Source organism: Ruegeria sp. (genome assembly GCF_965199275.1).
GTDB lineage: Bacteria > Pseudomonadota > Alphaproteobacteria > Rhodobacterales > Rhodobacteraceae > Ruegeria.
Map to the genome: position 1 here is coordinate 223,585 of NZ_CBDAQX010000024.1, position 192,382 is coordinate 415,966.

185 protein-coding genes, 1 tRNA gene, 8 pseudogenes and 2 riboswitches (1 of these 196 cut by a window edge) are annotated in these 192,382 nt (G+C 58.2%); of the genes and pseudogenes, 79 read left to right on the forward strand and 115 right to left on the reverse strand.

Annotated features, from left to right (window positions below; all coding sequences use genetic code 11):
- The 7 genes from ACOERD_RS26000 to ACOERD_RS26030 all read right to left on the reverse strand — a co-directional run.
- Nucleotides 1-626 carry the 5' portion of an MBL fold metallo-hydrolase gene (locus tag ACOERD_RS26000; RefSeq protein WP_419740944.1) on the reverse strand. Its footprint begins 211 nt before the window's first position, so 626 of the gene's 837 nt are visible here — the first part of the coding sequence; the start codon lies at nucleotides 624-626; the stop codon falls past the left edge of the window.
- 84 nt (nucleotides 627-710) lie between these two features.
- Complete coding sequence (locus ACOERD_RS26005; protein ID WP_170701608.1) at nucleotides 711-1,295, reverse strand: GNAT family N-acetyltransferase; 585 nt, start codon at nucleotides 1,293-1,295, stop codon at nucleotides 711-713.
- Entirely contained in the window at nucleotides 1,295-2,557 is a 1,263-nt protein-coding gene (locus ACOERD_RS26010; RefSeq protein ID WP_419740945.1) for a M16 family metallopeptidase, read from the reverse strand. Before ACOERD_RS26010 ends, ACOERD_RS26005 begins: the two co-directional genes overlap by 1 nt.
- Complete coding sequence (gene thrC, locus ACOERD_RS26015; RefSeq protein ID WP_419740946.1) at nucleotides 2,554-3,942, reverse strand: threonine synthase; 1,389 nt, start codon at nucleotides 3,940-3,942, stop codon at nucleotides 2,554-2,556. Before thrC ends, ACOERD_RS26010 begins: the two co-directional genes overlap by 4 nt.
- A complete protein-coding gene (locus tag ACOERD_RS26020; protein WP_419740947.1) occupies nucleotides 3,939-4,616 on the reverse strand; it encodes an SURF1 family protein in 678 nt (225 codons plus the stop codon). The genes thrC and ACOERD_RS26020 overlap by 4 nt, the downstream gene beginning before the upstream one ends.
- Before the next feature lie 154 nt (nucleotides 4,617-4,770).
- On the reverse strand, nucleotides 4,771-5,586 hold the full coding sequence (locus ACOERD_RS26025; protein WP_170377876.1) for a cytochrome c oxidase subunit 3: 816 nt from the start codon (nucleotides 5,584-5,586) through the stop codon (nucleotides 4,771-4,773).
- A gap of 22 nt (nucleotides 5,587-5,608) precedes the next feature.
- On the reverse strand, nucleotides 5,609-5,800 hold the full coding sequence (locus ACOERD_RS26030; protein WP_419740948.1) for a hypothetical protein: 192 nt from the start codon (nucleotides 5,798-5,800) through the stop codon (nucleotides 5,609-5,611).
- Between ACOERD_RS26030 and ACOERD_RS26035 the strand changes: the two genes are divergently transcribed.
- Nucleotides 5,793-7,535 carry an IS1634 family transposase gene (locus ACOERD_RS26035; protein WP_419737624.1) on the forward strand — a complete coding sequence of 581 codons (1,743 nt, stop codon included), beginning with the start codon at nucleotides 5,793-5,795 and terminating at the stop codon, nucleotides 7,533-7,535. The two genes, ACOERD_RS26030 and ACOERD_RS26035, sit on opposite strands and share 8 nt — an antisense overlap.
- A 284-nt stretch (nucleotides 7,536-7,819) precedes the next feature.
- On the opposite strand, the gene ACOERD_RS26040 is transcribed toward ACOERD_RS26035, so the two are convergent.
- From ACOERD_RS26040 to coxB, 5 genes are all read right to left on the reverse strand, one after another.
- A complete protein-coding gene (locus tag ACOERD_RS26040; RefSeq protein WP_170377876.1) occupies nucleotides 7,820-8,635 on the reverse strand; it encodes a cytochrome c oxidase subunit 3 in 816 nt (271 codons plus the stop codon).
- A gap of 22 nt (nucleotides 8,636-8,657) precedes the next feature.
- Nucleotides 8,658-9,233, reverse strand: a complete 576-nt coding sequence (locus tag ACOERD_RS26045; protein ID WP_170377874.1) for a cytochrome c oxidase assembly protein — start codon at nucleotides 9,231-9,233, stop codon at nucleotides 8,658-8,660.
- Nucleotides 9,233-9,394 carry a hypothetical protein gene (locus ACOERD_RS26050; protein WP_170377873.1) on the reverse strand — a complete coding sequence of 54 codons (162 nt, stop codon included), beginning with the start codon at nucleotides 9,392-9,394 and terminating at the stop codon, nucleotides 9,233-9,235. Before ACOERD_RS26050 ends, ACOERD_RS26045 begins: the two co-directional genes overlap by 1 nt.
- Nucleotides 9,391-10,347 carry a heme o synthase gene (gene cyoE, locus ACOERD_RS26055; RefSeq protein ID WP_419740949.1) on the reverse strand — a complete coding sequence of 319 codons (957 nt, stop codon included), beginning with the start codon at nucleotides 10,345-10,347 and terminating at the stop codon, nucleotides 9,391-9,393. The genes ACOERD_RS26050 and cyoE overlap by 4 nt, the downstream gene beginning before the upstream one ends.
- Before the next feature lie 81 nt (nucleotides 10,348-10,428).
- Complete coding sequence (gene coxB / locus ACOERD_RS26060) at nucleotides 10,429-11,340, reverse strand: cytochrome c oxidase subunit II (protein WP_419740950.1); 912 nt, start codon at nucleotides 11,338-11,340, stop codon at nucleotides 10,429-10,431.
- A 176-nt stretch (nucleotides 11,341-11,516) separates the two neighbouring features.
- Here coxB and tldD point away from each other — a divergent pair, with 176 nt between their 5' ends.
- The 5 genes from tldD to ACOERD_RS26085 all read left to right on the forward strand — a co-directional run bounded on the left by tldD (nucleotide 11,517) and on the right by ACOERD_RS26085 (nucleotide 18,565).
- Complete coding sequence (gene tldD, locus ACOERD_RS26065; protein ID WP_419740951.1) at nucleotides 11,517-12,938, forward strand: metalloprotease TldD; 1,422 nt, start codon at nucleotides 11,517-11,519, stop codon at nucleotides 12,936-12,938.
- Nucleotides 12,939-13,177: 239 nt separating this feature from the next.
- Nucleotides 13,178-14,302, forward strand: coding sequence for a DNA-processing protein DprA (gene dprA, locus ACOERD_RS26070; RefSeq protein ID WP_419740952.1), 1,125 nt, complete (start codon nucleotides 13,178-13,180; stop codon nucleotides 14,300-14,302).
- Nucleotides 14,303-14,481: 179 nt separating this feature from the next.
- Nucleotides 14,482-17,133 (forward strand): type I DNA topoisomerase, encoded by a 2,652-nt coding sequence (topA, locus tag ACOERD_RS26075; RefSeq protein WP_419740953.1) that lies wholly within the window; start codon nucleotides 14,482-14,484, stop codon nucleotides 17,131-17,133.
- Between the two features lie 101 nt (nucleotides 17,134-17,234).
- A complete protein-coding gene (locus ACOERD_RS26080) occupies nucleotides 17,235-17,939 on the forward strand; it encodes a CoA transferase subunit A (RefSeq protein WP_419740954.1) in 705 nt (234 codons plus the stop codon).
- Nucleotides 17,939-18,565, forward strand: coding sequence for a CoA transferase subunit B (locus tag ACOERD_RS26085; protein WP_419740955.1), 627 nt, complete (start codon nucleotides 17,939-17,941; stop codon nucleotides 18,563-18,565). The genes ACOERD_RS26080 and ACOERD_RS26085 overlap by 1 nt, the downstream gene beginning before the upstream one ends.
- 33 nt (nucleotides 18,566-18,598) lie before the next feature.
- On the opposite strand, the gene ACOERD_RS26090 is transcribed toward ACOERD_RS26085, so the two are convergent.
- Complete coding sequence (locus tag ACOERD_RS26090) at nucleotides 18,599-19,468, reverse strand: lytic transglycosylase domain-containing protein (RefSeq protein WP_419740956.1); 870 nt, start codon at nucleotides 19,466-19,468, stop codon at nucleotides 18,599-18,601.
- A 353-nt stretch (nucleotides 19,469-19,821) separates the two neighbouring features.
- On the opposite strand from ACOERD_RS26090, the gene ACOERD_RS26095 reads away from it, so the two are divergent.
- The 16 genes and pseudogenes from ACOERD_RS26095 to ACOERD_RS26170 all read left to right on the forward strand — a co-directional run.
- A complete protein-coding gene (locus tag ACOERD_RS26095; protein WP_170639318.1) occupies nucleotides 19,822-20,064 on the forward strand; it encodes a hypothetical protein in 243 nt (80 codons plus the stop codon).
- Between the two features lie 288 nt (nucleotides 20,065-20,352).
- Complete coding sequence (locus tag ACOERD_RS26100; protein WP_170471962.1) at nucleotides 20,353-20,589, forward strand: hypothetical protein; 237 nt, start codon at nucleotides 20,353-20,355, stop codon at nucleotides 20,587-20,589.
- Between the two features lie 299 nt (nucleotides 20,590-20,888).
- Nucleotides 20,889-21,140, forward strand: coding sequence for a hypothetical protein (locus ACOERD_RS26105; protein WP_419740957.1), 252 nt, complete (start codon nucleotides 20,889-20,891; stop codon nucleotides 21,138-21,140).
- A 59-nt stretch (nucleotides 21,141-21,199) separates the two neighbouring features.
- Nucleotides 21,200-22,707 (forward strand): annotated as a pseudogene (gene istA, locus ACOERD_RS26110) (IS21 family transposase).
- Nucleotides 22,694-23,425, forward strand: coding sequence for an IS21-like element helper ATPase IstB (gene istB / locus ACOERD_RS26115; RefSeq protein WP_419737606.1), 732 nt, complete (start codon nucleotides 22,694-22,696; stop codon nucleotides 23,423-23,425). The pseudogene istA (ACOERD_RS26110) and the gene istB (ACOERD_RS26115) overlap by 14 nt, the downstream one beginning before the upstream one ends.
- A gap of 189 nt (nucleotides 23,426-23,614) precedes the next feature.
- Entirely contained in the window at nucleotides 23,615-24,280 is a 666-nt protein-coding gene (cpaB, locus tag ACOERD_RS26120) for a Flp pilus assembly protein CpaB (RefSeq protein ID WP_419740958.1), read from the forward strand.
- A gap of 193 nt (nucleotides 24,281-24,473) precedes the next feature.
- The gene (locus ACOERD_RS26125; protein WP_170471966.1) at nucleotides 24,474-25,880 is read left to right on the forward strand and encodes a type II and III secretion system protein family protein; all 1,407 of its coding nucleotides are present in this window, start codon (nucleotides 24,474-24,476) and stop codon (nucleotides 25,878-25,880) included.
- A gap of 17 nt (nucleotides 25,881-25,897) precedes the next feature.
- Nucleotides 25,898-26,524 (forward strand): OmpA family protein, encoded by a 627-nt coding sequence (locus ACOERD_RS26130; RefSeq protein WP_419740959.1) that lies wholly within the window; start codon nucleotides 25,898-25,900, stop codon nucleotides 26,522-26,524.
- A gap of 199 nt (nucleotides 26,525-26,723) precedes the next feature.
- Nucleotides 26,724-27,959, forward strand: a complete 1,236-nt coding sequence (locus ACOERD_RS26135; protein ID WP_170471969.1) for an AAA family ATPase — start codon at nucleotides 26,724-26,726, stop codon at nucleotides 27,957-27,959.
- A 24-nt stretch (nucleotides 27,960-27,983) separates the two neighbouring features.
- Nucleotides 27,984-29,003 (forward strand): annotated as a pseudogene (locus ACOERD_RS26140) (CpaF family protein); the annotation flags it as partial.
- A 136-nt stretch (nucleotides 29,004-29,139) separates the two neighbouring features.
- Entirely contained in the window at nucleotides 29,140-30,882 is a 1,743-nt protein-coding gene (locus ACOERD_RS26145; RefSeq protein WP_419737624.1) for an IS1634 family transposase, read from the forward strand.
- A gap of 112 nt (nucleotides 30,883-30,994) precedes the next feature.
- Nucleotides 30,995-31,471 (forward strand): annotated as a pseudogene (locus tag ACOERD_RS26150) (ATPase, T2SS/T4P/T4SS family); the annotation flags it as partial.
- An 11-nt stretch (nucleotides 31,472-31,482) separates the two neighbouring features.
- The gene (locus tag ACOERD_RS26155) at nucleotides 31,483-32,451 is read left to right on the forward strand and encodes a type II secretion system F family protein (RefSeq protein WP_170471973.1); all 969 of its coding nucleotides are present in this window, start codon (nucleotides 31,483-31,485) and stop codon (nucleotides 32,449-32,451) included.
- 10 nt (nucleotides 32,452-32,461) lie between these two features.
- The gene (locus ACOERD_RS26160) at nucleotides 32,462-33,436 is read left to right on the forward strand and encodes a type II secretion system F family protein (RefSeq protein WP_170554677.1); all 975 of its coding nucleotides are present in this window, start codon (nucleotides 32,462-32,464) and stop codon (nucleotides 33,434-33,436) included.
- Nucleotides 33,437-33,662: 226 nt separating this feature from the next.
- Nucleotides 33,663-34,844, forward strand: coding sequence for an ISNCY family transposase (locus ACOERD_RS26165; RefSeq protein ID WP_419737631.1), 1,182 nt, complete (start codon nucleotides 33,663-33,665; stop codon nucleotides 34,842-34,844).
- Between the two features lie 120 nt (nucleotides 34,845-34,964).
- Nucleotides 34,965-35,147: pseudogene (locus ACOERD_RS26170) on the forward strand (hypothetical protein); the annotation flags it as partial.
- Between the two features lie 197 nt (nucleotides 35,148-35,344).
- On the opposite strand, the gene istB (ACOERD_RS26175) reads toward ACOERD_RS26170, so the two are convergent.
- The gene (istB, locus tag ACOERD_RS26175; protein WP_419737606.1) at nucleotides 35,345-36,076 is read right to left on the reverse strand and encodes an IS21-like element helper ATPase IstB; all 732 of its coding nucleotides are present in this window, start codon (nucleotides 36,074-36,076) and stop codon (nucleotides 35,345-35,347) included.
- A complete protein-coding gene (gene istA, locus ACOERD_RS26180) occupies nucleotides 36,063-37,571 on the reverse strand; it encodes an IS21 family transposase (RefSeq protein ID WP_419737605.1) in 1,509 nt (502 codons plus the stop codon). Before istA (ACOERD_RS26180) ends, istB (ACOERD_RS26175) begins: the two co-directional genes overlap by 14 nt.
- Nucleotides 37,572-37,714: 143 nt before the next feature.
- Here istA (ACOERD_RS26180) and ACOERD_RS26185 point away from each other — a divergent pair, with 143 nt between their 5' ends.
- Together ACOERD_RS26185 and pdeM are read left to right on the forward strand one after the other, a co-directional pair.
- Entirely contained in the window at nucleotides 37,715-40,126 is a 2,412-nt protein-coding gene (locus ACOERD_RS26185) for a ligase-associated DNA damage response DEXH box helicase (protein WP_419740960.1), read from the forward strand.
- A gap of 41 nt (nucleotides 40,127-40,167) precedes the next feature.
- Nucleotides 40,168-40,830: a ligase-associated DNA damage response endonuclease PdeM gene (gene pdeM, locus ACOERD_RS26190; RefSeq protein ID WP_419740961.1), complete on the forward strand. Its 663-nt coding sequence runs from the start codon at nucleotides 40,168-40,170 to the stop codon at nucleotides 40,828-40,830.
- A gap of 3 nt (nucleotides 40,831-40,833) precedes the next feature.
- Here pdeM and ACOERD_RS26195 read toward each other — a convergent pair whose 3' ends face one another.
- The 18 genes from ACOERD_RS26195 to ruvC form a co-directional block, all read right to left on the reverse strand.
- Entirely contained in the window at nucleotides 40,834-41,511 is a 678-nt protein-coding gene (locus ACOERD_RS26195) for a LytTR family transcriptional regulator DNA-binding domain-containing protein (protein WP_419740962.1), read from the reverse strand.
- Nucleotides 41,512-41,789: 278 nt separating this feature from the next.
- Nucleotides 41,790-42,680 carry a bifunctional methylenetetrahydrofolate dehydrogenase/methenyltetrahydrofolate cyclohydrolase FolD gene (gene folD / locus ACOERD_RS26200; protein ID WP_419740963.1) on the reverse strand — a complete coding sequence of 297 codons (891 nt, stop codon included), beginning with the start codon at nucleotides 42,678-42,680 and terminating at the stop codon, nucleotides 41,790-41,792.
- Nucleotides 42,681-42,731: 51 nt separating this feature from the next.
- Entirely contained in the window at nucleotides 42,732-43,037 is a 306-nt protein-coding gene (locus ACOERD_RS26205) for a chorismate mutase (protein WP_170377821.1), read from the reverse strand.
- Nucleotides 43,038-43,097: 60 nt separating this feature from the next.
- Complete coding sequence (locus tag ACOERD_RS26210; protein WP_419740964.1) at nucleotides 43,098-44,774, reverse strand: formate--tetrahydrofolate ligase; 1,677 nt, start codon at nucleotides 44,772-44,774, stop codon at nucleotides 43,098-43,100.
- A 165-nt stretch (nucleotides 44,775-44,939) separates the two neighbouring features.
- Nucleotides 44,940-45,515, reverse strand: a complete 576-nt coding sequence (locus tag ACOERD_RS26215) for an MOSC domain-containing protein (RefSeq protein WP_419740965.1) — start codon at nucleotides 45,513-45,515, stop codon at nucleotides 44,940-44,942.
- Between the two features lie 95 nt (nucleotides 45,516-45,610).
- Nucleotides 45,611-47,527, reverse strand: coding sequence for an ATP-dependent zinc metalloprotease FtsH (gene ftsH / locus ACOERD_RS26220; protein WP_170639309.1), 1,917 nt, complete (start codon nucleotides 47,525-47,527; stop codon nucleotides 45,611-45,613).
- A 76-nt stretch (nucleotides 47,528-47,603) separates the two neighbouring features.
- Nucleotides 47,604-48,863, reverse strand: a complete 1,260-nt coding sequence (gene tilS / locus ACOERD_RS26225) for a tRNA lysidine(34) synthetase TilS (protein ID WP_419740966.1) — start codon at nucleotides 48,861-48,863, stop codon at nucleotides 47,604-47,606.
- Nucleotides 48,854-49,678, reverse strand: a complete 825-nt coding sequence (ybgF, locus tag ACOERD_RS26230; RefSeq protein ID WP_419740967.1) for a tol-pal system protein YbgF — start codon at nucleotides 49,676-49,678, stop codon at nucleotides 48,854-48,856. Before ybgF ends, tilS begins: the two co-directional genes overlap by 10 nt.
- Before the next feature lie 4 nt (nucleotides 49,679-49,682).
- A complete protein-coding gene (gene pal / locus ACOERD_RS26235) occupies nucleotides 49,683-50,189 on the reverse strand; it encodes a peptidoglycan-associated lipoprotein Pal (RefSeq protein ID WP_170462258.1) in 507 nt (168 codons plus the stop codon).
- 84 nt (nucleotides 50,190-50,273) lie between these two features.
- Nucleotides 50,274-51,593: a Tol-Pal system beta propeller repeat protein TolB gene (tolB, locus tag ACOERD_RS26240; RefSeq protein WP_419740968.1), complete on the reverse strand. Its 1,320-nt coding sequence runs from the start codon at nucleotides 51,591-51,593 to the stop codon at nucleotides 50,274-50,276.
- Nucleotides 51,590-52,693, reverse strand: a complete 1,104-nt coding sequence (locus ACOERD_RS26245) for an energy transducer TonB (RefSeq protein WP_419740969.1) — start codon at nucleotides 52,691-52,693, stop codon at nucleotides 51,590-51,592. The genes tolB and ACOERD_RS26245 overlap by 4 nt, the downstream gene beginning before the upstream one ends.
- A gap of 15 nt (nucleotides 52,694-52,708) precedes the next feature.
- A complete protein-coding gene (gene tolR / locus ACOERD_RS26250) occupies nucleotides 52,709-53,179 on the reverse strand; it encodes a protein TolR (RefSeq protein ID WP_170462265.1) in 471 nt (156 codons plus the stop codon).
- A gap of 2 nt (nucleotides 53,180-53,181) precedes the next feature.
- Nucleotides 53,182-53,877 carry a protein TolQ gene (gene tolQ, locus ACOERD_RS26255; protein WP_419740970.1) on the reverse strand — a complete coding sequence of 232 codons (696 nt, stop codon included), beginning with the start codon at nucleotides 53,875-53,877 and terminating at the stop codon, nucleotides 53,182-53,184.
- Nucleotides 53,878-53,984: 107 nt separating this feature from the next.
- Nucleotides 53,985-54,368, reverse strand: a complete 384-nt coding sequence (gene ybgC, locus ACOERD_RS26260; RefSeq protein WP_419740971.1) for a tol-pal system-associated acyl-CoA thioesterase — start codon at nucleotides 54,366-54,368, stop codon at nucleotides 53,985-53,987.
- Nucleotides 54,365-54,988 carry a hypothetical protein gene (locus tag ACOERD_RS26265; protein WP_419740972.1) on the reverse strand — a complete coding sequence of 208 codons (624 nt, stop codon included), beginning with the start codon at nucleotides 54,986-54,988 and terminating at the stop codon, nucleotides 54,365-54,367. Before ACOERD_RS26265 ends, ybgC begins: the two co-directional genes overlap by 4 nt.
- Before the next feature lie 63 nt (nucleotides 54,989-55,051).
- Entirely contained in the window at nucleotides 55,052-56,071 is a 1,020-nt protein-coding gene (gene ruvB / locus ACOERD_RS26270; RefSeq protein ID WP_419740973.1) for a Holliday junction branch migration DNA helicase RuvB, read from the reverse strand.
- A 4-nt stretch (nucleotides 56,072-56,075) separates the two neighbouring features.
- Complete coding sequence (gene ruvA / locus ACOERD_RS26275) at nucleotides 56,076-56,753, reverse strand: Holliday junction branch migration protein RuvA (protein ID WP_419740974.1); 678 nt, start codon at nucleotides 56,751-56,753, stop codon at nucleotides 56,076-56,078.
- The gene (ruvC, locus tag ACOERD_RS26280; RefSeq protein ID WP_419740975.1) at nucleotides 56,750-57,247 is read right to left on the reverse strand and encodes a crossover junction endodeoxyribonuclease RuvC; all 498 of its coding nucleotides are present in this window, start codon (nucleotides 57,245-57,247) and stop codon (nucleotides 56,750-56,752) included. The genes ruvA and ruvC overlap by 4 nt, the downstream gene beginning before the upstream one ends.
- A gap of 332 nt (nucleotides 57,248-57,579) precedes the next feature.
- Between ruvC and ACOERD_RS26285 the strand changes: the two genes are divergently transcribed.
- Entirely contained in the window at nucleotides 57,580-57,795 is a 216-nt protein-coding gene (locus ACOERD_RS26285; protein WP_170527607.1) for a DUF1127 domain-containing protein, read from the forward strand.
- Nucleotides 57,796-57,886: 91 nt separating this feature from the next.
- Here ACOERD_RS26285 and ACOERD_RS26290 read toward each other — a convergent pair whose 3' ends face one another.
- The 4 genes from ACOERD_RS26290 to ACOERD_RS26305 all read right to left on the reverse strand — a co-directional run bounded on the left by ACOERD_RS26290 (nucleotide 57,887) and on the right by ACOERD_RS26305 (nucleotide 62,787).
- Complete coding sequence (locus ACOERD_RS26290; protein WP_170489464.1) at nucleotides 57,887-58,231, reverse strand: hypothetical protein; 345 nt, start codon at nucleotides 58,229-58,231, stop codon at nucleotides 57,887-57,889.
- Nucleotides 58,232-58,339: 108 nt separating this feature from the next.
- Entirely contained in the window at nucleotides 58,340-59,212 is an 873-nt protein-coding gene (locus tag ACOERD_RS26295; protein WP_419740976.1) for a 50S ribosomal protein L11 methyltransferase, read from the reverse strand.
- A gap of 66 nt (nucleotides 59,213-59,278) precedes the next feature.
- Complete coding sequence (locus ACOERD_RS26300; RefSeq protein WP_170477551.1) at nucleotides 59,279-60,511, reverse strand: MFS transporter; 1,233 nt, start codon at nucleotides 60,509-60,511, stop codon at nucleotides 59,279-59,281.
- Between the two features lie 80 nt (nucleotides 60,512-60,591).
- On the reverse strand, nucleotides 60,592-62,787 hold the full coding sequence (locus ACOERD_RS26305) for a primosomal protein N' (protein WP_419740977.1): 2,196 nt from the start codon (nucleotides 62,785-62,787) through the stop codon (nucleotides 60,592-60,594).
- 88 nt (nucleotides 62,788-62,875) lie between these two features.
- Between ACOERD_RS26305 and fsa the strand changes: the two genes are divergently transcribed.
- From fsa to ACOERD_RS26320, 3 genes are all read left to right on the forward strand, one after another.
- Nucleotides 62,876-63,529: a fructose-6-phosphate aldolase gene (gene fsa / locus ACOERD_RS26310; protein ID WP_050603155.1), complete on the forward strand. Its 654-nt coding sequence runs from the start codon at nucleotides 62,876-62,878 to the stop codon at nucleotides 63,527-63,529.
- Between the two features lie 198 nt (nucleotides 63,530-63,727).
- Nucleotides 63,728-64,435: a DUF484 family protein gene (locus tag ACOERD_RS26315; RefSeq protein WP_419740978.1), complete on the forward strand. Its 708-nt coding sequence runs from the start codon at nucleotides 63,728-63,730 to the stop codon at nucleotides 64,433-64,435.
- Nucleotides 64,432-65,352, forward strand: a complete 921-nt coding sequence (locus ACOERD_RS26320; RefSeq protein WP_419740979.1) for a tyrosine recombinase XerC — start codon at nucleotides 64,432-64,434, stop codon at nucleotides 65,350-65,352. Before ACOERD_RS26315 ends, ACOERD_RS26320 begins: the two co-directional genes overlap by 4 nt.
- Here the strand turns inward: ACOERD_RS26320 and ACOERD_RS26325 are convergent.
- Entirely contained in the window at nucleotides 65,243-65,623 is a 381-nt protein-coding gene (locus tag ACOERD_RS26325; RefSeq protein ID WP_419740980.1) for a hypothetical protein, read from the reverse strand. The two genes, ACOERD_RS26320 and ACOERD_RS26325, sit on opposite strands and share 110 nt — an antisense overlap.
- Here ACOERD_RS26325 and ACOERD_RS26330 point away from each other — a divergent pair.
- The 3 genes and pseudogenes from ACOERD_RS26330 (at nucleotide 65,616) to ACOERD_RS26340 (ending at nucleotide 68,631) form a co-directional block, all read left to right on the forward strand.
- Nucleotides 65,616-67,358 carry an IS1634 family transposase gene (locus tag ACOERD_RS26330; protein ID WP_419737624.1) on the forward strand — a complete coding sequence of 581 codons (1,743 nt, stop codon included), beginning with the start codon at nucleotides 65,616-65,618 and terminating at the stop codon, nucleotides 67,356-67,358. The genes ACOERD_RS26325 and ACOERD_RS26330 overlap by 8 nt on opposite strands.
- Before the next feature lie 102 nt (nucleotides 67,359-67,460).
- A pseudogene (locus tag ACOERD_RS26335) lies at nucleotides 67,461-67,829 on the forward strand (tyrosine-type recombinase/integrase); the annotation flags it as partial.
- An 88-nt stretch (nucleotides 67,830-67,917) separates the two neighbouring features.
- Complete coding sequence (locus ACOERD_RS26340; protein WP_170377777.1) at nucleotides 67,918-68,631, forward strand: CDP-alcohol phosphatidyltransferase family protein; 714 nt, start codon at nucleotides 67,918-67,920, stop codon at nucleotides 68,629-68,631.
- Here the strand turns inward: ACOERD_RS26340 and ACOERD_RS26345 are convergent.
- From ACOERD_RS26345 to ACOERD_RS26375, 7 genes are all read right to left on the reverse strand, one after another.
- The gene (locus tag ACOERD_RS26345; RefSeq protein ID WP_170377775.1) at nucleotides 68,616-69,083 is read right to left on the reverse strand and encodes a hypothetical protein; all 468 of its coding nucleotides are present in this window, start codon (nucleotides 69,081-69,083) and stop codon (nucleotides 68,616-68,618) included. The genes ACOERD_RS26340 and ACOERD_RS26345 overlap by 16 nt on opposite strands.
- 76 nt (nucleotides 69,084-69,159) lie before the next feature.
- Complete coding sequence (locus ACOERD_RS26350; protein ID WP_170527598.1) at nucleotides 69,160-69,615, reverse strand: methylated-DNA--[protein]-cysteine S-methyltransferase; 456 nt, start codon at nucleotides 69,613-69,615, stop codon at nucleotides 69,160-69,162.
- A gap of 138 nt (nucleotides 69,616-69,753) precedes the next feature.
- Nucleotides 69,754-72,666, reverse strand: a complete 2,913-nt coding sequence (gene ileS, locus ACOERD_RS26355; protein ID WP_419740981.1) for an isoleucine--tRNA ligase — start codon at nucleotides 72,664-72,666, stop codon at nucleotides 69,754-69,756.
- 216 nt (nucleotides 72,667-72,882) lie between these two features.
- Nucleotides 72,883-73,593, reverse strand: a complete 711-nt coding sequence (locus ACOERD_RS26360; RefSeq protein WP_419740982.1) for a VIT1/CCC1 transporter family protein — start codon at nucleotides 73,591-73,593, stop codon at nucleotides 72,883-72,885.
- A 59-nt stretch (nucleotides 73,594-73,652) separates the two neighbouring features.
- Nucleotides 73,653-74,642, reverse strand: a complete 990-nt coding sequence (locus ACOERD_RS26365; RefSeq protein WP_419740983.1) for a YcjF family protein — start codon at nucleotides 74,640-74,642, stop codon at nucleotides 73,653-73,655.
- Complete coding sequence (locus ACOERD_RS26370) at nucleotides 74,635-75,090, reverse strand: N-acetyltransferase family protein (protein ID WP_419740984.1); 456 nt, start codon at nucleotides 75,088-75,090, stop codon at nucleotides 74,635-74,637. The genes ACOERD_RS26365 and ACOERD_RS26370 overlap by 8 nt, the downstream gene beginning before the upstream one ends.
- Nucleotides 75,087-76,502, reverse strand: coding sequence for a YcjX family protein (locus ACOERD_RS26375; RefSeq protein WP_419740985.1), 1,416 nt, complete (start codon nucleotides 76,500-76,502; stop codon nucleotides 75,087-75,089). Before ACOERD_RS26375 ends, ACOERD_RS26370 begins: the two co-directional genes overlap by 4 nt.
- A gap of 107 nt (nucleotides 76,503-76,609) precedes the next feature.
- On the opposite strand from ACOERD_RS26375, the gene truA reads away from it, so the two are divergent.
- Entirely contained in the window at nucleotides 76,610-77,374 is a 765-nt protein-coding gene (gene truA, locus ACOERD_RS26380) for a tRNA pseudouridine(38-40) synthase TruA (RefSeq protein ID WP_419740986.1), read from the forward strand.
- 6 nt (nucleotides 77,375-77,380) lie between these two features.
- On the opposite strand, the gene ACOERD_RS26385 is transcribed toward truA, so the two are convergent.
- Genes ACOERD_RS26385 through ACOERD_RS26400 form a run of 4 tightly spaced genes read right to left on the reverse strand, consistent with a single transcriptional unit; the run spans nucleotide 77,381 to nucleotide 81,096 of the window.
- A complete protein-coding gene (locus ACOERD_RS26385) occupies nucleotides 77,381-78,343 on the reverse strand; it encodes a nickel/cobalt transporter (RefSeq protein ID WP_419740987.1) in 963 nt (320 codons plus the stop codon).
- The gene (locus ACOERD_RS26390; RefSeq protein WP_419740988.1) at nucleotides 78,328-79,026 is read right to left on the reverse strand and encodes a DUF1007 family protein; all 699 of its coding nucleotides are present in this window, start codon (nucleotides 79,024-79,026) and stop codon (nucleotides 78,328-78,330) included. Before ACOERD_RS26390 ends, ACOERD_RS26385 begins: the two co-directional genes overlap by 16 nt.
- Before the next feature lie 22 nt (nucleotides 79,027-79,048).
- Nucleotides 79,049-79,852 carry a thioesterase family protein gene (locus tag ACOERD_RS26395; RefSeq protein ID WP_419740989.1) on the reverse strand — a complete coding sequence of 268 codons (804 nt, stop codon included), beginning with the start codon at nucleotides 79,850-79,852 and terminating at the stop codon, nucleotides 79,049-79,051.
- Between the two features lie 8 nt (nucleotides 79,853-79,860).
- Nucleotides 79,861-81,096 carry an acyl-CoA dehydrogenase family protein gene (locus ACOERD_RS26400; RefSeq protein WP_419740990.1) on the reverse strand — a complete coding sequence of 412 codons (1,236 nt, stop codon included), beginning with the start codon at nucleotides 81,094-81,096 and terminating at the stop codon, nucleotides 79,861-79,863.
- 139 nt (nucleotides 81,097-81,235) lie between these two features.
- On the opposite strand from ACOERD_RS26400, the gene ACOERD_RS26405 reads away from it, so the two are divergent.
- Nucleotides 81,236-82,171 (forward strand): 2-hydroxyacid dehydrogenase, encoded by a 936-nt coding sequence (locus ACOERD_RS26405; RefSeq protein ID WP_419740991.1) that lies wholly within the window; start codon nucleotides 81,236-81,238, stop codon nucleotides 82,169-82,171.
- Nucleotides 82,172-82,177: 6 nt separating this feature from the next.
- Here ACOERD_RS26405 and ACOERD_RS26410 read toward each other — a convergent pair whose 3' ends face one another.
- Nucleotides 82,178-82,528 (reverse strand): hypothetical protein, encoded by a 351-nt coding sequence (locus ACOERD_RS26410; RefSeq protein WP_419740992.1) that lies wholly within the window; start codon nucleotides 82,526-82,528, stop codon nucleotides 82,178-82,180.
- Between the two features lie 159 nt (nucleotides 82,529-82,687).
- Between ACOERD_RS26410 and ACOERD_RS26415 the strand changes: the two genes are divergently transcribed.
- The 5 genes from ACOERD_RS26415 to ACOERD_RS26435 all read left to right on the forward strand — a co-directional run bounded on the left by ACOERD_RS26415 (nucleotide 82,688) and on the right by ACOERD_RS26435 (nucleotide 91,654).
- Entirely contained in the window at nucleotides 82,688-83,869 is a 1,182-nt protein-coding gene (locus tag ACOERD_RS26415) for an ISNCY family transposase (RefSeq protein WP_419737600.1), read from the forward strand.
- A 285-nt stretch (nucleotides 83,870-84,154) separates the two neighbouring features.
- Entirely contained in the window at nucleotides 84,155-84,478 is a 324-nt protein-coding gene (locus ACOERD_RS26420) for a hypothetical protein (RefSeq protein ID WP_419740993.1), read from the forward strand.
- 54 nt (nucleotides 84,479-84,532) lie between these two features.
- Nucleotides 84,533-85,519, forward strand: coding sequence for a type I glyceraldehyde-3-phosphate dehydrogenase (locus ACOERD_RS26425; protein WP_419740994.1), 987 nt, complete (start codon nucleotides 84,533-84,535; stop codon nucleotides 85,517-85,519).
- 253 nt (nucleotides 85,520-85,772) lie between these two features.
- A complete protein-coding gene (locus ACOERD_RS26430; RefSeq protein WP_419740995.1) occupies nucleotides 85,773-87,578 on the forward strand; it encodes an autotransporter assembly complex protein TamA in 1,806 nt (601 codons plus the stop codon).
- Nucleotides 87,575-91,654 (forward strand): translocation/assembly module TamB domain-containing protein, encoded by a 4,080-nt coding sequence (locus ACOERD_RS26435; protein ID WP_419740996.1) that lies wholly within the window; start codon nucleotides 87,575-87,577, stop codon nucleotides 91,652-91,654. Before ACOERD_RS26430 ends, ACOERD_RS26435 begins: the two co-directional genes overlap by 4 nt.
- A 4-nt stretch (nucleotides 91,655-91,658) precedes the next feature.
- Here the strand turns inward: ACOERD_RS26435 and ACOERD_RS26440 are convergent, their stop codons facing one another.
- The 9 genes from ACOERD_RS26440 to ACOERD_RS26480 all read right to left on the reverse strand — a co-directional run bounded on the left by ACOERD_RS26440 (nucleotide 91,659) and on the right by ACOERD_RS26480 (nucleotide 103,221).
- Nucleotides 91,659-92,180 carry a thioesterase family protein gene (locus ACOERD_RS26440; RefSeq protein ID WP_419740997.1) on the reverse strand — a complete coding sequence of 174 codons (522 nt, stop codon included), beginning with the start codon at nucleotides 92,178-92,180 and terminating at the stop codon, nucleotides 91,659-91,661.
- An 11-nt stretch (nucleotides 92,181-92,191) separates the two neighbouring features.
- Nucleotides 92,192-92,977, reverse strand: coding sequence for a cyclase family protein (locus tag ACOERD_RS26445; protein ID WP_419740998.1), 786 nt, complete (start codon nucleotides 92,975-92,977; stop codon nucleotides 92,192-92,194).
- Between the two features lie 111 nt (nucleotides 92,978-93,088).
- Nucleotides 93,089-95,875: a formate dehydrogenase subunit alpha gene (fdhF, locus tag ACOERD_RS26450; RefSeq protein ID WP_419740999.1), complete on the reverse strand. Its 2,787-nt coding sequence runs from the start codon at nucleotides 95,873-95,875 to the stop codon at nucleotides 93,089-93,091.
- Nucleotides 95,876-95,889: 14 nt separating this feature from the next.
- A complete protein-coding gene (locus ACOERD_RS26455; RefSeq protein WP_419741000.1) occupies nucleotides 95,890-97,593 on the reverse strand; it encodes an NAD(P)H-dependent oxidoreductase subunit E in 1,704 nt (567 codons plus the stop codon).
- An 85-nt stretch (nucleotides 97,594-97,678) separates the two neighbouring features.
- Nucleotides 97,679-98,560: a LysR family transcriptional regulator gene (locus ACOERD_RS26460; RefSeq protein WP_419741001.1), complete on the reverse strand. Its 882-nt coding sequence runs from the start codon at nucleotides 98,558-98,560 to the stop codon at nucleotides 97,679-97,681.
- Between the two features lie 537 nt (nucleotides 98,561-99,097).
- A complete protein-coding gene (locus ACOERD_RS26465; protein WP_419741002.1) occupies nucleotides 99,098-99,877 on the reverse strand; it encodes an IclR family transcriptional regulator in 780 nt (259 codons plus the stop codon).
- Nucleotides 99,878-99,888: 11 nt separating this feature from the next.
- The gene (locus ACOERD_RS26470) at nucleotides 99,889-101,247 is read right to left on the reverse strand and encodes a TRAP transporter large permease (RefSeq protein WP_170380872.1); all 1,359 of its coding nucleotides are present in this window, start codon (nucleotides 101,245-101,247) and stop codon (nucleotides 99,889-99,891) included.
- Nucleotides 101,247-101,912 (reverse strand): TRAP transporter small permease, encoded by a 666-nt coding sequence (locus tag ACOERD_RS26475; RefSeq protein ID WP_419741003.1) that lies wholly within the window; start codon nucleotides 101,910-101,912, stop codon nucleotides 101,247-101,249. Before ACOERD_RS26475 ends, ACOERD_RS26470 begins: the two co-directional genes overlap by 1 nt.
- A 70-nt stretch (nucleotides 101,913-101,982) precedes the next feature.
- Nucleotides 101,983-103,221 (reverse strand): TRAP transporter substrate-binding protein, encoded by a 1,239-nt coding sequence (locus ACOERD_RS26480; protein WP_170380876.1) that lies wholly within the window; start codon nucleotides 103,219-103,221, stop codon nucleotides 101,983-101,985.
- Between the two features lie 108 nt (nucleotides 103,222-103,329).
- Here ACOERD_RS26480 and ACOERD_RS26485 point away from each other — a divergent pair, with 108 nt between their 5' ends.
- Nucleotides 103,330-104,925 carry a GMC family oxidoreductase gene (locus ACOERD_RS26485; RefSeq protein ID WP_419741004.1) on the forward strand — a complete coding sequence of 532 codons (1,596 nt, stop codon included), beginning with the start codon at nucleotides 103,330-103,332 and terminating at the stop codon, nucleotides 104,923-104,925.
- A 953-nt stretch (nucleotides 104,926-105,878) separates the two neighbouring features.
- Here the strand turns inward: ACOERD_RS26485 and istB (ACOERD_RS26490) are convergent.
- Both istB (ACOERD_RS26490) and istA (ACOERD_RS26495) read right to left on the reverse strand, forming a co-directional pair.
- Nucleotides 105,879-106,610 carry an IS21-like element helper ATPase IstB gene (istB, locus tag ACOERD_RS26490; RefSeq protein WP_419737606.1) on the reverse strand — a complete coding sequence of 244 codons (732 nt, stop codon included), beginning with the start codon at nucleotides 106,608-106,610 and terminating at the stop codon, nucleotides 105,879-105,881.
- The gene (istA, locus tag ACOERD_RS26495) at nucleotides 106,597-108,105 is read right to left on the reverse strand and encodes an IS21 family transposase (RefSeq protein ID WP_419737605.1); all 1,509 of its coding nucleotides are present in this window, start codon (nucleotides 108,103-108,105) and stop codon (nucleotides 106,597-106,599) included. The genes istB (ACOERD_RS26490) and istA (ACOERD_RS26495) overlap by 14 nt, the downstream gene beginning before the upstream one ends.
- Before the next feature lie 99 nt (nucleotides 108,106-108,204).
- On the opposite strand from istA (ACOERD_RS26495), the gene ACOERD_RS26500 reads away from it, so the two are divergent.
- Nucleotides 108,205-108,909, forward strand: a complete 705-nt coding sequence (locus ACOERD_RS26500) for a hypothetical protein (protein ID WP_419741005.1) — start codon at nucleotides 108,205-108,207, stop codon at nucleotides 108,907-108,909.
- 188 nt (nucleotides 108,910-109,097) lie between these two features.
- Here ACOERD_RS26500 and ychF read toward each other — a convergent pair whose 3' ends face one another.
- Nucleotides 109,098-110,195 (reverse strand): redox-regulated ATPase YchF, encoded by a 1,098-nt coding sequence (ychF, locus tag ACOERD_RS26505; protein WP_419741006.1) that lies wholly within the window; start codon nucleotides 110,193-110,195, stop codon nucleotides 109,098-109,100.
- 124 nt (nucleotides 110,196-110,319) lie between these two features.
- Nucleotides 110,320-111,351: an IS110 family transposase gene (locus ACOERD_RS26510; RefSeq protein ID WP_419737763.1), complete on the reverse strand. Its 1,032-nt coding sequence runs from the start codon at nucleotides 111,349-111,351 to the stop codon at nucleotides 110,320-110,322.
- A gap of 332 nt (nucleotides 111,352-111,683) precedes the next feature.
- On the opposite strand from ACOERD_RS26510, the gene ACOERD_RS26515 reads away from it, so the two are divergent.
- The 8 genes from ACOERD_RS26515 to ACOERD_RS26550 all read left to right on the forward strand — a co-directional run bounded on the left by ACOERD_RS26515 (nucleotide 111,684) and on the right by ACOERD_RS26550 (nucleotide 118,092).
- Nucleotides 111,684-112,172: an acyloxyacyl hydrolase gene (locus ACOERD_RS26515; protein WP_419741007.1), complete on the forward strand. Its 489-nt coding sequence runs from the start codon at nucleotides 111,684-111,686 to the stop codon at nucleotides 112,170-112,172.
- A 79-nt stretch (nucleotides 112,173-112,251) separates the two neighbouring features.
- On the forward strand, nucleotides 112,252-113,043 hold the full coding sequence (gene trpA / locus ACOERD_RS26520) for a tryptophan synthase subunit alpha (RefSeq protein WP_170719482.1): 792 nt from the start codon (nucleotides 112,252-112,254) through the stop codon (nucleotides 113,041-113,043).
- 134 nt (nucleotides 113,044-113,177) lie between these two features.
- Entirely contained in the window at nucleotides 113,178-114,344 is a 1,167-nt protein-coding gene (locus ACOERD_RS26525; protein WP_419741053.1) for an alpha-hydroxy acid oxidase, read from the forward strand.
- 236 nt (nucleotides 114,345-114,580) lie between these two features.
- Complete coding sequence (locus ACOERD_RS26530; protein WP_170472082.1) at nucleotides 114,581-115,234, forward strand: 50S ribosomal protein L25/general stress protein Ctc; 654 nt, start codon at nucleotides 114,581-114,583, stop codon at nucleotides 115,232-115,234.
- Between the two features lie 137 nt (nucleotides 115,235-115,371).
- Complete coding sequence (gene pth / locus ACOERD_RS26535; protein WP_170472084.1) at nucleotides 115,372-116,055, forward strand: aminoacyl-tRNA hydrolase; 684 nt, start codon at nucleotides 115,372-115,374, stop codon at nucleotides 116,053-116,055.
- An 81-nt stretch (nucleotides 116,056-116,136) separates the two neighbouring features.
- Nucleotides 116,137-117,300 (forward strand): serine hydrolase domain-containing protein, encoded by a 1,164-nt coding sequence (locus ACOERD_RS26540; RefSeq protein WP_419741008.1) that lies wholly within the window; start codon nucleotides 116,137-116,139, stop codon nucleotides 117,298-117,300.
- A 10-nt stretch (nucleotides 117,301-117,310) separates the two neighbouring features.
- On the forward strand, nucleotides 117,311-117,688 hold the full coding sequence (locus ACOERD_RS26545) for a DUF2237 domain-containing protein (RefSeq protein ID WP_170676960.1): 378 nt from the start codon (nucleotides 117,311-117,313) through the stop codon (nucleotides 117,686-117,688).
- Nucleotides 117,689-117,771: 83 nt separating this feature from the next.
- On the forward strand, nucleotides 117,772-118,092 hold the full coding sequence (locus ACOERD_RS26550) for an antibiotic biosynthesis monooxygenase family protein (protein WP_419741009.1): 321 nt from the start codon (nucleotides 117,772-117,774) through the stop codon (nucleotides 118,090-118,092).
- Nucleotides 118,093-118,141: 49 nt separating this feature from the next.
- Here the strand turns inward: ACOERD_RS26550 and trpB are convergent, their stop codons facing one another.
- From trpB to ACOERD_RS26585, 7 genes are all read right to left on the reverse strand, one after another.
- On the reverse strand, nucleotides 118,142-119,389 hold the full coding sequence (trpB, locus tag ACOERD_RS26555) for a tryptophan synthase subunit beta (RefSeq protein ID WP_419741010.1): 1,248 nt from the start codon (nucleotides 119,387-119,389) through the stop codon (nucleotides 118,142-118,144).
- Between the two features lie 68 nt (nucleotides 119,390-119,457).
- Entirely contained in the window at nucleotides 119,458-119,793 is a 336-nt protein-coding gene (locus ACOERD_RS26560) for a hypothetical protein (RefSeq protein WP_419741011.1), read from the reverse strand.
- A gap of 47 nt (nucleotides 119,794-119,840) precedes the next feature.
- Nucleotides 119,841-120,482, reverse strand: a complete 642-nt coding sequence (locus tag ACOERD_RS26565) for a phosphoribosylanthranilate isomerase (RefSeq protein WP_419741012.1) — start codon at nucleotides 120,480-120,482, stop codon at nucleotides 119,841-119,843.
- 9 nt (nucleotides 120,483-120,491) lie between these two features.
- Nucleotides 120,492-120,842 carry a LapA family protein gene (locus ACOERD_RS26570; protein ID WP_170378121.1) on the reverse strand — a complete coding sequence of 117 codons (351 nt, stop codon included), beginning with the start codon at nucleotides 120,840-120,842 and terminating at the stop codon, nucleotides 120,492-120,494.
- A gap of 7 nt (nucleotides 120,843-120,849) precedes the next feature.
- Nucleotides 120,850-121,134 carry an integration host factor subunit beta gene (gene ihfB / locus ACOERD_RS26575; protein ID WP_008758048.1) on the reverse strand — a complete coding sequence of 95 codons (285 nt, stop codon included), beginning with the start codon at nucleotides 121,132-121,134 and terminating at the stop codon, nucleotides 120,850-120,852.
- Nucleotides 121,135-121,403: 269 nt separating this feature from the next.
- Nucleotides 121,404-123,080 (reverse strand): 30S ribosomal protein S1, encoded by a 1,677-nt coding sequence (gene rpsA, locus ACOERD_RS26580; RefSeq protein ID WP_170377709.1) that lies wholly within the window; start codon nucleotides 123,078-123,080, stop codon nucleotides 121,404-121,406.
- A gap of 222 nt (nucleotides 123,081-123,302) precedes the next feature.
- Nucleotides 123,303-125,033 carry a tryptophan halogenase family protein gene (locus ACOERD_RS26585; RefSeq protein WP_419741013.1) on the reverse strand — a complete coding sequence of 577 codons (1,731 nt, stop codon included), beginning with the start codon at nucleotides 125,031-125,033 and terminating at the stop codon, nucleotides 123,303-123,305.
- A gap of 217 nt (nucleotides 125,034-125,250) precedes the next feature.
- On the opposite strand from ACOERD_RS26585, the gene ACOERD_RS26590 reads away from it, so the two are divergent.
- A complete protein-coding gene (locus tag ACOERD_RS26590) occupies nucleotides 125,251-126,432 on the forward strand; it encodes an ISNCY family transposase (RefSeq protein ID WP_419737631.1) in 1,182 nt (393 codons plus the stop codon).
- Nucleotides 126,433-126,712: 280 nt separating this feature from the next.
- On the opposite strand, the gene ACOERD_RS26595 is transcribed toward ACOERD_RS26590, so the two are convergent.
- Nucleotides 126,713-127,249: a hypothetical protein gene (locus tag ACOERD_RS26595; RefSeq protein ID WP_419741014.1), complete on the reverse strand. Its 537-nt coding sequence runs from the start codon at nucleotides 127,247-127,249 to the stop codon at nucleotides 126,713-126,715.
- Between the two features lie 218 nt (nucleotides 127,250-127,467).
- Between ACOERD_RS26595 and ACOERD_RS26600 the strand changes: the two genes are divergently transcribed.
- Nucleotides 127,468-127,944: a YHS domain-containing (seleno)protein gene (locus tag ACOERD_RS26600; RefSeq protein ID WP_170639257.1), complete on the forward strand. Its 477-nt coding sequence runs from the start codon at nucleotides 127,468-127,470 to the stop codon at nucleotides 127,942-127,944.
- A 23-nt stretch (nucleotides 127,945-127,967) separates the two neighbouring features.
- Here ACOERD_RS26600 and ACOERD_RS26605 read toward each other — a convergent pair.
- Nucleotides 127,968-128,357, reverse strand: a pseudogene (locus tag ACOERD_RS26605) ((d)CMP kinase); the annotation flags it as partial.
- On the reverse strand, nucleotides 128,243-128,497 hold the full coding sequence (locus tag ACOERD_RS26610; RefSeq protein WP_419741015.1) for a hypothetical protein: 255 nt from the start codon (nucleotides 128,495-128,497) through the stop codon (nucleotides 128,243-128,245). The gene ACOERD_RS26610 and the pseudogene ACOERD_RS26605, both read right to left, overlap by 115 nt.
- On the opposite strand from ACOERD_RS26610, the gene ACOERD_RS26615 reads away from it, so the two are divergent.
- Nucleotides 128,490-130,232 (forward strand): IS1634 family transposase, encoded by a 1,743-nt coding sequence (locus ACOERD_RS26615; RefSeq protein WP_419737624.1) that lies wholly within the window; start codon nucleotides 128,490-128,492, stop codon nucleotides 130,230-130,232. The genes ACOERD_RS26610 and ACOERD_RS26615 overlap by 8 nt on opposite strands.
- A 124-nt stretch (nucleotides 130,233-130,356) precedes the next feature.
- Nucleotides 130,357-130,833 (forward strand): YHS domain-containing (seleno)protein, encoded by a 477-nt coding sequence (locus ACOERD_RS26620; RefSeq protein WP_170639257.1) that lies wholly within the window; start codon nucleotides 130,357-130,359, stop codon nucleotides 130,831-130,833.
- A gap of 23 nt (nucleotides 130,834-130,856) precedes the next feature.
- Here ACOERD_RS26620 and cmk read toward each other — a convergent pair whose 3' ends face one another.
- The 11 genes from cmk to miaB form a co-directional block, all read right to left on the reverse strand.
- Nucleotides 130,857-131,471 (reverse strand): (d)CMP kinase, encoded by a 615-nt coding sequence (gene cmk, locus ACOERD_RS26625; protein ID WP_419741016.1) that lies wholly within the window; start codon nucleotides 131,469-131,471, stop codon nucleotides 130,857-130,859.
- Nucleotides 131,468-132,814, reverse strand: a complete 1,347-nt coding sequence (gene aroA / locus ACOERD_RS26630; protein WP_170665817.1) for a 3-phosphoshikimate 1-carboxyvinyltransferase — start codon at nucleotides 132,812-132,814, stop codon at nucleotides 131,468-131,470. The genes cmk and aroA overlap by 4 nt, the downstream gene beginning before the upstream one ends.
- Nucleotides 132,815-132,899: 85 nt before the next feature.
- Complete coding sequence (locus ACOERD_RS26635) at nucleotides 132,900-133,973, reverse strand: amidohydrolase family protein (protein WP_419741017.1); 1,074 nt, start codon at nucleotides 133,971-133,973, stop codon at nucleotides 132,900-132,902.
- Nucleotides 133,974-134,058: 85 nt separating this feature from the next.
- Complete coding sequence (gene trmB, locus ACOERD_RS26640; RefSeq protein ID WP_419741018.1) at nucleotides 134,059-134,772, reverse strand: tRNA (guanine(46)-N(7))-methyltransferase TrmB; 714 nt, start codon at nucleotides 134,770-134,772, stop codon at nucleotides 134,059-134,061.
- 108 nt (nucleotides 134,773-134,880) lie between these two features.
- Nucleotides 134,881-136,062, reverse strand: a complete 1,182-nt coding sequence (gene metK / locus ACOERD_RS26645) for a methionine adenosyltransferase (protein WP_419741019.1) — start codon at nucleotides 136,060-136,062, stop codon at nucleotides 134,881-134,883.
- Between the two features lie 5 nt (nucleotides 136,063-136,067).
- Nucleotides 136,068-136,116: riboswitch (SAM-SAH riboswitch) on the reverse strand.
- Between the two features lie 41 nt (nucleotides 136,117-136,157).
- Complete coding sequence (gene lnt, locus ACOERD_RS26650; RefSeq protein ID WP_419741020.1) at nucleotides 136,158-137,663, reverse strand: apolipoprotein N-acyltransferase; 1,506 nt, start codon at nucleotides 137,661-137,663, stop codon at nucleotides 136,158-136,160.
- Entirely contained in the window at nucleotides 137,660-138,541 is an 882-nt protein-coding gene (locus ACOERD_RS26655) for a hemolysin family protein (protein WP_209254308.1), read from the reverse strand. Before ACOERD_RS26655 ends, lnt begins: the two co-directional genes overlap by 4 nt.
- A 36-nt stretch (nucleotides 138,542-138,577) precedes the next feature.
- Nucleotides 138,578-139,072, reverse strand: coding sequence for an rRNA maturation RNase YbeY (gene ybeY / locus ACOERD_RS26660; RefSeq protein WP_419741021.1), 495 nt, complete (start codon nucleotides 139,070-139,072; stop codon nucleotides 138,578-138,580).
- A gap of 34 nt (nucleotides 139,073-139,106) precedes the next feature.
- Nucleotides 139,107-140,129 (reverse strand): PhoH family protein, encoded by a 1,023-nt coding sequence (locus ACOERD_RS26665; RefSeq protein ID WP_170555647.1) that lies wholly within the window; start codon nucleotides 140,127-140,129, stop codon nucleotides 139,107-139,109.
- 122 nt (nucleotides 140,130-140,251) lie between these two features.
- Entirely contained in the window at nucleotides 140,252-141,004 is a 753-nt protein-coding gene (locus ACOERD_RS26670) for an outer membrane beta-barrel protein (protein WP_170377673.1), read from the reverse strand.
- 170 nt (nucleotides 141,005-141,174) lie between these two features.
- Nucleotides 141,175-142,497 (reverse strand): tRNA (N6-isopentenyl adenosine(37)-C2)-methylthiotransferase MiaB, encoded by a 1,323-nt coding sequence (miaB, locus tag ACOERD_RS26675; RefSeq protein WP_419741022.1) that lies wholly within the window; start codon nucleotides 142,495-142,497, stop codon nucleotides 141,175-141,177.
- A 122-nt stretch (nucleotides 142,498-142,619) separates the two neighbouring features.
- On the opposite strand from miaB, the gene ACOERD_RS26680 reads away from it, so the two are divergent.
- Nucleotides 142,620-143,483 (forward strand): hypothetical protein, encoded by an 864-nt coding sequence (locus ACOERD_RS26680; protein ID WP_419741023.1) that lies wholly within the window; start codon nucleotides 142,620-142,622, stop codon nucleotides 143,481-143,483.
- Nucleotides 143,484-143,547: 64 nt separating this feature from the next.
- Here the strand turns inward: ACOERD_RS26680 and ACOERD_RS26685 are convergent, their stop codons facing one another.
- Nucleotides 143,548-144,345, reverse strand: a complete 798-nt coding sequence (locus ACOERD_RS26685) for a phytanoyl-CoA dioxygenase family protein (protein ID WP_419741024.1) — start codon at nucleotides 144,343-144,345, stop codon at nucleotides 143,548-143,550.
- 83 nt (nucleotides 144,346-144,428) lie between these two features.
- Between ACOERD_RS26685 and ACOERD_RS26690 the strand changes: the two genes are divergently transcribed.
- Nucleotides 144,429-145,352, forward strand: coding sequence for a LysR family transcriptional regulator (locus tag ACOERD_RS26690; RefSeq protein WP_419741025.1), 924 nt, complete (start codon nucleotides 144,429-144,431; stop codon nucleotides 145,350-145,352).
- Here the strand turns inward: ACOERD_RS26690 and irrA are convergent.
- Nucleotides 145,321-145,746 carry an iron response transcriptional regulator IrrA gene (irrA, locus tag ACOERD_RS26695; RefSeq protein ID WP_170378119.1) on the reverse strand — a complete coding sequence of 142 codons (426 nt, stop codon included), beginning with the start codon at nucleotides 145,744-145,746 and terminating at the stop codon, nucleotides 145,321-145,323. The genes ACOERD_RS26690 and irrA overlap by 32 nt on opposite strands.
- A gap of 187 nt (nucleotides 145,747-145,933) precedes the next feature.
- On the opposite strand from irrA, the gene fabA reads away from it, so the two are divergent.
- From fabA to ACOERD_RS26715, 4 genes are read left to right on the forward strand one after another with little or no spacing between them, the layout of a single operon-like run.
- Nucleotides 145,934-146,443 (forward strand): bifunctional 3-hydroxydecanoyl-ACP dehydratase/trans-2-decenoyl-ACP isomerase, encoded by a 510-nt coding sequence (gene fabA, locus ACOERD_RS26700; RefSeq protein WP_170378117.1) that lies wholly within the window; start codon nucleotides 145,934-145,936, stop codon nucleotides 146,441-146,443.
- A 47-nt stretch (nucleotides 146,444-146,490) separates the two neighbouring features.
- Nucleotides 146,491-147,720, forward strand: a complete 1,230-nt coding sequence (gene fabB, locus ACOERD_RS26705) for a beta-ketoacyl-ACP synthase I (protein ID WP_419741026.1) — start codon at nucleotides 146,491-146,493, stop codon at nucleotides 147,718-147,720.
- A 5-nt stretch (nucleotides 147,721-147,725) separates the two neighbouring features.
- The gene (locus ACOERD_RS26710) at nucleotides 147,726-148,517 is read left to right on the forward strand and encodes an enoyl-ACP reductase FabI (RefSeq protein ID WP_170377661.1); all 792 of its coding nucleotides are present in this window, start codon (nucleotides 147,726-147,728) and stop codon (nucleotides 148,515-148,517) included.
- Between the two features lie 59 nt (nucleotides 148,518-148,576).
- Nucleotides 148,577-148,756: a hypothetical protein gene (locus ACOERD_RS26715; protein WP_170377659.1), complete on the forward strand. Its 180-nt coding sequence runs from the start codon at nucleotides 148,577-148,579 to the stop codon at nucleotides 148,754-148,756.
- Between the two features lie 12 nt (nucleotides 148,757-148,768).
- Here the strand turns inward: ACOERD_RS26715 and ACOERD_RS26720 are convergent, their stop codons facing one another.
- On the reverse strand, nucleotides 148,769-149,197 hold the full coding sequence (locus tag ACOERD_RS26720; RefSeq protein WP_170377657.1) for an FKBP-type peptidyl-prolyl cis-trans isomerase: 429 nt from the start codon (nucleotides 149,195-149,197) through the stop codon (nucleotides 148,769-148,771).
- A 249-nt stretch (nucleotides 149,198-149,446) separates the two neighbouring features.
- Nucleotides 149,447-149,649: riboswitch (cobalamin riboswitch) on the forward strand.
- Between the two features lie 128 nt (nucleotides 149,650-149,777).
- On the opposite strand from ACOERD_RS26720, the gene ACOERD_RS26725 reads away from it, so the two are divergent.
- From ACOERD_RS26725 to ACOERD_RS26745, 5 genes are read left to right on the forward strand one after another with little or no spacing between them, the layout of a single operon-like run.
- Complete coding sequence (locus ACOERD_RS26725; protein ID WP_419741027.1) at nucleotides 149,778-150,563, forward strand: DUF4198 domain-containing protein; 786 nt, start codon at nucleotides 149,778-149,780, stop codon at nucleotides 150,561-150,563.
- Between the two features lie 6 nt (nucleotides 150,564-150,569).
- Nucleotides 150,570-151,181, forward strand: a complete 612-nt coding sequence (cbiM, locus tag ACOERD_RS26730) for a cobalt transporter CbiM (protein ID WP_419741028.1) — start codon at nucleotides 150,570-150,572, stop codon at nucleotides 151,179-151,181.
- Nucleotides 151,178-151,756, forward strand: a complete 579-nt coding sequence (locus tag ACOERD_RS26735; RefSeq protein WP_419741029.1) for a cobalt ABC transporter permease — start codon at nucleotides 151,178-151,180, stop codon at nucleotides 151,754-151,756. Before cbiM ends, ACOERD_RS26735 begins: the two co-directional genes overlap by 4 nt.
- Nucleotides 151,756-152,538: a cobalt ECF transporter T component CbiQ gene (gene cbiQ / locus ACOERD_RS26740; RefSeq protein WP_419741030.1), complete on the forward strand. Its 783-nt coding sequence runs from the start codon at nucleotides 151,756-151,758 to the stop codon at nucleotides 152,536-152,538. The genes ACOERD_RS26735 and cbiQ overlap by 1 nt, the downstream gene beginning before the upstream one ends.
- Entirely contained in the window at nucleotides 152,535-153,185 is a 651-nt protein-coding gene (locus tag ACOERD_RS26745; RefSeq protein ID WP_419741031.1) for an energy-coupling factor ABC transporter ATP-binding protein, read from the forward strand. The genes cbiQ and ACOERD_RS26745 overlap by 4 nt, the downstream gene beginning before the upstream one ends.
- A gap of 104 nt (nucleotides 153,186-153,289) precedes the next feature.
- Here the strand turns inward: ACOERD_RS26745 and ACOERD_RS26750 are convergent, their stop codons facing one another.
- On the reverse strand, nucleotides 153,290-153,439 hold the full coding sequence (locus tag ACOERD_RS26750; protein ID WP_419737963.1) for a hypothetical protein: 150 nt from the start codon (nucleotides 153,437-153,439) through the stop codon (nucleotides 153,290-153,292).
- On the opposite strand from ACOERD_RS26750, the gene ACOERD_RS26755 reads away from it, so the two are divergent.
- Nucleotides 153,432-155,174, forward strand: coding sequence for an IS1634 family transposase (locus tag ACOERD_RS26755; RefSeq protein ID WP_419737624.1), 1,743 nt, complete (start codon nucleotides 153,432-153,434; stop codon nucleotides 155,172-155,174). The genes ACOERD_RS26750 and ACOERD_RS26755 overlap by 8 nt on opposite strands.
- A 183-nt stretch (nucleotides 155,175-155,357) precedes the next feature.
- Here the strand turns inward: ACOERD_RS26755 and rplQ are convergent, their stop codons facing one another.
- From rplQ to ACOERD_RS26805, 10 genes are all read right to left on the reverse strand, one after another.
- Nucleotides 155,358-155,777: a 50S ribosomal protein L17 gene (rplQ, locus tag ACOERD_RS26760; RefSeq protein WP_170334079.1), complete on the reverse strand. Its 420-nt coding sequence runs from the start codon at nucleotides 155,775-155,777 to the stop codon at nucleotides 155,358-155,360.
- 117 nt (nucleotides 155,778-155,894) lie between these two features.
- The gene (locus ACOERD_RS26765) at nucleotides 155,895-156,911 is read right to left on the reverse strand and encodes a DNA-directed RNA polymerase subunit alpha (RefSeq protein ID WP_170377644.1); all 1,017 of its coding nucleotides are present in this window, start codon (nucleotides 156,909-156,911) and stop codon (nucleotides 155,895-155,897) included.
- Between the two features lie 114 nt (nucleotides 156,912-157,025).
- A complete protein-coding gene (rpsK, locus tag ACOERD_RS26770) occupies nucleotides 157,026-157,415 on the reverse strand; it encodes a 30S ribosomal protein S11 (RefSeq protein WP_008757289.1) in 390 nt (129 codons plus the stop codon).
- A gap of 15 nt (nucleotides 157,416-157,430) precedes the next feature.
- On the reverse strand, nucleotides 157,431-157,799 hold the full coding sequence (gene rpsM / locus ACOERD_RS26775; RefSeq protein WP_170377641.1) for a 30S ribosomal protein S13: 369 nt from the start codon (nucleotides 157,797-157,799) through the stop codon (nucleotides 157,431-157,433).
- Nucleotides 157,800-158,007: 208 nt separating this feature from the next.
- A complete protein-coding gene (locus tag ACOERD_RS26780) occupies nucleotides 158,008-159,024 on the reverse strand; it encodes a DUF1254 domain-containing protein (protein WP_419741032.1) in 1,017 nt (338 codons plus the stop codon).
- A 79-nt stretch (nucleotides 159,025-159,103) separates the two neighbouring features.
- Complete coding sequence (locus tag ACOERD_RS26785; RefSeq protein WP_170377639.1) at nucleotides 159,104-159,748, reverse strand: adenylate kinase; 645 nt, start codon at nucleotides 159,746-159,748, stop codon at nucleotides 159,104-159,106.
- Nucleotides 159,745-161,109, reverse strand: coding sequence for a preprotein translocase subunit SecY (gene secY, locus ACOERD_RS26790; RefSeq protein ID WP_419741033.1), 1,365 nt, complete (start codon nucleotides 161,107-161,109; stop codon nucleotides 159,745-159,747). The genes ACOERD_RS26785 and secY overlap by 4 nt, the downstream gene beginning before the upstream one ends.
- 109 nt (nucleotides 161,110-161,218) lie before the next feature.
- Entirely contained in the window at nucleotides 161,219-161,692 is a 474-nt protein-coding gene (gene rplO / locus ACOERD_RS26795; protein ID WP_170377635.1) for a 50S ribosomal protein L15, read from the reverse strand.
- 205 nt (nucleotides 161,693-161,897) lie between these two features.
- Nucleotides 161,898-162,113, reverse strand: a complete 216-nt coding sequence (locus ACOERD_RS26800; protein WP_170472137.1) for a DUF1127 domain-containing protein — start codon at nucleotides 162,111-162,113, stop codon at nucleotides 161,898-161,900.
- Nucleotides 162,114-162,327: 214 nt separating this feature from the next.
- The gene (locus tag ACOERD_RS26805; protein WP_419741034.1) at nucleotides 162,328-162,537 is read right to left on the reverse strand and encodes a hypothetical protein; all 210 of its coding nucleotides are present in this window, start codon (nucleotides 162,535-162,537) and stop codon (nucleotides 162,328-162,330) included.
- Between ACOERD_RS26805 and ACOERD_RS26810 the strand changes: the two genes are divergently transcribed.
- Nucleotides 162,530-164,272: an IS1634 family transposase gene (locus tag ACOERD_RS26810; protein WP_419737624.1), complete on the forward strand. Its 1,743-nt coding sequence runs from the start codon at nucleotides 162,530-162,532 to the stop codon at nucleotides 164,270-164,272. The two genes, ACOERD_RS26805 and ACOERD_RS26810, sit on opposite strands and share 8 nt — an antisense overlap.
- A gap of 567 nt (nucleotides 164,273-164,839) precedes the next feature.
- Here ACOERD_RS26810 and ACOERD_RS26815 read toward each other — a convergent pair.
- From ACOERD_RS26815 to dgcN, 3 genes are all read right to left on the reverse strand, one after another.
- The gene (locus ACOERD_RS26815; RefSeq protein WP_419741035.1) at nucleotides 164,840-165,700 is read right to left on the reverse strand and encodes a D-amino-acid transaminase; all 861 of its coding nucleotides are present in this window, start codon (nucleotides 165,698-165,700) and stop codon (nucleotides 164,840-164,842) included.
- Nucleotides 165,701-165,710: 10 nt separating this feature from the next.
- Complete coding sequence (gene dgcA, locus ACOERD_RS26820; RefSeq protein ID WP_419741036.1) at nucleotides 165,711-166,676, reverse strand: N-acetyl-D-Glu racemase DgcA; 966 nt, start codon at nucleotides 166,674-166,676, stop codon at nucleotides 165,711-165,713.
- 66 nt (nucleotides 166,677-166,742) lie between these two features.
- The gene (gene dgcN / locus ACOERD_RS26825) at nucleotides 166,743-167,744 is read right to left on the reverse strand and encodes an N-acetyltransferase DgcN (RefSeq protein ID WP_170691032.1); all 1,002 of its coding nucleotides are present in this window, start codon (nucleotides 167,742-167,744) and stop codon (nucleotides 166,743-166,745) included.
- A gap of 296 nt (nucleotides 167,745-168,040) precedes the next feature.
- Between dgcN and ACOERD_RS26830 the strand changes: the two genes are divergently transcribed.
- Nucleotides 168,041-169,003 (forward strand): L-malyl-CoA/beta-methylmalyl-CoA lyase, encoded by a 963-nt coding sequence (locus tag ACOERD_RS26830; protein ID WP_419741037.1) that lies wholly within the window; start codon nucleotides 168,041-168,043, stop codon nucleotides 169,001-169,003.
- A gap of 42 nt (nucleotides 169,004-169,045) precedes the next feature.
- Here ACOERD_RS26830 and ACOERD_RS26835 read toward each other — a convergent pair whose 3' ends face one another.
- Together ACOERD_RS26835 and ACOERD_RS26840 are read right to left on the reverse strand one after the other, a co-directional pair.
- A complete protein-coding gene (locus ACOERD_RS26835) occupies nucleotides 169,046-169,528 on the reverse strand; it encodes a PA14 domain-containing protein (protein ID WP_419741038.1) in 483 nt (160 codons plus the stop codon).
- 178 nt (nucleotides 169,529-169,706) lie between these two features.
- Complete coding sequence (locus ACOERD_RS26840) at nucleotides 169,707-170,159, reverse strand: Lrp/AsnC family transcriptional regulator (RefSeq protein WP_419741039.1); 453 nt, start codon at nucleotides 170,157-170,159, stop codon at nucleotides 169,707-169,709.
- Between the two features lie 73 nt (nucleotides 170,160-170,232).
- Here ACOERD_RS26840 and ACOERD_RS26845 point away from each other — a divergent pair, with 73 nt between their 5' ends.
- Complete coding sequence (locus ACOERD_RS26845) at nucleotides 170,233-170,829, forward strand: LysE family translocator (RefSeq protein WP_419741040.1); 597 nt, start codon at nucleotides 170,233-170,235, stop codon at nucleotides 170,827-170,829.
- Here ACOERD_RS26845 and ACOERD_RS26850 read toward each other — a convergent pair whose 3' ends face one another.
- Nucleotides 170,830-171,663: an AraC family transcriptional regulator gene (locus ACOERD_RS26850; RefSeq protein WP_419741041.1), complete on the reverse strand. Its 834-nt coding sequence runs from the start codon at nucleotides 171,661-171,663 to the stop codon at nucleotides 170,830-170,832.
- Between the two features lie 123 nt (nucleotides 171,664-171,786).
- On the opposite strand from ACOERD_RS26850, the gene ACOERD_RS26855 reads away from it, so the two are divergent.
- Nucleotides 171,787-172,749, forward strand: a complete 963-nt coding sequence (locus ACOERD_RS26855) for an acetyl-CoA carboxylase carboxyltransferase subunit alpha (RefSeq protein WP_419741042.1) — start codon at nucleotides 171,787-171,789, stop codon at nucleotides 172,747-172,749.
- 4 nt (nucleotides 172,750-172,753) lie between these two features.
- Here ACOERD_RS26855 and ACOERD_RS26860 read toward each other — a convergent pair whose 3' ends face one another.
- From ACOERD_RS26860 to ACOERD_RS26870, 3 genes are all read right to left on the reverse strand, one after another.
- Nucleotides 172,754-173,884, reverse strand: a complete 1,131-nt coding sequence (locus ACOERD_RS26860) for a lytic murein transglycosylase (protein ID WP_419741043.1) — start codon at nucleotides 173,882-173,884, stop codon at nucleotides 172,754-172,756.
- 112 nt (nucleotides 173,885-173,996) lie between these two features.
- Entirely contained in the window at nucleotides 173,997-174,644 is a 648-nt protein-coding gene (locus ACOERD_RS26865; RefSeq protein ID WP_170377611.1) for a GntR family transcriptional regulator, read from the reverse strand.
- Nucleotides 174,645-174,674: 30 nt separating this feature from the next.
- Complete coding sequence (locus ACOERD_RS26870) at nucleotides 174,675-175,370, reverse strand: SprT family zinc-dependent metalloprotease (RefSeq protein ID WP_170719544.1); 696 nt, start codon at nucleotides 175,368-175,370, stop codon at nucleotides 174,675-174,677.
- 100 nt (nucleotides 175,371-175,470) lie between these two features.
- Here ACOERD_RS26870 and ACOERD_RS26875 point away from each other — a divergent pair, with 100 nt between their 5' ends.
- Nucleotides 175,471-175,797, forward strand: coding sequence for a TIGR02300 family protein (locus tag ACOERD_RS26875; protein WP_419741044.1), 327 nt, complete (start codon nucleotides 175,471-175,473; stop codon nucleotides 175,795-175,797).
- Between the two features lie 140 nt (nucleotides 175,798-175,937).
- Nucleotides 175,938-176,013 (forward strand) — tRNA-Ala (locus ACOERD_RS26880).
- Between the two features lie 840 nt (nucleotides 176,014-176,853).
- Here ACOERD_RS26880 and istB (ACOERD_RS26885) read toward each other — a convergent pair.
- Nucleotides 176,854-177,585: an IS21-like element helper ATPase IstB gene (istB, locus tag ACOERD_RS26885; protein WP_419737606.1), complete on the reverse strand. Its 732-nt coding sequence runs from the start codon at nucleotides 177,583-177,585 to the stop codon at nucleotides 176,854-176,856.
- Complete coding sequence (gene istA / locus ACOERD_RS26890; RefSeq protein WP_419737605.1) at nucleotides 177,572-179,080, reverse strand: IS21 family transposase; 1,509 nt, start codon at nucleotides 179,078-179,080, stop codon at nucleotides 177,572-177,574. Before istA (ACOERD_RS26890) ends, istB (ACOERD_RS26885) begins: the two co-directional genes overlap by 14 nt.
- A gap of 223 nt (nucleotides 179,081-179,303) precedes the next feature.
- Between istA (ACOERD_RS26890) and ACOERD_RS26895 the strand changes: the two genes are divergently transcribed.
- From ACOERD_RS26895 to ACOERD_RS26905, 3 genes are all read left to right on the forward strand, one after another.
- Nucleotides 179,304-179,573: a hypothetical protein gene (locus ACOERD_RS26895; RefSeq protein ID WP_419741045.1), complete on the forward strand. Its 270-nt coding sequence runs from the start codon at nucleotides 179,304-179,306 to the stop codon at nucleotides 179,571-179,573.
- Between the two features lie 449 nt (nucleotides 179,574-180,022).
- Nucleotides 180,023-181,165 carry an alpha/beta hydrolase gene (locus ACOERD_RS26900; protein WP_419741046.1) on the forward strand — a complete coding sequence of 381 codons (1,143 nt, stop codon included), beginning with the start codon at nucleotides 180,023-180,025 and terminating at the stop codon, nucleotides 181,163-181,165.
- 186 nt (nucleotides 181,166-181,351) lie between these two features.
- Entirely contained in the window at nucleotides 181,352-181,564 is a 213-nt protein-coding gene (locus ACOERD_RS26905; RefSeq protein WP_419741047.1) for a hypothetical protein, read from the forward strand.
- Here the strand turns inward: ACOERD_RS26905 and ACOERD_RS26910 are convergent.
- The 4 genes and pseudogenes from ACOERD_RS26910 to ACOERD_RS26925 form a co-directional block, all read right to left on the reverse strand.
- On the reverse strand, nucleotides 181,539-182,570 hold the full coding sequence (locus ACOERD_RS26910) for an IS110 family transposase (RefSeq protein ID WP_419737763.1): 1,032 nt from the start codon (nucleotides 182,568-182,570) through the stop codon (nucleotides 181,539-181,541). The two genes, ACOERD_RS26905 and ACOERD_RS26910, sit on opposite strands and share 26 nt — an antisense overlap.
- Nucleotides 182,571-182,995: 425 nt before the next feature.
- Nucleotides 182,996-183,151, reverse strand: a pseudogene (locus ACOERD_RS26915) (IS6 family transposase); the annotation flags it as partial.
- 139 nt (nucleotides 183,152-183,290) lie between these two features.
- On the reverse strand, nucleotides 183,291-184,472 hold the full coding sequence (locus ACOERD_RS26920; protein WP_419737631.1) for an ISNCY family transposase: 1,182 nt from the start codon (nucleotides 184,470-184,472) through the stop codon (nucleotides 183,291-183,293).
- Nucleotides 184,473-184,549: 77 nt separating this feature from the next.
- A pseudogene (locus ACOERD_RS26925) lies at nucleotides 184,550-185,119 on the reverse strand (IS6 family transposase); the annotation flags it as partial.
- Between the two features lie 255 nt (nucleotides 185,120-185,374).
- On the opposite strand from ACOERD_RS26925, the gene ACOERD_RS26930 reads away from it, so the two are divergent.
- The 4 genes from ACOERD_RS26930 (at nucleotide 185,375) to ACOERD_RS26945 (ending at nucleotide 187,943) form a co-directional block, all read left to right on the forward strand.
- Nucleotides 185,375-185,590, forward strand: coding sequence for a glycine zipper 2TM domain-containing protein (locus tag ACOERD_RS26930; protein ID WP_419741054.1), 216 nt, complete (start codon nucleotides 185,375-185,377; stop codon nucleotides 185,588-185,590).
- A 76-nt stretch (nucleotides 185,591-185,666) separates the two neighbouring features.
- Entirely contained in the window at nucleotides 185,667-185,942 is a 276-nt protein-coding gene (locus tag ACOERD_RS26935) for an EF-hand domain-containing protein (protein ID WP_419741055.1), read from the forward strand.
- 417 nt (nucleotides 185,943-186,359) lie between these two features.
- Nucleotides 186,360-186,890 (forward strand): hypothetical protein, encoded by a 531-nt coding sequence (locus tag ACOERD_RS26940; protein ID WP_419741048.1) that lies wholly within the window; start codon nucleotides 186,360-186,362, stop codon nucleotides 186,888-186,890.
- Between the two features lie 474 nt (nucleotides 186,891-187,364).
- Entirely contained in the window at nucleotides 187,365-187,943 is a 579-nt protein-coding gene (locus ACOERD_RS26945; RefSeq protein WP_419741049.1) for a hypothetical protein, read from the forward strand.
- Nucleotides 187,944-187,949: 6 nt separating this feature from the next.
- On the opposite strand, the gene ACOERD_RS26950 is transcribed toward ACOERD_RS26945, so the two are convergent.
- The gene (locus tag ACOERD_RS26950; RefSeq protein WP_419737624.1) at nucleotides 187,950-189,692 is read right to left on the reverse strand and encodes an IS1634 family transposase; all 1,743 of its coding nucleotides are present in this window, start codon (nucleotides 189,690-189,692) and stop codon (nucleotides 187,950-187,952) included.
- Between ACOERD_RS26950 and ACOERD_RS26955 the strand changes: the two genes are divergently transcribed.
- A complete protein-coding gene (locus ACOERD_RS26955; protein WP_419741050.1) occupies nucleotides 189,685-189,870 on the forward strand; it encodes a hypothetical protein in 186 nt (61 codons plus the stop codon). The two genes, ACOERD_RS26950 and ACOERD_RS26955, sit on opposite strands and share 8 nt — an antisense overlap.
- Before the next feature lie 387 nt (nucleotides 189,871-190,257).
- Nucleotides 190,258-191,229, forward strand: a complete 972-nt coding sequence (gene istA / locus ACOERD_RS26960) for an IS21 family transposase (protein ID WP_419741051.1) — start codon at nucleotides 190,258-190,260, stop codon at nucleotides 191,227-191,229.
- Between the two features lie 132 nt (nucleotides 191,230-191,361).
- On the opposite strand, the gene istB (ACOERD_RS26965) is transcribed toward istA (ACOERD_RS26960), so the two are convergent.
- Entirely contained in the window at nucleotides 191,362-192,093 is a 732-nt protein-coding gene (gene istB / locus ACOERD_RS26965; RefSeq protein ID WP_419737606.1) for an IS21-like element helper ATPase IstB, read from the reverse strand.
- Between the last annotated feature and the right edge of the window lie 289 nt (nucleotides 192,094-192,382).

Genomic DNA, 192,382 nt, shown 5'->3' on the forward strand with positions numbered 1-192,382 from the left:
ATCTCGGGCAGAGGCATGGTTGTCCCGCCATCAACGGCCGCCATCACAACATCCAACCGCCCCAGCGCGGCAAACTGCTCGTCAGAGGGCACGTGATGCAAATGCCCCAAGTGACCGATGCACAGCCCTTCGACCTCGAACACGAAAATCGAGTTTCCCTTCTCCTCGACCCCACCATAGGACGACCGGATATCGGTCGAGACATTGCGCACCAGCATCTCGCCCAGATCCAGATGATGGTCGATCCCCTGCCCGAACTCACCCCACCCCGGCAGCACATGCGGAATGGCTGGGTCCGGGTGCGCCGTCCAATGGGTGCTGTGCGCATGGTTCATCGTCACGACATCGGGGATCAGATCAGCGCTGCCGATGAACCCGGTGAAATCCGTGACCGCGTTCAGCCCACCCGCAGTCTGAATCAGAAAGGAGGCATGCGCGATATAGCTGATCCGCACCGAAAACTCCGGCACCGGATCCTGCCACGCTGCCTTGTGCAGATATTCAATCCCAGGTGCTGCATCAGCTATGGCTATGCAATGGCTCGGCCGCCGCTCCTGCGCCGCAGCCGCACCCGAGAGAAATATCAATACAGCCACAATCCAGCGCATAGGAAGAGTGTAGCGCATCCCTCCGCCAAGTCATGCCCCTTGTTCATCTGGCCAAAAATATCCCGGGGGAGGCGCGGCTTGCCGCGACGGGGGCAGAGCCCCCTACCCCGCGTCCGTCCTGCCCCGCCGGTCCGACCGCAAGCTGGCATAAAGAACATGCGTCCGCCACCGCCCGTTGATCTGCAGATAGGACTGCGCCACGCCTTCGTACTTAAAACCCGAGCGTTCCAACAACCCGCGTGAGGGTTTGTTTTCAGGTAAACAAGCCGCCTCAATCCGGCTCAGGTCCAGACGGGTGAAGGCGTGATGAACGACCGCGCCTATGGCCTCGCGCATGTAGCCGTTGCGCGCAAAGCTCTGCCCGGTCCAATAGCCCAGCGTTCCAGCCTGCGCAGGACCGCGGCGGATGTTGTCCAGTGTGATCGCCCCCACCAGCACGTCGTCTGAGCGGCGGAACAGAAACAACGGGATCGCGGTTCCGCTGGCGACTGAGCGCTGCGCCCAATAGACCCGGTTGGTGAAAGACTTGCGGCTCAAATGATCCTGCGCCCAGATCGGCTCCCAGGGGGTCAGATACTCCTCTGAGGCGCGGCGCAGAGCGGCCCATTCGTTGAAGTCGGAATGCACAGGCGGGCGCAGCCTTAGCCGCGCGGTTTCAAGTTTCAGCTTGCGCCTGCCTAACAGCATCACGCCGCACGCCTCTCCTGCATTTCTGCCAAGGATGGCGCACCCGAGACCGGACCATAGAGCGCCAAGGCCGCCGGGGCCTGAACGGCCATACGTTCGGCGAAGGCCCGGACATCCTCGGTACTGACGGCATCAATCTTGGCGACGGTATCTTCCAACGAAGGCACCCGCCCCCAGATCTGCACCAGACGCGCCAGACGCTCAGCCCGGTTCGAGGGGCTTTCCAGACCCATCAGCATCCCGGCTTTCATCTGCGCACGGGCACGGGCGACCTCTTCTTCGCTCATGTCATCAGCAGCGCGCTTCATCTCGTCTATCGTGATGGTTGCAAGCTCGGCGACCTGATCGGCAGACGTGCCCGCGTAAATCGTGGTTGTCCCGGTATCCGCGTAGGCCCCGGTCTGCGCAAATATGGTATAGCACAGCCCGCGCGACTCGCGGACTTCCTGGAACAGGCGCGAGGACATGCCGCCGCCCAACGCCGTCGAATAGATCTGAGCGGTATAGATCCCGTCGTCGCGATAGCCCGGGCTTTCCAGCGCCAGTGCAAAATGCGCCTGCTCCAGATCTTTCTCCTGCCGAGCTTCACCACCGGTGAACCGAGCGGCCTCGGGGATCAAACCTTTGCGCGGTTGCAGATGACCGAACATCTCTTCGGCCATTTTCATCAGCGCGTCGTGATCGACAGCACCCGCCGCAGATAGGATCATTTGTTCGGGGCCATAATGTTCGGCCACGAAGCCTGAAAGATCCTCTCGCGAGAAAGAGCTGACCCGTTCAGTCGGCCCAAGAATGGTGCGGCCAAGAGGCTGGTCGTGATAGCTTTGTTCCTGCAGCCAGTCGAAAATCACATCGTCGGGCGTGTCATAGGCCTGACCGATTTCCTGCAGGATCACGCCACGTTCAACCTCGATCTCGCGCGGATCAAAGACCGGGTTCAGAACGATGTCACCGATCACGTCCATCGCCAGCGCCACGTCATCCTTCAGAACACGGGCGTAGTAGGCCGTCACCTCGCGCGAGGTATAGGCGTTGATGTACCCACCCACATCCTCGATCGCCTCAGCGATTTGCAGCGAAGAACGCCGCTCGGTTCCCTTGAACGCCATATGCTCAAGGAAATGCGCAATCCCGTTCTGCTCGATCCGCTCATGCCGCCCGCCGGCGGTCACCCAGATGCCGATGGCTGCCGATTGCAGCCCCGGCATATGTTCACTGACGATACGAAAACCGTTCTTCAGCTGGTCTTGTCTGACTGTCACTCAGCGATATGCCTTCTGATATGATCCTCAAGGGCACCCAGATCATTGGCAATCCGCGTCACCCGTTCCGGACGTTCATACAGATCAGACATGCGGGATGGAAGAGGCAGATGTTCCCCGCTCGCCTTCTCGACCGCTGCCGGGAATTTCGCGGGGTGCGCGGTGGCCAGAGTGATCATAGGCACATCCGCTGCGCGGTGATCCTCGGCCACTTTGATGCCAATGGCCGAATGCGGGCAGACCAGCTCGGCACTATGGGCCAGAGTGTGTTTGATCGTCTCAAGCGTCTCATCCTCGGACACGCGGCCCGAATCAAAGCTCTCACGCAGCGATTCCATCGCGCCTTGGCTGACGTTGAAGCCGCCGGATTTCAGCTCATCCATCAACTGAGCGACCGCGCTGCCATCCTCGCCATAGGCATAGTACAGGGCGCGTTCAAAATTTGAGCTGACCTGAATATCCATCGACGGGCTGATCGAGGGGATGGTCTCGCCCTTGAAATATCCCTCACCCGACAGGCAGCGGTGCAGAATGTCGTTCTGGTTGGTCGCGACGACCAGACGGTCGATGGGCAGGCCCATGCGTTTGGCCAGATAGCCTGCGAAGATGTCCCCGAAATTACCGGTTGGCACGGTGAAGCTGACCTTGCGATGCGGCGCGCCAAGGCTGACAGCAGCCGAGAAGTAGTAGACGATCTGCGCCAGAACGCGGGCAAAGTTGATCGAGTTCACGCCCGCCAGTTTGACCTCATCCCGGAAATCGAAATCGTTGAACATATCCTTCAGAGCGGCCTGGCAATCGTCAAAATCGCCATCCACGGCGAGCGCATGGACATTGCTATCCGCTGGCGTCGTCATTTGGCGGCGCTGCACCTCGGACACCCGACCATGAGGATAGAGGATGAACACATCCACCGCATCCAGCCCCCGGAATGCCTCAATCGCGGCCGAGCCGGTGTCGCCACTGGTCGCACCCACGATGGTCACGCGGTCATTGCGGCGTTTCAGGGCCACCTGGAACAGCTGACCGATCAACTGCATGGCAAAGTCCTTGAAGGCCAGAGTGGGCCCGTGGAACAGCTCCAACAAGAAGTGGTTTTCGTTCAGCTGCTTTAGCGGCGCGCGGGCGTCGTGGCCGAAGCCTTCATAGGCGCGGGCGATGATCTGTTTGAACTCATCCTCTGCGAAGGAGCCGCTGACATAGGGCCACATCACGCAAAACGCGATCTCTTCGTAGGACGGACCAGCCATTGCGGCGATCTCATCATGGCTGAGTGTCGGGATTTCGGCGGGCAGGTACAGGCCACCATCACGGGCCAGCCCGGTCAGCATCGCCTCTTCAAAGCTCAGTTCAGGCGCCTGGCCACGGGTCGAGATGTATTTCATTGCGAGTCACTCTCAGAAGGGGCGCGATTGCGCCACAGGAAGTATCCGGTCATCACGGCCCAGACGAGGGCCAGTCCAAACCATGTGATTGCATATTGCAGGTGATCATTGGGAATTCCTGCCGTGTCGACAGGCAGCGGCGTCACGCCCAGATCGGTCTGAGACCGGGCGATCAGCAAGATCGGCTCGGTCCCCAGCGCGGCGGCCAGATTGGGCACGTCGCGGGCGAACCAGATGTTGCTGTCGATATCGGCATCGGGCGTGTAACTGTCGATCTCATCGGGCCAATGCAGGTTGCCTGTCACCTCCATCGGGCCGGTCAAACGATCAGTCTGCTTGGCCGTGGTGGGCACAAAACCGCGGTCAACCAGAATGGTGCGATCTTGGGTACTGAATGACTGGATGATGCGATACCCGGCACCGACCTGCTTGACTGAGACCAGAACGTGGATCTCGCCTGGCTCCATATCACCAGAGACCGTCACAGGCAGATATTTGTCTTCATCCTCTGACACCTGTTGCGGCAGCGGAACTGGTTCGGCGGCGATGCGGCTGTCAATCTCGGACAGGATCTCTTGCTTCCACGCCAGACGCTGGACCTGCCAAGTACCAAGCCACAGCAATACGCCCAAACCGGCGAGACTGAAGATCAGCAGAAACAGAGTGCGGCGCATGGAAGGACTATCGCTCGTTGCAGGAACCGGCGTCTTGTTAAGGGGGGCAGGCACGAGAATGCAACCACGCAATTGTATGGGGCGCAATCTTGCCTTCGAAAATGCGAAAAAGCCGCCCCGAAGAGCGGCTTTTACAGTTCAAAACCAGTATCGCTTAGAACAGCGGCGCCTGTCCCCAGATGTAGACTGCGAAGAACAGGAACAGCCAGACAACGTCAACGAAGTGCCAGTACCAGGCTGCGGCCTCGAAACCGACGTGCTTCTCGGGGGTAAAGTCCCCTTTCAGTGCGCGGATCAGACAGACTGTCAGGAAGATCGTACCGATGACTACGTGGAAGCCGTGGAAGCCGGTTGCCATGAAGAAGTTCGAGTAGAACTGGTCACCGCCAAACTGCCAGTCCTCATGGGCCAGCAGCTCGTAGTATTCAAACGCCTGGAGTGCCGTAAACAGGATACCCAGCACGATACCGATGGCCAGACCGTTGATCAACGCCTTGCGGTCGTTGTCGTGAACCAGAGCGTGGTGCGCCCAGGTGATCGCACAGCCCGACAGCAGCAGGACCAAAGTGTTGATCAGCGGCAGGTGGAACGGATCAACCGCATGGATATCCGGCTGGATGTATTCGGTGCCCGCATAGTCGTACATCGGGTACATGCGATGTTTGAAGAACGACCAGAACCAGGCGAAGAAGAACATCACCTCGGACATCACAAACAGGATGAAGCCATAGCGCAGGCCGATGCGCACGACCGGCGTATGGTCGCCCTGACGACTTTCCACCACAACTTCGGACCACCAGGCGAACATGGTGTACAGCACGGCGACGAGACCGGCCCAGAACAGCCACGGCGTCACACCGTGCATCCAAAGGACGGCTCCGAACAGCATCACAAAGCCACCGACAGCGCCGATCAGCGGCCAGATCGACGGGGCCAGAATGTGATAATCATGGTTTTTTGCGTGTGCCATCAGCGTCCCTCACCTAAAGGCGTTAGTTCGTGTTTGTGTCTTCCTGCGTTTCAAGGGCGGCATAGCCCTCCTGACTTCCGACCTTTTTGTTGATCTGACTGGGTTTTTGGTTTGTTTTCAGGTGTGGTTGCTCAGAGGCGCGTTGTAGTGCCCCATTATTATAAAAAGTATTGACATGGGCCTTCAGATGGCTAACCTCTTCGCCCATGTTCATCCGCACCAAACATGACGCAAAGCTCAACCGCACACGGATCCAGATCGTTGAATCCGTCCGCACCGGCTCCAAGGTACGCCAGAAGATCCTGCGCCATGTGGGTGTGGCCCATAACGACAGCGAGATTGAGGATATCAAGCGTCTGGCGGGCCGCTTGATGGAGCAATTACGCATTGATCGCTCGCCGCAAATGGAACTGTTCACGCCCACGGAATATGCCGATCTGCAGGCGCTGGTGCGCCGCGCTCCGCGGCCGGACAAGCTTGGCGTTGATCTTGCCGAGTGCCGTGAGGAGGCGCGGGTCTCTCTGGGTCTGCGGGATGTCATGGGGACGATGTATGACCAACTGGGTTGGGGGGCCCTTCTGGGGGCGGCGCGTAAAAGTGCCAATCGCATTGTGAAAGAGCTGGTTATGGCGCGGATCGCACAGCCCGAGAGCAAGCGCGCGACCGTGGAGGCGTTGGAGAACCAGGCAGGCATCACGCTCAATCTGGACGTGGTCTATCGGAGCATGGATTACATCAATACGCCGGTGATAGACGGGATTTGCAAAACCTCTCACGCGGCGGCAGAGAAGTTGCTGGGCGGGCCAGTGACCGTGCTGTTCTACGATTGCACGACCCTGGCCTTTGACACCGAGCGCGAGGACCCGGCCGAGGATGCGGACGGGGTCGAGCAGGATCATCTTCTGGCCAAGGGCTTCAGCAAGGATGGCAAGCATCACCGCGCTCAGGTCATGCTGGCGCTGATCGTCACCTCCGATGGGCTGCCTGTGGGCTATGAACTCTTCCCGGGAAACACCTGGGAAGGTCATACGCTGGAAGCTGCGCTGAAGGCGTTGGAGGGACGCTTCGACGTGGCCAGGGTCACGTTCGTGGCCGATGCCGCCATGCTCAGCAAGGACAACCAGCAGATGTTGCAGAACAAGGGTCTGCCCTACATCCTCGGCTATCGCATGAAGTCCGCCCCGGCCGCCGTGAAGGCGAACATTTTGAGCCCGGAGGGACGCCAGCCTTGGGCTGGACACGGTTCTGAAGAGGCAACCGAGAAGGGCTGGTACAAGGTGATCGACCAGGAGGGAGCGCGGGTCATTGTGACCTGGTCACCCACCCGGGCACGCAATGATGCCCACAAGCGCGACAAGGCAATCGAAAAGCTGCACAAGAAGCTCAAGCGCTCTCGCAAACCCGGCAGCTTCAGCAGCCGGGGATATGGCCGCTTCCTGGCCTTCCCCGACAGCGGGGACGTCACGCTGGATGATGCAAAGATCAAGGCAGCGGCACAATGGGACGGGCTGCATGCCATTGTTGTTCATGGTGCGGACGAACTGGAGGCACAGGACGTCATTGCCCGCTATCACCAGTTGTGGGAGATCGAAGCCTGCTTCCGCACCAACAAGCACGATCTGAAAATCCGGCCCATCTATCACTGGTCGCCGCGTCGGGTCCGGGCCCATATCGCCATCTGCTACATGGCCTTCTGCTGCCTGCAGCACCTGCGCAAGCATCTGGACCTGCTCGGACACCCGATGAGCCCGGCTCGTATCCGCAACGAGTTGAACGCATTGCAGCTCTCGATCCTGCGCCACAAAGGCACCCCTGACCGCTACGGCATGCCAAGCCATGCCACGGTCGATGCCAGACGCATCCTCACCTGCGTCGGCCTGACCTGGAACGAAGCCCCTTTCAAGATACCCCCCGGGCGCACCCGAAAAACTGGCCAGACCAAAGCCTGAGCTCCCTCAACACTCCGAAACAATCGCTGGCGAAAAAAGTCCGTGTAGTGCCTTTTGGCAACCAAGGCATAATAATATCAATGACTTATACGAAAAAATGTCGGAAGTCAGGAAACAGAGTGCGGCGCATGGAAGGACTATCGCTCGTTGCAGGAACCGGCGTCTTGTTAAGGGGGGCAGGCACGAGAATGCAACCACGCAATTGTATGGGGCGCAATCTTGCCTTCGAAAATGCGAAAAAGCCGCCCCGAAGAGCGGCTTTTACAGTTCAAAACCAGTATCGCTTAGAACAGCGGCGCCTGTCCCCAGATGTAGACTGCGAAGAACAGGAACAGCCAGACAACGTCAACGAAGTGCCAGTACCAGGCTGCGGCCTCGAAACCGACGTGCTTCTCGGGGGTAAAGTCCCCTTTCAGTGCGCGGATCAGACAGACTGTCAGGAAGATCGTACCGATGACTACGTGGAAGCCGTGGAAGCCGGTTGCCATGAAGAAGTTCGAGTAGAACTGGTCACCGCCAAACTGCCAGTCCTCATGGGCCAGCAGCTCGTAGTATTCAAACGCCTGGAGTGCCGTAAACAGGATACCCAGCACGATACCGATGGCCAGACCGTTGATCAACGCCTTGCGGTCGTTGTCGTGAACCAGAGCGTGGTGCGCCCAGGTGATCGCACAGCCCGACAGCAGCAGGACCAAAGTGTTGATCAGCGGCAGGTGGAACGGATCAACCGCATGGATATCCGGCTGGATGTATTCGGTGCCCGCATAGTCGTACATCGGGTACATGCGATGTTTGAAGAACGACCAGAACCAGGCGAAGAAGAACATCACCTCGGACATCACAAACAGGATGAAGCCATAGCGCAGGCCGATGCGCACGACCGGCGTATGGTCGCCCTGACGACTTTCCACCACAACTTCGGACCACCAGGCGAACATGGTGTACAGCACGGCGACGAGACCGGCCCAGAACAGCCACGGCGTCACACCGTGCATCCAAAGGACGGCTCCGAACAGCATCACAAAGCCACCGACAGCGCCGATCAGCGGCCAGATCGACGGGGCCAGAATGTGATAATCATGGTTTTTTGCGTGTGCCATCAGCGTCCCTCACCTAAAGGCGTTAGTTCGTGTTTGTGTCTTCCTGCGTTTCAAGGGCGGCATAGCCCTCGGGCAGGTCAATTTCGTAAAATGTATACGACAGAGTAATCGTATGCACATATTTCGCTTCAAGGTCTTCGACCATTTCCGGGTCAACAAAGAAGCTGACCGGCATCTCTACCCGCTCACCGGGTTGCAGAACCTGCTCTTCAAAGCAGAAACAGGCGATCTTCTGGAAATACCCACCTGCCGAATACGGCGCGACGTTGTAGGACGCCTGTCCGGCAATCGGGCGATCAGTCGGGTTGTAGGCCTCATAGAAGGCCAGCCCGGTTTCACCGATGCGCACCTCCATCTCACGCTCGACGGGCTTGAACTCCCACGCCATGTCCTTGGCTTTGGATGCGTCGAAACGGACCGTCACTTTACGGTCGAGGATATCATCAGGCGCGGCTTCGGCGACGCCGGTGGTGCCTCCGAATCCGGTAACACGGCAGAACCAGTCGTAAAACGGCACAGCCGCCCAGGCGAGGCTGCCCATCAGGACAACCACACCCACGGTTTGCACAACAGTTTTCTGAGGACCGGACAGAGCCATCAGTTTTGCACCTCCTGCACGGGTTGCCCCAGGCTGGTGCCCGAGACCTTGACGATTGTGAGGCCGAAGATGATCACGATGAAGGCCGCAAGTGTCAGGCCAACACCCAGGTTTCGGCTGAAACGACGTTCGTGAATTTCGTGGCTTTTGCGCAGGCTCATGACCAGCCCCCCATGCCGTAGGGTTTCAGCAGCGCCTCAACCAGAATCGCGCCAAAATGCAGGAACAGGTAAAGCAGAGACAGCTTGAAGAAGCTCCGCTCGACCTTGAAATTGTCCGCTTCCGCGTCGTCTTCGGTACGGCGCGATATCTGCCATGCGCCGCGCAGGAACAGGGCGTTCAGCACCAGAGCAACCGCTAGATAGATCGGCCCGCCGATGTCTGAGAACGCGGTCCCAACGGCCAGAACAGCCAGAAGGCCGGTGTAAACGAGAATATGCTTACGGGTCGCGCGACGACCATGGGTCACGGTCAACATAGGCACGCCAGCATCGTCATAGTCCGAGCGCATGAACAGCGCCAGCGCCCAAAAATGCGGAGGCGTCCACATGAAGGTCAGGGCAAACATCAACCAAGGCTCAAGCGTCATCGACCCTGTTGCGGCAACCCAGCCGATCACCGGAGGGAACGCCCCTGCCGCGCCGCCAATCACGATGTTCTGCGGCGTCGAGCGCTTCAGCCACATCGTGTAGACCACAACGTAGAAGAAAATGGTGAAGCCAAGAAACGCGCCGGCGAACCAGTTGGTCGCAAGGCCCAGCATGATCACCGACAGGCCGGACAGCGCCAGACCCAGCGATAGCGCCTCGCCTTCCTGTACCTTACCAGCGGGAATCGGGCGTCCCTTGGTCCGCTTCATCACCCGGTCGATATCCGCATCCCACCACATGTTCAGCGCGCCTGACGCACCGCCACCGATGGCGATAAACAGGATGGCGCAGAATCCCACGAAAGGATGTACCGACACCGGAGCCGCCAGCAAACCGACCAGAGCCGTAAACACGACCAGAGACATCACCCGCGGCTTCAGCAGGGCGAAATAATCGCCAAAGCTGGCCTCATCCGCGTATGCCTTGGCGGTCGATGTGCTGGCATTGATGCTTGCGTCGGTCATCTTGGGTCCTTTTGGGGCGAAAGCTGCGCGCTCTAGCGCGCAGCCAACGAGTATTCTAAGGCGCGAACGCCCAGTCTACGCTCAGTTCGAGGCCACCTGGAAGTTTTGCGGCGTGCCCGCATATTCCTCGATCGCGCCGTTCAGCCATTGTTCGTAGGCCTCTTCGCTGACCACTTTTACGGTGATCGGCATATACGCGTGGTCCTTACCGCAAAGCTCGGAGCACTGGCCGAAATATACGCCCTCTTTGTCAGCTTCGAACCATAGTTCAGCCAGACGACCGGGAACGCCATCCTGCTTCACGCCGAAGGACGGGATCGTCCACGAGTGGATCACGTCAGACGCGGTAACCTGCATCACGATGACCTTGCCGACCGGAACCACGACAGCGGTATCAGTAGCCAGCAGCCATTCATCATCGCTGTAGCCCGCATCAGCCAGTTTGGCGCGCATGGCGTCATCCAGAACGAAGGGGGTCACATCCGCATCTGCGGGGCGCGCACCCTCATCCAGCGTGGCAGGGTGGCCAAGCAGGTAGCTGTCGAACGCGAAATCTTGATCAACATATTCGTAGGTCCAGTACCACTGGTTGCCGACCACTTTGATGACCACGTCACCTTCGGGAATTTCCTGCTGCTTGAACAGAACCGGCAGAGAGAAGGCGCCGATGAACACCAGAATCAGGATCGGGCCCAAAGTCCAGGCGATCTCAACCGGGGTATAGTGCGAGAACCGCGCCGGTGTCGGGTTGGCGCGCTGGTTGTAGCGCACGATGCAGTAAACCAGCAGCGCAGCAACAAACAGGCAGATCACGGTGATGATCACCAGAATCATCGCGTCCAGCCTGTGAATCCCGTCTGCAAGGCTGGTCGCTGCGGGTTGAAAGCCCATTCCACCGTCAACCGGCTTGCCAATTATCTCAAGCTCCTGAGCCATGGCGGGAAGGCTGGAGAGGGCCGTAGCAAGCCCGGAAAGCATCAAAGCATTCTTCATGTCTTGTCCTGATCGTTTGATCTTTGCGTCTCTGGCGAAAAGGTATGAATCGGTGAAACCACACCCGTTGTCTTTGGCCGCGTTAAAAACCATATTCCTGCGGGTAGATAAAGCAAAATGCTTGCGTCAAACAGACGCTATTTTTGATCTGGATCAAACCGGAAAGGTCACAACCCATGACTCAGGCCCCGTTTCGCCCTTTTGAAAGCGCTCTTCCGCATGATGAAGCGCTCTCCATTTTGCAATCGGCGACCTCCGGGGCCGAGGACGGAGAACTGTTTGTCGAACGGCGGAAGTCCGAGTCTCTGGTCTTTGACGATGGTCGGTTGAAGACCGCCTCATACGATGCGTCCGAGGGATTCGGGCTACGCGCCGTACAGGGCGAAGTTGCAGGCTACGCCCATTCGACGGAGGTTTCGATTCCCGCGTTGAAACGCGCTTCCGAGACCGCTCGGCTGGCCATTGGTGAGGGAGGCGGCACCCTGGCCGAGGCCCCGAAGGCGACCAACAAACGCCTTTATGCCGATGAAGATCCCATTGAAACCGCCAGCTTTCCGGTCAAAGTCGAGACCCTACGCGAGATCGACGCCTTCGCTCGTGATCTGGACCCCCGCGTCGTGCAAGTCAGCGCGACCATCGCCGCCGCGGTGCAAGAGGTCGAGATCCTGCGCCCCGACGGTGTGCTGGTGCGCGACGTGCGCCCGATGACTCGGGTGAATGTCTCAGTCATCGTCGAGCAGAATGGCCGCCGTGAAACCGGCTCGGCGGGCGGTGGTGGCCGTATGGGTCTGAGCGGGCTGATTGATCCCGCCGACTGGCAGAACAAGGCGCGTGAGGCCTTACGGATCGCATTGGTCAACCTCGAAGCTGTCCCTGCCCCAGCCGGAGTGATGGAGGTCGCCTTAGGCCCCGGTTGGCCCGGTATTCTGTTGCACGAAGCCATCGGGCACGGGCTGGAAGGGGATTTCAATCGCAAGGGCAGCTCGGCCTTTGCAGGTCTGATGGGGCAGCAAATTGCCTCCAAGGGCGTGACCGTAGTGGATGATGGCACGATTGCTGACCGGCGCGGCTCGATCACTGTGGATGACGAGGGAACGCCAAGCTCTCGGACTGTCCTGATTGAGGACGGAATCCTGACTGGGTACATGCAGGACCGCCAGAACGCGCGCCTGATGGGTGTCGCCCCTACCGGCAATGGACGGCGGCAGAGCTACGCGCACAAACCGATGCCGCGCATGACCAATACGGTGATGCTGGGCGGCGATGCCGACCCGGCCGCTCTAGTTGCTGATATCAAGGACGGTATTTGGGCCGTGGGTTTCGGTGGTGGTCAGGTCGACATCACCAACGGCAAATTCGTCTTTTCCTGTACCGAGGCCTACCGGGTCGAAAACGGCAAGATCGGCGCTCCGGTCAAAGGCGCGACGCTGATCGGGGATGGACCTTCTGCGCTGAACCGCATCCGTGGGTTGGGCAACGACATGGCGCTGGATCCGGGAATGGGAACCTGCGGCAAGGATGGTCAATGGGTGCCCGTAGGTGTCGGCCAGCCAACGGTTCTGATGGACGGACTGACCGTCGGAGGCTCCGCCGCCTGAGTCGGAATCACCTGAAATAGGAAAGGCGCAGGGTTAACATTGCGCCTTTTCGCCAAAGTGGCTGAAGTCAATTGGAATTGCGGTTCATTCACCTTGGTAGAAGTTTTATACTTACAATACAATTGCTTAACAGCATTCCCTGGAGAACACGCCCAAAAAATTGCATCTAATTTTCAACGATTTACAGGCTGTTAACCCCGACACACGTAAACCAGTTCTGCAATCAGGCGGAGCATCGGATGACCGAAGAGCAGCATTCTTCCAATCACCCCCCACTCCCACCCACCACGGAAGAGGATCGGTTTTCGTGGCTCCGCCTGTTGCGCTCACGCAAGGTTGGTCCGGCGACGTTTCGTCGGCTGCTAAGCGAACATGGCTCAGCGCAGAACGCGCTGGCCGCGCTGCCTGAAATGGCACGCGCTGCCGGAATAAACGGGTATGAAATCTGCCCCCCCGGCGTGATTGAGGCGGAACTCAAGGCCGCACAAGCCGCCAAAGCGCGGCTTGTGTGCCTTGGGTCCGCTGATTTTCCAAAAGCTCTGCAGGATGTATCTGACGCGCCGCCGCTTCTATGGGCTGTTGGCGATCTTACGATGCTGCAGAAACCCGCAATCGCAATGGTGGGCGCGCGCAATTGTTCCTCGCTCGGCGCGCGCATGGCCCGTGGTCTGGCGAAAGAACTAGGTGATCTCGGTCACGTCATTGTCTCTGGCCTTGCCCGAGGGATCGACACTTCGGCCCATCTGGCCGCGCTGGACACTGGCACCATCGCCGTGATGGCCGGAGGGATTGATGTCATCTACCCGGCCGAGAACAGCGAACTGGCGTATAAGATCGGTGAGGCCGGTCTACGCCTGTCAGAGCAACCTATGGGGCTGACACCACAAGCCCGCCACTTTCCGCGCCGCAACCGGATTATATCGGGGCTGGCGCAAGCCGTCGTGGTGGTTGAGGCCGCAGCTAAATCAGGCAGCCTGATCACTGCAAGGGACGCGCTAGACCAAGGGCGCGAGGTCCTCGCCGTGCCCGGTCATCCGTTCGATGCACGGGCCTCTGGATGCAATTTGTTGATTCGGGACGGCGCGACCTTGATCCGGTCTGCAGAAGATGTGATCGAAGCCCTGCCCAAGGGAGAAGACCTCTTCCAAACGCGCAGTGAGCCCTCTGCTCCGCCAACACCCACACCTGCAGTAGCGCTACACGATCAAATCCTGGAACGACTCGGCCCATCGCCCATCGCCGAAGACCAACTGCTGCGCGATATCGCCGCTTCGGCCGGCGATCTTGGTCCCGCTTTGGTAGATCTGGAACTTGAGGGCCGAATCCAGCGCCAACCTGGTGGGCTTTTGTCGCTAGCAAGCTGAACTGGGCATGCCGCCACGCGGCACCCTTTAAGGCTTCGCCTGCCCCAAAGGCGTATAGAACGCTGAAATCTTGGGTTTTTTCACACTGCAAAAGGAACGCATTGACATTCCGGCCTTGCCCCACACATTTTGCACGACCATAACAGGCGCCCTATTCGTCGAGCGAGGTTTCCCCTTAAATGCCCGTAGTTGTTGTAGAATCTCCGGCCAAAGCGAAAACAATCAATAAATATCTCGGCCCCGACTACACGGTTCTGGCCTCCTACGGCCATGTTCGGGACTTGCCGCCCAAGGACGGATCAGTCGATACCGACCACGAATTCGAGATGAAGTGGGAGGTCGGCAATGACAGCAAGAAGCACGTCAAAGCAATTGCCGATGCGCTGAAAGAAGACAACGCCCTGATCCTCGCAACCGACCCTGATCGCGAGGGAGAAGCGATCAGTTGGCACTTGCAGGAAGCGCTGACCAAGCGGCGCTCGATCAAGAAAGATACGCCGGTCAGCCGCGTGACCTTCAACGCGATCACCAAAGAGGCCGTCACCCAGGCGATGCAAAACCCGCGCGAGGTCGACATGCCGCTGGTTGAGGCCTACCTGGCCCGTCGCGCGCTGGACTATCTGGTGGGCTTCAACCTATCGCCGGTTCTGTGGCGTAAATTGCCCGGCGCGAAATCGGCAGGTCGGGTGCAATCTGTCTGCCTGCGGCTGATCGTCGAACGCGAGATGGAGATCGAAGCGTTCAAGCCGGTCGAATACTGGTCGGTCAAGGCCCTGTTCGAAACACCGCGCGGCCAGACCTACGAGGCGCGCCTGGTCACCTATGCCGGCAAAAAGCTGGACAAGCACGATCTGAAAGACGCGACACAGGCGGAGCTGGCTGTTCAGGCCATCACCAGCCGCGCACTAAGCGTGACCTCGGTCGAGGCGAAACCTGCGGCACGCAACCCCAGCGCGCCCTTCATGACCTCGACCCTGCAACAGGAGGCTAGCCGCAAGTTCGGCATGGGTGCGCGGCACGCGATGCAGGTGGCGCAACGCCTCTATGAGGCAGGCTACATCACCTATATGCGAACTGACGGCATCGACATGGCCCCCGAAGCGGTCGCCGCCACGCGCGACGCGATTTCGGATCGCTATGGCGCCGAATATGTGCCGGACAGCCCGCGCATCTACAAGAACAAGGCCAAGAACGCGCAGGAAGCGCACGAGTGTATCCGCCCGACGGACATGACGCGCGATGCAAAAGAGCTAAAGGTGACTGATGAAGATCAGCGCAAGCTCTACGATCTGATCTGGAAGCGCACGATTGCTTGCCAGATGGCTGCTGCGCGCCTAGAACGCACAACCGTTGAAATCGGCAGCGACGATGCTCAGGTCGGCCTGCGCGCGACCGGTCAGGTGGTGCTGTTTGACGGCTTTATGCGGGTCTACGAAGAGGGCCGCGACGATGTGGCAGATGACGACGAAAAGCGCCTGCCTCAGATCATGCAGGGCGATCCTGCGCGGTTTGCCAAGGACTCTCTGATTGGCCAATTCGAAAAGGCGACAGGTGAGGCTCAGGTCACAGAAGGCGCAAAAACCGCGAAAGAAGCAATTCTGTCCGAAAACGAATCCGTTCTGGCGCTGCAGCACCACACGCAGCCGCCTCCGCGCTATACCGAGGCCACATTGGTCAAGCGGATGGAAGAACTGGGGATCGGCCGTCCTTCGACCTACGCCTCGATCGTGACCACGATTCAGGACCGCGAATATGTACGCAAGGACAAGAACCGCCTGATCCCCGAGGAAAAAGGCCGGATCGTTACGATCTTTCTGCTGAACTTCTTCCGCCAATACGTGGGCTATGAGTTCACGGCGAATCTGGAAGAAGAGTTGGACGACGTCAGCGCCGGCGATCGCGACTACAAGGATCTGCTGGGCAAGTTCTGGCGCGATTTCTCAGCCGCGATTGGCGAAACGTCTGAGCTGCGAATCTCGGAAGTGCTGGACAAGCTCGACGAAGCACTGGCCCCGCAATTATATCCGCCTCGTGAGGACGGATCGGACCCGCGCATTTGCCCGAAATGTGGGACGGGGCAACTGCATCTTAAAACTTCTCGTACCGGCGGGTTCGTTGGCTGCGGCAACTATCCCGAATGCACCTATACTCGCCCCATCGCGGGCGAGGGGGCCGAAGGAGATGAACGTCTTCTCGGTGAGGATGCAGGCGATGAGATCTGGCTGAAATCCGGCCGGTTCGGTCCCTATGTCCAGCGCGGAGAGCCGACGCCAGAGAACAAGAAACCGCCGCGCGCCTCTCTGCCGCGTGGGTGGAGCAAGGATGACATAGATCTGGAGAAGGCCCTGACCCTGCTGTCCCTGCCCCGCCAGATTGGTGAACATCCTGAAGGCGGTATGATCAGCTCGAACTTCGGACGGTTCGGGCCGTATATCATGCACCAACTGCCGGAAGAGGCGAAACCGGTCTACGTCAATGTCAAGGACCCCAATGACGTGTTCGAAATCGGCATGAACCGCGCGGTTGAGATGCTGGCCGAAAAGCGTGCCAATCCCGGTCGCGGGCGGAGCGCCGCTGCGAAGCCATTGAAAGAGCTGGGCGAGCATCCCGACGGGGGTGCGATGCAAGTTCTGGATGGGCGCTATGGGCCTTATGTGAAGTGGGAAAAGGTCAACGCCACCATTCCCAAAGACATCAAACCCGAGGATGTGACGCAGGAAATGGCCATCGAACTGGTCAATGAACGCGCCGCTAAGAAAGGTACGAAGAAAAAGGCTGCTCCAAAGAAGAAGGCCGCTGCCAAGAAAACAACTAAGAAAACGGCAAGCTAGGGTTGGATAGGTAGAAATACCACCAGCCCTTTGGATTCGTTGACTTCCCCCTGACGCGACGGCACAACCTGCCCATCACCATGTCATTGGGGGAGTTTTCCATGAAGAAAATCTATGCCAATGCCTCTGACGCGCTCGACGGAGTGCTGTCGGATGGCATGATGATCGCGGCGGGCGGTTTCGGCCTGTGCGGCATCCCGGAACTGCTGCTTGAGGCGATCAAGGACTCGGGTGCTCAGGACCTGACCTTTGCGTCGAACAACGCAGGCGTCGACGATTTCGGTATCGGCATCCTGCTGCAGACCAAGCAGGTCAAGAAAATGATCAGCTCATACGTCGGCGAAAACGCGGAATTCATGCGTCAGTACCTGGCCGGAGAGCTTGAGCTGGAATTCAATCCGCAGGGCACTCTGGCCGAACGGATGCGCGCAGGTGGCGCAGGCATCCCTGGTTTCTACACCAAAACCGGCGTGGGCACTGTGATCGCCGAGGGCAAAGAACACAAAGACTTCAACGGCGAGACCTACATTCTGGAAGAAGGCATCTTTGCCGATCTGGCCATTGTCAAAGCCTGGAAGGCCGATGACACCGGCAACCTGATCTTCCGCAAGACCGCCCGAAACTTCAACGTGCCTGCCGCAACCTGCGGCAAGATCTGCATCGCCGAGGTCGAAGAGATCGTTCCCCGCGGCTCATTGGACCCGGATGCGATCCACCTACCGGGCATCTATGTGCATCGGATCATTCAGGGCGATCACGAAAAGCGCATTGAACAGCGCACCACCCGTAAGAAGGAGGAAGCATAATGCCTTGGGATCGGAACCAGATGGCCGCCCGTGCGGCGCAAGAGCTTGAAGACGGCATGTATGTGAACCTCGGCATCGGTATTCCGACGCTGGTGGCAAACTATGTGGGCGACAAGGACATCACCCTGCAATCCGAGAATGGTATGCTGGGTATGGGCCCCTTCCCGTTCGAAGGCGAAGAAGACCCCGACCTGATCAACGCGGGTAAGCAAACCATCACTGAGCTGTCGCGCACCGCATATTTCGACAGCGCGACCTCGTTCGCGATGATCCGGGGCGGCAAGATCGCTGCGGCGGTACTGGGCGCGATGGAAGTGGATGAAGAAGGCGACCTGGCCAACTGGATGATTCCCGGCGTTCTAGTCAAAGGCATGGGCGGCGCGATGGATCTTGTAGCCGGTGTCGGCCGTGTAATTGTGGTGATGGATCACACCAACAAACACGGCAAATCCAAGCTGCTGAAAAAGTGCACCCTCCCACTGACCGGGAAAAAGGTTGTGAATCGCATCATTACCAACCTCGGGGTTCTGGATGTGGTTCAAGGCGGTCTGAAGATCGTCGAGATCGCAGAAGGCGTCACCGAAGACGAGATCCGCGCCGCAACTGAGGCGAACATCGTCAACTAAACAAAGATCAGGGCCTGCTGCGACAGGCAGGCCCTAGTTCAGCGTCTGGAATACGCACCCATCTGAGGCATAGACCGGCGGCGTAGCGCAGAGCGCACGCGCGACTTGAAAAGCCGCGAGCACCTTGGGCACGTAGTCCCGCGTCTCTGCATATGGCGGCACACCGCTGTGTTTGCGAACGGCCCCCTCACCGGCGTTGTACCCGGCAAGCGCCAATATCGGGTCATTGTCGAACTCACCCATCAGCCAATCCAGGTATCTGACCCCACCAGAGATATTCTGAGAGGGCTGAAAGCTGTCCTGCACGCCAAACCGCTCGGCCGTTGCAGGCATCAGCTGCATCAATCCTTGTGCCCCGGCTGAGCTGACCGCGTCGGCCCGTCCAGCCGATTCCACCGAGATAACCGCCAGCACCAGTGCAGGCGAAACATTGGTGCCAATGGTCGAGCGTAGGATATCGCGGCCCTGATTGTTCACGATGCCCTGCAGGGTCTGCAAACGGGGTGTCGAGACGCTTGTCGCGGCCAGAGCGTCGATGGCAGAATCCAGCCGTCCTGGCCCGGCTTGTGCCAGTTCGGGCGAGATCTTCTCCCAAAAGGCTTTATAGGCGCCTTTCGGCGGCGTTTTGGTCGCGATTACGGGGGCGTCCTCCGCCGGCGGCACTTTGGCGCGTTTGATGACCTCGGGGACCGCAAGCTCAGATCCAGTACTAGGCGCTGAGGGGCGGGCTGCATGTTCTTCGGAGGTAATCCGAATGTTAACCTTGGGCCGCTGACCCGGCAGAGGCGCCTTGATCCTTTTATAGACACCACGCGGTTCGACCTCATCCGAGCGCACGGTGTCTGGCGTGCATACCAGAAACGCCAATACGCCGGCGCATGTAACTGCGTCCCGGAGATTCATTTGCCTGCCTCATGTTTTCGTTTTGATTGATTTGAACCTCGAATCTTCGCGTAAAGCCAGAAAAACCAAGCAAATTGGGGCAGTTTCGCCTCATTTGCCGCAAATTTGCATCGCTAAAAGACGACCCCAAACAACCGAATTTGTTTTTTTATATTTACTTTCAATATCTTATAAAAAAAGTGACCAGAAAGTTAAGCATCGGGCGAATTTTTCCCTGTTTGGCCCAATTCCTGCCACGCACAACAGGCAAACATAGATGCATACCGAGACGATCGGGAGCGGACTGAGAGAGGAAGCTCTGAAAGACGCCGAGGTTTAGAAGACTTTTTTAGATCCTTTAGGAGGGACGTAACATGATCAAGTTCATCAAGAACTTCCGCAAAGACGAAGACGGCGCAGTAACAGTTGACTGGGTTGTTCTGACCGCAGCAGTCATCGGACTGGCAGCCGTTGCATACCAGCAAATCGAAGGCGGCGCGACCAGCCTGGCGGACGACGTAGACACCGCGCTGAGCACCGCTACTGTTTCGACTGGTGACAACACCAACGCAGGCGGCATCACCACAGCAGGCTCTGCGACCGGCACCGACGAATAATTTAGCTTACAGCTAAGTTGCTAGGCCGCACCAAGATCTTGGTGCGGCTTTTCTTTTTGAGGTAAATACACCCAAAGTCTACAAGGCGCTATTTTAACAAGCGCTTTTTGTCACCGTCAAAAATGAGTTTTTGTTCCGTGACCAATGCGAAAGCAGTGGCAATTTGGCATGACCTCCTTTTTCTGGCCCAATTTCCGCCATCCACGTCAGCTAAAACTGTATAGATCGAATTATCTGCACTTGGGCTGGCAATGGCTTGGGTAGAAGAGGCTCTTGGAAGGACGACACATGAAACAGTTTCAAAATCGCTTTGTGAAAAGCGAAGAGGGCGCAATCACGGTTGATTGGGTCGTCTTGGTCGCTTTGATAATCGGACTCAGCTCTGCACTCATACTTGTGATGAGGACCGGAATGGACAATTTCGGCGGAAACGTGGACCAAGCCTTGTCAACGGCGACAGTCAGCACTGGTGACAATGACAACGCTGGCGGAATCACTTCAGCCGGAACCGTAAACGGCGAATGATATCTTTGCCCTGAAGATCGTGCGACTGTGACAGTTTGCAACGAGTTTTCTGTCCGGCGCGCGATTGCTTTGACGTCAGTGATTTGTGCGCGCGCGTCGCAGATGAACAAAAAAGTTTTTGTATCGAAAAACGCTTTTGCCCCAGATTTCGACACAATTCCCCGTTAAACAGGTCGCTGTTTCAGAACTTCTTGTTGGGCGCTATTTGCCCAACTAGCACAGAAAGAGGTGGATGTATGCGAGCGATATTCGGACTTGTCCTAATTGTCGGACTAGCTCTGGCCGGTGGTGCAGTCTACATGGCGCAGAACTATATCTCTGCTTATCAACAGGAACTCGCACGCGAACGGCAAGCAGCAGCAGCCGCGTTAGAGGCCGCCGCAGCAGAAAACGCTGCGATAGAAGTGATTCCAACCGTAGGTGTTATTGTATCAAATCGGACCCTGAAATACGGAGAACGGCTGGCAGAAGACGACGTGCGTGTTGTTGATTGGTGTAGAAAAGCGTGCAATTTTGACCCCCTAAGCGGGGAAATCGGCGTCCAAATTTGACCCCTCCCTATGGTTGTAGACATCCTTTTCATTGAGCAGTCGATGGAGAGGCAAGCGGGATGATTTGCGTGGAAACTATTAGAAAAGTGCGTCGCTTACACCTGATCGAAAAAAGAGCATCAAGGAAATTTGCCGTTCGCTCAATTTGAGCCGTGCAACGGTTCGAAAGATAATCCGATCGGGAGTGACGGAGTTCAAATATGAGCGCAAATCGCAGCCATACCCGGTGCTCGGGCCTTGGCGCGCGCGTCTGGATGAAACGCTTGAGGAGAACGAGGCGCTTCCGAAGAAACACCGCAAGCGGATGACCAAAATCTGGAAGGAACTCTCCGATGATGGTTTTGGCGGCGGGTATGACAGTGTTCGACGCTACACAAAGAATTGGCGCATTGCGCACGGCCGACAACAGGCGCAGGCGTTCATCCCGCTGATCTTTGATCCTGGGGAGGCGTACCAGTTCGACTGGAGTGTGGAGACGGTTTTGATGGACGGTGCACTCACGACCGTGAAGGTTGCCCATTTCAAACTTTGCCATAGCCGCATGCCATTCTCCATTGCCTATCCGCGCGAGACGCAGGAGATGGTCTTTGATGCCCACGACGAGGCCTTCAAATTCTTTGGTGGAGGCTGCATCAACGGGATCTACGATAACATGACGACCGCCGTCGATGCGATCCTGTCGGGCAAGGAAAGAAAGTTCAACAAGGCATTCTCCCGGATGTGTTCTCATCATCTGGTGAACCCGATCGCCTGTACGCGCGCGGCCGGTTGGGAGAAGGGTCAGGTTGAGAATCTGGTCAAGGAGAGCCGCGCCTATAGTTTTACACCGCGTCTGGAGGTGGCCGACTTCGATGAATTGAATGCCCGGCTGCAAAAAGACGCGATCAAACGCGCAAAAGAACTGCGGCATCCGGAAAACCTGGAGGTGACGGTCTGGGAGGAGTTCCAGCAGGAAAAGCCGCTGCTGACGCATCTGCAGAAGCCCTTCGTCGGGTTCCGTGAAAAGACGGTCGCCGTGAGCCGAACCTGCCTGATCAACTTCGAAAGAAACAAATACAGCGTTGAGGCAAGAGCTGTTGGACGTCAGGTCCAGTTGCAGGTCTACGCCACGCGGATTGTCCTGCGCCAAGACGGTGAGATTGTCGGAGAGCACGAACGGTGCTTCGGCCGAGGAAAAACGATCTTCAACCCTTGGCACTATGTGCCCGTCCTCAAGCGCAAGCCTGGCGCTCTGCGCAATGGAGCACCGTTCCGTGACTGGGACCTACCACCGGCAATGACGCAGATCTGGACCCATCTGCGGGGCACATCCGACGGAGACCGGCAACTTGCCGATATTCTTTTCGCTGCTTACCAGCACGACATTGATGTGGTCGAGGCTGCCTGCGAAGAAGCTCTAAAATCTGGCCTGCGCAAGGCCGATGCGATCCTGAACATTGTCTCTCGGCGCACCAATCCCCCGCCGCCAAAGGCGATTGAGCCGCCTGCCCACCTGCAGCTGAAAATGGCACCGATCGCGGATTGCGCTCGCTATGACAGGCTTGGAGGCTCCCATGCAACTGCGTAAGGAAATTCTCGAACTTGCCCGTCAACTGAAGTTGCCAGGCATCGTCAACTGCTTTGACGAAGTGATGCAGGCCGCAGCCAAAAACAACTGGCGGCCCCAACAGGTCGTGGCCGAACTCCTCACGGCCGAACTGGCCGAAAAGACTGCGCGCTCGATCCGGTATCAGATGGGTGCCGCAAAGTTCCCGGTCTGCAAGTCCTTACCTGAGTTCGACTTCACGGTCAGCCCCGTCAACGAGGAAGTCGTGCGCAATCTTCATGACGGCGATTTTATGGACCAGGCCAGGAATGGCGTGCTGGTCGGTGGAACCGGATCGGGCAAAACGCATCTCGCAACAGCGATCGGGGGCCACGCGGTCAATAACCGCCGGCGGGTCAGGTTCTTCAGCGCTGTGGATCTCGCGAACAAGCTGGAGGCTGAACATCGCGAAGGCAACGCCGGGCGGCTCAGCGAGCAGCTGATCCGCGTCGACCTCGTGATTATAGACGAACTCGGTTATCTGCCGTTCGCAGAGTCTGGTGGACGATTACTCTTCCATCTCATCAGCAAACTGTACGAGCGAACGTCTATTCTGCTAACAACCAACCTCGCATTTGCTGAATGGCCGAGTGTGTTCACAGATGCCAAAATGACCACTGCTCTCCTGGATCGACTGACACACCATTGCGATATCATCGAAACCGGGAACGAAAGCTGGCGAATTAACCACCGCGACTAACCTCGAAATCGGGGAATAAATTCAAAACAGACAGCAGGTCAAACCTTCAGTCGAGCTACGCTCTCTTTTCGGTTTGACCTGCTGTCCACCCCCTCCTGAATCAACCTAAACACGACCCCCTCAACGCCCCTCTTAGCTCCAAGGGGGGTCAAATTTGGACGCCGATGGGGGGTCATTATTCAATGCCGATTGACAGTTGATTGGCCAGAAAACGCGATCCCTGAAGGCAGCTTTACAGACCTTGCGGTTCTTTTCCCCGAGTCAGGCAGCAAAGATCGTTTCGTTCTTCGCACAATGGAAAAAGACGAAGCGCTGATGGAGGTCAAAATCACTCAGCCCGGCGAAGGGGCGGGTCTAACGTCTCAGCTGGACAAAGGTATGCGCGCTTTTGCCATTCGCGTTGATGTGGCTTCGGGCGTTTCTGGTTTCTTGCGCCCCGGAGATTTTGTGGACGTATACTGGACCGGTTCGCGTCGCGGAACAACCGCCGAAGCGGATGGCGAGATCACCCGCCTGATCCAGCCCCGGGTCGAACTTATCGCCGTTGACCAGATCGCCGGAACGGACGTGACTGGAACAACCATCGCGCGAACGATCACCGTTGCAGTCACACGTGAACAGGTTGCTGTACTTACGCAAGCGCAAAACACGGGCAGACTGACCCTGGCGCTTGTTGGGATTGAAGACGAAACGGTGTCGTCAGAAGTCATTGAAATCGATCAGCGCGCGTTGCTGGGTGTCGTCGAGGAAGAAGCCGCCCCCGTCCCTGAACGTGTGGAGCAACAAGTTTGCAAGACGCGCATTCGTCGCGGTAACAGCGAAGTTGCCGATAGTGTGATCGCCTGCACAAACTGACGCCTATTCAGGACGTTACACCTGCCGAGCCGCGCAATTTGCGCGGCTCATTTGATTCCTATGTTGCCAATTGCCCACATAAGGAAACTTCCGGAAACCCTTGATTATTGCAATAAATTCCGTTTTCGCGCAGAGTTTCGCCTATAGGGCATAAGACCCAAAAAAACGAGGCGTGATCGGAGAGGCAGGTCACATGAAAATACGTTCCTGGATCAGCGCAACCCTGCTGGGGTTGTCGCTCGTTGTTAGCCCAGTCGGCGATGCCGCTTGGGCCGAAACTCTTCGCGTGGTGAAGAAGGGCACAGTGGAAACGCTGGAAGTACCTGTAAACCGCGCGATCGTTGTTGAAAGTGAAGAGCCGTTTGCCGAACTTAGTATCGCGAATGCCGGTATTGCCGACATCTCGTCGCTTTCAGAGCGAACGATCTATGTCTTGGGCAGAGCACCCGGCCTAACTACTCTTACACTGTTCGATGGGGCCGGTATGCTTTTAGCGAATGTCCGCGTACGCGTGTCCCCTGACGTGACTGAATTTAAAGAGCGTCTGAGGCAGATCTTGCCAAACGAACAAATCGAAGTGCGCACTGCGAACGACGGCATCGTCTTGTCCGGCACGGTTTCAGGAGCGGCCAAACTAGCCCGCGCATTGGAACTAGCCGAACGCTATGCCCCCGACCGGGTCTCGAACCTGATGTCGGTCGGCGGTGTGCAGCAGGTCATGCTGAAGGTTCGCTTTGCCGAGATGAACCGCTCGGTCGCAAAGAACCTGTCGACATCTCTTGGCTTTGGAGGCGGCGACGTCACAGCCGGTTTCAACACCTTAAATACACAAGGTGCGTTGAACAATGCGCTGGCCAACAACATTCCGATCGCGCAAGCAAATACAGGCGCAATTCTGTTCGGTTTTGGCGCTGGTTCGACCCAAGTTAGGCTACTGCTTGAAGCACTCGAAACCAAAGGTCTTGCGCGTACGCTCGCCGAACCGAACCTATCCGCTCTGTCCGGTCAGCAGGCAACGTTCCTCGCCGGTGGTGAAGTCCCGATTCCTGTGCCCGCAGATGACGGTGTTGTCGCAATCGAATACCGCGCGTTCGGTGTTGAGATCGACTTCATTCCGCGCGTCGTCGACGGTGATCTTATCAACTTGGAACTTGGTACAGCGGTATCGAGTATTGATACGTCTTCGGACTTTACGATCAACGGCGATTCGGTCCCAAGTTTCATTACCCGCCAGACCTCAACCACGATCGAATTGCGCGACGGCGAAAGTTTTGCGATTGCAGGCCTGATTCAAGATGACTTCACGGATCTGAGCAACCAGGTTCCATGGTTGGGCGACGTTCCTGTTCTGGGCACCCTATTCAGGAGCGCTCAATACCAGCGTGAACAGAGTGAGTTGGTTATCATCATCACCGCGCACTTGGTCTCACCGACTCGTGGGGAAACGCTTGCTTTGCCGACAGATCGAGTAAAACCCCCCAGTGAGTTTGATCTGTTTATCAACGGTCGCGTTGCTCGGACCGAGCGCGCAGGCGCAGGTGGCGCATCGGAAGTCGCCAAGCAAGATTTTGGCAGTTCTTACGGCTATATTCTGGATTGATGAGGAGGTTAGGACCAATGAAAACGTTGATACTCACCTTAGGTCTTTCGGTCGCAGTTACCGCATGTACACGCGAAGCCGGGTATGAAATTGATGCGGGAACCTTTGGCAACGCGACGCTGAACAACTCGCAGGTCATGAACGGTGAACTGACATACGCTCAGATTCTAAGCCGCCGGTTCGCCGCTGAAGTCCCTAGCCAAGTGAACTTTGCCTTCAACAGTTCGCAGCTCGATGCGTCGGCCCAACGTATTCTGTTGCAGCAGGCGGATTGGATCAAACAATTCCCTGAAGCACGGTTCCGTGTGTATGGCCACACGGACGCAGTGGGCTCAACCAGCTACAACAAGAGCCTTGGCTTGCGTCGGGCACAGGCTGTTGTGTCCTTCTTTGCCCAACAGGGAATCTCGCGGTCTCGATTAGAGGCGGTGGTTTCTTTCGGCAAAACGCGCCCGTTGGTTGCTACAACGAATCGCGATCGCCGGAATCGCCGGACAGTGACCGAGGTTTCGGGCTTTGTGGATCGCGCACCACAAACGCTGGACGGCAAGTATGCTGATGTCATCTATCGCGAATACGTCGAAAGCGCAGCTTCCGGTTCTACAGTCGAACAAGTCGACGCAACTGGCGGCGGCGGTGGATAATCCCATCTGAACGGGCGACATCGTCGCCCGTTTCCCTACAATTGGTTCTTTTGCGCCAAATTCTCGCCCAAGTTCCAAGCGACATTGTGAACAATAGGGTGACCTGCGGCCAAAATTGACCGCATTGGGGCGACAGCAAATCTACCCGAGCGTACTCGTTCGCAAGAAATGCCAAGCCCTCTCTACGAGGATTGTGTATATGAGTAGCGCGACGCCACAAGACAACGACTCGGGAATTCTGGCCTGCACGATCAGCCGGGACGTCCAGAACTTCGATCTGCTAATCGAAGACATGGAAACCATTCTGGGTGAGCGTTGGGGCGATCTTGGCTTTGCCGAAGCTCTCGCGTTTTTCAGCCAACCCGAAGCGGAAACACTGGAATTCGTTGCCCTGGCCATTGACGGTGAGGATGAAGACAACCTCTCGCTGATGGGCGAGATCATCACTCAGGCAAAAGACAAGAAGATCAAAGTGGTGCTTATTGCCGAGGACGTGACCCCCGCCTCGCTGCACCAGCTTTTGCGCAAAGGCGCGGATGAATTTGTCCCCTACCCGCTTCCCGAAGGCGAACTGAACGAAGCGATCGAGCGAATGAACAAGCCCGATCCCGTGGTTGCAGCGCAAGCAGCCGCTGCCACTCTGACCAGTGGCGAATCAAAAGAAGGCGCTCTGTTCGTTGTACAAGGTCTGGCGGGCGGCGTTGGTTCCACGACACTGGCTGTGAACCTGGCCTGGGAACTAGCCACGATCTCGGACAAAGATGCGCCTTCTGTCTGTCTGATCGACCTGGATCTGCAATACGGCACGGTCTCGACCTATTTGGACCTGCCACGCCGTGAAACCGTTTTCGAGATGCTGTCCGATACAGCGTCAATGGATGATGAGGTCTTCTCGCAAGCCCTTCAAAGCTATGAAGAAAAAATGCAGGTTTTGACTGCTCCATCCGACATGGTGCCGTTGGATCTGATCACGCCCGAAGACATCCAGCGCGTGATAGATACGGCGCGCAAACATTTCGACTATGTGATCGTGGACATGCCCAAGACATTGGTTTTGTGGTCAGAAACCGTTCTTCAAGCTGCACATGTCTATTTCGCCATGATCGAGTTGGACATGCGCTCGGCTCAGAACGCATTGCGTCTGAAACGCGCCTTGCAGGCCGAAGAGTTGCCGTTCAACAAATTGCGCTTCGCCCTAAATCGGGCCCCCAAGTTCACCGATCTAAACGGCAAGGGGCGCATCAAACGTATGGGCGAAAGCCTCGGAATTTCAATCGACCTGCAATTGCCCGATGGGGGCAAGCCGGTGATGCAAAGCGGCGATCATGGCCTGCCATTGGCCAGTTCAGCCGCCAAAAACCCGCTGCGCCGCGAAATTGCAAAGCTAGCAAAATCGCTCCACAGCCTCGGCAGCAACGACGCCGAGGCCGCATAACACAACCCCAAGGGAAGAGCCGCCATGTTTTCCAGATATAAGAAAGCGTCTGATGCGCAGCCGGTCGAGACTCCGGCCAAAGCGCCCGAAGCGGCCCCTGCAGCGCCAACAGCAACGGCAGTTGCACGCAAGCCCGTTCAGAAGAAAGCTGGCGAGGTCACGAGCGCCGACCGCGACCGCAAACGAAAAGAGCGCCTGAGTGAGATCAAGATTGAGCTTCACCGGGAACTACTGGAAAACCTGAACCTCGCAGCCCTTGAAAACGCAGGAGAGGCCGAGCTTCGCACCGAGATCAGCGCAATTGCCAGCGAAGTTTTGGAAGCCAAAAGCATCGTGCTCAACCGCGACGACCGCGCGCAGCTGAACAAGGAGCTTTACGACGAGGTCACGGGCCTCGGACCACTTGAGGCTCTTCTACGCGACGATACGGTCAACGATATTCTAGTGAACGGCCCGCAACAGATTTTTGTCGAACGTGCGGGTAAGCTGGAAATCAGCGATATTACGTTCAAGGATGAAAAACACCTGATGCGGATCATCGACAAGATCGTGTCCGCAGTGGGTCGTCGTGTTGACGAATCCAACCCTTATGTTGACGCCCGGCTGGCTGACGGCTCGCGTTTCAACGCGATGGTCCCTCCGATCGCTGTTGACGGCTCGCTGGTCTCGATTCGTAAGTTCAAAAAGGACAAGTTGGGCATCGACGATCTGGTCAATTTCGGCGCGTTCACCGAAGAAATGGCCGCCTATCTTCAAGCCGCCGTTTCGACACGCCTGAATATCATCGTCTCGGGCGGTACGGGTTCCGGTAAAACGACCACTCTGAACGCGCTTTCGAGCTTTATTGACGACGCTGAACGTATCTTGACCATCGAGGATACGGCGGAACTTCAACTTCAGCAGACCCATGTAGGCCGGATGGAAAGCCGCCCACCAAACGTTGAAGGAAAAGGTGAGGTCAGCCCTCGCGATTGTCTGAAAAACGCTCTGCGGATGCGTCCCGACCGCATCATCGTGGGTGAGACTCGTGGCGCCGAGGTGATCCTGACTTCCGACCTTTTTGTTGATCTGACTGGGTTTTTGGTTTGTTTTCAGGTGTGGTTGCTCAGAGGCGCGTTGTAGTGCCCCATTATTATAAAAAGTATTGACATGGGCCTTCAGATGGCTAACCTCTTCGCCCATGTTCATCCGCACCAAACATGACGCAAAGCTCAACCGCACACGGATCCAGATCGTTGAATCCGTCCGCACCGGCTCCAAGGTACGCCAGAAGATCCTGCGCCATGTGGGTGTGGCCCATAACGACAGCGAGATTGAGGATATCAAGCGTCTGGCGGGCCGCTTGATGGAGCAATTACGCATTGATCGCTCGCCGCAAATGGAACTGTTCACGCCCACGGAATATGCCGATCTGCAGGCGCTGGTGCGCCGCGCTCCGCGGCCGGACAAGCTTGGCGTTGATCTTGCCGAGTGCCGTGAGGAGGCGCGGGTCTCTCTGGGTCTGCGGGATGTCATGGGGACGATGTATGACCAACTGGGTTGGGGGGCCCTTCTGGGGGCGGCGCGTAAAAGTGCCAATCGCATTGTGAAAGAGCTGGTTATGGCGCGGATCGCACAGCCCGAGAGCAAGCGCGCGACCGTGGAGGCGTTGGAGAACCAGGCAGGCATCACGCTCAATCTGGACGTGGTCTATCGGAGCATGGATTACATCAATACGCCGGTGATAGACGGGATTTGCAAAACCTCTCACGCGGCGGCAGAGAAGTTGCTGGGCGGGCCAGTGACCGTGCTGTTCTACGATTGCACGACCCTGGCCTTTGACACCGAGCGCGAGGACCCGGCCGAGGATGCGGACGGGGTCGAGCAGGATCATCTTCTGGCCAAGGGCTTCAGCAAGGATGGCAAGCATCACCGCGCTCAGGTCATGCTGGCGCTGATCGTCACCTCCGATGGGCTGCCTGTGGGCTATGAACTCTTCCCGGGAAACACCTGGGAAGGTCATACGCTGGAAGCTGCGCTGAAGGCGTTGGAGGGACGCTTCGACGTGGCCAGGGTCACGTTCGTGGCCGATGCCGCCATGCTCAGCAAGGACAACCAGCAGATGTTGCAGAACAAGGGTCTGCCCTACATCCTCGGCTATCGCATGAAGTCCGCCCCGGCCGCCGTGAAGGCGAACATTTTGAGCCCGGAGGGACGCCAGCCTTGGGCTGGACACGGTTCTGAAGAGGCAACCGAGAAGGGCTGGTACAAGGTGATCGACCAGGAGGGAGCGCGGGTCATTGTGACCTGGTCACCCACCCGGGCACGCAATGATGCCCACAAGCGCGACAAGGCAATCGAAAAGCTGCACAAGAAGCTCAAGCGCTCTCGCAAACCCGGCAGCTTCAGCAGCCGGGGATATGGCCGCTTCCTGGCCTTCCCCGACAGCGGGGACGTCACGCTGGATGATGCAAAGATCAAGGCAGCGGCACAATGGGACGGGCTGCATGCCATTGTTGTTCATGGTGCGGACGAACTGGAGGCACAGGACGTCATTGCCCGCTATCACCAGTTGTGGGAGATCGAAGCCTGCTTCCGCACCAACAAGCACGATCTGAAAATCCGGCCCATCTATCACTGGTCGCCGCGTCGGGTCCGGGCCCATATCGCCATCTGCTACATGGCCTTCTGCTGCCTGCAGCACCTGCGCAAGCATCTGGACCTGCTCGGACACCCGATGAGCCCGGCTCGTATCCGCAACGAGTTGAACGCATTGCAGCTCTCGATCCTGCGCCACAAAGGCACCCCTGACCGCTACGGCATGCCAAGCCATGCCACGGTCGATGCCAGACGCATCCTCACCTGCGTCGGCCTGACCTGGAACGAAGCCCCTTTCAAGATACCCCCCGGGCGCACCCGAAAAACTGGCCAGACCAAAGCCTGAGCTCCCTCAACACTCCGAAACAATCGCTGGCGAAAAAAGTCCGTGTAGTGCCTTTTGGCAACCAAGGCATAATAATATCAATGACTTATACGAAAAAATGTCGGAAGTCAGGAAAAACGCTCTGCGGATGCGTCCCGACCGCATCATCGTGGGTGAGACTCGTGGCGCCGAGGTGATCGACATGCTCCAGGCGATGAACACCGGCCACGACGGCTCGATGACCACAATCCACGCGAACTCGGCGCGGGATGGTATCTCGCGTCTCGAGAACATGATCGCGATGGCGGGGATCGAAATGCCGATCAAGGCGGTTCGCAGCCAGATCTCAAGCGCTGTAAACCTGATCGTTCAGGCCAGCCGTTTGCAGGATGGCTCGCGCCGCATGACCTCTATTACCGAAATTACCGGGATGGAAGGCGATGTGATTTCGATGCAAGAAATCTTTCGTTTCCAACGCGTTGGCCTGACACCCGATAACAAAATCATCGGTCACTTCACCGCCACCGGCGTGCGCAGCCACTATTCTGAGCGCTTCCGCCTGTGGGGCTTTGACCTGCCCTCATCCATCTACGACCCAACCACAATGTAGGAGATTACGACATGCAATTGCCTATGGAGGCTCTCATCTATGTCGCCATCTTCGTGGGTGTCCTCGCCCTGGTGGAAGGCATCTATCTTGTGGCGTTCGGCAAATCCATCAGCCTGAACAGTCGGGTCAATCGACGGCTCGACATGCTCGACAAGGGCGCGGGCCGCGAGCAAGTTCTGGAACAGCTGCGCAAGGAAATGCAGCAGCATATGAAAACGCAGAGCATCCCTCTGTATTCGTTGCTTGCAGACAAGGCCCAAAAGGCCGCCATCGCGTTTACGCCAAGACAACTGATCATGATCATGGGTCTTGTTTCGGCCTTCGCCTTTGTTGGCCTGAGTATTGGCACGGCAACCGAAACTGTGCTGCGCGCCGCTATTTCGATCGCCATCGGTGTTGGTGGCGTCTTCATGTGGGTCAGTAGCAAGGCCAAAAAACGCATGAGCATGATCGAAGAACAACTGCCCGACGCAGTCGAGTTGATGGTGCGTTCACTGCGCGTCGGTAACCCTTTCGTATCTTCGATTCAGATCGCTGCAAACGAAGTTCAAGATCCACTTGGAACCGAATTTGGCGTCATTGCAGATGAGTGTGCCTATGGTCGTGACGTGGGCGAGGCCCTCAAAGACATGGCCGAGCGGTTGGACATGCAGGATTTGCGCTTTCTTGCGGTTGCGGTTGGCATTCAGCAGCAATCCGGTGGCAACCTAGCCGAAATTCTAGCCGGTCTGGCCCAGGTGATCCGCGCCCGTTTCCGCCTGTTCCGCCGCGTCAAAGCAATCACCGCCGAGGCGCAATGGTCCGGCAAATTCCTTTCGGGTTTCCCGTTGTTCTGTCTGGTCTTTATTTTGGTAAAATCGCCAGACTACTATGACGAAGTTCTTGACCACCCCTGGTTTATCCCATGCTGTTTCATCGTTGGCATCATGCTGACACTTAACCTGATCGTTATGAAAATGATCACCAACATTAAGGTTTGAGGTCTGTGTCATGGAATTTCTAGCCTCCATCAATGATACTTTGACGCAGCAGCTGGGAGAGTTTGGCCCCCTGATCGTGGTCGGTGTTCTCGGCGTGGTTTTGGTGGCAGTGGCGGTTCTGCTAATGCTGAACCAGCCTGAAGATCCTCTGAAAAAACTTCAACGTTCGAACGCGGCACCAAAAACGCCAAAGAAATCAAAAAAGGATCAACTGCGTCAAAGCGGTCGAAACGAACAGCTGGAAAAGTTTGCGACTTTCCTTGAGCCCAAAAGCGAAGAAGAGCTGTCGGCCATTCAGCTAACAATGCGTCAAGCGGGGTATCAATCCAAGGACGCGGTCCGGTTCTTTCACTTCGCACAGTTCGCTCTGGGTATCTTGGGTATCCTCCTCGGAGTTGTATGGGTCACGGTATTTGCTGGCGATCAGGAGTTCACTGGAACCCAATTGTTGATCCGCGTTCTGGTTCCGGGCGGGATTGGGTATTTCATACCGAAATACTGGATTACTCGCCGCGTTGAAGAGCGACGTGAAGCCATTACATCTGCCTTTCCGGACACGTTGGATTTGATGCTTGTCTGCGTCGAAGCCGGTCAGTCCCTCGACCAGGCGATCGTGCGCGTCGCGTCGGAAATGAAAAGCTCTTACCCGGAGATTGCGCAGGAATTCGAAGTCGTAGCCTATGAAATGAAAGCTGGTAAGGACAAGGATACGGTCTTGCGTGACTTCGGAACGCGCTGCGGCGTTCAGGATGTAAGAGCTTTTGTGACCGTGATGATCCAATCAGCCACGTTCGGTACCTCTATTGCCGAAGCTCTTCGGGTTTATGCTGCCGAAATGCGTGACAAACGCGTGATGCGTGCAGAAGAAGCCGCAAACAAGTTGCCTACCAAGATGACTCTGGTCACAATGACCTTAACGGTACCGCCACTATTGATCATTCTGGTAGGGCCTTCTGCAAGCGTCATTTCGAACTTCGGAGGATAATTTAACTTCGATGCAACCAGAAAAAGGCTGTGCCTTGCGTAGGCTTCGCCGAAGTTTTCAGGCCATCATGGTTTTCGCCATGGTGGCCTCTTGCACGGAAGGGAGCCTGTCGGATGACCTCGATGCGCCGGGTATAGATCCGACGGGATGTCGCTAACACGCGATATGTCCGGTGTATGTAACATGCGATCTGTCCGGTTCTATTCTGTCTCTGAGAGGAGGCGTTATGAACCGAGCAGAAGTGTTACAGGAAGTTCGACTGATGAAGTTTGAAGATGTGTATTCGCGGCGAAGCGCGAACAAGCTGACGCAAGAACAGGCGGCTGAGATACTGGGTGTATCCGTGCGCACCGTCAGGCGTTGGGAGGATCGATTTGAGGCGGATGGTGCAGAAGGTCTGTACGACCGTCGGCTTGGCAAACTGGCCAACAATCGTGTTGCCACGGATAAGGTCATGGAGATGCTTGAACTGTTTGATACCAAGTACTGGGATTACACGCCGAAGCATTTCCACGAGAAGCTGGTGGCCCACCATGGTTTCACACAGAGCTACAACTGGGTGCGGCTTACACTGCAGCGCCACGGCCGGGTTCAGGCAGCACCCCGACGAGGTGCCCATCGGCGCAAGCGGCCCCGCCGTCCGATGGTTGGCATGATGTTGCATCAGGACGGCTCCAGCCATGAATGGGTTCCGGGTCAGTGGTGGGATCTGATCGTCACCATGGACGATGCCACCAACCGGGTTTATTCGGCATTCTTTGTCGAGGAAGAAGGGACGATGAGCAGTTTTCAGGGGCTGACAGAGGTGATCGAGGCGCAAGGTCTGTTTTGCTCGCTCTATGCCGATCGGGGCTCTCATTACTGGCATACGCCCGAAGCGGGCGGCAAAGTGGACAAGGACAATCTGACCCAGGTCGGGCGCGCCTTGCAGCAACTCGGCATTGAGCTGATCCCGGCCTATTCACCGCAGGCCCGTGGACGGTCTGAACGCATGTTTGGCACGTTCCAGAACCGATTGCCGCAGGAACTGCGGTCCCATGGGATCACAACCATTGAAGAGGCCAATCAGTTCCTGAAAGAGGTCTATCTTCCCGAACACAATGCCCTGTTTGCAAAGGAGCCGGAGGATACGACCTCGGCCTTCGTGCCGTTTACAGGCAATGTGCGCGACACCCTGTGTGTGCAGGAAGACCGCGTCGTCGGCAACGACAATACGGTGCGCTACAAGGGCCTGGTCATGCAGATCGCGGCAGACAGGCACCGTCATCATTTCGTCAAGGCGAAGGTCAGGGTCCACGAATACCCCGATGGTCAACTGGTCATCTTCCACGGCCCGAGATGCATTGGCCGCTACCAGCCTGACGGATCACCCATCACACAGGAGGATAGCAAACACAAAGTCGCGTGACCCGCTTCGACGTGGCGCGAACGCGGTGGCCCAAATCTACGGTCGCCTACGGCTCCCTCCGAATTGGGCCACCGCGCAATCAACTGAAGCGGACAATTGGCATGTTACCTACACCGGACAATTCAGAATGTTCTCGACAGTATAGATCCGACGGGACAGGCCGAAGACAACATCACCGTAGGAAACCGCCTGATGGCCGCCGGAGAATATGAGCTGGCCCTCGACAGCTTTACCCGCGCCGCGCTGGAGCAGGGGATGACGCCGCAGGTTCTGACCTCATTGGGGACCGCAAATCTGGGGCTGCGTGTCAATCGGCATTGAATAATGACCCCCCATCGGCGTCCAAATTTGACCCCCCTTGGAGCTAAGAGGGGCGTTGAGGGGGTCGTGTTTAGGTTGATTCAGGAGGGGGTGGACAGCAGGTCAAACCGAAAAGAGAGCGTAGCTCGACTGAAGGTTTGACCTGCTGTCTGTTTTGAATTTATTCCCCGATTTCGAGGTTAGTCGCGGTGGTTAATTCGCCAGCTTTCGTTCCCGGTTTCGATGATATCGCAATGGTGTGTCAGTCGATCCAGGAGAGCAGTGGTCATTTTGGCATCTGTGAACACACTCGGCCATTCAGCAAATGCGAGGTTGGTTGTTAGCAGAATAGACGTTCGCTCGTACAGTTTGCTGATGAGATGGAAGAGTAATCGTCCACCAGACTCTGCGAACGGCAGATAACCGAGTTCGTCTATAATCACGAGGTCGACGCGGATCAGCTGCTCGCTGAGCCGCCCGGCGTTGCCTTCGCGATGTTCAGCCTCCAGCTTGTTCGCGAGATCCACAGCGCTGAAGAACCTGACCCGCCGGCGGTTATTGACCGCGTGGCCCCCGATCGCTGTTGCGAGATGCGTTTTGCCCGATCCGGTTCCACCGACCAGCACGCCATTCCTGGCCTGGTCCATAAAATCGCCGTCATGAAGATTGCGCACGACTTCCTCGTTGACGGGGCTGACCGTGAAGTCGAACTCAGGTAAGGACTTGCAGACCGGGAACTTTGCGGCACCCATCTGATACCGGATCGAGCGCGCAGTCTTTTCGGCCAGTTCGGCCGTGAGGAGTTCGGCCACGACCTGTTGGGGCCGCCAGTTGTTTTTGGCTGCGGCCTGCATCACTTCGTCAAAGCAGTTGACGATGCCTGGCAACTTCAGTTGACGGGCAAGTTCGAGAATTTCCTTACGCAGTTGCATGGGAGCCTCCAAGCCTGTCATAGCGAGCGCAATCCGCGATCGGTGCCATTTTCAGCTGCAGGTGGGCAGGCGGCTCAATCGCCTTTGGCGGCGGGGGATTGGTGCGCCGAGAGACAATGTTCAGGATCGCATCGGCCTTGCGCAGGCCAGATTTTAGAGCTTCTTCGCAGGCAGCCTCGACCACATCAATGTCGTGCTGGTAAGCAGCGAAAAGAATATCGGCAAGTTGCCGGTCTCCGTCGGATGTGCCCCGCAGATGGGTCCAGATCTGCGTCATTGCCGGTGGTAGGTCCCAGTCACGGAACGGTGCTCCATTGCGCAGAGCGCCAGGCTTGCGCTTGAGGACGGGCACATAGTGCCAAGGGTTGAAGATCGTTTTTCCTCGGCCGAAGCACCGTTCGTGCTCTCCGACAATCTCACCGTCTTGGCGCAGGACAATCCGCGTGGCGTAGACCTGCAACTGGACCTGACGTCCAACAGCTCTTGCCTCAACGCTGTATTTGTTTCTTTCGAAGTTGATCAGGCAGGTTCGGCTCACGGCGACCGTCTTTTCACGGAACCCGACGAAGGGCTTCTGCAGATGCGTCAGCAGCGGCTTTTCCTGCTGGAACTCCTCCCAGACCGTCACCTCCAGGTTTTCCGGATGCCGCAGTTCTTTTGCGCGTTTGATCGCGTCTTTTTGCAGCCGGGCATTCAATTCATCGAAGTCGGCCACCTCCAGACGCGGTGTAAAACTATAGGCGCGGCTCTCCTTGACCAGATTCTCAACCTGACCCTTCTCCCAACCGGCCGCGCGCGTACAGGCGATCGGGTTCACCAGATGATGAGAACACATCCGGGAGAATGCCTTGTTGAACTTTCTTTCCTTGCCCGACAGGATCGCATCGACGGCGGTCGTCATGTTATCGTAGATCCCGTTGATGCAGCCTCCACCAAAGAATTTGAAGGCCTCGTCGTGGGCATCAAAGACCATCTCCTGCGTCTCGCGCGGATAGGCAATGGAGAATGGCATGCGGCTATGGCAAAGTTTGAAATGGGCAACCTTCACGGTCGTGAGTGCACCGTCCATCAAAACCGTCTCCACACTCCAGTCGAACTGGTACGCCTCCCCAGGATCAAAGATCAGCGGGATGAACGCCTGCGCCTGTTGTCGGCCGTGCGCAATGCGCCAATTCTTTGTGTAGCGTCGAACACTGTCATACCCGCCGCCAAAACCATCATCGGAGAGTTCCTTCCAGATTTTGGTCATCCGCTTGCGGTGTTTCTTCGGAAGCGCCTCGTTCTCCTCAAGCGTTTCATCCAGACGCGCGCGCCAAGGCCCGAGCACCGGGTATGGCTGCGATTTGCGCTCATATTTGAACTCCGTCACTCCCGATCGGATTATCTTTCGAACCGTTGCACGGCTCAAATTGAGCGAACGGCAAATTTCCTTGATGCTCTTTTTTTCGATCAGGTGTAAGCGACGCACTTTTCTAATAGTTTCCACGCAAATCATCCCGCTTGCCTCTCCATCGACTGCTCAATGAAAAGGATGTCTACAACCATAGGGAGGGGTCAAATTTGGACGCCGATTTCCCCGCTTAGGGGGTCAAAATTGCACGCTTTTCTACACCGGGATGACAGGGGTAGTCTGCGCACATGACGCAGATTCCCGCCCGGATCGGCACTTGGTTCAGCACCAAGGGCTGGACCATCCACGCTCATCAGCAGGACATGTTCGACCGGGCACAAGATCCGGCCATTTTGCTGATTGCACCCACGGGTGGCGGCAAAACGATGGCAGGGTTTCTGCCCTCACTAGCCGAGCTTTCGGATGGCGCGCATAGCGGGTTGCACACGATCTACGTGTCGCCTCTCAAGGCCCTTGCAGCAGACATCAAACGGAACCTGCGCACGCCCGTGGAAGAGATTGGCTTGCCCATCCGCATCGAGGACCGCACCGGCGATACCTCGGCCACGCGGAAAAAACGCCAACGCGCTGACCCGCCGCATATCCTGCTCACCACGCCCGAGAGTCTTGCTCTGCTGACCTCATATGAGGACGCTCCGCGCATGTTTGATGGGGTGCAGCGTGTGATCGTCGATGAGATCCATGCTTTGGACGAAAGCAAACGCGGGGATCAACTGATGCTGGCGCTGGCGCGGCTTCAGACTCTGTGCCCGAACATGCGCCGCGTGGGCTTGTCAGCCACGGTCGAGGACCCCGTGGCCATTGCCCGCTTTCTGGCCCGTCACCCCGACCCGTGTCAGATCATTCAGGCCGACCCCGGCCCTGATCCCGACATCGCGATGCTGGAAACTGCCGAGATGCCGCCATGGTCGGGCGGAGGCGCGGCCTATGCGATCCCGGCAGTGCTGGACCAAATCCGCCAACACAAGACGACACTGATCTTCCACAACACCCGCGCGCAGGCCGAAATTTTCTTTCACAATCTGTGGCTTGCAAACGAGGACAGCTTGCCCATCGGCATCCATCACGGCAGTCTGGATCGCCAGCAGCGCGAAAGGGTCGAGGCCGCCATGGTCCGAGGTGATCTGCGCGCAATCGTCTGCACCGGCTCTCTCGATCTGGGCATCGACTGGGGTGACGTTGATCTGGTCATCCAGATCGGCGCGCCCAAGAACGTCAAGCGGCTGGTTCAGCGAATCGGACGGGCAAATCACCGCTACAACGCGCCGTCCAAAGCCTTGCTGGTCCCTGCCAATAGGTTTGAAGTGGTCGAATGCGTGGCCGCCCTTGAGGCCGCAAAAGCCCATGATCTGGACGGAGAGCCGCGCGGCGCAGGCCCCCGAGACGTGCTGTGCCAACATATCCTGATCGCGGCATCTGCAGGACCGTTCAATCCGGATGCACTGTTTACCGAGATGACCTCGGCCGGGCCGTTCGCGCAACTGACACGGTCCGAGTTTGACGACTGCCTCGATTTCTGCGCGACCGGCGGCTATTCCCTGCGCGCCTATGATCGGTGGCAACGTTTGCAGCAACGCGCCGATGGTTTGTGGCAGCTAAGAGACCCACGCGCCGCGGCCCGAATTCGGATGAACCTCGGCACTATTCAGGACAGCGATACCCTGAAAGTCCGTCTTAAACGCAGCCGGGGCGGCAAGCCGCTGGGCGAGGTTGAGGAGGGTTTTGCAGCCACTCTGACCCCCGGCGACACCTTCCTGATCGGCGGTCAGATCGTGCGCTACGAGGGCTTGCGCGAGCTTGTTGTCGAAGTCAGCCGCCGTGCCGACAAGAAGCCCAAAATCGCCACTTTTGCAGGGACCAAGTTCGCCACCTCAACGCAGCTGAGCGACCGTATCCTGCGCATGTTCGCGCAGTCCGATTGGCCTCAGCTGCCGCAACACACAGCCGACTGGTTGAAGTTGCAGAGGCATGTCTCTCGCCTGCCGCAACGCGATCGCCTGCTGGTCGAGAGCTTTCCCAGCGACGGGCGCGAGCATATTTGTGTCTACGGCTTCGCCGGACGCAACGCGCAACAAACCCTGGGCCTGCTCCTCACCAAACGCATGGAGGAAACCGGCCTTGCCCCTCTTGGCTTTGTTGCAACCGACTACGCGACCCTGATCTGGGGATTGGACGCAGTAACCGATCCAACGCCTCTGTTTCGGCTTGATGCGCTGCGCGACGGGTTGGACACATGGCTGGCGGGCAATGCCGTCATGAAGCGCACCTTTCGCGCCTCAGCCACCATTGCTGGCCTGATCGAGCGCAACACCGGCGGGCAACGCAAAAGCGGACGGCAGGCGACATTTTCTTCAGATATCCTCTACGATACACTGCTGAAATACGACCCCGACCACCTTTTGATGCAGATCACCCGAGAAGAGGCGATGCGCGGCCTCGTCGATTTCGGCCGGATCGAGGCCATGGTGGAGCGGATTGGCGACCGTATTGATCTGGTTCGGCTGGGTCGCGTGTCACCTCTGGCCGCGCCCTTGTTCCTTGAAGTTGGCAAAGTCCCGGTCAAAGGGGCCGCCGAAGAACGCTTGCTGGCAGAAGAAAGCGCGCGATTGCTGCAGGCGGCCGGGCTGGATACGCTCTGATCCACCTTGCGCGGGCGCGCAAAACGCGCGAAGAACGTTCCATGAACAACGTTGAATTTTCCTTTGCCGGGCAGAACCTGATCGCCCTACCCTCGGGCGCATTGTGGTGGCCCGCGCAACAATTGCTGTGCGCCTCCGACCTACATCTTGGCAAGTCCGAGCGTATGGCCCGGCGCAGTGGCGCGATCCTGCCGCCTTATGAGAGTCGGGACACGTTGGACAGGCTGGCCAAAGATCTGGAGCATACGCGCGCTGCAACCGTAATCTGCGTGGGCGACAGCTTTGATGATCTGGATGCCTCCCTGTCGCTGCCCGGCCCCGAGAGGCTGCGCATTGCCACCCTACAAGCCGGGCGTCGCTGGATATGGATAGAGGGCAATCACGACCCCGGCCCGGTAGTGCTCGGCGGTACGCATCTGGCCGAGTGGACCTGCGACACGCTCACCTTTCGCCATATTGCGCAGTCCGGGGCACAAGGCGAGATTTCAGGTCACTATCACCCAAAGGCCACGCTACGCGCGGGTGGCCGAAGCATTACCCGCCCGGCTTTTCTGTTCGATTCAAATCGTCTGATCCTGCCGGCCTTTGGCACCTATACCGGCGGGTTGCGCAGTTCTGATCAGGTTTTAACTGATCTGATGGAACCGAAGGCGTTGGCGATCATGACGGGACCTAAACCGCAGATGATCCCGATGCCGCGCTAAGCCTCAGATCAGGCCGTCCTTTTCCAGCATCGGCCGATACTTACGGCTGATCGGAACAAGATCACTATTGACCAGACGCAGGAAGACTTTGCCCTCGGACCGCTCAACACCTACCACTGCCTCATCGCACACCCAATGTGACCGGTGCGAGCAATGGCCCGCAACGGGCTCCATCTCGTCTATTGCATCGGTAAAGCGAGAGCGGATCGTAAAGGTACCCTCAGACGTAACGACGTCCACATTGTGGTCGCGCACGGTCAGGCGGTAGAACTCACCCTGAAAACTCTCGGGCAGACGGCGCGCAAGCCGTGGCATAGTCTTTGGCTCAGGCTCGGCTTCGACCTTGCCATCATGCCATTCGGCCCGGCGCACCAGCAACAGGCCGGTTGCAAATAATATGCCGTAGCTGGCAACAGTCGCCATCTCAGGCGCCATATGACCACCCCAAGTGAACAGCAACCACGCCAAAAGCCAGAGGGTCGGAGTAAACATCGCAAGAATCACGACCGCATATGCCAGATCACGCGCGGGCAGTTGCTCCAAAACCTGATGTCGTTCAATCACGTTCCGAGCAGCCCAAATGGCGGCCAAAGCCAACACCATAACGCCAGCCCAGAACAGCAAACGCAGGGAAAAAGACAGCTCTGCGGCCAGAAAAGGGGGGAATACGTAGGCAAGCAAGGGTAGGAAAACAACGCCTGCTACCACCCGCTGTGGGGCACAAAGAGAACGCAATAGCCCGATGTTTAACGTCATACCTACAGAACAACGGCCCAAGACCCAGTCAGAACGTCTTGGACAGTCACAATGTTTACTCGCCAACTGACTGGAAAATAACGGATATCATGAATTGAGGTCCTGTAAAACACAATTCATGCATAGGTTTGGGCGCAGGCCGCTGACCCGGCCTGCGTGACGTTAGACTCGGACCGCACAGCGCGGTCCGACGAAGTCGTGGATCAGGCTGTGAGGCCTTCGGGCTCTGGCAGGCCGTTGGCGCGGCAGCACGCGGTCAGAGTGTTGGCCAGAAGGCAGGCGATGGTCATCGGACCCACACCACCCGGAACCGGAGTGATCGCGCCCGCACGTTCAGCGGCGCTGGCGTAGTCGACGTCTCCAACCAGCTTGTTTTTACCATCACGCTCGATGCGGTTGATGCCCACGTCGATCACGGTCGCGCCTTCTTTGATCCAATCGCCCGGAACCATCTCGGGGCGGCCTACGGCTGCGACAACGATGTCAGCGCGGCGCACGACGTCCGGCAGGTCCTTGGTGCGCGAATGCGCGATGGTCACGGTGCAACTGTCACCCAGCAGCAGTTGCGCCATCGGCTTGCCCACGATGTTCGAGCGGCCAATCACAACCGCATCCATGCCCGAAAGCGAGCCGTGGTAGTCGCGCAGCATCATCAGGCAGCCCAGAGGGGTACAGGGCACCATCGACTTCTGACCGGTACCCAAAAGGCCCACATTCGAGATGTGGAAGCCATCAACGTCTTTAGCCGGATCAATCGAGTTGATCACCAGGTCTTCGTTCAGGTGCTTGGGCAGAGGCAGCTGCACCAGAATACCGTGAACCGCCGGATCGTTGTTCAGCTTGCCGATCAGCGCCAAAAGGTCCTCTTCCGAGGTGTCGGTGTCCAGCTTGTGCTCATAGGAGTTCATGCCGACCTCGACGGTCTGCTTACCCTTTGAGCGCACATAAACCTGGCTTGCCGGGTCTTCACCCACCAGAACCACTGCCAGACCGGGCGTGATGCCGTTTTCTTCTTTCAGCTTTGCAACCTGATCGGCCACTTGCGCGCGCACTTTGGCCGCAAAGGCTTTGCCGTCGATAACCTGGGCTACCATCCTGTGATCCCTTCTTTCCAAAAACGGATCGGGCGCCAAGCGCCCGGGTGTTCAGTCAGGGCCAATCACGCGCTCTTCGCGGGCAATCGACCAGTCAATCAATATGCGCCAGAGCTTCTCGGCCAGATCCGGGTCCATCCCCAACTGATCCGAGCTTGCGCGCACACGTTGCACCACCTCTTCGACACGGTCCGGGATTCGGGCCGGAAGGCCTTCGCCTGGCTTCAACTGCGAGGCGCGATCAATATATTCCGCGCGCGTCACCAACATCTCGATCAGTTGGCGGTCAAGCTTGTCGATCTGAACGCGCAAGTCCTGCATCGTCTCACAGTCTTGCGGCGGTGTCAGAGTGGGCATCGTGATCTCCTCATGGCCCGGGGTGTAATCCCCGGACCACGAGATGGTTCAAAAATCGGCTTAGAACAAGCCCTCAATCTGACCTTCTTCGTTGAGACGGATTGTCTCAGCGGCAGGTTTGCGCGGCAGACCCGGCATGGTCATGATCTCACCGCAGACAACCACGATGAAGCCAGCACCTGCGGACAGGCGAACTTCACGCACCGGAACCGAATGGCCGGTGGGTGCGCCACGCAGGGTCGGGTCGGTCGAGAAGGAGTACTGGGTCTTCGCCATGCAGACCGGCAGGTTGCCGTAGCCCGCATCTTCCCACTCGCGCAGCTGGTTGCGGATTTTGTTGTCTGCCAGAACCTCGTCCGCGCGGTAGATGCGCTTGGCGATGGTTTCGACTTTCTCGAACAGAGGCATATCGTCGGGGTAGATCGGCGCGAAGTTCGCGGTGCCACCTTCTACGATTTCAACAACTTTCTCAGCCAGAGGCGCCGAGCCTTCCGAGCCCAGCTCCCAGTGACGCGACAGAACTGCCTCAACACCGTGATCGGCGCAGTAGCTCTTTACCGCTTCAACTTCGGCGTCGGTGTCGGTGACGAAGTGGTTGATGGCGACAACAACCGGCACACCGAAGGACTTCACGTTCTCGATGTGGCGGCCGAGGTTGGCACAGCCAGACTGAACCGCGTCGACGTTCTCGGCACCCAGGTCGGCTTTGGCAACGCCGCCGTTCATCTTCATCGCGCGCACGGTGGCAACCAGAACAACGGCCGACGGTGCGATGCCGGCTTTGCGGCACTTGATGTTCATGAATTTCTCGGCACCCAGGTCAGCACCAAAGCCCGCTTCGGTCACGACATAGTCAGCAACTTTCAGCGCGGTTTTGGTCGCGATGACCGAGTTACAGCCGTGCGCGATGTTCGCGAACGGGCCGCCGTGGACGAAGGCCGGGTTGTTTTCCAGCGTCTGCACCAGGTTCGGCTGCATTGCGTCTTTCAACAGAACGGTCATTGCGCCTTCTGCCTTGATGTCGCGGCAGTAAACCGGGGTCTTGTCGCGGCGGTACGCCACGATGATGTCGCCTAGACGCTTTTCCAGGTCTTTCAGGTCGTTTGCCAAGCAGAGGATCGCCATAACTTCGGACGCAACGGTGATGTCAAAGCCTGCTTCACGCGGGAAGCCGTTCGACACGCCACCCAGAGAGGCCGTGATCTGACGCAGAGCGCGGTCGTTCATATCGACCACACGACGCCATGCGACGCGGCGAACATCGATCTCAGCTTCGTTGCCCCAGTAGATGTGGTTGTCGATCATCGCCGACAGCAGCGAGTGCGCCGAAGTGATCGCGTGGAAGTCACCCGTGAAGTGCAGGTTCATCTCTTCCATCGGAACAACCTGCGCGTAACCGCCACCTGCAGCGCCGCCCTTCATGCCGAAGTTCGGGCCAAGCGAAGCTTCACGGATACAGATCATCGCGTTTTTGCCGATGCGGTTCAGGCCGTCACCCAGACCCACAGTGGTGGTGGTCTTGCCTTCACCCGCAGGGGTCGGGTTGATCGCGGTGACCAGGATCAGCTTGCCATCTTCGCGGTCCTGGACCGAGTTGATGAAGTCCTGGCTGACCTTCGCTTTGTCGTGGCCGTAGGGCAGCAGATCGGCAGATTCGATACCGATCTTTGCGCCGATTTCCTGAATCGGCTTCTTGTTCGCTTCGCGAGCGATTTCGATGTCAGATTTGTAGCTCATTGGGCAGGGTCCCTGATTGAATGCCGTGCAAAACCGACGCGGCGCGTCGGTGCTGTCAAACCCATACAGTTGCATACCCAAGCAGTGGCTAAGGATTCCGACATATTCGTGCCGCGAAACGGCGTCGCCCAAATTCAAGCGTTTCCAATCGGAAACGAATGAGCGCTATGGCTGCCAGAGCGGCTGATCGGGAACAAACAGCTGTAGACGATCGCCGATATGCAGGTCCCCGGGCCGTTCGACCCAGCCAGTGACCCCCCGCCGCCCCTGCGCGGCTGGTTTGAAGGCGGCACCGTAGCCGCTGTGATCCGCCTCGATCTCACGTCCGGGCAGGACACAAGGTGCGTTTTCCATATCGACTGTAATCGTCAAACCCGCCTCGGCGCGCAGGCGCGAAGACGGCGGGATATGGGAAAAATCAGGGATGCCCTTCAGCACGATCGAAGCTCCCAAATAGGACGGATCAAGCTTGTCCATTTCCATCGCGGCGGCAATCTCGGACAGCTCCTCAGCTGATAGAATCGACACCTGACGGACATTCCGAATCTCGGTGCCTTTCGGATAGACATTGCTGACACGCACGCAGGAGGCACGGTTGAGCCCCTCGTGCCGTTCGCCTTGCACCCCGTCAAAGCCAAACTCCAACCCCTCAACGGGCTGAGCGCGCAGTGACTGACCGGCCGGGACGCGCCCCAACCAGACGACCTCGGCAGAGTATTCGGTTTCACGCAGGAACGGCATGGGGTTTTCCTTCTTCATCCATTTGCCCGCATAATGACCAGCAGTTGGCGGATGAAAAGAAAAAACCCGAGGTCTGGACCTCGGGTTTCTCTTGTTTATGCAGTTGGCTCCGGCTCCATCCCCCCTTCGGGCGGAGATTTCTTGGGTTTGGTCTTGGGAATGGCCGTGACGCTGGGCGCGCTGCCCTGATCCGGGCTGTCGCCCTCGTCATCGCCTTCGGTCGGCGCATCCCCATTCATCACACGCTTGATCTCGTCACCGGTGAGGGTTTCGTATTCCAACAGGCCCTGCGCCAGACGCTCCCATTCCTCACTCTTGTCGGTCAGAATCTGGTGCGCGCGCTCATAGCCTTGCTGGATCAGGCGCTTCACCTCTTCCTCGATCAGCTCTTTGGTATGGGCCGAGACCGAGAACCCAGCAGTGTTGCCCGAGTAGCCTTCATGGGCTTCGGCATAGTCAATATTGCCAACCTTATCCGACATACCCCAGCGCATCACCATCGCGCGCGCCAACTGGCTGGCCTGCATGATGTCGCCCGCCGGACCGTTCGAAACATGGTCTTCGCCATATTTAATGACTTCGGCCGCCTTGCCCGCCATGGTCATGGCCAGCTTCTGCTCACACTCATCACGGTGGTAGTTAAGGCGATCCATTTCCGGCAGCGAGACAACCATACCCAGCGCACCACCACGCGGGATAATCGTCGCCTTGTAGACCGGATCGCACATCGGCAATTCCAGACCAACAACAGCATGGCCAGCCTCGTGATAGGCGGTCTTTTCCTTTTGATCCTGGGTCAGCACCATCGAGCGGCGCTCAGCCCCCATCATCACCTTGTCCTTGGCGTTCTCGAAGTCTTCCATAGTGACAAAGCGACGGCCCACGCGCGCGGCCATCAGCGCCGCCTCGTTCACGAGGTTCGCCAAATCCGCACCCGAGAAGCCCGGAGTACCACGCGCGATGATGCGCAGGTCAACATCAGGGCCCAGAGGGGTCTTGCGCGCATGGACGCCCAAGATCTTCTCGCGGCCTTTGATGTCGGGGTTCCCAACAGTAACGTTCCGGTCGAAACGGCCGGGACGCAGCAGAGCCGGGTCCAGAACGTCTTTACGGTTGGTCGCGGCCAGAATGATCACACCTTCGTTGGCCTCAAAGCCGTCCATCTCGACCAGCAATTGGTTGAGCGTCTGTTCGCGTTCATCATTACCACCGCCATAGCCGGCACCACGATGGCGACCCACGGCGTCGATTTCGTCGATGAATACGATACAAGGCGCGTTCTTCTTGGCTTGCTCGAACATGTCACGGACACGGCTCGCACCAACACCCACGAACATTTCAACGAAGTCAGAACCCGAGATAGTGAAGAACGGCACACCCGCCTCACCCGCAATCGCGCGGGCCAGCAGCGTTTTACCGGTACCCGGAGGGCCAACCAGCAGCGCGCCCTTGGGGATCTTGCCACCCAGACGGCTGAATTTCTGCGGGTTGCGCAGGAACTCAACGATCTCTTCCAGTTCTTCCTTGGCTTCGTCGATACCAGCAACGTCATCAAAGGTCACGCGGCCGTGCTTCTCGGTCAGCATCTTGGCCTTGGATTTGCCAAAGCCCATCGCGCCGCCTTTGCCGCCACCCTGCATGCGGTTCATGAAATAGACCCAAACGCCGATCAGCAGCAGGAAGGGCAACAGAGTGATCAGGAACGATTGGAAGCCTGATTGCTGCTGCTTGACCGCTTCGACAGGGATTTGTTCATCGATCAGCAGCTTCGTGACCTCGGCGTCACCGGGTTTGATCGTGGTGTAATTCGCGCCGCTTTGTGTGGTGTAGCGAATTTGCTCACCATCCAGCGTGACGTTCTTAACCTCACCGCTTTGAACGGCGCTGACAAAGTCGGAATAGGTGCGTTCATTGCCCTGAAGTGTCCCGCCCGGTCCGCTGAACAGGTTGAACAGTGCAAGGATCAGCAGGAACAGAACGACCCAGAAGGCGATATTACGAGCGTTGCCCAAGGAAATTCTCCTAAAAGATTTCGGCAGACAAGGACCTGCCGGGTTGCTTCTTAAAATAGAGAGGATTGGCTGAGGTTCAATGCGATAAAAAAGATGCGTGAAACTCTGGCCAATCAGGGGCCAGATCAGCGCGCCAGCCATTGGCGAAACCGGCCAGGGGTGCGGCCTCAAGAGTGTCGCCCCTCCAAACCGCTGGGGACGCTTGCAAAGTAAGCCGTGGACGCCCCGCGGCACGCCAGTCGGGCAGCATCTGTAAGCCGTTTTCACCAAGAGCCCGAATCTCCGTCCCTGGAATATCGGGGCCGGACAGCTCCCAACGCGCGTCCCATGTAGCCGTGATTTTCGCGGTCAGGCCGTCAACCGCGTTGAATTCTCTGCAGATCCACTGTTTTTCTGCCTTTGAAAACAGCAAACAGCCCCCAATTGCGGCGGGACCCCCGTTCAGAATGGCCTGCAACGCCTGATCCACAGTCGATTGGCGCGGCGGGTAGCCGGGGCCCGCGATCCATGAAACAGCGCCAACCAGAACCCTACGCCGGATTTCTTCAGGCAGCGCGGCGAAGCCCTCGCGATCCAGCACAACAGACCCGGCATCGACCGTAGCTACCCGTTGGGCGGAGTCCTGCGCATAGCGTTCCAGCGCCTCACGCGCTTGTGTGAGGTTGTCGGCGACACGCGTCAGGGTTTCGGCCGATATGCCTAGCGGTTCCAGATCAGACACGGCTTGCCGCGCCTTGATCCGGTCAAAGCGTGTATCCTGATTCGAGGGGTCCTCGACCCACTGCGCGCCGATCTCGGTCAAGTAGGCGCGCAGCCTGTCTCGAGTGATCCCTAGCATAGGGCGCAACAGGTCGATCCCATCGTGGATTCGACTGCTTGGCATACCCGACAGTCCCGTCACCCCGGCCGAACGGGCCAGTCGCATAAGAAGTGTTTCGGCCTGATCATCCGCCGTATGGCCCAATGCAATGGCGCTGATGTCGTTGCTCTTCGCCCACTCGGTCAGCAAGGCATACCGCGCCTGCCGGGCCTGATCCTGCAGATTGCCTACGCCATTCCACCCCTGCCACTGCAAAATTTCGTGGGGGATACCTAACGCGGCCGCCTGCTTTGCAACCGTTCGGGCCTCATCCACCGACTCGGCGCGCAAACCGTGGTCGACCGTGGCGGCGAACAGTTCCACCCCCTCATCCGACGCAATGCGGTGCAAAAGGTGCATCAGGGCAACCGAGTCCCCTCCGCCCGAGACCGCGATGCCCAGACGCTCCGGCAAACGTTCAGGCAACCGGGCGCGCAGATCGGATGTCAGTGTGTCGAGTGGCGGGGTCAAGAACACCCCAAGGAGGCCATTTCCTGCACCGCACTTGAGGCTTGACCCGAGGACGGGAAGCGCACGCCAACCTCGGACAAGGTGATGCAGGCTTGATCGGTCTGGCCCAAACGGCCCAAAGCTGCGCCAAGTTCGAACAGAGCTTCGGACGCCACGGCACCTTCGGAATCTCCGGTGAAGCTGGCGAGGAATGCACGCGCGGCCTCGCGCGTATCCCCGAGCCCTTCGAGCGCTTTACCGCGGTTCAAATGCGCCTCGGGTGCAAGCGGGCTACCGGGATATGAAGTGTCAAATTGTGCGAACATCGTGGCAGCAGTCTGGAAATCACCATCGGCCAGCGCCTGCGACGCATCGTCAAAATCCGCTCGCTCGCCAACGGCCAGCTCGCCCTGGTCCGAAGTGTTCGGCTCCGTCGGCGCGGGTGTTACCGCAGCGGTGGATTCCCCTTCACCACCCAAAGTCGAGGTCTCACCCAGTGTCGATAGATCGCCGCCTTCCAGCTCAACCAGACGGAACTCAAGATCGCCGATCCGGTTGGTGCCGTCGGTCACGATGTTCTGGACACGCTGGTTCAGTTGCTCGGTCTGACGGGTCAGGCGCTGCAGCTCGGCCTCTATCGCATCGACCCGTTCAAGGATCGAGCTTCCGGACAGGTTCGGCGCGGGAGAGCCGGTGGTCGAAAACTCACGCTTAAGGCGCTGTATCTCGACATGAAGCACCGTCAGCTCCTGCCGGATATCCGCCAGGGTCTGCTGATCCTGTGCTTGCGCCACGCCCGCTGTTGCCACAACTGCGGCCAGAACACATCCTGCAACTCTCATCGTCTTACCCCAAGGTTGAACCGGTCAGCACCGTCACCGCACGGCGGTTTTTGGAATAGCAGTCCTCGGTGCTGCAAATCTCGATCGGGCGTTCCTTGCCAAAGCTGACGGTCGTCAGACGGTTGCCCGCCACGCCACGCGAAATCAGGTATTCGCGCGCCGCATTAGCCCGACGTGCGCCCAGCGCAAGGTTGTACTCCCGCGTGCCCTGCTCATCCGCGTGACCTTCGATGGTTGCCACGTAATCCGGGTTGGCCAGCAACCATTCCGCCTGCCCTTGCAGAACCGTCTGCGCCTGCGGCGATAGAGTGGACTGATCGACCGCGAACAAAACACGATCCCCGACCGTCTGCTGGAAATACGCGGGCGAGCGCGGATCACTAGGAGAACCCGCGACGATCGAGCCGCTACCACCTGCGCCGCTGCCACCCAAAGCCGAAGGATCATTGTTGGTACAAGCCGCGACCACGCTTAGCGCGCCCAAGGCCAGGATTTTGCCCAATACGTTCATCTCAAGTGCCTCGTTGTTTTGTTTGTTGCCGCCTGTCTATCACAGCGACTGTTTCTTGTGAACTTTGCCTCGCATTGGCGGCGATCAATTCTGCAATGGCCCCCAGGACGGGTCGCTGCCGCCATCCGGCGTGCGCACGGGGCGCAGGTTTCGACCCGAGATATCCACGGAATAGAGCGTCGCCCGTCCACTTGCGCCCTGCGTCTCGCGGGTGAACATGATGACGCGGCCGTTTGGCGACCAGGTCGGGCCTTCGTCGAGAAAGGACGACGTCAGCAGGCGTTCCTCACTGCCATCGGTGCGCATCACGCCGATATGGAAGCGGCCTTTGTTCTGCTTGGTGAAGGCAATCAGATCACCACGCGGCGACCAGACCGGCGTACCATACCGCCCCTGACCAAAGCTGATCCGCGTCGCTTCGCCGCCGTTTGCCGCCATCACATAAAGCTGCGGCGTACCTGAGCGGTCGCTTTCAAACACGATCTGGCTGCCATCCGGCGAATAGCTGGGCGCGGTTTCAATCGCAGGCGTGTTGGTCAGGCGGGTGCTTTGGCCCGAGGCCAGATCCATCCGCCACAGATCGGTGTTGCCACCCTGAATCAGTGAATACACAATCGATCGCCCATCCGGCGAAAAGCGCGGAGAAAAGCTCATGGTGCCGTCCTGCGTTCTCAGCTCGCGCCGTTGCACACGACCGACATCCAGAATGTAGATCCGCGGGCTACCGCTTTCGTAGCTGGTATAGAGCAGTTGCTCGCCCGTCGGCGAAAAGCGCGGGGCCAGAACGATGGCCGCGCTATCCGTCATGTACTGAACATTGGCCCCATCATAATCCATGATCGCCAGACGCTTGAGGCGCTGGTTCTTTGGGCCACTTTCCGACACAAAAGCAACGCGGCTATCGAAATAGGCGCCCTCGCCCGTAATCCGGCTGTAGACCTGATCAGCAACCTTGTGCGCCATGCGTCGCCAGCCATCCGTGGTGCCCGCCAACTGCAGACCGTTCCCAAGCTCCTGTCCCGAGAACACATCCCAGACCCGGAACCGAACCGTCAGCCGCTTGCCCGAGACGTTCACCGCCCCTGTCACCAAAGCCTGCGCGTTGATCGCTTTCCAATCGGCAAACTGGACCGGAGCGTCAAAGCTGCTGACCCGGCTGATAAACGCGTCCGAGGAGATTTCGCGGAATAACCCCGTTCCGGTCAGATCCGCTGCGACGACACGCGAGATATCGTTGGCGTACTGCGTCGCTGCCGGGCCGTCGGGCACGAAGTTGGGAACCGCAAAGGGCATCGGCTCGATGATGCCTTCGTCGATTTCCAACCGCAGGGGGCTGTTCTGAGCGTAAACCGGAGCCGACACCAAGGTCAGCCCAAGAAAGAGGCTGGTCAGAAGTTTCATCATTTGATCCGCATCCTCTCGGGATTGAATGTAATCTCAATATCCTGCCAGTGATCGTATTTGTCAGCAGGCAGATCATATCCACGCGCGCCACAGCGCAAAATTGCCCGTCGGGCCGCCTGATAGGCTTGATTTTCGGCACCCGCAGCACCGCCAGAGCTATTCAGCAACCGAATGCTCTCGCCGATGACCGTACCGTCACGATTGAGCGAGAACGCAACCGTCACCACTACGTTCAGCGCATCGGTCGACAGTGATCCGACATTCCAGCACCGCGACACGGCAACGCGCATCGCGTCCTTTTCACCGCTGGTGAGCGGCGGGCCGGCGGGTTCCGTTCCACCCGCCAGGGCTTCGGACAACGCGTCATTGATGGCGTCACTATTGTCCGGCGCAGGCGTTGGCGTTGGGGTTTCCGAGGCCGGTTCCGGGGTTTCCGCAACCTCAGGCGCGGGTTCAGGACGGTTGGGCCGCACACGCGGACGTGGAGAGGTAAGAGGTGCTGGCTCGTTGGTCTCTTCGGCCTCAGTCACGATCTCAGGCGCGGCTTCTTCAGGGGCCGTCTGATCTTGTTGCTCTTGCTGCGTCTCAGCGCCTTCGTCCAGTGAGACCGGGGGCGTTTCCACCTCATCCGGCTCAGCCTCGGGCGGAGGCGGCGCGATAGCCTCGGGGGCGACACGCTCAGCCGGGCTGGGTTGCGCTGCAGGCCCCGGCGGCACCGGCAAGGCGGCCGTTTCCGGTTCCGTCAATGTCGGAGGTTGGTCGGGCAACTCAGGTTCAGGCGGAACCTCGACCGTTTCGGGGACAGTCTCAGGCTCCGGCTCTGCAGGCGTCACGGGTTCAGGGCGCGGCTGTTCTTCCGGTGTCACCTCAGGGGTGCTGACCTCAGGTTCCGGCGCGTCAGGTTGTTCCAGAGTACCCGGCGACTCTGGCAGCTCAGGCGCATCGCGCTGCGCGGTGAGCGCTGCGAATTGCTCAGCCGAAATCACGGAAACATCCTGCACTTGCGTCGGCAGCGGCTCGGACCGGAAGGTGCCGCCGAACAACGCCCAGCTGATCAGGCTGACATGCGCAATCGCTGAAATCTTGGTGCCGGTATCCACCGCGCGACCCCACCTTTACCCATCGTCCAGCGTCGGCCCGCCGGTATCCGTCACCAGACCCACATTCGAAAACCCGCCCGCATTCAGCGCGCCCATCACCTGCATCACTTGCGCATAGGGAATTGCCCCATCGGCCCGCAGGAAGACACGGTCACTGCTGCGCTCTGCCGCGATGGCGCGCAGCCGCCCAATCAGTTCGTCGCGCGCGATATCCGTGGTCTGGATCTGAATACGGCCATCGGCAGTCAGCGTAACGGTCAGCGGTTCCTCACTATCGCCGGGCAAGGCGCTTGCGGCAGTCTTGGGCAGATCTACCGGCACCCCAACGGTCAGCAGAGGTGCTGCGACCATGAAGATGATCAACAGCACCAGCATGACGTCGACAAACGGCGTGACGTTGATCTCAGCCATCGGCTGGGCGCGACCGCGCCGGCGTCCGCGCCTACGTCCGTTCCCACCCGAGCTTTGCTGAACCGCTGCCCCCATGGTTAGCTGTCCAACTGGCGGGACAGGATGGTGGCGAACTCATCGGCAAAGGCCTCATAACCTCCGACAATCCGGTCACTATCCGCGCTGAGCTTATTGTAGAAAATCACTGCCGGGATCGCGGCCAGCAGGCCAAGACCAGTGGCCAACAGTGCCTCGGCAATGCCGGGGGCCACAACGGCGAGGTTCGTATTCTGCTGCTCGGCAATCTCGATAAAGGCGTTCATGATGCCCCAGACCGTACCGAACAGACCAATGAACGGAGCGGTTGAGCCGACAGTTGCCAGGATCGGCAGACCCTTCTGCAATGTCTCCGCCTCTTTCGCGATGGCCACATCCATCGACCGGTCGATCCGGGCCGTTGCCCCGGCGATCAAGCCGCCATCCGTGCGATGCGACCTGCGCCATTCGATCATACCGGCCGCAAATATCTTCTCGGAACTGCCATCGGGCTGCGAGCCGATCTGCTCGAACAACTCATCCAGCGGGTTGCCAGACCGAAAGCTTTCATCAAACTTCTGCGCCTCACGCCGGGCCGCGCGATAGTTGATGAGTTTCTGGATTATGATGCCCCAAGACCAGATCGACGCCGCGATCAGCATCAGCATCACCAGTTTTACGATAAAGGTCGCGCGGGCATACAGCCCCCACATGGAGAAATCGATCTCCTGCGCCAGCGCCAGCGTTTCAGCTTCCATGAACCTGCTCTTTTTTGCCTGATGGCCGTTTGTTTGGCCTTGTTTTGCCAAACGCTAACGCAGTTGGGGTTGAAAAGCCAACAGAACCACCCCGAGCTGCGAAAATGTTACATCAATGCGCGAATCTCTGCCGGAAGGCGGATTGGTTTGCCGTCCTTGTTGATGCACACCGCTGTAACCGAGGCGCGGAAAATATCGGTCTCACCCCGTTTCACCAATTGCGCCATGGTCAGGCGGACGCCTGAAATCTCGGTCACTTCTGTTTCGACGATCAATTCGTCATCAAACTTGGCGGGAGAAAGGTAGTCCGCCTCGACCCGACGTACGACCCAGACGATCCCCTCCTCCCGCATGGCGTTCTGGTCATTGCCCAAACGGCGCACCCAGTCCGAGCGCGCACGTTCGATGTAGCGCAGATAGTTCGCGTGATAGACGACACCGCCCATGTCGGTGTCTTCATAGTAGACGCGAACCGGGAATACGTGCTTCATTGCGGCGGCTCCAACCGGGCAAACAAACGCAACGCGTGCGAGGCATCCTGTGCCGCCCCCGGCAAGATCGGATCGTAAGCGGCCCGGATCAGGCCTGCAATATCCGGGCGCAAGATCGTCGCCTCACCCGCCACAGCCAGAGGCGATTGCTTTCGAAACGCCGTATCCGACCACAGCAGAATGGTCTGCACCACTTGACTGAGCGCCAGAGTCTCGGCCGGAACTTTGGATAGTTCTTTATCCATGCGCAGGAATACGAAGGCCGCGCGAATCGCGCCGTCTTTTTCGAACCTGAAGATGCGGTACTGATTGGCGTCCGCCGCAACCAGACGCTCGACCGAAGGCGCAAGATCGGGGACAAGGCGATCCAGATCCGGGACCTCCAGCAGCTCCTGCCAGTCGCGGAAGAAAAAGACCATGCAATTGGCGCCTAGCTCAGGGTCCGTTTCGGCCATCTTGTGTCCGGCCAGCGTCACCACCGCCTCGAACGCGCCTTTGACGGTTGCCAGCGTCTCATCCTCGACACCGAAAACGATCGGTACGATGGGGCGACCCCACCGCGCAAACAGGAACTCTCCGCTTTCGCGCGTAAACAGCGCCTCGATCTCTTCCGGTGTCACGCCCAGCCTTTCATCTTTTTAAAAATGCTCTCACTGAAGGCTTAAAATCTCTGGGAGCTGCCTTCAACCAAACAGATCGCTCTGACCCTTTGGTGCCGCCATGCCCAAATGCGTCCACGCCTTCTGCGCCAGCATCCGCCCGCGTGGCGTGCGTTGTATCAATCCTTGCTGCAGCAAATATGGTTCGATCACTTCCTCAAGCGAGTCACGACTTTCCGACAAGGCCGCCGACATCGTCTCAATCCCAACAGGACCACCGCCATAGTTCTCGGCGACCAGTTTTAGATACCGACGGTCCGCGCCGTCCAACCCGAGATGATCCACACCCAAGCGGGTGAGCGCCCCATCAGCCAATTCGCGCGTAATCCGCCCGTCGCCCTCGACGATGGCAAAGTCCACCACGCGCCGCAGCAAACGACCCGCGATCCGAGGCGTCCCACGCGACCGGCGTGCAATCTCACGCGCGCCGTCGTCGTCCGCTGGCGCGCCTAGTTTGCGCGCATTGCGGGTTATGATCTCGTGCAACTCATCGACTGTGTAGAATTGCAACCGGGTTGGGATACCAAAACGGTCGCGCAACGGCGTGGTCAGCAGACCCATCCGCGTGGTCGCCCCGACCAGCGTAAACGGCTGCAATTCAATCCGAACGGTGCGCGCCGCTGGACCTTCGCCAATCACCAAATCCAGCTCAAAATCCTCCATCGCAGGATAGAGAACTTCCTCAACCGCCGGGTTCAAGCGATGGATTTCGTCAATAAACAACACATCCCGCGCTTCCAGATTGGTCAGGATCGCCGCCAGGTCGCCTGCCTTGGCCAGAACCGGACCAGAGGTCATACGGAAATTCACCCCCAACTCACGCGCCATGATTTGTGCCAGCGTGGTTTTCCCTAAACCAGGAGGGCCATGGAACAGGGTATGATCCATCGCCTCGCCGCGCTGTCGGGCGGATTGGATGAAGATGCGCAGGTTGGCACGCGCCTCGGCCTGACCGATGAACTCATCCAGCCCCTTCGGGCGCAGGGCGCGGTCGTTATCTTCGGGCAGAGGGTCTGGCCGCAGTGTGGGATCGGCGTCTACCATTCAATCACCCTTTCGGAGCCAGCAGCTTGAGCGCCGCGCGGATCAATTCAGCCTCACCCGCGTCGGGCAGATTGGCCGCCGCCTCCGCAACTGCCGAGGCCGCCTCGGATGGGCCATATCCCAAATTCGACAAAGCCGACAACGCCCCCGCAGAGGCCGCCGCCGAACCCGAGGCCGGTTTTGCAGTCCGTTTCGGTGCTGGCTGCGGCTCGACGGTTTCAACAACGTCCAAGGCGGGTCCGTCCATCGCCTCGGTCACGGTGCCGCCCATCGCCATAACCCCCGGCGCCTTATCCTTGAGGTCCAGCACGATGCGCTGCGCGGTCTTCGGGCCTACACCCTTGGCAGCCTTCACCGCACCCCAATCGCCCAGAGCAATCGCGCGGCTTACCCCATCCGGCCCCAATGCGCTGAGAATGGCCAGCGAGACCTTGGCCCCAACGCCCTGAACCGAACACAGCAGTCGATGCCATTCCTTCTCGATCAGGGAGAGAAACCCGTAAAGCTGCATCAGGTCCTCACGCACGACCATGTCGGTATAGATCGAGACCGCCTTACCCACGCCCGGCAACGCAGCCATGGTCCTGTCCGAGCAATAGACAATGTAACCCACGCCCCGCACGTCGATCAGGATGTGGTCTGCGGCGCGATAGTCCAGACGCCCTGTCAGTTTACCGATCATGCCCTCACCTCTTTCACACGCGGCTGTTGTGTCTTGCCGTAATAGGCGTGACAGATCGCGATCGCCAGCGCATCGGCCGCATCCGCGCCCTTGGGTGAACACCCTGGCAGCTGCAGCTTGACCATGTGCAGAACCTGCTCTTTCTCGGCATGCCCAACGCCAACGACGGTTTTCTTGACCCGGTTCGGAGCATATTCCCCCACAGGCAGCCCGGCCTGCGCCAGCGTCAGCAAGGCCACACCTCGCGCCTGACCCAGTTTCAACGTCCCGGCACCATCCTTGTTCACGAAAGTCTGCTCAATCGCAGCTTGGTCGGGCCTAAACTCGGCGATGACCTCGACAATCTGATTGTGCAGAGACAGCAGCCGCTCGCCTAGATCATCCCCGTCGGATTTGCACAAACCGTTCGAAACGTGGCTCAACCGGCTGCCGTTTGATTCGATGACGCCCCATCCCAGGGTTCTAAGCCCCGGATCAATGCCCAGAATTCGCATGCTTCGCCTCAGCCCGCTCGGGTTTTGTGATCTTTTTTCAACGGATAGCACGAAGCGTGAACATTTTCCAAGCGAATTGACCCTAAGTCTGAAATCGACACCGCCATCCTAAACGCGACACAAAGGCCGGTTTGCGACTTCGAAAAGTCTGAAATCGACACTTTTATGAACTCATTTTAACCATGTTTTTAAGGCGCTTACAGATTCAGCAAGCGTTGCAAAAACTGCATAGGACACATGCAAAAAATGCTATTGCGCGGGCAAATCTTCGACACTAGATGCCGCTCAGATCGCAAGAACAAATGTTCACACAAACCAGAAGGAAACAGGATATGGCTGCACTGGACACCACCCGCATCGCCACCACTGGCTCATTCGGCCTTGTCGGCCGTATCGGCGCATTTATCACATCGGCCGCACATGCCGCCGTCGATTGGAATGACGCCCGCGTCACACGCAACGTGCTGACCGGTCTGAGCGACCGCGAACTGGAAGATATCGGCCTGTGCCGCGGCGACATCGACGTCATCGCCGAAGGTCGCCGGTAAGACGACCCCTACGCCCCTTTCTCCTCCCTGTAGGGGCGCAAAGAAACACCGCGAGCCGAAAGGCCGCGGTGTTTTCTGTTTCAGCTTGTGCTTAGTAAAGCACTTTGTTGAGCTGAACCGAGAGGAACTGTGAAACCGGGTCGATCTGCATGATCCAGGCGCCTGCCTGTTCGACCTGGGTGCCTTCTTTCAGGCTGTCGATGCGGTATTGATACCCTGAGGGGCCAAGGCTGGACAAGAGAAACGCCTTGAAGCCGAAAACCGCCAGCAGGGTAAACAGCAGAACCTTGGCCGGAACCGCCGAGCGGACCCTTTGCGGCTTCATCACCACCAGACCATCTTTGCGCATCGTCGCGCGATAGCCTTTGCTGAGCTTCGAGTGCTTCTTGTTCAGACGCTGAACGCGCTGATCAAATTCCAGTTGTTTTCCCGCCATGGCAGCCTCCACAAAACCGCCCCCCATCAAGATGATTAGAAAACGGTAAGCACAGATTGCGACAAAAACGTGGCGCGACTCTAGAAAACTCCCGTAAATGGCCCTGATTTAGCCCTGTTTACTTAAGATTAGCGTCGTCCACTCACCAATCTCATCTCGATGATGAAGATTGAAGCCATTCTGGGAATAAACATTCACCACATCATCGGCCTGTTCGTTCAGGATTCCCGACAGGATTGCATAGCCCTCCGCCCGCAGATTCGCCGAGATTTCCGGCGACAAAGCGACCAGCGGACCCTTCAGGATGTTGGCGAAAATCAAATCATAGGGCGCGTGCGCGTTCAGGTCCGGGTGATCGAAGCCAGCGGCCTCGACACAGTGAACCTGACCGGACATGCCATTGGCCTTCAGGTTCGCTTCGGCCACATCGACGGCAACCTGATCAATGTCACTGGCGATGATGTCCCCTTCCCAAACGCGCGCAGCCGCCATGGCCAGTACCGCAGTTCCGCACCCGATATCGGCGACCTTTCTGGCCGAGAACCCTTCGTCCAGCAATTGGTCCAGCGCCTTCAGACAGCCCAGTGTGGTTCCGTGGTGCCCGGTGCCAAAGGCCATCGCGGCCTCGATCAACAGGGGGATCCGACCTTCGGGTAGCTTGTCGGCATCGTGGCTGCCATAGACAAAGAAACGACCTGCCTCGACAGGGGCCAGTTCGCGACGCACATGGGCGACCCAGTCCGTTTCGGGCAGTTCAGACACCACAAAGGGTTTGGCCTCAAAGGCCGCAGCCAGCACGGCCAGCGCCGTCTCATCGGGGGCTTCGGTGAAGTACCCGCCAACCTCCCACAGGCCCGAGCCATCTTCGACCTCGAAAACGCCAACGCCGGTTGGTTCGGGATCCAGACGCTCCATCGCTTCGCCAAGACCTTCGGCGGGTTTCTTACCGGTCAACGTAGTAAGAGCGGTGAATGTGGGCATGGGGGCCTCCTGTCTAGGTCAGGACAGCGCCTAGGGCGTGGGCCCGCTAAGGTCAAGCTCTTGCGCCTATTCAGCGGGGGCCGGCGCGTATTTGGTCAGGATCGTCTCATTGCCCGGCTCGGGATGGCGCGGGATCAACAGAGACAGGGCGAGCGAGATCATCGCCATCGCCGCCGCCAGTGCGAACACCGCGCCAGGTGAGGCCACCCAAAGCAACCCAAGAAGCGCGGGCAGGAAAACCGCGGCGATATGGTTGATGGTAAACGCCACAGCGGCCGTCGGTGCGATATCGGCTGGATCAGCGATTTTCTGGAAGTAGGTCTTCAGGGCCAAAGCCAGCGCGAACAGCACATGGTCGATCACATAGAGGGTCGCGGCCAGAACCACGCCCCACCCAAACCAGTAGATGCCACCATAGGCTGCGAAGACAATGGCAAGCCCGGCATATTCGAAGATCAATGTCCGTCGCTCGCCAAATTTGGACACCGCTTTGCCCAGCATCGGAGCCGCCGCCATATTGATCACAAGGTTGATCAGATACAGGCTGGTGAGTTCGTGGACCTCGAACCCGAATTTCTCGACCATCATGAAGCCCGCGAACACCACAAAGATCTGACGGCGCGCGCCCGCCATAAATTGGAGCGCGTAATACAGCCAGTAGCGTTTGCGCAGGATCAGCTTTTTGGTCTGCGGCGTCGGCGCGTCGAATTGCGGATAGGCCAGCAGGCAAAACAGAGCCAAAAGCGCCGTCGCACCGCCCGCCATCATGAAGACGAAGTTATAGGACAGGTCGAAACGGTCCCATGTCAGGACGATCAGCCCATAGACCACTGCCGTGGCCGCCGAGCCCATTGCCACAAGCCATCCCAGAATCTGCGGCGCGCGGTCCTTTGGCAGCCATTGTAACTGTAGCGACTGATTGACCGTCTCGTAGTAGTGAAAGCCGATTGAGCTAAAAAGCGTTACGAACAACAGCCCGCCAAGGCTTGGGAACCATGCAGTCACCGCCGTCGCCACACCCAGCATCATCAGCGAGATCATGGCCAGCACCTGTTCCCGCACAAAGATGATCACAGCGATCACGCCGACGGCCAGAAAACCCGGTATTTCCCGCACCGTGTGCAGCAAACCGATATCTGCGCCATCGAAATTCGCCACTTCGATGACGAAGTTGTTCAACAGCGCGCTCCACCCATTGAAGGCAATGGGCATAGTCAGCGCCATCATGAACAGTAGCGTGATCGGGCGCCGCCAGAACGGCAGGCTTTGCGCCTCGGAAAGTGGCATGGGTTTCAACATGCGACTCCCTCTACGCCGATTTTTGCGCTTTGGCGAGAGGAGAGATCCCAGCGCACATTCGCTCTGCGCCTGTGCAGAGGTCAGTAGAAGTTCTGCGGGTCGATATCGACGGTCAGGCGGATATCCCCTTTCAGGCGCAGCGGCGCGATCCAGCGGGCGATGGCGTCCTGAATGGGGGCGCCCTTGGGAGCCTTGACCAAAAGGCGCACGCGATGCCTGCCTCGGATGCGGGCAATCGGCGCAGGCGCTGGACCAAAGACCTGAGCGCCAATCTCGCGCAGCAGTGCATCATTGCGCGCCATCGCGTTGCCGATATCAAAGACCGGAGCGACCTCGGGACCAGACAACACGATCCCCGCCATGCGCCCATAGGGCGGCACACCGGCGGCTTGGCGACCGGCAGCCTCCGCCTTCCAGAAGCCTTCCTCATCACCCGACAGAATGGCGCGGATGACCGGATGCTCGGGCTGAAACGTCTGTAGCAGCGCCTGCCCCGGCTTGTCTGCGCGCCCCGCACGCCCCGCCACCTGTCGCATCAGTTGAAACGTCCGCTCTGCCGCGCGCAAATCCGCGCCATGCAGGCTGAGATCGGCATCAATGACCCCCACCAGCGTCAGTTTGGGAAAGTTATGCCCCTTGGCCACCAGCTGCGTGCCGATGACGATATCGGCGTCGCCCTCGGCGATCTCTTCGATCTTGGCCTTCAACGCGCGGGCCGAGCCGAACAGGTCCGAACTGAGCATCGCGATCTTGGCCTCGGGGAACGTCGCCTCGGCCTCTTCCGCCAGCCGCTCGATCCCCGGCCCAACCGGGGCCAGTTTCCCTTCGACCCCGCAAGAGGGGCATGCCTCGGGCATCGGCTTTGTCTCGCCGCATTGATGGCACATCAGGCGCTTGAGGAATCGGTGCTCTACCATCCGCGCGTCGCAATGATCGCAGGCGATCTGCTCCCCACAGGCCCGGCACAAGGTCACCGGCGCATAGCCGCGACGGTTGATGAACAGCAGCGACTGTTCGCCTTTTTCGATCCGTTGCCGCACTGCCTGCCGCAAGGACGGGGAAATCCACGTCCCCGTCTGCATTTGCTCGGCCCGCATGTCGATCGGCTTCATCTCGGGCAGAACCGCCGCCCCGAAGCGCGAGGTCAGATCCAGCCGCTCATACTTGCCAGCCTCGGCATTGGCCCAGGTTTCCAACGAGGGCGTCGCGCTGGCCAGAATCACCCGCCCGCCACAAATGGCCGAGCGCAGAACCGCCATGTCCCGTGCGCTGTAATGCACGCCGTCTTCCTGTTTGTAGGAGGTGTCGTGTTCCTCATCGACCACAACCAAACCCAAGTCACGGAATGGCAGGAACAGGGCCGAGCGCGCACCCACGACAAGTTGCGCCTCGCCCTGCCCGACCATTCGCCAGACCCGGCGACGCTCGGTCATCGTAGCCCCTGAATGCCACTCGGCCGGGCGGGCACCAAACCGGGCCTCGACTCGGGTTAGAAATTCGGCCGTCAGCGCAATCTCAGGCAGCAGAACCAGCGCCTGCCGCCCCATGCGCAGAGCTTCGGCGACGGCCTCAAGATAGACCTCCGTCTTGCCCGAACCGGTCACACCTTTCAGCAGCGTTGTGCCGTAGGTGCCGGTCCGCTGGCCCGCCTGCAGCCGCGCCACGGCTGCCGCCTGATCCTCGGTCAGGTCTTTACCGGGCAACTCGGGATCGAGATGGGGGTATGGTAAATCGCGCGGGCTGTCCTCTTCCCGAACCGCGCCCAGTTTGACCAACCCCTTGACGACAGAGGTGGTTACCCCGGCCTGCTCGGCCAGTTCCTTCAAGGTGAAGGCCAGCCCGCCATACTCTTTCAACACCTCAAGCACCCGGGTGCGGGCATCGGTCATCCGATCCGGTTCAGATGCACCCAACCGGTAGACCTTACGCATCGAGGGCGGATCCCCCAAACCCGGGGCGCGGGTCGCAAGACGCAGCATCGCAGGCATCGGTGTCAGCGTGTAGTCCGCCACTTTCCCTAGAAACACCCGCATCTCTTCGCGCATGGGTGCAACCTCTAACACCCGGATCACGGACCGCGCCTTGGCCAGATCGAACCCGCCCTGCCCCGGTCCCCAAACTACGCCCATCACTTTTCGTGGACCCAGAGGCACCTCAACAAAGGCACCCAGAAAGCAGCCACCTTCGGGCGCCTTGTAATCCAACGTCCGGTCCAGAGGCTGCGTGGTCAGCACCGCAACCAGCTCTCCTTCGTCGAAAAATCCGTTAGCGCTCACAGCATATCCTATGCAGGGGGTTCCAGCAGGGGTCTCTTTGAGGTAAAGCCATCCGCGACCAAGGCCAACCCATCAAAGGACTGCCCGCATGAAATTCTTCGTAGACACTGCCGAGATCGACGCCATTGCCGAACTGAACGACCTGGGCATGGTGGACGGCGTCACCACCAACCCTTCGCTGATCCTGAAATCAGGCCGCGACATTTTGGAAGTCACCAAAGAGATCTGTGATCTGGTCGACGGCCCCGTGTCCGCCGAAGTTGTCGCCACCGAGGCCGACGACATGATCGCGGAAGGCCGCAAGCTGGCCAAGATCGCGCCAAACATCGCGGTCAAAGTACCGCTGACATGGGCCGGTCTTAAAACCTGCAAAACCCTCAGCGACGAAGGCCAGATGGTCAACGTTACCCTGTGCTTCTCGACCAACCAGGCGCTGCTTGCTGCAAAAGCAGGCGCGACCTTCATTTCACCCTTCATTGGTCGTCTTGATGACATCAACCTCGACGGCATGGATCTGATCGCCGATATCCGTCAGGTCTATGACAACTACGGGTTTGAGACCGAAATCCTCGCCGCCTCGATCCGTACCGTGAACCACGTGACCGACAGCGCGCGCATTGGTGCCGACGTGATCACCGCACCGCCCGCCGTCATTAAGAAACTGGCTGACCACCCGCTGACTGACAAAGGCCTTGAGACCTTCCTGGCAGACTGGGCCAAAACCGGTCAGAAAATCCTCTGACCCTTTGCACGACCGCGCGGTGCCGACAGGCGCCGCGCCCGGCCCAACTGTGCGGGGCTGATCTTTGATCAGCGCCAAGCATGCGGGAGCGCTCCGGACACAGCGCAAAACGAAATCCACCCAGACGTGCATTTTTCCCAAGGTAATTCCGGTTGGCCGTGCTATAAGCCGCCAAAACAAAAAACGACCGGACGGGACATGAGCAGCAACCCAAAACTCGAGGACAACCTCCGAGCCGCGATTCTGGCCAAGCCTGATGCTTTGCTGGATGACAAAGATCTGATGCAGGCACTGGTGGACGCCAATGAACAGGCCCGAGGCGACAACGTCATCGACCTGCGCGGCATCGCCATGCAACGGCTCGAAGCCAGACTGGACCGCTTGGAAGACACGCACCGGTCCGTCATCGCCGCAGCCTATGAAAACCTTGCCGGGACCAATCAGGTCCACCGCGCCATTCTGCGTCTTCTGGAACCGGTTGAGTTCGAGGACTTCCTGCGCGTCCTCGGCCAGGATGTCGCCGATATCCTGCGGGTCCAGCGCATCACGCTGGTGCTTGAAACCACCGCCCTTATGGATGATCCCGCAATCGACAAGCTGGGCGGCACGCTGACCGTTGTCGAACCGGGTTTTGTCGACCAATACCTCACCTACGATCGCGGCGGTCCTGCGCGCGACGTCATCTTGCGCGAAATCCAGCAGCCAAACCAGCGCGTGTTCGGAACTCTTGCCGCTCAACTCAGGTCCGAGGCCTGCCTCAAGCTGGATCTTGGAACCGGTCGCCTGCCCGGTCTGATTGTCATGGGGGCCTCGGACCCTAGGCATTTCACGCCGCAACTTGGAACCGATCTACTGTCGTTCTTTGCTGGCGTGTTCGAACGCTCGATGCGCCACTGGCTGTCGTGAGCCTGATTTCGCCAGCCTGCCGAGATGCGCTCCAACATTGGTTGGAGAGCCTGGGCGCGCTGGCAGGGCGGTCTCAGAACACCCAAAACGCCTATCGCGGGGATGTCACCGATTTCCTCTCCTTCATGACCCTCCACCATGGAGACCGCCACGGCATCGCCGCGCTCGAACGCATCACCGTCTCGGACATGCGCGCCTGGATGGCGGATCAGCGCGAAAGCGGCGTGGGTGCGCGCTCTCTGGCCCGAAAACTATCAGCAGTCAAAAGCTTCTACCGTTGGCTTGCGGAGCGTGAAGGCTTCGAACCGACAGCCGTCCTATCAACCCGCGCGCCGAAATTCACCAAAAAGCTCCCTCGCCCTCTGGCCGAGGACGCAGCCCGCGCCATGATTGAAACGGTCGAACTGCAATCCAGCAATGACTGGGTCTCAGCCCGTGATGTGGCTGTAGTCACGCTGCTCTACGGTTGCGGGTTGCGCATCTCCGAAGCGTTGTCTCTGACCGGTGCAGATGCCCCACTGCCAGCAACCCTGCGCATTACAGGCAAAGGCGACAAAGAGAGGATCGTCCCGGTCCTTCCTGCCGCCCGCGAAGCGGTGGATCACTATCTCCAACTCTGCCCGCATCCGAAATCAGACAACCTTGCCCTGTTTCGCGGTGTCCGGGGCGGAGCGCTGAATCCCCGCGCGATACAAGAGGTCATGTCCAAGGCCCGCATGCAGCTCGGCCTGCCAGCGACCGCGACGCCCCATGCCATGCGGCACAGTTTTGCCACGCATCTGCTCTCAGCCGGTGGGGACCTGCGCGCTATTCAAGAGCTTCTGGGCCACGCCTCGCTATCCACCACCCAGACCTATACGGCCGTCGATACCGCCCGCCTGATGGAGGTCTACAACCGCGCCCACCCAAAGGCCTGAGGTCCAAAAGCACGGCATCCTCAATGTCCTTGCAACCAAACTGTCTTTTTGCTTTGCATCTGCCCCTCACATCCTTCATGACACGGGCATGACACTTAGATTCAAAGCGCTTGCCGTTCATCTTTTCCTGACTTCCGACCTTTTTGTTGATCTGACTGGGTTTTTGGTTTGTTTTCAGGTGTGGTTGCTCAGAGGCGCGTTGTAGTGCCCCATTATTATAAAAAGTATTGACATGGGCCTTCAGATGGCTAACCTCTTCGCCCATGTTCATCCGCACCAAACATGACGCAAAGCTCAACCGCACACGGATCCAGATCGTTGAATCCGTCCGCACCGGCTCCAAGGTACGCCAGAAGATCCTGCGCCATGTGGGTGTGGCCCATAACGACAGCGAGATTGAGGATATCAAGCGTCTGGCGGGCCGCTTGATGGAGCAATTACGCATTGATCGCTCGCCGCAAATGGAACTGTTCACGCCCACGGAATATGCCGATCTGCAGGCGCTGGTGCGCCGCGCTCCGCGGCCGGACAAGCTTGGCGTTGATCTTGCCGAGTGCCGTGAGGAGGCGCGGGTCTCTCTGGGTCTGCGGGATGTCATGGGGACGATGTATGACCAACTGGGTTGGGGGGCCCTTCTGGGGGCGGCGCGTAAAAGTGCCAATCGCATTGTGAAAGAGCTGGTTATGGCGCGGATCGCACAGCCCGAGAGCAAGCGCGCGACCGTGGAGGCGTTGGAGAACCAGGCAGGCATCACGCTCAATCTGGACGTGGTCTATCGGAGCATGGATTACATCAATACGCCGGTGATAGACGGGATTTGCAAAACCTCTCACGCGGCGGCAGAGAAGTTGCTGGGCGGGCCAGTGACCGTGCTGTTCTACGATTGCACGACCCTGGCCTTTGACACCGAGCGCGAGGACCCGGCCGAGGATGCGGACGGGGTCGAGCAGGATCATCTTCTGGCCAAGGGCTTCAGCAAGGATGGCAAGCATCACCGCGCTCAGGTCATGCTGGCGCTGATCGTCACCTCCGATGGGCTGCCTGTGGGCTATGAACTCTTCCCGGGAAACACCTGGGAAGGTCATACGCTGGAAGCTGCGCTGAAGGCGTTGGAGGGACGCTTCGACGTGGCCAGGGTCACGTTCGTGGCCGATGCCGCCATGCTCAGCAAGGACAACCAGCAGATGTTGCAGAACAAGGGTCTGCCCTACATCCTCGGCTATCGCATGAAGTCCGCCCCGGCCGCCGTGAAGGCGAACATTTTGAGCCCGGAGGGACGCCAGCCTTGGGCTGGACACGGTTCTGAAGAGGCAACCGAGAAGGGCTGGTACAAGGTGATCGACCAGGAGGGAGCGCGGGTCATTGTGACCTGGTCACCCACCCGGGCACGCAATGATGCCCACAAGCGCGACAAGGCAATCGAAAAGCTGCACAAGAAGCTCAAGCGCTCTCGCAAACCCGGCAGCTTCAGCAGCCGGGGATATGGCCGCTTCCTGGCCTTCCCCGACAGCGGGGACGTCACGCTGGATGATGCAAAGATCAAGGCAGCGGCACAATGGGACGGGCTGCATGCCATTGTTGTTCATGGTGCGGACGAACTGGAGGCACAGGACGTCATTGCCCGCTATCACCAGTTGTGGGAGATCGAAGCCTGCTTCCGCACCAACAAGCACGATCTGAAAATCCGGCCCATCTATCACTGGTCGCCGCGTCGGGTCCGGGCCCATATCGCCATCTGCTACATGGCCTTCTGCTGCCTGCAGCACCTGCGCAAGCATCTGGACCTGCTCGGACACCCGATGAGCCCGGCTCGTATCCGCAACGAGTTGAACGCATTGCAGCTCTCGATCCTGCGCCACAAAGGCACCCCTGACCGCTACGGCATGCCAAGCCATGCCACGGTCGATGCCAGACGCATCCTCACCTGCGTCGGCCTGACCTGGAACGAAGCCCCTTTCAAGATACCCCCCGGGCGCACCCGAAAAACTGGCCAGACCAAAGCCTGAGCTCCCTCAACACTCCGAAACAATCGCTGGCGAAAAAAGTCCGTGTAGTGCCTTTTGGCAACCAAGGCATAATAATATCAATGACTTATACGAAAAAATGTCGGAAGTCAGGAGAGGATCGTCCCGGTCCTTCCTGCCGCCCGCGAAGCGGTGGATCACTATCTCCAACTCTGCCCGCATCCGAAATCAGACAACCTTGCCCTGTTTCGCGGTGTCCGGGGCGGAGCGCTGAATCCCCGCGCGATACAAGAGGTCATGTCCAAGGCCCGCATGCAGCTCGGCCTGCCAGCGACCGCGACGCCCCATGCCATGCGGCACAGTTTTGCCACGCATCTGCTCTCAGCCGGTGGGGACCTGCGCGCTATTCAAGAGCTTCTGGGCCACGCCTCGCTATCCACCACCCAGACCTATACGGCCGTCGATACCGCCCGCCTGATGGAGGTCTACAACCGCGCCCACCCAAAGGCCTGAGGTCCAAAAGCACGGCATCCTCAATGTCCTTGCAACCAAACTGTCTTTTTGCTTTGCATCTGCCCCTCACATCCTTCATGACACGGGCATGACACTTAGATTCAAAGCGCTTGCCGTTCATCTTTTCACCGCAACCGGAGCCGTTTTCGCAATGCTCGCCATGCTGGCGGCCGTGGATGAAAAATGGAGCCTGATGTATCTGTGGCTTGTGGTTTCCTTCATCGTCGACGGCATCGACGGCCCCTTGGCCCGCCATTATCACGTCAAGAAAAATGCGCCCGAGTTTGATGGTGTCCTGTTGGATCTGATCATCGATTACCTGACCTATGTGTTCATACCGGCCTATGCGCTGTTTAAATCCGGCTTGATGGATGGCTGGACAGGGTGGTTTGCGATCATCGTCATCACATTCGCCAGCGCCATGTACTTTGCCGACACGCGGATGAAGACCAAGGACAACTCGTTCTCTGGCTTCCCCGGATGCTGGAACATGTTTGTCATCGTGATCTTCGCGCTCGAGCCAAACTTCTGGGTCAGCCTCGTTCTAGTAACCCTTCTGGCCGTCGCCATGTTCCTGCCCTTGAAATTCGTTCACCCCGTCCGCACTGAGCGCTGGCGCAGCGTGACTCTGCCCATGGCTCTGGCCTGGACCTTCTTTGCCGGTTGGGCAGCCTGGGTAGATTTCCACCCCGAAAGCTGGGCGCATTGGGGACTGGTTGTGACCAGCCTGTATCTGGTCTTCGCAGGCATTGCGCAGCAGATCATTCCGCAACGGAAAAGCGCCGATTACAAAACGTCCTGAACCTCAAACTCCGTCCCGTTATGGGTGAAGACGTCGCCCGCCTGCAGGCCAATCATGGCCAGATAAATCGGGCTCTGGGTTGAGATCCCCATATAGGTCTTGCCATCCACATCGAACCGAGTGGTCGAGACGCAGACAACAAAACGGCGATTGTTGAACTTGATGACCGCGCCGGGCTGGACCGTATCAGTGATACCGAAATTGGTGTTCTCAATCACGTCGATCTTGGCGTGATGCGCGTGTACCGGCGCGTCGAACGCCGCAGCAAGGTCTGCATTCTCACGCGAGGCTGCGATATCATCCTTGTCATGCCCCTCTCGATCATCCAGTTGGGCATCTTTCAAAAAGGCGTCGTAATGTGCCTGGGCCGTGGCCAGTTCCTGCGCCTCCAGCGACATCAGTCGGTCTATGATGGCTTTCTTTTCCGCGGCGCGTTCTGCTTGGTCGGTCATTCAATGGGATCCTTCGAACTCTCCTTTTGAAACAAGGTGAGGCTCGAGACGTTGGAATGCAACAGGTTTTCACCGATCAGATCAACAGACCCGCCGCCTTTTCGTGTAGCAACAGGGCCACTTTGGTCTCAACCCCGCCATCGCCTGAGAACCCGCCCAGCCCATTGGCAGCCAGAACACGATGGCACGGAATGATGACAGGGATCGGGTTCGCCCCACAGGCCTGCCCCACCGGCTGAGGCGGCTGGCCCAGCTCCTTGGCGATATCCCCATAGGTGCGGGTTTCGCCGAGCGGGATCGCATACATCAAATCACAGACCTGCCGCTGAAACTCGGACCCTGAAATATGATAAGGCAGATCGAACCGCTCAAGCCGCCCGTCGTCATAGGCCGTCAACTGTGCCGCCGCTTCACGCAACAAAGGTGTCTCGGGCCCGTCGCTCACGCCACCCCAGACAAGACGCGTGATCGCCCCATCCTGTTCCTCAACCCCAAGACACCCGAACTGGGTCTGTACTGCAATCATCGGCATAACCGAAGGCTGCCAGCATTTGCAGGCAAAGCGCAACGCATATCGCAACGCGCCCGCCTCTTCTTCTGTTCAAAAATACCTCGGAGCGCGAGGCAGAGCCTCGCAAAAAGACTCCGCCCACCTCACTCAAGAGGCACTTCAGCTCAGTGCTTCATCACAGCGCCCACAGACGCCCGCATGACTATGCCGTCCCACGTCGGGCAGAATCTTCCAGCAGCGTTGGCATTTGTCGCCTTCCGCCTTTTCGAATACCACACCAACGCCCTCAATCTCGGGCACACGGAAGGCTTCGGCCGGCGCCGGATCCTTGGAGACCGTCAGGCCCGAGGTGATGCACAGATCGTCCACATCAAACGTCGCCAAAAGCGCAACAGTGTCCTGATCTTCGACATGCACGATCGGAGCAGCCTCGAGGCTCGATCCGATCACCTTGTCCTGACGCTGAACCTCCAGCGCGGCGGTCACGGCGCGGCGAACACGGCGGACCTTGGCAACAGCCTCTTCCAACTCGGCCTCACGCCAATCGGCCGGGGTCTCCGGGAAGTCCACCAGATGGACCGAGCTGTCGTCGCCGGGGAACCGCTCCAGCCAAACCTCTTCCATGGTGAAGACCAAAACCGGGGCCAGCCATGTGGTCAGGCGGTGGAACAGGATATCCAGCACGGTACGGGCCGCGCGGCGACGCAGGCTGTCGCCATCGCAATACAGCGCGTCCTTACGGACGTCGAAGTAGAAGGACGACAAATCAACCGTGGCAAAGGTGAAGACCGCGCTGAACACGCCCTGGAAATCGAATTCTGCATAACCTTTTCGGACCTGCTCATCCAGATCGGCCAGACGGCTGAGGACCCAGCGTTCCAGACGCGGCATATCCTCGGGCGCGACGCGGTCGGCCTCGGTGAAGTCGGCCAATGATCCCAGCATGAAACGCATCGTGTTGCGCAGACGGCGATAGCTGTCGGCGGTGCCTTTCAGTATTTCCGGCCCGATCCGCTGGTCGGCGGTATAGTCGGTCTGAGCCACCCACAGGCGCAGGATATCAGCGCCGTATTGCTTGACGACCTCCTCCGGCACGATGGTGTTGCCCAGAGATTTGGACATCTTGTTGCCCTTGGCATCCAGCGTGAAGCCATGGGTCACCACGTTGCGATAGGGCGCGCGCCCCTTGGTGCCACAGGCCTGCAGCATCGACGAATGGAACCACCCGCGGTGCTGGTCGGTGCCTTCCATGTATACATCGGCGATACCGTCTTCCGTGCCGTCCTCACGGTCGCGCAGAACGAAAGCATGGGTCGAGCCCGAGTCGAACCACACGTCCAACACGTCGAACACCTGATCGTAGTCGTCGGGGTTGGCGATGCCGTCGAGGATCTTCTCTTTGAACCCGTCGGTGTACCAGATATCCGCGCCGTCTTTCTCGAACGCGGCCTTGATGCGCGCGTTCAGGTCCGCGTTGCGCAGCAAATAATCCGCGTCGGTGGGCAGAGCGCCTTTCTTGGTGAAGCAGGTCAGCGGCACACCCCAGGCGCGCTGACGCGACAAAACCCAATCCGGACGTGCCTCAATCATCGAATAAAGTCGATTACGGCCAGTCTGCGGCGTCCACTTCACCAACTCGTCGATCGAGCGCAGGGCGCGTTCGCGGATGGTGTCGCCCATCTCACCCATGCCATCGTCCAGCTTGCGGTCAACGGATGCAAACCACTGCGGCGTGTTGCGATAGATGATCGGCGCTTTCGAGCGCCACGAATGCGGATAGCTGTGCTTGATCTTACCACGCGCCAGCAGCCCGCCAACCTCGACCAGCTTGTCGATGACCGCTTTGTTCGCATCACCCTCACCGCCCTTGCGGGACAGAATGTATTTGCCGCCAAAGAACGGCAGATCAGCGCGGAACGAGCCGTCGTCCATCACGTTATAAGTGATGACCTGCTCGAGCATGCCCAGATCGCGGTAGAGCTCAAATTCCTCCATACCGTGCGACGGTGCACAGTGGACGAAACCGGTCCCTTCGGTATCGGTCACGAACTCAGCGGCGCGGAAGTCGCGGATGTCATCCCATTCGCCATTGCCGCCTTCGGCCCCGGCCAGCGGGTGGGTCAGTTGCACACCTGCCAGCTCATCACTGGTCACATCGCGGACACGGGTCCACTGGTCGTCGTTCAGACGCGCGCGGCCCAGCACATCGGCGGCCAGATTGTCGGCCAGCAGGAACTTGTCACCCACACTGGCCCAGCATTCCTCGGGCGCGCCGGTGACTTCGTAGAGGCCGTACGAGATGTCTTTGCCATAGACGACCGCCTTGTTAGACGGCATGGTCCAAGGGGTCGTGGTCCAGATTACAACAAATGCGTTGTCCAAATCGCCCGCATTCACGACCTTGAACTTCACCCAGATGGTGAAGCTTTCCTTGTCGTGATACTCGACCTCGGCCTCGGCCAGCGCGGTCTTCTCGATGGGCGACCACATAACGGGTTTTGAGCCCTGATAGAGAGTACCGTTCATCAAGAACTTCATGAACTCATCCGCAATCACGGCCTCGGCATTGTAGTCCATGGTGATGTAGGGATCCGGCCAGTTGCCGGTGATGCCCAGGCGCTTGAACTCTTCGCGCTGGATGTCGATCCAGCCTTCGGCGAACTTGCGGCACTCCTGACGGAAGTCGACGATGTTCACCTCGTCCTTGTTCTTGCCCTTCTTGCGGTACTGTTCCTCGATCTTCCACTCGATGGGCAGACCGTGACAATCCCAACCGGGCACATAGCGCGCGTCGAAGCCCATCATCTGATGGGACCGCACGATCATATCCTTGATGGTCTTGTTCAGCGCGTGGCCGATATGCAGGTGGCCGTTCGCGTAGGGTGGGCCATCGTGCAGGGTAAAGGGCGTGCGGCCCTCTTTCTCGCGCAGGCGGTCATATACGCCAATCTTTTCCCAACGCTCCAGCCATGCAGGTTCGCGCTTGGGCAATCCGGCGCGCATAGGGAATTCAGTCTTGGGCAGGTTCAGCGTGTCTTTGTAGTCAGGTGTCTGGATCGTGTCGGCGCACATTGGGGGCGTCCTTTGGATGATCTGGTCGTACTAGGATCGAAGCGGTCGGTGCGAAGTCTCAAACACCTTTGCCCGGCGTCTCAGAGGGTCAGAGCGCCGGGGATATAATTCGAATAATGATGGCCATCCGGTCATACATAGGGGCGCTTATAAGCCGCCCATGCCCGATGGTCCAGAGGCTCCGACCCATGCGACGAATGGCGCTACATCATCGGGCTAAGGGTGAAACAACGACCCCACGAAATAGGCAATCATAGCCGCCGCACCGCCGATGGCAAACGTCTCAAGCCCCGAGCGCCACCACGGGGTCAGCGACCACCGGCTTTTCAGCGCTCCGATGGCGAAAAACACCCCCATGGTCATGCAGACGGAGACAGTGAAAGCGTTGTCCAGAGCCAGCAGAAACGGCAGCAAAGGAACCATTCCGGCCACAAGAAAGGCCAGAAACGTGGCCATCGCAGCCTTCACCGGATGAGGATCTACGCTGCCAAGCCCGTATTCGCCCTCGATCATCAGGTTGATCCAGTTTTCGCGGTCCGCGGTGATAGCCTCTGTCGCATCCTCCAACACCTGCCCGGACAAACCTTTCTGCGCAAGGTTCTCGCGCACCTCATCACGTTCGCCATCTGGGTAGAGTGCGATGTGGCGCTTTTCGATGGCTCGAATGCGTTTGATATTGTCCAATTCAGCCTTGGTGCCTGAATAGTTGCCAACGGCCATCGAAAACCCGTCGGCCAGCACATTGGCCAAGCCCAGAGCGACAATTACGAACGACGACAGCCCTGCACCTGCAACGCCCGCAACGATCGCAAATGTGGTGACCGACCCGTCTATGCCCCCGTACACGATGTCACGCAAAACGCCCCGCCCGGGCGGGTCGCTAATTCTCTGTTCGATTTCCTGCTGGCTGTGACCGTGATCTGTCATGGCTCGCTTTCTGTCACATTCACTGTGACGAATGGCGTGCCATACCGCTTTGCGTCAGATCAAGTCTTACTGAACAGCCCCTGCAACGCCCTTTTGATCATCGTTCGGACCGACGGCTTGTGACGATCCGAGAAGGGCAAGGGTCGACACACTTCCATCGCGGCCACTCCGACTCGGGCGCTGAGGGCACCGTTCACCAAACCTTCGCCAAAACGGCGCGACAATTTGCTGAGGACCGATCCACCCAAAACAGGCTCCAACAAGTCGTCGCCGACGGCCACAGCACCGGTCGCCACCAGATGCACGAAAACGGAGCGCGTCAAGCGCCAGCTGCCCAGAAACCCGGCCCGCCCGCCATAGATCTCGGCCACCCGCCGGATCATCCGCAACGAGGTCGCAAGGGCCGTGACCACATCCGCAAGGGCCAGAGGCACCAAGGCCGTGACCGTGGCCACCTGCCGGGCTGCAGCCTCAACCTCGCGGCTCGCGGCGGCGTCCAACGGGGCCAGCAGTTCATCCTCGGCCAAAGCCAGCAGGCCAGAGGCGTCGAAGTGTTCTGACAGACGTTCAGACAGCCGATCACGGCCCCACTTTGTCTCATCCCGACCCTTGTAGAATGCAATCAGGCGGGTCGTGACCGCGCGCGCCTTGGTAAGTTCAGCATCCGCCAACGCCTCATCCGCTGCGCGGCGCAATCCGTCGACGCGGGACAGGCGGCCAATTGCGGCCAGTTCACGGACGGCGATGATCAGTGTGAGAAGGACCAACGCTCCGATCAAACCTGTGACGACCCAGCCCAGAATGGGCGCACGTGCGATCAGCGAGGTCGCGAAATCCCATGCGGCGACCGAAATCGCAGCCCCGACTACCGCCAGCGCCAACCCCCAGAACCAACGCGCCAAGGCCGAGGGTTTGCGGGCAGCAAATCGCGCCGCGCTTTGCATGGCCTGCCCTTGCGGCGGCACCAGATCGGGTACCGGAGGGGCCTTGGCCACGTCTGCGGCGGGTTCGTCTGTTTCGAGGTCGATCAGGACCGGGCCTTTAGCCATTCTCTGCCCCTTCACTGCGCCAGACATATTTGATGTCAGGCAGGTTTTCATCGTTGTCCGCCCCGTCGCTTCGGGCGACCTCGGCAAAGCCGTTGCGTTCATAGAACCTGCACGCGCCGGTGTTGGCCTGAAATGCAAACAGCGTCAGCCGCGAGTGCTGCGCCTTCGCGTGATCCAGCAACCGCTTGCCGATCCCCTGCCCGCGCGCAGCAGGCGTCAAGTACAGGGAATGCACATCCGATCCGTTCAGGGCCAAAAATCCAACCACTGTGTCCGAGACCTCGGCAACGGTAACCCAGCTTTGATCAATCATACGGCCGCAAAAGGCGATGGTTTCGGCGCAGCTGTGGAGGTCGGGCATCCAGTCATTCTCGCGTGAAAACCTGTGCAAGATCTCTCCGGTCGCACCAGCATCGGTGCTGCGGGCGGGGCGGAGGGTAACAGTCACAGCCGGTCTCCGATCAAGAACTGAGCGGCCCGGTCCAACCGGATATGCGGCGGGCCGTCGCCCGGGCGCAGCGTCAACTGGGCTGGAGCGAAGGCCATGAAACTATAGTCGTCGCTAAGCCACGCATCGGCCCCATTCCGGGCGGGTCCGAGCAGATGGGATGGATCATCCGGCAGCTCTCCGGGGTAGAACGCGGCTTGTTTGCCACTGTCCAGCAAGGTGCCCCGAACGCAGGGCAGCTCGGTTCCGTTGTGGCTGCGCATCTCTTCCGTCGTCGCGCGCAAAGAGGCCAGCGACAGGGCTGCCGTTTCAGCGCCAGCGAAGCTCGCCCGGTCTCGCGCCTCACGCGTCAGGGCCTGCATGATCGCGGTCAGGCGGGGGTGTTGCGTGTGGTGCAAGTGGTCGGCCTTGGTGGCCGCAAACAGAATGCGCTCAACCCGTTTGCCCAGCAACAACTGGCTGAGCCACGCGTTGCGCCCGGGACGGAAGGCCGAGAGGATATCGCCCATGGCGCGGCGCATATCCTCGACCGCTTGCGGGCCTTTGTGGATTGCGCCCAGCGCGTCGACCAGCACAACCTGACGGTCGATCCGTGAGAAATGATCGCGGAAAAACGGTTTCACCACTTGGGATTTATAAGCCTCGAAGCGCCGCTCCATCTCGCGCTGCAGGGTGCGACGGCGCGAGGGGTCGGTCACCGGCAAAGGCGCAAAGGTCAGAACCGGAGAACCTGCCAGATCGCCAGGCAACAGAAAACGACCCGGCGTGCAGTCGTAGAAACCAGCATCCCGCGCGGTGTTCAGATAGGTCGTGAACGCAGCGGCCAGAGCCTGCGCGGTCGGCTCGTCATGCGTTGCCGTCAGATCGGTGCCACGGGCTTGCGCCAGAAACTCGGCCGCCTCGGGACGGTTTTCGATGCGCGACAGCGCCTCATGCGACCAGTCGGCGTAGGATTTGTCCAGCAGCGCGAGGTCCAGAAGCCACTCGCCAGGATAGTCCACGATGTCCAGATGTACGGTGCGTGGTCCCTGAAGCCCTGCCAGCAATCCAGCCGGTCGCGCCTTGAAGGACAGGCGCAGCTCGGACACGGCGCGTGTGCTTTCGGGCCAGTGCGGTTGTGGGCCTGTGAGGTCGGAGAGGTGAGATTCGTAGTCGAACCGCGGGACCGTGTCGTCTGGCTGCGGTTGCAGGTAGGCCGCGTTGATGCGTCCCTCTTGCTGCGCAACCAGGCCGCTCATGCGGCCCCGGTCCAGCAGGTTTGCCACCAGCGACGTGATGAAAACCGTCTTGCCGGAGCGCGCCAGACCGGTGACGCCCAGACGGATAACCGGCTCGAAAAACGTCTCGGACACGCTGTCGCCAATGGATTCGACGCCGCGCACAAGACTGTCTGCCAGGGATGAGATGACCAAATTGTCGCCCCGCAATAATCGTTTCGCCCAAGATAGGTAGCCGCTGCCGGACATGCCAGCGCTTTCGCCCCCTTGCCCGTTTGCGCGTCGCGCGCTACCAGCGGCCCATGCCCAGATATGCTTTGAAAGTCGAATACCAAGGGGAGCCGTTTGCCGGATGGCAACGCCAGAAAGAGCTGCCCTCAGTTCAGGGGGCCATTGAAAGGGCCCTATCCCGCATCCAGCCGGGCGATCACACCATTGCTGCCGCCGGACGCACCGATGCGGGTGTGCATGCGCTGGGGCAAGTGGCGCATTGCGATCTGGTCAAGGAGTGGGATCCGTTCCGCCTGTCCGAGGCGTTGAACTATCACCTTAAGCCGCAGCCGGTGGCGATCGTACAGGCAGCGAGGGTCGACGATGACTGGCACGCGCGCTTTACGGCGGTTGAACGTCAATACCTGTTCCGCATTCTCATGCGCCGCGCGCCTGCTACCCACGACAAAGGTCAGGTCTGGCAGATCAACCATCAACTGGATGTCGAGGCCATGCAGGCGGGCGCGGATATGTTGATCGGGCGGCATGATTTCACCACTTTCCGATCCTCAATCTGTCAGGCGGCCAGTCCGGTGAAAACTCTGGATGAGTTGCGGGTAGAACAGGTGCAGGGCTTCTCTGGCCCCGAGGTGCATTTTCACGTGCGCGCGCGGTCATTCCTGCACAATCAGGTGCGCAGCTTTGTAGGAACGCTGGAACGTGTTGGCGCGGGGTCGTGGTCGCCCGAGGATGTGCGCGACGCGCTAGAGGCCGAGGATCGCGCCGCCTGCGGGCCGGTTTGCCCGCCGCAAGGGCTGTATCTGGCGCGGGTCGGTTACCCTGATCCGGTTTTCTAGATCGCTCTAAATCGCTCGCAACAACAGACCGCTTGCAATCACGACAATCACTAGCCCTGCCACCAGTTCGATGGTCGGGGCCAGTATCGAAGCAAATCGCGTGGCCGAGGCAGAGGCAAGCAACCCGCCGCGCAGGCCAAAGGACGTCCAGCCGACCAGCGTTGTGACAGTCGCGGTGCCCAGCGCCATCGCGAAAGCTCCGGCAATTCCGACCATGGCGATTCCCATCTGCCAGGTCAGGATCAGCACGAACAATGCCCCGGTACAGGCGCGCGCGGCGATACCCGCGATCAGCACGAGCGCCTCGCGCAGTGACCCGACATTGGCGACCTCTTCCGCGCTTGGACCGTGGCGATGGCCGCAATCCGAGCAGACCTCATCATGGTGATGATGATGGTGATGGTCGTGTTCATCATGGTGGTCTTTGTGGTGATGCTCATGCTCGTGAGAATGCCCATGTGCGGCCTCGCTGCGGGACCGTCGCGCAAAACTGCGCATCCCGCGAAAAACCAGCCACAAACCAATGGCTGCAATGGCCGCATAACTGATTGGAGCCATCACCTGCTCGGTCGTGCCCACAAGCGTCTCACGCGACAACTGGAATATCAGAACCCCGGCATAGACCAAAACAACCGCCGTTACGGCCTGCCCGAGGCTCGACAGCACGCTGATCGCCGACAAGCGCCAGAAGGCGACCTGACGGCCCAGACCGTAGCCTCCGATCAGGACCTTGCCGTGCCCCGGACCAATGGCATGAAAGAACCCGTAGGCGAAACAAACGGTTAGCAGAGTTGCAACCGCCTGAGGTTGTTCGGCGCGGGCCGCCCGAAGGGCACGCGCGATCTGGTTCTGGAATTCGCGTTGTTCGCCAGCCGCCCAAGCAGCTAGGCTGTCAAACCCGCCACTGCCCCAGAACCACAAAAGCAGGCCACAGGCGATAGCGACTGGAACAATCAGGTATTTGGACATGAAATCAAAATCTCGGTCGCAAAGCTTTCGCCGACAAGCGGGATATCGTTTTCCTCAAGGTCGTATTCTGCGTCCAGGGTCAGCAGAAAGGCCTGCATCTGCGCCAATTGGCCGTCGATATCCGGATCAATCCGTTCGAGCAGACAAGTCGCCGGGCCAGACACGGTGACCGGGCGGGTGACGTCATAGGCGGTGTAATAGGTTTCATCGAAGGCTTTTGCCGAAATCGCCTCGGCCGGGACAGATCCGCCTTCGACGGCGCGCAGATGAGTGGTGACGATACGGCCATCCTCGGTCGTGGCATACGGCTCCAACGGGCCAGACAAGGCAACCGGGGCACCGGCGGCGGTCACAACCAGATCACCGTTATAGCCTTCCATCCATTGCGCATCAAAACCGGTCAGGAACTGCTGCTCACTATCGGTCAGCGCGCCGTCGCCATCCTGATCCAACCTCATGTCCTCCAGTTGCAGCAGCGAGAACAGCTCGTCATAGGCCCAGGTCACGCGGACATGAGTCAGCTCTCCGGCCTCGTCCACGATGAACTCCAACCCGGTGTCAATAAAGACATGCGGGTGGGCCACAGCCGGGATCGGCAGGCAACAGGTCAGGAATGAGAACAACCAACGCATAAGGGCAAGATAGGCGCCGAGGTGCGCATCGGCAATGCGATTTCCGGTCACGATGCAGAAACTGGCCGACCGGTCACTTGGGCGGGAACAGAACAATCGTTTGCAGGGCCGTTCCGACAGGCCCCTGCCTGTCATGCAGCACCGACTGAGACATTCCGATCCCTGAGGGCTGCCAATGCGAAATGGATTGAGAGGCCAACCAGTCCGAGGTGGGCTCCCGGTGGATGTTGATGGTCAGATCGGTGTTCATGAACCCCATCTCAGCCGTTGGGGCATTCCATGAGATTCCATTGCCGCAATCCCCCAAGGCACAGAGCGATTGGATGGGGGATTGCACCTCGCCCTCCAACAGGTTCGGGGTCCGCATCCACACGGTTTTCGGCCCTACTCTGTGCCTGTCCCCCGCCCCGTATCTGACGTCGCTATAATGTGCGAATCCGGGCAGGTCATGCCGCAGCTCTCCGATCGGGAAAGGGCCTTCGACCGCATCTTCGAAGCGCAGTGGCGGCGTTTTGACATTGGCCACATCACCCAAATCCCGCCGCACCACATGCATCGTGGTTGCCGTTGCACAGAGGGTGTCGTCCAGATCATGCACCGTCACCCGTGTGGTCGCGAGCGTTCTGGTATGGCGCGTGGTCTCAGCCGCCACGCGCAGCCCGGCAAGAGGCAAAGGGCGCAGCAGATCGACCGTTAGGCGGGTCAGCATCTTCTCAGGCCCGACCTCGGTTTCTGCCGCGCGCACGATCAGGCCGCTCACTGGCCCTGCGTGACAATGCTCCGCCGACCAGGGACCGCGCGCCGGGTCATTGCCGACAAAAGCCCCGTCCTCTCGCTGATGAAAATAGGAGAGATCTTCGAAATTATAGTTAGCCATCCGGTGCGTCAGACCTTTTCCTGAGTGTATTTCCTAAGCTCCGCACGCGCGACCTGACGGCGATGTACCGCGTCCGGTCCATCGGCGAGGCGCAATGTGCGTACATGGGTCCAAGCATTGGCCAGCGGGGTATCCTGACTGATCCCCTGCGCCCCGAACATCTGCACCGCCTCGTCAATCACCTTCAGCGCGACCTGAGGCGCGATCACCTTGATCTGGCTGATCCACGGCGCCGCCGCCCGCGCGTCACCCTGATCCATATACCACGCTGCCTTCAGGCATAGCAGACGGGCCATTTCAATCTCCATCCGGCATTCGGCGATGATGTCGTAATTGGCCCCAAGCTGCGCCAGCTTCTTGCCGAACGCCTCACGCTGCAGCGACCGTTTGCACATCTGCTCAAGCGCGCTTTCGGCCTGACCGATGGCGCGCATGCAGTGGTGAATGCGACCCGGTCCCAACCGGCCTTGCGCGATTTCGAACCCACGCCCTTCGCCCAGCAGGATGTTTTCAGCCGGGACGCGGACGTTGTTGAACCGGATGTGCATATGCCCGTGCGGGGCGTCGTCGTGGCCATAGACTTCCATCGGCCGCAGGATCTCGATCCCCGGTGCATCAGCTGGCACCACAACCATGGACTGGCGCTGATGCTTCGCCTGATCCGCGCCCCCTGTTTTGACCATCACGATGTAAACCTTACAGCGTGGATCGCCCGCACCCGAGGACCACCATTTCTCACCATTTAGAACATAGTCATCCCCATCCCGCACACAGGACATTGACACATTTGTCGCGTCAGAAGAGGCCACGTCCGGCTCGGTCATCAAATAGGCCGAGCGAATCTGACCTTCGAGCAGAGGCTTCAGCCATTGCTCTTTCATCTTCTCGGTGCCGTAGCGTTCGAAAACCTCCATGTTGCCGGTGTCGGGGGCCGAGCAATTGAATACCTCGGCACCAAGGGGCGTCTTGCCCATCTCTTCGGCGAAATAGGCGTATTCGACCGTTGTCAGACCAAACCCCTTTTCGCTGTCGGTCAGCCAAAAATTCCACAGCCCGGCGGCCTTGGCCTTGGCCTTCAACCCCTCAAGGATTTCCGCCTGACGGTCGGTGTACTGCCAACGGTCGCCCTTGCCGATTTCGGCCTGATATTCCACTTCCAGCGGCATGATCTCATCGCGGATCATATCTGCGACGCGCTGCAAAAGGGCGCGGTTTTCCTCGCGCAGGCCGAATGACATGTTCATGAACGCTCCTCCGTTGCCCATTTCTGTTACCCGTGGGTTCGGGCTTTACCTTCGTCCAAAGAATGGCTTAGCTGCCCTGACCCTGTCCAGTTCCGTGACGGAACGTCACCTCCATCTATTTCCAATACATGAGGCACCCATGGCACTTTTGATCGAAACCGGCCTGTCCAACTGGATCAGCGATGCGGATTTGGCCAAAGAGGTCCTGCATCAGTCGCCCGGTGCTGATGTCCGCACCCCGGACACGATCGGAGATCCGACCGAAATCACCATGGTGGCGGTCAGCACGCTACAGGATGCGCATCTTGAGCGCCTGCCCAACCTCAAACTGGTACAGAAACTGGGCGCTGGCGTGGAAACCATCGTAGGCAACCCCAAATTGCCCGATCATATCCGCGTCGCTCGCCTGAGACCGGACGCCCCAGCGCAAGAAATCGCCGAGTGGTTTCTGGCCCATATCCTCCGCGCCCAGCGCCATTTGGGAGACTACGAAGCCGCCCAGCGCCGGTCTGAATGGTCCCCCAAAGCGCCGCGTATCACGTCAGAGACAAAGGTCGGTGTACTGGGTCTTGGCACGATCGGCACGCGCACGGCCCTCATGCTAAATGGCCTTGGCTTTCAGGTCATGGGATGGAGCCGGTCACCCAAGCAGATTGACGGCGTGACCTGCCTGCACGGTCAGGATGCCCTGCTCGAGCTACTTGGTCAGTGTGACTACGTCTGCGCCATCTTACCCTCGACCCCGCAAACCGTTGGACTGTTTGGTGCCGACATATTGGCGGCGATGAAGCCCGGCAGCTGTCTGCTTAACGCAGGGCGCGGTGATCTGATTGACGAGACCGCATTGATCGCTGCATTGGACGCAGGCACACCCTGCCATGCCGTTCTGGATGTCACTTCTCAGGAGCCTTTGCCGCAGGACAGTCCTCTTTGGCAGCATCCTTGCGTGACGATCACGCCCCATGTCTCGGGCTGGCATCTGGGGGATGCGCTTGCAGACGTGGCGAGGAATTTCGAGCGGCTATCCTCGGGCCAGCCGCTACTACACGAGATCGACCGAGGCAAAGGTTACTGAGACGAATCAGGGCGCTAGCAACCAGTTCCCGTTGGCGTCCTTGCATCGGCGCGTCCGAACCTGTCGGTTCTGCTCATCTCCACCCGGTTCAACGGAATGCTCTAACGAGACACAATTCCCCTGTACCGCAGCGATCCGCACGGTGCCTTTCGAACCGGTTGCATCATTGGTCCATGCGCGTTCTTGCCCAACGGCCGGAGCACCACTGGTCAACAATGCGGTCGAGGCCGCGCTCAGCACTTCGAAATCCTGCGGGCTGAGGCCCGTTTCCGCAATAATCCGTGACAGAGGTTTGGCCTGAACCGCCCCAACCGTCAGAACTACAGCTGCCAAAACCAAAGAAATCCGGGCTTTCATCTGTGCCTCACATGACTGAAATCAATTTGTCCTCAAGGATATACCCCAGCGCTGGCCGGGCCAAGCCCCGAGCGGTTGCACTGTCGCTAACACGCGATATGTCCGGTGTATGTAACATGCGATCTGTCCGGTTCTATTCTGTCTCTGAGAGGAGGCGTTATGAACCGAGCAGAAGTGTTACAGGAAGTTCGACTGATGAAGTTTGAAGATGTGTATTCGCGGCGAAGCGCGAACAAGCTGACGCAAGAACAGGCGGCTGAGATACTGGGTGTATCCGTGCGCACCGTCAGGCGTTGGGAGGATCGATTTGAGGCGGATGGTGCAGAAGGTCTGTACGACCGTCGGCTTGGCAAACTGGCCAACAATCGTGTTGCCACGGATAAGGTCATGGAGATGCTTGAACTGTTTGATACCAAGTACTGGGATTACACGCCGAAGCATTTCCACGAGAAGCTGGTGGCCCACCATGGTTTCACACAGAGCTACAACTGGGTGCGGCTTACACTGCAGCGCCACGGCCGGGTTCAGGCAGCACCCCGACGAGGTGCCCATCGGCGCAAGCGGCCCCGCCGTCCGATGGTTGGCATGATGTTGCATCAGGACGGCTCCAGCCATGAATGGGTTCCGGGTCAGTGGTGGGATCTGATCGTCACCATGGACGATGCCACCAACCGGGTTTATTCGGCATTCTTTGTCGAGGAAGAAGGGACGATGAGCAGTTTTCAGGGGCTGACAGAGGTGATCGAGGCGCAAGGTCTGTTTTGCTCGCTCTATGCCGATCGGGGCTCTCATTACTGGCATACGCCCGAAGCGGGCGGCAAAGTGGACAAGGACAATCTGACCCAGGTCGGGCGCGCCTTGCAGCAACTCGGCATTGAGCTGATCCCGGCCTATTCACCGCAGGCCCGTGGACGGTCTGAACGCATGTTTGGCACGTTCCAGAACCGATTGCCGCAGGAACTGCGGTCCCATGGGATCACAACCATTGAAGAGGCCAATCAGTTCCTGAAAGAGGTCTATCTTCCCGAACACAATGCCCTGTTTGCAAGGGAGCCGGAGGATACGACCTCGGCCTTCGTGCCGTTTACAGGCAATGTGCGCGACACCCTGTGTGTGCAGGAAGACCGCGTCGTCGGCAACGACAATACGGTGCGCTACAAGGGCCTGGTCATGCAGATCGCGGCAGACAGGCACCGTCATCATTTCGTCAAGGCGAAGGTCAGGGTCCACGAATACCCCGATGGTCAACTGGTCATCTTCCACGGCCCGAGATGCATTGGCCGCTACCAGCCTGACGGATCACCCATCACACAGGAGGATAGCAAACACAAAGTCGCGTGACCCGCTTCGACGTGGCGCGAACGCGGTGGCCCAAATCTACGGTCGCCTACGGCTCCCTCCGAATTGGGCCACCGCGCAATCAACTGAAGCGGACAATTGGCATGTTACCTACACCGGACAATTCAGAATGTTCTCGACAGCCCCGAGCGGTTGCACCGTCAGAAAATCAAAATTGAGCGCCTGAAACGCGCAAAGGTTCTGCGAATTTGACCCGAAAGGGTTCACAGCAGCGACTAAATCTGGTGAAATCAGGAAAATTCTCATTTGAATGTAGGAGTTTGCATTATGACCCTGCGCCTGCCCCTTCTGGCTCTGGCCGCGGTTGCCACTTTGACCGTCGCGCCAAGCGCCCCTGCCATCGCCAAGGAAGAGACCAAGTCCGTCGTGGTCCTCAGCCGCACATGGGCGGTGACCCAAGTCGCTGAAGAGCCGGTGATCTACCGCGCCACTCGGGACAAAAACAATCTCAACCCTTTCGGCCCGCCACCGCGCCTGCGCACCCTGCAGGCCATTGCTGCAATTCAGCAGGCCACTGGCTGCAGACCCATCGTGGCCAGCATGTATCAGAACATCTCGGGCCAGTTTTTCTCGCAGGTTAGCTGCAACTGAAATTGGTACAATACTTTCATTGAGGTCGCCTGAGACGCCTGCCATAGCTTGCGCATGAAACTCGCGATCAATGGATTCGGCCGTATTGGCCGCACGATCCTGCGGCAGGTTCTGGCCTTGCCGCAAGGATCGGATATTGAGTTGGTGCTGATCAACGACATCGCACCGCTGGCAACCTGTGCTTACCTGTTCAAATACGACAGCACCTTCGGCCCCTATGCCGGAGAGGTCTCTGAGGGAAACAGCGCACTGGTCGTGGATGGGCAGGCCATCCCCATGACCCACAGCTCTGATCTTGCAAATATCGACCTGTCGGGCGTTGATGTCCTGCTGGATTGCACCGGTATCGCGCGGACATCCGACGTGGCACGGCGCGGATTGGCAGCCGGGGCGGGCAAAGTGCTGATCTCAGGCCCCTCTCCAGCCGCCGAGGTGACCGTGGTCCTTGGCGCCAATGAGGATCAATTGGGCGGCGCGCACGTCGTCTCGAACGCCTCCTGCACCACCAACGGGTTGGCACCTCTGGTCCGGGTTCTGGATGACATCGGCGGGATCACCGCGGGCCACATGACGACCATCCACTGCTACACAAACAGCCAACCGATGGTGGATGCCCCACGCGGCGATCTTGCCCGCTCGCGCGCAGGCGCGCTTTCGATGGTTCCAACCACTTCAAGCGCGATCCACTTGATCGATGTCGTACTACCGCATTTGGCCGGGCGCATCTCAGGCGCAGCGGTACGGGTGCCAACGGCCAGTGTTTCGGCCATCGATCTGATTGTCACACTGGACCGCAGCCTTGACGCAGAGACCTTCGACAAGGCTCTGCGCGATCGCATCGACGCGTCGCCTGTTCTGGGATGGACCGATATGCCGTTGGTCTCCTCCGATCTTCGCGCCCGGCCGGAGTCGCTGGTCATCGCCGGACCAGAGACCCGCATGGTCGGCGCGAACCAGGTCCGCGTCTTTGGCTGGTACGACAATGAATGGGGTTTCTCTGCACGTATGCTGGACGTCGCCCGTTTGATGACCGCCGCCTGACCCGTCGCAACCGCAGCGCGCCCCGCGCGCTGCCTGGCCCAACCGGGTCGGGTGCATCTGCGATGCGACCAAACCGGGCGGGAGCCGCCCCAAGCCGTCGACCCAGACGCAACACAGCTGCGGACGTTATTCGCAAGCCAAACATCAAAAGCCTTTTCCTGAACGGCCTCAAATGCTCTAACATGAATTTAATCGACCGCGATCCGACAGCGCGGTCGAATAGTATTCGAGTTGAGGCAGTTGGAGCCATTTGATGCAGGGCAGCAGACCGCAACGCCGTCTGACGGGTTGGCTTTTGGCCGCAATGACAGCTTTGGCCCCAACCGGCCTGATGGCCCTTGAAACCAGTCTTGTCGCACCAGGGGCCTCAAAAGAGTTAAGAGAACGCATTGAGGAGACTTCGTCCGTCACGACCGCCGACTCCCGTGGTCTGGACACACCTCTGGAAATCCTCTCGGCCGCCCTGTCCGATTATCGCACCATTGTTCAGATTCTGTACGACGAAGGCTATTTCAGCCCTGTGGTCAGCATCAAACTCGACGGCAAAGAAGCGGCAGACCTCAGCACCCTGAGCGTTCCAGCGCAAATCAATCGCGCCGTGATCACCGTCGAAACTGGCCCAAGCTTCCGGTTCGGCAAAGCGATCGTACAGCCCGTCGCCCCGGACACGGTACTGCCGGAAGAGTTCGCGCCGGGCAAACTGGCCACTACAGGGGCAATCCAACAGGCAACCTCGGCCGGGGTGCAGGGGTGGAGAGACGCTGGTCACGCAAAGGCCGAACTTGCGAACCAAACCATCATCGCCCGCCATGCGCAGGCCCAACTGGACGCACAGATTGATCTGGATCCGGGGCGTCGCCTGACCTTTGGCAGAATGTTCATCAAGGGCGACACTGACGTCAAACACCGTTCCATCGAAGATATCGCGGGCTTCCCAAGTGGTGAGGTGTACTCTCCGGCCAAAATCCAGAAAGTCGGGACGCGCTTGCGCCGGACCGGTACCTTCAGCGTTGTCTCGATCACAGAGCGCGAGACCCCCAACCCCGACGGCACACTGGATTTCGATGCCACCTTCGAAGACCTGCCCAAACGCCGCCTGACCTTCGGGGTCGAACTGGCCTCTCGCGATGGGTTGGATGTGACGGCCACATGGACCCACCGTAACGTTTTTCGCCGGGCCGAGCGGCTACGATTTGAGGCCGCCCTGCGCAATATCGGCGGGGCCGAGGATTTGGACGGGCGGATCGGACTAAGACTGGACCAACCCGACCGACTAGGACCCGATGACAACACGTTCTGGAACGCTCTGCTAGAACGACGCAACACGGAAAACTACAACGTCACCGTCGCCTCACTGGCCTATGGTGCAAGGCGCACGTTTTCAGACAGACTCTATGCCGAAGCGTCTGTCGGTTTTCAGTGGTCGGATGCCGGTGACGCCTACGGAGATGGGCGAAAATTCCGATACTTCATAATCCCCTTTCGGTCAGAATGGGACGAGCGCGATAGCAAGATCAGCGCGACACGCGGGTTTTATCTGGACGCGCAGGCCACTCCCTTCGCCGGGTTCTCCGGAACCGAAAGTGGCATTCGCCTCTTCGGAGACGGACGGGCCTACACAAGTCTGGGTACTGGTGGAAAACTGGTCCTTGCCGGGCGCGTTCAAATTGGGTCTGTCATTGGCCCATCAGCAGATGGGGTAACGCCGGACTTCCTATTCTTCTCGGGCGGTGCTGGAACCGTTCGCGGGCAACCTTTTGAAAGTCTGGGTATTCCAGTGGGAACCGGCATCGCAGGCGGCAAATCGTTTCTGGGCTTTTCCGGTGAGGTACGCGGCAAAATCACCGAAAGCCTGTCGCTGGTCGGGTTCTACGACTACGGTACCGTGGATACATCTTCGTTCATCGGCAGCGATGCCGAAAATCACGCCGGTGCCGGTCTGGGTGTGCGTTATGATCTGGGGGGATTCGGACCGCTACGATTTGATCTGGCCTACCCGGTTCAGGGCGACACCGGCAACGGGCTGCAATTCTATATCGGGATTGGACAGGCATTTTGAAACGCTACCTCGCATATCCGCTGCTGATCGGCACGCTGACCTGTGTGCCCCCAGCGCTGCAAGCCCAAGAGGACGAAGGCGGCAGCATGATCGAGCGGTTCCTGCAAGATACGCTGTCGGGTGATGACCAGAACGTCACCGTCTCGGGCCTACAAGGCGCACTGAGTTCCCGTGCAACCATCGCCGAGATCACCGTCGCCGATGATGAAGGCGTCTGGCTGACCATCAAAGACGCCGAGCTTGACTGGAACCGTCTGGCGCTGATCCGGGGACGGTTCTCGGTCAACGCGTTGACCGCACAGGAAATCGACATCGCCCGTGCCCCAGGCACCACAACCGAGGAGGCCCCGCCCCCTTCGGCCGAGACCACACCGTTCCAACTGCCGGAACTGCCTGTCGCTATTGAAATCGGAGAGCTTCGGATTGATGAACTAGCCTTGGGCGAGCCCTTGATCGGCGTTGCCGCTGACCTGAACGTCACCGGCAACCTGTCGCTGGCTGATGGCACGCTGGATACCAGCCTCGACATCACCCGCCTTGACCGCGCCGGAGACGAAATCACCCTCAAAGCCGGCTTCCAGAACGCCAGTAGCCAGATTGACCTGGACCTGAGCGTTGTCGAGGCCTCGGGCGGCCTTATCTCAACCGCGCTGAAAATCCCCGATAGCCCTCCTATCGGATTGACGGCCAAAGGCTCTGGCCCGGTGACGAACTTTACGGCCAATATCAGCTTGAGCAGTGACAGCCAGCCGCGCGTTTCAGGTCAGGTGCGCCTGCGTGCGGCCGAAAGCGGCGCGGCGGATGGGATCGCGTTCACCGCTGATCTGGGTGGTGACCTGACGCCCTTTGTCGCCAGCGATATGGATGTATTCTTTGGTACCGACACGCGACTGTTTGTCGATGGCCAGACCCAGCCGGAAGGCGCGCTGAACATCAGTGATCTGGAATTCACGTCTCAGGCGCTGAAACTGGAAGGTCAGTTGGAACTCGCCTCGGGCGGCACCTTGCAACTGGCCGCTCTGCAGGGTCGCATCACCCCGCCTGAGGGCGACAAGGTGGTCCTGCCCGTCTCGGGCGGAGGGACGTCGATCGAGGCCGCGCAAATCTCGGCCCTGTTCGACCAGCAGAACGGCAATCTGTGGGACCTGAGCCTGACAGCCAATGGGCTGACCACAGATCAGATCAGCCTGCGGCGCGCGCAAATTGCGGCGCAGGGGAGCTTGGAACAAGGGGATGCCCTCAACCTCGATGGAGACCTGCAAGCCGCGCTTGACGGTCTGGATTTGTCAGATCCGGCTCTGAACACCGCGATAGGCGACCGGATCACGCTGGACGGCGTTTTTGAATATGGCAGCGACCAAACGCTGAACCTATCCGGGTTTGAGTTGATCGGGGCGGACTACACACTTGATCTCGACGCGCTGATCAGCGGGCTGACCAGTGGCCTGAATATCGACGGGTCAGCGAAGCTTGACGCCTCCGACCTGTCGCGGTTCTCGGATCTGGCCAAGCTTGACCTCGGCGGCGAGGTCTCGGCCACCGTCGAAGGCAGCGGCTCTCCGCTGGAGCGCAGTTTTGACGGGAAAGTCACCGTCAAAGGCAGCGATCTGTCCACGGGACGAGACGACATCGACCCGGTGATCACGGGCGAGACCACGATCACACTGGACGCAAAACGCGGCTCGGACGGCGTGACAATACGGGACTTCACATTGATCGCAGACGCCGCCAGGGCACAGGCTGCAGGCACCGTGGCGACACCGGATGGGAACCTGTCCATTGACGGGCAAGTCACGGTCAGCGCGCGGGACTTGTCGGTTTTCTCAGGCCTCGCCAAGCGAGATCTGGGTGGTTCGGTACAGGCCAGTCTGAACGGAAAAGGCACTGTCCAAACGTTGGAGTTTGACGGCACGGCCAGCGTGACTACGCGGGATATCAAGACGGGGATGGATGATCTGGATCCGCTTCTGGCCGGGCAGACCTCAATCGAATTCGACGGAGCCTTGTCGCAAGAGCAGATCGAGATTCGTCAGGCCACGATCAACGGGCGCGCTCTGACGGCCGAGGCCGCTGCGACGATCACAGATCCCACTGGCGATCTGGCCGTCGACGGACAAGCCAAGGCGAACGTGCCCGACCTATCGCTGTTCTCGGGCCTTGCAGGGCGTGATCTGGCCGGGTCTGTGAAAGCTGATTTGCAAGGCAAAGGCGCGATGGGCAGCAAGCTGTTCGATGTGCAGGGCACGGCCGAGGCCAATGACATCCGCACCGGTATCGACCAGTTGGATGCACTGATCTCGGGTCGCACGACTCTGAATGTGGATGCTGAAAACACCGACGCAGGCATGAACATCCGCACGTTCCGGCTGAACGGGACGGCGCTGACGGCAAATGCCTCGGGCCAGCTTGATCGTGAATCAGGTGGGCTGAACTTTTCGGCGATGTTGGATGACCTCAGCCGCCTATCCACTACGTTGTCTGGTCCTTTGAAATTGGATGGCAACGTCGCGCCTACTCAGTCGGGGCTCGAAGGCACGGCACGTTTGCAAGGACCTGACAGCTCATATCTGAACGTTGCCGGAACGGTTGAGACGGATGGCTCGGCAGATCTTGACTATGAGGCCAAGTTCAACCGGATCGAACGCTTTGTACCCGACTTCCCCGGCACAGTGACGGCCGAAGGTACTGCGAAACGCGACAATGGTGTCTGGACGATCTCGTCAAACGCGACAGGCCCCGCGGATCTCAGCACCGAGCTGTCCGGAACGTTCGATGAGGGTACGGGTCTGGCAGATGTAACCGCCCAAGGTGGGATCAATCTGGGTATCGCCAATGCGTTCATCACACCCAACAAGATCGAAGGCTCAGCCCGTTACAATCTGGCGCTCAAGGGCCAACCCGGGCTGGAGGCGCTGTCGGGGACGATCACAACCTCGGGCACGTCCTTTGCGATACCGACTGCAGGGCAAACGATCACTGGGATTGGTGGGTCGGTCGATCTGGCCCAAGGCCGTGCCACGATATCCATGAACGGGGCCATGCGTGCTGGAGGAGGATTCACCGTCAGCGGACCCGTCGACCTGACCCCGCCATTCAACGCTCAGATCACGACGACGTTGAACAACCTCGTGCTGACCGACCAGCTGCTCTACGAGACCACGCTGAACGGTCAGATCGTGTTGGCGGGCGCTTTGACAGAGAATAGCAGCCTGGCGGGGCAGATCACATTTGGCGAAACCAACATTAACCTCGCTGCCGCATCGGGCGCCGTCGGGGCAGCTCCGATCCCCGAAATACAGCATATCAACGAAAGCCGTCTGGGCTATGTCACCCGCGAACGGGCGCAACTGATCCCGAAGGAAGAGCAAAGCAAAAGCAACTCGCGCATTGCGCTGGATATCAGTCTGCTGGCCCCCAAAGCCGTTTTTGTAAGGGGGCGCGGCGTAAACGCGGAACTGGGTGGGAACATCTCCATCGGTGGCTCAACGACATCGGTTGTCCCTTCGGGCCAGATCGAACTGCTGCGCGGTAATTTGGACATTCTGGGGCGCAGGCTGACCCTGACCAAAGGGATCGTCACGCTGCAAGGGGACCTGACGCCCTATATCGAGTTCGAATCCTCGAGCAGCACATCAGACGGAACCGCGACGATCGAGATCGCTGGACCTTTGGATTCGCCCGAAGTCAATGTTTTCTCGGACCCAGAACGCCCGACCGAAGAGGCGCTGGCCATGCTGTTGTTTGGCAACCGGTTCTCGGAACTCTCACCTTTTGTCATCGCACAGATGGCGGCCTCTCTGGCACAACTTAGCGGGGCCGGCGGCGATGCGACCAAGGGCCTGCGGGACTCGACCGGTGTTGACACGGTGGATATCGGTGCGACCGAAGGCGGCGCGGGTCGCTTTGCCGCAGGAGCATATCTTGGGGACAATCTGTACACGGATTTCACCGTCAACACAGACGGCGATACCGAGGTAAACCTGAATCTGGACGTTACGGACAGCTTCACTGTCCGGGGCACCGTTGACGGGCGCGGTGAAACCGGGATTGGGGTGTTTTTCGAGCGCGACTACTAGCAGGCTACTTTCGACGAATACCAATTGGCTGGCCGATTTGCGGTGCCAATGGAAGCGCCTTGTGATCGGAGACCATCCGTGCCAGCCGCCTGACCGCCCAATCCGGATAAGGCGCCGATCGACCCGTCGCGTGGCTGACATTCATAAACAGCACCTCTTGCGTGGCACACACCGTTTCATCCGGCATTGACACCATCTGCCCGAAATAGTGCCCTCGTTTCTGATCTGCATCCAGCAGCCGAAACCGAAAGTGGATCACCATGTCCGAAGTGACCTCACGCAGGAACTGCATATGCGACTGCAGCACATAAGGCCCCTGCCCCATCGCGGCGACCTGCGGCTCACCCAGACCCAGATGATCGACCAGCAGACGTTCAAAGGCCATGTCGAACGCCACGCCATAATAGCCGACGTTCATATGCCCGTTGTAGTCGATCCAGTCCGGCTGCAAGGCAAAGCCGTGGATTTCGATCGGTTCATCATACGGGCCGTCATGGCCGCCAAGAGGTTGTGTATCTTGCGACATGTTTGTGATTTTTACTCCTCGGAGTCCTCAAAGATCGCGACGGCGCGGATGAACCCGGCTGACGCGCCTTTGATCTTGAAGGGAAAACAAGAAATCTCAAACCCCGTTGCGGGCAGTGTTTCGAGATTGGTTAGCTTCTCCATGTGGCAATAGCCTATCTCCATCGAGGCGCGGTGCCCCTCCCAGATGATCGAGGCATCTTTGGTTTCCGCATATTCCTGTGCGGTCAACGGGAAGGGCGCGTCCCAACTCCAGGCATCCGTGCCTGTGACGCGCACGCCGCGTTCTGTCAGATATAGGGTTGCTTCGCGCCCCATACCGCAGCCCTTCATCAGATAGTCGGGCTGGCCATATTGCGTCCCGGCAGAGGTGTTGACGACCACGATATCCAACGGTTTCAGCGTATGCCCGATCCGTTTCAGCTCGGCCTCGACATCCGCTGCTGTGACCACATAACCATCCTCGAAATCGCGAAAATCCAGTTTAACGCCGGGATTCATGCACCACTCCAGCGGCACCTCATCAATGGTGATCGCCCGTTCACCTTTATTCATTGTCGAATGATGGTGATATGGCGCGTCCAGATGGGTCCCGTTATGGGTCGCGATTTGCAACCGTTCGATGGCCCAGCCCTCGCCGCCCGGCAGGTCATCCTTTTGCAGGCCGGGAAAGAAGGACATGACCTGCTCGGCCGTTTGATCATGGGTCATGTACTCGATCTCAGGCAGCATGATCGGCGGGTCTGACACGATCCCGGTTTCCAGCGGAACGGACAAATCGACGAAACGGCGGGGCATCGGCAACTCCATCATGAATGACGGTGACAGGGTTGGCCGCGTGTAAGCCGCTGTCAAGACGCGAAAAAGGCGACCCAATTGGCCGCCTTTTCCAAGCGTCAGGAATGGAGTTTACTCTGCCGCGATGGCGTCTTCGATCTTTTCGACGCGGATAGCTGAGAACTTGAACTCGGGGATCTTGCCATAGGGGTCAATGGCCGAGTTGGTCAGGATATTCGCCGCTGCCTCGACATAGGCAAACGGGATGAACACCATATCTTCGGCAATCGCACGATCGGCACGAACCATGATCTCGATCGAGCCACGACGCGTGGTCAAGCGGACCGTCTCGCCCGGTTCGATCCCCATCAGTTTGAGCGTCCGCGGGTTCATCGAGCAGTTCGCCTCAGGCTCAACCGCGTCCAGAACCTTGGCGCGACGTGTCATCGACCCAGTGTGCCAATGCTCCAGCTGACGACCGGTTGTTGCGATCATCGGATATTCGTCATCCGGGGCCTCATCCGGCGGGATGACGCTGGCCGGAGTGAACCGGGCCTTGCCGTCCGCACGTGGGAAGCCGTCACCGAACACGATCGCCTGACCCGGGTCTGTCTCGGACAGGGACGGATAGGTGATGGTCTCGGTCTCCAGACGTTCCCACGTGATGTTGTTGAGCGAGTTCATCGTCAACTTCATCTCGTTGAACACCTGCGACACATCGGTGTAGTCCCAGTTCAGCCCGATCCGCTGCCCAAGCTCGACGGTGATCTTCCAATCCTCCCGCGCCTCACCCGGAGGGGTCACGGCCGGACGTACACGCTGGACCTGACGGTTGGTGTTCGACACGGTGCCATTCTTCTCATAAAGCGCCGAGGCAGGCAGGATGATATCGGCATAGTTCGCGGTCTCGGTCAGGAAGATATCCTGCACGATCATCAGCTCCAACTTGGCCAGAGCTTCGCGGGCGTGACCAACATCGGGGTCGGACATGGCCGGGTTTTCACCCTGAATATACATCCCCTTGATGTTGCCCGCATAGGCTTGGTCAATGATCTCGGTGACGGTCAGGCCCTTCTCGTTCGAGAAGTCACGTTCGTCATTCCACACATTGTTGAACTTGGCGCGGATGTCATCATCCATGACCGACTGGTAGTCCGGCAGGAACATCGGGATCAGGCCGGCGTCTGAGGCCCCCTGCACGTTATTCTGACCCCGCAGCGGGTGCAGACCAGCACCGGGTTTACCCACATTGCCGGTCATCAGCGCAAGACTGATCAGGCAACGAGAGTTGTCAGTGCCGTGGATGTGCTGGCTGACGCCCATACCCCAGAAGATCAGACCGGCCTTGGCCTGCGCAAAGGTGCGCGCGACGCGGCGCAGCTGCTCAGGCTCGATACCACATATGGGCGACATTGCCTCGGGCGTGAACTGGCGCAGATGCTCTTTCTCAGCTTCCCAGTTCTCGGTCCAGCGGTGGATGTACTGGCTGTCATAGAGCTCTTCCTCGACGATCACGTTCATGATCGCATTGAGCATCGAGACATCGGCGCCAGGACGGAACTGCAGCATTTCGTCGGCGAATTTGCGCATTCCGACGCCGCGCGGGTCCATCACGATCAGCTTGCCGCCGCGTTTGGCGAACTGCTTGAAGTAGGTCGCCGCAACGGGGTGGTTCTCGATCGGGTTCGAGCCGATGATGATCGCCACATCCGCGTTTTCGATCTCGTTGAAAGTCGCGGTCACCGCGCCCGAGCCCACGTTCTCGATCAGGGCCGCAACCGACGACGCGTGGCACAGACGGGTGCAGTGATCGACGTTGTTGTGGCGGAAGCCCTGACGGATGAATTTCTGGAACAGATAGGCTTCTTCGTTAGTGCATTTGGCCGAGCCAAAGCCCGCAACGCTGCGCGGGTCGTCTTCGCGCAGGGCCATCAGCTTGGTGGCGGCCAGATCCATCGCCTCTTCCCAGGTCGCTTCGCGGAAATGAGTATCCAAATTGCCCGGATCGACGTTCAAACCTTTTTCAGGCGCGTCCTCACGACGGATCAGCGGCGTGGTCAGGCGGTGCGGGTGGTGGATGTAGTCGAAACCAAAGCGGCCTTTGACACACAAGCGGCCTTCGTTAGCGGGGCCGTTGATGCCCTCGACATATTTGACCTTGCCGTCCTTGACCTTGAGCGAGACCTTGCAGCCTACGCCGCAGAACGGGCAGACGCTTTCGGTTTCGCTATCATAATCCTTGCTGTCACCCTTCTGCTGGTCGTCTAACACAGTCGCGGGCATCAGCGCGCCGGTGGGGCAAGCCTGAACGCACTCACCACAGGCCACACAGGTTGAATCGCCCATCGGGTCGTTCTGGTCGAACACCACCTGCGCTGTATGACCACGACCGGCCATGCCAATCACGTCATTCACCTGAACTTCACGGCAGGCACGGACGCAGAGGTTACAGTTGATGCAGGCGTCCAAATTGACGCGCATCGCAACGTGGCTGTCATCCAGCAGCGGGATCTTTTCAGCCTCTTTCGCCGGGAAACGGCTGTCGCTGACATCGTTCAGCTTGGCCATGTCCCAGAAATGGCTGGAGGTGTCATGGGCCTCTTCCGGCTGATCGGCGACCAGCAGTTCCATGACCATGGCGCGCGATTTCTCGGCGCGGTCGCTGTCGGTCTTCACCACCATACCGTCCGCCGCAGGGCGGATGCACGATGCGACCAGTGTGCGCTCGCCTTCCACCTCAACCATACAGGCGCGGCAGTTGCCGTCCGGGCGATAACCCGGCTGCGGCTTGTGGCACAGATGCGGGATGGTGAACCCCTGGCCCTTGGCGGCTTCCCAGATGGTCCAGCCCTCGGGCACGGTGACATCTTCGCCGTTCAGGTTGAAGGTGACGGTCTTGGTTGGGCTTGCGTCTAGCATGGCTCTGTCTCCCCTCAGATTTCGTCAGCGAAATGTTTCATGACCAGGCGGATCGGGTTTGGAGCCGCCTGCCCAAGACCGCAGATCGAGGCATCGCCCATGACCTGACACAGGTCTTCCAGCAGATCGGTGTCCCACTTGTCAGCTTGCATCAGTTTCACCGCCTTTTCGCAGCCAGCACGACAGGGCGTACACTGGCCGCAGCTTTCGTCTTCGAAGAAGCGCAGCATGTTCAGCGCCGCGTCGCGGGCGGTGTCCTGATCAGACAGAACCACCACGGCCGCCGAGCCGATAAAGGTGCCATGCGGTTGCAGCGTGTCGAAATCCAGCGGGATATCATCCATCGACGCAGGCAGCAGGCCCGAGGATGGACCGCCTGGCTGATACGCCTTGAAGGTCTGACCTTCGGCCATGCCACCGGCAGCCTCAATCACGTCCAGAATGGTCGAGCCAGCTGGTAACAGGTAAACACCCGGCTTCGCAACGCGACCCGAGATCGAGTAGCTGCGCAGGCCCTTGCGGCCATTCTTTTCAACCGAACTCAGGATCTGCGGCCCTTCGCGGCAGATTTTCGAAACCCAATACAGCGTCTCAACGTTGTGAACCAAAGTCGGGCGGTTGAACACGCCAACCTGCGCCACGAACGGAGGGCGATGGCGCGGCAGACCCTTCTTGCCTTCGATCGATTCGATCATCGCGGATTCTTCACCGCAGATATAGGCACCGGCCCCGCGGCGCAGGTCGATGTAGCCTTCTTCGACAATCCCGGCCTGCTCCAGCGCGGCAATTTCACGGCGCAGGATTTCCAGAACCGCGGGGTATTCGTCACGCATGTAGATAAAGCAGGTTTCGGCCTCGACCGCCCATGCGGCGATCAGCATGCCTTCCAGGAAGACATGCGGCGTGCGCTCAAGATAGTAGCGGTCTTTGAACGTGCCGGGCTCGCCCTCATCGCCGTTCACGGCCAGATAACGCGGACCTTCATTCATGCGAACAAAGCCCCATTTTTTGCCCGACGGGAAGCCAGCACCGCCCAGACCACGCAGGCCCGAGGATAGGACGTCTTCCTGCACCTTTTCCCAATCGCCACCGGCGCGCAGCTCTTTCAGCTTGTCATAACCGCCTTCGGCCTCATAGACTGCGAAGGTTTCGTAGTTGGGCAGATGGGTATGGGTGTCACCCGCTGCAATTGCAGCCTGCACCTTTTCGGGGGTCGCGTGGTCGATATGGTTGTGACCGATCTCAAGCACCGGAGCGGTGTCACAGCGTCCCATGCACGGCGCGCGGACAACGCGGACCTCAGCCGGATCCAAGCCATCTTCCAGCGCCTTCTGCAGCTGCTGGGCACCGGCCATCTCGCAGGACAGAGAATCACAGACGCGGATCGTCAACGCAGGCGGCGGCGTCTCGTCCTCTTTCACCACATCGAAATGGGCATAGAAGGTCGCGGTTTCATAGATCTCGGCCTGACCGATGCGCATCTCGACCGCCAAGGCGGCGATGTGGTCGGCGCTGATATGGCCGTGCGCATCCTGAATCAAATGTAGAAATTCGATCAGCAGATCGCGGCGACGGGGGCGATCCCCTAGCAGGCGCGCAATCTCCGCCTGTGCCTCATCTGTAAACTGACGGCCTTTGGGCGTGTGCCGCCCTTTGCCTTTACCTGACTTCCAAACGCCCTTGGGTGCGCCTGATGGCTTGGTATCTAATGGTGCCATGATGCCCTCCGATTGAGGCTCCGTGTCTCATCAGAGGAGGATATCGTCAAATCGTCTTACACAATCGCACGATAACGACACCTTATCACCGCAAAGACGTCACAACCGCCCTCAAGGCCTCGACCGTTGGCAATTCCGGATCTCGAGTCAGGGTCGCCAGACAGATCGGCTTGCTGACCACGGGGTCAATCAAGGGCAGCACTTTGGTCCCCTTCAAATCACCCAGAGACCGCAGCAGAACACGCGGAACCACAGTGGCCGCCAACCCTTCGCGCGCCATCACCATCGAGGCGGTAAAGCCACTGGTTTCGGCCACCACATCCGGGTGCAGCCCCTGATCCAAAAATATCCGATCCAGAATACGCCGGTTCTGCATTTGCGGCACAAGCAGGCTGAGGGGGAAATCAGCGACTTTGGCCCAAGGGATCGGCCCGGTATCCTCGACCATATGCGCAGGGGCCAAGAGGACATAAGTTTCCTCGTAAAGAGGCTGCACCTGCCGCAAATCGGTGCCGATACTGTCGCCATAGGTCACGCCCGCATCCAGGCTGCCTTCGTCCAGCCGATGCTGAATGGCCGAGGCCGACATGGTCTCGATCCGGGTTACGATCCGCGGATGCGCTTTACGCAAGTGTTTCGTCAGTCGTCCGGTAAAGGCGATAGCGGTCGGGATCACACCCAGCATCAACGTTCCGGTGATCTCACCCTTTGCGGCCTGCACCTGCTGCTCCAGCGCCTTGGCATCATCTAGAATGCGCCGCGCCCTCAGGACGATCATCTCACCCTCATCAGTCAGGCCCTGAAACCGATTAGCGCGCCGGACTATTGAGACGCCCAACCGGTCCTCAAGATTGCGGATGCGCATCGAGAAGGCAGGCTGGGAAATCCCGCACTCCTCAGCCGCTTTGGCAAAATGCCGATGCCGCGCAAGGGCGCTGAGGAGTTGGAGGTCGCGGATTTCGATCATGGAGGGGTTTCTCGGACGTCAAGCTACGAATAATACTAGCGGGGTTTTCAATGCGCTGAAACGCATAATCCGACGAGAATCTCAGCGTAGCGCTGGGATTCAAGGCAAAGTACTAGCAAGCAAACTCCCCGAGATGGTATATGAATGTCAAAGAAACGAACTTTGCCGACCTTGCCACTTTGTACTTGAACGACCGCTTTCGGATTTAGAGACCAACTCTTCGTGTCGGCCGTGCCAAGTAAATGCGGACCTCACCCGAGCTGTGAATGCTTGCTATCTAAATTCGCTAGCGGGCGTTCAGCAACGCAGAGACATCTGCTTCCGATGAAACCGATGCTTCCCGAGATCGCAAGATCATTAAGGAGAGCATCAAAAGCACTCGTAGTTTCTGCTAGCGATAACCCCGCCCTTTGTGCGATCAGAATGACCGTGACGCGGTGAATGATACTGCACATATGGCTGATTTCTTGAGCCTGCTTGAAAAGATCATTTCTAGTCTGATTTGACGAGAGCTTTGACCATGGTCACGAGCAGAGATCAGTTAGCTAACACTTCCGATAGCTCACTTGCTCCTTTTTTCAGGATGTTCAGAAAGGACAGCAGGCTGTTGACGTCGTGACGTTGTGTTGGAGCATGCACTGAAAGTGTACCTACCAATCTGCCTTGTCCATCACGAATGGGTACAGCGATGGCCGTCATTCCGGCCATGAATTCCTCATCATCTGTCGCGTAGCCGTTCTCGGCGATTCCCCGGATTTCCTCGCGTAGTGCATTAGGGTTCGTTAGAGTTTGTTTGGTCTGCGGTTGTAAATTGCCTGCAGAGAGAAACCCATCCAACGTCTTCTGACGCAGGGTGGACAGGTACATCTTGCCGCTAGCTGTGCAGTGGAAGGGCACCTGAGTACCGATTGGCAATTGGATGCGCAGCGGCCATTTGGTTTCAACCCGGTCAAGGTAGATCATCCCTTCCCGGTCTGGAATGGCTAAGTTGCAAGTCTCACCCACGTTTTCTGCGACGCTGCGTAAGATTGCCAAACGCGCCGTGCGCAGGTGTTCGGCAGACATGGTATTGACCGAAAGCGACCGCAGCCTGTGCCCAGGACCAAATGAGCGGCCATCCAAATCTCGTTGCAGGAAACCCTCGGCCTCTGCGGTTTGCAGCAGACGGTGGATTGTGGGCTTGGCCAGTCCCAATGTTTCGATCAGGTCCGATGGTTTGACGGCGACCCCGCGCCGCGCCACCTCCTCAAGGATGAGAAGAAGGCGCAGGTTGGTCGGGATCTGAGTTTCTTTGTCTTGTGTTTCCGTCTCGGCCATCCCGCAACATTCTAGTTATTTGGCAGCAGGATCAAGGCCAGATCGGGCACAAGCGACACCAATATCCATACGGACAGCAAAGCCACCAGATAAGGCACCGTGTATCGCAAGAGACGGAAGTAGGGTACACCCGTCACCCCTGACGCCACATACAAGTTCAAACCGTAGGGCGGAGTGATGAAGCCGATAGATGCGCCCACCAGGAAGATCACCGAGAAATGGATCGGATCTATCCCGACCGAAGCCGCGATCGGCGCGAGGATTGGCGCAAGGATGATCGTCACCGGCAAGCTTTCCAACACCATACCTGAGAAGAAGACGATCACCATCGAGGTGAACAGAACAGCGTGGTAGCCGCCCATTGAGGTTACAAAATTTCCAATGGTCTCTTGCGCGCCCAGCAGCGACAGGATTTGCTGCATCACCACTGAAATTGCGATCAGCGGGGCAAGGATGCCTGTGATCTGGGCTGACCGGATCACAATTGAGGGGATCTCGGGGATCGTAAAGCCTTCGACCACGAACATCTCGGCGTAGCTTTTTTCGGTCGGCGGAATATCGTTCCGTGCGCCCATGATCCGATTGATCGGATAGCTGACCAACCCGGCGATCACACAGAAGCCAACGGTCACACCCGCCGCTTCGGTGGGTGAGAACTTACCGGTGTAGATACCCCACAGAACCAGCCCAATGGCGAAGAAACCCAGCCATGCGCCGAACGCGGTTTTCAGCACCCGGTTCAGTTGCAGCGGGATCAAGTGGCCCCAGCCGTTCATGCGACAGATGATCCAGCAGGCAAACTGCATGCCAAAGACCATCAACGCACCGGGCAGAATGCCCGCGACAAACAGCTCGGAAATCGGCAGGTTCATCAGGAACCCATAGACGATGAAGATAATAGACGGCGGAATGATAATCCCCACCGTGCCCCCCGCCGCCGCAGTGGCCGCGCTGAAGCGTTCGTCATAGCCGCCTTTGACCATCTCCGGGTGTAACATGGACCCAATAGTGGCGGTCGTGGCCGAGTTCGAGCCCGAGATAGCGGCGAACAACCCGCACGCCCCCAGAGAGGCCATTGCCAGCCCGCCGCGTATCCAACCCAGACAGGCATAGGCGAAATCGCTGAGCCGCCGCGCGATGCCGGATTTGTTGATCAAGTCTCCTGTCAGGATGAACAGCGGCATCGCCAGCAAGGCGAAGCCTTTGTTGAAGACGTTCAGCAACTCGGCGCCCATATTGTCGAGCGTCAAGCCAAGGACAAACGAACAACCGATAACCCAGTAGCCGATGACCAGCAGAACCGGTACGCCCAGCATGAATAGAAAGGTGACCCCAAGCGAGATCAGTGTGACCATGGTTCCATCTGTCATTAGTCTGCTCCGATCACGGCCTGCTTGATGAGCGGCTCGCCTGTTTTCCAATTGTGCAGATCATCCGCAAGGTTTTGAAACACGCGCCCGACCATCAAGAAGAAAGACAGAGGAGCAGCCAGAAGGAACCACCACTGCATGACGTTATCGGTACCCAGTACGATCTGGAAATTTGACGCAGACAGCGCGACCAGTCGGGTTGTTGTAACAATGACAATCACCGCGAAGATAAACCACAGAACCGCATCAAGGATCAGGCAAGTGAGTTGCCCTGCCCTCGGCATCGCGGTGCGGAATTCACTGAAACTCAGATGCGTGCGAAGGCGTACATTGTAAGACGCCCCGAACCACGCCATGACCATAAATAGCAGGGGTGGAATGGTCGTTGACCATGGCTCTTGGTCATTAAACACGAAGCGGTCGATCACACCCCAGAAGATGATCAGTGCAATGGCAAGATACGAATAAACCATCACTGATCGTTCCAGATGGCGTTCTATGAAGGGCACCTTTCGATAGATCAGCATGACCAGAAGCCCGCCAAGTGCGGAGGCAACTACACCCAGAACCCAAGCAGCGTCAGATTCCAGAGCGGATTGAATCTCGAACGAATCCTGGCTGAGAAAGGCGCTGAAGATCGCGCCGATGTCTGCCCATAAAGACATGTACCCCGTCCTCCCAGTCGGTGTGTTTTTTTGGAACCGGCCCGTTTGAGGGCCGGTTCACATAAGCTTATCAGGCTTGGCCCATCCACCAACGGCGCGGCTCGACATTTTCCGGCAGGGTATCGGCCGGAATTTCACGCGCGATGTCGTAGATCTCCTGATACGTATCGATGCCGCCAGCCCATTTATTCAGGCGTTCACGCCACTGCGCCCAAGGCTCAGGGTTATAGTTGGGGGCGCACATCTCTTCGGCCAGTTTGATCTGATCGTCCGGCAGGAAGGCCGGGCGGACACCGTTTTCGGCAAAGATCGTGTTGGGAAGCTGCGGCTCCGAGAAGCCAACAGTGTTCAACAATGCAGCCTCATTCGCACCTTGGATCAACGCCTGAGTGAAGTAGGAAGACTCCATCACTGCGTCCTGCAACTCGCCGCCGAGGCTGTCGAAGACCTTGGCCGACATAGAGGTATGCTCGGTGCCGCAGAAGAACTTCAGGTTCACCGACTGCGAAACCACTGGCGCCATATTGGCGTAAGCCACGGCAGAGGCCCAAGTTTCGGCCCCGTCAATCAGGCCTGTTTTCAGAGCGTCCAGTGTCTCTTCCCAGGCCACCGGAACCGGGTTCAGGTTCAGCAACTGCATTGCAATCCGGCCCAACTGCGTGCCGGTCACGCGGTTCTTGGTGCCGAACAGCTCTTCCAGTTTGGTCACCGTGGGCTTGTCCGCAAAGGTCGAGCCCATTTGCAGGCCGCGCAGTTCGCAATGGGTAAACAGGAACTTCAGCCCATGCCGTTTCTCCAGGGGGTCGCGGAGAATGCGCTGGCTCGCGGGGCTGTAGAAGAAATGGTACTGCGCCGCGCGGCTTGGGAACATATAGGCGTAGTCCAGCACGTTCAGATAAGGCGCACCTCCAGCCGAGTTCTGGGTCGAAGCAGCGTAGATATCGACGATTCCCTGCTGGGTTTTTTCAACACAGCTAAGTTGTCCGCAGATCTGATTGTCGCCGATGAACTCGATCCGAATCTCACCATCTGTGCGTTCTTCCAGATCGCGCGCAAACTCGATAGCCCCGGCGCGTTCGATCAGAAGGTTGCGAGTATTGAAGCCTGAAGCGCCAAACTTCAGCGTATGCTTGGGTTCTTTTGAAAACCGCTTTTCGTACGTGGATTCAGCGGCTTGTGCCAGGTTGGCCAAGCTCATCGCTCCGCCGAACCCGCCTGCTGCTAGCAGAGTCGAGCTCATACCGTAACGGCCCGCCACACGGAAGAAATCCCGCCGCGAAATACCACTTAGTTTCTTACCGATCTCCATTGCTTACCTCCCTGATCGCAATTATTGAGACGTTTTGTATCAAAAAATGCTAGTATATTTCTTGCATCTTGCATAGAGTTTTTTCGACGGCGTGAGGAGGAGGCAGTCATGGAAGTGGATTATGCGGTTGTGGGCGCCGGGTCTTCGGGCTGCGTCATTGCCAACCGGCTGAGCGCTGATCCTAACACGACCGTTGCGCTACTTGAGGCAGGTGGCCGCGATACCAACCCATGGATCCACATCCCCGTTGGCTACTTCAAAACCATGCACAACCCATCGGTCGATTGGTGTTATCGCACCGAACCTGATCCTGGTCTGAACGGTCGATCCATCGACTGGCCACGCGGCAAGGTACTTGGCGGGTCATCCTCATTGAACGGTTTGCTCTACGTGCGTGGACAGAAAGAGGACTATGATCGCTGGCGACAAATGGGCAATGAGGGCTGGGGTTGGGACGATGTACTGCCCCTGTTCAAGCGCTGCGAGGACCAGGAGCGAGGTGAAGACGAGTTCCATGGCGTAGGTGGGCCCTTGACCGTATCCAATATGCGTATTCAACGCCCGATCTGTGACGCGTGGGTGGCCGCAGCGCAGGCGGCGGGCTATCCGTTCAACCCTGATTACAACGGCGCGGAACAAGAGGGGGTGGGTTATTTCCAATTGACCACCCGCAATGGCCGCCGGTGCAGTGCAGCCGTTGCCTATCTGAAACCCATACGGGATCGACAAAACCTAAACATCATTACAAATGCGCTCGCAACGCGCGTGGTTCTGGACGGCAAGAAAGCAACCGGTCTGGTGTACCGGGATCGCTCTGGCACAGAGAAAACCCTCACCGTCCGGCGTGAAATCATTTTGTCCGGCGGAGCGATAAACTCGCCACAGATCCTGATGCTTTCAGGGATCGGAGACCCGGACCACCTGAAAGAAAACGGCATCGAACCGCTGCACGCCCTACGAGGTGTCGGCAAAGGGCTGCAGGACCATTTGCAGGCCCGACTAGTGTTCAAATGCAATGAACCGACACTGAATGATGAAGTCCGCAGCCTGTTCAATCAGGCGCGCATCGCCCTGAAATACGCGCTGTTCCGTGCAGGCCCTATGACCATGGCCGCCAGCCTTGCCACCGGGTTCATGAAAACCCGCGAGGATGTAGAAACACCCGATATCCAGTTTCACGTCCAGCCCTGGTCCGCCGACAGCCCTGGAGAGGGTGTTCATCCGTTCTCAGCCTTTACCATGTCGGTCTGCCAACTGCGCCCTGAAAGCCGGGGGGAGCTACGCTTGAACGGCCCGGATCCATCTAAATATGTCAAAATAATACCGAACTATCTGTCCACCGAAACGGATTGTCGAACCATTGTTGACGGAGTGAACATCGCCCGCAGAATAGCCAAGCATAATCCTTTGGCCTCAAAGGTTTCAGAGGAATTTCGGCCAACAGCTCAGCTGAGTTGTGAAGACTATGAGGGCACGTTAGACTGGGTAAGATCAAACACCGCATCCATTTATCATCCAACCGGAACTTGCGCGATGGGAAGCACTGAAGCATCGGTCGTAGATGCAAAACTAAAAGTGCACGGTATAGCCAACTTACGAGTGGCCGACTGCTCGATCATGCCGGAAATCGTCAGTGGCAACACCAATGCGCCAGCCATCATGATCGGAGAAAAGGCTAGTGACTTGATACAGGCGGATGCGTGACCCAAAAATGGAGGGAAAGGTGTTTGATCCCCGGGTTTGGCTGTTTGCTCTTATCTCTAAAAAATAGAAAACCGACGTTGGGTCTCCAGTCAATTACCTTTGCGAAATGGGCTTTTAGTGGGATTGAACTGGTCAACATGATCCAAAACGGTAAATCCACGCCCGGAGTCCCGGTGTTTCAGCAGTTCGCCAACTTGGCAGGATAATTGATCCACTTGGCAACACCGTTCGGTGGCACGAGCCTGCCCTGCGCCGGGCTTGTATTGAAAATCAATGGCGCGGACGAAGCTGCCATTTTCAGGCCGTTCAGTTGTGTAGATACGGTCGACGCTATTGACGATGGTTCTGCCCAACTGAAGCTTAGACGAGTAAATTCTCGCTACCCATTGAGCTTGCTTCGCTACGCTTGTGGTTTCTTAACAGACTCTTCTTCTTTGGACATGAAGCTTACGGTAAGAATTGAATCCTCGACCCACAACTTGCAGAGGTAACTTGTGTGATCAAGGGCATTTCGAAGCGGACCATCATCGCCGGCTTGCTAGGTGTGACGGTGGCAATCAGCGCCGGAGTTGTTTGGTTCATTATGTATGGACCGGGGTCTTGGACTGACAACATATCCAATCGCGACCTCATTGATACGACGCCAGATGCTGGCCTGCCTAGAGAAGTGAACGGCCAATCCGCTAAACTCCTCTCGGCCTTCCACGGGCTTGACGCACTTCCACGCGTCTCAAATGTGATTTGCAGGGGGTCTGAGGTGTCAATCGGCATTGAATAATGACCCCCCATCGGCGTCCAAATTTGACCCCCCTTGGAGCTAAGAGGGGCGTTGAGGGGGTCGTGTTTAGGTTGATTCAGGAGGGGGTGGACAGCAGGTCAAACCGAAAAGAGAGCGTAGCTCGACTGAAGGTTTGACCTGCTGTCTGTTTTGAATTTATTCCCCGATTTCGAGGTTAGTCGCGGTGGTTAATTCGCCAGCTTTCGTTCCCGGTTTCGATGATATCGCAATGGTGTGTCAGTCGATCCAGGAGAGCAGTGGTCATTTTGGCATCTGTGAACACACTCGGCCATTCAGCAAATGCGAGGTTGGTTGTTAGCAGAATAGACGTTCGCTCGTACAGTTTGCTGATGAGATGGAAGAGTAATCGTCCACCAGACTCTGCGAACGGCAGATAACCGAGTTCGTCTATAATCACGAGGTCGACGCGGATCAGCTGCTCGCTGAGCCGCCCGGCGTTGCCTTCGCGATGTTCAGCCTCCAGCTTGTTCGCGAGATCCACAGCGCTGAAGAACCTGACCCGCCGGCGGTTATTGACCGCGTGGCCCCCGATCGCTGTTGCGAGATGCGTTTTGCCCGATCCGGTTCCACCGACCAGCACGCCATTCCTGGCCTGGTCCATAAAATCGCCGTCATGAAGATTGCGCACGACTTCCTCGTTGACGGGGCTGACCGTGAAGTCGAACTCAGGTAAGGACTTGCAGACCGGGAACTTTGCGGCACCCATCTGATACCGGATCGAGCGCGCAGTCTTTTCGGCCAGTTCGGCCGTGAGGAGTTCGGCCACGACCTGTTGGGGCCGCCAGTTGTTTTTGGCTGCGGCCTGCATCACTTCGTCAAAGCAGTTGACGATGCCTGGCAACTTCAGTTGACGGGCAAGTTCGAGAATTTCCTTACGCAGTTGCATGGGAGCCTCCAAGCCTGTCATAGCGAGCGCAATCCGCGATCGGTGCCATTTTCAGCTGCAGGTGGGCAGGCGGCTCAATCGCCTTTGGCGGCGGGGGATTGGTGCGCCGAGAGACAATGTTCAGGATCGCATCGGCCTTGCGCAGGCCAGATTTTAGAGCTTCTTCGCAGGCAGCCTCGACCACATCAATGTCGTGCTGGTAAGCAGCGAAAAGAATATCGGCAAGTTGCCGGTCTCCGTCGGATGTGCCCCGCAGATGGGTCCAGATCTGCGTCATTGCCGGTGGTAGGTCCCAGTCACGGAACGGTGCTCCATTGCGCAGAGCGCCAGGCTTGCGCTTGAGGACGGGCACATAGTGCCAAGGGTTGAAGATCGTTTTTCCTCGGCCGAAGCACCGTTCGTGCTCTCCGACAATCTCACCGTCTTGGCGCAGGACAATCCGCGTGGCGTAGACCTGCAACTGGACCTGACGTCCAACAGCTCTTGCCTCAACGCTGTATTTGTTTCTTTCGAAGTTGATCAGGCAGGTTCGGCTCACGGCGACCGTCTTTTCACGGAACCCGACGAAGGGCTTCTGCAGATGCGTCAGCAGCGGCTTTTCCTGCTGGAACTCCTCCCAGACCGTCACCTCCAGGTTTTCCGGATGCCGCAGTTCTTTTGCGCGTTTGATCGCGTCTTTTTGCAGCCGGGCATTCAATTCATCGAAGTCGGCCACCTCCAGACGCGGTGTAAAACTATAGGCGCGGCTCTCCTTGACCAGATTCTCAACCTGACCCTTCTCCCAACCGGCCGCGCGCGTACAGGCGATCGGGTTCACCAGATGATGAGAACACATCCGGGAGAATGCCTTGTTGAACTTTCTTTCCTTGCCCGACAGGATCGCATCGACGGCGGTCGTCATGTTATCGTAGATCCCGTTGATGCAGCCTCCACCAAAGAATTTGAAGGCCTCGTCGTGGGCATCAAAGACCATCTCCTGCGTCTCGCGCGGATAGGCAATGGAGAATGGCATGCGGCTATGGCAAAGTTTGAAATGGGCAACCTTCACGGTCGTGAGTGCACCGTCCATCAAAACCGTCTCCACACTCCAGTCGAACTGGTACGCCTCCCCAGGATCAAAGATCAGCGGGATGAACGCCTGCGCCTGTTGTCGGCCGTGCGCAATGCGCCAATTCTTTGTGTAGCGTCGAACACTGTCATACCCGCCGCCAAAACCATCATCGGAGAGTTCCTTCCAGATTTTGGTCATCCGCTTGCGGTGTTTCTTCGGAAGCGCCTCGTTCTCCTCAAGCGTTTCATCCAGACGCGCGCGCCAAGGCCCGAGCACCGGGTATGGCTGCGATTTGCGCTCATATTTGAACTCCGTCACTCCCGATCGGATTATCTTTCGAACCGTTGCACGGCTCAAATTGAGCGAACGGCAAATTTCCTTGATGCTCTTTTTTTCGATCAGGTGTAAGCGACGCACTTTTCTAATAGTTTCCACGCAAATCATCCCGCTTGCCTCTCCATCGACTGCTCAATGAAAAGGATGTCTACAACCATAGGGAGGGGTCAAATTTGGACGCCGATTTCCCCGCTTAGGGGGTCAAAATTGCACGCTTTTCTACAGTCTGAGGGCAACACCGGAATGCCCGTGATCTTTTCTACTGAGATAGACATCTCGACGATGCAGGCCGGGGATTTCAAAGTTACAACTCGGTCAGGCGCGTCGGGGAAGATGCACTGCGCGTCCGTTCTCCCAGCTACAGACCCTGGGGAGTTGCGCACGGTTCTTTTGATAGGGCAATTGGGACCCGCCGAAAGCGACCCACCGGTTAGGGTTGACGTTGTCGGGCATTTGCAGTCGATCGACGGCACGCTTGATTTTCAGGGAGCTAGTGCATCGGTGATACCCCTAGAAGACGGACCATCGATTGTTTTGGCCGAAGTTGTGGAGGACTGGACACTTGTCGGCACTTTGGGCCCGCGTCGCGTAAGGGGTAGCCTCTGCCCGACGGAAGGCGTCGTTCAGGCGATCCGTGTAACGTGGGAAGGGGGTGTGACGCTTAAGGATGGCAACGAACCAGGTGAGGCAGAACGCGATCTATATACGATCACCGTCGAGGCACCCGATGGGACCCGCAATGAAGTGAAGCCGCTCGCGCTAGCGAACCTAGGTGACGGGGACAACAATCATATGCTGTGCATGGACACGATAGATCGGCCCATCTCAGTGTCCTTTCCAGAAAGCGTCTTTACGGACCCGAACGATGATTTGAACCCAGCGACAAAGATTGACGTAACTCCGTATCGGTAAACATCCTGGCATGACCACTCCGTAGTCTTAGGGAATTTGGATACGTCGTCTCATGCTGGTGCGTTGTAAGGTACAATAGGTTTGAGCGATGGAAGCCGAACAGAAGGACCGCCTAGGGGTAAAAAGGCTGTTGGCTCAGGTGCTCGTTCAATGGCACCCAAGCATTCGAGCAGTGAAGGTGCTGATGCTCAAGTATTGAACAAAAAGTGCATCACATCGCCATCCTTGACGATGTAACCCTTGCCCTCTGCGCGCATCTTGCCTGCCTCTTTCGCACCCTGTTCGCCGTTGGCGGCGATGTAGTCGTCATAGGCGATGGTCTCGGCGCGGATGAAACCTTTCTCGAAGTCCCCATGGATGACGCCTGCGGCCTGCGGCGCTGCAGTGCCGGTGCGGATGGTCCAAGCGCGGGCCTCTTTCGGGCCGACGGTGAAATAGGTTTCCAACTTGAGCAGATCGTAACCGGCGCGGATCAGACGGTCGAGGCCGGGCTCTTCCAGACCCATCTCGCCCAAGAACATCTCGGCTTCGTCCTCTTCCAGCAGGCTGATCTCTTCTTCGATCTTGGCGCTGATGATGACGTGCGCGTTGCCTTGCGCGGCGGCCATTTCGGCTACCTTGGACGAGTATTCGTTGCCCTCGGCGGCTTCTTCCTCGGACACGTTGCAGACGTAAAGCACAGGCTTTGTCGTCAGAAGCTGTAGCATCTTCCAGGCCTTGGCATCTTCGTCCGAGACCTCAACCAGACGCGCGGGCTTGCCGTTTTCCAGCATCTCCTGCGCCTCAGCCAGCAGACGGTCCTGCTGCTGCGCCTCTTTGTCATTGCCTTTCAGCTTGCGCACCAGATTGGTGCGGCGCTTTTCGATGCTTTCCAGATCGGCCAGCATCAGCTCGGTCTCGATCGTGTCGGCATCGGCCACCGGGTCAACTCGGCCGTCTACGTGGGTCACGTCACCGTCTTCGAAACAGCGCAGCACATGGGCGATAGCGTCGGTCTCACGGATATTGGCCAGAAACTGGTTGCCCAGCCCCTCACCTTTCGAGGCCCCCTTCACCAGACCGGCGATATCCACAAAGGTCATCCGCGTCGGGATGATCTGCTTCGAGGCCGCAATCGCCGCCAGTTTGTCCAACCGGTCATCAGGCACAGCCACGTCGCCCACATTGGGTTCGATGGTGCAGAACGGGAAATTCGCGGCCTGAGCGGCTGCGGTTTTGGTCAGCGCGTTGAAGAGGGTTGACTTGCCCACATTCGGCAAACCCACGATTCCCATTTTAAAGCCCATGACGGTCTCCTGATGCTTTTCGCGGCTGCTTCTAGGCGGGTCAGTGTGAATTCGCAAGCCAATGTGGATGATCGGCGCCCTGCACCCTCACGCTGGTCTCACGTTTTTGTTCCTATGATGATTGTCAAGCATGACATTGATTTTGTTTGATTTTAAATTCGACAAAATCGTCGAAGACCCAGCCGTTCTTGAGCGTGTCATAGATGATCTTGAGCAGCTTGCGGGCAGTGGCTATGATCGCCTTGCCCGCGCCACGGCGTTCCTTGATGCGCCGATAATGGCTGTTGAGATATCCCGAATAGCGGATCGCGATGAGCGTACATTGCACCAGCGTGGTGCGCATGAGCTTGTTGCCGCGCTTCGTGATCCGCCCGTGATGTTCGGTTTCGTTTGAGTTGCTCACCTTGGGCACGATGCCGACATAGGCGGCCAGCTTGTCCGCGTCGGAGAAGTCTTCAACCCTGCCGATCCCCGCCAGCAGGACCGCGGCAGATCGCGCACCGATCCCCTTGATGCTGGTGAGCCCCTCAAAGCCTTTCATGGCCGAGGCGGCCTCCTCGATGGCCTTGTCGAGACGGCTCAGGGTTTCGGTCAGGCCGAGCGCCTGGTCCCGCAATGCCGCCAGTTCGACCTGCTCAAGCGGTGTGAAGCGGCTGAGATCCAGGTCGCGCAGGCGCTTCTTGCTGGACAACCCTTCCTTCTTCAGCTTCATGCCGTGGCGGACAAACATCGCGTGGATGCCGTTCAGCAGCATGGTGCGCTGTTTGACCAGCATGTCACGCGTCCGGGTCAGCGAGGCCAGTTCGCTTTCCTGAGTGGACTTGAGCCGGGTTTCCGGCAGCATGTCCTTCGACAGGAAAAACGCCAGGGCGCGGGCATCGTTGCGATCGGTTTTCTTCACCGATGTGCGGATCACTTTAAACTGGCGCGGGTTGACCACAACGATCCGGCCGACACAGGGTTCCACCTCACCGCAGAACCAGGCCGTGTTGCCGGTGGCCTCGACCGCCAGTTCGTCATCCGCATCAAGGCTCTGACAGAACTGCTCAAGCGCCTGCGCGGACAGTTGAAAGGTTTGGAATGTTTCCGATCCGTCCGTCTCACGCCGACAGATCGTGAAGGAATTCGTATGAAGATCGACACCTATGTAAGCCATGGCTATACTCCCTGCTCAAGGAGGCGGAGCCCCCAATGGGGCGTGAACGGCCAAACCAAGCTCCTATGCAGGATCACCGGCCAAAACCGGGCCCTATGGGGGCTGTTCGGAAACAGGCGAAGGCTAAGCTCCACTACAGGGTCACAATGCCCTACGAAAACATCCAGCCTGAGACCTATCCGCCTCCCCGAATCCTCTAACAGATTCAGGGCGTTTGGCCGATCACAAATCATTCATACCCCCTCCACTGTTGTGTTCGTGGGTGCATTGAAAACAGGCAACGGGAATAAGCACGTGAATAGGAACATCGAAGACCAAACGGAAATGTTCCTATGAAGAAAATCCTCGCTTTGTCGGCTGTTCTGGCCATAAGCGCCGGCATGGCGCATGCCCAGTCCATTGTTCTAGGGGCTGGTTTCGCAGATTTCTCAGACAGCGACTCGGATGATCATGCGCTTATTGCGTTGGAGTATCAGCACCGCCCGTTTCATCAGGCGACCCGGTTCAGCGTTGGGTGGGGCGCAGCCCTGTCGATCGACGAAGCGGGCGATACCCATATCGGCGCGGGTCTGGTTGGCCTCTATTCTCTGAACGACCGCTGGTTTCTGGAAGGCAGCGTCATGCCCGGCTACTTTTCCGAGGCTGACGAGTTGAACGATCTTGGCGGTAGCTTTCAGATCCGCAGCCTTCTTGGGGTGGGATACACACTGGACAATGGCAACAAGGTGTCGCTGGCGATCACCCACAAATCCAACGCCAGCACGCAAGAGGATAATCCGGGCGTCAACGCCCTGCTTTTCCGCTATCACTTCGCGTTCTGAAGGTTTGCGGCCGCGGCGGGATTGATTTTCGGCAAAACTTTCTGCACATCAGGTCCGAACCTGACTGCAAGGACATGCCATGACCCGTATCGACGCCAAGTTTGCCGCTCTGAAAGCCGAGGGGAAAAAGGCCTTTGTCGCCTATGTGATGGCAGGCGACCCAGACTATGAAACCTCGCTTGAGGTTGTCAAAGGGCTGCCCGGCGCGGGGGTGGATGTGATCGAGCTTGGCCTGCCCTTTACCGACCCGATGGCGGACGGGCCGACGATTCAGCTTGCAGGCCAGCGCGCCTTGGATGGCGGTATGACGCTGCAGCGTACGCTCGATCTAGCGCGCGCGTTCCGGGAAACCGATGACACGACCCCGATTGTTCTGATGGGCTATTACAATCCGATCTACAGCCGTGGCGTCGACGCGTTTCTAGAAGATGCCAAAGATGCGGGCATCGACGGCCTGATCGTCGTCGACCTGCCGCCCGAAGAAGACGAGGAGCTTTGCCTGCCCGCACAAGCCGCCGGTCTGAACTTCATCCGCCTCGCGACACCAACCACCGACGACAAACGCCTGCCACGCGTGCTGCAGAACACCTCGGGCTTTGTATATTACGTCTCGATCACCGGAATCACCGGAGCGGCTGAGGCGCAGGCCACTAATGTCGGCCCCGAGGTCGCCCGGATCAAATCCGCCACCGACCTTCCGGTCATTGTTGGCTTTGGCATCAACACGCCCGAGAAATCGCAAGCCATCGCCTCGGTCGCGGATGGGGCTGTTGTTGGCTCGGCCATCGTCAGCCAAATCGGCGCGGGCAAGCCAGTGGCCGAGGTTCTGGATTTCGTGAAGTCCCTCGCGGATGGTGCCCATTCCGCATAAGCCCTGACGATCAGGTTGCTTTTGAGGCGCGGCTGACATGGGACAGCCGCGTTTTTTTGATCTCGCGATAGCGTTGCGAAACTGCCCTATTGCCGGTTACACAGTTCGGGACAATTCAAGGAAGGTTCCCGAACATGCCCGTGATTACGACGATTGAAGACCTGCGCCGGATCTACGAACGCCGTGTGCCGCGCATGTTCTACGACTACGCGGAAAGCGGCAGCTGGACCGAGCAGACCTTTCGCGAAAACAGCTCGGACTTCGAGAAAATCCGCCTTCGCCAAAGGGTGGCTGTGGATATGGCGGATCGGTCGACCGCGTCGAAGATGATCGGTGAGGACGTGGCGCTTCCGGTTGCGCTTGCCCCTGTCGGCTTGACTGGCATGCAACACGCGGACGGGGAAATGAAGGCCGCCAAAGCTGCCGAGGAGTTCGGTGTGCCCTTCACCCTTTCGACCATGTCTATCAACTCGATCGAGGATGTGGCGGAACACACCAGCAAGCCGTTCTGGTTCCAGCTCTACACCATGAAGGACGAAGACTACGTCAGCCGCCTGATCCAGCGGGCCAAGGATGCCAAATGCTCCGCACTGGTAATTACTCTGGATCTGCAGATCCTAGGTCAACGCCACAAAGACCTGAAGAACGGCCTCTCGGCCCCGCCGAAACTCACACTCAAAACCATCGCCAACCTGATGACGAAATGGTCTTGGGGCATCGAGATGCTGCAAGCCAAACGGCGTGAGTTCGGCAACATCGTCGGTCATGTCGAAGGTATCTCCGACGCCTCATCCTTAGGCGCGTGGACGGCTGAGCAATTCGATCCCAGCCTCGACTGGGCAAAGGTCGAAAAACTGATGGAGCAATGGGGCGGCAAAGTGATCCTGAAAGGCATACTTGACGCCGAAGATGCCAAGATGGCCGCCAAACTCGGCGCGGACGCCATCATAGTGTCGAATCACGGGGGTCGCCAACTGGACGGTGCGCTGAGTTCAATCCGCATGCTGCCCGAGATCATGGACGCTGTCGGCGGCGATGTCGAAGTGCATCTGGACAGCGGCATCCGTTCGGGTCAGGACGTCCTAAAGGCTTTGGCATTGGGGGCAAAAGGCACCTATATCGGCCGCGCTTTCGTATATGGGCTAGGCGCGATGGGTCAATCCGGCGTGACGACCGCCTTGGACGTCATTCAGAAGGAGCTTGATACCACGATGGCCCTGTGCGGCGAGCGCAACGTCGCAGATCTGGGTCGCCATAACCTACTTGTACCCGAAGATTTCGGCGGGCGCTGGCAAAGCTGAACCGGCCTAGGGAGCGCTGCCCCCGCCGCCCCTGAAGGGGCGACCCCCACGAGGTATTTTTTGAACAGAAGAAGCAACGGACGCTTCGCATCTTCTTCTGTTTGAAAATACCTCGGAGCGCGAGGCAGAGCCTCGCAAAATACCGCTTTCCAAACCGTAAGAAACAAGCTAAGGACGCAGCTTCACGCGGGCATACAGCCTTGGAGGATGCCCGCCCTAACATTGGAGAATATATCATGGCTGGAGAGATTCCTGATCTCGTAGCTCTGGAACGGACGGGGACAGGCAAGGGCGCCGCTCGTCAGACCCGCCGCGAAGGCATGGTTCCGGGCGTTGTTTTTGGTGGCGACAAAGATCCGCTGGCAATCAAGATCCCGTTCAACGAACTGTTCAAGCGCCTGAAAGCAGGCCGGTTCAAGTCGACCCTGTGGAACCTGAAGGTTGAAGGCCACGAAGACGTACGCGTCATCTGCCGCGACGTGCAGCGTGACGTCGTCAAAGACCTGCCGACCCACCTGGACCTGATGCGCCTGCGTCGGACCACCAAGATCGCGCTGTTCATCCCGGTTGAGTTCGTCAACGAAGAAGCGGCCCCCGGCATCAAGAAGGGCGGCGTTCTGACCGTTGTCCGTCCGGAAGTCGAACTGATGTGCACCGCTGGCGACATTCCTGAAAAGATCACTGTTGATCTGACAGGCATGGAGATCAACGACGTTGTCACTATCTCGTCGGTTGACCTGCCCGCTGGCACCAAGCCGACCATCGACCGTGACTTCGTGATCGCCAACGTTTCGGCACCGACCGGTCTGTCGACCAGCGACGACGAAGAAGGCGAAGAAGTGGCCGCAGACGAAGTTGAAGTCGTCGGCCAGGAAGAAGCTGAAGAATAAATCCGAACTCGAATTGTCGGATTGTGAAACGGGGCCTAATATCGGGCCCCGTTTTCTTTTGGCACCGGGCTAGAAAACGGATGCCATTTCATGCCATCACCGCTCTGCGCTGAAGGCATGCGAAAGAGGATTGAGGCATGAAATTGTTTGTCGGATTGGGGAACCCGGGATCGAAATATGCCCGCAACCGGCACAATATCGGCTTCATGGCGCTGGACCGGATTGCCGAAGATCACGGTTTTGGCCCTTGGAAGTCCAAGTTTCAGGCCGAGATCGCCGAAGGGCGTCTAGGGCACGAAAAGGTGCTTCTGATCAAGCCGCAGACCTTCATGAATCGCTCGGGTCAATCCGTGGGCGAGGCGATGCGGTTCTACAAGCTCGACTCAACCGACGTGACCGTTTTTCATGACGAGCTGGACCTTGCGCCCGGCAAAGTGCGGGTCAAGGCGGGCGGCGGTCATGCCGGGCACAACGGGCTGCGATCCATTCATGAGCATATAAGCCCGGCTTATGATCGGGTGCGTTTGGGCATCGGGCATCCCGGGCGGAAAGAGATGGTCTCGCCCTATGTTCTGGGTGACTTTGCCAAAGCCGATGGGGACTGGCTGGAGGACGTACTGCGCGGCGTTGCAGATGGCGCGGGCCATCTTGCGGATGGTGACGGCGGCAAGTTCATGAATGCGGTGGCTTTGCGAACCGCCCCACCCCGCTCTTCCACCTCGTCAAAGCCCGAAAAATCGGCCCCAAAACCCGAGGCAAAGCCTGTTCCCGAAGACGACAACCGCTCGGCCATGCAAAAGCTGTTGGACAAGTTCAAATAACCTGCGCCCTTGGTGCCGTAAGGTCTTGATTGCGGAATGCGGCGTCTCGCGCTCCTATGTCAACCAAGAGGGAGGCATTTCATGAAAGCTCTGTTCAAATGGGTGTTGCGGATCACTCTGGCACTGGTCCTGGCCGCAGTGGTTGTGGGCGTCTGGAAACGCGAAGAAATTCAACGTCTATTGGCCGTGAACTCTCTTTTTTCCGAAGAGAAGATCGTCCAAAATTTCTCTCACATGGATGAGGCTTTCCTAACCGCCGATCTACCTCGAGGCAACGGCCCAACGTGGGAGCTGCCCTACGGCCCCGGTTTTGACCTGCCCGAAGGGACCGATGACTGGATCGAGGATCGCGCCGTGACCTCGCTTCTGGTGATGCAGGACGGCCAGATCCGGTTCGAGGAATATTATCTGGGGACAGGTCCCGACGACCGTCGCATCTCGTGGTCGGTGGCCAAAAGCTATCTTTCGGCGCTTCTGGGGATTCTGCTAGACGAAGGCGCGATCACATCGCTTGATGATCCGGTGGTGAAATACGCGCCCAACCTGACCGGCAGCGCCTATGAGACCGCCTCGATCCGCAACGTGCTGAACATGGCCAGCGGGGTGGTCTTTGACGAGGACTATTTTGACCCGAACTCTGACATCAACCGGATGGGTCGCGTTTTGGCCCTCGGGGGCGAATTGGATGATTTCACCATCGCGCTAGAGGACAGCTTCATCGAACCTGGGGAGAGCTGGCAATATGTGTCGATCGACACCCATGTCATCGACATGGTGATCCGTGGCGCCACCGGGCGCAGCGTCACGGAGCTGATGACCGAGAAGATCGTGCAGCCCTTGGGGCTGGAACGTGACGGCTACTATGTCACCGACGGCGCTGGCGTGGCTTTTGTACTGGGTGGTCTGAACTTCACCACGCGCGACTTTGCGCGCTTCGGCCAGGTGATCCTGCAGGGCGGAGAGCATGACGGCGAGCAACTGGTGCCCGCGGAATGGATCAAGGAATCAACCTGGCCCAGCGCCCCGACCGAGCCGGGAAAGATCGGCTACGGCTATCAGTGGTGGATCCCTATTGGCGCGCATGAAGGAGAATTTCTGGCCCGCGGGGTCTATGGGCAATATATGTATTTCGACCAGCCTCGTGGCGTTCTGATCATGACAACCGGTGCGGATCGCAAATTCCGTGATCCGGGCGTCAACGCGCAGAATGTCGAAATGTTCCGCAGTATCGCGCAAAGCCTGTAAGGTGAGCCTTATGCAGAAAGAAGACAGCATCAATGTTCTCGGCGGCGTCCTTGCCGATTGCTCGAAAGACCCGTTGACCGGGTTCTTCCGGGACGGGGCCTGCAACACCTGCATCGAGGATCAGGGCAGCCACACTGTCTGCGCCGTCATGACGGCTGAGTTTCTGGCCTATTCGAAATATGTGGGCAACGACCTCAGCACCCCTCGACCCGAGTTCAACTTTCCGGGCCTCAACCCCGGGGACAGCTGGTGTCTCTGTGCCGGTCGCTTCCTTCAGGCGCATGACGAAGGCTGTGCGCCCAAGGTCCATCTTGAGGCCACGCATCAGCGCGCACTTGAGATCGTGCCGCTGGACATCTTGCGCCAACACGCAGCGCGCGCCATTTGACGGCGGGCGGGGAATACTCTCTATACCAACAGCCAGCCGACATTTCGTTTCGCCAGCCTGAATCAAGACAGAATGGGAATACCATGAGCTTTATAGCAATGAACCGTTTCAAGGTCCGGCCCGGCAGTGAGGCCGATTTTGAAAACATCTGGAAGGAACGCCAGAGCCGTCTGAACGAGCTGAAAGGGTTTCAGGAATTCCGCCTACTCAAAGGGCCTGAAGGCGACGGATATCGCCTGTATTCCAGCCATGTGACTTGGGATAGCCACGCAGATTTCGAAGCCTGGACCAAGTCGGAACAGTTCCGCGACGCGCATAAGAATGCAGGCAACAGCAAGACCCAATCCGCCTTGATGGGCCCGCCGCAGTTCGAGGGATTCGAAACCGTCCTAAAAGAGGGCTAGAGAAAAACCGGCCCTTTCTGGGGGCCGGTTCCATCAACTTGACCGAATATTAGTCCGCCGTGCGGCCTTCGGTGTCCGACATGTCGAAGTTCAGGTACTTGGCGACAGTCTGCACGTCCTTGTCGCCACGTCCGCACATATTCATGCAGATCAGGTGATCCTTCGGCAGATCCGGTGCAATCTTCAACACATGGGCCAGTGCGTGGCTGGGCTCCAGCGCCGGGATGATGCCTTCGGTGGCACAGCAGAGCTGGAACGCCTCAAGCGCCTCTTTGTCGGTGATGGCGACATAGTTCGCGCGGCCAATATCGTTCAGCCATGAATGCTCAGGCCCGATGCCCGGATAATCCAGACCGGCCGAGATCGAATAGCCTTCGAGAATCTGCCCGTCATCGTCTTGCAGCAAATAGGTCCGGTTGCCATGCAGCACACCAGGACGACCACCGGTCAATGAGGCGCAATGCTCCATCTTCTCGTTCACGCCTTTGCCACCGGCTTCGACGCCGATGATGTTGACATCTTTGTCGTCGAGGAAGGGGTAGAACAGGCCCATCGCGTTCGAGCCGCCACCGATGGCAGCGATGATCGTGTCGGGCAGACGGCCCTCGACCTTCATCATCTGCTCTTTGGCTTCCTTGCCGATGATCGACTGGAAATCGCGAACCATAGCCGGGTACGGGTGCGGACCGGCCACGGTGCCGATGCAGTAGAACGTGTCGCGCACATTGGTCACCCAGTCGCGCAGCGCGTCGTTCATCGCGTCCTTCAGCGTCCCACGGCCCGAGGTCACCGGAATCACCTCGGCCCCTAGCAGACGCATGCGGAACACGTTCGGCGCCTGGCGCTGCACGTCATGGGCGCCCATATAGACGATACATTTCAAGCCGAACTTGGCACAGACAGTGGCTGTGGCCACGCCGTGCTGCCCTGCCCCGGTTTCCGCGATGATCCGGGTCTTGCCCATGCGGCGCGCCAGAATGATCTGGCCCAACACGTTATTGATCTTATGCGCGCCGGTGTGATTCAGCTCATCACGTTTGAGGTAAATCTTCGCCCCGCCCAGATGCTCGGTCAGGCGTTCAGCGTAGTACAGAGGCGACGGGCGGCCCACGTAGTTTGCCCATAGATCGTCCATCTCTGCCCAGAACGTCGGATCATCCTTGGCTTTGTCATATTCCTCTTCCAGCGACAGGATCAGCGGCATCAGCGTCTCGCTGACAAAACGCCCGCCGAAAATACCAAAACGCCCCTGTTCATCAGGGCCGGACATGAAGGAATTGAAAAGATCGTTGGCCATGGAAGTCTCCCGCGTCGTATCCGTTGTTCATAGGAGGTAGCGGCAGGTTTTGCCATGGGCAAAACGCCTCATTCGGCAGCCAGGGTATGATGCCGCCAAAGCTCAAGCGCTTGCTCGGCCGTAGGTATCCCTATGCAAGGGAAATGGTGGAACTGGTTCACATGCGCCAAGCGGTTCGCCTCCAGCATCAGGCGACGGTGTGGGCCTGATTGGGCGAAGGTCAGCATCGCCTCTATATCGTGCCAGACGCTGAGCGAGAAATAGAGACCGTCTTGACGGAAAGTCGCCGCATACAGACATAGCGGATAGCCCCGCGCCTGACGCAAAGCCTGCCCCACTCGCCAGAAAAACTCTGGCGCGTTGTACCAGTGTTTCAGAGAAACGCCGCCTATTGCCGCCAGCATGTTTTGTACCTCTCCGTCGAGAGATACGGCGCGAATACGAGATCAGATCACCGCGTCGCGTCGATAAATGCCTTCATCAGGGCGGTATCTTTAACCCCCGGCGCGCTTTCGACGCCGGATGCGACATCAACCTGACGCGCGCCAGTCATGCGGATCGCCTCGGCCACATTGTCAGGTGTCAAGCCACCGGCCAGCATCCACGGCTTGCGCCAGTATTTGCGCCCTGCCAGCAGACGCCAGTCAAAAGCCAAGCCGTTGCCGCCGGGCAAAACGGCATTCTTTGGCGGCTTGGCGTCAATCAACAGCTGATCCGCCACTTCACTGAACGCATCAATGGCGGCAAGGTCAGCCTCATCGGCCACCCCGATCACCTTCATCACAGGCAAGCCATACCGGTCTTTGATCTGCTGCACGCGTTCAATCGACTCGCCCCCATGCAGCTGCAGGATATCGAACGGAGCATTCTGCGTGATATCGTCCAGCACCTCATCCGGGGCATTCACCACCAACGCCACCTTGGCCACGCCCGCCGGCACATGGGTCGCCAACTCAGCGGCCTGCTGGGGCGAGGCATAGCGGGGGGATTTGGCGAAGAAATTGAAACCTAGATACCGCGCGCCTGCATCAACCGCAGCGCGCACGTGATCAGGGGCGGTCAAACCGCAGATTTTGACAGACACATCAGGCATTGCTTTGGCTCAGCTTGCCTCATCCAGAATGGCGAGAACCTCGTCCTTGCCTTCATTCTGCTTTTTCTTGAGCTTCTTGACCTCGCGCTCAAGCTTGCGCACTTCGCCTTTTTTGACGGTCGCGTCGCGACGATGCTTATGCTCGCGCATCCATTCCCACAAGAACCCGATGACCAGACCGGCCACAACGCCGCCCAGCACCACCAGAAACAACGGTAGCGAGGTAGACAGGTTGAAACCCAGCAGCTCGGCCAGAGGGTCGGGCATCAGCTTGAGTTCAACGGATTCTACGTTGGCAAGGGAGACCGAGACCAAGATGATCCCCAGTGCCCCCAGAAAAGCATATCGAATGTAGCGCATCATAAGGTCAGGCTTTACCGTTCAATCGGTCCCTAAGCAACTTACCCGTCTTGAAAAACGGTACACATTTTTCTTCGACCTGCACAGTTTCGCCGGTGCGCGGATTGCGACCCACACGAGCGTCGCGCTTTTTCACCGAGAACGCGCCAAATCCGCGAAGCTCGACCCGGTCGCCACGCGACATCGCGTCGGTGACTTCCTCGAAAACTGTATTCACAATCCGCTCGACATCGCGTTGATACAAATGCGGGTTTTCATCAGCAATTTTTTGAATCAATTCAGAACGGATCATGCGCGCTACCCTCCCAGGCGACCGGTTTACCATCTCTAGTGTTCTGGACAGTATAGAAAAAAACCCGGTTCGGGGGAACGTAAACTCTGTGTGTTGTAGCTGCTATTTCGGGCAAACTCGCATGATTTTTAGCTTGAACACCCAAAATCCCGTTCATGCACATAGTATGTACATTTTAGCGTCCCGTTTGAGAACTTGTTGATTCGCAACAAAAACGGCCCCGCACATATGTACGGGGCCGTTGAATTGTATCGGGTCAGAGACCGGATTTAGTCGCCGGATTTCAGCGCTGCACCCAGGATATCGCCCAGCGATGCGCCCGAGTCGGAGGAACCGTACTGTTCCACGGCCTCTTTCTCTTCGGCGATCTCGCGTGCCTTGATCGACAGGCCCAGACGGCGGGTCTTGCTGTCGACATTGGTGACACGGACGTCGACCTTGTCGCCGGTGTTGAAGCGCTCAGGACGCTGCTCGGCGCGGTCACGGCTCAGGTCCGAACGACGGATGAACGACTTCATGCCTTCGTACTCGACCTCGATGCCGCCATCTTCGATCGCGGTGACTTCAACGGTGATAACCGAGCCACGCTTCACGCCGCCCACGGCTTCGGCGAACTTGTCACCGCCCAGGGCTTTGATCGACAGCGAGATACGCTCTTTCTCAACGTCAACTTCCGAGACAACGGCCGAAACCATATCGCCTTTGCGGTAGTTCTGGATCGCATCCTCGCCACGCTCGTCCCAGGACAGATCGGACAGGTGAACCATGCCGTCGATGTCGCCTTCGAGGCCAATGAACAGACCGAATTCGGTGATGTTCTTGACTTCGCCTTCGACCTCGGTGCCCTCGGGGTGTGTTTCTGCAAACACTTCCCATGGGTTGCGCTGAGTCTGCTTCAGGCCCAGAGAAACGCGACGCTTGGCGCCGTCGATTTCCAGAACCATGACGTCAACTTCCTGGCTGGTCGAAACGATCTTGCCGGGGTGGACGTTTTTCTTGGTCCAGGACATTTCGGAGACGTGCACCAGACCTTCGACACCGGCTTCCAGCTCGACGAACGCGCCGTAGTCGGTGATGTTGGTGACGCGTCCCTGATGGACCGAGCCCAGCGGGTATTTCGCAGCAACCAAATCCCACGGATCTTCTTGCAGCTGCTTCATGCCCAGGCTGATGCGGTGGGTCTCTTTGTTGATCTTGATGACCTGAACCTTGATGGTTTCGCCGATCGTCAGGATCTCGGACGGGTGGTTCACACGGCGCCATGCCATGTCGGTGACGTGCAGCAGCCCGTCAACGCCGCCCAGGTCAACAAATGCACCGTATTCGGTGATGTTCTTAACAACACCCTCGACGGTCTGACCTTCGGACAGGTTGCCGATAACTTCGGCACGCTGTTCGGCACGCGATTCTTCCAGGATAGCGCGGCGCGACACAACGATGTTGCCACGGCGGCGGTCCATTTTCAGAATCTGGAACGGCTGCTTCAGACCCATCAGAGGGCCAGCGTCGCGTACGGGGCGGACGTCAACCTGCGAGCCGGGCAGGAATGCAACTGCGCCACCCAGATCGACGGTGAAGCCACCTTTGACGCGACCAAAGATTGCACCTTCGACGCGCTGGTCGTCGGCATATGCTTTTTCCAGACGGTCCCATGCCTCTTCACGGCGGGCCATCTCGCGCGAGATGACAGCTTCGCCACGGGCGTTTTCTGCGGCGCGCAGGTAAACTTCGACCTCGTCACCAACAGCGATTTCAGGGGCTTCGCCGGGATTTGCGAATTCTTTCAGATCAACGCGGCCTTCCATTTTGTAGCCTACGTCGATGATGGCTTGGCCGGCTTCGATCGCCAGAACCTTACCTTTGACAACAGAACCCTCTTCGGGCGTGTCCATTTCGAAGCTTTCGTTGAGGAGGGCTTCGAATTCCTCCATGGATGCGTTAGCCATGTGGCGTTGTTTTCCTTTACATACGTTTTTGCTGGCCGAGCGGTTGTTTCCGCCGGTCTTGTTTCATGATGTCTTGGGGCGTGACCCGGTGCGCATCTGACTACACAAACACAAAGGGCCGAGGTAACCCGGCCCTGCTCAGATACGTCATCCGGACGTTGACCGCCCTTGTTCAGACAGCGCGCGTGTAGGCTGTTTCAACCAGATACGCAAGGGCAAAGCCTAAATCGCGGCACCGCAACGGGTGTCGAACATTGCTCTGCCCATGCCTAAGCGCCCTAGAACAATTGCAGGTCCTTCGCACCGCTTTGGATTTCGGCCAGGTTCGGCATATTCTGAACCACAACAGGAGCCGGCTTTGCGCCCGGCATGGCCACAGTGGGTGTCACTGCAGCCGCCTGGCTTCTTCAACTCACCCCGAATATCGCGCAGAAGCGTTTTGTGATCCGGCATTGTTCGCAGAATCTCATTGAGGTGCATGCGCGCGCCCTTCCACCAATGGAACCAGATCGGTTTCTTCAATGGGCGCAGACGGTCGCGGATGCCTTCGCCATAGCCCGTATCATAGACCTGTTTGCCCAACAAAACCGTCTGATAGACGCGGTGATCGAACAGGGATACGAACTCGATATCATGCTCCATTGGCAAACGATGCTGCCAGAGTTCAAGGTTCTCGGCCAACCTGTCAGGCAGTTTCATTTCGGTCCGAGCGTCGATCCAATACTGGTCATCGGTGCGGTTACCAAGGCGGTAGTGCAGACAGATGAATTCCAACACCTCGTTATAGAGCTTGTCCATCTGTCGGTTGTAGCGTGTCCGCAAGGCCGGTTCGATATCCTGTGTTGGCAGATGCTCGGCGAACCAGCGCACGGCATGGTCGATCATGTGAATCGCGGTGCTTTCCAAAGGCTCAATGAATCCGCCAGACAGGCCGATTGCCACGCAGTTCTTGACCCATGCGTTACGCACGCGCCCAACGCGCATCGGGATCACGCGCGGCGTCAAACCCTTGCCGCTGTCGCCCAGCCACTCAAGATATTCATCTGCTGCCTGATCATCCGTCCGGTGCGCCGATGAGAACACATAGCCCGTGCCCACTCGGTTGAAGAGCGGCACGCGCCATGTCCACCCTGCCCCAAGCGCGGTTGAGCGTGTCAGGCTTTCGATCTTTTCCGGATCCGGATGTTCAATCTGCAACGCCATGGCCCGGTCATTCGGCAGATAGTCCGAGTAATCCATGAAGGGTTCACCCAGAGCCTGGTTGATGATCAACCCACGGAACCCTGTGCAGTCAATGACCATTTCGATGTCGTGACGGCCTTTCCGCTCCAGCATCAGGTGACTGACATTGCCCTGCTCATCCAGCTCGACCGATTGCACCTCATCCTGAATATGGTCAACACCGCGCTTGGTGCAGACCTTGGTCAGCATGCCCGCGAACTTCACGGCGTCCAGGTGATACGCGTAACCAAAGCGCTGCTCGAATTCCGGTGCCCCCAAGGGCCGAGCGCCCTTGCACATCCGACCCAGATCATCATGCGGCGAAATGGACTGGGTGAAATCCCGATCCCCGTTGCCAAAACGCAGGAAATACTCGGCCGTCTCCAACCCCTCCAGCATCTGACCATGGGCAAACGGGTTCACATAGTCGATGCGATTGCCCTTGGCGTCCTTGTTCCAATTGCAGAACTTCACGCCCAGCTTGAATGAGGCATTGGTTTCGCGAAAAAAGTCCCGCTCGGAAATACCCGCCTGCCTGAGTGTGACCGGCATTCTGGGAACGGTTGCCTCGCCCACACCGACGGTCGATATATTGGGGCTTTCGATCAGGCAGATACCTGGGCGATCCTTGGGCGCGGAGGTGCGCGACAGCACCATCTCCAAAATCAACGCGGTCATCCAGCCCGCGGTCCCACCACCCACGATGGTGATTTTGCGCAAACGTTTGGTCATGTTTGTCTGTCCCTGTTGGCTTAGGGAATTTTGTGGCCACTTCCCCCTTTTTTGGAGGTTTCCGGCGGCCTTCCCTTTATTGCTTGTGTGGGGAGCATAACAGTTTTGTTACATCTGGCTAGGGCCCTGTCGATGTGGCTGTCGCTAACACGCGATATGTCCGGTGTATGTAACATGCGATCTGTCCGGTTCTATTCTGTCTCTGAGAGGAGGCGTTATGAACCGAGCAGAAGTGTTACAGGAAGTTCGACTGATGAAGTTTGAAGATGTGTATTCGCGGCGAAGCGCGAACAAGCTGACGCAAGAACAGGCGGCTGAGATACTGGGTGTATCCGTGCGCACCGTCAGGCGTTGGGAGGATCGATTTGAGGCGGATGGTGCAGAAGGTCTGTACGACCGTCGGCTTGGCAAACTGGCCAACAATCGTGTTGCCACGGATAAGGTCATGGAGATGCTTGAACTGTTTGATACCAAGTACTGGGATTACACGCCGAAGCATTTCCACGAGAAGCTGGTGGCCCACCATGGTTTCACACAGAGCTACAACTGGGTGCGGCTTACACTGCAGCGCCACGGCCGGGTTCAGGCAGCACCCCGACGAGGTGCCCATCGGCGCAAGCGGCCCCGCCGTCCGATGGTTGGCATGATGTTGCATCAGGACGGCTCCAGCCATGAATGGGTTCCGGGTCAGTGGTGGGATCTGATCGTCACCATGGACGATGCCACCAACCGGGTTTATTCGGCATTCTTTGTCGAGGAAGAAGGGACGATGAGCAGTTTTCAGGGGCTGACAGAGGTGATCGAGGCGCAAGGTCTGTTTTGCTCGCTCTATGCCGATCGGGGCTCTCATTACTGGCATACGCCCGAAGCGGGCGGCAAAGTGGACAAGGACAATCTGACCCAGGTCGGGCGCGCCTTGCAGCAACTCGGCATTGAGCTGATCCCGGCCTATTCACCGCAGGCCCGTGGACGGTCTGAACGCATGTTTGGCACGTTCCAGAACCGATTGCCGCAGGAACTGCGGTCCCATGGGATCACAACCATTGAAGAGGCCAATCAGTTCCTGAAAGAGGTCTATCTTCCCGAACACAATGCCCTGTTTGCAAAGGAGCCGGAGGATACGACCTCGGCCTTCGTGCCGTTTACAGGCAATGTGCGCGACACCCTGTGTGTGCAGGAAGACCGCGTCGTCGGCAACGACAATACGGTGCGCTACAAGGGCCTGGTCATGCAGATCGCGGCAGACAGGCACCGTCATCATTTCGTCAAGGCGAAGGTCAGGGTCCACGAATACCCCGATGGTCAACTGGTCATCTTCCACGGCCCGAGATGCATTGGCCGCTACCAGCCTGACGGATCACCCATCACACAGGAGGATAGCAAACACAAAGTCGCGTGACCCGCTTCGACGTGGCGCGAACGCGGTGGCCCAAATCTACGGTCGCCTACGGCTCCCTCCGAATTGGGCCACCGCGCAATCAACTGAAGCGGACAATTGGCATGTTACCTACACCGGACAATTCAGAATGTTCTCGACAGGGCCCTGTCGATGTGGCTATTTTACCCTTCTTGAGCAGATACTTACTAGGTTTCACTTGGTCTTTTGGCCCCAAATTGATAGCGCCAAAAATCCGGCAACGCCGAGCTGTGTCAAATTGAAACGCGGTCACATTCCGATTTCAGATTTCCTCGCCCTTTTTCAAAAGATCGTCGATCAGCGCACGCTGCAGATCGCCGCTGTCACCCCCTCCGAACTCAGCCGCTCCGCCCGAATAAAGAGTGCCATAGGTGTTTGCGATGTTCACCGTCTGCGCCAGGCCCGAGATCAGCTGATCCTTTTTCAGCGGCGACAGAGGATGGATGAACACGGCCCAAAGGGTTCCGTTGGCAATCGCATAGCGCGCGTCCAGCGTGCTGTCGAAATTGGCCTGCATCATCCGTTGCAGATCCTCCACAGTCAGATCTGCCGTGCTGCTGATAGGCACCATAGCGCGCATTCGATCGGCCACTACATCGGTGATCACCAGAACCGGCACATCCGCAATGGTGATCTGGAACCCTGGCCCGCTGGGCTGCGTCTCCGGATCAAGCGCAAAGAGGATCCTGCCCAACCGCTCATATGTCATCGTAGGTTCGCCCTCAGGTACGGGCGGTTCGGCCTGTTGCGCGCTCACGCTGCCGGCGATGAGGAACAAAATCATAGCTAGTCGGATCATGAGGCCGCTCCCATAGTTGCCCCCCTACCTTAGAAATCAACCGGGTCACTGGCCAAACAAAGCTGTGTGAAGTGTTTTTGCGTGTAATCCAGATGTTTGAACGATCTGCACAGTTTCGCGGCTTATCTGCGATTACGCGTACAAAACACCTGTCCTAACTTTGTCACATCGGCGGAGGGATACCTCAGCCCGGATATGAAAATGAAAGGATGACCCAAATGAAATCGCTCGTCTTCACTGCTTTTGTTGCTGCGCTTGCCCTGTCGGCCCCGGCCTTTGCTGCGGATGAAATCAATGTCTCCAAAGGCATCTCGGCGGCTGGTGCGCCGCTTGCTGCGCATGGGGTGGATCTGGTCGCGCTGGTCAACAGCGGCAACCCGGTCGAGGGTTTTGCCACCCACTCGGCTACCTATGATGGCGCGTCCTACTACTTCACCACGGCCGAAAACCGCGAGGCCTTTGAGGCTAACCCAGCAGCCTACCTACCCCAGCACGGCGGCTTCTGCTCATTCGGAGTTTCGGTCGGCAAGAAGTTTGACGGTGACCCGGATCAATACCTGATCGTGGACGGCAAATTGTTCCTGTTCCTGAACGCAGAAACCCGCGCCGCGTTTCTAAAAGACGTGGTTGGCACTGCCAAAACCGCTGATGACCAGTGGGCAAACATCAAGAGCATCGCCGTCGGCGAACTCTGATCCGCTCAGACAACGGCCCGCAGTTACGCTGCGGGTCTTTTTTGTCTGATGATGTCGATGGCCGTTGCCAGAGCGTCGTCGATGCTCAGTTCGGACGTGTCCAGCAGAACGGCGTCTTCGGCGGGTTTCATGGGGGCGGTACTACGCTCCGCATCGCGCGCATCCCGTTCGCGCACATCGGCCAGGACCTGATCACGCGTTACATCAGACCCTTTGGCGCTAAGTTCCAAAAACCGGCGTTCAGCCCGCACCTCCGCGCTGGCGGTGACGAACAACTTTACGTCAGCCTCGGGGCAGATCACCGTCCCGATATCGCGCCCATCCAATACGGCCCCACCCGAACGTCGGGCAAAGGCGCGTTGGAAATCGACCAGCGCGGCCCGTACCTCAGGGATGACCGCAACTTTTCCTGACTTCCGACCTTTTTGTTGATCTGACTGGGTTTTTGGTTTGTTTTCAGGTGTGGTTGCTCAGAGGCGCGTTGTAGTGCCCCATTATTATAAAAAGTATTGACATGGGCCTTCAGATGGCTAACCTCTTCGCCCATGTTCATCCGCACCAAACATGACGCAAAGCTCAACCGCACACGGATCCAGATCGTTGAATCCGTCCGCACCGGCTCCAAGGTACGCCAGAAGATCCTGCGCCATGTGGGTGTGGCCCATAACGACAGCGAGATTGAGGATATCAAGCGTCTGGCGGGCCGCTTGATGGAGCAATTACGCATTGATCGCTCGCCGCAAATGGAACTGTTCACGCCCACGGAATATGCCGATCTGCAGGCGCTGGTGCGCCGCGCTCCGCGGCCGGACAAGCTTGGCGTTGATCTTGCCGAGTGCCGTGAGGAGGCGCGGGTCTCTCTGGGTCTGCGGGATGTCATGGGGACGATGTATGACCAACTGGGTTGGGGGGCCCTTCTGGGGGCGGCGCGTAAAAGTGCCAATCGCATTGTGAAAGAGCTGGTTATGGCGCGGATCGCACAGCCCGAGAGCAAGCGCGCGACCGTGGAGGCGTTGGAGAACCAGGCAGGCATCACGCTCAATCTGGACGTGGTCTATCGGAGCATGGATTACATCAATACGCCGGTGATAGACGGGATTTGCAAAACCTCTCACGCGGCGGCAGAGAAGTTGCTGGGCGGGCCAGTGACCGTGCTGTTCTACGATTGCACGACCCTGGCCTTTGACACCGAGCGCGAGGACCCGGCCGAGGATGCGGACGGGGTCGAGCAGGATCATCTTCTGGCCAAGGGCTTCAGCAAGGATGGCAAGCATCACCGCGCTCAGGTCATGCTGGCGCTGATCGTCACCTCCGATGGGCTGCCTGTGGGCTATGAACTCTTCCCGGGAAACACCTGGGAAGGTCATACGCTGGAAGCTGCGCTGAAGGCGTTGGAGGGACGCTTCGACGTGGCCAGGGTCACGTTCGTGGCCGATGCCGCCATGCTCAGCAAGGACAACCAGCAGATGTTGCAGAACAAGGGTCTGCCCTACATCCTCGGCTATCGCATGAAGTCCGCCCCGGCCGCCGTGAAGGCGAACATTTTGAGCCCGGAGGGACGCCAGCCTTGGGCTGGACACGGTTCTGAAGAGGCAACCGAGAAGGGCTGGTACAAGGTGATCGACCAGGAGGGAGCGCGGGTCATTGTGACCTGGTCACCCACCCGGGCACGCAATGATGCCCACAAGCGCGACAAGGCAATCGAAAAGCTGCACAAGAAGCTCAAGCGCTCTCGCAAACCCGGCAGCTTCAGCAGCCGGGGATATGGCCGCTTCCTGGCCTTCCCCGACAGCGGGGACGTCACGCTGGATGATGCAAAGATCAAGGCAGCGGCACAATGGGACGGGCTGCATGCCATTGTTGTTCATGGTGCGGACGAACTGGAGGCACAGGACGTCATTGCCCGCTATCACCAGTTGTGGGAGATCGAAGCCTGCTTCCGCACCAACAAGCACGATCTGAAAATCCGGCCCATCTATCACTGGTCGCCGCGTCGGGTCCGGGCCCATATCGCCATCTGCTACATGGCCTTCTGCTGCCTGCAGCACCTGCGCAAGCATCTGGACCTGCTCGGACACCCGATGAGCCCGGCTCGTATCCGCAACGAGTTGAACGCATTGCAGCTCTCGATCCTGCGCCACAAAGGCACCCCTGACCGCTACGGCATGCCAAGCCATGCCACGGTCGATGCCAGACGCATCCTCACCTGCGTCGGCCTGACCTGGAACGAAGCCCCTTTCAAGATACCCCCCGGGCGCACCCGAAAAACTGGCCAGACCAAAGCCTGAGCTCCCTCAACACTCCGAAACAATCGCTGGCGAAAAAAGTCCGTGTAGTGCCTTTTGGCAACCAAGGCATAATAATATCAATGACTTATACGAAAAAATGTCGGAAGTCAGGAGGATGACCCAAATGAAATCGCTCGTCTTCACTGCTTTTGTTGCTGCGCTTGCCCTGTCGGCCCCGGCCTTTGCTGCGGATGAAATCAATGTCTCCAAAGGCATCTCGGCGGCTGGTGCGCCGCTTGCTGCGCATGGGGTGGATCTGGTCGCGCTGGTCAACAGCGGCAACCCGGTCGAGGGTTTTGCCACCCACTCGGCTACCTATGATGGCGCGTCCTACTACTTCACCACGGCCGAAAACCGCGAGGCCTTTGAGGCTAACCCAGCAGCCTACCTACCCCAGCACGGCGGCTTCTGCTCATTCGGAGTTTCGGTCGGCAAGAAGTTTGACGGTGACCCGGATCAATACCTGATCGTGGACGGCAAATTGTTCCTGTTCCTGAACGCAGAAACCCGCGCCGCGTTTCTAAAAGACGTGGTTGGCACTGCCAAAACCGCTGATGACCAGTGGGCAAACATCAAGAGCATCGCCGTCGGCGAACTCTGATCCGCTCAGACAACGGCCCGCAGTTACGCTGCGGGTCTTTTTTGTCTGATGATGTCGATGGCCGTTGCCAGAGCGTCGTCGATGCTCAGTTCGGACGTGTCCAGCAGAACGGCGTCTTCGGCGGGTTTCATGGGGGCGGTACTACGCTCCGCATCGCGCGCATCCCGTTCGCGCACATCGGCCAGGACCTGATCACGCGTTACATCAGACCCTTTGGCGCTAAGTTCCAAAAACCGGCGTTCAGCCCGCACCTCCGCGCTGGCGGTGACGAACAACTTTACGTCAGCCTCGGGGCAGATCACCGTCCCGATATCGCGCCCATCCAATACGGCCCCACCCGAACGTCGGGCAAAGGCGCGTTGGAAATCGACCAGCGCGGCCCGTACCTCAGGGATGACCGCAACTTTTGACGCCGCCTGCGCGATCTCAGCCGTGCGCAGATCGCCTTGCTCCAGTTCCTCTGCGGTCAGAGCTTGGGCCGCCGCGACGGGCTCAACCCCATCCAAAACGCGCCGTCCCACCGCTCGATACAACAGCCCCGTATCCAGATGGGCAAACCCGAAATGCGCCGCGACGCCTTTCGAGATTGTCCCCTTGCCCGCCGCCGCTGGACCATCAATGGCGACGCTAAAGCTCATACCCGTTCGACCTTGGCACCCAGCGAGGCCATCAGCGGCTCGAAGATCGGGAAAGAGGTCGCGATCGGGCCGCCATCATCGACTGAGACGGGCGTTTTCGCGCCCATGCCCATCACCATGAAGGACATCGCGATCCGGTGGTCCAGGAAGCTTTCGCAGGTGCCGCCGCCGGGGACGTTGCCGATGCCCAGCCCTTCGACCGACCACCAATCATCGCCTTCATTCACGGTCACGCCATTGGCCCGCAATCCCCGCGCCATCGCATCGATCCGGTCGCTTTCCTTGACGCGCAGCTCTTTCACGCCACCCATCATCGTGGTGCCGGTCGCATTGGCCGCCACCACGGAAAGAACCGGATATTCGTCGATCATCGAGGCGGCGCGCTCGGCCGGGACCTCGATCCCCTTCATGTTGGGCGAGTATTTGGCGCGCAGATCGGCGACGGGCTCACCGCCCTCTTCGCGTTCGTTTTCATAGGTCAGGTCCGCGCCCATCTCACGCAGTGTTGTGAACAGGCCCGCGCGGGTCGGGTTCAGGCCGATGCCGGGCACAAGCACGTCCGAACCGGGGGTGATTAGCGCCGCGCAAACCGGGAAAGCGGCACTCGACGGGTCACGTGGGACAGCAATGACCTGAGGTTTCAACTCGGGCCGACCGGTCAGCGTGATCACACGACCTTCATCGGTATCCTCAACGGTGATCTCGGCCCCAAAACCGGCCAACATCCGTTCCGAATGATCCCGGGTGGCTTCTTTCTCGACAACAATGGTCTTGCCGGGTGCGTTCAGGCCCGCCAGCAGGACGGCCGACTTCACCTGCGCCGAAGGAACCGGAACCTCATAGCGGACCGGGGTCGGTTCCGCTGCGCCCACGATGGTCATCGGCAGGCGCCCACCCGAGCGGCCAACCGACTGCGCGCCGAACAGCGCAAGCGGATCTGTGACCCGCGCCATCGGGCGTTTGTTCAAGCTAGCATCACCCGTGAAGGTCGCCGTTATCGGCGACGTCGCCATCGCGCCCATGATCAGCCGCACGCCAGTGCCCGAGTTGCCACAGTCGATCACCTGATCAGGTTCAGCAAAGCCGCCTACACCCACGCCATGCACGGTCCATTCACCGCCGCCATGGTCGGTCACCTCGGCCCCAAAGGCGCGCATGGCTTTGGCAGTGTCCAGAACATCCTCGCCCTCAAGCAGGCCGGAGATCTTGGTTTCCCCAACCGCCATCGCGCCAAGGATCAGCGACCGGTGCGAGATCGACTTATCGCCGGGCACCTCAGCCGTTCCGTTCAACGGGCCGCAGGGATGCGAGGTCATCGGGATGGGCGTGCCGTGTCCGGACATGGGGGCTCCTGTTTTCGCTATCAGTCCATGCCGATTAGCGAATTGGGGCCAGTTGGTCCAGCGGCAATGAGGGGATGGGGGCCTCTCAGGTCTCTCCCAGCCATTTTGCCGGGTTTTCCTCGGCGATTTGGCGAAAGATCTCTTCGCCCAGAACATTGCGCAACCGGATACAGACCGCCTTTTCCGACAACGCTTGTTGCCGGGTTATGTAGTAGTCTGAGCCGAACAAAACGCGCGACCGCAGGCGTTCGCTTTCTTTATCTTCGCCCATCAAGAACAAACGCAGGAACGGCGCATAGTCTTCGAATTGGAAAAGAGTGTAGGAGATATCCGTCCACAGGCCATCGTGGTCTCCGCTGCCGATCATCGTGCGGATGGATCTCAGCCAATTCCGGTTGAATGCATCGTCCAAAGGGTCGCTGTGATCGGGATTGACGTAGGCATGCCAGTCTCGCTGCCCACCAAAATGTGCCAGACAGATCCGAAGGTCAGGAAAGGCCCGCATCACCGGAATAAACGCCTCAGGCTCTGTATAGCGGTCAGCCCAATAGTCGGAAAGATACCGCCCCTGAACCCCGCCACGCGAACAATGCGACATCACAGGCAGGTTCTCATCCTGCAACCGCGGATAGACATGCTGCATCAGAGCCGGGTCATTCGGTGCAAATCCCAAACGAGGATAGAGCTTGACCCCCCGAAACCTCAGATCGTCAATGGCGCGCCACAGCTCTGTGGCATTGGGATCAGCCCGCGGGTCGATCGTTGCGAAGGGAATCACCGAGGTGCCAACCTCAGGGTCAGTGGCCAACTGCGCCAGTTCGTCGTGCTGGTCGCGCAGGGGCACCTCAGGCGCGCCGAAGCCAAAGGCCGACAGATCCATCGGCAAAACGACAAAGCGGGTATTGCTGGGGTAATGTCGCTGCAGGTTATCCAGAATCTCACGCTGGCTGCCTTCATCCGTCTCCTGCTGAAAGCGATAGAGCCGATCCAGTTTATCGGCGACGCCGAGCTGGCCGATCAGTCTGGCACCAAAAGCCAGAGCCTTGATCAACCATGGCATCTTCTTGAACGGTTTGAGCGCCGGATAGGGATAGTCCTCGGGCACATGGCGCGAGTGAAACAGATGCGTGTGGCAGTTGGTAATCCGAATATCAGACATCGTAATCCTTGAAATAAGCTATGCTGAAAACGCGTAACGCGCACAGCCTAGCATAGCGTGCAGGATTACAGAAATTTGAAACGGATCAGGCGTCTGTACGGCGGAACGTCAGATAGTGCGGTGTCCGCCCTTCCCGCAGGGCCTTTTGCTCATAGCGGGTCGAGATCCAGTCGTCCCAAGGCTCGCGCCAATCGACAGGGCGTTCAGCCAACCACTCGAAACCAGCGCGGGGTACTTCCTCAAGCGTCTGGCGCACGTAGTCAGGAATGTCGGTGGCAACACGGAAGATCGAGCTGGGCTTCAGGACACGCGCCAGAGGCTCCAGATGTTCGGGCGTCACGAAGCGGCGGCGGTGGTGGCGCGTTTTGGGCCACGGATCTGGGTAGAGCAGGAAGGCGCGTGAAATGCTGGCTTCTGGCAGCACATCGAACAGGTCGCGGGCATCACCGGGATGCACCGCGAGGTTTTCGACCCCAGCCTGACGGATCTTGCCGAGCAACATGGCGACGCCGTTGATGTATGGCTCGGCCCCGATGATTCCGATATCGGGGTTTTTCGCGGCCTGATGCACCAGATGTTCGCCACCGCCAAAGCCGACCTCAAGCCAGACATCCTTGCCGCCAAACAGCGTGTCGAGGTCCAGCGGGTGGCGTTCGGGGTTCGTCTCCCAATCCACGGCACCGGGCGACAAGGCGTCGAGGTCTTCGTTCAGATACGTCTTCTGGCTTTGCTTCAGAGTTTTGCCCTTGAAGCGGCCATAGAAGTTTCTGCGGGGGCGTTGGGGTGTCTGGTTGCTCATGGCGGTGCCCTTACTGTGGCGCGCGCCGTGTGACAAGGGGCTGAACCCAGGAGTATCTCGAAAAAGAGAAAGGGCGCATCCTGCGAGACGCGCCCCTTTTGTCTTGGATCAGACTGCCGCTTTCAGGGCTTCGATGAGATCAGTGCGTTCCCAACTGAAACCGCCATCGGCTGCGGGTTCACGGCCGAAATGACCGTAAGCTGCGGTGCGCTGGTAGATCGGCTTGTTCAGTTGCAGATGCTCACGAATGCCGCGCGGGGTCAGATCCATGACCTGACCAACGGCTTTTTCGATCACCGCGTCTGCGATCTGACCGGTTCCATGGGTATCGGCATAGATCGACAGCGGTTTGGAAACGCCAATCGCATAGCTCAACTGGATGGTGCAGCGTTCTGCCATACCGGCAGCAACCACGTTCTTGGCCAGATAGCGCGCGGCATAGGCCGCCGAGCGATCCACCTTGGTCGGGTCTTTGCCCGAGAACGCCCCACCACCATGAGGGGCTGCGCCGCCATAGGTGTCGACGATGATCTTGCGACCCGTCAGGCCCGCATCTCCGTCTGGGCCGCCGATCACAAACTTGCCGGTCGGATTCACGTGCCATTCGGTATCAGCGCTCAGCCATCCTTCGGGCAGGGTTTCGGTGATGTAGGGCTCGACGATCGCACGGATGTCGTCCGAGGTCAGCGCTTCATCCAGATGCTGCGTGGACAGAACGATCGAGCTGACGCCAACCGGCTTGCCATCGCGGTAAACAACGGACAGCTGCGATTTCGCGTCCGGGCCCAAAGCAGGCTCGCTGCCGTTTTTACGCACTTCAGCCAGACGACGGAGGATCGCGTGCGAATACTGGATCGGGGCCGGCATCAGCGCAGGGGTTTCCGTGGTGGCATAGCCAAACATTATGCCCTGATCGCCCGCACCCTCATCCTTATCACCCGAGGCATCAACGCCTTGAGCGATATGAGCGGACTGTTCGTGCAGCAGGTTCGTTACCTCCACCGTTTCATGGTGAAACTTGTCCTGCTCGTAGCCGATATCCTTGATACAGGCGCGCGCGATCTCGTCGATGCGGCCCATATAGTCGTGCAGCTTTTCCTGATCAGACAGACCTACTTCGCCACCGATGACGACCCGATCGGTCGTAGCAAAGGTTTCGCACGCCACGCGCGCTTCGGGCTCTTCATTCAGAAATGCGTCGAGTACGGCGTCCGAAATCCGGTCACAGACCTTATCCGGGTGCCCTTCGGAAACCGATTCCGAAGAAAAAGTGTAGTTCTGTCGGGACATAAATGTGCTCCATTGAAGTTCCTCTGCCACGCCAGGAAGCCGTTGTGACAGGCACCAAGGGCATACGCGCCTTGCGAAATGGCGTCAATCGGAAACTAGGCGCTGCGCGGCCGCGGCATGCGCCATAGCAACACGGCCAACAAGAGAAAGACCCCGAACACGGGCAGGTCCCCCATGCGGGAATAAACCGTCGGCGCAAGAGGCAGCGGCAGATCAGCGTCTACGAACCCCGCCTGCCCCAAAGGAAGCGATGCGGTAATCCGACCCAAAGGATCGATCATCCCCGAAATGCCGGTGTTGGCGGACCGCATAAGTGGCAGCCCCTGCTCAATCGCCCGCATCTGGGCCTGGGCAAGATGCTGGTAAGGGCCGGAACGGGTTCCGAACCATGCATCATTGGTAATCTGCAAGATGAAATCGGCCCGTTCCGGCGCGCCGTTGACGTCTTGGGGAAAGACGGCCTCGTAACAGATCAGCGGCAGGGCTTTACCCAGCTTGCCCGCCTGCATCACCGCAGGCCCTGGCCCAGAACTGAACCCATGACCAGCCGTTGTGGCCATGCCGTGAATACCGAACCGGGCCATCAGGTTTCCGAACGGTACATATTCGCCAAACGGGGCCAGATGGTGCTTGTCATAAAGGCCCGTCTGCTGCCCGTTCTCATCGAGATAGATCATGGAGTTGTAGATGCGCGGGCCGTCCCCTCGCTGAATGCCCAGAATAACCGGAACGCCCTGAGCCGCGTCCGTGGCGGCCTCAAGATAAGGATCGGCGCTGCTGAGCCACGCCGGAATTGCAGTCTCGGGCCAGACGATCAGGTCGGGACGTGGCTCTGCCGCTGTGAATTCGATCTGCCGAGCGAAGAAAAGGGGCGCATATGCAGGATCCCATTTCTGATGCTGAGGCGCATTCGGCTGGATCAGTCGGACAGTGTTTTCACCATACTCTATGGTCGACCTGCTGGAGGCGTAGACCATGGCAAGAGCGGCGGCACCGGCGAACCCAACGAACGGAACCAAAAGCGAGCGGAGAGCTACAGGTTGCACCATCGCCGCCCCAAGCGGAAACGTCACCGCGAAGGTCAGCGCAGCCAGCCCATACGGACCAACCAAAGACAAAAGTTGCGCGACCGGTGTGTCGACCCAGACCTGCGCAACCCCGGCCCAGGGGAAGCCGGTCAGAAGATAGCCGCGACCAAACTCGGCCAGTGACAATGTCAATGCCATCAACACAGCCTGTCGGACAGCCGGAGCATCAACCCGCCGCGCCGCCCAGAATGCCGCCGCCCAGAACAAGGCCAGGCCGCCAGCCATGAAAACCAGCGCAAACGGAGCCATCCACGCATGGCGCTCGGCGTCCACCTGGAAAGGCTCGATGATCCAACTGAGGGCATGGGCGAAGTAGCCGGTGGCAAAGGCCCAGCCCAACCACGCCGCCCGCGCGCGGGTTTCACAGGCGAGAAAGAACGCGGGAATCAGGGTCAGTGCAATCAGTGTCAGCGGCCAGTAGCCGAACGGCGCTAAACCATAAGCGCCCAGCGCCCCTAAGGCAGCTGCGGCACCAAGTCTAAGCCAGAAAGGCCAACCCCGGACAGGGATCATGCAGCGACGTCCGGCAACATAACGCGCAGACGCTTGATGCGGCGCGGGTCGGCATCGATCACCTCGAACTCCGGGCCTTCGGGATGCAGTACAACCTCACCCCGCGCCGGAACACGACCCGACAGCATGAAGACGAGACCGCCCAGAGTTTCGATCTCTTCCTCGTCCACATCCTCGTGGCTGGTCAGAGAACGTCCGATCTCGGCCTCGAAATCCTCAAGCGGAACGCGGGCCTGCACGACGTAGCAACCCGGCTTTTCCTGCAACCAAAGCTGATCTTCGTGCGCATCATGCTCATCGGCGATTTCGCCGACGACCTGCTCGATGAGGTCTTCGATGGTCAACAATCCGTCAACGCCGCCATATTCGTCTATCACCAACGCCATGTGACGGCGTTCTGTCTGCATCTTGGTCAGCAAGACGCCGATCGGCATCGAGGGCGGCACAAACAGCAGCGTGCGCAGCATCGAGGTCAGGTCGAACTCGGCCCCGCCGCCATTGAACCCATGGGTCAGGGCAAAATCCTTGAGGTGGACAAAACCGAGCGGCGTATCCAGCGTACCTTCATACACGGGTATCCGCGACAGGCCGCTTTCGCGAAAGACCTGAGCCAGCTCATCCTTGGAAATCGTTGAGGGGACCGAAACGATTTCAACGGTCGGAATGGCGACATCCTCAACGCGCTTGCGACGCAGGTTAACCATGCCGCGATGTTGATTGTCGGCTATTTCATGCCCGTTGACCGGAGCGCTTTGCTCCTCTTCTGTCCCCGAAATGGCATCCATAATCCGCGAAAAGAAACCGCTTTTCTCTTCAATGTCCAAATTCTCAGACTGCGCGCTTTGCGCCGCCCTAGAACTGCCGTCTGTATCGCCCATTGTCCTCTTCCAATTGATCGGGTGAAATAACCCGCTTCACCTATTATATGGGTCATTGATACCCAGTTTGCCAAGTATCTTGACCTCAATCCCTTCCATCAAGGTAGCATCGGGGTCGCGAATGTGATCATACCCCAGCAAATGCAACGTTCCGTGAACGATCAGATGAGTCACGTGATCAGACATGGATTTGCCCGCCTCAGCGGCCTCGCGCGCGCAGGTGTCGTATGAGATCGCAATGTCCCCAAGGGCGATTTCGCCGGCAAAATCGGGTTCCGGCAGTTCGGGCGTTTCACCCGCAACTTCCGCTGCGAGGTCTTCGGCGGGCCAGCTCAGAACGTTCGTCGGTGTCGGCTTTTCCCGGAACTCGGCGTTCAGTTCGGCAATTCTGGTGTCATCGCAGGCCAGCAGGCTGACCTCACACAAATCTGGATCCAGCCCGCAATGGTGCAGAACCGCTTCAACCGCGCGCGAAGACAGAGGCTCAAGACCCTGCCAGCGGTCGTCTTCCACGGTGAGTTCAAGATTCATCCTGTCGCCTCAAAGCCTGATTTCGGACCTTGAGTTATCCTGTCTCGCGCCCTGAATCGGCCTCATACGCTTCGATGATTGCGGCGACAAGCGGATGTCGCACCACATCTTTCGAAGTGAAGTAATTGAAGCTGATATTTGGGATCGTTTTCAGCAGACGCTCGGCATCTGCCAGCCCGGATTGGACCCCACGCGGCAAATCGACCTGAGACCGATCGCCCGTGATGACCATGCGGCTGCCCTCGCCCAGACGGGTCAGGAACATTTTCATCTGCATAGTCGTCGCGTTCTGCGCCTCATCCAGCACCACAAACGCATTGGCCAAAGTCCGTCCCCGCATAAAAGCCAACGGAGCGATCTCGATTCGCTTTTCCTCGATCAGTTTGGCGAGCTGTTTTCCGGGCAAAAAGTCGTTCAGCGCGTCATAGAGCGGCTGCATATACGGATCGACCTTGTCCTTCATGTCGCCCGGCAGATAACCCAGCTTTTCCCCGGCCTCGACCGCAGGACGGCTGAGGATGATACGGTCCACATGGCCGCCAATGAACATCGACACGCCAACGGCAACAGCAAGGTATGTCTTGCCCGTACCCGCCGGGCCGATTCCGAAGGCCAGCTCATTCTGGAAGAGCGACTGCACATAGGCTTTTTGTGCATCCGTGCGGGGTTCGACCAGCTTTTTGCGGGTCTTGATCTCAACGGTACCGCCCTTGAACATCTCAAGCTGGTCGCCGTCCCGACTGCCAGTCCCATGTTCCGAGCCGCCCATGCGCAGTTCCCGGTCTACATCGGCGGCTTCAACATCGCGCCCGCCTTCAAGACGGGTGTAAAGGGCCTGCAAAACCTCAATGGCGTTTTTCTGCGAATCCTCTTCACCCATCACCACCAACTGATTGCCGCGGCGCACAATCTGGACCGAGAGCTTCTGTTCGATCTCGGTCAGGTTGCGGTCATATTCGCCACATAAATCAATCAACAAGCGGTTGTCGGGGAATTCTACAAATGCCTCGCGCTGGGGCATCTCATCTTGCGGTGGGGTAAGGGCACCGATGGCCAATCCGTTCTCCTGTCTTGGCGTTTCACCTTGAGCGTAGACAAGAACTCGGACCAGGTGCAAGCCACAGTTTCAAAAATTCGCTCGGCGATGACAAAAGCGCCGATCGGGCGCTTTGCCCCGGTTTAGAACTTGTAGTTCAAACCGAACCTCAGACCGCGATAGTTCGGTGTGGATTTTGTCGAAAAACCCGAAGAGAATTCAATATCCTTGGAATCGAACTGGACATATTCAAACTCACCTGTGATCGACCAGTCTTCCGTCAGATAATGTTCCGCACCAATGCTGAGCGAGAACCCGTTGCGGCGATCCGAAGTTTCAAATGACTGTGTGCCAGTGGTGGACGAAATACTGTTTGTGGTCTCTACGTCACCCCAAAGGTAACCGACACTGACGAAATAAAGGATTCGCCCGCTGCGGTTGGTTAGGCCATTCCGAAACCGCAAGGTGACAATATCCGAGACTTCTGACCCGCCTTGAACCGTCTCAGAGCCGACTACAGTGGAAACACTGTCGTCCAGCGATCCGAAATCATATCCCAGCTCAAATCCATAAACATAGTCACGACCGCCCCGAGCCGGCAGGACACCCCGCCAGCCGCCACGCACACCGCCATAGGTTCCGCTGATGTCCTGATCGCCGATTGCGAAAGTATCGGTTGGCGTGGTCAGACCGAACCGATCATCGCCCCCACCGCCATACCCTGCCGTCACACCGAGATAGAAGGCACTGACATCGTCGCTGAAGCGCTTGTCGCTGATCACTTCGGGATCAGATATGTCCCCCGTTTGATCGCTCGCCCAAGTCGCGCTGGCCCCAAAAGCCACTAAAGTTGCGACCGACACAGACCAGAGACCTTTGCACTTCAGAACCACCACTCAATACCCTCCATCGACGCCACTTTCGTGATCGGCAAAAACAAACCTTCCGCACGCGGTCGAGGCCCATCAGAAAACTTGGCTCCTGTCGGAACATAGTTCCAATTCATAAATCAAGGGTAAATTTTAGATATATTCGTACTGGCACGACGTGCCCGCAAAGAACCACCTTATTGCAACAGTTCCCCGGCCAGAGAGTTTGCGCCAGACTTCACGATACGCACCTTCCGCAGATCTCCCACGTTCAGGTCAAGCCCAACCACGTGAACCGAGTGAAGATAGTCCGATTTTCCAACCATTTGCCCTTCGAGCCGCCCGGGTTTCTCAAACAGAACGCCGACAGTGCGACCAACCATGGAGTCCTGAATTTCGCGCTGATGCTTGGTGATCAGGGCTTGCAAGCGTTGCAAGCGGTCATCCGCCGCCGCCGGGTCAACCTGAGCGCGTTCCGCAGCCGGAGTCCCCGGACGGGTCGAGTACTTGAACGAGTAGGCATAGCCGTATTTGACGTGCTCGACCAAGTCCAAAGTCGCCTGGAAATCCTCTTCAGTTTCTTCCGGGAAGCCGACGATGAAATCCCCCGACATCACGATATCGGGACGCGCCGCGCGGATACGCTCAATCAGCTGCAAATAGCTGTCCGCCGTATGGCTGCGGTTCATCCGCTTGAGGATCCGATCCGACCCCGCTTGCACGGGTAAGTGTAGGTAGGGCATCAACTTATCACAGGTGCCATGCGCTTCGATCAGATCATCTGCCATGTCATTGGGATGCGAGGTGGTAAAGCGGATACGCTCCAGCCCGTCGACCTTGTTCAACTCCCAGATCAGCCCGGCCAGCGTCATGTCGCCATTTGGACCGGCACCGTGATAGGCGTTGACGTTCTGACCCAGCAGAGTGATCTCTCGCACGCCGCGTTCGACCAACTCATTGGCTTCGCGGATGATGCGGTCTGCTGGGCGACTGACCTCGGCCCCACGGGTATAAGGTACAACACAGAAGGCGCAGAACTTGTCGCAACCCTCCTGCACCGTCAAAAACGCCGTCGGGCCGCGTTTGGCCTTGGGGCGGTTCTTAAGCTTTTCGAACTTGTCCTCTTCGGGGAAATCCGTGTCTAATGCTTTGGCGCCTTCACGGGTCTTGGCCTCCATCTCCGGCAAACGGTGATAGCTTTGCGGTCCAACCACCAGATCGACCAGAGGCTGGCGGCGCATAATCTCTTCGCCTTCGGCCTGCGCAACACAGCCTGCTACACCGATTTTGAGATCGGGCTTATCTGCCTTCAGCCCCTTGAACCGGCCAAGCTCGGAATAGACCTTTTCAGCAGCTTTTTCGCGGATATGGCAGGTGTTCAGCAGAATCATGTCTGCATCGTCCGGCGACTTTGTCTCGACATACCCCTGCCCGCCCAAGGTCTCGGCCATACGCTCGCTGTCATAGACATTCATCTGACAGCCATAGGTCTTGATAAACAACTTTTGGGGTTCAGACATGGATCAGGCCTTTGCAGTCGCTGGATCGGCGTCATCTATATGCTTCGAACGCCGCTTGCAATGCCGGCGCAATTACCCGAATTTGGCGAAACTTTCCAGCAAGACGCGAATGAAAACCAGCGATGCAGTACGAAACCCTCGACAGCTTTCTGAATTCAGGCCAATCCGCCCTGTCCAAAGGCCCCGTGGCCCTGATTTTCACCGAAGACGAGACCGAGGTCGAAAGCACGCTGCACCACCATCTAGACCTCGGCTTCAAGTCCGTTGTGGCCTTTATACCCGCCGAATTCACCCTCAGCGAGGACCTGTCCGCGCGGATACATCGCGTGACGCACAGATGCGCGCCCCGGACCGTGGTGTTCGACGCGATCAACCGCATCACGAAAGCCGCACCCAGCGTCTGGATGTACTACTGCTACAACGCCGAATACCTGTTCTACCCTTTCTGCGAAACGCGCAGCATAGGGGAATTACTAGCCTTCCACACCGAGGAACGCCGCAACGCAATGTTGTGCCACGTGATCGACCTCTACGCAGGCGACCTGACCCAGTTCCCGAACGGCGTGGCCCCCGATCAGGCCATGCTGGACAGCACCGGATACTATGCCCACGCTCGCCACGATCTCATGGGCCGCCCTGTCGAGCGCCAATTGGACATGTCCGGCGGCCTGCGCTGGCGGTTCGAAGATCACATTCCCTATGAACGCCGCCGGATTGACAGAATCGCGCTGTTCAAAACCCGCAAAGACCTGATCCTGCAACCGGATCACACGTTCAACGAGGCCGAATACAACACCTATGCCTGCCCATGGCACCACAATCTGACGGCTGCGATCTGCTCATTCCGGGCGGCAAAAGCTCTGAAGAGCAACGCAGGTTCAGCTTTCGACATCTCGAGCTTCCGCTGGCACAATTCCGTCTCGTTCGAATGGACATCGCGCCAATTGCTCGATCTGGGATTGATCGAGCCCGGCCAGTGGTTCTGATCCGCTCTTCATCTGGCTGAGAGTATCCCGGAGGAGGCGCCGCAGGCGGCGGGGGCAGAGCCCCCTATCGCTGCAGCAGCATCGGGAACCAGTCTTCCCGCAAACGCTGACCGGGTGTCATGTCATGCCCCGGAAACGGAGGCGACGTGCGGCCCGGACGCTCGACATAGCGCGCATCATCCCCGACCAGCCTTAGTGAAAACGCCCGACGACGACTTTCCGAGTGATTCCCTCGCGCCCCATGCAGGGTACGGTAGTTGAACGCAACCGCGTCACCGGGTTCCATTTGGAACTCGACCACTTTCATCCCTTCCGCATCCGGGTCGGGTACCGGGATGTACTGGGCTTCATCAGCAAAGAACCCCTCTTCGCTGACCCAGCGAGTCGGCAGCACCTCTTTCTCCCACCTGTGCGATCCCGCAACACAGCGCAGAGTGGCTTGCTTCACCGGATCCAAGGGCGACCAAAAGCTGATCGTCTGCTGCCCTCCGACAAAGTAATACGGCCCGTCCTGATGCCAGGGCGTCGCCATCGAGGTGCCTGGCTCTTTCACCAGAACATGGTCGTGAAACATCTGCACAGTTTTCGACTGCATCAGGTCCGCCGCGACCTCAGCTGCCGGAGAGGTCTCGATCACCTCGCGGAACTGCGGAATCCGGGTCCAGTTGCAGTAATCATCAAAGAACAGCCCGGTCTGCCCCTCTTTCTTGTTATCCGAAGCGTAGGGTCCCGGTTCGGCCATATTGGCAGCAACCCCGTCGCGCAACGCGTCCACGTGATCGGCAAAAAGCCCTTTGATCAGGACAACCCCGTCTTCCTGGTAGGTGTCGATCATGTCCTGAGAAACGAGAGGGTGTGGCATGTCGGTCTCCTTGTGCTTGCCTCGTTTAAAGGACAACAAAGCCTTCTGTTCAAATCATATCTTTCGAAGTAATAATTAACCTGATGTTATATATATCACTGCGCCAATACGAATATGTCTGCGCCATAGGCCGCCATGGCAGCTTGTCTGCCGCAGCCCATGCGCTGAACGTATCGCAACCCGCTCTGTCGACGGCCCTGACGCGGGTTGAGTCGCTTCTGGGATATCCGCTCTTCATGCGTCGTCGGGGAGCGGCGATGACCACAACCCCTCAGGGGCGCCTTTTCATCGAACAGGCGGAAAAGCTGTTGCACTCTGCCGCGCAGATCGAAAATCCGACAGACGCACCGCACGGGTCTTCACACCTGCGGTTGGGCTGCTTCATTGACTTGGCACCGTTTCATCTGGCCTCTGCCTTGCATAGTCTGCAAACAGCCCTGCCCGATGTGACCATCTCGTATCAGGTGGATAGTTTCGAGGGCTTGCTGGACGGTCTGATCAACGGCCAGACGGATATCGCGGTCACGTATGACCTTGGCATGGATGCAGGGTTTACTCGGCAAGAGCTGTTCGACAGTGTCCCGCACGCCTTGCTCCCACCTGATCACCCGCTTGCTTCTGCCCACAGTGTGACTTTGGCCGATCTGGAACAGGAACCCCTGATCCTGTCAAAAGAGGGGCTGTCCGCGCAGCACGTACTGAACCTGTTTCGGCGCAAAGGCCTGAACCCAACAATCGCCCACAGGGCAGCAACGCTTGAGATTCAGCGCAGCCTCGCAGCCCATGGGGAAGGAATCGCAATCAGCTACGCCAGCCCCAACAATTCGATGAGTTACGACCATCGAATGCTGACCCGCCTGCCACTTTTGGACAAGGATGCTGCCGAACCTGTCGTGTTGGCGCGTCACGGAACCGGCCCCGTCGAAACCACATTGGCCTCAGCGGAACGTGTCCTGTTTGATGCGCTGTCCGAAACTAGACCTGAGGTTTCTTGCGAAGACGGATAACTACGTCGACCGAGGCGATCTCGACCCCTTCCGGTGCCTGCGGGAGGCGCTGGATCACCAACTCTTCGGACGGGGCGTCGCTCAGCCGGCTTTCGTCTTCCCAATAGAAATGCGGGTGATCATGGGTGTTGGTGTCAAAATAGCTTTTTGACCCATCCACCGTGATCTCTTGCAGCACGCCTGCATCGCAGAACGCGCGCAGCGTATTGTAGACGGTCGCAAGCGAAACCGCGTCGCCCTTGGTCTTGGCCGAGTCAAACAGGCTTTCCGCGGTGACATGCCGATGACGACCATCGCCCACAAGCAACTCGGCCAGCGCAACACGCTGTCGCGTCGGGCGCAATCCGGCGCTCTCCAACCAGTCTGTAGCTATCTTACGGCTCTGAGGTGTCATTAATCCGATACCCATTTTTGCTGCTTATATATATAGGGGCGCAGGGATGCCAATTTCAAATGAAATTCATTCGCAAAGACCGCTAGGTCGCAATATCATCCGGCCACTGCTCTTGCAGGACCTTGCATACGGGTGCTAGGTGAGGCCAAATGTAATGAACGGACCCAAGGCAGAAGAGGCGGCAAGAATGGCCCAATTCCCAAGCAGTTTTGACAAAGAGGATCTGCTGAAATGCGCGCGAGGCGAACTTTTTGGCCCCGGCAATGCGCAGTTGCCTGCCCCTCCGATGCTGATGATGGACCGGATCACCGATGTTTCAGGTGACGGAGGCGCCCATGGCAAAGGCCATGTTGTCGCGGAATTCGACATCACGCCTGATCTTTGGTTCTTTGACTGCCACTTCCCCGGCAACCCGATCATGCCGGGCTGCTTGGGTCTGGATGGCCTGTGGCAGCTGACGGGCTTCAACCTGGGCTGGCGCGGCTGGCAGGGGCGCGGCTACGCCCTGGGCGTGGGCGAAGTCAAACTGACCGGCATGGTCCGCCCGGATCGCAAGATGCTGACCTATTATGTTGATTTTACCAAAGCCGTACAAACACGCCGTCTGACCATGGGGGTCGCGGATGGCCGTGTCGAAGCGGATGGTGAAGTAATTTACCAAGTCAAAGATATGAAGGTTGCACTGTCCGAAAGCTGACGCCAGCGGACACTACGCCAACAGGAACGGAACACAGGAGAACGCATATGCGTCGCGTCGTCGTCACCGGTTTGGGGATCGTCTCCTCGATCGGGAACAATGCCGAAGAGGTTCTCGCCTCGCTCAAAGCAGGTAAATCCGGCATCGAGGCCAATGAGCAGATGGTCGAACATGGCTTTCGCAGCCAGATCGCCGGGTCGCTCAAGATCGACGTGTCCGAACACGTTGATAAACGCACCCTGCGCTTCATGGGACCGGGCGCGGCCTACGCACACATCGCAATGGGACAGGCGATTGCCGATTCCGGGCTGACCGAGGAACAGGTCGTCAATCCGCGCACCGGGTTGGTTGCCGGATCCGGCGGACCGTCCACCAGCGCGATGCTGACCGCGCACCAGACAGTGCTGAAGAACGGCGCCACCAAGCGGATCGGGCCTTTTGCCGTGCCGAAATGCATGTGTTCCACGATTTCCGCGAACCTTGCCACCGCCTACAAAATCAAGGGTATCAACTACTCGATCACCTCGGCGTGCTCGACTTCGCTGCATTGCATCGGCAACGCGGCGGAACAGATCATGCTGGGCAAGCAGGACGTGATGTTCGCAGGCGGCGGCGAGGAGCTGGATTGGACTCTGTCCTGCCTGTTCGACGCGATGGGTGCGATGTCGTCCAAGTATAACGACACTCCGCAGAAAGCCTCGCGCGCGTTCGATCAGGACCGCGACGGCTTCGTGATCTCGGGTGGCGGCGGCATTGTCGTGCTTGAGGATCTGGACCATGCGCTGGCTCGCGGTGCCAAGATCTACGCCGAGGTGACCGGCTATGCTGCGACCTCGGACGGCCATGACATGGTAGCCCCGTCCGGTGAAGGCGGTGAGCGCGCGATGCGTCTGGCTCTGTCGACTCTGCCCGAAGGCCGCAAGGTTGGTTACATCAACGCGCACGGCACCTCGACCCCGGTCGGAGATGTGGGCGAAGTTGAAGCCGTGCGTCGCATCTTCGGCGAAAGCAACGTGCCGCCGATCTCATCCACCAAGTCGATGACCGGGCACGCACAAGGCGCGGCCGGCGCGCTGGAGGCGATCTTCTGCCTGCTCATGCTGGACAATGATTTCATAACACCGTCGATCAATGTCGACACACTAGCCGAAGGCATCCAGCCCGGTGAAATTGCAACTCAAGTGGTTGAAAATGCAGGTTTGGATTCGGTCATGACCAACAGCTTCGGCTTTGGCGGCACAAACGGATCCATGATCCTGTCAAAGGATAACGGGTGAACGAGATGTCGGAAGTTCTAAAAGGGAAACGCGGCCTTATCATGGGTGTCGCCAATGACCGGTCGATTGCCTGGGGAATCTCGAAAGCGATGCACGAAGCAGGGGCTGAGCTTGCCTTCACCTATCAGGGCGACGCGTTCGGGAAACGTCTGCAGCCATTGGCCGAAAGCCTGGGAAGCGATTTCATGGTCGACGCGGATGTCACCGATGACGCCTCGCTGGACCGCGCTTTTGGCGAGTTGGGCGAACGCTGGCCCACCATCGACTTTGTTGTTCATGCGATTGCCTATTCGGACAAGAACGAGCTGACAGGCCGGTTCCTGAACACCACACGCGCAAATTTCAAGCATTCGATGGATGTGTCGGCCTATTCATTCATCGAGGTCGCCCGCCGCGCCTATCCGCTGATGAAGGACAATGGCGGCTCACTACTGACGCTGACCTACCAAGGCTCGAATCGTGTGGTTCCGAATTACAACGTCATGGGCGTTGCCAAAGCCGCGCTGGAATCGGCAACACGGTATCTGGCCAACGATCTCGGCCCAGAGGGCATCCGCGTGAACGCGATTTCGCCCGGTCCGATGAAGACCCTGGCTGGGGCTGCAATCGGCGGCGCGCGCAAGACCTACAAGTTCTGCGACCAGAATGCGCCGATGCGCTCGAACGCTACGCTTGAGGCCGTTGGCGGCACGGCGGTTTACCTGACCTCAGACGCGGGGGCTTGCACCTCGGGTGAGATCATCCGGGTAGATGGCGGTTTCCACGTGCTTGGAATGCCACAGCCGGATTTCATGTGACCATATCTTTCCCAGACGCCGCCAAGATTTGACCATCTTTCGGCGTCAGGGATATGGGCATGAGCAAAACCGACCAGATCCTTGCCAGCAATACGCGTGGCACCCAGACCAGACGGAAAACGGGGTTCCTAAGCCCCCGCGCCCGTGTTCTGCTTTTGACGCTGACCACATTGCTGGTGTTGTTCGTGTTTTTCACGCAACCGCAAGTCCGTGCAGCGCTTGACGGGCTTTGGGGCTAAAACCCCAAGCCTTCAGTTCACCGAGACAACCTCGATATCGAAAATCAAATCCTGCCCGGCCAGCGGGTGATTGGCGTCCAGCGTCACCGTGGCCTCGTTCGCCTCGACAACCGTGACCGGCAGCGCCTGACCATCAGGAGTCTGCATCTGCAACTGGGTTCCCGGCTCTAGTGGGATGTCGTCGGGGATGCCCTCACGCGGGATGTCCTGCCGCATCGCCGGGTTGATCGGGCCATAGGCGTCGACACAGGCAATCTCGACCCGCTTCTTGTCGCCAACCGCCAGTCCTGGCATCGCGCTGTCGAGACCGGGGATGATCTGGCCCGAACCGACAACGAACTCCAACGGATCGCGCCCGTCCGAGCTGTCAAAGACGGTCTCGTCCAGCAGCGTTCCGGTATAGTGGATGCGAACTGTGTCGCCTTGTTTGATCTCGGACATTGGGCCTCCGGGGCTTTTGGGGAATTGGGCGCCGAACACAAGCGCGCTACGCCGGAGTCTGACGCGGCGCAGGATGCATCCATCTGATTCTGTTGTCCAGATTACGTTGTAAGCGCGCGCATTCTCTGGTCGTCGCTTACACGCGCGCCCTCAATGCCCAGTGGGCAGAACGGTAACATCCCATCCTATCGACAAGATGTTATCGCTACAGTCTTAAATAGAGATTGACCGGTGATGGGAATCTCTGCCATCAGCGTCCTCATGTCCGGTTCCGGGTTCGCCCGGAGAAAAGGGAATGCGGTGCGGGGAATTCTTTTCCACCCAATGCCGCAACTGCCCCCGCAACTGTAGGCGGTGAGCAGGGCTGACACGCCACTGGGTTCCACCCGGGAAGGCCAGCCCCATGCTTTGACCCGCAAGTCAGGAGACCTGCCGGATATGCACCCTCGGAAGGGGTGTGTCACCGATGCCGGGGTGTGCATTGGGCCGATGCCCTCATTTCGGGCAAATGGTCCCGTTCACCCCGAAGTCAAACAAGAAAACGTGCCGGGGTTGGCACGAAGGACGAAGGAAAGACCTTGTGAAGAAACTATTTTGCACGGCTGCGGCTGCGCTGGCGCTTCCGGCGATGGCGCAAGCACATTTTCTGCTGGAATACACTACCGACACGCTGATTGAGGCGCCGGGCGACGTGCCGGTCAAGCTGATCTTCTGGCACCCGTTTGAAAACGGCCATGTCATGGATTTGGAAAAACCGCAGGAATTCTACGTGATCCACAACGGCGAAAAGACCGACCTGCTGGACACGCTGGAACCCATCCGGTTCTCGAGCCCCGAAAACGAAGGCGCGGCCTTTCAGGGATCTGTTCAGGTCAAGCGTTCGGGCGACTATATGATGGTCACGGTGCCTCAGCCCTATTACGAGGAATCCGAGGATATCTATATCCAGCAGATCACCAAGGCGTTCCTGAACCGCAACGAACTGCCGACCGACTGGATGAACCCCGCGGGTCTGTCGACCGAGATCGTGCCGCTGAACAAGCCCTACAACATTATCGCAGGCTCGACCTTCACCGGTCAGGTTCTGGCAAATGGTGAACCGGTTGCCGACGCTGAGATCGAGATCGAATACATGGCCGCCAAGCCAAGCTTTGACAGCCACGCCTCATCCGAGCCGAGCGTTTCGCCGATGCCCGGTGGTGCTGTTGTCGCTATTTCCGACGCCAACGGCTATTTCTCCTTCGGTGTGCCGAAAGCTGGTTACTGGGGCTTTGCCGCCCTCGGCGCTGGTCCGGAGACAGAACATGAAGGCAAAGAGCTGAGCCAGGACGCGGTGATCTGGATCCGCGCCTGGGACATGGAGTAACCCCCGATGCACATCGTCGACGGAGCCCTGTCCAACCCGGTCGTCATCGGCGGAGCCGTTGCCGCCGCTGGTGGGGTCGCTATGGGCCTCAGGTCGCTGGATCTGGACCGTATCCCCACGGCTGGGGTGCTAGCGGCCAGTTTCTTCGTGGCCTCTCTAATCCACGTGCCGATCGGCCCGTCGTCGGTGCATCTAATCCTCAACGGTCTGGCCGGGCTTCTGCTCGGCTGGGCCGCCTTCCCGGCCCTGTTTGTGGGTCTGCTATTGCAGGCCGTATTTTTCGGCTTCGGCGGGCTGACGGTGCTGGGGATCAACACGCTCAATATCGCCTTTCCGGCCGTACTGGCGGGGCTGCTGTTCCGGCCCCTGATCGGACGCGGTTCGCCTGTTCATGGCGCGATTTGGGGCGGCATAGGCGGCGCCTTTGCCATTGCGGCCACGACCGTCATGGTGGGCATCTCGCTGGCCCTGTCCGGGGACGAATTCCTCCCCGCTGCCAAGCTGGTCTTCTTTGCCCATATCCCCGTGATGGTCATCGAGGCCGTCCTGACCGGATTTGCCGTCCTTCTGGCGCGAAAGGTCAAACCCGAATTGTTTCTGACAAGGCCCGCCACATGAGACAGCTTGCCCTCATCCTGGCCCTATGCGCAGCCCCTCTGCCCGCGCTGGCCCACAAGGTGATTGCCGGGGTCTTTGCATCCGGCGATGCGATCGAAGGGGAAATTGGCTTCTCCAACGGCACCATGGCGACCGATACCGAGGTTGTCGTAACCGATCCACACGGGGTCGAGCTGGGCCGGGCCACGACCGACGCAGACGGGTTCTTCATCTACACGCCCACAACACCCGTCGCCCATACCTTCTTTGCCGACCTTGGCGCCGGTCACGTGGCCGAGGTCACCATGCCCGCCGAGGACGTCGCCAAGATCATGGGCGTCGCCGTTCAGAACACGCCGTCAGCGCCGCCTACACCAACTCCCGCCTCAGAGGGCGTCACAGTGGCCTCCCTCAGCGATGAGGAACGTCAGGCCATCGCAGCAGCGGTCCGCGACGAAATACGCCCTCTGCGTCGGGAAATCGCCGCCTATCGCGAACACAACGACTTCCAGACCATTCTGGGCGGAATCGGATACATCTTTGGCCTGTTCGGGCTGGGCTTCTACCTCGCGGCGCGGAGGAAGCTAGCAGGCTGATGGCACACGTATTGGGACCACAGGAAAGGACGCTGGCCGAGGCTGGCACGGTCGGTCAACGAGGTTTGATCACCTCGCTTGATCCGCGGGTCCGTATCGTCATGTCCTTTGTATTTGCGGTCGTTGTGGTTGCCCTATCCACCCTGCCCGCTCTTGCGGCGGCGCTGATGATCGCGCTGTCTCTGCTGGCGATATCCCGGCTGCCTTGGCGCAAGACGCTGAAGCGGATGGCGATGATGGACGGTTTCATCATCTTCATGCTGGTCCTCTTGCCTTTCACGATGCCCGGCGACCCGATGTTTACCATCTGGGGGGTTCCGGCCAGCTGGCAGGGGCTCTGGAAAGCCGTGGAAATCGCGCTGACCGCCAATGCCGTGATCCTGACCGTGATGGTGCTGGTCGGCACGATGGAGCCTGTCACACTGGGCCACGCCCTGCACCGGCTGCGCTGTCCGGAAACACTGGTGCACCTTCTGATGTTCACCATCCGCTACATCGACGTCCTGCATGAGGAATACCAACGCCTCCGCGCCGCCATGAAAGTCCGAGGTTTTCGCCCCGGCACCAACTGGCACACCTACCGTAGCTTTGGCTATCTGGTCGGTATGATGCTGGTCCGGGCAATCGAACGGTCCGAGCGCATCCTGGGCGCGATGAAATGCCGAGGGTTTTCAGGCAAGATGCTGTTGCTGCAGGACTTTGCCCTGACACGCCGAGATATTGTCTTTGCTGCCGGGCTAGGGGCCCTCTGCCTTGCCCTGATGATTGTGGAATTCGCATGACACTTATCGCGTTGGACGACATCTGCTTTGCCTACCACGGGCAGGACCCGGTTCTGAATGGGGCAAGCCTGCAGCTAGAGGCCGGTCAGCGCCTGTCTCTGACCGGCCCGAACGGCGCCGGGAAATCCACGCTTCTGCGTATCACACTTGGTCTGCAGCGGCCGTCCTCGGGTACGGTGACCGTCTTTGGCAAACCACGACAGGTCGAGGCCGATTTCCACGACGTCCGCCGCCAAATCGGTCTTGTCTTTCAGGACCCCGACGACCAGCTGTTCTGCCCCACTGTGGCCGAGGACATTGCCTTTGGCCCGCTGAACCTCGGCAAAACGCGGGATGAGGCGCTTGCGATCGTGGATCGCGTTTTGGGCGACCTCGATCTCATGCACCTAAAGGAACGGACCACGCATAAGCTGTCAGGCGGTGAAAAGCGTCTGATCACGCTGGCGACGGTTCTGGCGATGGAGCCGCAAGCCCTGCTACTGGACGAGCCGACCAATGCGCTGGACACCAAGAACGAGGCGCGGTTGCTCGAAATCCTGCAATCTCTGCCTCAGGCTATCCTTCTGGTCAGCCATTCTCCTGCGTTTCGCGATGCGCTGGCCCCAGACAGGCTGGAATTGCGAGACGGCAAGCTTGTCGCCGTGTGAGAAAGCCTATTTTTGGTCGCCCCTAGGGGAACGGTTTGTAGCTGCGCGTACAAAAAACCCCGCGTCGAGGACACGGGGTTCTTTTTTGAAAGCTGTAGGCTTTCTTATTCCTGACTTCCGACCTTTTTGTTGATCTGACTGGGTTTTTGGTTTGTTTTCAGGTGTGGTTGCTCAGAGGCGCGTTGTAGTGCCCCATTATTATAAAAAGTATTGACATGGGCCTTCAGATGGCTAACCTCTTCGCCCATGTTCATCCGCACCAAACATGACGCAAAGCTCAACCGCACACGGATCCAGATCGTTGAATCCGTCCGCACCGGCTCCAAGGTACGCCAGAAGATCCTGCGCCATGTGGGTGTGGCCCATAACGACAGCGAGATTGAGGATATCAAGCGTCTGGCGGGCCGCTTGATGGAGCAATTACGCATTGATCGCTCGCCGCAAATGGAACTGTTCACGCCCACGGAATATGCCGATCTGCAGGCGCTGGTGCGCCGCGCTCCGCGGCCGGACAAGCTTGGCGTTGATCTTGCCGAGTGCCGTGAGGAGGCGCGGGTCTCTCTGGGTCTGCGGGATGTCATGGGGACGATGTATGACCAACTGGGTTGGGGGGCCCTTCTGGGGGCGGCGCGTAAAAGTGCCAATCGCATTGTGAAAGAGCTGGTTATGGCGCGGATCGCACAGCCCGAGAGCAAGCGCGCGACCGTGGAGGCGTTGGAGAACCAGGCAGGCATCACGCTCAATCTGGACGTGGTCTATCGGAGCATGGATTACATCAATACGCCGGTGATAGACGGGATTTGCAAAACCTCTCACGCGGCGGCAGAGAAGTTGCTGGGCGGGCCAGTGACCGTGCTGTTCTACGATTGCACGACCCTGGCCTTTGACACCGAGCGCGAGGACCCGGCCGAGGATGCGGACGGGGTCGAGCAGGATCATCTTCTGGCCAAGGGCTTCAGCAAGGATGGCAAGCATCACCGCGCTCAGGTCATGCTGGCGCTGATCGTCACCTCCGATGGGCTGCCTGTGGGCTATGAACTCTTCCCGGGAAACACCTGGGAAGGTCATACGCTGGAAGCTGCGCTGAAGGCGTTGGAGGGACGCTTCGACGTGGCCAGGGTCACGTTCGTGGCCGATGCCGCCATGCTCAGCAAGGACAACCAGCAGATGTTGCAGAACAAGGGTCTGCCCTACATCCTCGGCTATCGCATGAAGTCCGCCCCGGCCGCCGTGAAGGCGAACATTTTGAGCCCGGAGGGACGCCAGCCTTGGGCTGGACACGGTTCTGAAGAGGCAACCGAGAAGGGCTGGTACAAGGTGATCGACCAGGAGGGAGCGCGGGTCATTGTGACCTGGTCACCCACCCGGGCACGCAATGATGCCCACAAGCGCGACAAGGCAATCGAAAAGCTGCACAAGAAGCTCAAGCGCTCTCGCAAACCCGGCAGCTTCAGCAGCCGGGGATATGGCCGCTTCCTGGCCTTCCCCGACAGCGGGGACGTCACGCTGGATGATGCAAAGATCAAGGCAGCGGCACAATGGGACGGGCTGCATGCCATTGTTGTTCATGGTGCGGACGAACTGGAGGCACAGGACGTCATTGCCCGCTATCACCAGTTGTGGGAGATCGAAGCCTGCTTCCGCACCAACAAGCACGATCTGAAAATCCGGCCCATCTATCACTGGTCGCCGCGTCGGGTCCGGGCCCATATCGCCATCTGCTACATGGCCTTCTGCTGCCTGCAGCACCTGCGCAAGCATCTGGACCTGCTCGGACACCCGATGAGCCCGGCTCGTATCCGCAACGAGTTGAACGCATTGCAGCTCTCGATCCTGCGCCACAAAGGCACCCCTGACCGCTACGGCATGCCAAGCCATGCCACGGTCGATGCCAGACGCATCCTCACCTGCGTCGGCCTGACCTGGAACGAAGCCCCTTTCAAGATACCCCCCGGGCGCACCCGAAAAACTGGCCAGACCAAAGCCTGAGCTCCCTCAACACTCCGAAACAATCGCTGGCGAAAAAAGTCCGTGTAGTGCCTTTTGGCAACCAAGGCATAATAATATCAATGACTTATACGAAAAAATGTCGGAAGTCAGGGTTTGTAGCTGCGCGTACAAAAAACCCCGCGTCGAGGACACGGGGTTCTTTTTTGAAAGCTGAAGGCTTTCTTATTCTTCTGCGGCCTCTTCGGCTGCAACGCGGGCTTTGTCAGCCGCGCCTTTGGCGTCGACGTCACGATCAACGAATTCGATGATCGCCATCGGGGCCATGTCGCCATAACGGAAGCCAGCTTTCAGGATGCGAACATAACCGCCCTGACGCTCGGCGTAGCGGGGGCCCAGAACTTCGAACAGCTTTGCGACGTCTTTGTCTTCTTTCAGCTGTGCTGCGGCCTGACGACGGGCGTGCAGGTCGCCGCGCTTGCCCAGAGTGACCAGCTTTTCGATGATCGGGCGCAGTTCTTTTGCCTTGGGCAGAGTTGTTTTGATTTGCTCATGCTCGATGAGCGAGCCAGCCATGTTTGCAAACAGAGCCTTGCGGTGCTCATGAGTACGGTTCAGGCGGCGGTAACCACGTGCGTGACGCATTTTTCAGTTCCTATCTTGCGTTTTGCTTTGTCTGGCCGGCGATGCCTGTCACCGGCTCTCCTTGGGGCGGAAGTGCCCATATAGTCCCCGGACGTCCGGGCATTGGGGAAGACGCGCTTAAAACGCGTCTTCGAATTTCTTCGCCAGATCTTCGATGTTGTCGGGCGGCCAATCCTCGACATCCATGCCGAGGTGCAGACCCATGCCGGACAGCACTTCTTTGATCTCGTTCAGCGACTTGCGGCCAAAGTTCGGGGTGCGTAGCATCTCGGCTTCGGTCTTCTGGATCAGATCGCCGATGTAAACGATGTTGTCGTTCTTCAGGCAGTTTGCCGAACGGACCGACAGCTCCAGCTCGTCGACTTTCTTCAGCAGCAGCGGGTTGAACTCCAGACCATCGTCTTCGTCCTGGCGGCCAGCCGATTCCGGCTCGTCGAAGTTGACGAAGATGGACAACTGATCCTGCAGGATGCGCGCAGCATAGGCCAGTGCGTCTTCCGGAGTGATCGAACCATCAGTTTCGATCTTCAGGGTCAGCTTGTCATAGTCCAGAACCTGACCTTCACGGGTCGGCTGAACGTCATAGGCAACCTTTTTGACCGGCGAGTAGATTGCGTCGATCGGAATCAGGCCGATGGGTGCATCTTCCGGCTTGTTCTTCTCAGCCGAGACGTAACCCTTGCCAGTGTTGACGGTCAGTTCCATGAATAGGTCGGCGCCATCATCCAAGTGGCAGATGACGTGATCGCGGTTCAGAACCTCGATGCCAGCGCTTTCGCTGATATCACCTGCTGTGACAACTGCGGGGCCTTTGGCATTGATCGACAGGCGTTTGGGGCCTTCGACTTCCATGCGCAGCGACACGCCTTTGAGGTTCAGGATGATGTCGGTGACGTCTTCACGTACGCCCGCAACCGAGGAAAACTCGTGCAGGACGTTGTCGATTTGAACGCTGGTGATGGCCGCACCTTGCAGCGAGCTCATCAGAACGCGCCGCAGCGCGTTGCCCAGTGTCAGACCAAAGCCACGCTCCAACGGTTCAGCAACCAGGGTTGCCTGACGCGCAGGGTCGTTGCCCGGCTTGCCGTCCAGCTGGGTCGGCTTGATCAATTCTGCCCAATTCTTGTGGATCATGTAATCCCTCCATTCCTGTCCGCGCCCCATGACCAACAAGGTGCAGACGCCCGAGGTTCAAAATGACATGCTGGGGCCGCGCAAAAACGCAGCCCCAGCTGAATTCAAAATTGCTTAGACGCGGCGGCGCTTCGGCGGGCGGCAGCCGTTGTGAGCGATCGGAGTCACGTCGCGGATCGACGTGATGTTGAAGCCCACGGCAGCCAGTGCACGCAGAGCCGATTCACGACCCGAACCGGGACCCTGAACTTCGACTTCCAGCGTCTTGACGCCATGCTCCTGTGCCTTCTTGCCTGCATCTTCTGCAGCCATCTGAGCGGCGTAGGGTGTCGATTTCCGCGACCCTTTGAAGCCCATTGTACCGGCAGACGACCACGAGATGGCGTTGCCCTGCACGTCCGAGATCAGGATCTTGGTGTTGTTGAAGGTCGAGTTCACATGGGCGACGCCCGATGCGATGTTCTTACGCTCTTTGCGCTTAACGCGAGTCTTATCACGTGCCATCAGTCAGACCCTCCCTTATTTCTTCTTACCAGCGATGGCCTTTGCGGGGCCTTTGCGGGTACGAGCGTTGGTGTGGGTGCGCTGACCGCGAACCGGCAGGTTGCGACGGTGACGCAGACCGCGGTAGCAGCCCAGGTCCATCAGGCGCTTGACGTTCATTTGAACTTCACGACGCAGGTCACCTTCGACGGTGAAGTTTTCGTCGATGAATTCACGGATCTTCAGAACTTCGGCGTCGGACAGTTCGTTGACGCGACGGGTCGCTTCAATGCCCACGGCTTCGCAGATCGCTTTGGCCGAGGTGTTGCCGATTCCGGTGATATATGTGAGGGCGATTGGTACCCGCTTTGCAGTCGGGATGTTTACGCCGGCAATACGTGCCACGTGTCACTTTCCTTTTCGTTGCGGTTCCGTAACTCCAGAACCTTTTTTCACAACGCCTAACCGTGGCAGTGTCGCCAGAGGGCTCAGCATTTTATGATATGATCATGTGAACGGAATACCCGCGCACAATTCGATTCTCTTCCGAGATAGCGTCAATTAGTGTCGCGCGACCCGCGCGTCAAGCGCAGATCGCATATTGATCCCGAATTCACTCCGCAAGCTCGATTTCAGGGAAGGTCCAGGTCCCGTCGATCACTTCGAGCGCGGGCTGGTAGAGACGTACAGTATAGTTCCATCCCTCCATGATCGGCAGGCAATTCACACGGCCGTCGTCGCAACCACCGAAATGCACCGTCATCGATCCATCCGGATTGCTGTCGCCCGTCACCGAGTTGATCACGTAGACACCCAGATCGTTCTCTTCAAAGAACCCCGCCGCGTTATACAGGCTGACCGACCAGAACGCGCCAACCGGAACTTCGGCGGGAACTTCTAGTTTGTACGCCCCCAGCTCCAGTCCCGGTTCGACGTTCAGATAGAAGGCCTGCGCCTCTGGCAAGCCACCCCAACCGAACGCTGTTCCCAGCAGGTGGCGCACAGGGTCAACCGCCTCTTTCGAACCGAATGTGCCAGTACTGTCTGGCGAGAAACGGGCAAGCTCCAACGCGGCGCTCAACACCTCTGCAAACGCATCCTTGTCGTAATGCGCTTCGTCAAAGGGACGCGCGGAATTGGCCTGCAGCGTGACCTCATCCTGCAACGCGGTTACTTCGGCTATGTCTGCGGAGTCTTCCGAGTCGACGAGGTACCGAAACAACAGCGCAACATAAGGCGTATCGAACTGATCGATCGTCAGCTCATAGGTACCACCGCCTAGAAACACATCATTGACGTAGTGATCCTGATTGACCACCTGTACGGAGACATAGCGATCCCCGGTGTCCGGCACGGTCAGCACAGCGCCGTCCGAAATATCAACCACCGCCATGCTGTAAAGCGTATCCCGGTTCATGCGGATCGTCGGTTGCATATCCAACGGTGTAGGCTCGCGCACATGAAACAGCATGTTGACGCTGCCTGACTCCGCTAGGTACTTCCGAAATTCGATATCTGTCGCCGCGCGGACAAAATTATCAATGGTCACCGGCGTCTGCTCTGCACAAGCACCGATTGCTGCCATGGTCAGAGCGGATGTCACCGCGAGCGTTTTAAGCGATAGGCTCATAGCTATCTCCCAACAAAAAATGCGCGCGTTGGCCGAAGTGATACCTCGTCAAACGCACGCATTCAATTGTCAAGATATGTCACCTTAGGGCAGCTTCGATCGCGCCCTGAACCTCTTCGATCTCGCCCAGACCGTTGATCTTGGTCAGTTGACCCTTGGCATAATAGTAGCCGATCAGCGGCGAGGTCTTCTTGTAGTACTCCATCAAGCGGGTCTTGAGGCTTTCCTCATTGTCATCCGCGCGGCGCTTGAAGTCGTTCTCTTTGCCGCAATTGGAGCATTTGCCGTCTGCGGGAATCGGCTTGGTGATGTCGTTGTAGACCTCGCCACACCCGCCACATGTCGAGCGCGCGGTGATCCGTTCGACCAGAGCGGCGTCGTCGACTTCCATCTCGATCACGGCGTCCAGGCTGTTGCCGGTGCTGTCCAGCAACTCACCCAGTGCGTCGGCCTGTGCCAATGTGCGCGGGAAGCCGTCAAAGATGAAACCGCCCTCTGCACCTGCGTCCAGCTTTTCACGGATCAGACCGATCACGATCTCATCGGTCACAAGCTGCCCTTTGGCCATAACCTCGGCCACACGGTTGCCCATCTCGGTGCCGCTATCCTTGGCCTCGCGCAGCATATCACCAGTGCTAAGCTGCACCATACCGCGTGTTTCGACCAGATGACGCGCCTGGGTACCTTTACCGGCACCCGGGGGGCCAAGCAGAATGATATTCATCGACGAGCAGCTCCCTTTCTGCCGCGTTTCTTGCCTTTGCCGCGCAGTTGGGACTTTTCGATTAGCCCTTCATATTGGTGCGCCAGCAGGTGGCTCTGAACCTGTTGGATCGTGTCCATGGTTACAGAGACGATAATCAGAACCGAGGTGCCGCCGAAGTAGAACGGGATGGCAAACTGGTTCCGAACGATTTCGGGCAGCAGACAGACCAGCGCGAGGTAGGCCGAGCCCAGAACCAGAACCCGGTTTACCACGTATTCAAGATACTCGGCGGTTTTCTTGCCAGGGCGAATGCCAGGCACGAATCCGTTCTGCTTCTTCAGGTTGTCGGCCACGTCATCCGGCTTGAAAGAGACGTTGAACGTATAGAAATACGCGAAGAACACGATCATCGACGCGAAGAACAGCAGATAGAGCGGCTGTCCGGGACCAAAGTTCGCCAGCAGCCACGACATGACCGGACCGTTGGCCGCACCCGACGAGAAGGTCGAGATCGTTACCGGCAGCAACAGCAGCGAGCTTGCAAAGATCGCAGGTATTACGCCCGACGGGTTGACCTTGACAGGCAGGTGGCTCGAGCCGCCTTCGTAAACCTTCATACCGGCCTGACGGCGCGGGTACTGAATGTGGATCTTGCGCAGGGCACGTTCCATGAACACCACAAAGGTGATCACGGCGATGACCATCACGATCACACCCACGATCACGGCAGGGCTGATCGCCCCCGAACGACCGGATGCAAAGAACTGCGCCAGCGCCGCTGGAACCTCGGCAATGATGCCGACGAAGATGATCAGGGAGATACCGTTGCCGATGCCGCGTGCGGTGATCTGCTCACCCAGCCACATCAGGAACATGGTGCCACCGACCAGAGTGATCATGGTCGACATGCGGAAGAACATGCCCGGATCGGTCGCCAGATCGCCCGATTCCAGTGAAACAGCCAGACCATAGGCCTGAACGGTGGCCAGAGCCACAGTACCGAAGCGGGTGTATTGGTTGATCTTCTTGCGGCCTTGCTCGCCCTCTTTCTTGAGTTGTTCGAGCGCGGGAACCATGGATGTCAGCAGCTGCACGATGATCGAGGCCGAGATATAGGGCATGATGCCGAGGGCAAAGATACCCATTCGACCCAGCGCCCCGCCGGTGAACATCGAAACCATGCCGCCGATGCCTTGCCCCGCTTGCTCCATGAATTCACGCAGCGCTTGTCCGTCGATCCCCGGCACCGGAATGAAGGTGCCAAGGCGATAAACGATCAACAAACCTAGTGTGAACAGGATGCGGTTGCGCAGATCGGTGGCTTTGCCAAGGGCAGACCAGCTTGTGTTGGCTGCCATTTGTTCTGCTGCTGATACCATAAATCGGTCTCTCTTATGAAAACACCGCCCAGAACCGTTTTCAGGCTCGGGCGGCGTCTGGGAAAACTTAGTGCTCTATGTAAGCGGGTCTTCGCCCGCTCACAAGCGCTTACTCTGCCGCAGCAGCTTTTGTGACCGTCAGTGAGCCGCCCGCTTTTTCAACTGCCTCAACGGCAGCTTTCGAAGCACCTGTCACTTCTAGGTTCAGTTTGGCGCTAACCTCGCCTTTGGCCAGAACGCGGATACCATCCAGCTTGCGACGAACCAGACCCGAAGCAACCAGAGCGTCCTCGGTGATCGCAGCTTTGGCGTCCAGCTTACCGGCGTCGACGAATTTCTGGATCAGGCCCAGGTTGATAACGGCGAATTCCTTGCGGTTCGGCTTGTTGAAGCCACGCTTGGGAAGACGCTGGTACAGCGGCATCTGGCCGCCTTCGTAGCCGTTGATGGCCACACCCGAACGGGATTTCTGACCTTTGATACCACGGCCACCCATTTTACCTTTACCGGAGCCTGGACCACGGCCAACGCGGGTCCGTTTCGGTGCGGCGCCTGGGTTATCGCGCAATTCGTTCAGTTTCATATCGCTTCTCCTAAGCCGGATGTGACCCCGAAGCGTGATGGGCCAAACACGGCGTTTCTTGGTTTTGATTCTCGTGGACGCAATGCCACCGGGGCGCTCTACAGCTTTGTGGCCCTCGTTGCAAGTGGCGCGTGGATGTGCAGCTCGCCAAACGCAAAAGAGACGCCCAAAAGGACGCCTCTTCGCGTGTGAGTGGTGGGGGAGTTCAGGCGCAGTAAGCGTGCTTGTGCGCAATATCAGCGATATCGCAGCGACGGACTCCGATATCGTCCAGCTCGCGATTGCTGAGCCGCTGCAGTTCGGAGTAGGTCCGCTGGTATTCGGCAGCCCGAGCCCGCGCGACTTTGATGCGTTCAATAAGTGCGGAAACGCGTGCGCCGAAATTGAAGGTCGAAGGGGTGAGTGTTGCGGTATGTGCCATTTTCTTTCCTTTCAGACCGAGGCGTATTCCCCGGCAAATTTTGTGTTCCTTTTGGATACAGCGAGCAGATAGGAAGAGGTCGCGCGGCCAACAACGCCAGTTTCGGTCTAGCCGCTATGCAAGACGGACATATCCAACACTGATTTGAAGGCGATCGGCGAAAAAACCCCTGCAATGACCAGCCGACCTTGCTGACCGCGCAATTCGCGAAGGCTTACATGACTGCTGGACACTTCATACGCGCAGGATAGCTGCAGAATGCAGGAAAATCGCGGATCGCCTGACTTCCGACCTTTTTGTTGATCTGACTGGGTTTTTGGTTTGTTTTCAGGTGTGGTTGCTCAGAGGCGCGTTGTAGTGCCCCATTATTATAAAAAGTATTGACATGGGCCTTCAGATGGCTAACCTCTTCGCCCATGTTCATCCGCACCAAACATGACGCAAAGCTCAACCGCACACGGATCCAGATCGTTGAATCCGTCCGCACCGGCTCCAAGGTACGCCAGAAGATCCTGCGCCATGTGGGTGTGGCCCATAACGACAGCGAGATTGAGGATATCAAGCGTCTGGCGGGCCGCTTGATGGAGCAATTACGCATTGATCGCTCGCCGCAAATGGAACTGTTCACGCCCACGGAATATGCCGATCTGCAGGCGCTGGTGCGCCGCGCTCCGCGGCCGGACAAGCTTGGCGTTGATCTTGCCGAGTGCCGTGAGGAGGCGCGGGTCTCTCTGGGTCTGCGGGATGTCATGGGGACGATGTATGACCAACTGGGTTGGGGGGCCCTTCTGGGGGCGGCGCGTAAAAGTGCCAATCGCATTGTGAAAGAGCTGGTTATGGCGCGGATCGCACAGCCCGAGAGCAAGCGCGCGACCGTGGAGGCGTTGGAGAACCAGGCAGGCATCACGCTCAATCTGGACGTGGTCTATCGGAGCATGGATTACATCAATACGCCGGTGATAGACGGGATTTGCAAAACCTCTCACGCGGCGGCAGAGAAGTTGCTGGGCGGGCCAGTGACCGTGCTGTTCTACGATTGCACGACCCTGGCCTTTGACACCGAGCGCGAGGACCCGGCCGAGGATGCGGACGGGGTCGAGCAGGATCATCTTCTGGCCAAGGGCTTCAGCAAGGATGGCAAGCATCACCGCGCTCAGGTCATGCTGGCGCTGATCGTCACCTCCGATGGGCTGCCTGTGGGCTATGAACTCTTCCCGGGAAACACCTGGGAAGGTCATACGCTGGAAGCTGCGCTGAAGGCGTTGGAGGGACGCTTCGACGTGGCCAGGGTCACGTTCGTGGCCGATGCCGCCATGCTCAGCAAGGACAACCAGCAGATGTTGCAGAACAAGGGTCTGCCCTACATCCTCGGCTATCGCATGAAGTCCGCCCCGGCCGCCGTGAAGGCGAACATTTTGAGCCCGGAGGGACGCCAGCCTTGGGCTGGACACGGTTCTGAAGAGGCAACCGAGAAGGGCTGGTACAAGGTGATCGACCAGGAGGGAGCGCGGGTCATTGTGACCTGGTCACCCACCCGGGCACGCAATGATGCCCACAAGCGCGACAAGGCAATCGAAAAGCTGCACAAGAAGCTCAAGCGCTCTCGCAAACCCGGCAGCTTCAGCAGCCGGGGATATGGCCGCTTCCTGGCCTTCCCCGACAGCGGGGACGTCACGCTGGATGATGCAAAGATCAAGGCAGCGGCACAATGGGACGGGCTGCATGCCATTGTTGTTCATGGTGCGGACGAACTGGAGGCACAGGACGTCATTGCCCGCTATCACCAGTTGTGGGAGATCGAAGCCTGCTTCCGCACCAACAAGCACGATCTGAAAATCCGGCCCATCTATCACTGGTCGCCGCGTCGGGTCCGGGCCCATATCGCCATCTGCTACATGGCCTTCTGCTGCCTGCAGCACCTGCGCAAGCATCTGGACCTGCTCGGACACCCGATGAGCCCGGCTCGTATCCGCAACGAGTTGAACGCATTGCAGCTCTCGATCCTGCGCCACAAAGGCACCCCTGACCGCTACGGCATGCCAAGCCATGCCACGGTCGATGCCAGACGCATCCTCACCTGCGTCGGCCTGACCTGGAACGAAGCCCCTTTCAAGATACCCCCCGGGCGCACCCGAAAAACTGGCCAGACCAAAGCCTGAGCTCCCTCAACACTCCGAAACAATCGCTGGCGAAAAAAGTCCGTGTAGTGCCTTTTGGCAACCAAGGCATAATAATATCAATGACTTATACGAAAAAATGTCGGAAGTCAGGAATAAGTGCGGAAACGCGTGCGCCGAAATTGAAGGTCGAAGGGGTGAGTGTTGCGGTATGTGCCATTTTCTTTCCTTTCAGACCGAGGCGTATTCCCCGGCAAATTTTGTGTTCCTTTTGGATACAGCGAGCAGATAGGAAGAGGTCGCGCGGCCAACAACGCCAGTTTCGGTCTAGCCGCTATGCAAGACGGACATATCCAACACTGATTTGAAGGCGATCGGCGAAAAAACCCCTGCAATGACCAGCCGACCTTGCTGACCGCGCAATTCGCGAAGGCTTACATGACTGCTGGACACTTCATACGCGCAGGATAGCTGCAGAATGCAGGAAAATCGCGGATCGGGTCAGAAATCAGAGAAATTAAAGCTCTTACACGGATTGGTTGGCCCGACCTACGGCCAACCAATGTGCATTATTCAGAGCCTTTCCCAAAAGGCCCTGATCCAGCGCGCTTAAATGGCTGCCTTGCGGCTTTCGTCCAGATAGATCTCGCGCAGACGTTTGGCGATTGGGCCAGGGGTGCCATCGCCCAGCGCCACGCCATCAATCTCAACCACCGGCATGACAAAGGCGCTGGCCGAGGTGGTGAAGGCCTCGTCCGCCTCTTTCGCTTCGTCGATGGTAAACAGGCGCTCCTCGACCTCCATCTGCGCCTCGGCAGCCATGCGCAGAACGGCCTTGCGGGTGATACCGTGCAGGATCTCATTCGACAGTGGGCGGGTGACGATCTTGCCGTTCTTCACGAAATAGGCGTTGTTGCTGGTGCCCTCGGTGACATGACCGTCTTCGATCATCCACGCATCATCACACCCGGCAGCCTTGGCCATCATCTTGCCCATCGACGGGTAGAGCAGCTGTACGGTCTTGATGTCACGACGTCCCCAGCGGATATCCTCGATCGAGATAATCTTGGCGCCCTTTTGCGCCGCAGGGCTATCCGCCAGACCCGGCTTGTTCTGCGTGAACAGAACCAGCGTCGGCTTGGTTTCGGCGGAGGGGAAAACAAAATCCCGGTCCCCATCGCTGCCGCGCGAGACCTGCAGATAGACCAGACCTTCGTCAATCTGGTTCAACTCGACCAGCTTCCGGTGGATCTCCAGCAGTTCATCCTTGGTGCAAGGCTCAGCCATCTGCAGCTCGTCCAAAGAACGTTTCAGGCGCACCGCGTGGCCTTCAAAGTCGATCAGCTTGCCATCCAGAACACTGGTCACCTCATAGACGGCATCTGCCATCAGGAAACCACGGTCAAAAATGGATACCTTGGCCTCGGTTTCGGGCAGGTATTCGCCATTCACATAAACGGTGCGGGTCATGTCACTCTCCTCAGCCCCAAAGTGCCGCACTGGGCGGATGCACTCCGGCGTCGTCAAAAATCAGCGGGTTGGTGCGGTCTTCGGCCAACAGAAGCGGGCCGTCAAGGTCTGTCACCATCGCACCCTGTGCCAGCAATGTCGCAGGGGCCATGGCCAGAGAGCTGCCGACCATACAGCCGACCATGACTTTGTAGCCCTCAGCCAACGCCGCCTCGCGCAGCAGCAAAGCCTCGGTCAGACCTCCGGTCTTGTCGAGCTTGATGTTCACTACATCATACTTGCCCTTTAGTTTGGGCAGGCTGGTCCGGTCATGGCAGGATTCGTCAGCACAGACAGGCACCGGACGTTCCATACCGACCAGCGCGTCGTCCTCGCCTGCGGGCAGCGGTTGTTCGACCAGTTCAACACCCAGCCGCACCAGATGAGGTGCCAGATCCGAATAGACCTCAGCCGACCAACCTTCGTTGGCATCAACAATAATCTTGGATTTTGGCGCGCCTGCACGCACGGCCTCCAACCGGGGCATGTCGTCCGGTGTGCCCAGCTTGATCTTCAAAAGCGGCCGATGCGCGTTTTCTTCTGCCTGCTTCCGCATCGCCTCGGGCGTCGCCAAAGACAGGGTATAGGCGGTGATTTCAGGCCCCGGAACCGGCAGACCGGCCAGGTCCCAAACGCGTTTGCCCGCTCGCTTACACTCCAGATCCCAAAGAGCGCAGTCCACGGCGTTCCGCGCGGCCCCGGCGGACAGCAGGTCCATCAGCGATTGCCGCGTGAACTCGGCAGGCAGCGCCGCGATTTTAGCTTCGACCGACTCAAGCGTCTCATCATAGCGCGCATAAGGCACGCATTCGCCCCAGCCCTGATGAGTTCCGTCCGAGACTCGAACCGTCAGAACTTTTGCTTCGGTCCGCGACCCGCGCGAGATGGTGAACACCTGCGCCAGCCGAAACACATCACGAGAGACCTCAACCTGCACGCGCCCGCTCCTTCATCTTTTCAAAAATACGCCCGCCGGAGGCGATCCTCCGGCGGGTTTCTTTGATCACAGAGCGGACAGAGCATCCACCAGTTTTCCGGCACCGAAGCGGTAAGGGTCAGTGGTGGGCAGGCCCATCTCTTCCTCGACCTTGGCCAGGTAGGCCGTGGCCTCATCCTCGCTGAGGTGCTGGGTGTTGACCGAAACGCCAACAACCTGACAGGCCGGATTGCCAACCCGTGCAAGCGGCAGGGCCGTGTCGCGCAGCTGCTGCAGCGTCGGCAGCGAATACTCGGGCAGGCCGCGCATATGGGTCCGTGTCGGCTCATGGCACAGGATCAGCGCATCGGGCTGACCGCCATGGACCAGCGCCATGGTGACGCCCGAATAGGACACGTGATACAAAGAGCCCTGCCCCTCAATGTGATCCCAGTGATCTTCATCATTATCGGGCGTCAGGTATTCGACCGCACCTGCCATGAAATCCGCAACAACTGCGTCGAGCGGAACACCTTGGCCGGTGATCAGAATACCGGTCTGACCCGTGGCGCGGAAGGTGGACTTCATGCCGCGCTTGCGCATCTCGGCATCCATCGACATCGCCGTATACATCTTGCCCGCCGAGCAATCGGTGCCGACGGCCAGGCAACGTTTGCCACTGCGCTTCTTGCCGTTTGCGATGGGGTAGCCAACGGTCGGCACACGCACATCGTGCAAGGTGCAACCGTGGGTTTGGGCGGCCGCGACCAGATCGCCTTCGTCCCGCAAAAGGTTGTGCAGGCCCGACGCGATGTCATAGCCCATTTCGAGCGCCTCGATCAGAACGGTTTTCCAGGCCTCGCTGATCACGCCACCGCGGTTGGCGACACCGATAACCAGCGTCTTCGCGCCGGCCTCTTTGGCCTCGGCCAAAGTCATGTCGGTCATACCCAGATCGGCCTTGCAGCCCTCCATGCGGTACTGGCCTACAGCGTTTTCCGGACGCCAGTCACGGATGCCGATGGCAACTTTGGCAGCCAACTGGTCGGGCGCATCGCCCAAAAACAACAGATACGGTGTCTCGATCATTGCATCGCACTCCTTTGATTCCGCGCCAAACTAAAGAACCACGTGAACGAGCGTTTCGCGAATTTTCACCACATACGTCCCCTCACCAATATTTTTTCGCGCGTTTTGACGTCTGGTCGCAAAATTCTTCGAAGTTTTTAAACTGAACAAACTTTAAGCACCCGCGAACTGCGCCTTGCGCAAGAAATGCTGCGCGCGCATTGCCGCATCTGCACAATGACCCTTGCGCCGCATTGCGCAATTTAATATCCCGAACGAGAACCAAAACGTAACTTCATTACTCTTGCGAGGTCCTGATGAGTTTCCGCATCCAACCCGCCGCTCCGGCGCGGCCAAACCGTTGCCAGTTGTTCGGCCCCGGCTCGAACACAAAGCTGTTCCCGAAGATGGCGGCCTCTGCTGCGGATGTGATCAATCTGGACCTTGAGGATTCGGTTGCACCCTCTGACAAGGACATCGCCCGCGCCAATGTCATCGAGGCACTGAACACCGTCGATTGGGGCAATAAATACATGTCCGTGCGGATCAACGGGCTGGATACACCCTATTGGTACCGCGATGTGGTGGACGTTCTGGAACAGGCCGGAGACCGCCTTGACCAGATCATGATCCCCAAAGTCGGCTGCGCGGCGGATGTCTACGCCGTGGACGCTTTGGTGACCGCAATTGAGCGCGCCAAGGGCCGGAGTAAGCCGATCTCGTTCGAAGTTATCATCGAATCCGCTGCGGGTATTGCCCATGTCGAGGAGATCGCCGCATCTTCGCCCCGGATGCAGGCGATGAGCCTGGGGGCTGCGGACTTTGCGGCGTCCATGGGCATGCAGACCACCGGGATCGGCGGCACGCAAGAGAACTACTACATGCTGCGCGAAGGCGAGAAGCATTGGTCAGACCCGTGGCATTGGGCGCAAGCGGCCATCGTCGCCGCGTGCCGCACCCATGGCGTTCTGCCGGTCGATGGACCCTTTGGTGATTTCAGCGACGATGAGGGTTATATCGCACAGGCCAAACGTTCGACCACTTTGGGTATGGTCGGCAAATGGGCGATCCACCCCAAACAGATCGCACTGGCCAATCAGGTTTTCACCCCGTCGGACGAGGCCGTCTCTGAGGCCCGCGAAATCCTGGCCGCGATGGAACAAGCCAAAGCCAATGGTGAAGGCGCGACAGTATACAAGGGCCGTCTGGTAGACATCGCGTCGATCAAACAGGCCGAGGTCATCGTCGCGCAAGCCGAATTGATTGGAGCGAACGGCTAAGCCAAATCGGATCAAGGCACCAAAACGGTGCCTTGTTCTGGTTCAGTTGTGTCCGAAGATATCGTTCGGGACCCATTCGAGGTCCTGACCGTCCTTGCCCCATTTCATCATCAGGCAAGAGCTCCCGCCCTTCTGGAAATACAAGGTGGTGAGTTCGTACCAACCCGCCTCAGGGATCTCGATTTCGGTAACTCCGTTGCCTTCGCAGGGTTGGGTGCCATCGTAATACCCGATGGTCTGGCCACCCAGCTTGGTTTCCGCACCATCGTTTGAATGAACCTCAAACTGGTACATACCCGGTTCATCAATCCTGATCAGCCCGGTGATTTCCGCTGCAACATTATAAGGCTGCGAGGCTGTCATAACCGGATCACCGTCTTCGGTATCGCGAAAATCAAATGCGGGCACCGGGTCCGCAGCTACACCAATCGTGTCGATCAACTCCCGTGCCTGCTCAAGGCTTTTGATCTTTTTCGGCGCTTCTGCATAGACCACGTTCAAGCCAGGCTTCACATCGGTCTGCACCGGAGCAAGCTCTGCAGTTTCCGCCGCAAAACTTGCCGTGCCTGCGAGGACCGCAAGGGTTGAGATTATTGCCAGTCGCGAAACATGTCGCCTCCCCCAATTGATATCTGTCAGGCCGCACCGAAGCATTTTGCGGAATTAGAGTCAAATTCCCGTCCAATAAGACGTAAACCTTCGATCAACTCCGCCAATCCTTGGGCGACCCCATGACCACATATGACGTGATCGAAGTGACATGGGGCAGTGTTCCCAGCACATCGGTGTGAAAAATCTTGTACGAAGGAAGGTCCGAGCATTCCACGCGCAGCAGGTATTCGATCGTACCGGTGATATTGTGGCATTCCACCACCTCGGGGGCGCGCTGCAAGGCCCGTTCAAAGCCTTCCTGAGCAGCCTTTGTATGCTCTCCCAGACCAACGCCGATATAGGCGACAAACCCCTTGCCCAGCGCGTTCGGGTCCAGAACCGCCCGGTAACCGGTGATGACTCCGGCCTTCTCCAACTCTTGCACGCGGCGCAAACAGGCCGAGGGGGACAGTCCGACACGATCCGCAAGCTCAAGATTGCTGATGCGCCCATCCGATGAGAGTTCACGCAATATTTCGCGGTTTATTCGATCCATTTTAGTCATTAGTTGTTAATCTAGATCATTCACGCACAATAACGCAATTTCATTTGTGCCATTTGCGGTAAGTATCCCTCGCATGACCTACGATATCCTCCTGGCCCTGATCGCCTTTGCCTTCGTCTCGTCCATTACGCCGGGACCGAACAACTTGATGCTAATGGCATCTGGCGCCAATTTCGGCTTTCGGCGCACGATTCCTCATATGCTGGGAATCGGGCTTGGTTTTACCTTCATGGTGCTGCTGGTTGGCGCGGGTCTGGTGCAGGTTTTCAACCAATACCCGGTCAGCTACACGGTGCTGAAGGCAGCCTCGGTCGCGTATCTGTTGTATCTGGCGTGGAAAATCGCGCATGCCGCTCCGGCCGAGAAAGGCGCTGAGGTGGGCACGCCGATGAGCTTTTTACAGGCCGCCGCCTTTCAATGGGTCAACCCAAAGGCCTGGGCGATGGCGCTGACCGCGACGACGGCCTATGTGCCAGGGCAGACCTTCAATGTCATCATCATCGTTGCGCTTGTGTTCGGAGCGGTCAACTTACCCTCAGTCAGCACCTGGACGGTTCTGGGGCAGCAAATGGCGCGGGTCCTGACGAATCCGCGCCGGTTGGTGGTGTTCAACTGGACAATGGCAGCCCTGCTTGTGGCCTCGCTCTATCCGGTGTTGTGGCCGAGCTGATCACTTCAGCGGCAGGCAGATCTCGGTTACTAGATCTTCTGGCGCAGTATCGCGCGGATCGTTGAGGTAGATCTCATAGCAGGGTTGATCTGCTGGCTCTTCCCCTGATTCAGGCAACCAATTCCCGAAAAGACTGTGGTAGGCGGCCTCCAAGCCAGAATAGGGTCCTTTGTAGGTCAGCACCGCCGTCTTTCCCCCGGCGATCTGCACGTCCTCCATCCCATCGGGGGTGCCTTCCCCACGAAATTCGGCCCCGGCATAGCTGCGCAACTGATCCTCTGGCACCTCATCGGGGCTGTCAAAGTAGATACCAACCACAGGGCCAACCTGAGGCCAAAGCTGACGAGATTCGCACAATGCGCCGAACGCCTCAAAGCTCTTGCCAATTTCGGAATATGCGCCTTTGTGCGGCAAGGCGATCACGCGGCGGGCGGGTTCGGTTCGGGTGGTCACGGGATGCATCGGATATCCTCCGGTTCTAAAGTTTGGATGGGCTGGCAGAAACCGACCGGCCTTGCGGAAAGCGGCGGGGCTGTTGCCATAGGCCTCGGTAAAGGCCCGGATGAAAGAGTTCGGGTTGGGGTAGCCAACGGAATGCGCAACCTGCGACACCGAGGTATCTGACCGGACCAGTTGGACCGCCGCACGGTGCAGCCTGATCCGACGCACCGCCTGGGCACAGGTCTCGCCTGTCAACGCGCGGAATACGCGGTGCCAATGAAACCGCGACATCGCGGCGACATCCGCCAGCGCATCCAGCGACAGATCCCCATCGGGGTGATCGTGGATATAGGTCAGCACCCGCAGGATGCGGTCCTCGTAACTGGTTGCCATTTGGCATCCCTTCCTTCTCTCTGCCCAATCGTGGTCGCATAATCGGCTCTCACAAATCTTGCTGAGTTGCATCCCAAGCGACCACGCGTCATATAGCAGGGAACTTCCGCGTTGAGAGGCGTCATGACCCAGTATCTGGATTTCGAAAAACCGCTGGCCGAGATCGAAGGCAAAGCAGAAGAGCTGCGCGCCCTGGCCCGCGCCAATGAAGAGATGGATGTGGCCGAAGAAGCCTCAGCTCTGGACGCCAAAGCCGCCAAGCTGCTGGATGAGCTGTATGCCGATCTGACCCCCTGGCGGAAATGTCAGGTCGCGCGCCACCCCGAACGCCCCCATTGTCAGGATTATGTCAAAGAGCTTTTCACCGAGTTCACTCCACTGGCCGGGGATCGCAACTTCGCCGACGATCTGGCTGTGATCGGCGGGTTGGCCCGGTTCAACGATCAGCCGGTGATGGTGATCGGGCATGAGAAAGGCTCTGACACCAAATCGCGGATCGAACGAAATTTCGGCATGGCCCGTCCCGAAGGATACCGCAAAGCGGTCCGCCTGATGGAGATGGCCGGGCGCTTTAGTCTGCCGGTCGTGACCCTGATCGACACCGCGGGGGCCTACCCCGGCAAGGGCGCGGAAGAGCGTGGTCAGTCCGAAGCGATTGCCCGGTCGACCGAGATGTGCCTGAAAATCGGCGTGCCTCTGGTTTCGGTCATCATCGGCGAAGGTGGCTCTGGCGGGGCTGTGGCCTTTGCCACGGCGAACCGCGTCGCGATGCTGGAGCATTCAGTCTATTCGGTGATTTCACCCGAAGGCTGCGCCTCGATCCTGTGGAAAGACGCCGAGAAGATGCGCGAGGCCGCCGAAGCGCTGCGCCTAACCGCTCAAGACCTCTACAAGCTGGGTGTTTGCGACCGCATCATCACCGAGCCCAAGGGCGGCGCCCATCGGGATCGTCCGGCCGCGATTGAATCGGTCCGTGCCGCCATCGCCGCCGTGCTGAAAGAGCTGGACGGTAAGGATGCGGCAGCCCTGATCAAGGACCGCCGTCAGAAGTTCCTGGATATCGGCTCGAAAGGGCTGGCGGCGTAAACCGTCAGCCGCCTAGCCGGCGTAACAACTCAATCGACGGCTTGCCGGTTACGGCCAAGCCATTGGCGCGCTGATAGCCGCTGATCGCGGCTTCGGATTTCTTGCCGATCACGCCGTCCGCGCCTTCTGTATCGAACCCGGCCGAAGTCAGGCGGCGTTGCAGCTCTTTGCGGTCTTCTAGCGTGAGCCCTGTTTCATCCGGCCCAAACGATGCCTTGAACGGAGCACCACCGGCGATTCTGTCGGAAAGATGGCCCACGCCGATCGCGTAGCTGTCCGAGTTGTTGTAGCGTTTGATCACGTTGAAATTGCGGAACACGGCGATCTTTGGGCCGGGAACCTGCGGCTGCAAGACCGCGACGGGCGTGCCGGAAACGGTGCCGACCTCTCCGCCCCAGGGCTGACCACGCACCCAACCCGCGCGCGACAGATAGGCAGCGGTTGAGGCCAATGAGTCCGACGGATCCTCGGACCAGATATCGCGCCGCCCATCACCGGTGAAATCGACCGCATAGGCCAGATACGAGGTCGGAATGAACTGCGTATGCCCCATCGCGCCAGCCCAGCTGCCGGTCATGTTGTCCGCCGAGGTGTCGCCCGCCTGAATGATCTGCAAGGCCGCGATCAATTGCTTTTCAAAAAGCGCGCCACGCCGCCCGTCATAGGCTAGCGTCGAGGTTGCCGAGATCACCGGCACATCACCGCGGCGCGCGCCGTAGCGGCTCTCCAGCCCCCAAACGGCCACGACGACCTCTTTGTCGACGCCGTATTGCGCCTCAATCTGCGACAGAACACCATTATGGCGTTGCAGCATCTTTTTGCCGGTACTGATCCGCTCATCCGAGGCGGCGATGGCCAGATAGTCCTCAAGCGAGCGTTTGAACTCGACCTGATTGCGGTCCCGTTCGATCACGCCGGGCAGATAGCCTGCCCCCTGAAATGCGCGGTTCAGTGTGGATTGTGAGATGCCCTGTGAGGAAGCGCGGGATTTGAAACCTGCCACCCAGGCATCATAGCCCGCATTGGAAACAGGCTGCATTCGGGATGCAGGCGCGCGCGCCGGTGTGGTTGCATCACTGCACGCCGCCAAAAACACCGCACCGAGGCCGAGTGAAAAACTGCGTCTGTTGATCATGACTGAAATCTGCTCTGGTTTGTGATTTGCCCCAGCGTAGCGCAGTCCGCGCCCGCAAACCAGAACGACAAGCCAAGATTGGACTTGATCAAGACGCTCGGCGGTTGGTTGCTCAGCTCACCAGCAACCGCAAGCCCTGCGTCACATCCGACCGGACCGCGAGGCGCAGGCCCGGCTCGTCCCCCGCTTTCAGCGCAGCGATGATCAGTTTGTGGTAGTGGGGCGGCTCGGTGCGCCGCAATCGGCCATAGAGCGCACGCATGGTCGGGCCAAGCTGTAGCCAAACGGTTTCCGCCATGGCCAGCATCGCAGGCGCTTGCGCTCGCAGGTAGAGCGTTCGGTGAAATTCCAGGTTCGTCCGGATATAGCCCACCGCATCGCGCTTGGTCACCATCTCGGCGACGTTCATATTGATGCTCTGCAACCGGTCGATCAGCGCCATGTGCGCGCGAGGCAAAGCACGACTGGCCAGTTCCACCTCAAGCAGGGCCCTCAAGGCGGCCAGCTCTTCAATCCGGTCATTTGTCAGCTCAGGCGTCGAGACGCGCCCCGATGACGACAAAAATAAAGCCCCCTCAGCCGCCAACCGGCGCACCGCTTCACGCGCAGGCGTCATCGAGACACCGAATTCCTTGCCAATGCCCCTGAGGGTCAAAGCCTCGCCCGGCGCAATCTCTCCGTGCAGAATGCGCGATCTCAGAGTGCGATAGACCCGATCATGCGTTGCGATACTCGAGTCTGTGGGCCGTGTCGTTATCATGGCCTCATGTGATCACAAAATTCGGTGACGTCAACTCGCTGGCCCGTCAAATCGGAAGCGATGTAACACGGCTCCGTTGTCCCTCAACCAGCGACGCGGTGTATCATAGGGACCGAAAATACGCTCCACCTGCGCCCAGAAAGCCGGCGAGTGGTTCATCTCCGCCAGATGCGCCACCTCATGCGCAGCGACATAGTGCAGAACTTCGGGCGGAGCCAGAATCAAGCGCCACGAGAACATCAACCCGCCGTGGGAACTGCACGACCCCCAGCGCGACCGCGTGTCCCGCAAAGACAGGGTCGTGTAGGACCGGCCCAGAATGGCGGCGTAGTCATCACAGGCCTCGCTCAGACGATCCCGAGCAAGTTCCTTGAGAAAACGGGCCAATCGACGTCCCTCAGCCCCTGCGGGGACGGCCACCGTGTCCGCGCCCAGCTGAACGCGCCGACCGGTTGCCGGGACGATTCGGCGCTCAATGCCTTCGACCGGGATCAGGCCGCCGACGCGAACGTCCTCCCTCTCGGGCTGACCCGCCAAATTCTGGCGGATCCAGTCTTCCTTGCTGCGCGCGAAGTTTAACGCCTCGATCTCGGGCACGCCGTTTGGATAAGTCAGGGTAACCCGCCCGTCCAATTGGGAAATCCGCAGACTGATCCGCCGCGCCCGCGCGGATTTGCGCAGCGTCAGCGGCACTGGCGGCCTGCCCGGCAAAGCGTGTTCCCCCATATCCCGTCCTCTTCCGCGCAAAGGCTTTGACAGCACCCGCCGCCTGTGGCAGGTGAACTGACTCATTTAGACGACTCACCTGATATCAAGGGGATTTGACATGCCCAAGGAAGAATGGGGCGTAAAGCGCGTTTGTCCGACCACCGGTAAGCGGTTTTATCACCTGAACAAAGACCCGATCGTCAGCCCCTACACGGGCGAGATCGTGGAACTTGAAACCGGCAAGAGCCGGATGATCGCCGCCGATGCCGAAGATGCGGCAACCAAGAAAGCGCGCGAAAACGCATCCGAGGATGACCTGGTTCTGGATGATGACGACAATGTCGACGTCGACCTGGATGACGATCTGCTGGACGATGATGACGACGGTAATGATGATGTTTCGCTGGACGACATCAAGGACATGTCGTCAGAAGACGAAAACTGATCCGATACGGGGGCGGCCATTGGCCGCCCTTTTTCGTTGCGCGAGGCGGCGCCTAGTTTTTCGCAGATTTTTAAATTTGCTCTTGCACTCGTGCGCGCTGTCTCATAAACGTCCGCCCACTGCTTCGGCAGTACCCGGAAGGGGCCTTAGCTCAGTTGGGAGAGCGCTTGCATGGCATGCAAGAGGTCAGGGGTTCGACTCCCCTAGGCTCCACCAAATCCTTCTTGAAAACACTGCGCATTTTGCGTGTCAGGGGCTCTCAACCCCACACCAACCCCCACGTATTACTGAATTCTCCTGATTTCAACTGCTGTCAATTGGGCTAATGAAACCAATTTGGCAGTCCAAAACCTTGCTGTCGCGCGGTGCTATCACCTTCATCCAGACAACTTGGCCAACGTGCATTCAACATTGAGGAACTGAAATTGAGAATTGAGTGGGAGCATCCTAGGTGTGTCGCATGTCTTGTAACCAAGGAATTGAGCGTTGAGCATGTGATGCCGGAAGGCCTTGGAGGTATCCTCACGTCTTGATTTCTTTGTGGGAATGCAACAGCCGATTTGGTTTTTCACTCAAGTGAGCGGAAAGCCTCGCTCTCGAACTCCGTAACCCACGGGTCAATCCCAAGACAGTGACAAGAACGCAAAGTTAAGCTATTATGTCAGCATTATTGACGTATATATGACGGGATTGACGGTTCTATGCCTCACGACGAGCAACAAGCTAAACGCGGCCCGGATGGCAAGTTCCTGCCCGGGCACAAACCGCCAAAGTCAACCGGCCGACCGCGGGGCGCAAATGGCATTAAAGCACGTGCAGCACGGCTTGCGGGCGAACGGCTTGAAGAGATGCTCGGGCGCGTGTCAATCGGCATTGAATAATGACCCCCCATCGGCGTCCAAATTTGCCCCCCCTTGGAGCTAAGAGGGGCGTTGAGGGGGTCGTGTTTAGGTTGATTCAGGAGGGGGTGGACAGCAGGTCAAACCGAAAAGAGAGCGTAGCTCGACTGAAGGTTTGACCTGCTGTCTGTTTTGAATTTATTCCCCGATTTCGAGGTTAGTCGCGGTGGTTAATTCGCCAGCTTTCGTTCCCGGTTTCGATGATATCGCAATGGTGTGTCAGTCGATCCAGGAGAGCAGTGGTCATTTTGGCATCTGTGAACACACTCGGCCATTCAGCAAATGCGAGGTTGGTTGTTAGCAGAATAGACGTTCGCTCGTACAGTTTGCTGATGAGATGGAAGAGTAATCGTCCACCAGACTCTGCGAACGGCAGATAACCGAGTTCGTCTATAATCACGAGGTCGACGCGGATCAGCTGCTCGCTGAGCCGCCCGGCGTTGCCTTCGCGATGTTCAGCCTCCAGCTTGTTCGCGAGATCCACAGCGCTGAAGAACCTGACCCGCCGGCGGTTATTGACCGCGTGGCCCCCGATCGCTGTTGCGAGATGCGTTTTGCCCGATCCGGTTCCACCGACCAGCACGCCATTCCTGGCCTGGTCCATAAAATCGCCGTCATGAAGATTGCGCACGACTTCCTCGTTGACGGGGCTGACCGTGAAGTCGAACTCAGGTAAGGACTTGCAGACCGGGAACTTTGCGGCACCCATCTGATACCGGATCGAGCGCGCAGTCTTTTCGGCCAGTTCGGCCGTGAGGAGTTCGGCCACGACCTGTTGGGGCCGCCAGTTGTTTTTGGCTGCGGCCTGCATCACTTCGTCAAAGCAGTTGACGATGCCTGGCAACTTCAGTTGACGGGCAAGTTCGAGAATTTCCTTACGCAGTTGCATGGGAGCCTCCAAGCCTGTCATAGCGAGCGCAATCCGCGATCGGTGCCATTTTCAGCTGCAGGTGGGCAGGCGGCTCAATCGCCTTTGGCGGCGGGGGATTGGTGCGCCGAGAGACAATGTTCAGGATCGCATCGGCCTTGCGCAGGCCAGATTTTAGAGCTTCTTCGCAGGCAGCCTCGACCACATCAATGTCGTGCTGGTAAGCAGCGAAAAGAATATCGGCAAGTTGCCGGTCTCCGTCGGATGTGCCCCGCAGATGGGTCCAGATCTGCGTCATTGCCGGTGGTAGGTCCCAGTCACGGAACGGTGCTCCATTGCGCAGAGCGCCAGGCTTGCGCTTGAGGACGGGCACATAGTGCCAAGGGTTGAAGATCGTTTTTCCTCGGCCGAAGCACCGTTCGTGCTCTCCGACAATCTCACCGTCTTGGCGCAGGACAATCCGCGTGGCGTAGACCTGCAACTGGACCTGACGTCCAACAGCTCTTGCCTCAACGCTGTATTTGTTTCTTTCGAAGTTGATCAGGCAGGTTCGGCTCACGGCGACCGTCTTTTCACGGAACCCGACGAAGGGCTTCTGCAGATGCGTCAGCAGCGGCTTTTCCTGCTGGAACTCCTCCCAGACCGTCACCTCCAGGTTTTCCGGATGCCGCAGTTCTTTTGCGCGTTTGATCGCGTCTTTTTGCAGCCGGGCATTCAATTCATCGAAGTCGGCCACCTCCAGACGCGGTGTAAAACTATAGGCGCGGCTCTCCTTGACCAGATTCTCAACCTGACCCTTCTCCCAACCGGCCGCGCGCGTACAGGCGATCGGGTTCACCAGATGATGAGAACACATCCGGGAGAATGCCTTGTTGAACTTTCTTTCCTTGCCCGACAGGATCGCATCGACGGCGGTCGTCATGTTATCGTAGATCCCGTTGATGCAGCCTCCACCAAAGAATTTGAAGGCCTCGTCGTGGGCATCAAAGACCATCTCCTGCGTCTCGCGCGGATAGGCAATGGAGAATGGCATGCGGCTATGGCAAAGTTTGAAATGGGCAACCTTCACGGTCGTGAGTGCACCGTCCATCAAAACCGTCTCCACACTCCAGTCGAACTGGTACGCCTCCCCAGGATCAAAGATCAGCGGGATGAACGCCTGCGCCTGTTGTCGGCCGTGCGCAATGCGCCAATTCTTTGTGTAGCGTCGAACACTGTCATACCCGCCGCCAAAACCATCATCGGAGAGTTCCTTCCAGATTTTGGTCATCCGCTTGCGGTGTTTCTTCGGAAGCGCCTCGTTCTCCTCAAGCGTTTCATCCAGACGCGCGCGCCAAGGCCCGAGCACCGGGTATGGCTGCGATTTGCGCTCATATTTGAACTCCGTCACTCCCGATCGGATTATCTTTCGAACCGTTGCACGGCTCAAATTGAGCGAACGGCAAATTTCCTTGATGCTCTTTTTTTCGATCAGGTGTAAGCGACGCACTTTTCTAATAGTTTCCACGCAAATCATCCCGCTTGCCTCTCCATCGACTGCTCAATGAAAAGGATGTCTACAACCATAGGGAGGGGTCAAATTTGGACGCCGATTTCCCCGCTTAGGGGGTCAAAATTGCACGCTTTTCTACAGGCGCGCCACTGACGTAATTTCCGACGAGCTTGATAACGGCAATCCAACCGTAGCCCAATGGCTCGTCGATCGGGTTCGGCCTCCTGCACGCTGTGACTTCGTTCAATTGGCTGACAAGAACAAATTGAGCTCTATTGAAGATATCCTAGTCGCATCAGAGCGGACCACAACTGCAGCATCGCGGGGCGAAATCAGCTTGCAACAGGCATTGCTTCTTCAGGATGTCATGGGTCGTCACGCCCAGCTCAAAGGGCTTGAAGAACTGTCCTCACTTCGTGCGGAGGTCGAGGAAATGCGACGTACGGATAGAACAACCGCCGCAATAGATAAGTCACTGCTACCAAAATGGGGCCGCCTGAGCGAGGAACAAAAATGAAGAGAGGGTCATGGACAAACAGCGGAGGAATGGCTGGAACTCACCTGCCCAATTCCGATAGGACCGCCATCAAGGCTGCACTAAAAGCCGCAATCGAAGCGGCTGATAGGCTAGAGATATCAATCCAGCATTCTGAAAAGATAGGTGCTCTGCCTCCAAACCTGATGTCTGGTCAGCGTGAACTCTACGAGGCGAGACGACTACTGGCTTCGGGTATCGCGCACCTAGGAGAAGAGCTTTCTTAGCAACATTTGTACGGGCTGAAGCAAGAAGACGCATTTTCCGCTTTAGTAAAAATTTTCCGCAAAGCAGTCGTTCAAGCAAGTTGCAGCGAATGACTGCACTGAGCCCATTTCGACGTATTTGCATATCAAGCGAGTGTCTTCTGCCAGAATGAGCGCCAGAGGCGAGATTGTTGACAGCGTTAAATTTTAGCGCGACCAAGACTTATGCTTTCAAGTCAACAGAAATTCTGGAACGGCTACGCACGGTTTGTTCAAAAACCAGTAATCGCCTTGATCGGGCATCAGCCAACGGTGCGCCGTATTGCTGATCTAAGCGCGGCAATCACATTGAAGACACCCGGCGATTTAACGCTGACGGAGAAGCATTTGGGTCTTGGTACTGACTCGGTTCGCACAACAGTTTGTCAGATTGGCCCGACACCGACTGGCGGTAGTATGCTGTATCTGCACGGCGGTGCTTTCATGATCGGCAACTTACGCGGTTATCGGCATCTGGTTTCTGAGCTTGGAAAAGCAGCAAACCAAATAGGGCATTTTCTTCACTATGGGCTCGCTCCAGAACATCGCTTTCCAACGGCCCTTGACCAAGCCACTTTCGCGTTTGAAGCGCTGTGCGCTGCTCCCGATGCAGGCCCTATCAGTCTTGTCGGTGATAGCGCAGGTGGCAACTTGGTGTTCGCCTTGTTGCATCGCATTTGTAGCCGCGGATTGCAGAAACCCGTTGCAGTCGCCGCAATTGCACCAATCTCTGACCTGCGGCTGACCAATGCATCGCTCGAGACGAATGTGGGCTCCGACCATTTGGTCCCGATGCGCTGGATCGTTCGAGGCAAAGATGCCTATCTTGGCGGACACGATCCAAGCGACCCCGAAGTTTCGCCTGTGCTTGGCACCTTCGTCGGTGCACCACCCTGCCTGCTTCATGTGGACGAAACCGAAATACTGGTTGACGACTCGAAGGCCCTTGCCAATCGTCTACGAGATCAAGGCGTCACAACTGAAGTCCCAAAGTTCAAAGGACGAACCCACGTTTGGCACTTGAACGTTGGACGATGCCCCGAGGCAGACGACTCTGTACAAGAGATTGGTGCATTCATTAGGAAACAGGTTGCCAGAAGGTCTAGAACGTTCGGTTTGCTTGAATTGATGCTCTTCGTTTCAAGCCGAAGCTCGAGATCAATGCGAGGAAGGCATAACAGCAGTCATTGGGTTGTAAGATGCGAATGTCTGCTTCGTCCGCAAAGTAGACATTCAAGCAAGTTGCAGAAAACGACCGCTATGCGGACAAAGCTGCAGTTCGCCGTTCTCATCGCGGGGGAAACTCGCGGCCCAAAGCGGCCATTTTGACAAGCCTTCGCTAACGACTGCTGAAAGCCCAAATTTGCAGTTTCTCCGACCACCAAACGCGACAGCTATGCGGATACTTCAACCTGGCATCCGTGCGGATAAGTGTGCCAGATTGCCGCTTTTTTCAGTCAACTGTGGAAATCGATTTTCAACCTCTAACTTCCCTTTAGTCACGAGGAGTAGAAAATGAAAGACAACTACGATTTCCAGACCGCTGACGAAGCAACGAAGTTTCAACAAGAGAAAATCCGACAAGAGAAGTTAAAAAGGCGCAACGGAATTGTGGCAATGGCAGTTTTTGCACCGCTTTGGTCCGCTGCTGATCCACGAAGCAAGCTCTATCAGTTCCAGCGTTTCGCTCCTATGATGATTGTCAAGCATGACATTGATTTTGTTTGATTTTAAATTCGACAAAATCGTCGAAGACCCAGCCGTTCTTGAGCGTGTCATAGATGATCTTGAGCAGCTTGCGGGCAGTGGCTATGATCGCCTTGCCCGCGCCACGGCGTTCCTTGATGCGCCGATAATGGCTGTTGAGATATCCCGAATAGCGGATCGCGATGAGCGTACATTGCACCAGCGTGGTGCGCATGAGCTTGTTGCCGCGCTTCGTGATCCGCCCGTGATGTTCGGTTTCGTTTGAGTTGCTCACCTTGGGCACGATGCCGACATAGGCGGCCAGCTTGTCCGCGTCGGAGAAGTCTTCAACCCTGCCGATCCCCGCCAGCAGGACCGCGGCAGATCGCGCACCGATCCCCTTGATGCTGGTGAGCCCCTCAAAGCCTTTCATGGCCGAGGCGGCCTCCTCGATGGCCTTGTCGAGACGGCTCAGGGTTTCGGTCAGGCCGAGCGCCTGGTCCCGCAATGCCGCCAGTTCGACCTGCTCAAGCGGTGTGAAGCGGCTGAGATCCAGGTCGCGCAGGCGCTTCTTGCTGGACAACCCTTCCTTCTTCAGCTTCATGCCGTGGCGGACAAACATCGCGTGGATGCCGTTCAGCAGCATGGTGCGCTGTTTGACCAGCATGTCACGCGTCCGGGTCAGCGAGGCCAGTTCGCTTTCCTGAGTGGACTTGAGCCGGGTTTCCGGCAGCATGTCCTTCGACAGGAAAAACGCCAGGGCGCGGGCATCGTTGCGATCGGTTTTCTTCACCGATGTGCGGATCACTTTAAACTGGCGCGGGTTGACCACAACGATCCGGCCGACACAGGGTTCCACCTCACCGCAGAACCAGGCCGTGTTGCCGGTGGCCTCGACCGCCAGTTCGTCATCCGCATCAAGGCTCTGACAGAACTGCTCAAGCGCCTGCGCGGACAGTTGAAAGGTTTGGAATGTTTCCGATCCGTCCGTCTCACGCCGACAGATCGTGAAGGAATTCGTATGAAGATCGACACCTATGTAAGCCATGGCTATACTCCCTGCTCAAGGAGGCGGAGCCCCCAATGGGGCGTGAACGGCCAAACCAAGCTCCTATGCAGGATCACCGGCCAAAACCGGGCCCTATGGGGGCTGTTCGGAAACAGGCGAAGGCTAAGCTCCACTACAGGGTCACAATGCCCTACGAAAACATCCAGCCTGAGACCTATCCGCCTCCCCGAATCCTCTAACAGATTCAGGGCGTTTGGCCGATCACAAATCATTCATACCCCCTCCACTAGTGTTTTTTTCCATACTGATCACCTTTGTCTGTTTTGAAGCGCTTTCATAGACGCGATCGTTTTTCGTCAGTGGTTTTTGAGAAAGATGGAGCACAGGGATTTGTCGCGGAGAGCTTTCACCGGTTCTGTCAGACGAATTCGAACCAGCCTTAGTTTGTCGCAGAAACCACAAACCTATCCAGAACAAAGCTGACGCCACTCGCTAAGAGCGGCGCTACGTCTAAACTTGAAGGTGTCTCGGCTGGCTAGCGATCTTTCCTGGTTGAAGTGGTTGTAGACGGACGAGTGGACGGCGGCGAACTTCTGTAAACTTCGCATGCGTTTGAAACGTGTCGAGAACATTCTGAATTGTCCGGTGTAGGTAACATGCCAATTGTCCGCTTCAGTTGATTGCGCGGTGGCCCAATTCGGAGGGAGCCGTAGGCGACCGTAGATTTGGGCCACCGCGTTCGCGCCACGTCGAAGCGGGTCACGCGACTTTGTGTTTGCTATCCTCCTGTGTGATGGGTGATCCGTCAGGCTGGTAGCGGCCAATGCATCTCGGGCCGTGGAAGATGACCAGTTGACCATCGGGGTATTCGTGGACCCTGACCTTCGCCTTGACGAAATGATGACGGTGCCTGTCTGCCGCGATCTGCATGACCAGGCCCTTGTAGCGCACCGTATTGTCGTTGCCGACGACGCGGTCTTCCTGCACACACAGGGTGTCGCGCACATTGCCTGTAAACGGCACGAAGGCCGAGGTCGTATCCTCCGGCTCCTTTGCAAACAGGGCATTGTGTTCGGGAAGATAGACCTCTTTCAGGAACTGATTGGCCTCTTCAATGGTTGTGATCCCATGGGACCGCAGTTCCTGCGGCAATCGGTTCTGGAACGTGCCAAACATGCGTTCAGACCGTCCACGGGCCTGCGGTGAATAGGCCGGGATCAGCTCAATGCCGAGTTGCTGCAAGGCGCGCCCGACCTGGGTCAGATTGTCCTTGTCCACTTTGCCGCCCGCTTCGGGCGTATGCCAGTAATGAGAGCCCCGATCGGCATAGAGCGAGCAAAACAGACCTTGCGCCTCGATCACCTCTGTCAGCCCCTGAAAACTGCTCATCGTCCCTTCTTCCTCGACAAAGAATGCCGAATAAACCCGGTTGGTGGCATCGTCCATGGTGACGATCAGATCCCACCACTGACCCGGAACCCATTCATGGCTGGAGCCGTCCTGATGCAACATCATGCCAACCATCGGACGGCGGGGCCGCTTGCGCCGATGGGCACCTCGTCGGGGTGCTGCCTGAACCCGGCCGTGGCGCTGCAGTGTAAGCCGCACCCAGTTGTAGCTCTGTGTGAAACCATGGTGGGCCACCAGCTTCTCGTGGAAATGCTTCGGCGTGTAATCCCAGTACTTGGTATCAAACAGTTCAAGCATCTCCATGACCTTATCCGTGGCAACACGATTGTTGGCCAGTTTGCCAAGCCGACGGTCGTACAGACCTTCTGCACCATCCGCCTCAAATCGATCCTCCCAACGCCTGACGGTGCGCACGGATACACCCAGTATCTCAGCCGCCTGTTCTTGCGTCAGCTTGTTCGCGCTTCGCCGCGAATACACATCTTCAAACTTCATCAGTCGAACTTCCTGTAACACTTCTGCTCGGTTCATAACGCCTCCTCTCAGAGACAGAATAGAACCGGACAGATCGCATGTTACATACACCGGACATATCGCGTGTTAGCGACACGCATGCGTTTGAAACGTTGCATCGCGCGTTCGCGTCGTCTAAACGGGAGGTGCGAATTCTCGACGCGGTTGTTGAGCCACCTGCCCGTCCGTTGTTTTTCAAGCGCTTCCATTTCTCTGAGCGCAGCCTTGTAGGAAGCGAAGCGATTTGTGAAGACCTCCTTGGCGCAACCGTGCCGCTTAATCAATTTCTTGAGGAATTTCAGTGCTGCAGCTTTGTTTCGACGCTTCGTGACGACGGCCTCAAGCACTTCACCTTCGTGATCGACGGCACGCCAGAGGTAGTGGCGTTTGCCGTTCACTTTCACGAATACTTCGTCCAGATGCCACTTCAATTTTGAAAAGGCTCGGAGTTGCTGAACCCGTTTTCTTCGGATCTCTGATTCAAACATCGGGCCGAAACGGTTCCACCAATATCGGACGGTTTCGTGGCTCACCTCAATTCCCCGTTGGTGCAATAAGTCTTCAACATTTCGAAGCGAGAGTGGGAAACGGATGTAAAGCATCACCGCAAGGCGGATGATCTCGGGGCTGGTTTTGAAGTACTTGAATGGTGATTGTTTAATCATGCGCGAAGGCTACGAGAGCACCCTGCCCCGCTCAAGCAAAGTTCTTCTGACAAGACCCTCTGCGGCAGCCGACATGAAGAAAGCCCTCTCTCAAGTTTTTGTAACAAGACGATGAACACCGGCGTTTGAGTTCAGATTGCTTCAGATGGCGCAAATTCCTGCAAATGGATGTGTTCTACTTTTTCCCGTTATTGGCCGTCCCGCCAAATTGAACTTCTCAAGTGAAGGGAGATTGAGTTGAAAAGCAAAACAGTAGTGTGCGGAGCAGCAGCAACCTTCGTACTCATTGCCGCTTGTACCACTTCGAATTCCACACAGCATGAACTCGGATGCGTAGGCGGAACACTTGCCGGCGCAGCAATCGGCGGAGCAATCGGATCTCGCTTTGGTGGAGGGACTGGACAAACTATTGCCACCGCGGCTGGTGCAGTGGCCGGGGGTTCAACCGCCGGTCGAGCGATGGAGTGCTAAGATGAAAACCAAAACCTTTTGTACACTTTCCGTCATTCTTTTGACTCTGGTTAGCTCAGGAGTGGTCGCTCAAGAAATGCAAGGCGAGGCACTTCCGCTTGTTGACATAAACAAAGACGGTTCTGTCACCAAGGAAGAGTTCTCTTCCCAAATGGATGTCCTGTTTGAAGGAATGGACACGAATGGCGACGGACAGCTTGAAAACAGCGAAGTCGGCACGTTCATAAATGGCGAACTATTTGAAGCCGCTGACACAAATAACAACGGGCGCATCTCACGAGACGAGTTTCAGGCACAAACACAAAAAGACTTCGATCAAGCTGATCAAGATGGAAATGGACTTCTCGATTGATGTAGTAGGGCTATAAGTGCTGTTTTTGAAGGTGATGGGCAACCCAACAGAAAAGAACGCCCCTACCTTCTTACGGCAAGTTGCAATTCGACTAATGGATACCCAGGCTAAATTGAAATTCAATTTCGGTTCTAGCACTTCTCCAAATCACGTTTAGAAGCCAATTGCTTCATCTGAAACAGTTCATTGAGACCATCGTTGGTAGCTTCGGTCAGAGAGAGAAATATCCTCCTTAGTTTCTCGCAAACGCTCTGTTTGACGCGAAGTCTCTGGCGTTGGATCGCATTAGCGCTTTGGCCAAAAAGGGTTGCATTCAGTGTGAAAAACCGAACCGTAAAAAGACAAACAATCTGCTCCAAGCTGAAGTACTTGGCCTTCTCGTCAATGATCCTGGTATCTCCCTCAAGCGCAGAAGAAATGACCACTCAAACCATCTGCAATGGGTCGACACCTGACGGATGGACTTTTCAAGCGGACGCGATTGGTGATCAGTTTTTGCATATAGTTTGGACCGGTGCTCTGGGCCAAAACCGCGCTACCATTCTGACCTTCTACAATGAGAACACCGACGGTTACCCTGTATTCCGTGGTCTATTTCAAAAGGATGTTGAAGTACTTCTTGTCGACAAATCCGGTGGCAACCCCGGCGACGAAACTGAGGCTATGGTCTATTCGCGCGAATGGGGTTGGAACACTGGTAAATGTCGCCAGTTGAAAAAAGAGACAGCGATAGAAACAGCAGATTCGTCCGAGGTGCGACGGTCACTCCTTGGAAGCCGCGATGCCTCCGCGGCGAACTGGCTGAGAAGAAATGGGTTTTCCCTAGGAAATGTCGTCGAGATCACCAGAACAGGTAAAGTCGAGCGTTGGGGACGTGAGCAAGATGGCCATGTTTACGTCGTCTTCTACAATGGAATTGTGTCTGAGGTTCTGGAGGCATCTCCGTAAGATGACCAAGAATTCCAATCCGAACACGCGTTGCGACCAATGGTTCAAATCACTGCTATTCGTCAATCCTTCCTCCGTGTTCCATAAAACGCAATCCACTGAAGAGCCTGACACCCTCAATCCACGGAGTATTTCAACTTTGTCATCCCTCTAAAAATACTCAGCACCGCGCTCCAGCCAAAGACCTGCTGGCAAGGCGAAGTGGGTAGGTCCTGTTCGGAGAATTCGAGTGAGGTCGCCATAAAGTCAATGCTCAAGTCTTTTTCATACTACGGTACAATCAAACCAAAAGTTCTGGCTGGCATTTTCGTCTGCGCGCTCTCTTGCTTCAAAACGGGATACGCAGAAGAAATCAAAGTGTAGAAAAGCGTGCAATTTTGACCCCCTAAGCGGGGAAATCGGCGTCCAAATTTGACCCCTCCCTATGGTTGTAGACATCCTTTTCATTGAGCAGTCGATGGAGAGGCAAGCGGGATGATTTGCGTGGAAACTATTAGAAAAGTGCGTCGCTTACACCTGATCGAAAAAAAGAGCATCAAGGAAATTTGCCGTTCGCTCAATTTGAGCCGTGCAACGGTTCGAAAGATAATCCGATCGGGAGTGACGGAGTTCAAATATGAGCGCAAATCGCAGCCATACCCGGTGCTCGGGCCTTGGCGCGCGCGTCTGGATGAAACGCTTGAGGAGAACGAGGCGCTTCCGAAGAAACACCGCAAGCGGATGACCAAAATCTGGAAGGAACTCTCCGATGATGGTTTTGGCGGCGGGTATGACAGTGTTCGACGCTACACAAAGAATTGGCGCATTGCGCACGGCCGACAACAGGCGCAGGCGTTCATCCCGCTGATCTTTGATCCTGGGGAGGCGTACCAGTTCGACTGGAGTGTGGAGACGGTTTTGATGGACGGTGCACTCACGACCGTGAAGGTTGCCCATTTCAAACTTTGCCTGACTTCCGACATTTTTTCGTATAAGTCATTGATATTATTATGCCTTGGTTGCCAAAAGGCACTACACGGACTTTTTTCGCCAGCGATTGTTTCGGAGTGTTGAGGGAGCTCAGGCTTTGGTCTGGCCAGTTTTTCGGGTGCGCCCGGGGGGTATCTTGAAAGGGGCTTCGTTCCAGGTCAGGCCGACGCAGGTGAGGATGCGTCTGGCATCGACCGTGGCATGGCTTGGCATGCCGTAGCGGTCAGGGGTGCCTTTGTGGCGCAGGATCGAGAGCTGCAATGCGTTCAACTCGTTGCGGATACGAGCCGGGCTCATCGGGTGTCCGAGCAGGTCCAGATGCTTGCGCAGGTGCTGCAGGCAGCAGAAGGCCATGTAGCAGATGGCGATATGGGCCCGGACCCGACGCGGCGACCAGTGATAGATGGGCCGGATTTTCAGATCGTGCTTGTTGGTGCGGAAGCAGGCTTCGATCTCCCACAACTGGTGATAGCGGGCAATGACGTCCTGTGCCTCCAGTTCGTCCGCACCATGAACAACAATGGCATGCAGCCCGTCCCATTGTGCCGCTGCCTTGATCTTTGCATCATCCAGCGTGACGTCCCCGCTGTCGGGGAAGGCCAGGAAGCGGCCATATCCCCGGCTGCTGAAGCTGCCGGGTTTGCGAGAGCGCTTGAGCTTCTTGTGCAGCTTTTCGATTGCCTTGTCGCGCTTGTGGGCATCATTGCGTGCCCGGGTGGGTGACCAGGTCACAATGACCCGCGCTCCCTCCTGGTCGATCACCTTGTACCAGCCCTTCTCGGTTGCCTCTTCAGAACCGTGTCCAGCCCAAGGCTGGCGTCCCTCCGGGCTCAAAATGTTCGCCTTCACGGCGGCCGGGGCGGACTTCATGCGATAGCCGAGGATGTAGGGCAGACCCTTGTTCTGCAACATCTGCTGGTTGTCCTTGCTGAGCATGGCGGCATCGGCCACGAACGTGACCCTGGCCACGTCGAAGCGTCCCTCCAACGCCTTCAGCGCAGCTTCCAGCGTATGACCTTCCCAGGTGTTTCCCGGGAAGAGTTCATAGCCCACAGGCAGCCCATCGGAGGTGACGATCAGCGCCAGCATGACCTGAGCGCGGTGATGCTTGCCATCCTTGCTGAAGCCCTTGGCCAGAAGATGATCCTGCTCGACCCCGTCCGCATCCTCGGCCGGGTCCTCGCGCTCGGTGTCAAAGGCCAGGGTCGTGCAATCGTAGAACAGCACGGTCACTGGCCCGCCCAGCAACTTCTCTGCCGCCGCGTGAGAGGTTTTGCAAATCCCGTCTATCACCGGCGTATTGATGTAATCCATGCTCCGATAGACCACGTCCAGATTGAGCGTGATGCCTGCCTGGTTCTCCAACGCCTCCACGGTCGCGCGCTTGCTCTCGGGCTGTGCGATCCGCGCCATAACCAGCTCTTTCACAATGCGATTGGCACTTTTACGCGCCGCCCCCAGAAGGGCCCCCCAACCCAGTTGGTCATACATCGTCCCCATGACATCCCGCAGACCCAGAGAGACCCGCGCCTCCTCACGGCACTCGGCAAGATCAACGCCAAGCTTGTCCGGCCGCGGAGCGCGGCGCACCAGCGCCTGCAGATCGGCATATTCCGTGGGCGTGAACAGTTCCATTTGCGGCGAGCGATCAATGCGTAATTGCTCCATCAAGCGGCCCGCCAGACGCTTGATATCCTCAATCTCGCTGTCGTTATGGGCCACACCCACATGGCGCAGGATCTTCTGGCGTACCTTGGAGCCGGTGCGGACGGATTCAACGATCTGGATCCGTGTGCGGTTGAGCTTTGCGTCATGTTTGGTGCGGATGAACATGGGCGAAGAGGTTAGCCATCTGAAGGCCCATGTCAATACTTTTTATAATAATGGGGCACTACAACGCGCCTCTGAGCAACCACACCTGAAAACAAACCAAAAACCCAGTCAGATCAACAAAAAGGTCGGAAGTCAGGAAATCACTGCTATTCGTCAATCCTTCCTCCGTGTTCCATAAAACGCAATCCACTGAAGAGCCTGACACCCTCAATCCACGGAGTATTTCAACTTTGTCATCCCTCTAAAAATACTCAGCACCGCGCTCCAGCCAAAGACCTGCTGGCAAGGCGAAGTGGGTAGGTCCTGTTCGGAGAATTCGAGTGAGGTCGCCATAAAGTCAATGCTCAAGTCTTTTTCATACTACGGTACAATCAAACCAAAAGTTCTGGCTGGCATTTTCGTCTGCGCGCTCTCTTGCTTCAAAACGGGATACGCAGAAGAAATCAAAGTGTAGAAAAGCGTGCAATTTTGACCCCCTAAGCGGGGAAATCGGCGTCCAAATTTGACCCCTCCCTATGGTTGTAGACATCCTTTTCATTGAGCAGTCGATGGAGAGGCAAGCGGGATGATTTGCGTGGAAACTATTAGAAAAGTGCGTCGCTTACACCTGATCGAAAAAAAGAGCATCAAGGAAATTTGCCGTTCGCTCAATTTGAGCCGTGCAACGGTTCGAAAGATAATCCGATCGGGAGTGACGGAGTTCAAATATGAGCGCAAATCGCAGCCATACCCGGTGCTCGGGCCTTGGCGCGCGCGTCTGGATGAAACGCTTGAGGAGAACGAGGCGCTTCCGAAGAAACACCGCAAGCGGATGACCAAAATCTGGAAGGAACTCTCCGATGATGGTTTTGGCGGCGGGTATGACAGTGTTCGACGCTACACAAAGAATTGGCGCATTGCGCACGGCCGACAACAGGCGCAGGCGTTCATCCCGCTGATCTTTGATCCTGGGGAGGCGTACCAGTTCGACTGGAGTGTGGAGACGGTTTTGATGGACGGTGCACTCACGACCGTGAAGGTTGCCCATTTCAAACTTTGCCATAGCCGCATGCCATTCTCCATTGCCTATCCGCGCGAGACGCAGGAGATGGTCTTTGATGCCCACGACGAGGCCTTCAAATTCTTTGGTGGAGGCTGCATCAACGGGATCTACGATAACATGACGACCGCCGTCGATGCGATCCTGTCGGGCAAGGAAAGAAAGTTCAACAAGGCATTCTCCCGGATGTGTTCTCATCATCTGGTGAACCCGATCGCCTGTACGCGCGCGGCCGGTTGGGAGAAGGGTCAGGTTGAGAATCTGGTCAAGGAGAGCCGCGCCTATAGTTTTACACCGCGTCTGGAGGTGGCCGACTTCGATGAATTGAATGCCCGGCTGCAAAAAGACGCGATCAAACGCGCAAAAGAACTGCGGCATCCGGAAAACCTGGAGGTGACGGTCTGGGAGGAGTTCCAGCAGGAAAAGCCGCTGCTGTGTCAATCGGCATTGAATAATGACCCCCCATCGGCGTCCAAATTTGACCCCCCTTGGAGCTAAGAGGGGCGTTGAGGGGGTCGTGTTTAGGTTGATTCAGGAGGGGGTGGACAGCAGGTCAAACCGAAAAGAGAGCGTAGCTCGACTGAAGGTTTGACCTGCTGTCTGTTTTGAATTTATTCCCCGATTTCGAGGTTAGTCGCGGTGGTTAATTCGCCAGCTTTCGTTCCCGGTTTCGATGATATCGCAATGGTGTGTCAGTCGATCCAGGAGAGCAGTGGTCATTTTGGCATCTGTGAACACACTCGGCCATTCAGCAAATGCGAGGTTGGTTGTTAGCAGAATAGACGTTCGCTCGTACAGTTTGCTGATGAGATGGAAGAGTAATCGTCCACCAGACTCTGCGAACGGCAGATAACCGAGTTCGTCTATAATCACGAGGTCGACGCGGATCAGCTGCTCGCTGAGCCGCCCGGCGTTGCCTTCGCGATGTTCAGCCTCCAGCTTGTTCGCGAGATCCACAGCGCTGAAGAACCTGACCCGCCGGCGGTTATTGACCGCGTGGCCCCCGATCGCTGTTGCGAGATGCGTTTTGCCCGATCCGGTTCCACCGACCAGCACGCCATTCCTGGCCTGGTCCATAAAATCGCCGTCATGAAGATTGCGCACGACTTCCTCGTTGACGGGGCTGACCGTGAAGTCGAACTCAGGTAAGGACTTGCAGACCGGGAACTTTGCGGCACCCATCTGATACCGGATCGAGCGCGCAGTCTTTTCGGCCAGTTCGGCCGTGAGGAGTTCGGCCACGACCTGTTGGGGCCGCCAGTTGTTTTTGGCTGCGGCCTGCATCACTTCGTCAAAGCAGTTGACGATGCCTGGCAACTTCAGTTGACGGGCAAGTTCGAGAATTTCCTTACGCAGTTGCATGGGAGCCTCCAAGCCTGTCATAGCGAGCGCAATCCGCGATCGGTGCCATTTTCAGCTGCAGGTGGGCAGGCGGCTCAATCGCCTTTGGCGGCGGGGGATTGGTGCGCCGAGAGACAATGTTCAGGATCGCATCGGCCTTGCGCAGCCGTCGGATGTGCCCCGCAGATGGGTCCAGATCTGCGTCATTGCCGGTGGTAGGTCCCAGTCACGGAACGGTGCTCCATTGCGCAGAGCGCCAGGCTTGCGCTTGAGGACGGGCACATAGTGCCAAGGGTTGAAGATCGTTTTT

What these genes read in the sequence shown, in the direction of transcription:
- ACOERD_RS26360 (WP_419740982.1), bottom strand. Translation starts at nt 73,593, where the DNA reads ATGACAGATCACGGTCACAGCCAGCAGGAAATCGAACAGAGAATTAGC.
- ACOERD_RS26105 (WP_419740957.1), top strand. Translation starts at nt 20,889, where the DNA reads ATGGCGCAGAACTATATCTCTGCTTATCAACAGGAACTCGCACGCGAA.
- ACOERD_RS26550 (WP_419741009.1), top strand. Translation starts at nt 117,772, where the DNA reads ATGAGCTTTATAGCAATGAACCGTTTCAAGGTCCGGCCCGGCAGTGAG.
- ACOERD_RS26425 (WP_419740994.1), top strand. Translation starts at nt 84,533, where the DNA reads ATGAAACTCGCGATCAATGGATTCGGCCGTATTGGCCGCACGATCCTG.
- ACOERD_RS26585 (WP_419741013.1), bottom strand. Translation starts at nt 125,033, where the DNA reads ATGACCAAACGTTTGCGCAAAATCACCATCGTGGGTGGTGGGACCGCG.
- ACOERD_RS26285 (WP_170527607.1), top strand. Translation starts at nt 57,580, where the DNA reads ATGGCTGCACTGGACACCACCCGCATCGCCACCACTGGCTCATTCGGC.
- ACOERD_RS26600 (WP_170639257.1), top strand. Translation starts at nt 127,468, where the DNA reads ATGAAATCGCTCGTCTTCACTGCTTTTGTTGCTGCGCTTGCCCTGTCG.
- trpA (WP_170719482.1), top strand. Translation starts at nt 112,252, where the DNA reads ATGACCCGTATCGACGCCAAGTTTGCCGCTCTGAAAGCCGAGGGGAAA.
- pal (WP_170462258.1), bottom strand. Translation starts at nt 50,189, where the DNA reads ATGAACGTATTGGGCAAAATCCTGGCCTTGGGCGCGCTAAGCGTGGTC.
- ACOERD_RS26315 (WP_419740978.1), top strand. Translation starts at nt 63,728, where the DNA reads ATGAGCAGCAACCCAAAACTCGAGGACAACCTCCGAGCCGCGATTCTG.
- cbiQ (WP_419741030.1), top strand. Translation starts at nt 151,756, where the DNA reads ATGGCACACGTATTGGGACCACAGGAAAGGACGCTGGCCGAGGCTGGC.
- ACOERD_RS26615 (WP_419737624.1), top strand. Translation starts at nt 128,490, where the DNA reads ATGTTCATCCGCACCAAACATGACGCAAAGCTCAACCGCACACGGATC.
- ileS (WP_419740981.1), bottom strand. Translation starts at nt 72,666, where the DNA reads ATGTGCGCCGACACGATCCAGACACCTGACTACAAAGACACGCTGAAC.
- ACOERD_RS26430 (WP_419740995.1), top strand. Translation starts at nt 85,773, where the DNA reads ATGCAGGGCAGCAGACCGCAACGCCGTCTGACGGGTTGGCTTTTGGCC.
- ACOERD_RS26005 (WP_170701608.1), bottom strand. Translation starts at nt 1,295, where the DNA reads ATGCTGTTAGGCAGGCGCAAGCTGAAACTTGAAACCGCGCGGCTAAGG.
- ACOERD_RS26395 (WP_419740989.1), bottom strand. Translation starts at nt 79,852, where the DNA reads ATGGCTAACTATAATTTCGAAGATCTCTCCTATTTTCATCAGCGAGAG.
- rpsA (WP_170377709.1), bottom strand. Translation starts at nt 123,080, where the DNA reads ATGGCTAACGCATCCATGGAGGAATTCGAAGCCCTCCTCAACGAAAGC.
- ACOERD_RS26090 (WP_419740956.1), bottom strand. Translation starts at nt 19,468, where the DNA reads ATGAATCTCCGGGACGCAGTTACATGCGCCGGCGTATTGGCGTTTCTG.
- ACOERD_RS26100 (WP_170471962.1), top strand. Translation starts at nt 20,353, where the DNA reads ATGAAACAGTTTCAAAATCGCTTTGTGAAAAGCGAAGAGGGCGCAATC.
- ybgC (WP_419740971.1), bottom strand. Translation starts at nt 54,368, where the DNA reads ATGAAGCACGTATTCCCGGTTCGCGTCTACTATGAAGACACCGACATG.
- ACOERD_RS26850 (WP_419741041.1), bottom strand. Translation starts at nt 171,663, where the DNA reads ATGGCAACCAGTTACGAGGACCGCATCCTGCGGGTGCTGACCTATATC.
- ACOERD_RS26485 (WP_419741004.1), top strand. Translation starts at nt 103,330, where the DNA reads ATGGAAGTGGATTATGCGGTTGTGGGCGCCGGGTCTTCGGGCTGCGTC.
- ACOERD_RS26565 (WP_419741012.1), bottom strand. Translation starts at nt 120,482, where the DNA reads ATGCCTGATGTGTCTGTCAAAATCTGCGGTTTGACCGCCCCTGATCAC.
- ACOERD_RS26205 (WP_170377821.1), bottom strand. Translation starts at nt 43,037, where the DNA reads ATGCCCACTCTGACACCGCCGCAAGACTGTGAGACGATGCAGGACTTG.
- ACOERD_RS26165 (WP_419737631.1), top strand. Translation starts at nt 33,663, where the DNA reads ATGAACCGAGCAGAAGTGTTACAGGAAGTTCGACTGATGAAGTTTGAA.
- ACOERD_RS26510 (WP_419737763.1), bottom strand. Translation starts at nt 111,351, where the DNA reads ATGGCTTACATAGGTGTCGATCTTCATACGAATTCCTTCACGATCTGT.
- ACOERD_RS26025 (WP_170377876.1), bottom strand. Translation starts at nt 5,586, where the DNA reads ATGGCACACGCAAAAAACCATGATTATCACATTCTGGCCCCGTCGATC.
- ACOERD_RS26785 (WP_170377639.1), bottom strand. Translation starts at nt 159,748, where the DNA reads ATGAATATCATTCTGCTTGGCCCCCCGGGTGCCGGTAAAGGTACCCAG.
- ruvC (WP_419740975.1), bottom strand. Translation starts at nt 57,247, where the DNA reads ATGCGAATTCTGGGCATTGATCCGGGGCTTAGAACCCTGGGATGGGGC.
- ACOERD_RS26805 (WP_419741034.1), bottom strand. Translation starts at nt 162,537, where the DNA reads ATGAACATGGGCGAAGAGGTTAGCCATCTGAAGGCCCATGTCAATACT.
- ACOERD_RS26620 (WP_170639257.1), top strand. Translation starts at nt 130,357, where the DNA reads ATGAAATCGCTCGTCTTCACTGCTTTTGTTGCTGCGCTTGCCCTGTCG.
- ACOERD_RS26410 (WP_419740992.1), bottom strand. Translation starts at nt 82,528, where the DNA reads ATGAAAGCCCGGATTTCTTTGGTTTTGGCAGCTGTAGTTCTGACGGTT.
- ACOERD_RS26710 (WP_170377661.1), top strand. Translation starts at nt 147,726, where the DNA reads ATGTCGGAAGTTCTAAAAGGGAAACGCGGCCTTATCATGGGTGTCGCC.
- ACOERD_RS26125 (WP_170471966.1), top strand. Translation starts at nt 24,474, where the DNA reads ATGAAAATACGTTCCTGGATCAGCGCAACCCTGCTGGGGTTGTCGCTC.
- ACOERD_RS26720 (WP_170377657.1), bottom strand. Translation starts at nt 149,197, where the DNA reads ATGTCCGAGATCAAACAAGGCGACACAGTTCGCATCCACTATACCGGA.
- ACOERD_RS26560 (WP_419741011.1), bottom strand. Translation starts at nt 119,793, where the DNA reads ATGCTGGCGGCAATAGGCGGCGTTTCTCTGAAACACTGGTACAACGCG.
- ACOERD_RS26515 (WP_419741007.1), top strand. Translation starts at nt 111,684, where the DNA reads ATGAAGAAAATCCTCGCTTTGTCGGCTGTTCTGGCCATAAGCGCCGGC.
- ruvB (WP_419740973.1), bottom strand. Translation starts at nt 56,071, where the DNA reads ATGGTAGACGCCGATCCCACACTGCGGCCAGACCCTCTGCCCGAAGAT.
- ACOERD_RS26050 (WP_170377873.1), bottom strand. Translation starts at nt 9,394, where the DNA reads ATGAGCCTGCGCAAAAGCCACGAAATTCACGAACGTCGTTTCAGCCGA.
- ACOERD_RS26480 (WP_170380876.1), bottom strand. Translation starts at nt 103,221, where the DNA reads ATGGAGATCGGTAAGAAACTAAGTGGTATTTCGCGGCGGGATTTCTTC.
- pdeM (WP_419740961.1), top strand. Translation starts at nt 40,168, where the DNA reads ATGAACAACGTTGAATTTTCCTTTGCCGGGCAGAACCTGATCGCCCTA.
- tolB (WP_419740968.1), bottom strand. Translation starts at nt 51,593, where the DNA reads ATGATGAAACTTCTGACCAGCCTCTTTCTTGGGCTGACCTTGGTGTCG.
- cmk (WP_419741016.1), bottom strand. Translation starts at nt 131,471, where the DNA reads ATGAGCTTTAGCGTCGCCATTGATGGTCCAGCGGCGGCGGGCAAGGGG.
- ACOERD_RS26800 (WP_170472137.1), bottom strand. Translation starts at nt 162,113, where the DNA reads ATGGCACATACCGCAACACTCACCCCTTCGACCTTCAATTTCGGCGCA.
- secY (WP_419741033.1), bottom strand. Translation starts at nt 161,109, where the DNA reads ATGGTATCAGCAGCAGAACAAATGGCAGCCAACACAAGCTGGTCTGCC.
- ACOERD_RS26385 (WP_419740987.1), bottom strand. Translation starts at nt 78,343, where the DNA reads ATGTCCAAATACCTGATTGTTCCAGTCGCTATCGCCTGTGGCCTGCTT.
- ACOERD_RS26955 (WP_419741050.1), top strand. Translation starts at nt 189,685, where the DNA reads ATGAACATGGGCGAAGAGGTTAGCCATCTGAAGGCCCATGTCAATACT.
- ACOERD_RS26910 (WP_419737763.1), bottom strand. Translation starts at nt 182,570, where the DNA reads ATGGCTTACATAGGTGTCGATCTTCATACGAATTCCTTCACGATCTGT.
- ACOERD_RS26330 (WP_419737624.1), top strand. Translation starts at nt 65,616, where the DNA reads ATGTTCATCCGCACCAAACATGACGCAAAGCTCAACCGCACACGGATC.
- ACOERD_RS26610 (WP_419741015.1), bottom strand. Translation starts at nt 128,497, where the DNA reads ATGAACATGGGCGAAGAGGTTAGCCATCTGAAGGCCCATGTCAATACT.
- truA (WP_419740986.1), top strand. Translation starts at nt 76,610, where the DNA reads ATGCCCAGATATGCTTTGAAAGTCGAATACCAAGGGGAGCCGTTTGCC.
- ACOERD_RS26525 (WP_419741053.1), top strand. Translation starts at nt 113,178, where the DNA reads ATGCCCGTGATTACGACGATTGAAGACCTGCGCCGGATCTACGAACGC.
- ACOERD_RS26735 (WP_419741029.1), top strand. Translation starts at nt 151,178, where the DNA reads ATGAGACAGCTTGCCCTCATCCTGGCCCTATGCGCAGCCCCTCTGCCC.
- folD (WP_419740963.1), bottom strand. Translation starts at nt 42,680, where the DNA reads ATGGTAGCCCAGGTTATCGACGGCAAAGCCTTTGCGGCCAAAGTGCGC.
- ybeY (WP_419741021.1), bottom strand. Translation starts at nt 139,072, where the DNA reads ATGAATCTTGAACTCACCGTGGAAGACGACCGCTGGCAGGGTCTTGAG.
- ACOERD_RS26870 (WP_170719544.1), bottom strand. Translation starts at nt 175,370, where the DNA reads ATGGGGGAACACGCTTTGCCGGGCAGGCCGCCAGTGCCGCTGACGCTG.
- ACOERD_RS26875 (WP_419741044.1), top strand. Translation starts at nt 175,471, where the DNA reads ATGCCCAAGGAAGAATGGGGCGTAAAGCGCGTTTGTCCGACCACCGGT.
- ybgF (WP_419740967.1), bottom strand. Translation starts at nt 49,678, where the DNA reads ATGAGAGTTGCAGGATGTGTTCTGGCCGCAGTTGTGGCAACAGCGGGC.
- ACOERD_RS26635 (WP_419741017.1), bottom strand. Translation starts at nt 133,973, where the DNA reads ATGTCTGATATTCGGATTACCAACTGCCACACGCATCTGTTTCACTCG.
- istA (WP_419737605.1), bottom strand. Translation starts at nt 37,571, where the DNA reads ATGATTTGCGTGGAAACTATTAGAAAAGTGCGTCGCTTACACCTGATC.
- ACOERD_RS26865 (WP_170377611.1), bottom strand. Translation starts at nt 174,644, where the DNA reads ATGATAACGACACGGCCCACAGACTCGAGTATCGCAACGCATGATCGG.
- fdhF (WP_419740999.1), bottom strand. Translation starts at nt 95,875, where the DNA reads ATGCTAGACGCAAGCCCAACCAAGACCGTCACCTTCAACCTGAACGGC.
- miaB (WP_419741022.1), bottom strand. Translation starts at nt 142,497, where the DNA reads ATGTCTGAACCCCAAAAGTTGTTTATCAAGACCTATGGCTGTCAGATG.
- istA (WP_419737605.1), bottom strand. Translation starts at nt 179,080, where the DNA reads ATGATTTGCGTGGAAACTATTAGAAAAGTGCGTCGCTTACACCTGATC.
- ACOERD_RS26715 (WP_170377659.1), top strand. Translation starts at nt 148,577, where the DNA reads ATGAGCAAAACCGACCAGATCCTTGCCAGCAATACGCGTGGCACCCAG.
- tolQ (WP_419740970.1), bottom strand. Translation starts at nt 53,877, where the DNA reads ATGGAAGCTGAAACGCTGGCGCTGGCGCAGGAGATCGATTTCTCCATG.
- ACOERD_RS26845 (WP_419741040.1), top strand. Translation starts at nt 170,233, where the DNA reads ATGACCTACGATATCCTCCTGGCCCTGATCGCCTTTGCCTTCGTCTCG.
- ACOERD_RS26440 (WP_419740997.1), bottom strand. Translation starts at nt 92,180, where the DNA reads ATGTCGCAAGATACACAACCTCTTGGCGGCCATGACGGCCCGTATGAT.
- ACOERD_RS26290 (WP_170489464.1), bottom strand. Translation starts at nt 58,231, where the DNA reads ATGGCGGGAAAACAACTGGAATTTGATCAGCGCGTTCAGCGTCTGAAC.
- ACOERD_RS26815 (WP_419741035.1), bottom strand. Translation starts at nt 165,700, where the DNA reads ATGACCCGCACCGTTTATGTGAATGGCGAATACCTGCCCGAAACCGAG.
- istA (WP_419741051.1), top strand. Translation starts at nt 190,258, where the DNA reads ATGATTTGCGTGGAAACTATTAGAAAAGTGCGTCGCTTACACCTGATC.
- ACOERD_RS26950 (WP_419737624.1), bottom strand. Translation starts at nt 189,692, where the DNA reads ATGTTCATCCGCACCAAACATGACGCAAAGCTCAACCGCACACGGATC.
- ACOERD_RS26040 (WP_170377876.1), bottom strand. Translation starts at nt 8,635, where the DNA reads ATGGCACACGCAAAAAACCATGATTATCACATTCTGGCCCCGTCGATC.
- dprA (WP_419740952.1), top strand. Translation starts at nt 13,178, where the DNA reads ATGACCGAAGAGCAGCATTCTTCCAATCACCCCCCACTCCCACCCACC.
- ACOERD_RS26455 (WP_419741000.1), bottom strand. Translation starts at nt 97,593, where the DNA reads ATGGCACCATTAGATACCAAGCCATCAGGCGCACCCAAGGGCGTTTGG.
- ACOERD_RS26900 (WP_419741046.1), top strand. Translation starts at nt 180,023, where the DNA reads ATGCTTTCAAGTCAACAGAAATTCTGGAACGGCTACGCACGGTTTGTT.
- ACOERD_RS26750 (WP_419737963.1), bottom strand. Translation starts at nt 153,439, where the DNA reads ATGAACATGGGCGAAGAGGTTAGCCATCTGAAGGCCCATGTCAATACT.
- ACOERD_RS26340 (WP_170377777.1), top strand. Translation starts at nt 67,918, where the DNA reads ATGACACTTAGATTCAAAGCGCTTGCCGTTCATCTTTTCACCGCAACC.
- rplO (WP_170377635.1), bottom strand. Translation starts at nt 161,692, where the DNA reads ATGAAACTGAACGAATTGCGCGATAACCCAGGCGCCGCACCGAAACGG.
- istB (WP_419737606.1), bottom strand. Translation starts at nt 106,610, where the DNA reads ATGCAACTGCGTAAGGAAATTCTCGAACTTGCCCGTCAACTGAAGTTG.
- ACOERD_RS26145 (WP_419737624.1), top strand. Translation starts at nt 29,140, where the DNA reads ATGTTCATCCGCACCAAACATGACGCAAAGCTCAACCGCACACGGATC.
- ACOERD_RS26685 (WP_419741024.1), bottom strand. Translation starts at nt 144,345, where the DNA reads ATGCCACACCCTCTCGTTTCTCAGGACATGATCGACACCTACCAGGAA.
- ACOERD_RS26135 (WP_170471969.1), top strand. Translation starts at nt 26,724, where the DNA reads ATGAGTAGCGCGACGCCACAAGACAACGACTCGGGAATTCTGGCCTGC.
- ACOERD_RS26755 (WP_419737624.1), top strand. Translation starts at nt 153,432, where the DNA reads ATGTTCATCCGCACCAAACATGACGCAAAGCTCAACCGCACACGGATC.
- istB (WP_419737606.1), bottom strand. Translation starts at nt 192,093, where the DNA reads ATGCAACTGCGTAAGGAAATTCTCGAACTTGCCCGTCAACTGAAGTTG.
- ACOERD_RS26745 (WP_419741031.1), top strand. Translation starts at nt 152,535, where the DNA reads ATGACACTTATCGCGTTGGACGACATCTGCTTTGCCTACCACGGGCAG.
- ACOERD_RS26020 (WP_419740947.1), bottom strand. Translation starts at nt 4,616, where the DNA reads ATGCGCCGCACTCTGTTTCTGCTGATCTTCAGTCTCGCCGGTTTGGGC.
- ACOERD_RS26345 (WP_170377775.1), bottom strand. Translation starts at nt 69,083, where the DNA reads ATGACCGACCAAGCAGAACGCGCCGCGGAAAAGAAAGCCATCATAGAC.
- ACOERD_RS26690 (WP_419741025.1), top strand. Translation starts at nt 144,429, where the DNA reads ATGTTATATATATCACTGCGCCAATACGAATATGTCTGCGCCATAGGC.
- ACOERD_RS26655 (WP_209254308.1), bottom strand. Translation starts at nt 138,541, where the DNA reads ATGGGCGATACAGACGGCAGTTCTAGGGCGGCGCAAAGCGCGCAGTCT.
- ACOERD_RS26855 (WP_419741042.1), top strand. Translation starts at nt 171,787, where the DNA reads ATGACCCAGTATCTGGATTTCGAAAAACCGCTGGCCGAGATCGAAGGC.
- ACOERD_RS26445 (WP_419740998.1), bottom strand. Translation starts at nt 92,977, where the DNA reads ATGCCCCGCCGTTTCGTCGATTTGTCCGTTCCGCTGGAAACCGGGATC.
- ACOERD_RS26540 (WP_419741008.1), top strand. Translation starts at nt 116,137, where the DNA reads ATGAAAGCTCTGTTCAAATGGGTGTTGCGGATCACTCTGGCACTGGTC.
- istA (WP_419737605.1), bottom strand. Translation starts at nt 108,105, where the DNA reads ATGATTTGCGTGGAAACTATTAGAAAAGTGCGTCGCTTACACCTGATC.
- ACOERD_RS26945 (WP_419741049.1), top strand. Translation starts at nt 187,365, where the DNA reads ATGATTTGCGTGGAAACTATTAGAAAAGTGCGTCGCTTACACCTGATC.
- ACOERD_RS26780 (WP_419741032.1), bottom strand. Translation starts at nt 159,024, where the DNA reads ATGAGCCTATCGCTTAAAACGCTCGCGGTGACATCCGCTCTGACCATG.
- ACOERD_RS26590 (WP_419737631.1), top strand. Translation starts at nt 125,251, where the DNA reads ATGAACCGAGCAGAAGTGTTACAGGAAGTTCGACTGATGAAGTTTGAA.
- fsa (WP_050603155.1), top strand. Translation starts at nt 62,876, where the DNA reads ATGAAATTCTTCGTAGACACTGCCGAGATCGACGCCATTGCCGAACTG.
- thrC (WP_419740946.1), bottom strand. Translation starts at nt 3,942, where the DNA reads ATGAAATACATCTCGACCCGTGGCCAGGCGCCTGAACTGAGCTTTGAA.
- ACOERD_RS26085 (WP_419740955.1), top strand. Translation starts at nt 17,939, where the DNA reads ATGCCTTGGGATCGGAACCAGATGGCCGCCCGTGCGGCGCAAGAGCTT.
- ACOERD_RS26595 (WP_419741014.1), bottom strand. Translation starts at nt 127,249, where the DNA reads ATGATCCGACTAGCTATGATTTTGTTCCTCATCGCCGGCAGCGTGAGC.
- istB (WP_419737606.1), bottom strand. Translation starts at nt 177,585, where the DNA reads ATGCAACTGCGTAAGGAAATTCTCGAACTTGCCCGTCAACTGAAGTTG.
- ACOERD_RS26420 (WP_419740993.1), top strand. Translation starts at nt 84,155, where the DNA reads ATGACCCTGCGCCTGCCCCTTCTGGCTCTGGCCGCGGTTGCCACTTTG.
- trpB (WP_419741010.1), bottom strand. Translation starts at nt 119,389, where the DNA reads ATGGCCAACGATCTTTTCAATTCCTTCATGTCCGGCCCTGATGAACAG.
- ACOERD_RS26160 (WP_170554677.1), top strand. Translation starts at nt 32,462, where the DNA reads ATGGAATTTCTAGCCTCCATCAATGATACTTTGACGCAGCAGCTGGGA.
- ACOERD_RS26155 (WP_170471973.1), top strand. Translation starts at nt 31,483, where the DNA reads ATGCAATTGCCTATGGAGGCTCTCATCTATGTCGCCATCTTCGTGGGT.
- ACOERD_RS26130 (WP_419740959.1), top strand. Translation starts at nt 25,898, where the DNA reads ATGAAAACGTTGATACTCACCTTAGGTCTTTCGGTCGCAGTTACCGCA.
- ACOERD_RS26405 (WP_419740991.1), top strand. Translation starts at nt 81,236, where the DNA reads ATGGCACTTTTGATCGAAACCGGCCTGTCCAACTGGATCAGCGATGCG.
- ACOERD_RS26095 (WP_170639318.1), top strand. Translation starts at nt 19,822, where the DNA reads ATGATCAAGTTCATCAAGAACTTCCGCAAAGACGAAGACGGCGCAGTA.
- ACOERD_RS26905 (WP_419741047.1), top strand. Translation starts at nt 181,352, where the DNA reads ATGAAAGACAACTACGATTTCCAGACCGCTGACGAAGCAACGAAGTTT.
- ruvA (WP_419740974.1), bottom strand. Translation starts at nt 56,753, where the DNA reads ATGATCGGTAAACTGACAGGGCGTCTGGACTATCGCGCCGCAGACCAC.
- ACOERD_RS26470 (WP_170380872.1), bottom strand. Translation starts at nt 101,247, where the DNA reads ATGACAGATGGAACCATGGTCACACTGATCTCGCTTGGGGTCACCTTT.
- fabA (WP_170378117.1), top strand. Translation starts at nt 145,934, where the DNA reads ATGGCCCAATTCCCAAGCAGTTTTGACAAAGAGGATCTGCTGAAATGC.
- ACOERD_RS26570 (WP_170378121.1), bottom strand. Translation starts at nt 120,842, where the DNA reads ATGCGCTACATTCGATATGCTTTTCTGGGGGCACTGGGGATCATCTTG.
- topA (WP_419740953.1), top strand. Translation starts at nt 14,482, where the DNA reads ATGCCCGTAGTTGTTGTAGAATCTCCGGCCAAAGCGAAAACAATCAAT.
- pth (WP_170472084.1), top strand. Translation starts at nt 115,372, where the DNA reads ATGAAATTGTTTGTCGGATTGGGGAACCCGGGATCGAAATATGCCCGC.
- ACOERD_RS26080 (WP_419740954.1), top strand. Translation starts at nt 17,235, where the DNA reads ATGAAGAAAATCTATGCCAATGCCTCTGACGCGCTCGACGGAGTGCTG.
- aroA (WP_170665817.1), bottom strand. Translation starts at nt 132,814, where the DNA reads ATGTCCGGACACGGCACGCCCATCCCGATGACCTCGCATCCCTGCGGC.
- ACOERD_RS26215 (WP_419740965.1), bottom strand. Translation starts at nt 45,515, where the DNA reads ATGCCGTTCCTGCGTGAAACCGAATACTCTGCCGAGGTCGTCTGGTTG.
- ACOERD_RS26465 (WP_419741002.1), bottom strand. Translation starts at nt 99,877, where the DNA reads ATGGCCGAGACGGAAACACAAGACAAAGAAACTCAGATCCCGACCAAC.
- cbiM (WP_419741028.1), top strand. Translation starts at nt 150,570, where the DNA reads ATGCACATCGTCGACGGAGCCCTGTCCAACCCGGTCGTCATCGGCGGA.
- dgcN (WP_170691032.1), bottom strand. Translation starts at nt 167,744, where the DNA reads ATGATCGAGACACCGTATCTGTTGTTTTTGGGCGATGCGCCCGACCAG.
- ACOERD_RS26475 (WP_419741003.1), bottom strand. Translation starts at nt 101,912, where the DNA reads ATGTCTTTATGGGCAGACATCGGCGCGATCTTCAGCGCCTTTCTCAGC.
- metK (WP_419741019.1), bottom strand. Translation starts at nt 136,062, where the DNA reads ATGTCCCGACAGAACTACACTTTTTCTTCGGAATCGGTTTCCGAAGGG.
- irrA (WP_170378119.1), bottom strand. Translation starts at nt 145,746, where the DNA reads ATGACACCTCAGAGCCGTAAGATAGCTACAGACTGGTTGGAGAGCGCC.
- ACOERD_RS26765 (WP_170377644.1), bottom strand. Translation starts at nt 156,911, where the DNA reads ATGATCCACAAGAATTGGGCAGAATTGATCAAGCCGACCCAGCTGGAC.
- ACOERD_RS26030 (WP_419740948.1), bottom strand. Translation starts at nt 5,800, where the DNA reads ATGAACATGGGCGAAGAGGTTAGCCATCTGAAGGCCCATGTCAATACT.
- ACOERD_RS26530 (WP_170472082.1), top strand. Translation starts at nt 114,581, where the DNA reads ATGGCTGGAGAGATTCCTGATCTCGTAGCTCTGGAACGGACGGGGACA.
- istB (WP_419737606.1), bottom strand. Translation starts at nt 36,076, where the DNA reads ATGCAACTGCGTAAGGAAATTCTCGAACTTGCCCGTCAACTGAAGTTG.
- ACOERD_RS26935 (WP_419741055.1), top strand. Translation starts at nt 185,667, where the DNA reads ATGCAAGGCGAGGCACTTCCGCTTGTTGACATAAACAAAGACGGTTCT.
- lnt (WP_419741020.1), bottom strand. Translation starts at nt 137,663, where the DNA reads ATGATCCCTGTCCGGGGTTGGCCTTTCTGGCTTAGACTTGGTGCCGCA.
- ACOERD_RS26920 (WP_419737631.1), bottom strand. Translation starts at nt 184,472, where the DNA reads ATGAACCGAGCAGAAGTGTTACAGGAAGTTCGACTGATGAAGTTTGAA.
- ACOERD_RS26300 (WP_170477551.1), bottom strand. Translation starts at nt 60,511, where the DNA reads ATGTTGAAACCCATGCCACTTTCCGAGGCGCAAAGCCTGCCGTTCTGG.
- ychF (WP_419741006.1), bottom strand. Translation starts at nt 110,195, where the DNA reads ATGGGCTTTAAAATGGGAATCGTGGGTTTGCCGAATGTGGGCAAGTCA.
- ACOERD_RS26035 (WP_419737624.1), top strand. Translation starts at nt 5,793, where the DNA reads ATGTTCATCCGCACCAAACATGACGCAAAGCTCAACCGCACACGGATC.
- fabB (WP_419741026.1), top strand. Translation starts at nt 146,491, where the DNA reads ATGCGTCGCGTCGTCGTCACCGGTTTGGGGATCGTCTCCTCGATCGGG.
- ACOERD_RS26415 (WP_419737600.1), top strand. Translation starts at nt 82,688, where the DNA reads ATGAACCGAGCAGAAGTGTTACAGGAAGTTCGACTGATGAAGTTTGAA.
- ACOERD_RS26365 (WP_419740983.1), bottom strand. Translation starts at nt 74,642, where the DNA reads ATGGCTAAAGGCCCGGTCCTGATCGACCTCGAAACAGACGAACCCGCC.
- ACOERD_RS26545 (WP_170676960.1), top strand. Translation starts at nt 117,311, where the DNA reads ATGCAGAAAGAAGACAGCATCAATGTTCTCGGCGGCGTCCTTGCCGAT.
- ACOERD_RS26940 (WP_419741048.1), top strand. Translation starts at nt 186,360, where the DNA reads ATGACCACTCAAACCATCTGCAATGGGTCGACACCTGACGGATGGACT.
- tolR (WP_170462265.1), bottom strand. Translation starts at nt 53,179, where the DNA reads ATGGGGGCAGCGGTTCAGCAAAGCTCGGGTGGGAACGGACGTAGGCGC.
- cyoE (WP_419740949.1), bottom strand. Translation starts at nt 10,347, where the DNA reads ATGACCGACGCAAGCATCAATGCCAGCACATCGACCGCCAAGGCATAC.
- tldD (WP_419740951.1), top strand. Translation starts at nt 11,517, where the DNA reads ATGACTCAGGCCCCGTTTCGCCCTTTTGAAAGCGCTCTTCCGCATGAT.
- ACOERD_RS26045 (WP_170377874.1), bottom strand. Translation starts at nt 9,233, where the DNA reads ATGGCTCTGTCCGGTCCTCAGAAAACTGTTGTGCAAACCGTGGGTGTG.
- ACOERD_RS26830 (WP_419741037.1), top strand. Translation starts at nt 168,041, where the DNA reads ATGAGTTTCCGCATCCAACCCGCCGCTCCGGCGCGGCCAAACCGTTGC.
- ACOERD_RS26810 (WP_419737624.1), top strand. Translation starts at nt 162,530, where the DNA reads ATGTTCATCCGCACCAAACATGACGCAAAGCTCAACCGCACACGGATC.
- trmB (WP_419741018.1), bottom strand. Translation starts at nt 134,772, where the DNA reads ATGAGCAACCAGACACCCCAACGCCCCCGCAGAAACTTCTATGGCCGC.
- rpsK (WP_008757289.1), bottom strand. Translation starts at nt 157,415, where the DNA reads ATGGCACGTGATAAGACTCGCGTTAAGCGCAAAGAGCGTAAGAACATC.
- ihfB (WP_008758048.1), bottom strand. Translation starts at nt 121,134, where the DNA reads ATGATCCGTTCTGAATTGATTCAAAAAATTGCTGATGAAAACCCGCAT.
- ACOERD_RS26325 (WP_419740980.1), bottom strand. Translation starts at nt 65,623, where the DNA reads ATGAACATGGGCGAAGAGGTTAGCCATCTGAAGGCCCATGTCAATACT.
- ACOERD_RS26350 (WP_170527598.1), bottom strand. Translation starts at nt 69,615, where the DNA reads ATGCCGATGATTGCAGTACAGACCCAGTTCGGGTGTCTTGGGGTTGAG.
- coxB (WP_419740950.1), bottom strand. Translation starts at nt 11,340, where the DNA reads ATGAAGAATGCTTTGATGCTTTCCGGGCTTGCTACGGCCCTCTCCAGC.
- ACOERD_RS26860 (WP_419741043.1), bottom strand. Translation starts at nt 173,884, where the DNA reads ATGATCAACAGACGCAGTTTTTCACTCGGCCTCGGTGCGGTGTTTTTG.
- ACOERD_RS26680 (WP_419741023.1), top strand. Translation starts at nt 142,620, where the DNA reads ATGCAGTACGAAACCCTCGACAGCTTTCTGAATTCAGGCCAATCCGCC.
- ACOERD_RS26840 (WP_419741039.1), bottom strand. Translation starts at nt 170,159, where the DNA reads ATGACTAAAATGGATCGAATAAACCGCGAAATATTGCGTGAACTCTCA.
- ACOERD_RS26210 (WP_419740964.1), bottom strand. Translation starts at nt 44,774, where the DNA reads ATGAGCTACAAATCTGACATCGAAATCGCTCGCGAAGCGAACAAGAAG.
- ACOERD_RS26400 (WP_419740990.1), bottom strand. Translation starts at nt 81,096, where the DNA reads ATGAACATGTCATTCGGCCTGCGCGAGGAAAACCGCGCCCTTTTGCAG.
- rplQ (WP_170334079.1), bottom strand. Translation starts at nt 155,777, where the DNA reads ATGCGTCACGCACGTGGTTACCGCCGCCTGAACCGTACTCATGAGCAC.
- ACOERD_RS26460 (WP_419741001.1), bottom strand. Translation starts at nt 98,560, where the DNA reads ATGATCGAAATCCGCGACCTCCAACTCCTCAGCGCCCTTGCGCGGCAT.
- ACOERD_RS26295 (WP_419740976.1), bottom strand. Translation starts at nt 59,212, where the DNA reads ATGCCCACATTCACCGCTCTTACTACGTTGACCGGTAAGAAACCCGCC.
- istB (WP_419737606.1), top strand. Translation starts at nt 22,694, where the DNA reads ATGCAACTGCGTAAGGAAATTCTCGAACTTGCCCGTCAACTGAAGTTG.
- ACOERD_RS26185 (WP_419740960.1), top strand. Translation starts at nt 37,715, where the DNA reads ATGACGCAGATTCCCGCCCGGATCGGCACTTGGTTCAGCACCAAGGGC.